At 73.8% G+C, this 179,911-nt stretch carries 190 protein-coding genes, 2 pseudogenes and 2 riboswitches; of the genes and pseudogenes, 94 read left to right on the top strand and 98 right to left on the bottom strand.

The window, feature by feature from the left end:
- Positions 1–152 precede the first annotated feature (152 nt).
- Entirely contained in the window at positions 153–704 is a 552-nt protein-coding gene (locus Aru02nite_RS27855) for a GNAT family N-acetyltransferase (protein WP_203662599.1), read from the top strand.
- Positions 705–712: 8 nt separating this feature from the next.
- Here the strand turns inward: Aru02nite_RS27855 and Aru02nite_RS27850 are convergent, their stop codons facing one another.
- Positions 713–1,342, bottom strand: a complete 630-nt coding sequence (locus tag Aru02nite_RS27850) for an LUD domain-containing protein (RefSeq protein ID WP_203662597.1) — start codon at positions 1,340–1,342, stop codon at positions 713–715.
- A 151-nt stretch (positions 1,343–1,493) separates the two neighbouring features.
- On the opposite strand from Aru02nite_RS27850, the gene sigJ (Aru02nite_RS27845) reads away from it, so the two are divergent.
- The 4 genes from sigJ (Aru02nite_RS27845) to Aru02nite_RS27830 all read left to right on the top strand — a co-directional run bounded on the left by sigJ (Aru02nite_RS27845) (position 1,494) and on the right by Aru02nite_RS27830 (position 4,575).
- On the top strand, positions 1,494–2,423 hold the full coding sequence (sigJ, locus tag Aru02nite_RS27845) for an RNA polymerase sigma factor SigJ (RefSeq protein WP_239076994.1): 930 nt from the start codon (positions 1,494–1,496) through the stop codon (positions 2,421–2,423).
- Between the two features lie 301 nt (positions 2,424–2,724).
- Positions 2,725–3,003, top strand: coding sequence for a hypothetical protein (locus tag Aru02nite_RS27840; protein ID WP_203662595.1), 279 nt, complete (start codon positions 2,725–2,727; stop codon positions 3,001–3,003).
- A 131-nt stretch (positions 3,004–3,134) separates the two neighbouring features.
- Positions 3,135–3,500, top strand: a complete 366-nt coding sequence (locus Aru02nite_RS27835) for a YciI family protein (RefSeq protein ID WP_203662593.1) — start codon at positions 3,135–3,137, stop codon at positions 3,498–3,500.
- 400 nt (positions 3,501–3,900) lie between these two features.
- The gene (locus Aru02nite_RS27830; RefSeq protein ID WP_203662591.1) at positions 3,901–4,575 is read left to right on the top strand and encodes a DUF4097 family beta strand repeat-containing protein; all 675 of its coding nucleotides are present in this window, start codon (positions 3,901–3,903) and stop codon (positions 4,573–4,575) included.
- A 48-nt stretch (positions 4,576–4,623) separates the two neighbouring features.
- Here Aru02nite_RS27830 and Aru02nite_RS27825 read toward each other — a convergent pair whose 3' ends face one another.
- A complete protein-coding gene (locus Aru02nite_RS27825; RefSeq protein ID WP_203662589.1) occupies positions 4,624–5,250 on the bottom strand; it encodes a TetR/AcrR family transcriptional regulator C-terminal domain-containing protein in 627 nt (208 codons plus the stop codon).
- Positions 5,251–5,340: 90 nt separating this feature from the next.
- Here Aru02nite_RS27825 and Aru02nite_RS27820 point away from each other — a divergent pair, with 90 nt between their 5' ends.
- The 3 genes from Aru02nite_RS27820 to Aru02nite_RS27810 all read left to right on the top strand — a co-directional run bounded on the left by Aru02nite_RS27820 (position 5,341) and on the right by Aru02nite_RS27810 (position 6,646).
- The gene (locus Aru02nite_RS27820; RefSeq protein ID WP_203662588.1) at positions 5,341–5,544 is read left to right on the top strand and encodes a DUF7489 domain-containing protein; all 204 of its coding nucleotides are present in this window, start codon (positions 5,341–5,343) and stop codon (positions 5,542–5,544) included.
- Between the two features lie 48 nt (positions 5,545–5,592).
- A complete protein-coding gene (locus tag Aru02nite_RS27815) occupies positions 5,593–6,042 on the top strand; it encodes a DUF4265 domain-containing protein (protein ID WP_203662587.1) in 450 nt (149 codons plus the stop codon).
- Positions 6,043–6,106: 64 nt separating this feature from the next.
- Positions 6,107–6,646, top strand: coding sequence for a histidine phosphatase family protein (locus Aru02nite_RS27810; protein WP_203662586.1), 540 nt, complete (start codon positions 6,107–6,109; stop codon positions 6,644–6,646).
- 44 nt (positions 6,647–6,690) lie between these two features.
- Here Aru02nite_RS27810 and rph read toward each other — a convergent pair whose 3' ends face one another.
- Positions 6,691–9,291, bottom strand: a complete 2,601-nt coding sequence (gene rph / locus Aru02nite_RS27805) for a rifamycin-inactivating phosphotransferase (protein WP_203662585.1) — start codon at positions 9,289–9,291, stop codon at positions 6,691–6,693.
- An 894-nt stretch (positions 9,292–10,185) separates the two neighbouring features.
- Entirely contained in the window at positions 10,186–11,082 is an 897-nt protein-coding gene (locus tag Aru02nite_RS27800; RefSeq protein WP_203662584.1) for an aldo/keto reductase, read from the bottom strand.
- An 87-nt stretch (positions 11,083–11,169) separates the two neighbouring features.
- Between Aru02nite_RS27800 and Aru02nite_RS27795 the strand changes: the two genes are divergently transcribed.
- Positions 11,170–12,060, top strand: coding sequence for a helix-turn-helix domain-containing protein (locus Aru02nite_RS27795; RefSeq protein WP_239076993.1), 891 nt, complete (start codon positions 11,170–11,172; stop codon positions 12,058–12,060).
- 251 nt (positions 12,061–12,311) lie between these two features.
- Here Aru02nite_RS27795 and Aru02nite_RS27790 read toward each other — a convergent pair whose 3' ends face one another.
- Positions 12,312–13,295, bottom strand: coding sequence for a GlxA family transcriptional regulator (locus Aru02nite_RS27790; protein ID WP_203662582.1), 984 nt, complete (start codon positions 13,293–13,295; stop codon positions 12,312–12,314).
- Positions 13,296–13,366: 71 nt separating this feature from the next.
- On the opposite strand from Aru02nite_RS27790, the gene Aru02nite_RS27785 reads away from it, so the two are divergent.
- Both Aru02nite_RS27785 and Aru02nite_RS27780 read left to right on the top strand, forming a co-directional pair.
- A complete protein-coding gene (locus tag Aru02nite_RS27785) occupies positions 13,367–14,599 on the top strand; it encodes an MFS transporter (protein ID WP_203662581.1) in 1,233 nt (410 codons plus the stop codon).
- Positions 14,600–14,867: 268 nt separating this feature from the next.
- Positions 14,868–15,119 carry a hypothetical protein gene (locus tag Aru02nite_RS27780; protein WP_203662580.1) on the top strand — a complete coding sequence of 84 codons (252 nt, stop codon included), beginning with the start codon at positions 14,868–14,870 and terminating at the stop codon, positions 15,117–15,119.
- Positions 15,120–15,306: 187 nt separating this feature from the next.
- Here Aru02nite_RS27780 and Aru02nite_RS27775 read toward each other — a convergent pair whose 3' ends face one another.
- The 3 genes from Aru02nite_RS27775 to Aru02nite_RS27765 all read right to left on the bottom strand — a co-directional run bounded on the left by Aru02nite_RS27775 (position 15,307) and on the right by Aru02nite_RS27765 (position 18,071).
- The gene (locus Aru02nite_RS27775) at positions 15,307–16,827 is read right to left on the bottom strand and encodes a beta-N-acetylhexosaminidase (protein ID WP_203662579.1); all 1,521 of its coding nucleotides are present in this window, start codon (positions 16,825–16,827) and stop codon (positions 15,307–15,309) included.
- Positions 16,828–16,992: 165 nt separating this feature from the next.
- Entirely contained in the window at positions 16,993–17,520 is a 528-nt protein-coding gene (locus tag Aru02nite_RS27770) for a MarR family winged helix-turn-helix transcriptional regulator (protein WP_203662578.1), read from the bottom strand.
- Between the two features lie 167 nt (positions 17,521–17,687).
- Positions 17,688–18,071 (bottom strand): MerR family transcriptional regulator, encoded by a 384-nt coding sequence (locus tag Aru02nite_RS27765; RefSeq protein WP_239076992.1) that lies wholly within the window; start codon positions 18,069–18,071, stop codon positions 17,688–17,690.
- 59 nt (positions 18,072–18,130) lie between these two features.
- Between Aru02nite_RS27765 and Aru02nite_RS27760 the strand changes: the two genes are divergently transcribed.
- The gene (locus Aru02nite_RS27760; RefSeq protein ID WP_203662577.1) at positions 18,131–19,312 is read left to right on the top strand and encodes an MFS transporter; all 1,182 of its coding nucleotides are present in this window, start codon (positions 18,131–18,133) and stop codon (positions 19,310–19,312) included.
- Positions 19,313–19,939: 627 nt separating this feature from the next.
- Here the strand turns inward: Aru02nite_RS27760 and Aru02nite_RS27755 are convergent.
- The gene (locus tag Aru02nite_RS27755; RefSeq protein WP_203662575.1) at positions 19,940–20,554 is read right to left on the bottom strand and encodes a hypothetical protein; all 615 of its coding nucleotides are present in this window, start codon (positions 20,552–20,554) and stop codon (positions 19,940–19,942) included.
- A gap of 150 nt (positions 20,555–20,704) precedes the next feature.
- Here Aru02nite_RS27755 and Aru02nite_RS27750 point away from each other — a divergent pair, with 150 nt between their 5' ends.
- The gene (locus tag Aru02nite_RS27750; protein WP_203662573.1) at positions 20,705–21,583 is read left to right on the top strand and encodes a glycoside hydrolase family protein; all 879 of its coding nucleotides are present in this window, start codon (positions 20,705–20,707) and stop codon (positions 21,581–21,583) included.
- 568 nt (positions 21,584–22,151) lie between these two features.
- On the opposite strand, the gene Aru02nite_RS27745 is transcribed toward Aru02nite_RS27750, so the two are convergent.
- Entirely contained in the window at positions 22,152–22,886 is a 735-nt protein-coding gene (locus Aru02nite_RS27745; protein ID WP_203662571.1) for a Type 1 glutamine amidotransferase-like domain-containing protein, read from the bottom strand.
- A gap of 259 nt (positions 22,887–23,145) precedes the next feature.
- Here Aru02nite_RS27745 and Aru02nite_RS27740 point away from each other — a divergent pair, with 259 nt between their 5' ends.
- Both Aru02nite_RS27740 and Aru02nite_RS27735 read left to right on the top strand, forming a co-directional pair.
- Positions 23,146–24,105, top strand: a complete 960-nt coding sequence (locus tag Aru02nite_RS27740) for an endonuclease/exonuclease/phosphatase family protein (protein ID WP_203662569.1) — start codon at positions 23,146–23,148, stop codon at positions 24,103–24,105.
- A gap of 393 nt (positions 24,106–24,498) precedes the next feature.
- A complete protein-coding gene (locus Aru02nite_RS27735) occupies positions 24,499–25,194 on the top strand; it encodes an alpha/beta fold hydrolase (RefSeq protein ID WP_203662567.1) in 696 nt (231 codons plus the stop codon).
- A 342-nt stretch (positions 25,195–25,536) separates the two neighbouring features.
- Here the strand turns inward: Aru02nite_RS27735 and Aru02nite_RS27730 are convergent, their stop codons facing one another.
- From Aru02nite_RS27730 to pdhA, 3 genes are read right to left on the bottom strand one after another with little or no spacing between them, the layout of a single operon-like run.
- The gene (locus Aru02nite_RS27730) at positions 25,537–26,856 is read right to left on the bottom strand and encodes a dihydrolipoamide acetyltransferase family protein (protein ID WP_203662565.1); all 1,320 of its coding nucleotides are present in this window, start codon (positions 26,854–26,856) and stop codon (positions 25,537–25,539) included.
- Positions 26,857–26,871: 15 nt separating this feature from the next.
- Positions 26,872–27,867 carry an alpha-ketoacid dehydrogenase subunit beta gene (locus Aru02nite_RS27725; protein WP_203662563.1) on the bottom strand — a complete coding sequence of 332 codons (996 nt, stop codon included), beginning with the start codon at positions 27,865–27,867 and terminating at the stop codon, positions 26,872–26,874.
- The gene (gene pdhA, locus Aru02nite_RS27720) at positions 27,864–28,946 is read right to left on the bottom strand and encodes a pyruvate dehydrogenase (acetyl-transferring) E1 component subunit alpha (protein ID WP_203662561.1); all 1,083 of its coding nucleotides are present in this window, start codon (positions 28,944–28,946) and stop codon (positions 27,864–27,866) included. The genes Aru02nite_RS27725 and pdhA overlap by 4 nt, the downstream gene beginning before the upstream one ends.
- A 142-nt stretch (positions 28,947–29,088) precedes the next feature.
- Between pdhA and Aru02nite_RS27715 the strand changes: the two genes are divergently transcribed.
- Entirely contained in the window at positions 29,089–29,682 is a 594-nt protein-coding gene (locus tag Aru02nite_RS27715) for a TetR/AcrR family transcriptional regulator (protein WP_203662559.1), read from the top strand.
- A gap of 28 nt (positions 29,683–29,710) precedes the next feature.
- Here the strand turns inward: Aru02nite_RS27715 and Aru02nite_RS27710 are convergent, their stop codons facing one another.
- The 3 genes from Aru02nite_RS27710 to Aru02nite_RS27700 all read right to left on the bottom strand — a co-directional run bounded on the left by Aru02nite_RS27710 (position 29,711) and on the right by Aru02nite_RS27700 (position 32,663).
- Positions 29,711–30,217, bottom strand: a complete 507-nt coding sequence (locus Aru02nite_RS27710) for an Rv1363c family protein (RefSeq protein ID WP_203662557.1) — start codon at positions 30,215–30,217, stop codon at positions 29,711–29,713.
- On the bottom strand, positions 30,214–31,998 hold the full coding sequence (locus tag Aru02nite_RS27705) for an Hsp70 family protein (RefSeq protein ID WP_203662555.1): 1,785 nt from the start codon (positions 31,996–31,998) through the stop codon (positions 30,214–30,216). The genes Aru02nite_RS27710 and Aru02nite_RS27705 overlap by 4 nt, the downstream gene beginning before the upstream one ends.
- A gap of 98 nt (positions 31,999–32,096) precedes the next feature.
- A complete protein-coding gene (locus Aru02nite_RS27700; protein WP_203662553.1) occupies positions 32,097–32,663 on the bottom strand; it encodes a dihydrofolate reductase family protein in 567 nt (188 codons plus the stop codon).
- A 122-nt stretch (positions 32,664–32,785) separates the two neighbouring features.
- On the opposite strand from Aru02nite_RS27700, the gene Aru02nite_RS27695 reads away from it, so the two are divergent.
- Positions 32,786–33,787 (top strand): RNA polymerase subunit sigma-70, encoded by a 1,002-nt coding sequence (locus tag Aru02nite_RS27695; RefSeq protein ID WP_203662551.1) that lies wholly within the window; start codon positions 32,786–32,788, stop codon positions 33,785–33,787.
- Positions 33,788–34,093: 306 nt separating this feature from the next.
- On the opposite strand, the gene Aru02nite_RS27690 is transcribed toward Aru02nite_RS27695, so the two are convergent.
- The 4 genes from Aru02nite_RS27690 to Aru02nite_RS27675 are packed head-to-tail and all read right to left on the bottom strand — an operon-like array spanning position 34,094 to position 38,935.
- Entirely contained in the window at positions 34,094–35,368 is a 1,275-nt protein-coding gene (locus Aru02nite_RS27690; RefSeq protein WP_203662549.1) for an amidohydrolase, read from the bottom strand.
- Complete coding sequence (locus Aru02nite_RS27685; RefSeq protein WP_203662548.1) at positions 35,365–36,549, bottom strand: amidohydrolase; 1,185 nt, start codon at positions 36,547–36,549, stop codon at positions 35,365–35,367. The genes Aru02nite_RS27690 and Aru02nite_RS27685 overlap by 4 nt, the downstream gene beginning before the upstream one ends.
- Complete coding sequence (locus Aru02nite_RS27680; protein WP_203662546.1) at positions 36,546–37,646, bottom strand: dipeptidase; 1,101 nt, start codon at positions 37,644–37,646, stop codon at positions 36,546–36,548. Before Aru02nite_RS27680 ends, Aru02nite_RS27685 begins: the two co-directional genes overlap by 4 nt.
- On the bottom strand, positions 37,643–38,935 hold the full coding sequence (locus Aru02nite_RS27675; RefSeq protein ID WP_203662544.1) for an MFS transporter: 1,293 nt from the start codon (positions 38,933–38,935) through the stop codon (positions 37,643–37,645). Before Aru02nite_RS27675 ends, Aru02nite_RS27680 begins: the two co-directional genes overlap by 4 nt.
- 166 nt (positions 38,936–39,101) lie before the next feature.
- On the opposite strand from Aru02nite_RS27675, the gene Aru02nite_RS27670 reads away from it, so the two are divergent.
- From Aru02nite_RS27670 to Aru02nite_RS27650, 5 genes are all read left to right on the top strand, one after another.
- Positions 39,102–40,115, top strand: coding sequence for an Lrp/AsnC family transcriptional regulator (locus Aru02nite_RS27670; RefSeq protein ID WP_203662542.1), 1,014 nt, complete (start codon positions 39,102–39,104; stop codon positions 40,113–40,115).
- On the top strand, positions 40,112–40,906 hold the full coding sequence (locus tag Aru02nite_RS27665) for an acetoacetate decarboxylase family protein (protein ID WP_203662541.1): 795 nt from the start codon (positions 40,112–40,114) through the stop codon (positions 40,904–40,906). The genes Aru02nite_RS27670 and Aru02nite_RS27665 overlap by 4 nt, the downstream gene beginning before the upstream one ends.
- A 30-nt stretch (positions 40,907–40,936) precedes the next feature.
- Entirely contained in the window at positions 40,937–41,341 is a 405-nt protein-coding gene (locus Aru02nite_RS27660; RefSeq protein WP_203662540.1) for an FtsX-like permease family protein, read from the top strand.
- Positions 41,342–41,399: 58 nt separating this feature from the next.
- Entirely contained in the window at positions 41,400–41,990 is a 591-nt protein-coding gene (locus Aru02nite_RS27655) for a hypothetical protein (protein WP_203662539.1), read from the top strand.
- Between the two features lie 559 nt (positions 41,991–42,549).
- Positions 42,550–43,680: an epoxide hydrolase family protein gene (locus tag Aru02nite_RS27650; protein WP_203662538.1), complete on the top strand. Its 1,131-nt coding sequence runs from the start codon at positions 42,550–42,552 to the stop codon at positions 43,678–43,680.
- A 273-nt stretch (positions 43,681–43,953) separates the two neighbouring features.
- Here Aru02nite_RS27650 and Aru02nite_RS27645 read toward each other — a convergent pair whose 3' ends face one another.
- The 7 genes and pseudogenes from Aru02nite_RS27645 to Aru02nite_RS27620 form a co-directional block, all read right to left on the bottom strand.
- Positions 43,954–44,301 (bottom strand): YbaB/EbfC family nucleoid-associated protein, encoded by a 348-nt coding sequence (locus tag Aru02nite_RS27645; RefSeq protein WP_203662537.1) that lies wholly within the window; start codon positions 44,299–44,301, stop codon positions 43,954–43,956.
- On the bottom strand, positions 44,298–44,588 hold the full coding sequence (locus Aru02nite_RS27640) for a YbaB/EbfC family nucleoid-associated protein (RefSeq protein ID WP_203662535.1): 291 nt from the start codon (positions 44,586–44,588) through the stop codon (positions 44,298–44,300). Before Aru02nite_RS27640 ends, Aru02nite_RS27645 begins: the two co-directional genes overlap by 4 nt.
- A gap of 85 nt (positions 44,589–44,673) precedes the next feature.
- A complete protein-coding gene (locus Aru02nite_RS27635) occupies positions 44,674–45,651 on the bottom strand; it encodes a glycoside hydrolase family 18 protein (RefSeq protein ID WP_203662526.1) in 978 nt (325 codons plus the stop codon).
- Between the two features lie 22 nt (positions 45,652–45,673).
- Entirely contained in the window at positions 45,674–45,985 is a 312-nt protein-coding gene (locus Aru02nite_RS36940) for a DivIVA domain-containing protein (protein WP_345710170.1), read from the bottom strand.
- Positions 45,959–46,081 (bottom strand): annotated as a pseudogene (locus Aru02nite_RS36935) (DivIVA domain-containing protein); the annotation flags it as partial. The gene Aru02nite_RS36940 and the pseudogene Aru02nite_RS36935, both read right to left, overlap by 27 nt.
- Positions 46,082–46,159: 78 nt before the next feature.
- Entirely contained in the window at positions 46,160–46,822 is a 663-nt protein-coding gene (locus Aru02nite_RS27625) for a response regulator (protein ID WP_203662524.1), read from the bottom strand.
- Positions 46,819–47,592, bottom strand: coding sequence for a sensor histidine kinase (locus tag Aru02nite_RS27620; RefSeq protein WP_373324993.1), 774 nt, complete (start codon positions 47,590–47,592; stop codon positions 46,819–46,821). The genes Aru02nite_RS27625 and Aru02nite_RS27620 overlap by 4 nt, the downstream gene beginning before the upstream one ends.
- Positions 47,593–47,773: 181 nt before the next feature.
- Between Aru02nite_RS27620 and Aru02nite_RS27615 the strand changes: the two genes are divergently transcribed.
- Positions 47,774–48,472 carry an ABC transporter ATP-binding protein gene (locus Aru02nite_RS27615; RefSeq protein WP_203662523.1) on the top strand — a complete coding sequence of 233 codons (699 nt, stop codon included), beginning with the start codon at positions 47,774–47,776 and terminating at the stop codon, positions 48,470–48,472.
- A complete protein-coding gene (locus Aru02nite_RS27610; protein ID WP_203662522.1) occupies positions 48,469–50,787 on the top strand; it encodes an FtsX-like permease family protein in 2,319 nt (772 codons plus the stop codon). The genes Aru02nite_RS27615 and Aru02nite_RS27610 overlap by 4 nt, the downstream gene beginning before the upstream one ends.
- Before the next feature lie 94 nt (positions 50,788–50,881).
- Here Aru02nite_RS27610 and Aru02nite_RS27605 read toward each other — a convergent pair whose 3' ends face one another.
- Positions 50,882–51,643: a PIG-L deacetylase family protein gene (locus tag Aru02nite_RS27605; protein WP_203662521.1), complete on the bottom strand. Its 762-nt coding sequence runs from the start codon at positions 51,641–51,643 to the stop codon at positions 50,882–50,884.
- Between the two features lie 43 nt (positions 51,644–51,686).
- Entirely contained in the window at positions 51,687–51,824 is a 138-nt protein-coding gene (locus Aru02nite_RS27600) for a hypothetical protein (protein WP_203662520.1), read from the bottom strand.
- Between the two features lie 243 nt (positions 51,825–52,067).
- Between Aru02nite_RS27600 and Aru02nite_RS27595 the strand changes: the two genes are divergently transcribed.
- Positions 52,068–52,910 carry an alpha/beta fold hydrolase gene (locus Aru02nite_RS27595; RefSeq protein WP_203662519.1) on the top strand — a complete coding sequence of 281 codons (843 nt, stop codon included), beginning with the start codon at positions 52,068–52,070 and terminating at the stop codon, positions 52,908–52,910.
- Positions 52,911–52,921: 11 nt separating this feature from the next.
- Here the strand turns inward: Aru02nite_RS27595 and Aru02nite_RS27590 are convergent, their stop codons facing one another.
- A complete protein-coding gene (locus tag Aru02nite_RS27590) occupies positions 52,922–53,596 on the bottom strand; it encodes a Type 1 glutamine amidotransferase-like domain-containing protein (protein WP_203662517.1) in 675 nt (224 codons plus the stop codon).
- Positions 53,597–53,704: 108 nt separating this feature from the next.
- Between Aru02nite_RS27590 and Aru02nite_RS27585 the strand changes: the two genes are divergently transcribed.
- The gene (locus tag Aru02nite_RS27585) at positions 53,705–54,058 is read left to right on the top strand and encodes a DUF952 domain-containing protein (RefSeq protein ID WP_203662515.1); all 354 of its coding nucleotides are present in this window, start codon (positions 53,705–53,707) and stop codon (positions 54,056–54,058) included.
- Positions 54,059–54,234: 176 nt separating this feature from the next.
- Here Aru02nite_RS27585 and Aru02nite_RS27580 read toward each other — a convergent pair whose 3' ends face one another.
- Positions 54,235–55,077, bottom strand: coding sequence for an alpha/beta fold hydrolase (locus Aru02nite_RS27580; RefSeq protein ID WP_203662513.1), 843 nt, complete (start codon positions 55,075–55,077; stop codon positions 54,235–54,237).
- A gap of 46 nt (positions 55,078–55,123) precedes the next feature.
- Here Aru02nite_RS27580 and Aru02nite_RS27575 point away from each other — a divergent pair, with 46 nt between their 5' ends.
- The 4 genes from Aru02nite_RS27575 to Aru02nite_RS27560 all read left to right on the top strand — a co-directional run bounded on the left by Aru02nite_RS27575 (position 55,124) and on the right by Aru02nite_RS27560 (position 59,274).
- Positions 55,124–55,561, top strand: coding sequence for a MarR family winged helix-turn-helix transcriptional regulator (locus Aru02nite_RS27575; RefSeq protein WP_239076991.1), 438 nt, complete (start codon positions 55,124–55,126; stop codon positions 55,559–55,561).
- A gap of 161 nt (positions 55,562–55,722) precedes the next feature.
- Positions 55,723–56,064: an SHOCT domain-containing protein gene (locus tag Aru02nite_RS27570; protein WP_203662512.1), complete on the top strand. Its 342-nt coding sequence runs from the start codon at positions 55,723–55,725 to the stop codon at positions 56,062–56,064.
- Positions 56,065–56,074: 10 nt separating this feature from the next.
- Entirely contained in the window at positions 56,075–56,497 is a 423-nt protein-coding gene (locus tag Aru02nite_RS27565) for an ester cyclase (RefSeq protein WP_203662511.1), read from the top strand.
- A gap of 50 nt (positions 56,498–56,547) precedes the next feature.
- Positions 56,548–59,274, top strand: coding sequence for a cation-translocating P-type ATPase (locus Aru02nite_RS27560; protein WP_203662510.1), 2,727 nt, complete (start codon positions 56,548–56,550; stop codon positions 59,272–59,274).
- A gap of 43 nt (positions 59,275–59,317) precedes the next feature.
- Here the strand turns inward: Aru02nite_RS27560 and Aru02nite_RS37635 are convergent.
- A pseudogene (locus Aru02nite_RS37635) lies at positions 59,318–59,569 on the bottom strand (TetR family transcriptional regulator C-terminal domain-containing protein); the annotation flags it as partial.
- A gap of 95 nt (positions 59,570–59,664) precedes the next feature.
- Here Aru02nite_RS37635 and Aru02nite_RS27550 point away from each other — a divergent pair.
- The 3 genes from Aru02nite_RS27550 (at position 59,665) to Aru02nite_RS27540 (ending at position 62,114) form a co-directional block, all read left to right on the top strand.
- Positions 59,665–59,967, top strand: a complete 303-nt coding sequence (locus tag Aru02nite_RS27550; protein ID WP_203662509.1) for a CPBP family glutamic-type intramembrane protease — start codon at positions 59,665–59,667, stop codon at positions 59,965–59,967.
- Positions 59,968–60,146: 179 nt separating this feature from the next.
- Entirely contained in the window at positions 60,147–60,578 is a 432-nt protein-coding gene (locus Aru02nite_RS27545; protein WP_203662508.1) for an RrF2 family transcriptional regulator, read from the top strand.
- A 99-nt stretch (positions 60,579–60,677) separates the two neighbouring features.
- Positions 60,678–62,114: an MFS transporter gene (locus Aru02nite_RS27540; protein WP_203662507.1), complete on the top strand. Its 1,437-nt coding sequence runs from the start codon at positions 60,678–60,680 to the stop codon at positions 62,112–62,114.
- Between the two features lie 146 nt (positions 62,115–62,260).
- Here Aru02nite_RS27540 and Aru02nite_RS27535 read toward each other — a convergent pair whose 3' ends face one another.
- The gene (locus Aru02nite_RS27535; RefSeq protein ID WP_203662505.1) at positions 62,261–63,457 is read right to left on the bottom strand and encodes an MFS transporter; all 1,197 of its coding nucleotides are present in this window, start codon (positions 63,455–63,457) and stop codon (positions 62,261–62,263) included.
- Positions 63,458–63,504: 47 nt separating this feature from the next.
- On the opposite strand from Aru02nite_RS27535, the gene Aru02nite_RS27530 reads away from it, so the two are divergent.
- The 5 genes from Aru02nite_RS27530 (at position 63,505) to Aru02nite_RS27510 (ending at position 67,302) form a co-directional block, all read left to right on the top strand.
- Positions 63,505–63,969, top strand: a complete 465-nt coding sequence (locus Aru02nite_RS27530) for a helix-turn-helix domain-containing protein (RefSeq protein WP_203662503.1) — start codon at positions 63,505–63,507, stop codon at positions 63,967–63,969.
- Positions 63,970–64,085: 116 nt separating this feature from the next.
- Entirely contained in the window at positions 64,086–65,060 is a 975-nt protein-coding gene (locus tag Aru02nite_RS27525; protein ID WP_239076990.1) for a zinc-binding dehydrogenase, read from the top strand.
- An 82-nt stretch (positions 65,061–65,142) separates the two neighbouring features.
- The gene (locus Aru02nite_RS27520; protein ID WP_203662499.1) at positions 65,143–66,129 is read left to right on the top strand and encodes an RNA polymerase subunit sigma-70; all 987 of its coding nucleotides are present in this window, start codon (positions 65,143–65,145) and stop codon (positions 66,127–66,129) included.
- A 167-nt stretch (positions 66,130–66,296) separates the two neighbouring features.
- A complete protein-coding gene (locus Aru02nite_RS27515; RefSeq protein ID WP_203662497.1) occupies positions 66,297–66,863 on the top strand; it encodes a potassium channel family protein in 567 nt (188 codons plus the stop codon).
- A gap of 70 nt (positions 66,864–66,933) precedes the next feature.
- The gene (locus tag Aru02nite_RS27510) at positions 66,934–67,302 is read left to right on the top strand and encodes a nuclear transport factor 2 family protein (protein ID WP_203662496.1); all 369 of its coding nucleotides are present in this window, start codon (positions 66,934–66,936) and stop codon (positions 67,300–67,302) included.
- Positions 67,303–67,457: 155 nt separating this feature from the next.
- Here Aru02nite_RS27510 and Aru02nite_RS27505 read toward each other — a convergent pair whose 3' ends face one another.
- The 3 genes from Aru02nite_RS27505 to Aru02nite_RS27495 form a co-directional block, all read right to left on the bottom strand.
- Positions 67,458–68,591, bottom strand: a complete 1,134-nt coding sequence (locus Aru02nite_RS27505) for an FUSC family protein (protein WP_203662495.1) — start codon at positions 68,589–68,591, stop codon at positions 67,458–67,460.
- A gap of 141 nt (positions 68,592–68,732) precedes the next feature.
- Positions 68,733–69,677, bottom strand: a complete 945-nt coding sequence (locus tag Aru02nite_RS27500) for a phosphotransferase family protein (RefSeq protein ID WP_203662494.1) — start codon at positions 69,675–69,677, stop codon at positions 68,733–68,735.
- A gap of 181 nt (positions 69,678–69,858) precedes the next feature.
- Positions 69,859–70,497: a TetR/AcrR family transcriptional regulator gene (locus Aru02nite_RS27495; protein ID WP_203662493.1), complete on the bottom strand. Its 639-nt coding sequence runs from the start codon at positions 70,495–70,497 to the stop codon at positions 69,859–69,861.
- Between the two features lie 38 nt (positions 70,498–70,535).
- Here Aru02nite_RS27495 and Aru02nite_RS27490 point away from each other — a divergent pair, with 38 nt between their 5' ends.
- Together Aru02nite_RS27490 and Aru02nite_RS27485 are read left to right on the top strand one after the other, a co-directional pair.
- Positions 70,536–71,270: a VC0807 family protein gene (locus Aru02nite_RS27490; protein ID WP_203662492.1), complete on the top strand. Its 735-nt coding sequence runs from the start codon at positions 70,536–70,538 to the stop codon at positions 71,268–71,270.
- A 34-nt stretch (positions 71,271–71,304) separates the two neighbouring features.
- Positions 71,305–71,712 (top strand): DoxX family protein, encoded by a 408-nt coding sequence (locus Aru02nite_RS27485; RefSeq protein WP_203662491.1) that lies wholly within the window; start codon positions 71,305–71,307, stop codon positions 71,710–71,712.
- A 2-nt stretch (positions 71,713–71,714) separates the two neighbouring features.
- On the opposite strand, the gene Aru02nite_RS27480 is transcribed toward Aru02nite_RS27485, so the two are convergent.
- The 9 genes from Aru02nite_RS27480 to Aru02nite_RS27440 form a co-directional block, all read right to left on the bottom strand.
- On the bottom strand, positions 71,715–72,416 hold the full coding sequence (locus Aru02nite_RS27480) for a GNAT family N-acetyltransferase (RefSeq protein ID WP_203662489.1): 702 nt from the start codon (positions 72,414–72,416) through the stop codon (positions 71,715–71,717).
- Positions 72,417–72,427: 11 nt separating this feature from the next.
- Positions 72,428–72,544: riboswitch (SAM riboswitch) on the bottom strand.
- Between the two features lie 148 nt (positions 72,545–72,692).
- Positions 72,693–73,211 (bottom strand): hypothetical protein, encoded by a 519-nt coding sequence (locus Aru02nite_RS27475; RefSeq protein ID WP_203662488.1) that lies wholly within the window; start codon positions 73,209–73,211, stop codon positions 72,693–72,695.
- A 167-nt stretch (positions 73,212–73,378) separates the two neighbouring features.
- Positions 73,379–74,389 carry a DMT family transporter gene (locus Aru02nite_RS27470; RefSeq protein WP_239076995.1) on the bottom strand — a complete coding sequence of 337 codons (1,011 nt, stop codon included), beginning with the start codon at positions 74,387–74,389 and terminating at the stop codon, positions 73,379–73,381.
- Positions 74,390–74,951: 562 nt separating this feature from the next.
- Positions 74,952–75,290: an NIPSNAP family protein gene (locus Aru02nite_RS27465; RefSeq protein WP_203662486.1), complete on the bottom strand. Its 339-nt coding sequence runs from the start codon at positions 75,288–75,290 to the stop codon at positions 74,952–74,954.
- A 167-nt stretch (positions 75,291–75,457) separates the two neighbouring features.
- Positions 75,458–77,317, bottom strand: coding sequence for a hypothetical protein (locus Aru02nite_RS27460; RefSeq protein ID WP_203662485.1), 1,860 nt, complete (start codon positions 77,315–77,317; stop codon positions 75,458–75,460).
- Positions 77,317–80,841 carry a vWA domain-containing protein gene (locus Aru02nite_RS27455; protein WP_239076989.1) on the bottom strand — a complete coding sequence of 1,175 codons (3,525 nt, stop codon included), beginning with the start codon at positions 80,839–80,841 and terminating at the stop codon, positions 77,317–77,319. The genes Aru02nite_RS27460 and Aru02nite_RS27455 overlap by 1 nt, the downstream gene beginning before the upstream one ends.
- Positions 80,838–82,007: an ATP-binding protein gene (locus tag Aru02nite_RS27450; protein WP_203662484.1), complete on the bottom strand. Its 1,170-nt coding sequence runs from the start codon at positions 82,005–82,007 to the stop codon at positions 80,838–80,840. The genes Aru02nite_RS27455 and Aru02nite_RS27450 overlap by 4 nt, the downstream gene beginning before the upstream one ends.
- A gap of 78 nt (positions 82,008–82,085) precedes the next feature.
- Positions 82,086–86,906 carry a hypothetical protein gene (locus Aru02nite_RS27445; RefSeq protein WP_203662483.1) on the bottom strand — a complete coding sequence of 1,607 codons (4,821 nt, stop codon included), beginning with the start codon at positions 86,904–86,906 and terminating at the stop codon, positions 82,086–82,088.
- On the bottom strand, positions 86,903–87,775 hold the full coding sequence (locus Aru02nite_RS27440) for a DUF4132 domain-containing protein (RefSeq protein ID WP_203662481.1): 873 nt from the start codon (positions 87,773–87,775) through the stop codon (positions 86,903–86,905). The genes Aru02nite_RS27445 and Aru02nite_RS27440 overlap by 4 nt, the downstream gene beginning before the upstream one ends.
- Positions 87,776–88,078: 303 nt before the next feature.
- Between Aru02nite_RS27440 and Aru02nite_RS27435 the strand changes: the two genes are divergently transcribed.
- Positions 88,079–88,660, top strand: a complete 582-nt coding sequence (locus tag Aru02nite_RS27435) for a cysteine hydrolase family protein (RefSeq protein ID WP_203662479.1) — start codon at positions 88,079–88,081, stop codon at positions 88,658–88,660.
- A complete protein-coding gene (locus tag Aru02nite_RS27430) occupies positions 88,657–89,460 on the top strand; it encodes a class I SAM-dependent methyltransferase (RefSeq protein ID WP_203662478.1) in 804 nt (267 codons plus the stop codon). Before Aru02nite_RS27435 ends, Aru02nite_RS27430 begins: the two co-directional genes overlap by 4 nt.
- A gap of 101 nt (positions 89,461–89,561) precedes the next feature.
- Here Aru02nite_RS27430 and Aru02nite_RS27425 read toward each other — a convergent pair whose 3' ends face one another.
- Positions 89,562–90,152 carry a TetR/AcrR family transcriptional regulator gene (locus Aru02nite_RS27425; protein WP_203662477.1) on the bottom strand — a complete coding sequence of 197 codons (591 nt, stop codon included), beginning with the start codon at positions 90,150–90,152 and terminating at the stop codon, positions 89,562–89,564.
- Positions 90,153–90,239: 87 nt separating this feature from the next.
- Between Aru02nite_RS27425 and Aru02nite_RS27420 the strand changes: the two genes are divergently transcribed.
- Positions 90,240–91,298: a Gfo/Idh/MocA family protein gene (locus Aru02nite_RS27420; RefSeq protein ID WP_203662476.1), complete on the top strand. Its 1,059-nt coding sequence runs from the start codon at positions 90,240–90,242 to the stop codon at positions 91,296–91,298.
- Here the strand turns inward: Aru02nite_RS27420 and Aru02nite_RS27415 are convergent.
- The 3 genes from Aru02nite_RS27415 to Aru02nite_RS27405 all read right to left on the bottom strand — a co-directional run bounded on the left by Aru02nite_RS27415 (position 91,285) and on the right by Aru02nite_RS27405 (position 93,649).
- Positions 91,285–92,022 carry a VOC family protein gene (locus Aru02nite_RS27415; protein ID WP_203662475.1) on the bottom strand — a complete coding sequence of 246 codons (738 nt, stop codon included), beginning with the start codon at positions 92,020–92,022 and terminating at the stop codon, positions 91,285–91,287. The genes Aru02nite_RS27420 and Aru02nite_RS27415 overlap by 14 nt on opposite strands.
- 33 nt (positions 92,023–92,055) lie before the next feature.
- Positions 92,056–92,604 (bottom strand): DUF4262 domain-containing protein, encoded by a 549-nt coding sequence (locus Aru02nite_RS27410; protein WP_203662474.1) that lies wholly within the window; start codon positions 92,602–92,604, stop codon positions 92,056–92,058.
- Positions 92,605–92,674: 70 nt separating this feature from the next.
- Positions 92,675–93,649, bottom strand: a complete 975-nt coding sequence (locus Aru02nite_RS27405; RefSeq protein WP_239076988.1) for an ArsR/SmtB family transcription factor — start codon at positions 93,647–93,649, stop codon at positions 92,675–92,677.
- A gap of 73 nt (positions 93,650–93,722) precedes the next feature.
- Here Aru02nite_RS27405 and Aru02nite_RS27400 point away from each other — a divergent pair, with 73 nt between their 5' ends.
- Positions 93,723–94,976: an MFS transporter gene (locus Aru02nite_RS27400; protein WP_203662472.1), complete on the top strand. Its 1,254-nt coding sequence runs from the start codon at positions 93,723–93,725 to the stop codon at positions 94,974–94,976.
- Between the two features lie 18 nt (positions 94,977–94,994).
- On the opposite strand, the gene Aru02nite_RS27395 is transcribed toward Aru02nite_RS27400, so the two are convergent.
- The 4 genes from Aru02nite_RS27395 to Aru02nite_RS27380 form a co-directional block, all read right to left on the bottom strand.
- Complete coding sequence (locus tag Aru02nite_RS27395; RefSeq protein WP_203662470.1) at positions 94,995–96,089, bottom strand: SAM-dependent methyltransferase; 1,095 nt, start codon at positions 96,087–96,089, stop codon at positions 94,995–94,997.
- A gap of 244 nt (positions 96,090–96,333) precedes the next feature.
- Positions 96,334–96,984: an SET domain-containing protein-lysine N-methyltransferase gene (locus tag Aru02nite_RS27390; RefSeq protein WP_203662468.1), complete on the bottom strand. Its 651-nt coding sequence runs from the start codon at positions 96,982–96,984 to the stop codon at positions 96,334–96,336.
- Between the two features lie 4 nt (positions 96,985–96,988).
- Complete coding sequence (locus tag Aru02nite_RS27385; RefSeq protein WP_203662466.1) at positions 96,989–97,777, bottom strand: DinB family protein; 789 nt, start codon at positions 97,775–97,777, stop codon at positions 96,989–96,991.
- 82 nt (positions 97,778–97,859) lie between these two features.
- Positions 97,860–98,582: a class I SAM-dependent methyltransferase gene (locus tag Aru02nite_RS27380; protein WP_203662464.1), complete on the bottom strand. Its 723-nt coding sequence runs from the start codon at positions 98,580–98,582 to the stop codon at positions 97,860–97,862.
- A 170-nt stretch (positions 98,583–98,752) separates the two neighbouring features.
- Here Aru02nite_RS27380 and Aru02nite_RS27375 point away from each other — a divergent pair, with 170 nt between their 5' ends.
- Positions 98,753–101,089 carry a glycoside hydrolase family 31 protein gene (locus Aru02nite_RS27375; RefSeq protein ID WP_203662462.1) on the top strand — a complete coding sequence of 779 codons (2,337 nt, stop codon included), beginning with the start codon at positions 98,753–98,755 and terminating at the stop codon, positions 101,087–101,089.
- Between the two features lie 6 nt (positions 101,090–101,095).
- Here the strand turns inward: Aru02nite_RS27375 and Aru02nite_RS27370 are convergent, their stop codons facing one another.
- On the bottom strand, positions 101,096–101,764 hold the full coding sequence (locus tag Aru02nite_RS27370) for a YdcF family protein (RefSeq protein WP_203662461.1): 669 nt from the start codon (positions 101,762–101,764) through the stop codon (positions 101,096–101,098).
- A gap of 157 nt (positions 101,765–101,921) precedes the next feature.
- Here Aru02nite_RS27370 and Aru02nite_RS27365 point away from each other — a divergent pair, with 157 nt between their 5' ends.
- Positions 101,922–102,209: a hypothetical protein gene (locus Aru02nite_RS27365; RefSeq protein ID WP_203662460.1), complete on the top strand. Its 288-nt coding sequence runs from the start codon at positions 101,922–101,924 to the stop codon at positions 102,207–102,209.
- A gap of 48 nt (positions 102,210–102,257) precedes the next feature.
- A complete protein-coding gene (locus Aru02nite_RS27360; RefSeq protein ID WP_203662456.1) occupies positions 102,258–102,800 on the top strand; it encodes a DinB family protein in 543 nt (180 codons plus the stop codon).
- A 6-nt stretch (positions 102,801–102,806) separates the two neighbouring features.
- Here Aru02nite_RS27360 and Aru02nite_RS27355 read toward each other — a convergent pair whose 3' ends face one another.
- Positions 102,807–103,703 (bottom strand): oxidoreductase, encoded by an 897-nt coding sequence (locus Aru02nite_RS27355; protein WP_203662455.1) that lies wholly within the window; start codon positions 103,701–103,703, stop codon positions 102,807–102,809.
- Positions 103,704–103,767: 64 nt separating this feature from the next.
- Between Aru02nite_RS27355 and Aru02nite_RS27350 the strand changes: the two genes are divergently transcribed.
- Positions 103,768–104,373, top strand: coding sequence for a TetR/AcrR family transcriptional regulator (locus Aru02nite_RS27350; protein WP_203662454.1), 606 nt, complete (start codon positions 103,768–103,770; stop codon positions 104,371–104,373).
- Between the two features lie 4 nt (positions 104,374–104,377).
- On the opposite strand, the gene Aru02nite_RS27345 is transcribed toward Aru02nite_RS27350, so the two are convergent.
- Positions 104,378–105,211: an undecaprenyl-diphosphate phosphatase gene (locus Aru02nite_RS27345; protein WP_203662611.1), complete on the bottom strand. Its 834-nt coding sequence runs from the start codon at positions 105,209–105,211 to the stop codon at positions 104,378–104,380.
- A 378-nt stretch (positions 105,212–105,589) separates the two neighbouring features.
- On the opposite strand from Aru02nite_RS27345, the gene Aru02nite_RS27340 reads away from it, so the two are divergent.
- Positions 105,590–105,784, top strand: a complete 195-nt coding sequence (locus Aru02nite_RS27340) for a hypothetical protein (protein WP_203662453.1) — start codon at positions 105,590–105,592, stop codon at positions 105,782–105,784.
- A gap of 48 nt (positions 105,785–105,832) precedes the next feature.
- Entirely contained in the window at positions 105,833–106,510 is a 678-nt protein-coding gene (locus Aru02nite_RS27335; RefSeq protein WP_203662452.1) for a Type 1 glutamine amidotransferase-like domain-containing protein, read from the top strand.
- On the opposite strand, the gene Aru02nite_RS27330 is transcribed toward Aru02nite_RS27335, so the two are convergent.
- From Aru02nite_RS27330 to Aru02nite_RS37325, 4 genes are all read right to left on the bottom strand, one after another.
- On the bottom strand, positions 106,504–107,316 hold the full coding sequence (locus tag Aru02nite_RS27330; protein WP_203662450.1) for a sulfotransferase family protein: 813 nt from the start codon (positions 107,314–107,316) through the stop codon (positions 106,504–106,506). The genes Aru02nite_RS27335 and Aru02nite_RS27330 overlap by 7 nt on opposite strands.
- A 458-nt stretch (positions 107,317–107,774) precedes the next feature.
- Positions 107,775–108,146 (bottom strand): VOC family protein, encoded by a 372-nt coding sequence (locus Aru02nite_RS27325; RefSeq protein WP_203662447.1) that lies wholly within the window; start codon positions 108,144–108,146, stop codon positions 107,775–107,777.
- A 38-nt stretch (positions 108,147–108,184) separates the two neighbouring features.
- Positions 108,185–109,225: a GH25 family lysozyme gene (locus Aru02nite_RS27320; protein WP_203662445.1), complete on the bottom strand. Its 1,041-nt coding sequence runs from the start codon at positions 109,223–109,225 to the stop codon at positions 108,185–108,187.
- Complete coding sequence (locus Aru02nite_RS37325; RefSeq protein WP_275408727.1) at positions 109,222–109,344, bottom strand: hypothetical protein; 123 nt, start codon at positions 109,342–109,344, stop codon at positions 109,222–109,224. Before Aru02nite_RS37325 ends, Aru02nite_RS27320 begins: the two co-directional genes overlap by 4 nt.
- A 268-nt stretch (positions 109,345–109,612) precedes the next feature.
- Here Aru02nite_RS37325 and Aru02nite_RS27315 point away from each other — a divergent pair, with 268 nt between their 5' ends.
- The 3 genes from Aru02nite_RS27315 (at position 109,613) to Aru02nite_RS27305 (ending at position 111,596) form a co-directional block, all read left to right on the top strand.
- Positions 109,613–109,786 (top strand): CsbD family protein, encoded by a 174-nt coding sequence (locus tag Aru02nite_RS27315; RefSeq protein WP_239076987.1) that lies wholly within the window; start codon positions 109,613–109,615, stop codon positions 109,784–109,786.
- Between the two features lie 209 nt (positions 109,787–109,995).
- Complete coding sequence (locus Aru02nite_RS27310; protein WP_203662442.1) at positions 109,996–110,808, top strand: alpha/beta fold hydrolase; 813 nt, start codon at positions 109,996–109,998, stop codon at positions 110,806–110,808.
- Between the two features lie 14 nt (positions 110,809–110,822).
- Positions 110,823–111,596: a helix-turn-helix domain-containing protein gene (locus tag Aru02nite_RS27305; RefSeq protein WP_203662440.1), complete on the top strand. Its 774-nt coding sequence runs from the start codon at positions 110,823–110,825 to the stop codon at positions 111,594–111,596.
- Positions 111,597–111,630: 34 nt separating this feature from the next.
- Here the strand turns inward: Aru02nite_RS27305 and Aru02nite_RS27300 are convergent, their stop codons facing one another.
- A complete protein-coding gene (locus Aru02nite_RS27300) occupies positions 111,631–112,704 on the bottom strand; it encodes a cation diffusion facilitator family transporter (RefSeq protein ID WP_203662436.1) in 1,074 nt (357 codons plus the stop codon).
- Positions 112,705–112,856: 152 nt separating this feature from the next.
- Between Aru02nite_RS27300 and Aru02nite_RS27295 the strand changes: the two genes are divergently transcribed.
- The gene (locus Aru02nite_RS27295) at positions 112,857–113,318 is read left to right on the top strand and encodes a GNAT family N-acetyltransferase (RefSeq protein ID WP_203662435.1); all 462 of its coding nucleotides are present in this window, start codon (positions 112,857–112,859) and stop codon (positions 113,316–113,318) included.
- 182 nt (positions 113,319–113,500) lie between these two features.
- Here Aru02nite_RS27295 and Aru02nite_RS27290 read toward each other — a convergent pair whose 3' ends face one another.
- Positions 113,501–114,295 (bottom strand): helix-turn-helix transcriptional regulator, encoded by a 795-nt coding sequence (locus Aru02nite_RS27290; protein ID WP_203662434.1) that lies wholly within the window; start codon positions 114,293–114,295, stop codon positions 113,501–113,503.
- 54 nt (positions 114,296–114,349) lie between these two features.
- On the opposite strand from Aru02nite_RS27290, the gene Aru02nite_RS27285 reads away from it, so the two are divergent.
- Positions 114,350–115,342, top strand: coding sequence for a zinc-binding dehydrogenase (locus tag Aru02nite_RS27285; RefSeq protein WP_203662433.1), 993 nt, complete (start codon positions 114,350–114,352; stop codon positions 115,340–115,342).
- A gap of 183 nt (positions 115,343–115,525) precedes the next feature.
- A complete protein-coding gene (locus Aru02nite_RS27280) occupies positions 115,526–115,984 on the top strand; it encodes a hypothetical protein (protein WP_203662432.1) in 459 nt (152 codons plus the stop codon).
- A 7-nt stretch (positions 115,985–115,991) separates the two neighbouring features.
- Here Aru02nite_RS27280 and Aru02nite_RS27275 read toward each other — a convergent pair whose 3' ends face one another.
- Entirely contained in the window at positions 115,992–116,363 is a 372-nt protein-coding gene (locus Aru02nite_RS27275) for an LLM class oxidoreductase (protein WP_203662431.1), read from the bottom strand.
- Positions 116,364–116,605: 242 nt separating this feature from the next.
- Between Aru02nite_RS27275 and Aru02nite_RS27270 the strand changes: the two genes are divergently transcribed.
- Entirely contained in the window at positions 116,606–117,115 is a 510-nt protein-coding gene (locus Aru02nite_RS27270) for a hypothetical protein (protein ID WP_203662430.1), read from the top strand.
- A gap of 16 nt (positions 117,116–117,131) precedes the next feature.
- Here the strand turns inward: Aru02nite_RS27270 and Aru02nite_RS27265 are convergent, their stop codons facing one another.
- Entirely contained in the window at positions 117,132–117,884 is a 753-nt protein-coding gene (locus Aru02nite_RS27265; RefSeq protein WP_203662429.1) for an alpha/beta fold hydrolase, read from the bottom strand.
- Between the two features lie 187 nt (positions 117,885–118,071).
- Between Aru02nite_RS27265 and Aru02nite_RS27260 the strand changes: the two genes are divergently transcribed.
- Positions 118,072–119,502, top strand: coding sequence for a hypothetical protein (locus Aru02nite_RS27260; RefSeq protein ID WP_203662428.1), 1,431 nt, complete (start codon positions 118,072–118,074; stop codon positions 119,500–119,502).
- Positions 119,503–119,809: 307 nt separating this feature from the next.
- Entirely contained in the window at positions 119,810–120,520 is a 711-nt protein-coding gene (locus Aru02nite_RS27255) for a SigB/SigF/SigG family RNA polymerase sigma factor (RefSeq protein ID WP_203662427.1), read from the top strand.
- A gap of 200 nt (positions 120,521–120,720) precedes the next feature.
- Here Aru02nite_RS27255 and Aru02nite_RS27250 read toward each other — a convergent pair whose 3' ends face one another.
- Complete coding sequence (locus Aru02nite_RS27250) at positions 120,721–121,323, bottom strand: hypothetical protein (RefSeq protein WP_203662426.1); 603 nt, start codon at positions 121,321–121,323, stop codon at positions 120,721–120,723.
- A gap of 306 nt (positions 121,324–121,629) precedes the next feature.
- On the opposite strand from Aru02nite_RS27250, the gene Aru02nite_RS27245 reads away from it, so the two are divergent.
- Genes Aru02nite_RS27245 through Aru02nite_RS27235 form a run of 3 tightly spaced genes read left to right on the top strand, consistent with a single transcriptional unit; the run spans position 121,630 to position 123,321 of the window.
- The gene (locus Aru02nite_RS27245) at positions 121,630–121,998 is read left to right on the top strand and encodes an ArsR/SmtB family transcription factor (protein WP_203662425.1); all 369 of its coding nucleotides are present in this window, start codon (positions 121,630–121,632) and stop codon (positions 121,996–121,998) included.
- Positions 121,995–122,651, top strand: a complete 657-nt coding sequence (locus Aru02nite_RS27240) for an SRPBCC domain-containing protein (protein ID WP_203662424.1) — start codon at positions 121,995–121,997, stop codon at positions 122,649–122,651. Before Aru02nite_RS27245 ends, Aru02nite_RS27240 begins: the two co-directional genes overlap by 4 nt.
- Before the next feature lie 25 nt (positions 122,652–122,676).
- Entirely contained in the window at positions 122,677–123,321 is a 645-nt protein-coding gene (locus tag Aru02nite_RS27235) for a DNA alkylation repair protein (RefSeq protein WP_239076986.1), read from the top strand.
- Positions 123,322–123,339: 18 nt separating this feature from the next.
- On the opposite strand, the gene Aru02nite_RS27230 is transcribed toward Aru02nite_RS27235, so the two are convergent.
- The 9 genes from Aru02nite_RS27230 to gvpJ all read right to left on the bottom strand — a co-directional run bounded on the left by Aru02nite_RS27230 (position 123,340) and on the right by gvpJ (position 127,744).
- Positions 123,340–123,792 carry a hypothetical protein gene (locus tag Aru02nite_RS27230; protein ID WP_203662422.1) on the bottom strand — a complete coding sequence of 151 codons (453 nt, stop codon included), beginning with the start codon at positions 123,790–123,792 and terminating at the stop codon, positions 123,340–123,342.
- Positions 123,793–124,378: 586 nt separating this feature from the next.
- The gene (locus tag Aru02nite_RS27225) at positions 124,379–124,666 is read right to left on the bottom strand and encodes a gas vesicle protein K (RefSeq protein WP_203662421.1); all 288 of its coding nucleotides are present in this window, start codon (positions 124,664–124,666) and stop codon (positions 124,379–124,381) included.
- Complete coding sequence (locus Aru02nite_RS27220; protein WP_203662420.1) at positions 124,656–124,838, bottom strand: gas vesicle protein; 183 nt, start codon at positions 124,836–124,838, stop codon at positions 124,656–124,658. Before Aru02nite_RS27220 ends, Aru02nite_RS27225 begins: the two co-directional genes overlap by 11 nt.
- Positions 124,835–125,566 carry a GvpL/GvpF family gas vesicle protein gene (locus Aru02nite_RS27215; protein WP_203662419.1) on the bottom strand — a complete coding sequence of 244 codons (732 nt, stop codon included), beginning with the start codon at positions 125,564–125,566 and terminating at the stop codon, positions 124,835–124,837. The genes Aru02nite_RS27220 and Aru02nite_RS27215 overlap by 4 nt, the downstream gene beginning before the upstream one ends.
- The gene (locus Aru02nite_RS27210) at positions 125,563–125,952 is read right to left on the bottom strand and encodes a gas vesicle protein (protein WP_203662418.1); all 390 of its coding nucleotides are present in this window, start codon (positions 125,950–125,952) and stop codon (positions 125,563–125,565) included. The genes Aru02nite_RS27215 and Aru02nite_RS27210 overlap by 4 nt, the downstream gene beginning before the upstream one ends.
- Positions 125,949–126,344: a gas vesicle protein GvpO gene (gvpO, locus tag Aru02nite_RS27205; RefSeq protein ID WP_203662417.1), complete on the bottom strand. Its 396-nt coding sequence runs from the start codon at positions 126,342–126,344 to the stop codon at positions 125,949–125,951. The genes Aru02nite_RS27210 and gvpO overlap by 4 nt, the downstream gene beginning before the upstream one ends.
- 3 nt (positions 126,345–126,347) lie before the next feature.
- Positions 126,348–126,584, bottom strand: a complete 237-nt coding sequence (locus Aru02nite_RS27200) for a gas vesicle protein GvpG (protein ID WP_203662416.1) — start codon at positions 126,582–126,584, stop codon at positions 126,348–126,350.
- 4 nt (positions 126,585–126,588) lie between these two features.
- Entirely contained in the window at positions 126,589–127,332 is a 744-nt protein-coding gene (locus Aru02nite_RS27195) for a GvpL/GvpF family gas vesicle protein (RefSeq protein WP_203662415.1), read from the bottom strand.
- Position 127,333: 1 nt separating this feature from the next.
- Complete coding sequence (gvpJ, locus tag Aru02nite_RS27190; protein WP_203662414.1) at positions 127,334–127,744, bottom strand: gas vesicle protein GvpJ; 411 nt, start codon at positions 127,742–127,744, stop codon at positions 127,334–127,336.
- 427 nt (positions 127,745–128,171) lie between these two features.
- Between gvpJ and Aru02nite_RS27185 the strand changes: the two genes are divergently transcribed.
- The 3 genes from Aru02nite_RS27185 to Aru02nite_RS27175 all read left to right on the top strand — a co-directional run bounded on the left by Aru02nite_RS27185 (position 128,172) and on the right by Aru02nite_RS27175 (position 130,901).
- On the top strand, positions 128,172–128,909 hold the full coding sequence (locus tag Aru02nite_RS27185) for a hypothetical protein (protein WP_203662413.1): 738 nt from the start codon (positions 128,172–128,174) through the stop codon (positions 128,907–128,909).
- Positions 128,910–128,940: 31 nt separating this feature from the next.
- The gene (locus Aru02nite_RS27180) at positions 128,941–129,960 is read left to right on the top strand and encodes an SRPBCC family protein (protein WP_203662412.1); all 1,020 of its coding nucleotides are present in this window, start codon (positions 128,941–128,943) and stop codon (positions 129,958–129,960) included.
- Positions 129,961–130,055: 95 nt separating this feature from the next.
- Positions 130,056–130,901, top strand: a complete 846-nt coding sequence (locus Aru02nite_RS27175; RefSeq protein WP_203662411.1) for an EamA family transporter — start codon at positions 130,056–130,058, stop codon at positions 130,899–130,901.
- A 54-nt stretch (positions 130,902–130,955) separates the two neighbouring features.
- On the opposite strand, the gene Aru02nite_RS27170 is transcribed toward Aru02nite_RS27175, so the two are convergent.
- The 4 genes from Aru02nite_RS27170 to Aru02nite_RS27155 form a co-directional block, all read right to left on the bottom strand.
- Complete coding sequence (locus Aru02nite_RS27170; RefSeq protein ID WP_203662410.1) at positions 130,956–131,687, bottom strand: GvpL/GvpF family gas vesicle protein; 732 nt, start codon at positions 131,685–131,687, stop codon at positions 130,956–130,958.
- 50 nt (positions 131,688–131,737) lie between these two features.
- Positions 131,738–132,691, bottom strand: coding sequence for a TIGR03557 family F420-dependent LLM class oxidoreductase (locus tag Aru02nite_RS27165; protein WP_203662409.1), 954 nt, complete (start codon positions 132,689–132,691; stop codon positions 131,738–131,740).
- Between the two features lie 295 nt (positions 132,692–132,986).
- Entirely contained in the window at positions 132,987–133,721 is a 735-nt protein-coding gene (locus tag Aru02nite_RS27160; RefSeq protein ID WP_203662408.1) for a GAF and ANTAR domain-containing protein, read from the bottom strand.
- 41 nt (positions 133,722–133,762) lie between these two features.
- Positions 133,763–134,470, bottom strand: coding sequence for a GAF and ANTAR domain-containing protein (locus Aru02nite_RS27155; RefSeq protein WP_203662407.1), 708 nt, complete (start codon positions 134,468–134,470; stop codon positions 133,763–133,765).
- Positions 134,471–134,864: 394 nt separating this feature from the next.
- Between Aru02nite_RS27155 and Aru02nite_RS27150 the strand changes: the two genes are divergently transcribed.
- Positions 134,865–135,674, top strand: coding sequence for a SigB/SigF/SigG family RNA polymerase sigma factor (locus Aru02nite_RS27150; RefSeq protein ID WP_203662406.1), 810 nt, complete (start codon positions 134,865–134,867; stop codon positions 135,672–135,674).
- Positions 135,675–135,692: 18 nt separating this feature from the next.
- Here the strand turns inward: Aru02nite_RS27150 and Aru02nite_RS27145 are convergent, their stop codons facing one another.
- Positions 135,693–136,892 (bottom strand): hypothetical protein, encoded by a 1,200-nt coding sequence (locus Aru02nite_RS27145; RefSeq protein WP_203662405.1) that lies wholly within the window; start codon positions 136,890–136,892, stop codon positions 135,693–135,695.
- Positions 136,893–136,939: 47 nt separating this feature from the next.
- Entirely contained in the window at positions 136,940–137,257 is a 318-nt protein-coding gene (locus Aru02nite_RS27140; protein ID WP_203662607.1) for a PadR family transcriptional regulator, read from the bottom strand.
- A 260-nt stretch (positions 137,258–137,517) separates the two neighbouring features.
- On the opposite strand from Aru02nite_RS27140, the gene Aru02nite_RS27135 reads away from it, so the two are divergent.
- From Aru02nite_RS27135 to Aru02nite_RS27125, 3 genes are all read left to right on the top strand, one after another.
- On the top strand, positions 137,518–137,892 hold the full coding sequence (locus Aru02nite_RS27135) for a VOC family protein (RefSeq protein WP_203662605.1): 375 nt from the start codon (positions 137,518–137,520) through the stop codon (positions 137,890–137,892).
- A gap of 216 nt (positions 137,893–138,108) precedes the next feature.
- Positions 138,109–138,528 (top strand): VOC family protein, encoded by a 420-nt coding sequence (locus Aru02nite_RS27130; protein WP_239076985.1) that lies wholly within the window; start codon positions 138,109–138,111, stop codon positions 138,526–138,528.
- Positions 138,529–138,580: 52 nt separating this feature from the next.
- Positions 138,581–138,832: a hypothetical protein gene (locus Aru02nite_RS27125; protein WP_203662404.1), complete on the top strand. Its 252-nt coding sequence runs from the start codon at positions 138,581–138,583 to the stop codon at positions 138,830–138,832.
- Between the two features lie 31 nt (positions 138,833–138,863).
- Here the strand turns inward: Aru02nite_RS27125 and Aru02nite_RS27120 are convergent, their stop codons facing one another.
- The 4 genes from Aru02nite_RS27120 to Aru02nite_RS27105 form a co-directional block, all read right to left on the bottom strand.
- Positions 138,864–139,508: a response regulator transcription factor gene (locus Aru02nite_RS27120; protein WP_203662403.1), complete on the bottom strand. Its 645-nt coding sequence runs from the start codon at positions 139,506–139,508 to the stop codon at positions 138,864–138,866.
- The gene (locus Aru02nite_RS27115) at positions 139,496–140,740 is read right to left on the bottom strand and encodes a sensor histidine kinase (protein WP_239076984.1); all 1,245 of its coding nucleotides are present in this window, start codon (positions 140,738–140,740) and stop codon (positions 139,496–139,498) included. The genes Aru02nite_RS27120 and Aru02nite_RS27115 overlap by 13 nt, the downstream gene beginning before the upstream one ends.
- Before the next feature lie 166 nt (positions 140,741–140,906).
- Positions 140,907–143,375 carry an ABC transporter permease gene (locus Aru02nite_RS27110; RefSeq protein WP_203662401.1) on the bottom strand — a complete coding sequence of 823 codons (2,469 nt, stop codon included), beginning with the start codon at positions 143,373–143,375 and terminating at the stop codon, positions 140,907–140,909.
- Positions 143,372–144,118, bottom strand: a complete 747-nt coding sequence (locus tag Aru02nite_RS27105; protein WP_239076983.1) for an ABC transporter ATP-binding protein — start codon at positions 144,116–144,118, stop codon at positions 143,372–143,374. Before Aru02nite_RS27105 ends, Aru02nite_RS27110 begins: the two co-directional genes overlap by 4 nt.
- A 219-nt stretch (positions 144,119–144,337) precedes the next feature.
- Here Aru02nite_RS27105 and Aru02nite_RS27100 point away from each other — a divergent pair, with 219 nt between their 5' ends.
- Entirely contained in the window at positions 144,338–144,964 is a 627-nt protein-coding gene (locus tag Aru02nite_RS27100) for a LysE family translocator (protein WP_203662399.1), read from the top strand.
- Positions 144,965–144,970: 6 nt separating this feature from the next.
- On the opposite strand, the gene Aru02nite_RS27095 is transcribed toward Aru02nite_RS27100, so the two are convergent.
- Entirely contained in the window at positions 144,971–145,612 is a 642-nt protein-coding gene (locus Aru02nite_RS27095; protein WP_203662398.1) for a hypothetical protein, read from the bottom strand.
- A 37-nt stretch (positions 145,613–145,649) separates the two neighbouring features.
- Positions 145,650–146,054, bottom strand: coding sequence for a winged helix-turn-helix transcriptional regulator (locus tag Aru02nite_RS27090; protein ID WP_203662397.1), 405 nt, complete (start codon positions 146,052–146,054; stop codon positions 145,650–145,652).
- A 75-nt stretch (positions 146,055–146,129) separates the two neighbouring features.
- On the opposite strand from Aru02nite_RS27090, the gene Aru02nite_RS27085 reads away from it, so the two are divergent.
- From Aru02nite_RS27085 to Aru02nite_RS27065, 5 genes are all read left to right on the top strand, one after another.
- A complete protein-coding gene (locus Aru02nite_RS27085; protein WP_203662396.1) occupies positions 146,130–146,891 on the top strand; it encodes an alpha/beta fold hydrolase in 762 nt (253 codons plus the stop codon).
- Positions 146,888–147,820 (top strand): LLM class flavin-dependent oxidoreductase, encoded by a 933-nt coding sequence (locus tag Aru02nite_RS27080; RefSeq protein ID WP_203662395.1) that lies wholly within the window; start codon positions 146,888–146,890, stop codon positions 147,818–147,820. Before Aru02nite_RS27085 ends, Aru02nite_RS27080 begins: the two co-directional genes overlap by 4 nt.
- A gap of 38 nt (positions 147,821–147,858) precedes the next feature.
- Entirely contained in the window at positions 147,859–148,584 is a 726-nt protein-coding gene (locus Aru02nite_RS27075; RefSeq protein WP_203662394.1) for a DNA alkylation repair protein, read from the top strand.
- A gap of 83 nt (positions 148,585–148,667) precedes the next feature.
- Complete coding sequence (locus Aru02nite_RS27070) at positions 148,668–149,615, top strand: hypothetical protein (RefSeq protein ID WP_203662393.1); 948 nt, start codon at positions 148,668–148,670, stop codon at positions 149,613–149,615.
- Positions 149,616–149,768: 153 nt separating this feature from the next.
- Positions 149,769–150,725 (top strand): diacylglycerol/lipid kinase family protein, encoded by a 957-nt coding sequence (locus tag Aru02nite_RS27065; protein ID WP_239076982.1) that lies wholly within the window; start codon positions 149,769–149,771, stop codon positions 150,723–150,725.
- 3 nt (positions 150,726–150,728) lie between these two features.
- Here Aru02nite_RS27065 and Aru02nite_RS27060 read toward each other — a convergent pair whose 3' ends face one another.
- Positions 150,729–151,610: a metallophosphoesterase family protein gene (locus tag Aru02nite_RS27060; protein WP_203662392.1), complete on the bottom strand. Its 882-nt coding sequence runs from the start codon at positions 151,608–151,610 to the stop codon at positions 150,729–150,731.
- 20 nt (positions 151,611–151,630) lie between these two features.
- A riboswitch (ZMP/ZTP riboswitch) is annotated at positions 151,631–151,708 on the bottom strand.
- A 295-nt stretch (positions 151,709–152,003) separates the two neighbouring features.
- Here Aru02nite_RS27060 and Aru02nite_RS27055 point away from each other — a divergent pair.
- Complete coding sequence (locus Aru02nite_RS27055) at positions 152,004–152,414, top strand: DUF5994 family protein (RefSeq protein WP_203662391.1); 411 nt, start codon at positions 152,004–152,006, stop codon at positions 152,412–152,414.
- Between the two features lie 115 nt (positions 152,415–152,529).
- Here the strand turns inward: Aru02nite_RS27055 and Aru02nite_RS27050 are convergent, their stop codons facing one another.
- On the bottom strand, positions 152,530–153,231 hold the full coding sequence (locus tag Aru02nite_RS27050; RefSeq protein ID WP_203662390.1) for a CBS domain-containing protein: 702 nt from the start codon (positions 153,229–153,231) through the stop codon (positions 152,530–152,532).
- A 291-nt stretch (positions 153,232–153,522) separates the two neighbouring features.
- On the opposite strand from Aru02nite_RS27050, the gene Aru02nite_RS27045 reads away from it, so the two are divergent.
- Both Aru02nite_RS27045 and Aru02nite_RS27040 read left to right on the top strand, forming a co-directional pair.
- Positions 153,523–155,973, top strand: a complete 2,451-nt coding sequence (locus Aru02nite_RS27045; protein WP_239076981.1) for a cation-translocating P-type ATPase — start codon at positions 153,523–153,525, stop codon at positions 155,971–155,973.
- 219 nt (positions 155,974–156,192) lie between these two features.
- Complete coding sequence (locus tag Aru02nite_RS27040) at positions 156,193–157,068, top strand: universal stress protein (protein ID WP_203662389.1); 876 nt, start codon at positions 156,193–156,195, stop codon at positions 157,066–157,068.
- Between the two features lie 67 nt (positions 157,069–157,135).
- Here the strand turns inward: Aru02nite_RS27040 and Aru02nite_RS27035 are convergent, their stop codons facing one another.
- Together Aru02nite_RS27035 and Aru02nite_RS27030 are read right to left on the bottom strand one after the other, a co-directional pair.
- On the bottom strand, positions 157,136–157,738 hold the full coding sequence (locus Aru02nite_RS27035; RefSeq protein WP_203662388.1) for an isochorismatase family protein: 603 nt from the start codon (positions 157,736–157,738) through the stop codon (positions 157,136–157,138).
- 125 nt (positions 157,739–157,863) lie between these two features.
- On the bottom strand, positions 157,864–158,853 hold the full coding sequence (locus tag Aru02nite_RS27030; RefSeq protein WP_203662387.1) for a GlxA family transcriptional regulator: 990 nt from the start codon (positions 158,851–158,853) through the stop codon (positions 157,864–157,866).
- 148 nt (positions 158,854–159,001) lie between these two features.
- Between Aru02nite_RS27030 and Aru02nite_RS27025 the strand changes: the two genes are divergently transcribed.
- Complete coding sequence (locus Aru02nite_RS27025) at positions 159,002–159,799, top strand: endonuclease/exonuclease/phosphatase family protein (protein WP_203662386.1); 798 nt, start codon at positions 159,002–159,004, stop codon at positions 159,797–159,799.
- A 40-nt stretch (positions 159,800–159,839) separates the two neighbouring features.
- Here Aru02nite_RS27025 and Aru02nite_RS27020 read toward each other — a convergent pair whose 3' ends face one another.
- Together Aru02nite_RS27020 and Aru02nite_RS27015 are read right to left on the bottom strand one after the other, a co-directional pair.
- A complete protein-coding gene (locus Aru02nite_RS27020; protein WP_203662385.1) occupies positions 159,840–160,973 on the bottom strand; it encodes a GntR family transcriptional regulator in 1,134 nt (377 codons plus the stop codon).
- A 171-nt stretch (positions 160,974–161,144) separates the two neighbouring features.
- The gene (locus Aru02nite_RS27015) at positions 161,145–161,801 is read right to left on the bottom strand and encodes a TetR/AcrR family transcriptional regulator (protein ID WP_203662384.1); all 657 of its coding nucleotides are present in this window, start codon (positions 161,799–161,801) and stop codon (positions 161,145–161,147) included.
- 69 nt (positions 161,802–161,870) lie between these two features.
- Here Aru02nite_RS27015 and Aru02nite_RS27010 point away from each other — a divergent pair, with 69 nt between their 5' ends.
- From Aru02nite_RS27010 to Aru02nite_RS26970, 9 genes are all read left to right on the top strand, one after another.
- A complete protein-coding gene (locus Aru02nite_RS27010; RefSeq protein WP_203662383.1) occupies positions 161,871–162,497 on the top strand; it encodes a class I SAM-dependent methyltransferase in 627 nt (208 codons plus the stop codon).
- A gap of 53 nt (positions 162,498–162,550) precedes the next feature.
- On the top strand, positions 162,551–163,063 hold the full coding sequence (locus Aru02nite_RS27005) for a TetR/AcrR family transcriptional regulator (protein WP_203662382.1): 513 nt from the start codon (positions 162,551–162,553) through the stop codon (positions 163,061–163,063).
- A gap of 5 nt (positions 163,064–163,068) precedes the next feature.
- Positions 163,069–163,626 carry a CGNR zinc finger domain-containing protein gene (locus tag Aru02nite_RS27000; protein ID WP_239076980.1) on the top strand — a complete coding sequence of 186 codons (558 nt, stop codon included), beginning with the start codon at positions 163,069–163,071 and terminating at the stop codon, positions 163,624–163,626.
- 37 nt (positions 163,627–163,663) lie between these two features.
- Positions 163,664–164,113, top strand: coding sequence for a hypothetical protein (locus tag Aru02nite_RS26995; RefSeq protein ID WP_203662381.1), 450 nt, complete (start codon positions 163,664–163,666; stop codon positions 164,111–164,113).
- Positions 164,114–164,213: 100 nt separating this feature from the next.
- Entirely contained in the window at positions 164,214–164,816 is a 603-nt protein-coding gene (locus Aru02nite_RS26990) for a TetR/AcrR family transcriptional regulator (RefSeq protein WP_203662380.1), read from the top strand.
- An 82-nt stretch (positions 164,817–164,898) separates the two neighbouring features.
- The gene (locus tag Aru02nite_RS26985; protein ID WP_203662379.1) at positions 164,899–165,816 is read left to right on the top strand and encodes an alpha/beta hydrolase; all 918 of its coding nucleotides are present in this window, start codon (positions 164,899–164,901) and stop codon (positions 165,814–165,816) included.
- A gap of 158 nt (positions 165,817–165,974) precedes the next feature.
- Entirely contained in the window at positions 165,975–166,187 is a 213-nt protein-coding gene (locus Aru02nite_RS26980; protein ID WP_203662378.1) for a hypothetical protein, read from the top strand.
- A gap of 81 nt (positions 166,188–166,268) precedes the next feature.
- The gene (locus Aru02nite_RS26975) at positions 166,269–166,775 is read left to right on the top strand and encodes a SigE family RNA polymerase sigma factor (protein ID WP_239076979.1); all 507 of its coding nucleotides are present in this window, start codon (positions 166,269–166,271) and stop codon (positions 166,773–166,775) included.
- The gene (locus Aru02nite_RS26970) at positions 166,772–167,632 is read left to right on the top strand and encodes a hypothetical protein (protein ID WP_203662377.1); all 861 of its coding nucleotides are present in this window, start codon (positions 166,772–166,774) and stop codon (positions 167,630–167,632) included. The genes Aru02nite_RS26975 and Aru02nite_RS26970 overlap by 4 nt, the downstream gene beginning before the upstream one ends.
- A 39-nt stretch (positions 167,633–167,671) precedes the next feature.
- Here Aru02nite_RS26970 and Aru02nite_RS26965 read toward each other — a convergent pair whose 3' ends face one another.
- Positions 167,672–168,781, bottom strand: coding sequence for an FAD-dependent oxidoreductase (locus Aru02nite_RS26965; RefSeq protein ID WP_203662376.1), 1,110 nt, complete (start codon positions 168,779–168,781; stop codon positions 167,672–167,674).
- Positions 168,782–168,838: 57 nt separating this feature from the next.
- Between Aru02nite_RS26965 and Aru02nite_RS26960 the strand changes: the two genes are divergently transcribed.
- Genes Aru02nite_RS26960 through Aru02nite_RS26945 form a run of 4 tightly spaced genes read left to right on the top strand, consistent with a single transcriptional unit; the run spans position 168,839 to position 171,364 of the window.
- The gene (locus Aru02nite_RS26960) at positions 168,839–169,420 is read left to right on the top strand and encodes a TetR/AcrR family transcriptional regulator (RefSeq protein ID WP_203662375.1); all 582 of its coding nucleotides are present in this window, start codon (positions 168,839–168,841) and stop codon (positions 169,418–169,420) included.
- A gap of 16 nt (positions 169,421–169,436) precedes the next feature.
- Positions 169,437–169,904: a GNAT family N-acetyltransferase gene (locus tag Aru02nite_RS26955; protein WP_203662374.1), complete on the top strand. Its 468-nt coding sequence runs from the start codon at positions 169,437–169,439 to the stop codon at positions 169,902–169,904.
- Between the two features lie 59 nt (positions 169,905–169,963).
- Positions 169,964–170,890, top strand: a complete 927-nt coding sequence (locus tag Aru02nite_RS26950) for a phosphotransferase (RefSeq protein ID WP_203662373.1) — start codon at positions 169,964–169,966, stop codon at positions 170,888–170,890.
- A 33-nt stretch (positions 170,891–170,923) separates the two neighbouring features.
- The gene (locus Aru02nite_RS26945) at positions 170,924–171,364 is read left to right on the top strand and encodes a class I SAM-dependent methyltransferase (protein WP_203662372.1); all 441 of its coding nucleotides are present in this window, start codon (positions 170,924–170,926) and stop codon (positions 171,362–171,364) included.
- 5 nt (positions 171,365–171,369) lie between these two features.
- Here Aru02nite_RS26945 and Aru02nite_RS26940 read toward each other — a convergent pair whose 3' ends face one another.
- Positions 171,370–171,774: a hypothetical protein gene (locus Aru02nite_RS26940; RefSeq protein ID WP_203662371.1), complete on the bottom strand. Its 405-nt coding sequence runs from the start codon at positions 171,772–171,774 to the stop codon at positions 171,370–171,372.
- 165 nt (positions 171,775–171,939) lie between these two features.
- Between Aru02nite_RS26940 and sigJ (Aru02nite_RS26935) the strand changes: the two genes are divergently transcribed.
- Positions 171,940–172,854 carry an RNA polymerase sigma factor SigJ gene (gene sigJ / locus Aru02nite_RS26935; protein WP_203662370.1) on the top strand — a complete coding sequence of 305 codons (915 nt, stop codon included), beginning with the start codon at positions 171,940–171,942 and terminating at the stop codon, positions 172,852–172,854.
- Between the two features lie 53 nt (positions 172,855–172,907).
- Here the strand turns inward: sigJ (Aru02nite_RS26935) and Aru02nite_RS26930 are convergent, their stop codons facing one another.
- The 3 genes from Aru02nite_RS26930 to Aru02nite_RS26920 form a co-directional block, all read right to left on the bottom strand.
- Positions 172,908–174,332: a hypothetical protein gene (locus tag Aru02nite_RS26930; RefSeq protein WP_203662369.1), complete on the bottom strand. Its 1,425-nt coding sequence runs from the start codon at positions 174,330–174,332 to the stop codon at positions 172,908–172,910.
- Positions 174,329–175,192 (bottom strand): MurR/RpiR family transcriptional regulator, encoded by an 864-nt coding sequence (locus Aru02nite_RS26925; RefSeq protein ID WP_203662368.1) that lies wholly within the window; start codon positions 175,190–175,192, stop codon positions 174,329–174,331. The genes Aru02nite_RS26930 and Aru02nite_RS26925 overlap by 4 nt, the downstream gene beginning before the upstream one ends.
- Positions 175,193–175,533: 341 nt before the next feature.
- A complete protein-coding gene (locus tag Aru02nite_RS26920; RefSeq protein WP_203662367.1) occupies positions 175,534–177,666 on the bottom strand; it encodes a serine/threonine protein kinase in 2,133 nt (710 codons plus the stop codon).
- Positions 177,667–177,829: 163 nt separating this feature from the next.
- Here Aru02nite_RS26920 and Aru02nite_RS26915 point away from each other — a divergent pair, with 163 nt between their 5' ends.
- A complete protein-coding gene (locus Aru02nite_RS26915) occupies positions 177,830–178,447 on the top strand; it encodes a TetR/AcrR family transcriptional regulator (protein ID WP_203662366.1) in 618 nt (205 codons plus the stop codon).
- A 48-nt stretch (positions 178,448–178,495) separates the two neighbouring features.
- Here the strand turns inward: Aru02nite_RS26915 and Aru02nite_RS26910 are convergent, their stop codons facing one another.
- The gene (locus tag Aru02nite_RS26910) at positions 178,496–179,779 is read right to left on the bottom strand and encodes a hypothetical protein (protein ID WP_203662365.1); all 1,284 of its coding nucleotides are present in this window, start codon (positions 179,777–179,779) and stop codon (positions 178,496–178,498) included.
- Positions 179,780–179,911: the final 132 nt, after the last annotated feature.

The raw sequence follows: 179,911 nt of genomic DNA, 5'->3' as shown, positions 1-179,911 counted from the left end.
GGATCGGCGGGGTCGGGCGTCGGCGGGTGGGAGGCGTGCTCGGCGGTGGCGTGCCGGTCCGTTTCGGGGTGGTCGTGCTGGCGGTCGTCCTGGGCGCGTGCGATCATGGGCGAACCATATCCGTAACAAGTGTTGTGTGAATAGGGGTTTCCATGTTCGCGCTCCCGCTGGGGAACGACGCCAGCCTCCGGCCGCTGGAGGTCTGGCACGCCGAGGAGTTCGCCGCGCACCTGGACCGGGCCCGCGAGCACATCCGCCCGTGGGTCGGCCCGGGCTTCGTCACCGACGACCTCGACGGCGCCCGGGCCACCCTCCGCCGGTACGCCGAGCGCCAGGCCGCGGACGGTGCCCGCCTGTACGGCATCTGGCTCGGCGGCACGCTCGTCGGCGGCGTCATGTTCACCGAGTTCGACGCGCGTATGGGGTACTGCGAGGTCGGCTGCTGGCTCGAACCGGGCGCCGAGGGACACGGGCTCGTCACCCGGGCGTGCGCCGTACTGCTCGACTGGGCGCTCGGCACCCGCGGCCTGCACCGCGCCGAGTGGCACTGCCGCGCCGACAACGACCGCAGCGCCGCCGTGGCCCGCCGGCTCGGCATGACCCTGGAGGGCGTACGCCGCGAGTTCTGGCCGTACGACGGCGCCCGGTACGACAAGCAGATCTGGGGTGTCCTCGCGTCCGAGTGGACGAACCCCGGGCGGTAGCCGGCCGGTCAGAAGCCGATCGTGTCGCGGAGCAGCAGGACCGTCCCGCGCCCCGGTACGTGCTCGGCGTTGATGACGAGCAGCCGGTTGACCGCGCTGGGATGCCCGTAAACCCGCATGGCGCGCTCGTTCTCCAGCGGCAGGCAGTGCTCCTCGACCCGGCGCAGCGCCGTCGCCAGGTCGGGTACCACCTTCTGTGCGCCGACGATCCAGATCGCGCGGGCCGCGCCGCCGGCGTACCCGGGGAGTTGGCTTCCGGTGCCGGACGCGATCACCAGCGAGCCGGTCTCGGTGACCGCGTGCACGCTGCCCAGGATGACGTCGGGGCTGGCGAGCAGCCGCCGGATCTCGTCGGCGCCGGTCGCCCGGTCGATCGCCAGTACGCGGGGCTTGACCGCCTCGTACCGGCCGCTGGTGTTGATGTCGTCGTCGATGCCGGACAGCCGCAGCGTCTCGCTGGCGCCGGTGAACACGCTCGCGCCCGCCGGTACCAGGGCCGCGACGCGGCTGCGCGCGGCGGCGACGTCGTCGAGGATCTCGACGGTGAAGCCGTTGGCGGTCAGGGCGCTGGCCGCGCGTTCGAGGCGCTCGGTGGGTGCGCCGTCGGTGTACGGGCGGGCCGGCGTTGGGGTGATCATGATGTGTCCGCGCTTCCTTCGCTGGATGATGTGGTCGTCTCACGGGTACGACACCGCAGGCGCCGGAAGTGTGAGGCGCGGCGCCGACCTCACACTTCGGCCCGCTCGCGTGTCGTACGAGGGGGGCGGACGAGACCGGAGGCGGTAGGCGATGAGCACTCCACCCGCGCGGCGGCCCGATCCGGGCCTGGACGCGGTCATGCGCGAGCGGCGGCAGCTGATCAACCTCGCGTACCGGCTGCTGGGGTCGCTCGCCGAGGCCGAGGACGCCGTCCAGGAGACGTACGCCCGGTGGTACGCGATGTCGCGGCGGCAGCAGGACGCCATCGAGTCGCCCGGTGCGTGGCTGACGACGGTCGCCAGCCGGATCTGCCTCAACCTGCTGCGGTCGGCGCGGGTCCGGCGCGAGACGTACGTGGGGGAGTGGATCCCCGAGCCGCTGCCCGAACGGTCGGAATGGGTCGGCGGCCGGTCGGACGGCCCGGGCGCCGACCCCGCAGACCGCATCACCCTGGACGAATCGGTCAACCTGGCGTTCCTGGTCGTCCTCGACTCGATGACCCCGGCCGAACGCGTCGCGTTCATCCTGCACGACGTGTTCTGCCACTCGTTCGTCGAAGTGGCCGAGATCGTCGGCCGTACCCCGGCCGCGTGCCGCAAGCTCGCGTCCTCGGCCCGGCACCGGCTGCGCGCCGCGCCGGGCCCCTCGCGTACGGCGGCGGAACGGGCCGGCATCGTCCGCGAGTTCAAGGAGGCGTGGGAGGCGAAGGACATCGACGCGCTCATCGGCCTGCTCGACCCGGCCGCGACCGCGACCGCCGACGGTGGTGGCCTCGCCACGACGTTCCTGGAGCCGATCGAGGGCGGCGAGCAGATCGCGTACGCCTGGGTCGAACTCGCCCGCCGGCGCCGCGCCGACACCACCTTCCTGGAACGTACGGTCAACGGCCAGCCGGGTCTGGTCGCGCAGCAGAACGGCGTCACGGTGACGGTGTTCGGGTTCGAGATCGTGGCCGACCGCATCACCCACATCTGGGTGGTACGCAACCCCGAGAAGCTCCGCCAGTGGGCCACCCCCTGACCGCCGGTACGGGTCAGGTGCGGTCCGGTTGCCGCCGCACCCGTCCGTTCGAACATCTCCCTCTCGTACTCGGCGATCGCGGCGGGACGGTCGGTCGGGTGCGCGGCGAGCGCGAGGCCGAGGGCGCGGGTGAGGACGCGCCGCGCGGTCTCGTGGTCGCGGGCGCACCGGTCCCGCGCCCGCATCGCCTCGCGCAGCGCGTCGCGCGCGGCCGTCGCCGTTGCGCTGCGCGGCCAGCGACAGGCCGTCGCCGAGTACCCAGTAGTTGCCGCGGCCGACCATCGCGACAAGGTCGGGGCCCATGCGCCTGTACGGGTACATCGCCAGCAAGGACGAGTTGCTCGACCTGATGGTCGACGCGGTGCACGGCGAGATGCGACCGGCCGGGGACGGCCGGCGCGCGGTGCTCACCTCGCTCGCCGACACGACGCGGCACGCCGTACACCGGCACGAACGGCTCGCCGACCTGATCGGCGGCCGGCCCCAGCTCGGGCCGCACGCGCTCGCCCGCGGCGAGGCCGTACCCGCCGCCATGGACGGGATCGACGTGGCCCCGCTGATACCGCCGGATTGCGGCTGATGTGCCGTTCCGGCACGACCCGGCGCCCCCCGGTACGGCAGAAAACCGTGCCGGGCTGTCGGATCCGGCCCCCGCCGTACGTGGGGATGGTGGAGGGTGGCCGCAGCGGCCGGCCCGGCAGAGGAGGAGTCATGACCGAGTACCTGATCGCGTTCAACGACGAGTGGGTGCCCGACCACACGGACGAGGAACTGCGCGAGAAGGCCAGGGCGACCAGGGCGCTGATCGCGGAGATGAAGGACGCCGGGGTGTTCGTCTTCACCGGCGGACTGGCGAGCGACGCGCCCGTGTTCAGCGTCGACGCGTCGAGCGGCACCCCGCTGTTCACCGACGGCCCGTACGTGGAGTCCAAGGAGCACCTGGGCGGGTTCGCCGTCGTGGACGTACCGGACGAGGCGGCGGCGCGGCTGTGGGCCGGGCGGATCGCGGAGACCTGCGGGTGGCCGCAGGAGGTGCGTCCCTTCATGGGACGCCGGCGGCTGCCGGACACGCCGTGACACCCCGGCGCCCGGACTCCGTCGGCCTGCGGCGTACCGGTGACGGTGCCGTACGCCGAGCCACCACGCGGCCAGCATCGGATTGACGCTGTCCGGGCGGTCGGTGCGGAATCCGGCTGGCGTCAACGGTTCCGGCGGGGTGCCGGCGAGCCAGCGGGGTCGTTCGTGGATCGCCGAGTGGGGCGGCGCGCGGCGCCCGGTCGTGCGGCTCGGGCACCCGCAGCCCGAACCGCCGGTTCGCGGCGATGCAGTCCGCGGCGCCCAGGTCCGGCCGTCACCACCACCTGACCGGCACCGCGCCGTGTCAGGGGTCGCGTCAGCGCGCTGGCCGTGCCGTGTCAGTACGGGCGGCGATCGTCGTGGGCGTCAAGGACGAACACGAACGCAGGAGTTGAGCACGATGCAGCGTTTCACCACGCCGGCCGCGATCACCGTCAACCTGGACGTTCCGGCGGGCCGGATCCTGTTCACCGCAACGGAGCGCGCCGACACCACCGTCGAGGTACGCCCGGCGGACGCGTCGAAGAACCGTGACGTGAAGCTGGCCGACAACACGACCGTGGAGTACGCGGAGGGGGCGGTGCGGATCCGGTCGGTGGCGAAGAAGGCCAGCCAGATCCTGGGCCCGTCCGGTGCGGTCGAGGTGACCGTGCAGCTGCCGGCCGGCTCGACGGTGGAGGCGACCACCGCGAGCGCGGAGTTCCGTACCGTCGGGCCGCTGGGCGAGGTCGTCTACACCAGCGCGCACGGCCCGATCGCGCTCGGCGAGGTCGCGGCGGCCCGGATCACCAGCTCCGCCAGCGACATCACGATCGGCCGGCTGACCGGCCCGGCCGAGGTGCGTACCAGCAGCGGCGACATCACCATCGAGGAGGCGGTCCGGGGCAGCGTGGTCCTGCGTACCGACGCGGGCAGCGTGTCGGTCGGCGCGGCCGCCGGCGTGTCCGCCTCGCTGGACGCGGGCAGCGCGCACGGCCGGATCAGGAACTCGCTGACCAACACCGACGGCGCGAACGCCGCGCTGAACGTGCACGCCACCACGGCCCACGGCGACATCACCGCCCACAGCCTCTGAGTACGAAGGGCGCCGATCCCCGGGGTTCGGCGCCCTTCGCGTACGCGGTCAGGGGTGGCGGAGCGGGGCGAGGCCGTGCACCAGCGCGGTGAGGCCGACGGCGAACTCGTGGTCGGGGCCGAGCTTGGCGACCTGTGCCGCGAGGTCGAGGAGGTGGGCGGATTCGGCGGACGGCGCGTCGCCGTCGGGGAACCGGATCGCGCCACCGTCGCGGGCGGTCTGCTGTTCGAGCGTCGCGCCGATCGTGTACCGGGAGACCGCGACGTACGCCAGGATCGCGTCGGCGCCGGTGAACCCGTGCGCCTCCAGGAACGACACCTGCGCGACCGCGTTCGCCAGCTGGGGTGCCCGGGGGCCGGCGAGGGCCAGCAGCCGGGCACCGTCGCGTACGGCGAGCATCGCGCGGCGCAGGCTCTGCGCGTACCGGACGAGCAGGTCGCGCCAGTCGTCGCCGGGGTGCGGCAGCCGTTCGGTGTGGTGCCGGTCGAGCACCTCGGCGGCGACGGCGGCCAGGATCTCGCTCTTGTCCCGGAAATGGTGGTACAGCGCCGGTTGCGCCACGCCGAGCCGCGCGGCGACGGCGTGCAGCGACAGCTTGTCCAGGCCCCGCTCGTCGAGTACGGCGATCGAGGCGGCCACGATCGCGCCGCGGTCCGTCCGTCGCTGCTGGGGCACCACCGCACCGTACCCGGGAGTACCCGGGTCGGCGAAGGTTATCGGTGATAAGCTTCGCCTCGCCCGGTAGTCGTGACGAAGGAGTGGCCGATGGCCGGCGAGGACGCCTGGAGCGGGGTCGTCGTGAAGAAGTCCCGCGCCATGTACGACGGCGCGAACCTCTACCGCAAGCTCGACGTACGACTCGACGGCGGCGACGTCCGGAACGTCAAGGTCGCGCGCGACCTGTGGAAACAGCTGGAGGTCGGCGACCGGGTCGTCAAGGAGGCCGGCGCGGACCCCCGCCGCGGCTGATATCCGCGGGGTGGCAGGGCGTTTCGGGAGCGTGCGACGATCGCGCGCATGACGCCCGACTCGCAGCCCGTCGACCACGTCCGGCTGCTCGCCGGGCACAAGGCCGACGGCCGCCCCGTGTACGAGGTGCTGCCGGCCACGCCGCGCGGACCCGGCGTGGTCGTCCTGGCCGGCAGCCCGGGTCTGGTGCTGGGGTGCGCCGCCGGCGACGTACTGCGGGTCGACGACGACGGCGGGTTCGAGGTCGTCGAACCGGGCGCGAACCTCTGCGTGCAGGCGTTCCGCGACGAGCGCTTCACGCCGGAGTCGTTCGGCGCGCTCCAGGAGGCGGTCGCCGCCCTGGGCGGTGTCGCCGAGGCGCCCGCGGACCTGCGGTTCATCGTGGTCACCGTCGAGCGCGCCGCCGGCCTCGCCGCCGTCGCCCGGGTGATGGACTCGTGGGCGGCCGGCGTCGACGACACGACCTGGTGGTACGGCAACGTCGAGGACCCGTCCTGACTCCGGATCCGGCTCAGCAGCACGGAACGCGGCCGAAGCCGGCCGGTTCCCGCAGCCTCGGTGGATGGCGATCGAGGTCGTGTTCGAGACGCACGCGCTGAGCGAGGACAACGAGCGGGGCGTCGCCACCGGCTGGCTGCCCGGACGGCTGTCCGAGCGTGGCCGGGTCAACGCCGCCGACCTCGGCCGGCGGCGACGCGACGACGGCATCAGCGCGGTGTTCAGCTCCGACCTGCGTCGCGCGGCGGAGACGGCGCGGATCGCGTTCGCCGACACCGACATCCCCGTCCTGTACGACTGGCGCCTGCGCGAATGCGACTTCGGTACGCGCAACGGGTCACCGGCGGCCGAGGTCAAGGAGGATCGCCTGGACTTCTGCGATCGTCGGTATCCGGGCGGGGAGAGTCACGCCGAGGCGGTCGCGCGGGTGGCGCGGTTCCTCGCCGACCTGCCGACCAGGTGGGCCGGGCGGCGCGTCCTGCTGATCGGGCACCTGGCCACGTACCGGGCGCTGGAGCACGTGACCACCGGGCGCGGCGTACGGGACCTGGTCGCGGAGGCGTTCGAGTGGCGTGCCGAGGGCTGGGAGTACCGGCTGGGTTGACTCGCCGGGCGCCGCGCTGGGGCGGCACCCGGCCGAGTTCGGCGTCACGACAGCAGTTCCACGTACCCGTCGGTGCCGTGCACGCGGATCCGTTGCCCGTCAACGATCAGCCGGGTGGCGTCGACGACACCCACCACGGCCGGCAGCCCGTACTCCCGGGCGATCACCGCGCCGTGTGTCATCAGCCCGCCGACCTCGGTGACCAGGCCGGCGACGGCGACGAACAGCGGCGTCCAGCTGGGGTCGGTGTGCGTGGTGACGAGGATGTCGCCGGGTTCGAGGTCGGCCTGCGCCATGTCGAGTACGACGCGGGCGCGGCCCTCGACGGTCCCGGCGGACACCGGCAGCCCGGCGAGCGCACCGTCCGGCACGTCGTCCCGCCGGTACGAACCGGCGACGACCTCGCCGTCCGAGGTGAGTACCCGGGGTGGCGTGAGCGCCTGGTACGACGCGAACTCCGCCCGGCGCCGGTCGATCAGCGCGCGGTCCACCCGGCCGGTGCGTACGACGTCGTGCAGTTCGTCGAACCGCAGGAAGTGGGCGTCGTCGGGGGAGTCGAGCACGCCGCGGTCCACCAGCCGCGCGGCCTCGCCCGACAACGCCTGCTTGTACAGGAAGTACCGGCTGATCATGTGGTACTTGGGGTGCTCGCGGTAGCCGCTGAACGTGCGGACCCGGTCGATCATCCGCCTGGTCTCGGCGGCCTTCGCCTCCCCGCCGGGCAGGGTGCGCAGCCGCGTCAGCACGTCGCGTTCCTTGGCCTCCGCCGCACGCCGTCCCTCGTCGAAGCGGCGCGCGCCGGCGCCCGGCTCGAAGTTCGCGATGTTGCCCAGGATCAGCGGTACGAGCATGCCCGGACGTTCGGCCCAGCGCGGCCGGGTGATGTCGATCTCGCCGACGCAGCGCATCCCGTACCGGTCCAGCCAGCCCTCGATCGCTTGGCGCGCAACGGTTCCACCCTCGACGTCGGCAAGTCGCGCGAGTACGAGGTCGTCCCCGGCGTCGCGCAGGAACCCCACCACCTCCGGGTACGGGCGGATCGCGTCGGCGACGTCCACGAGCGCCAGGCCCATCTCCGCGGTCACGTTGTTCGGGACGGACTGGGTGAGCGTGTCGGCCACGTTCGGCTCGCCCAGCCATTCCCGGAGGTGGTCGTTGAGCCACCACGCGGCCTGCATCCCCGCCATGATGACCTGCATGCTGCGCGGCCGGGACTGGATCCGGCGCAGTTTCTGGATGTCCGCGCGGATGGCGTCGAACAGGTCGGGCCCGGACTTCGTCCGAAGCTCGCGGCGTGCCGCGTCGAGCGACGCGCGGCTGGTGTCGATGAGGTCGGTGACGATGGCCGGGTCGGTCTCGACCGGTTTGGCGGCGCCACCGCCCGGCGGCGTCCACGCGGGACCGTCGTCCGGTACCGGCGCGACGACGTCACCGCGGTCGAGCAGCGTGCGCAGCGCGTCCCCGATCAACGGATCCGAGCGGCCCAAAGCGTCCAGCAGCCCGGTACGGCTCGCCGGCGCGGCCAGCATCGGCGTCACGTCCACGAACAGCCGCCCGCCGGCCTCGGCCATCGGCCGGGGCGTCGTCATCTGCCAGAACGACAGCCCGAGCGGCGTCATCGCGTCGGTCATCATCTGCTGGTGGCCGACGGAGACGTACACGTGGGTGGTGTCGTCGTCGGTCCCGGGTACGGGGAACAGCGTCGTGATCGGCCGGCTCTGCACGATCCGGAACCCGTCGCCGGTCAGGCACCACTCGATGTCCTGCGGACGGCCGAAGCGCGCGGCGATCCGCCGCCCGAGCCGTACCAGCTGGCGCACCTGCGCGTCGGTGAGCGACGGCCGGGACCGCCGTCCGGGGTCGACCGGCACGTCCCCGGTCCCGCCGGACGGCACGGCCTCGATGGCGAACCGTTTGGTACCAACGGTTCTGGTGACGATCGCGTCGTCGCGTACGGTCCACACGTCCGGGTCCACGCGGCCGGACACCAGGGCCTCGCCGAGACCGTAGCTCGCCTCCACCGAGGCGACCTTACGGTTCGAGGTGACCGGGTCGGCGGTGAACAGGATCCCGGCGGCTTCCGGGACCACCATCCGCTGCACGACCACGGCCATGTGCACCGCCCGATGGTCGATCCCGGCACGCTGCCGGTACGCCACGGCTCGCTCGGTGAACAGCGACGCCCAGCACCGGCCGACGTGCCGCAGCACCTCGCCCACACCCACGACGTTCAGGTACGTGTCCTGCTGACCGGCGAACGACGCGGTCGGCAGGTCCTCCGCCGTGGCGCTGGACCGTACGGCACAGGCGGTGTCGCTGCCGAGTCCGGCCAGCGCGTCCGTGATCGCGGCAGCCAGGTCGTCCGGGATCGCGACATCCTCGATGGTGCGGCGGATCTCCGCGCTGAGCGTACGGACCGCCGCCCGGTCGTCCGGTGCCACGCAGGCCAGCTCGTCGAGTCGCTCGTCGATCCCCGGTACCTCCGCCACGACCCGGCGGAAAGCGGCCGTCGTCACGCAGAAGCCGTCCGGCACCAGTACGCCGTCGATCCGGGTCAGCTCACCCAGCTGCGCGCCCTTGCCCCCCGCGTCCGCGATCCACGTCCGGTCGATCTCCCGCAGACCCACCACGTACTGCTCGCCCACTGCACACCCTTCCCGGTGTTCGCTCGCCCCGCCCCGCTGTGCGGCCGATGCCGTACCGGCCGGATTCGGTTGCCCCGCAACGGGACCACCCGGTCGTACGGCGCGCTCCGCCGTGCTGTTACCCGTACTTCCGTTGTCCTGCAAGGGATCTGGCCCGACCCTGGTCGTGTCGGCAGCCGTTCGTACGTCAGCCACAGGTTCCCCGTTCCCGCGGGTTCTTGCCCGCGGCCGACGATTCTGCGGCATGACCCCGGTCTTGCCGCAAGCCCCCCACTCTGCTATAGCTTAAGAATGGGAGGGGGTACGCACTCCCATTCCCCGGCATCGCCCGCGTCGGCTTGATGCCCCTCACAAACTCGCACGCACCCGATCCGCACGGATACGCGTCGCGCACGCCCGCCGTACTGCCCCGGACCTCGCGGGCACGGGCCGCCACTTGTTCGCGGAAGGTGTCGAGGACCGTGCGCGGGATGGCCGTCACCGCAGGCGGCGGTCGTCAGGAACTGCCCCGCGTGCGTGCGAGTGCCGGTGGTACGGGCATCGGGCGTGCACCGGACGAGTGCGACGGTCGGCCGCGAGGTGCCGTCGCCGGCGAAGGCGGGGTTCGTCCAGACGGCGCCGGAGACGTTCGCCGCGGGCGCCCGGACCGTCGCGGCGCGGAGTCCTTCCGCATGTCGATCGTCTGCATCTCGGCGACCGGGAACCGTTGCGCCGCAAGGGAACGGTCCGCGCGGTGCCGCGTCAGCCGGTCACGGCGCGACCATTACTGCCAGCGCCGCGCGGTCGGCCACCGCCCGGTAGCCGGCGGGACGCCGTCGAGATCGACCGTACGGTGGCCGTAGATCAGCGCGGATGGCGGTGCGGTCTCCCCGCATCGTCGGGTGTCGAGCGCCGTCAGTCCTCCGGGATGACCCGCGCGAACATCTCGGTACGGGCCACGTCCGGGTCGGGGCCGTGGCGTACTCCGGTGTCGAGCGCGTCGAGGGCCGCGATCTGCTCGGCCGTCAGGGCGAAGTCGAAGATCCGGAAGTTCTCGGCGATGCGCCCCGGGTTGGTGGATTTCGGGATGGCGGAACGGCCGTGCTGGATCTGCCAGCGCAGCATCACCTGCGCGGGTGTCTTGTCGTGTTCGGCGGCGATCCGGGTGATGGTGGGGTCTTCGAGGGCGTTCCGGCGGTGGTCGCCGAAACCGGGGTAGAAGGTGATGCCGCCGATCGGCGACCACGCCTGGGTGAGGATGCCGTGCTCGGCGTCCGCCCGCTGGACGTCCGGCTGGGCGAAGTACGGGTGCAGTTCGATCTGGTTCACCGCCGGTACGATCTCGGTCCGCCGCAGCAGCTCGTCGAGGTGGTGGCGCATGAAGTTGCTGACCCCGATCGCGCGTACCGTCCCGTCGGCCAGCAGCCGCTCCAGCGCCCGGTACGCGTCGACGGTCTGGTCGAACCGGTCCGGGGCGGGCTGGTGCAGGATGAGCAGATCCAGCTGGTCGACGCCGAGCTTGCGGGTCGCCTTGTCGAAGGCGTGCAGCGTCCGGTCGTAGCCGTAGTCGCTGACCCACACCTTCGTCTCGACGAACACCTCGCTCCGGTCGACGCCCGAGCGCCGGATGCCCTCACCCACCTGCCGTTCGTTGCCGTACGCGGCGGCGGTGTCGATGTGGCGGTAGCCGACCTGGAGCGCGGTCTCGACGGCGGCCGCGGTCTCCTCCGGCGGGCTCTGGAACACGCCGAGCCCGAGCGCCGGCATCGTGACACCGTTGTTGAGCTGGAGTTCCGGGGTTGTGACGGTCATGCGTCCGAGGTTAGGAGCCACCCGGCCGCCCTGGGGGGTAACACCTGTACCTCCCCGGAACGATCGCCCGCGCCTACCGTGGACGGCGTGGACACCGCACAGCACCGCGCCCAGGTGCGGGACTTCCTGACCTCCCGGCGCGAGCGGATCACCCCCGACCAGGCCGGCCTGCCCGCGTACGGTGGCGGCACCCGGCGCGTCAAGGGCCTGCGCCGGGAGGAGGTCGCCCTGCTCGCCGGTGTCAGCGTCGACTACTACGTACGGATGGAGCGCGGGAACCTGGCCGGCGCCTCCGACGCGGTACTCGACGGCCTCGCGTCCGCGCTGCACCTCGACGAGGCCGAGCGCGAGCACCTGTACGCCCTCGCCCGTACGGCCGGCCGAGCCACCGACCGCCGCCGGCGTCCCGCCACCACCTCGGTACGCCCGGCCATCCACCAGGTACTCGACGCGATCGCCGACGCGCCCGCCTGGGTACGCAACGGCCGGCACGACATCCTCGCGGCGAACCCGCTCGCCCGCGCCCTGTACGCGCCGGTCCTCGACTCGGCGGTGTCCGGCGCGACGAGCCGGCGCCCGGGCAACACCGCCCGCTTCCTGTACCTCGATCGGGCCGCGTCGGACTTCTTCGTCGACCACGACCGGGTGGCGCAGGACGCGGGCGGCGCGCTGCGGCTGGAAGCCGGCCGCAACCCGTACGACAAGGACCTCATCGCGCTCATCGGCGAGCTTTCCACCCAGAGCGACCTGTTCCGCCAGCACTGGGCGTCGCAGAACGTCACGTTCCACTACAGCGGCCGTAAGCGACTGCGGCATCCCGCCGTCGGCGAACTCGACCTCAACTTCGAGTCGATGCAGCTGGCGTCCGAACCGGACCTGCGCCTGAACATCTACACCGCCGATCCCGGTAGCCCGACCGCCGACGGGTTGACGTTGCTGGCGACCTGGGCGGCCACCGTCGGCTCCGCCAGCCGCTAGGTGCGTTCGGACCGCGTCGAGACGCCGTCCCGCGCGGCCATGGGCGCCGCCGTGGCACCGGAGCACACCCGGCCACGAACGGCGCCCGCTCCGCCCGGCCCGCCGATCCGCGGTTGGCCGCGCCGAGCTGGATGAGCGGTGTCGGCAGCGGGTGAGCCGTGGGTGGTGCCGCGCATCGCCGCCGTCGACCAGCAGCACCACCACGCCGCCGCAAGGGTGGAAACCCGGTACGGCCGACCTCGGGCGACCCGTCAGGTGACGCCCGACCGGAAACTCCGCCGGTACGCCGTCGGCGAGGTCCGTACGTGCCGGGCGAAGTGCTGGCGCATCGCCACCGCGGTGCCGAACCCGCAGTACCGGGAGATCTGCTCGACGGACAGGTCGGTGGTCTCCAGCAGCTCCTGGGCGCGGTGGATCCGTTGCCGCAGCAGCCATTGCAGCGGCGTGGTGCCGGTCTGTTCCCGGAACCTGCGGTGCACGGTGCGCGCGCTGGTGCCCACGTGCGACGCGATGTCCGCCAGGCTCACCGGTGTGTCGAGGCGCTGCCGCAGCCACCGCATCGTCGGTTCGAGCGAGCCGCGGTCACCCGGCTCCGGATGCGCCACGTACGGTGCCTGGCCGCCGTCGCGTTGCGGCGGCACGACCAGGTGCCGGGCGACGTCGGCGGCGACCGCGGACCCGAAGTCGCGGCGGATCATGTGCAGGCACAGGTCGAGGCCGCTGGCCGCGCCGGCCGCGGTGAGCAGGCCACCGTCGTCGACGAAGAGTACGTCGGGGTCGACCCGGATCCGCGGGTACCGTGCGGCGAGGGTGTGCGCGCGCGACCAGTGGGTCGCCGCCCGGCGGCCGTCCAGCAGCCCGGACGCGGCGAGCACGCGGGTACCGCCGGAGCTGACGGCGGCGATCCGCACGCCCCGCCGGTACGCCTCGCGCAGCAGGTCCAGCGCCTCGGCCGGCGGTTCCCGCCCGGTGCCGACGCCGACGACCACGATGCTGTCCGCGTCCAGCGCGTCCGCCAGCGGGTACGGCGGCGTGTGCCGGTACATCTCGGTGCCGCCGACGGCGGTGACGGCCAGGTCGCGGCCGTCGCCGCACACCCGTACGTCGTAGAGCGGCGGCCCGAACAGCGTGTCCGGTTCGGTCGCGGGCGCGTGCGCGGTGCTGAACACCTGGAGCGGCACCGACAGGTCGAAGCTGTGTACCCCGTCGAACACGAGCACTGCCAGCCGGTGCATGACGGCAATCTATCGGAGATCGGCGTTTCCGCCGCTGGTCCCGGGCTCACGGCGGCGGAGACGATGGGCACATGCCGTACGCCGCGCCGTTGTCCGTCGACGCCGTACGCGACCTGCGGTGCATCCTCGCCGTCCAGGGCCTGCGCGCCTTCGGGTACGGCTTCGGCAGCGTCCTGCTCGGGTCCGCGCTGGCGGCCGACGGGCTGTCCGCCACCCGGGTCGGCGCCGTGTTCGCCGCGATGCTCGCCGGGATGGCCGGCTCCTCGCTGCTCGCCGCCAGGTACGCGGACCGGTTCGGCCGGCGCCGCAGCTACGTCGCGCTGCTGGTGGTGATGGCGGTCGCCGCCGCGGTGTTCGCCCTGACCGACTCGTTCCCGCTGCTGGTGCTCGCCGCGCTGAGCGGCACGCTGTCCACCGACCCCAACGAGTCCGGGCCGGTCACCACGCTCGAACAGGCGATGATCGGCACCGCGCCGGCGCCCGACCGCATCCGCGTCTTCGGCCGGTACAACGCGGTCGCGTACCTGAGCGGGTCGCTCGGGGCGCTGCTCGCCGGCGGGCCCGAGGCGCTGCGCGGAGTGTGGCCGCACGTGCCGGCCGGCCAGCGGTGGCTGCTCGTCCTGTCCGCGTCGGCGCTCCTCGCCGCGCTCGTCGCGACCCGGCTCACCGGTGCCGTGGAACCGTTGGTACGACACGGATCCCGCGGGCGCCTGGTCCGCTCCCGCCCCACCGTACGGCGGCTCGCCGCGCTGTTCGCCGTCGACGCGTTCGCCGGCGGCTTCGTCGTCCAGTCGTTCCTCGTGTACTGGCTCGCCCGCGAGTACGGGGCGTCGCCGCAGTCGATGGGTGTCGTGTTCTTCGCCGCCGGGCTGCTCCAGGCCGCGTCCAGCGTGCTGGCCGGCCGGCTCGGCGCGCGGCTGGGACTGCTCAACACGATGGTGTTCACCCACCTGCCGGCCAACCTGCTCCTCGCCGCGATCCCTTGTGCCCCAACGCTTCCGATCGCGGTCGCGCTGCTGCTGGCCCGCGCCGCGCTGTCCCAGATGGACGTTCCCGCCCGCCAGGCGTACGTGGTGACGATGGTCGACCCCGGCGAGCGCGTCACCGCCGCCGCCTACACCAACATCGCCCGGTACGCCGCGCGCCCGGTCGCGCCGCTCGCCGCCGCCGCCCTGCTGCAGCTCGGCTGGATCGGGCTGCCCTTCGTACTCGCCGGCGGGCTGCGGATCGCCTACGACCTGACCCTGTACGCCCTCTTCCGGCATGCCCGGCCGGCGGCGGCCGACGACGGATCACCCGAATGAGGGCGCCGCGGTAACCCGACGACCGGAGTTTCCGAAGTATCCAGCAGCCAGGTGTCACCGACCGTGCCCACCCCGGGGCCGGTCCGCTGCCCCGCCGTACGTGCGTGGCGACGGACCGCGGTCGGTGGCGGCGCTGGGAGAGCTACCACGTACGGGTGACATTCGGCCGTTCCGGCACCCGCTCGGATCCGTCGTCCCACGGTGGGAGCTATTCGGCGTTCCTGGCCTGGACGTGTCCCATTGGGCCGATTGGTATCGCGGGGGAGCCATGGACAGCAGTGTCGTTGAGGCGAACGTGCGGGTCTGCGCGACCTGCAAGAAGCCGGTACGAGCCCTGGACCGTGCCGAGTACACACCGCAACGTGCCGTACTGATCGTCGAGCGTGGCCTGTGCATGTGCGCCACGACTCCGGAGGAGAAGAAGCCGCCGGCGGCGGAGACGAAGAAGCCGGCGCGCGCCACCCGGTCGCGGACCACCACCACCCGGCGGCGGCGCACCGCGGACACCGCCAGCACCTGACCGCGGCGGCCGGAACGTCGTCGCGACCGGGGGCCACGACTCCGGACGACGCTGGCGGTCGTCCCGGTGTCCGGGGTGACCGCTGCGCTGCACACCGCGCCCAGAGCCCGGCCGGTCTGGCGCGCTCACCGGTGTCGGCGCGCTGGCCGCGCCGTTCCTCGGCGTCGTACTCGCCGGCCGACCGGCGTCACGGCGGCGAACCGACCGTCGCGACCAGCCGGGCGAACCGGTCGTACGTGGCGGCGGGTTTCCTTGAGCCCCAAGCGATCTGGGCCAGGGCGCGGAGCGGATCCCCGATCCGGTCGGCGACGTGGCGTTCGGTCACGTCGTTGTCGGTGTCCGACCAGATCGCCAGCTGCGCGCCGCGCAGGCGCGGGCTGTCGGCCGGGATGCGCTGCCCGCCGCTGAACCGGTGGACGGCGAACTCCTCGTAGATGGTCGCCGGATCCGGGTAGGCGTCGTTGTCGGTGTCGCCGTACAGGACGTCGGAGTTGCAGTTGACCAGCGAGTACCCCTGGGCGTCGAGATCGGCGGCGGTGGGCGCGGCCGAGCCGTACCAGTGGTCGATGGTGACGGTGCGGTCGACCGCGACGGTGCCGTCGGGGACGAGCTGGTCGTTCCAGATCCTGGGCCGCCTGCCGTGCGCGCGCAGGTGGTCGCCGAGCCAGTTCACGAAGCCGTACTCCAAGTCGCGGGCGCCGGCGTCCGGCCCGAAACGGCTCCGCGCGGCCGATTCCAGCTGGGGGAAAGCCGCCAGGTCCGCGGTGGACAGCCACTCGTCGGCGCCGATGCTCCACTCCGGCCCCGGAAACAGCTCCAGGTACTCGTCGAGGAACGACCGCGCCAGCCCGCACGCGGCGTCCCACTGCGACAGGTCGAGGCTCAGGTACCCGTTCGCCCGGCGCAGCGCCAACTCCGGGTACCGGCGCAGGATCGGGTTCATGTGCCCGGGCATGTCGATCTCCGGGACGACCGTCACGTGCCGGTCCGCGGCGTACGACACCAGCTCCGCCATCTCCCGGCGCGTGTAGTGCCGCGCGGCCACCACGTCCGGCCGGCCCGCGCACTCGATCCGGTACGCCTGCGTGTCGGTCAGATGCAGGTGCAGCGACGTGTACTTGAGCCACGCCAGCTCCCGGATCAGCCACTTGAGAAAGTCCACGGAGTAGTACTTGCGCGCCACGTCGAGCACGACCCCACGCTCCGGGTACGCGGGCGCGTCGGTGCCGCTGCCGCCCGGAACGGTCCGGCCCTGGCGGAGCAGCTGCGCCACCGTCCGCGTGCCGTGGAAGACGGCCGCGTCGGTCGCACCGCTGACGGTGAGCACACCCCGCACATCCAGCCGGTACGCCCGCGCGGGCAGCCCGCGGTCCCACGAGAGCCGGATGTCCCCGTCGTCCGGCGATCCGGTGGCGACCGTCGCGTGGACACCGGTCAGCGCCCGTACGTCGGCGGCGAGCAGCGTGGCGGTTCGTGCCAGTGCACCGCTGGCGACGACGATCCTCGGGGTACGGCCGAGCGTGAAGTCCGCGGAACCCGCCGTCCACTGCGCCAGCGCCGGGATGACGGCCGGAACCCTTGCGGCGGAACGGATCCGGGACACCGCCGCCACGCCGCCGACCCCGGCGACGACGGCACCCGCACCCAGCACACCGAGGAACCGTCGCCGACCGCTGACGAACGCCGGTGGTCGGCTGCGCGCAGACATCGTCGCGGTTCTCCGTCCTGTCGGCACACACCGGCTCGGCGAACGAACCTAGCAGCGCGTTCCCGGTACGCCATCGGCAGAACTGACCACCTCGCCGACCGGCGGGTCGATCAGGGACCGTCGACGATGGCCGACGGATCGCGGACTCGCGACCGAGGGCCGGCGTCAGCGGGCCACGAGACCGCCCGGATGTCCGAGCTGACGTGGCTGCGCGGTACCCGGTTGGGGCGGGGCCGGCTGAGCCCACCTCGCCCGGGGTTTCCGCTGCGCCGGGGCGGTGTGGAGCAGCCTGGTCGTCAACGCGACGAGGTGTCGTCGTTCGATGGGGGTACTGTCGCCGGCGAGCTGTTCCAGCCGCGTGATGATCGCCCGATGCGCCCGTACGCCCAGGGCGAGGCCCTTCGCGGTCAGCGCGATCCTGCAGGCCCGCCGATCGTGCGCATCGGGTGTGCGGGTGACGAGTCCGCGGCGTTCGATCCGGTCCACCAGGCCGCTGAGACTCGACTTCTCCAGGTGCAGCGCGGCGCACAGGTCGCGCATGCCGACCGGCCCCGGTGCGAGCCGGCAGAGTAGCTGCACCTGCTGCGGGGACAGCCCGTGTGCGCGGCTGACCTCGGCGAACACGCGGTTGACCAGGTGCGCCAGGCGGACCAGCGCAGTGCCCAGATCCAGTTCCTCGTCCGGTCCGTTCATCGCCGTCGTCCTTCCTGCCGCCCCCCGTCGTAGCCCGGTTGACACGGTGATCGTAAGGCGAACCGCCGTCGCGACAGTGGAAACCGTGCGCTGTACGAACGAACTGGCGGGCGACACGTCGCCCACGGTGACGTCGCCGCGCTGAACGCGGGTGGTACGGCGGCGTCCTACGTGCGGACCTCGCCGGCGGGTACCGCGGTGATGACGGTGTCCAGCAGCCGGCGGGACGTGGTGAGGTCGTCGATGGCGTGGTCGATCCTGTCGCGTTCGCGGCGCAGCTGCGCGATCAGGTCCGGGCAGGTCGGTACCAGCCGCTCGCCTTCCTCGCGGATGCACGGCAGTACCGAGGCGATCGTCGCCGTGGGCAGCCCGGCGGCGAGCAGGCCACGGATCCGCCGGACCACGTCCACATCGGACACCAGGTACTCCCGGTAGCCGCTCGGACGGCGCCGTGGCCGGAGCAGCCCCTGCTCCTCGTAGTAGCGCAGCAGCCGCTGGCTGACCCCGCTGCGCCGGGACAACTCACCGATCCTGATGGTCTGCGTCGGCATGCGACTCCCACCACACAACGTTGACTCTCACATCCGTGTGAGACTTTACGGTCCGCCGTATGGACACCGCAACGACCGCACCCGTCCGGCCCACCGCGGCCGGCCGTACGCCCCTGATCCTTGCCGGCTTCCTGCTGTGCATCTTCGCGGTCGGCACGGCCGAACTCCTGGTGGGCGGCCTGCTGCCGCAGATCGCGACCGCCGTGCACGTCTCCGTGGCCCGCGCCGGCCAGCTCGTCACCGCGTACGCCCTCGGCGTGGTGGTCGGCGGCCCGCTGATCACCGTGCTCACCGCGCGGACGCCCCGCAAGCCCCTGGTACTCGGCCTCGTCGCGGTGTTCGTCGCCGGCAGCCTGATCAGCGCGGCGAGCTCCTCGTACTGGCTGCTCGGGGCCGGTCGGGTGCTGGCCGCGCTGTCGCAGGGGACGCTGTTCGCGGTGGCCATGGTGGTGGTCACGACCGTCGTGTCGCCCGAGCGCGCCGGCCGCGCCATCGCCGTCGTCGTCTCCGGGCTGACCCTCGCCACCGTGCTCGGCGTACCGCTGGGCGCACTGCTCGGGCACGCTTTCGGTTGGCGTACACCGTTTCTGGCCGTCGCGGTCCTCGCCGCGGCCGGTGGCGCCGTCCTGGCCGTCGCCATGCCGCGTACGCCCGCGCCGGTCACCAGCGCCCGGTCCGAACTGGCGGTGTTGCGTCGCCGCCCGGTCGTCGTCGCCATCGCCACCACCGCGGTCGGCTTCGCCGGCGTCGGCACCGTACTGACGTACCTCGTGCCGCTGCTGACGCGGGTCAGCGGCTTCTCCGCCGGCGTGGTGTCCGTGCTGCTGCTCGCGTACGGTGCCGGCAGCCTCGTGGGCAACCTCGTCGCCGGCCGGCTGACCGACGTGTCACCGACCATGACCGTACGGATCGTGTTTCTCGGACTGACCGGGATCCTCGCGGCCCTGCCGTTCCTGGCCCCGTGGCGCCCCGCCGCCGTCGCCGCGGTACTCCTCTTCGGGCTCCTCGCGACCGCGACGATCGCACCCCTGCAGGGCCTGATCCTCCGGTACGCGGCGGACGCACCCACGCTGTCGGTCGCGGTCAACGTCAGCGGGTTCAACCTGGCCAACGCCCTCGGCTCGGCGCTCGGTGGCGGCCTCGTCGCCGCCGGTGCGCTGCGCTGGAACGGCCTGGCCGGTGCCCTGCTCGCCCTCGCGGGACTCGGCCTGTCCTGGCTCGCCCGACCCCGTTCGGCCTGACGTTCCGATCCCGGCCGTCGCACGTACATCGGCTCCGTCAGCGCGTTCGCTGGCGGAGCCGGTCCGGTTCCGATGGCGCGGGAGCGCCCGCGGTCTAGCGACGGGAAGCCCGGTGCCGGCCGCGGAAGCCCGCGGGCCGCCCCTCCTCGGTACTGGCCGGGCCGAGTGCGGCCGACAGTGCAGCCCTCGCGTCCACGGCGACGGCCACGATCGTGCTGGCAACCCTGTTCATGTCACTCCTCATCCGACCGGGTACGGCACGAGTCTGCCGCCGCGCCTCGCCGGCTCGGGCCGTCCCGCCGCCCTCTGGCACGAACCCGGGACACCGTCACCACAGGTCGACCACCCGGCGACGGAACGCGCACCTCCACGAGCGCGATCGCGTACGTGCCAAGGGTTCCCGACGCCCTCCGTACGCGTCGGCCGAGGAGCAGGAAGCGTCACGACGCGGCCGAATTGGGTAATTGTGTCGTGCACAACGCCCGCACGTTCCCGCGACGATAGGGACGCGACGGCGGTCCCGCGACGATTCGATGGATCCGACCACAAAAGCACGCGCCGGTACTCCTCGCGCTCGTCCCTCGTCGCGTCGTCCGTGGCTGGCTCGGGACTGCACCCCCGACGCCGTCAGGACCGTGTCGGCACAGCGAAACCCAGACCAGAGCCCGGCACAGTACGGGCATCGAGCGGGAGTGAACCATGGCGGACGGCGACGGCGGAGACAGCGGCGGCGCGTGCGGTGGCGGCGACAGCGGTCAGAGCGGCGGCTCGTGCGGCGACGGTGGCGATGGCGGTGCGGGTGGCCAGGGTGGCGGCGACGGCGGGGGTGCCGGCGGGAGCGGTGGTGCCGGCGGTCAGGGTGGCGGTGACGGTGGTGCGGGCGCCCAGGGTGGCGGTGACGGTGGTGCAGGCGCCCAGGGTGGCGGTGACGGAGGTGCCGGCGGTCAGGGTGGCAGCGATGGCGGGGATGGTGGCGGTGACAGCGGTGCCGGGGGCCAGGGCAGCGACAGCGGAGGTGCCGACGGGAGCGGTGGTGATGGGGGCCAGGGCGGCGGCGATGGCGGTGCTGGGGGCCAGGGCAGCGATGGCGGTCAAGGTGGCGGCGCAGGGGGCGACGGAGGCGGCGACCAAGGTGGCGGCAACAGCGGAGACGGCGGCCAGGATGGCAGTGATGCCGACGGCGGCGACGGCGGCCAGAGCGGCGGTGACGCCGATGGCGGCGACAGCGGTGACAGCAGCCACGGTGACGACAGCGGTGTAGGCGGCAGCGACGGCGAGGCCGGCGAAGCGAGCGACGACAGCAACGAGAGCGCCGACGGCACCAGCGACGACGCCGGTACGGACGACGGCGGTGACGGCACCAGCGACGACGCCGGTACGGACGATGGTGGCGTGGCGGACGCGCAGGGCCAGCCGGGTGCCGCGGACGCGAGCGTGGCGGACTCGTACTCGATTGACACGCGGGCGGTGAGCGAGACGACGGGGACCATCGGCTCGTTGCTGTCGCACACGGCGGACGTGATCGGCGGGATGGTCGGCGCGGTGCCGGACGGCGCGGTGTTCGGCGGGATCGGACGGGCGGTCGCGTCGGCGAGCCAGGCGTTGAGCGACAGCCAGGTGAGCGCGCTCGATCAGGTACGCCAGGCGCTGGAGCACGTGAACCGGGGCATCGACGCGAGCAACCTGGGGTACCAGCAGGTGGATCAGGCGGTGGCGGCGGGGTTCGGCGCGGTCGTGGGCGCGCAGCCGGCCGCGGCGGCCGAGCAGCCGGCGACCGCGCCCGCGGCGGACATGACGACCGACCGGGAGCTGCGGGACCAGTTGGCGGCGGACGAGGGCAACGAGCAGCACGTGTACACGGACACCGAGGGGCACCCGTCGGTCGGCATCGGGTTCAACCTCGACCGGGCGGATGCGCGCTCGCGGCTGGCCGCGGTCGGCGCCGATTACACCGCGGTACGCAACGGGACGCAGGACCTGACGGCGGACCAGGTGAACCGGTTGTTCAGTCACGACGTGGGTACCGCGGTCGACACGGCGCGCGACTACTACGCGGGGTTCGACCAGTTGGACGCGGCGCGCCAGCGGACGTTGACGAACATGGCGTTCAACCTGGGTGCCGCGCGGCTCGGCGGGTTCCACCAGTTGCACGACGTGCTGGCGAACGGCGACTGGAACGCGGCGGCGGACGCGATGCAGGACTCCCGCTGGGCGCGCCAGGTCCCGAACCGCGCCGACCGGCTGATCGACCACATGCGTACGGGGCAGTAGCGGGACAAGGGAACCGTGGCCCGCAAGGCTTCCGCGAGACGATGGGGGTGGTGCGCGGGGTGCCCGCCGTCGACGGCTGTCGTAACCACGGGTCGTCTGCGCGTGGCCCCGTCGTACGACAGCATCGCGCTCGTGGCCGACAGGGAACTGCCGTCGGGGCGAGCCGGGTCGTGGCACCGCATGGTGTTCCGCCGGCAAGGGTGTCGCGGTGGAAGGCGAGCGCGGCGCGGGCGCGCGCAGTGGAGCGCACCGACGCGTGCCACGCTGGTCCCGGCGTTGCCGACGGCGGTGCCGCAACCGGAACCCACCGAGTACGTGTCGCCGGGCGGGAGTGACGGCAACAGCGGTCTGTCACCCGCGCAGGTGTGGACGCGCCCGGACGAACCGTACTGGGTCACGGTCGGGGTTGGCGCGCAGCCGGGGGTCGACGAGCTGGGGAGCCGTGCCACCGCGGGCGGCACGACCAACCTCCGCTTCCCGGAACTGATACGACTCGCCGTCGCGCACGTCGGTCGCCGCGCCGCCGGACGACCGTGACCGATCCGGCGTACACGGGGATGGTGGGGTGTCAGGGGTGGAACAGTCGCCACTGACCCTCGGAGACGACCCGGGCGGTACCGTCGACCACGCTGACCGCGGACTCGTCGTCGAGCGCGTACGTCGGGACCGGGATCCGGGCGGCCCACTTCTCCGCGTTGGTCAGGGACGCGTCCGGGTGCTGCGGATGGTCCAGGTGTGGGATGACCGCGAAGTCGACGAGCCCCGCGCCCCGCGCAGTGACGAGCAGCCGTTCGACGTCGCCCTGCGGCGTCGTGAAGACGACCTTCTCCGACTCCAGCGGCCCGTCCGTGCCCCGCGGCGGTTCGGTGTACGTCTCGACGAAGGTCCCGGTCGCGGCGATGCTGCCGCCACTGACCCCCACGTACACGGAGTCGGGGCGCAGGGTGGGCAGGAGCGCGGTCAGGCCGGAGCGCCGCATCCAGGTGGCGAGGAACAGCGGGTCGCCGCCCCAGAAGAGGAGCGCGTCGGCGTCCCGGACGGTCGGCACCCACGCGGACTCGTCGATGCTCGGCAGCGCCGTGAGTTCCAGGATTCCCAACGACTTCCAGCCCAGTCCGGCCAGCGGGGACGGGGCCTGGCCGCTGATGGCGCGCCACGCCATGCCGGGGCCGCCGGGGAACGGGTAGATCGCGGTGGGGACGATCAGCGCGTTCGACTCGGCGACCGGCTTGCCCAGCAGGTCGACGAGCGCGCCGTGGATGCTGCCGTTCGTGATCCCGGACGAGGTGAGGAGCGCTCGCATGGTCCCGCCTTCCTGAGTCGGTGCCGCCGGGCGCGCGCAACCGTTGGTACGCCTCGGATGTGCCGCCGGCCGGGCGTACGTGATGCTAGCGCGGCCCCGGCCCGTGCGGCGCCTGTCGTCCACATCGGACGGTGCGGGCCCACCGGTCGCCGACAGGATTCGCCGCTCATGTCGGGTGCAATGTAGACATCTTGCGCACCGTACGCCCGGCGCGGGATGCTGGTCGTCCCGATGCCGGCCCCAGCCCCGGAGGCGCCCGATGACCCGGATCCCCTTGGTACGACTCGGATCGCTGCTCGCGTGCGCCGCCCTGCTCGCCCTCCTACCGCCGGCCCCGGCGCACGCCGCAGTCGGTCCGGTCCACGTCATGACGTGGAACGCCTGCGGCAACGACCCGAAACCCGCCGCCGGCGCGCCCGACCCGTGCACCAACAGCCGCAACACCACCAACACCGCCGGTACCATCTCGTGGCACATGAAGAACCACTACGTCGACGGCTCGCTCGTCGTCGTCGACGCCGTACTCCTCCAGGAGGTGTGCGAGGCGGACGTCGCGCGGTTGCGGACGTTCGACTGGCTGGCCGGGTGGTCCTGGGCGTTCGCGCCGATCACGCAGCGGATGGCGGGCACCCAGGCCGTCGCGCCGAAGGTCTGCCGGCCGGACGACGACACCGGCGCGAGCCGCGGGTACTTCGGCGTCGCGATCGGCGTCGACCGCGCCACCACGTTCCGCGCGCCGTACTACTACCGCGCCCACCCGTCCGGCACCGACCAGTGGGGCAACGACTACCAGCACCGGGTCCTGTTGTGCGGCACCGTGTCCGCGTGGTCGGCGACCATCTGCGACACCCACCTCAGCCCGGTACAGGACAACGACGCGGACGGCAGTGTCCGCGCCGCGCAGGTACGCGAGATGCTGGCGCAGGCGGGGACCGGCCGGGTGCTGGTCGGCGGCGACCTCAACACGGTGCCGCCCGACAGCCCCACCGGCGCCGGTGACGCCAGCCCGCTCGCCCCGCTCTACACCGCGTACGACGAGGCCGACGGGTCACGGTACGCCGACCGCGACGGCGAGGGCACGTTCCAGCAACCGGACGGCGGGCGGCTCAAGCTGGACTACCTGTTCACCACCCGGGGCGCGACCCAGACCTGCGACGTCACCGACAACGCCGTACTCTCCTCCGACCACCGCCCGCTCGTCGACGTCGTCACCTGGTAGCCGCGGTCGGCTCGCCGACGGGGGACCGCGCGGCGCGACGCGTACCCCCCGGACGGGGTGGGGCCAGCGCCGCGGAGTGGTACCCGCGCGCGGGTCGACGGCCAGCCGCCAGCGGTGTCGTGAGCGCGGCCCGGTGGCCCGGCGGACGCGACATCGACGCGGGGCGGATCCCTTGCGGTACAACGGAAATCCGCGCCGGTACGGGGTGTCTCGTGGACCGCGCGGCGCCGGGTACCGTGCGATGCCTGTTGGGACGGGCGCTCCTGGCCGACCGGCCGAGGTCGGGTCGGGCACACGGCCGGGTGCGCGCCGTTCACCGACGCGGGTCCGTCCGGATGCCGTAAGACAGCACGCAGCGGCAACGGACGACCGGAAGGGCACACCGCCATGGCGATGACCGACATTCGCAACGTCGTACTGGTGCATGGCGGGTTCGTGGACGGATCCGGTTGGCGGGGCGTGTACGACCTGCTCAGCCGGGACGGGTACCGCGTCAGTGTCGTGCAGTATCCGACCATCTCCCTGGCCGACGACGTCGCCGTCACCACCCGGGTACTCGACCAGCAGGACGGCCCGACCATCCTCGTCGGCCACTCGTACGGCGGGGCGGTGATCACCGAGGCCGGCCGGCACGAGAACGTGGCGGGCCTCGCCTACATCGCCGCGTTCGTACCGGACCGCGGGGAGTCGGTGGACACGCTGCTCGCCGACCCGCCGCCCGGCGCCCCCGTACCGCCGATCCTGCCGCCGGTGGACGGTTCGCTGTTCCTCGACCGGGCGAGGTTCCGGGAGGCGTTCGCCGGCGACCTGTCCGACGGCGACGCCGCCTTCCTGGCCGACTCCCAGCTGGCGTGGGGAGTCGAGGCGCTGCACGCCCCGGTCTCGGAGCCGGCGTGGCGGCTGCGGCCGAGCTGGTACCTGGTCGTCAACGGCGACCGGATGATCCCGCCGCCCGCCCAGCGCGCCATGTCCGAACGCGCCGGCGCCACCGTCACCGAGGTCACCGGCAGCCACGCCATCCACATCTCCCAACCGCAGGCGGTGGCCGACCTCGTCAAGCAGGCCGCGGCCACCCTCGGCCAGCGGTAGCGGCGCACGACGTCGAGGGCCGCGGTGCGCAGCGCGTCGAGCCGGGCGTACCGCGGGCCCCGACAGCTGTCCGGGGCGTGCGGGGGAGGAGGTTCCCGCCACGCACCGGCAGCGCCCGCACCCCGTCCGGGACGGTCGACTCAGCGCGACCGGCACCGCCGTGATGTCGCAGCCAGCGGCACCCAGGTGCAGCTCCGCCGATCCGTCCCGGACGGGGTGCGCGGTCCCGGTCCGCGCTGGTCACGTGATGATGCGCTTCCGTCACGACGCGTCCCATTGTTCAACTGTCGCATTGTTGAACAGTGCGACAGTTGAACAATCGATTGTTAGTCACCACCCGCATCACGCGAGCACGGTCAGCGGGTGCTCCAACAGTCCGGTGAGCGTGGCCAGGAACTGCGCGGCGAGCGCCCCGTCGATGATCCGGTGGTCCGCGGTCAGCGTGCACCGCAGCCGCCGTACGGTGCCGCCGCCCGCCGCCGGCTCCTCCCGTACCGCGCCGACCGCCAGGATCGCGCCCTGCGGCGGGTTCACGATCGCCGTGAACGACTCGATCCCGTACATGCCGAGGTTGCTGATCGTGAACGTGGCGTCGGCCAGCTCGTCCGGGGCGAGCGTACGGTCCGCCGCCTTTCCGGCGAGTTCCCTGGTACGGGCCGAGATGTCGGTGACCGACGCGCGGTCGGCGTCGTGGATCACCGGCACGATCAGCCCGGCCGGCGACGCGACCGCCACCCCCACGTGCACCCGCCCGTGCAGGAGCGTGCGCCCCCGCCCCTCCGGGGAGTACGACGCGTTCACGCCCGGGTGGGCGCGCAGGGCGCGGGCCACCGCCCGTACCAGGAGGTCGTTGACGGTCACCTTGCGGCCGTCGAGCGCGGCGTTGACGCGTACCCGCAGGTCGAGCAGGTCGTCGACGGCCGCCGACGCGGTCACCGTGAATGTCGGCACCGTGCTGGCACTCGTGGTGAGCCGCGCCGCGATCGTCTGCCGTACGCCGTCGAACGGCACCGCCGTCGGTTCCCGCCGATCCGTCCCGCCCGCCGGTGCGCCGGCCACCGGTGACACCGCCGCGGTACCGAACAGGTCGAGGTCGGCGCGGACGATCCGGCCACCGGGGCCGGTGCCGGGCACGGCGCTCAGGTCGATCCCGCGTTCCCGGGCGAGCCGCCGGACCAGCGGAGTCGCGGCCCGCCGCCCCGGCCCCTCCACCCGCGCCGCCACATCGGACATCGCCGCCCCCGCGGCCGCAGACCCCGACGGCGCGGGCTTCACCGCCGCCCCCGCGGACGCGGACTCCGACGGCGCGGGCTCCACCGCCGCCCCCGGTACCGCCGCTGCCCCCGATGCCGTCGACTCCGGTGGCGCCGACGCAGCGGGTACTGCCGACCCCGGTGACGGGACCGGAGATGGTGGTGTGGCGGGGGAGTCGGCGGTGAGGCGGGCGATGGGGGCGCCGATCGCGGCGGCCCGGCCCTCGGGTACGAGGATCTCGGCGACCGTGCCGGCCTCGTACGCCTCGTGTTCCATGACGGCCTTGTCGGTCTCGATCTCGACGAGCAGATCCCCGGGTACGACGCGGTCCCCGGGCCGCTTGTGCCAGGTGGCGACGGCGCCCTCGGTCATGGTGTCGGACAGGCGGGGCATGAGGATGTCGGTCATCTCAGGTCTCCCGGGTCAGCGGCGCCGGGCGACGGCGTCGAGGGTCTGGCGTACCGCGGCGATGGCGTCGTCGGCGGAGGGCAGGGCCGCGGTCTCCAGCGGCTTGGCGTACGGGAGGGGCACCTCGGCCATCGCGACCCGGCGTACGGGCGCGTCGAGCCAGTCGAAGGCGCCGTCGGAGATGGTGGCGGCGACCTCGGCGCCGATCCCGTACGTGAGCCAGTCGTCCTCCAAGACGACGGCGCAGTTCGTCTTGCGTACCGAGGCGACGACGGTGTCGCGGTCGAGGGGGCGCAGGCTGCGCAGGTCGACGACCTCGGCGTCGATGCCGTCGGTCTCGGCGAGCCGCTCGGCGACCTGGAGGGCGACGGCCGCCATCCGGGAGTACGCGACGAGGGTGATGTCTGTGCCGGTACGGGTGATGCGCGCGGTGCCGATGGGTGCGGGTTCGTCGTGGTCGGGGACCTCGCCGCGGGTGTTGTAGAGGGCGAGGTTCTCCAGCACGAGTACCGGGTCGTCGTCGCGGATCGCGGCCAGCAGCAACGCTTTCGCGTCGGCCGGGTCGGACGGCGCCACGACCTTCATGCCGGGTACGAACGCGTAGTACAGCTCGACGTTCTGCGAGTGGGTGGCGCCGAGCTGCTGTCCACCGCCGCCGGGAGTACGGATCACCATCGGCACGCGCGCCTGCCCGCCGAACATGCCGTACACCTTGGCGGCGTGGTTGACGATCTGGTCCAGGGCGAGCAGCGAGAAGTTGATGGTCATGATCTCGACGACGGGCCGGAGCCCGAGCATCGCGGCGCCGACGGCGGCGCCGGTGAAACCCTCCTCGGCGATCGGGGTGTCCCGGACCCGTTTCGGCCCGAACTCGTCCAGCAACCCCGCCGTGATCTTGTATGAGCCCTCGAACCGGCCGATCTCCTCGCCCAGCAGGAACACGCTCTCGTCCCGGCGCAGCTCGGTACGCAGCGCGTCGTGCAGGGCCTCCCGGTAGCTGCGTACCGTCATGCCGGCACCCCGTTCGCGGGTACGGGGAACAGCGGCTCGCCGGGCAGCCGGCGCGCGTCGTTCGGCACCGGCGTGGCGTACGTGTGGTCGAACAGGGTGGACACGTCCGGGTGCGGGCTGTGCTCGGCGAAGTCCGCCGCGGCGGCGACCGTGGCCGTGGCGTCCGCGTCGATCTCGGCGATCAGCTCGTCGGTGAGCAGCCCCGCGCCGTGCAACCGCACTGCGTACGCCGCGACCGGGTCGGCCGCCGCCAGCGCCGCCGCCTCCGCCCGGCTGCGGTACTTCGCCGGATCCACCACCGAGTGCCCCTTCAGCCGTCCCGACACCGTTTCCAGCAGGTACGGCCGGCCGGCGCGGGCGCCCGCCAGCGCGGTACGGACCGCGTCGTACACGGCGGTCGGGTCGTTGCCGTCCACCCGCGCCGAGTCCATCCGGTACGCGGCGGCCCGCCGGTGCAGCTCCGGCTCGGCGGACGCCTGCTCGACGGTGGTGCCCATGCCGAGCCCGTTGTTGACGATCACGTACACGATCGGCAGGTGCCACAGCGCGGCGAGGTTGAGCGACTCGTGGAACGCGCCGATGTTGGTGGTCCCGTCGCCCAACAGGCACACCACGGCCTCGCCCCCGCCCCGGTACTCGATCGCCAGCGCGGCGCCGGTTGCGAGCGGCACCTGGCCGCCGACGATGCCGTACCCGCCCATGAAACGGGTGTCGGCGTCGAACATGTGCATGGATCCGCCCCAGCCGCCCGACACCCCGTCGGTACGGCCGTACAGTTCGGCCATCACGCGTTCGGGCGCGATCCCGCGCGCGAGGGCGTACCCGTGTTCGCGGTAGGTGGCGAACAGGTAGTCGGTTGGGTCGAGCGCGGCGGCCAGCCCGGCGACGGTCGCCTCCTCGCCCAGGTTGAGGTGGCAGTACCCGCCGATCCGGGCCTCCGTGTACGCCCGCGCCGCGCGCTCCTCGAACCGCCGGACGAGCACCATCTGCCGGTAGAACGCGAGCAGTTGCGCGTCGTCCGCGGCCGGGTTCGTGGGTGGGCGGCGGCGCCTGCGCGGCGCGGAGGTACTGGTGGGCATGCGGGGTCTCCTTCTCGCCGGCGCGGTCCGCCCGTCGGGTGTCGGCGGTGCGCCCTCGCGCCGGTGGCCCGGCGCATTAATGAAACGTTGCTCGTTTCATTGTAAGCTGGGTACCGACGGGTTGTCGACGGGAGGAACCGCGATGGGTACGAGTGGGTCGCCGGCGTCACAACGCAAACGCGGCCGCCCGACCGCCGCCGAACGCGCCCAGCGCCGCGACGAGATCGTCGACGCCGCCGTCCGGCTGTTCGTCGACCGCGGCTTCGGGCACGTCTCGCTCGACGACGTCGCCGCCACCGCACACGTCGCCAAACGCACCATCTACACGTACTTCGGCGACCGGAGCGACATCTTCGTCGCCGCCGTCGAGCGGCTCCGCCAGCGCACCCTCGACCTCGCCGCCGAGACCAGCGACGACCTCGCCACGCTCGCCACCACGATCGTGCAGACGCTGCACTCCGACGAGGCGATCGGGCTGCACCGGCTGATGGTCACCGAGGCGCACGCGTTCCCCGACCTCGCCGCGCGCTTCTACCGCGACGGACCCGAGGCGTACGTCCGGGCGCTCGGCGACCGGCTGCCCCGGCCCGACCCGGCGCTCGCCACCGCGCTGTTCACCCTGCTGCTCGGCGAACCGCACCGGCAGCGCCTCCTCGGCCTGCGCGCCGCACCGGGCCGCGCCCAGGCCCGCGCGCACGCCCGCGCCGCGCTCACCCGGCTCGGCCTGGACGTCTGAGATTTCCGTTGCGCCGCAACGGATCCGGTCAGGTGAGGTCGAGCGTCGACACCAGCCAGCGGTCGTGCGTGTTCACCAGGATCAGCCGGATCCGGTAGTGCGACACCTTCGCCGTCGGCGTGGTGGTGTTGCGCACCGAGGAGTTCGCCGCGACCAGCGCCGTGACCTTCGTCGGCCCCGCGGCGGTCAGCGCGACGCGCAGCACGGTGCCCTTCGAGTACACCTTGTTCTGGACGATGGCCGCGCGGGTCTTCGCCGCGTTCGCCAGGTACTCGCGGCGGAAGTCGCCGGTGCTCAGCGCCAGCACCCGTTCCTGGTCGGCGTTCACGGTCGTCGGGCTCATCCGCAGGAAGGCCCGCACCGCGGCACTCGCGGCCGACTTCGCCGCCGGCACGTACGGCGGGTCTTCCGGGGGCCGCGTCACGACCAGACCCACGAGTACGGCGAGGGTCAGCAGCAGCACGAGGCCGAGCGCGCCGATCGCGATCAGCCAGCCGCGCGGACCCCGGCGGATCGCCGCCGGCACGGTGGTCACAGCGCCTCCATCTTCGCGATCAGCCAGCGCCCCGAGGTGTACTGCATGACCACCTCGACCCGGTTCTGGTCGGTCGTGACGCCCGCCGTGCGCGAATCGCTGCGCTGCTGGTCCACGGAGGCCAGCAGGGTCACCGACTCCGTTCCCGCGGACTCGACGCCCAGGTCGAGCACGGTCGCCACGACGGACGCCTTCCGCGCGGTGATCTGGCCGCGCTGCTTGGCCATCGTCGCCAGGTACTCCCGGCGCATGGCACCCGTGCACAACCCGCGGCCGACGGCGATGTCGCGGTCCAGATCCGCGTAGTTGTACCCGAGGACGACGGGTACGGCCTTCTGCGCCGCGGCGATCGCCCCCTTCGCCGGGGTACCGGGCCACGTCGGCGTGGGCCGCGTCAGCCGGTCGACGCCGACCACCGCGGTCGCGCCGCCCGCGACCAGCAGCAGTACGGCGAGCACCAGGACCGTGACGAGGTACCCGGTCCGTCGGCGCTTCGGCGGGCTGGTGCCGGGGAAACGGTCCGGATCCACCGTTGGCCCGGGACCGGCCGGCGACGGGTGGACCGCCCAGGGCGCCACCGGTGGGCCGGATGCGGGTCCAGGCGCGGGCGCCGGTCCGGTACCGACCGTCGCCGCCGGTGCGGCGTCGGTTGCCCCGATCGCCGCCGCGGGCACGCCCCCGGTACGGGGCACGGCTTCCGGAGCCGCCCCCGCCAGCAGCGGCACGTGCAGGGCGCCCTCGGCGACGACCAGCTCGGGCTGTTCCAGTACGACCGGGGCGATGCCGAGGCGTTCGTGCAGCAGCGCGGCGAGCATCGGTACCCGGCTGCCACCGCCGACGAGGAAGATCCCGGCGAGCTGCGCCGCGGTCAGCCCGGCGCGGCCGATCACGTCGGCCAGCAGGTCGACCGCGGGTGCCAGCCGCGGCCGCGCCAACGCCTCGAACTCGGTACGGGTCAGGTGCAGCGCCGCCGTGCCCGGCACGTGCACCGGTACCGACGACAGCCGGGACAGCGCCTCCTTCGCGCCGCGCACGTCGTCCCAGAACAGCCACCGGTCCCGGTACTCGTCCGGCGACGACGGCGCGTCCAGCCGCGTCCAGGCGGTCGCCGTGTCGTCGGCGGTCGGGACGAGCACCGTACGGATCCGCTCGACCAGCGCGGCGTCCAGGTCCAGCCCGCCCAGGTCCGGCAGGCCACCCGTGGCGAGCACCTGGTAGCCACCGGGATCGGCCCGTACGACGGCGGTGTCGGTGGTGCCCGCGCCCGCGTCCAGGACCGCGAGCACCCCGCCCGCGGGAAGGTCCGAGCGCAGCACGGCCGTGAAGTACGCGGCGGCGGCGACGGGCTCCGGCAGCAGCGCCGCGACCGTCATCCCGGCGTTCGCGGCGGCCGTGGCGAGCACCTCCCGGCGCGGCGCGCCCCAGTCCGCCGGGTGGGTCAGCACCACCGGCGGCAACTCGCCGGCCACCCGCACCGCCTCGTCCGCCACCCGGCGCAGCACCGCGGCCAGCAGGTCCACCGTCGGTACCGGGGCGCCCAGCAGTACGGCGGCCTCGTCGACGCGCCGCTTCGGATTCGGCTCGTACCGGTCGGGGTCGGTGCGGGCGCCGCGCACCGCGTCCCGGCCGACCCAGTGCACGCCGCCCGGGTCGACGAACACCGCGGAGGGCAGCAACTCCGCCCCGTCGAACAGCAACGCCCGGGTACGCCCGTCGGGCCGGCGCAGCACCGCGACCGTGTTCGACGTGCCCAGGTCGACGCCGAGCAGGAAGTCGGCCATGTCCCTCCCCGTACCAAATCGGGCACAGCCTAGGCCATCGTCACCAGCCCCGACCCGCGGCACCGGCCCACGGTGTCACCGCGGGAGAGTGGTCCGGGTCAGGTGGTACGGCGCGGGCGGTAGGTGAGGCGCGTGAGGTCGGTGCCGACGGTACGGCTCTCGACCAGGCGCAGCGGTGTCGCCGCGGTGTCGCCGAACAGCCGGGTGCCGGCGCCCACCACGATCGGGTACACGGTGAGGCGCAGCTCGCCGACGAGGTCGCGGGCGAGCAGCACGCCCAGCAGCCGGGCGCTGCCGAGTACGAGGAGGTCGCCGTCGGTCCGGCGGGCCAGGTCCGCGCACCCGGTGGCGGCGTCGCCGGTGAGCGCGCTCGTGTTCGCCCAGGTGGGCGTGCCGAGGCCGGTGCCGGTGACGACGTACTTGGGCAGGTCGCGCAGGGCGTCCGCCCAGTCGCCGGGCCGGGACGCCCAGCCGCGCGCCACGAACCACTCGTACGTGCGGCGGCCGAGCAGTAGCGCCGTGGCCGTTCGCGCCTCGCGTACGCCGGCGGCTGCCCACGCCGCGCGGTCGGCCGCGTCGACGCAGCCGAGCCAGTCGCCCGGCCCGTCCACGCTCTCGAAGACCCCGTCGAGGGTGACGTTCTCGCTGACGACGATCCTGCCCATGTCGGTACTCCCGGGTCCGGTGGTGTGCTGCCACCCGTACCGACGTCGCGGCGTCGCGACACGGGGCGCGCCCCCTTTCCGCCCCGGGCGTCGTCGGTACCAGGATGGACGGGGACGGGAGGATGACCGTGGGGGAGCCGGAGCTGGTCGGTCGGGCGCGGGCCGGGGACGGCGCGGCGTTCCGGACGCTGACCGAGCCGTACCGTCGCGAGTTGCAGGTGCACTGCTACCGGATGCTCGGCTCGCTGCACGACGCCGAGGACGCGGTGCAGGAGACGCTGCTGTCGGCCTGGCGCGGACTCCCCGGGTACGACGGGCGCGCGGCGATCCGTACCTGGCTGTACCGGATCGCGACGAACCGGTGCCTCGACGCGCTGCGGTCGACCCGCCGGCGGCGGGCCAGGGAGTGGGACGTACCCGGGGTCGAGCCGCCCGAACCGACCGGCCGCATCGAGGTCCGCTGGCTGGAGCCGTACCCGGACGCGCTCCTCGACGCGACGGTCCCCGGACCGGAGGCCCGCGTCGAGCAGACCGAGGCGGTGTCGCTGGCGTTCGTGACCGCCCTGCAACTGCTGCCGCCGCGCCAACTCGCCGCGCTCGTCCTCCGCGACGTGCTCGGGTTCCCGGCCCGCGACACGGCCGACATCCTCGACACCACCGTCGAATCGGTGAAGAGCGCGCTCAAACGCGCCCGCGCGGCACTCCGGCGCCGCCGGCCCGCCGACGGTCCGCCGCACGCCGGGTCGCCGGTCGAGAACGCCGTCGTCGCCCGCTTCGTCCACGCGTACGAGTCCGCCGACGTCGACACGCTCGTCGGGCTGCTCACCGACGACGCGTTCCTGTCCATGCCACCTCTGCCCCTGGCGTACGCCGGGCGTGACGCCGTCGTTCGCTTCTGTGCCACCATGTTCGGCGCGGGCCGGCACCTCGACCTCGTGCCCACGCGGGCCAACGGCCAGCCCGCGTTCGGCGTGTACCTGCGCGCCCCCACCGGCGTACGCCGCGGCACCGGCCTGTTCGTCCTCACCCTCGCCGGCGACCGGATCAGCGCCCTGACCCGCTTCGACCACACCGTCCTCCCCGCCTTCGCCCTGCCCCCGTCCCTCCCACCGACCCGCCCCTGACGTACCACCAGCGGCGCGGCGCGGCGCTCGCGTCGTCGGCTGCGGCGCGAGATCGGTCCCCGGGGCACGTGGCGGTCGAGCGGTGATCTGCCCCGACCGGTACGCATGCCGTCGCGTCACGTACCGATGGAGCGGAGTCGGCACGGGCGGCGGCCACGCCGTCGGAATCGATAGGCACCGCACCTGGATCGCCCGCGCAGCAACCGAAAGCGTCGGCGCACCGGTCGGGAGCGGCCCTACCGCGGCCGGCCGGGACCACGCCTCTGCCGCGAGCGAGGACGCAACGGCGGGCAGTGGCGCGGGGGTTCACTCTGCGGCGAGGTTGCCGTCGCGTACGAGGTGGTCGAGGAGGTCGACGGCGAGGGGGAGCGCGCGCTCGTCGATGTCGAAGCGGGAATGGTGGTGGGGGGCGGGGTTTCCGGCGCCGACGAGGAGGTAGCCGGCGCGGCCGCCGTGGTCTTGGACCGCGGCCATGAGTACGGTCGCGTCGTCGCTGGCGGTCATCGTGGCCTCGGGCCGGCAGGTGGTGACGCCGCTGGTGCGCTGCGCGGCGGCGGTGACGGCCGCGGTGACGGTCGGGTCGTGCCGGGCGACGGTGGCGCGGCCGGTCTCGGTGGTCTCGACGGTGAGGTCGTGCATGGCGGCGGCGCCGGCCAGTACGGTGGCGACGCGCTCGGTGAGGGCGGCGAGTGCGGGTTCGGTGTCGGCACGTACCTCGATGTCGAGTTCGGCGCGCGCCGGTACGACGTTGGCGGCGGTGCCGGCGACGAGACGGCCGACGTTGAGTCGGGTGACGACTCCGGGTACCGGTGGGAGTCCGTGCAGCGCGAGGGTGGCCGCGGCGGCGCCGAGCAGGGCGTTGCGGCCCTGGTCGGGTGCGAGCGCGGCGTGCGCGGGGCGCCCGGTGAACACGACGCGCAGCTTGACGGTGGCCATCATGCCGACCGCGGCGGCGGCGACGGTACCGGTGGGGAGGCCGAGGCCGAGGTGCATGGCGACGAGGACGTCGACGTCGTCGCAGCAGCCGGCGGCGGCGAGCGCGCGGGCCCCGCGTACGCCTTCCTCGGCGGGCTGGAACAGCAGCCGTACCTCGCCGGGGAAGTCGCGGTCGGCGGCGAGCCGCTGGCCGAGCGCGACGCCGACGGCGACGTGCCCGTCGTGCCCGCAGGCGTGCATGTACCCGGGCCGGGTGGACGCGAAGCCGCCGGCGGCCGGTGCGTGCGCGGGGTCGGTCGACTCGGTGACGGGCAGCGCGTCGAGGTCGAACCGCAGCGCCACGACCGGTCCGGGCAGGTTTCCGGTCACCGACGCCACGACCCCGGTGGTACCGCCGGACAGCGCGGTGACCAGCGTCGGGTCGATGCCGCGGGCCAGGGCCCGATCGGCGGCGGCGGCGAGTTCGGGTTCGTCGGGGAGCCCGGTGAGGCCGGTCACGTCGCAGACCGGCGCCCCGTACCGGACGGTGCAGCCGGCGGCGCGCAACGCCTCGATCACCGTCGCGGCGGTACCGATCTCGGTGAAGCCGACCTCGGGGTGGGCGTGCAGCGTCCGCCGGAGCTGGGTGACGTCCGGCGGGGTCATGCCGGGTAGTCCGGTGGGCACTGGACGAAGTCGTCGCGTACGGCGTCGCGGAACTCGGCATCGGCGAGCAGGTCGGCGCCGGTGCGGGCGAGCGCGCCGGCCATCGTCCAGGTCGCCTCGTGCGCCTCGGGGGTCGCCACGAGTCGGGTCATCTCCCGGGAGTGGGTGGCGGTGCCGCGCGGCAGCACCGCCAGGTACGGATGGATCGTGGGCAGGGCGAGGCTCACGTTGCCGATGTCGGACGAGCCGGTGCCGCCGCGCAGTACCGGGGTTTCGACGTCGATCCCGGCCGTACGCAGGTGGTCGGCGACGCGGAACGCGAGCGGGTGGTTGTTCTTGCGCTCGGCGTACAGGAGACCGGGGGTGATCTCGACGGTGGTGCCGGTCGCGGCGGCGGTGCCCTGGGCGGCGGCGCGGAACCGCGACACGAGTTCGCCGACCGACTCGCGGGTCAGGTCGCGCACCTGGAACTCGCCCCGGGCGTACTCGGGGACGACGTTGGCGGCGGTGCCGCCGTGCGTGATGATCCCGTGCAGCCGCACCGTTTCCGGCACGAACTGGCGCATCGCGTCGACCGCCACGAACAGCTGGATCAGCCCGGCGAGCGCGCTGCGGCCGTCGGCGGGGGAGCCCGCGGCGTGCGCCGCGACCCCGTGGTACTCGACGACGAGCTTCTGCGCCGCGGTGGCGTGCCGGATCGGCAGCGTCCGGTCGCCGGGGTGGAACATCAGCGCGGCGTCGACGTCGTCGAACACGCCGCGGTCGAGTTCGAGGATCTTGCCGCCGGCGCCCTCCTCGCCGGGCGTACCGATGACGCAGACGGTCCCCGCGAGTCCGGTACCGGCCAGCGCAAGCGCGGCGCCGACGCCGCCGGCGGCGATCAGGTTGTGCCCGCAGCCGTGCCCGATCTCCGGCAGCGCGTCGTACTCGCACAGGAACGCCACCCGCGGCGTGCCCGTCCCGTACTCGGCGCGGAACGCGGTGGGCAGCCCGGCGATCCCGCACTCGACGCGGAAACCGTTGCGCCGCAACATATCGGTGAGCAGCCCGGCGGAGCGGTGCTCGGCCATCGCGAGTTCGGGGTGCGCGTGCAGGTCGAGGCTGAGCGCGGTCAGCTCGTCGCGGTGTGCGGCCAGCGCGCCGTCGATCGCCCGGTACGCCGCGGTCATGTCGACGCTCACAGCACCGCCCCCAGGACGCGCCGGGCGTTGCCGCCGAGTGCGGCGGTGATGTCGGTGTCGGACCAGCCGTGCGCGACCAGCCAGGCCGCGGTGTTTCCCACCGCCTCGCCCGGGTTCTCCATGCCCGCCACGTACTCGGCGTCCAGGTCGGGCAGGCCCGGTACGGCGGGGCGGGGCCAGCCGGCCGCGTCGTACAGGCCGAGGTGGTCGCCGAAGAACGTGTCGGGACCGAGCGCGACGTGCTGCACGCCGACCAGCGCCGCGCAGTACTCCAGGTGGTGCATGGCGTCGTCGAGCGTGTGGCCGCCGCCGTCCCGCCGGCTCCGCGTACTGCCCGGTGCCGCCTCGATGCCGATCAGTCCGTCGGTGTCGGCGACGGCGCGCAGCACGTCGTCCGGCTTCATCCGGGGCGTGGGCCAGACCGCCCGCGCGCCGGCGTGACTGATCACCACCGGGCCCGTCGCGTACCGGGCGGTGTCCACAGTGGACACGTCGCCGACGTGCGCGACGTCGACGACCATGCCCAGCTCCGCCATCCGGCGCACCGCGTCGCGGCCCAGCGCGGTCAGGCCGCCGTCGGTGGCCTCGCCGAGCCCGCCCGCCAGTGCGCTGCCCGCGTTGTACGCCAGCCCCGCGGAGCGGAAACCCTTGGCGTACAAGGTGTCCAGGCCGGACAGGTCGGTGCCGACCGGGCCCAGGTCCTCCAGTGCGGCGAACACCGCGGTCCCGGTCTCCCGCACCTCCGACCACGCCACCGCCCGGTACGCGTGCCGCGCGGTGGCGAGCGACGCGGTCAGCGCGTCGGCGTACGCCAGCGCCTCGTCGAGGGTGCCGCCGGCGAGCTTGCTGGCGAACACGGCCGCGAGACCCGAGCGCGCCAGTCCCGCGTCTCCCACGTACTGCCGGCCGGAGTCGGCGAGCGCCGCCCAGCTCTCCGGCGTGAGCGGATCGGGCAGGCGTACCGGATGGTCGTGCAGGGACACGGCGTCGCGGGCGAGCCGCGCCGACCGGTCCCGCTGCGCCGCCGACAGCGGCGGGGTGTGGGCCGGTACCCGGTCGACGTCGGTGGCCAGTGGTACCACGGGTGGTGCGGTCACGTCAGGTTCACGTCCTTGGTCTCGCGCATCCGCCAGAACACCACCGTGCCGATCAGCGCCACGACGATCACGTAGACCGGCGCCGCGGCGTACCAGTGGTGGTCGGCGAACGTTTCCATGATGAGCGGTGCGGTGCCGCCGAACAGCGCACCGCACAGCGCGTACGGCAGGGCGATGCCGACCGTGCGCACGTTCGAGGGGAACAGCTCCGCGTACAGCGGGGTCAGCGTGGCCGAGCTGAACGCCTGGAGTACCAGCCCGACCAGGCTCACCACGAGCAGGTTCGGGAACGTGCCGTTCAGCGAGTGCAGCAGCGGGTACGCCAGCACCACCATGCCGACCGAGTAGACGAGCAGGGTGGGGCGGCGGCCGATCCGGTCGCACAGCAACGCCACGAACGGCAGGAGTACCACGAAGACCGCGAGCCCGATCGTGTTCGTGAGCGACGCGGCGGACTTGTCGATCCCGGTCGTGATGTTCGCGTACGCCGGCAGGTAGGTCAGCCACATGTAGTACGTGACGAAGCCGGACAGGGACAGCCCGGCGAGCAGCAGCGCCGCCTTCCGGTGCGTGGACAGCATGTCCCGCAACGGGGTCCGGGACACCCCGTCGGTCTCCGTCAGCTTCCGGTACGCCTCGGGCTCGGAGACGCCGACCCGCAGCCACAGGCCGACCAGGCCCGCCACCGCGCCGAACAGGAACGGGATCCGCCACCCCCAGCCCTGCATCGCGTGCTCCGCCAGCGTCGAGCTGAGCACGGTCACCGACGCCGAGGCCAGCAGCGCGCCGAGCCCGACGCTCACCTGCTGGAACGACGCGGTGAACGCGCGGCGCCCCGGCTTCGCCCACTCGGCGAGGAACGCCGACGACGACCCGTACTCGCCGCCCGTGGCGATGCCCTGCGCCAGCCGGGCGAGGACCACCAGTACCGGCGCCAGCCAGCCGACCGTCCCGTACGTGGGGGTCAGCGCGAACAGGAGGCTCGCGCCGCCCATCAGCAGGATCGTCGCGGTGAGGCCCGCCTTGCGACCGCGCCGGTCCGCGTACGCGCCGAGGATCGCGGCACCCACCGGCCGCATCAGGAACGAGATCGCGAGTACGACGAGCGCGGAGATCCGTGACGAGCTGGCGGTACCGGGGAACAGCTCGACGGCGAAGTACGGGAACAGGAACCCGTACAGCGCCCAGTCGTACCACTCGACGAAGTTGCCGATGGTCCCGGCGACGACGGCGCGCACCCGGCCGGTGGGCACTCGTCGGGTACGGGACGCGGTCAGTTCGGCCGCCATGGCAGTCCTCCTGGCGATGCGGGGGGAGTGGGCGTCCACGCGGCCGTGCCACGTGGACCCATCTCGCGACATGGTGCGCTAGGGTGAGCGGAGATCGCTAGATGGAAACTTCGATAGGTTGAAAAACGCATCTCAGAACATCGTGATGAGAGAAACCGGCACTCCGATGGATCAGAACGATCGCCCGCTGGACCCGGTCGACCGGCAGCTCGCCGCCGCCCTGCTCGTCCATCCCCGAGCAACCTGGGGGCTTGTCGCCCAGGCGCTCGACATGCCCGAATCGACGGTCGCCCGCCGCGGGCAGCGCCTGGTCTCGTCGCCGGCGGTCAAGGTGCTCGGCACCCTCGACGTCATCGCCAGCGGCCGCGGCACTCCCGTACTGCTGCGCGTCTCCTGCGCGTCCGGCCGCGCACCCGACGTCGCCCGTACGCTCGCGCGCCGGCCCGAGATGTGGGTCGTGCACCTGCTGTCCGGCACCGTCGACTGCATGACCGAGATGGTCGTCGGCTCCACCGACCACCTGGCCGACCTCGTACTCGGCGAGCTGGCCCGGATGCCCGGCGTCCAGGCGACCAGCAGCCACGTGGTGATCCGGCGCTTCGCCACCGCGCACGGCTGGGACGCCGGCCTGCTGCCCGCGACGGCGATCGCCGCGCTGCGGGCGGCGCGCACCGACCTGTGGTCGCACGCCGAGCCGCCGCCGCCCGACACCACCCCACTGTCCGATGTGGACGAAGCGATTCTCGGGGCGCTGCAGGCGGACGGGCGGATGCGCTGGGTCGACGTCGCCGCCCGCGCCGGCGTGATGGAACGCACCGCCCGCCGCCGCGCCGACGACCTGATGCGCCGCGGCCTGCTGCGGTTGCGGGCCGTCGTCGACCCCGCCGTACTCGGGCTCTCGGTGCGCGCGCTGCTGTGGATCCGCGTCGACCCGGCGCACCTCACCACGGTCGGCGCGGCCCTCGCCGATCACCACGCGGTGCTGCTGCTCGCCGCGACGACCGGGGAGTACAACCTGTGCGGGGAGATCGCCGTCGCCTCGTACCGCGAGCTGTACGACTTCCTCACCACCGTGCTCGGCGCGCAACCCGGTGTCCGCGACATCGACGTCACCCTCGAACTGCGTACCGTCAAACGCGCCGGCGAGATCGCGCCCGGCGCCGACCAGGAGTCCGCATGACCGACGAACCCGCGCTCGCCCCGTCCGCCACCGCGATGCCCGCCTTCGCCCCGCTGTACGCGGTGGGCACCGAGACCGCCACTCTCGACTGGCTCACCGTCGTCTACCGCACCGATCCCGCCGTGGTCCGCGCGATCCTGCCGCCGCCGCTGACCCCGGACCCCGACCCGGAGGTACTCGTCTGGGTCGCCCGGTTCCGTACGGCGGAGTTCTCGGCGGGTGGCGAGGTCGTCGGCTCGCTGGAGCCGTACACGCAGGGCGGGGTCTGCGTGCGGTGCACCCGCGGCGACGAGCCCGGCGCGTACCCGCTGGTGTCGTACATCGCGGGGCTGAACCACGGCTTCACCGGGCGGGAACTGTTCGGGCTGCCCAAGAAGCAGGCGCTGGACGTGGATCTGTCCACAGTGGACGACGAGGTGTCGGCGGGCATCACCACCACCCGCGGGACGCCGGTCGTCCGCGTCGCCGGCACCCTCGGCGGGCCGACCGACCCGCTCGTACCGGACTGGTTCGCCACCCAGTACACGCTCAAGCTCATCCCCAGCGCGACCGGCGTCGGCTTCGACGTCAACCGCCTGGTACGGATCCCGTTCACGTTCACCGACCAGGCCGACGTACGCGGCGTTGACGCCACCGTGACGCTCGCCGAATCCGCCGCCGACCCGCTGCACCTGCTGCCCGTCCGGTCCACCCGCACCGCCGCGTACGGCAGTACCGCGTTGCACGTCGGCTACGGGACGTACCTCGACGAGGTCACCGCGATCCCCACCCTCGGCCGCCCCGCCGGCTGACCGTCGTGGCGCGCCCGGATCACCACCTCGGTGTCCCAGCTGATCGCCGTGGTCGCCGGCCTGCTCGCGGTCGCCGTGCTGATCGCGCTGATCGGCATCGCGAACACCCTCACCCTCTCGGTACTCGAACGCACCCGCGAGTCGGCCACCGTCCGGGCGCTCGGCCTCACCCGCGGCCAGCTTCGCGCCACGCTCCTCACCGAGGCGCTACTGATGGGTCTGGTCGCCGCCGTCGTCGGCATCGGCTTCGGCCTCACGTACGGCGCGGTCGTCAGCAGCGTGCTGTTCACCGACATCGACGCCACGGTCACCGTCCCCGTCGGCCAGCTCCTCGGGTACGCCGCGCTCGCCGCACTGCTCGCCGCCCTCGCGGCCGTACTGCCGGCCCGGCGGGCGGCACGCGCACCGATCGTCTCCGCCATGGCCGAGACCTGACCGACGGTTGGCCGCGACTGCAATGGGCGGGCCGGGTTCCGCGCGGCAGAATGTCGTCGTGGCAGTCGCTGATGGCGTACGTCGGGGCGCGGTGGTGGGCGTTGCGGTGGTCGGCTGGCCGGCCCTGACGGCCTGCTCGTACGCCACACTGCCGCTGGTCGGCCGGCTGCCGCTCGCGGGCTGGCCAATACTGGCCGGCTGCTGGGTGTGGGCGGTCGGGGCATCGGTGGCCGTCGCCGCCCTGCTCGTACGCCGTCGCCGACGCTGGCGGGCCATCGGCTGCGTCGTCGCCACCCTCGTACTCGGGTGCGCGGTGGCGACGACGGACTGGCCGCGCGCGTACGCCGACAGCCAGTTCCGGTTGCAGCGCGGGGGACTGGCGCACCTTGCCGCGCGGCACCGGGCCGGCGCGTTGCCGCCCGACGCCCTCCTGCCACCACGGCTGCGGTACCTGTCGATCGACGGGCAGGCGCATCGCACCGGCGACGCGCTGTACCTCCCGGCGTGGCGGGACTGGCGCGGCGAGAACGGCGGCGGCTTCGCGTACTTTCCCACCACGCCCGGCCGGGACACCTCGATCGTCACCGCCCCCGGCGACATGGGCCACCCGGTCCGGTACCTCGGCGACGGCTGGTGGTGGGTGGAGTAGGGCGTGTCTGCATAGGTTCGGTCGAGCGAGCCGGAGTCGCCGCGCTCCGCAATCTCGGTGCTGCGGTCGCTGCGCTGGGAGCCGAGCCTGTCGAGAACCCGGAACGACGCCGCGTTCCACTCCCGTCGGCGCGCCCGGTCCGGGCCGCGGCGTCGACGAAGGCCGGCCTAGCCTCCCGCGGCCGTGCGCGCGCCGCGCCAACTCCGGCTCGTCGTACGACGCCTGACCGACGGTGAGCCGCAGTACCCGGTCGGCGGTGTCGTGTCGTTCGGTCGATCGCGGGCCGAGGCCGGGCGCCGCGGCAGCGGATCGTCGACGGTCGGCCGGCCCTGCGCGTCGGTCCGGCGGAGCGCCCGGGGATCCCGTTCCAGCCACGACCCGCGGTACTTCTCGGCGTCGGACGGCGGCCAGCGCCGCAGCCGTTGGGCGGTCGGTTCCGCCGGCAGGTCGTCGTGGGTCGCCACGGCACCAACCTCGCTCGACGCAAGAGTGGAACGGATCGTTCCGGTCTGCTATGGTAAACGGGAACGAACCATTCCGTTCCGCGAGGAGATCAGCGATGGCCACCACCGACATCCGCCCGTACCGTGTCGAGATCGGGCAGGAGAAGCTCGACGACCTCGCCGACCGCCTCCGCCGTACGGTGTGGCCCGCCGAGACGCCCGGCGTCGGCCCCGAGTACGGGATGACCACCGGGCGGGTGCGCCGCCTGGCCGAGTACTGGCTGACGGAGTTCGACTGGCGCGCGTTCGAGGCGCGGCTCAACAGCTACCCGCAGTTCGTCACCGAGATCGACGGCGAGGACATCCACTTCCTGCACGTACGATCGCCGCGACCGGACGCGACGCCGCTGATCCTCACGCACGGCTGGCCCGGCTCGATCGTCGAGTTCCTCGACCTCGTCACGCCGCTGACCGAGCCCGCGGCCGGCGACCCCGCGTACCACCTGGTCGTGCCGTCGCTGCCCGGGTTCGGTTTCTCCGGCCCGACCCGCAGCACCGGATGGAACACCACCCGCACCGCCCGCGCCTGGATCGAGCTGATGCACCGCCTCGGGTACGAGCGCTACGGCGCGGTCGGCAACGACGCCGGTTCGATGATCTCGCCGGTGATCGGCCAGCTCGCGCCGGACCGCGTGATCGGTGTGCACGTCACGCAGCTGTTCTCGTTCCCGTCCGGCGACCCGGCCGAGATGGTCGACCTCAGCGCCGAGGACCAGGCGGCGCTGGGCAAGCTCCAGTGGTTCATGGACACGATGTTCTCGTTCAACGTGCTGCACAGCCAGCAACCCAGCACCCTCGCGTACGCGCTGGCCGACTCGCCGGTCGGGCTGCTCGCCTGGAACGCGCAGCTGCTCGGCGAGAGCCTCGACGAGGAGTTCGTCATCGCGAACGTCGCGATCTACTGGCTCACCGGCACCGCCGGCTCCGCCATCCGCTTCTACTACGACAACGCGCGCGACGGGCACCGGTCCGCGCGGAGTACGGTGCCGACCGGGCTGGCCATGTTCGCCGGCGACTTCCAGTCCGTACGGCGGTTCGCCGAGCGGGACCACACCATCGTCAGCTGGCACTCGTACGATGCCGGGCTGCCCGCCGGTGGTCCCCGCGACGCCGCCGGCCACTACGCGGCACACGAGGCGACCGACACCCTCGTCGCCGACATCCGTACGTTCTTCGCTTCCCTGTGACGGCACGGCCGGCGGGCGGGCAGCGCGTCCGCCGGCGGGGAAGATTGTTCGACGCGGGCCATCCCCGGGCACCTGGGGATGGCCCGCACGCAGCCGCCCGACGGTCTCGGCATCACCGTCGGGTACTTCCGCGACGCGGGCGGGCCGCACCGAGTGGCGGACGAGCACCGTGCGGCACGGCAACGCGGGCGGGCCGGCTGGTACCGGAGCCACCCGGCGCACGTGGCGAGGGCGGAGCGCAGCCAGCGGGCCGGGCCAGCGCATCGCCCGGCGTCAGGCCCGGACGACCGACTCCATCAGCCGTTGGTACTCCGTGTACTCCGGGGGCAGGATCGCGGCAAGCTCCTCGTGGTAGCGGGAGCGGGCCTGGCGCTGGGCTTCCCGGCAGGTGTCGGCGACCAGCTCGGCCAGCGTGAACCGGTCGATGCGGGTGGTGCTGTGCGGGACGAGCCGGACGTCGACGATGCGGCCGTGCAGCGTGGCCGTGACCCGTACGGTGCCGTCCGCGGACTCGGTCTCGACCGTGTCGCCGCCCAGCTCGGTGGCACGCGTCCGGTAGTGCTCCAGCGCCTGTCGTACGACGGGGGACAGGGCGCGGAGACGGTCCTCCAGGTCGGTCATCGCGTCGTGCCTCCCAGCTGCCCGGTGATCGCGTCGACCCGCTGCGCCTCGGCGGCGTCGAGCGCGGCGACGACGGCCGCCGCCACGTACTCGGCCGGGATCTGTTGCACGGCCGGGGCGAACTCGACGCCCGTGACCTGCCCGCTGCCGTCCACCGTGGCGCGGGCGAGCCCGTCCGGGTCGGTGCCGGCGTGCTCGGTCGGCGCGGACAGTACGCCGGTGACCTCCGCGAGCCGGGCCTGGGCCGCGGCGAGCGCCGCGCGCTGCTCCTCCGTACTGAAAGCCATGGTCTGACTCCCTCCGCCGCGCGCCGATCGGGACGCGGACGTCCGACCGTATCGGGTGGGTGCGACGCCGGGGCGGGCTGCGCGGTCAGGCCCAGTCGCGGCGGAAGCTGGCCCAGTCGGCGGCGCTGGCGGCGAAGTCGACGTACAGGGCGACGCCGAAGTTGCGGCGCGGCGTGCGGTCGCCGAGTGCGAGCCGGATGCCGCGCAGCGAGGCGGCGACCGTCTCCGCCCGCCAGTGGTGGGTGCCGTTCTCGTCGTGGTACGCCGGCGTGCCGATCAGCAGCGCCACGTCCGGCGGTACCGAGCGCAGCGCCGTCACGGTCTGCTGCCGCACGTACCCGGTGTAGGTGTGCTGGGTCCACAGCGCCGAGTCGTACGCCATGAGCGCGACCTGGTCGACGCGGGTCGCGACGCGGTGCAGGTACCCGCCGGACCAGAGGCCGGGGTGGCTCGGTAGCGCGGCGGCCAGCATCGCGACGCCGGGGGCGGGCTGGAGGTGGCTGGCCGACACCGACAGCAGGACGTGCCGTGACCGGGTCAACCGCCGCGTCGCGTCGAGCATCGTGAGGTAGTCGGGGTCGCCGTCGGCCACCGGTTCGAAGTCGTAGTGGATCCCGTCGAACCCGTCGGCCAGAACGGCCCGGTCACCGGCGAGCACCCGCCCCCGGGTACGGGCCGAGCCGAGGTCCAGGTACCCCGGGCGGACGAGGTCGCCGAGCCACGCCTGCACCCGTACTCCCGGCAGGGCCCGGTGCAGCGCGCCGACCAGCCAGCGCGCCCTGGGCCGCAGCGCGGGATCCAGCGTGCCGTCGTCGGCGTACGGTCCGGCGTGGACCATGACGTCCCGGATGCTGGTGCCGCGCAGTTGCCGGGCGAGGGCCGCCACGTCGCTCGGGCCCCTCCGCCCGTCCACCCACGCGTGCCCGAGCCATTCGGCGTCATGACCGGTACTGCGTGCCGCGCCGGGAGTACCGACGCTGCCGGTGACCAGGGCGAGCCAACACCCGGCGGCGAGCGCCAGCACCGCACCGAGTACCGCCGCGACCGGACGGAGGATCGTCATGGCCGTGCACGCTACCGTGCGCTCAGCGGAACAGGCGGCGCCAGAACCCGCGCGGTCGCTCCACCAGTCCCGGTGTCGCCTCGGAGCCGCGATCGGTGCCACTGCGCGCATCCGCGCCCCCGCGGCCGTCGCCGAGCGCGGCCGGATCGACGCCCTCCCAGCGGGCGAGCGTCGCGACCGCCCGGTCCAGGAAGTCGTCCACCTCCGTCGTCCGGTACCCGCGCCGGCCGATCGGCGCCGTCGGCAGCGTCGCGTCGCGTACCTCGACGGCGGTCAGCCGGGCCGGCAGTCCGCCCGCCCACGCCTCCAGCGCGTCGCTGACCCGGTCGAGCAGCGCGTCGACCTCGCCCTCGTCGTACCCGCGGTTGCCGATCGGCGGCTTGCGGAAGACCACGTCCCGCACGTCCCGCCCGGTCAGGTGTCCCCGCATCGGCTCTCCTCTCCCCAGGGCACTCCCCGTCACAGTACGGACACGCCCGGCCGTGACGCGCACCGACCTGCGGGCGGGTCACTCGGCGGGGGAGACCAGCCTCGTCTCGTACGCGGCGACGACGGCCTGGGCGCGATCCCGCAGGCCGAGCTTGGCGAAGATGTGCGCCACGTGCGTCTTCACGGTCGCCTCGGTCAGGTGCAGGGCGCCGGCCAGTTCGGTGTTGGACAGCCCGCGGCCCAGCAACCGGAGCACGTCGAGCTCCCGGGGCGTGAGCGCGGCCAGATCCTTGTGTACCAACGGGTGCGGGGTCGTGGCGGTGCCGGCGAAGCGCTCGACCAGGCGGCGGGTGATGGCCGGGGCGAGCAGCGCGTCGCCGGTCAGCACCAGCCGTACGGAGGCGACGAGGTGTTCCGGGGTGACGTCCTTGAGCAGGAAGCCGCTGGCGCCGGAGGCGAGCGCCTCGTACACGTAGCGGTCGAGGTCGAAGGTCGTGAGGATCAGCACCCGGCAGGCGGGATCGGCGGCGAGGACGCGCCGGGTGGCGGCGAGCCCGTCCAGCTCGGGCATCCGGATGTCCATCAGGACGACGTCGGGCCGCAGCCGGGCCGCCGAGGCGATCGCCTCGTTGCCGTCCGCCGCCTCACCGACGACGTCGACGCCGGCGCGGTCGAGGATCATCCGGAACCCGGAACGCAGCAGCGCCTGGTCGTCGGCGATCAGCACCCGCGGCCCGGTCACGGCCGCTCCAACGGGATCCTGGTACGCACCCGGTAGCCGCCGCCGAGCCGGCGCCCCGCGTACAGGTCCCCACCGTACACGCGGACCCGTTCGCGCAGCCCGGTCAGGCCGCGACCGTCGCCGGCGGACGCGGGTGCTCGTCCGGTACCGGCGAGGAGGCTCGGCCCGGTCGTCAGGACCTCCAGCCGCAGGTTCCGCTCGGTGTAGCGGACCTCGACCTCGGCGCGGGTGTCCGGGGCGGCGTGCTTGAGCGCGTTGGTCAGCGCCTCCTGCACGACCCGGTACGCGGTGACGTCGATGCCGGGCGGCAGCGGCCGTGGCTCGCCGCCGATGGTCACGTCGACCGGCAGTCCCGCGAACGCCATCCGGTCGATCAGCGTGGAGAGGCGGCTCAAGCCGGGCTGCGGGGCGAGTTCGGCGTCCGTACCGTCGGGGGCCGGGGCAAGCAGCGCGAGCATGTGGCGCAGCTCGGTCATCGCCTCGCGGCCGCTGTCCTCCACGGCCCGCAGCGCGGCGGTCAGCTCCCCGTCGTCGGTGGCGCCGGACCGCGCGCTGCCGGCCTGGACGACCATCACGCTCACCGTGTGGCCGATGATGTCGTGCAGCTCGCGCGCGATCCGTTCGCGCTCGGTACGCACGGCGTCGTCGGCGGCGCCCGCCAGCTCGCGTTCCACCTGCCAGGCGCGCTGCCCGTCCCGGTGCGCGAGCGTCCGGCGCAGCCGCAGCGCGAGCACCACCGGTACGACGACGGCCGCCGCGATCGGCACCAGCGCCCAGACCGGGAGCGCGATCGTCGCGGAGACCACGTTCACCGCGCCATTATGTCAGCGGGTCACCCAGGCCCCACCTCCGTCGCCGGGATGAACGTCCTCCGTCGCCGGGATGAGCCGGCGCCGATGTTCGGCCCGGCGAGCGATGCGGCCAGCCGACGCCGCTCCATACGGTCGGCGCATGGTGAACGAGGATCCCGTCGTCCGGCTGGACGACGTACGCAGGGAGTTCGGGGACACCGCCGCGCTGGACGGGGTCAGCCTCGACATCCTCGCCGGCGAGGCGGTGGCCGTCATGGGCCCCTCGGGGAGCGGCAAGTCCACGCTGCTCAACATGGTGGCCGGGCTGGACCGCGCGTCCGCGGGATCGGTGACGGTCCTGGGCGAGAAGCTCGACACCATGAGCGAGGGCGCGCTCGCCCGGTACCGGCGGCGCCGCATCGGCATGGTGTTCCAGTTCTTCAACCTCCTCGACGACCTCCCCGTACTGGAGAACGTCGCGCTGTCCGCCCGCCTGATCGGTACGTCGGCGAAGAAGGCCCGGGTACGGGCCCTCGACCTGCTGGACGAGCTGGGCGTCGCCGACCGGGCCCGCGCGTACCCGGCGGTGCTCAGCGGTGGGGAACGGCAACGGGTCGGGGTGGCGCGGGCGTTGATGAACCGGCCGGCGCTGCTGCTGGCCGACGAGCCGACCGGCGCGCTGGACACCCGCAACGGCGAGCAGGTGATGGACCTGCTGCTGGACCTCAACCAGATCGGCCAGACGCTGCTGATGGTCACGCACGACCAGCGGCTCGCCGACCATTGCGCGAGCCGTTCGGTGGAACTCGTCGACGGTCGCATCGTCCGCGAGCGGGCCCTCGACCGGAGCCGGGCGTGAGCGCCGTGTGGGTGGCCTGCCGCGCCGCCGTACGCCGGCGCAGGCTGCAGACCGTCGTGGTCGGTGTCGTGGTCGGCATGGCGGCGCTGACGCTGGTGTTCGCGCTGGGGTTGCTGTCGGCCTCGCACCGGCCGTTCGAGCAGGCGTTCGCGGCGGCCCACGGTGCGCACCTCACCGCCACGTACGACCCGACGACGGTGACCGACGCGCGCCTTCGTGCCACGCGGACGACCGCGGGCGTCACCGCCGCCGCCGGCCCGTACCACACGGCGACGCTGCCGAGGCCGATGAGCGGCGCGCGTACCCGCCTGCCGGAGGGCACCGTACTGGTCGGCCGGGCCTCGCCGGGCGGGCCGGTGGACACGCTGACCCTGCGGGCCGGCCGCTGGGCGCGGTCCGCGGGCGAGGTCGTCGTCGGCGCCGACGCCGGGCGTGACGCGGTCGGCCAGACTCTGACCGGGCAGGGGCTGCCAACCCTCACCGTCGTCGGCGTGGCGTCGTCGGCGACCGGTACGGCCAGCGCCTGGGTGACGCCGGCCCAGGTCGCCGCCTACCCCACCACCGGCGTCCAGATGCTGTACCGGTTCGCCGACGCCGGTGACGCCACGGCGTTGCAGGCCGACCTGGCGCGGGTACGCGCGGGCCTGCCGTCCGGCGCGCTGCTCGGCAGCGAGAACTACCTTGCGGTGCGGCAGGACTTCCAGAAACAGTTCGACCAGATCCTGCCGTTCGTGACGGTGTTCGGGGCGCTCGCCGCGGTGGTCGCGCTGATCATCATCCTCAACGTCGTCAGCGGCGCCGTCGTCGCCGGCGTACGCACGATCGGCGTGATGAAGGCGATCGGCTTCACCCCGGTACAGAGCACCGCCGTGTACGTCGGCATGGTCGCGATCCCCGCCGTGGTCGGCTGCCTGGTCGGCGATGCCGTCGGCAGCGTGCTCGGCACGCTGGCGGTCCGGACGCTCGGTGCGGACCTCGGGCTGCCCGCCCTGCCGGCGGTCGACGCGTCGACCGCCCTGCTCGCCGCCGTCACCGTACTGGCGGCCGTCGTCGGTACGGCGCTGGTGCCGTCGCTGCGGGCCGGGCGGCTGCCGGCGGCGCGCGCGATCAGCCCGCTCGCCGGCGCTCGGGCCGGCCGGTTCCGCCGCGTACAGCGCTTCCTGGCGGCCCGGTCGCTGCCCACCCCGGTCGGGCTGGGGCTGAGCCTGCCGTTCGCCCGCCCCGCCCGTACTGCGCTGACGCTGGTCACGGTGGTGCTCGGCGCGCTGACCGTGACGTTGAGTACCGGGCTGCACGACTCGGTCACCCGGATCACCTCCGCGATGAACGGCGACGCGCTGCCGATCGTCGTACAGTCCGGTGACCTGACGCGGGCACAGGTCGAGGCTCGGCTGCGTGCCCTGCCCGGCACGGCCGCGCTGGCGGGCTCGACGCACTTCCCGGCACACCTGGTGGGTATCGCCGCGGAGATGCACATCGTCGCCTACCGCGGCGACTCGGCGGTGGTGTACCGCAGCCTGCTGTCGCGGGGTCGCTGGTTCGCCGGCGCCGACGAGGTGGTGGTGTCGGAGGCGTTCCTGCGGGTACGGCACCACCGGCTCGGCGACACGCTCCAGCTGACCGGCGGCGGCCGGCGCGTCCCGGTACGCATCGTCGGCACCGTGTTCGACGCCGACAGCAACGGCATCACCGTGGGCTGGGCGACCGCCACCGCGCTCGGCGGCGAGCCGGCGCAGGCCGGCGGCGCCGTCCACGCGCCGCGCGGCTCGGGCGAGCCACTGGAGTACAGTATCGCGCTGGCGCCCGGCACCGACCCGGACACGTACCAGGCGTCGCTGCGCCGGGCCTTCGGTTCCGCGCTGACACCCGTCAGTCCGGCCGGCGCCGACTCGGCCCCGGTGTTCGACGGGCTGTTCCTGGCCTTCACCGTGCTCCTGTGCGTCTCCGCCGCGCTCGGCGTCCTCAACACCGCGGTCCTCGACACCCGCGAACGGGCCCGCGACCTCGGCATCCTCAAGTCCATCGGGATGACGCCGCGGCAGGTCGTGGCGATGGTGGTGGTGTCCATGGGCGCGCTGGGCGCGATCGGCGGACTGCTCGGCATCCCGCTCGGCGTCCTGTCCCACCACCGGGTACTCGCGCTCACCGGTGACCTGATCGAGACGGGCATGCCGGCCCACTTCGTCACCGTGTACCGGCCGGTCCTACTGGTCCTGCTGTGCCTGGCCGGGCCGGTGATCGGCGTACTCGGTGCGCTGCTGCCCGCCGCCCGCGCCGGTCGCATGTCGACCGCCCCGGTACTCCGCAGCGAGTGAAGCGTCCGCCCGGCCCTGTCACCGCGAACGGGGCCGGGCGGCGCGGTGGTCGGCGTTGCCGGGTGCGGTACCGGTCGGTTCGACCGGGCCGCTGTCAGTCCTGGGCCGGGTCGCTGCCGAAGTCCGGCGGCGCCTGCAGGTCGCGCGCGCGGAACAGGACGGCGTGCTCGACGCCCATGGCCCGGCCGCACATCCTGGTGAACGCCGGGATGATGGCGTCGGGCGCGGGGTGGTCCGGGAGCGCGGCGAGGTAGGCGGCGTGCGCCTGGAGCGAGGCGATGCCGCGGCGAAGCGGCTCACCGGTGACCTCGACGCCGTGGGTCACGCCGGCGCCGGGCATCCCGGGGACGACCAGCCAGCGTACGGAGTGCGGTTCGAGACCCTCGTCGTCGATCTGGTCCGGGAAGACCCACCGGTTGCCCGCGTCGCGTACCGCGTCGAGCGTCGCGAGCCCGGCCGCGCGGTGGTCGGCCTGGTCGAAGCCGTACGGGGTGTCGATCTCGTGGCCGGAGCCGAGTACGACGTCGGGCTTGAACCGCCGGATCTCCCGGCAGATGTCCCGGCGCAGGTCGAGGCCGTAGAGCAGGACGCCGTCCGGATGGTCCAGGACGGTCAGGTACGTGACGCCGACGGCGGCGCACGCGTCCCGCTGTTCGGCGACGCGCAGCCGGGCCGTCTCCTCCGGTGGGGTCGGCATGCCGGCCTCGCCGCGGGTGAGCAGCAGGTAGCCGACGTCGATCCCGCGGGCGGTCCACCGGGCGACCGCCGCGGACGCGCCGTACTCCATGTCGTCGGGATGCGCGACGACGCAGAGTACGCGCTGGAAGGACTCGTCGGGCAGGGCGGGCAGGGTCATGCCGGCCATCCTTTCCGTGTCCGGGCCCGTCGGTGGGGCCCGGTCAGCCGGTGAACGCGGGGACCTGCGCGACGAACGAGGACGCGCCGACGAAGCCGCCGTGCAGCAGCAGGACCGGCTCGCCCGCGCCGGACACCTGGTGCCACCCGCGTCGCCCGGCCACCTCGATGTACCTCGCCATGCCCAGCTCCCGTCCGTGGCGTGTACCAGGACAGACGAGGTGGCGCGCGGGAACTCATCGGCCCGCGTCACGCCCCGTGCGGCTGGTCGCCCAGTACGGCGTGGTGGCGATGGCGCGGCGGGGCAGGTCGACGCGCCCGCTGCAGCAGCCGGCGTCGGGTACGGCACTGGGCGGTCGGTGGCTGCGGGCGGCGGCTCAGCGAGCTGTGCGCGCGGCGTCAGCGTCGGCTGCCACCGTGGGCCCATGACGGCATTCGAGACCGGGCGCGTCGAGTCGGCGGACGGCACCGTGGTGGGTTACCGCCGGCTGGGGCACGGACCCGCGCTGATCCTGCTGCACGGTGCCATGCAGGCGGCGCAGAACCTCGCCGCGCTCGCCGCGACCCTCGCCGACGAGTACGAGGTGTACGTGCCGGACCGGCGCGGCCGCGGGCTCAGCGGACCGTACGGGCCGGAGCACGGGATACGGCAGGAGGTGGAGGACCTGCGCGCGGTGGTGGCGGCGAGCGGCGCGACGCGGGTCTTCGGGCTGAGCGGCGGCGCGCTCGTCTCCCTGCGCACGGCGATGTGCACGCCGCAGCTGACGAGGATCGCCCTCTACGAACCGCCGCTGTCGGTACGCGGCTCGGCGCCCGTCGCCTGGCTCCCCCGGTACGAGCGGGAACTCGGCGCGGGACGTACGGCGGCGGCGTTGGCGACGGCGCTTCGGGGGATGGGCACCGAGCCGCTGTTCGCCCGGGTTCCGCGGTCCGTGCTGGTGCCGCTGATGTCGGTGGGATCCCGGCTCCAGGCCACCGGTCGCGCGGACGTACCGGTGGCCGAGCTGATCCCCACGCTGCCGCACGACATGCGGCTGGTCGCCGAACTCGCCGACACCGTTGCCGAGTACGCGGCGCTCGACGCCGACGTCCTGTTGCTGGGCGGCGGCAGAAGCCCCGGGTACCTGAGGACGGCGCTGGACGAACTGGCCGCCGTCCTGCCGCGCCACCGGCGCGTGACGTTCGACCGGCTCGGCCACTCCGGGCCGGACGACGACGGCGACCCCGCCCGGGTCGCCGCCGCGCTGCGGTCGTTCTTCGCGGACTGACGCCCGGCGCGTCAGCCGGGGAAGTGCCGCCAGTGCCCGTCGGACACGACCTCGACCGTACCGTCGACGACGGTGATGGCGGTCTCGTCGTCGATCGCGTACGACGGGCCCTTGATGCCGGCCGCCCACCGTTCGGCGTCGGCCATGGTGTTCTCCGGCAGCATCTCGTGATCGAGGTGCGGGAAGATCGAGAAGTCGACGAGGCCGAGGGTGCTGTCGTCGCCACCGGCGGGCGGTCGCCAGCCGACGAAGTCCGCGCCGATCCGCGGGGTCGTCACCATGCTGCCCGCGCTCATCCCGACGTACACCGTGTCGGTCAGCGACGGCAGCAGGTCCACGAAGCCGGACTCGCGCATCCAGTGGTACAGGTACAGCGCGTCGCCGCCGGACACCAGCAGTACGTCGGCCTCGCGTACCAGGGGGATCCAGCGGTCGGCGTCGATGCTGGGCAGGGCGGTGAGTTCCAGCAGCCCCACGGACTTCCAGCCCAGTTCGGTCATCGGCTGCTCGGACCGGCCGCTGACGAAGCGCCACGCGTTCTCGCCGGGTCCGGCGTACGGATGGCCGTACATGGCGGTGGGGATGCAGAGGGCGGTGCAGTCGGCGACCGGCCGGCCGAGCAGGGCGAGCAGGGCGTCGTGGATGCGCGCGTTCCGGACGCCCGCCGAGGTGAGAAGCAGCCGCACGATTCCTCCCGGTACTGGTGCGGTGAAGGTCGGTGCTGGACAGACCGGGGAGCGCCGCGAAACTCATCGCGCGGGTCACCCGACGCGGGGATGTGGCATAACAGGGCCATGATCTACCACGTCGCGCCGCGTGCCGCCTGGCAGTCCGCACCCGACCGGCCGTACGCGCCGGCGTCGCTCGCCGAGGAGGGCTTCGTGCACTGCTCGCCGGACGAGGCGACCACGGTGGCCGTCGTCAACGCCTTCTACCGCGCCGAACCGGACCTGGTCGTCCTGCTCCTGGACGAGCGCGGACTCGCCGGGCGGGTCGAGTGGGAACGCGCCGATCCGGTACCGCCGCCCGGCGTCGCCGCCGACGTGCCGTTCCCGCACCTGTACGGACCGATCGACCGTACGGCGGTGGCCCGGGTGCTCCGGATCGAGTGGGACGACGCGGGCCGGGCCGTTCGGTTGACGACCTGACGGATCCCTTTCACCGCAACGGTTGTCACGTCCTCCGCCGCGTGCGTCGCGGCCAGCCCGGTACCGCGCAGGCGCCGTCCACCGCCGGTCTGCGCTCCACTGCGTCGTACCGACTTCGGCGACGGGTCCCGTCCTGCGGCTCGCCGACGCACGAACGGGCCCGCGGGTTCGCGCCGTCAGGCGGGGTCCGGGGTGGTCAGGAAGTCGGCGAGGGCGGCGACGAGCGGCTCGGCCGGTACCTGGGGGAGGGAGTGGTGGGTGGCACCCGGCAGGACGGTGACGCGGGCCGCGGGCAGCAGCCGGGCGACGGTGTCCGCGACCGCGCGGCTGTCGTGCACCCGGCTGTCGGCGGCGAGCACGACGAGGGTACGGGCGGCCAGCCCGCGCAGCTCGTCGGCCGTGGGCCGGCGTATCCGGACGGGTCGGGCGGTCGGCTCGGTGACGGCGAGGTCGCGCAGCCGGCGCCAGTCGGGGTCGACGGCGGCGCCGCGGGTCTCCCAGTCGTGCAGCGCGGCGACGCGGGCCGGGGTTGGGCGTAGCAGCAACGGAAGCGCGTGCGCGAGGTACGCGGGCCGGTAGCCGGCGAAGCATCCGGTCGGGTCGACCAGCGCGAGCGTGTGCACCCGGTCGCCGGCGTGCAGCGCGTACCGGAGGGCGATGCCGCCGCCGTACGAGTGGCCGGCGAGGGCGGTGCCGGTGACGTGGAGCCCGTCGAGCAGCGCGTCGAGCCACCCGCACGCGTCGCCGGCGGTACGCACCGGGCGGTCGCCGGGGACGCTGCGGCCGGGTTCGCCGACGAGGTCGACGGCGTGCACCCGGTGCGTACGGGCGAGGGCGGGTGCGGTGCGCTGCCACACCATCGAGGTGGCGCCGCCGCCGGGCAGGAGTACCAGCGGGGGTGCGTCGGTGGCGCCCACGCTGGTGACGCGGGTCGTCCCGTACGGCGTGCGGACGTCGCGGGTGCTGGCGTCCGGCCACCGGGCGAGGACCGTGTCGTACGCGTCGAGGAACGTGGACATGGCGCGATAATATCTCGCTCAGCGAGATAATTGACGAGGGGTCGCCGTGCCGTCGGAGATGTCGACCGTCCACCTGCTGCGCGAGGTGGCCGTGCAGTTCGGGCTGCGCAGCGCGGAGTTCGCGGCCGCCAACGGGATGCACCCCACCGACGTCCGCGCACTGATCTGCCTGCTCGACGCCGAACGCGCCGGCGAGCCCGCCACCGCCGGCCGGCTCGGCGCCCGCCTCGGCCTCAACTCCGCGGGCACCACCGGCGTCGTCGACCGCCTCGTCCGCCTCGGGTACGTGCGGCGCGAACGCGACCCGCACGACCGCCGCCGGGTACGGATCGTGGTGGACGAGCGGGCGGTGGCGCTGGGCGAGGCCGCGTTCGGTCCGCTCATCGGCCGCATCGTCGACCTGCTGCGCACCTTCACCCCGGCCGAACGCGACGCGATCCACCGCTTCCTGCTCGGTACGGTCGCCGCCGCGGATCCGGACTGACGCGCGTCGGCCGGTTCGTACCGGGAGGGGCGGTCTGTCGGACATCTCCGGAGGGTCGGGGCGTCCCGCGGCGGCGGCGTGCTCACCCCCCGAGGGTGAGTCGCGGCGGCGGCCGATGCGGGACTCTGGCGAGGCGAGCCGATTCCTCCCGGGAGGTACCGATGGGACTGCTCATGAGGCCACGCCGTCCGCTGATGCGCGTCGCGGCGGGGGCCGCCACCGCCGGAATCGCTTACCACGCCGGCAAACGCCGCGCCGCGGAGGATCAGGCCGCCGCCTACCAGCAGCAGCAGTACCAGCCGCCGCCGCAGTACCAGCAGCCGCCGCCGCAGTACCAGCAGCCGCCGCCGGAGCAGCAGTACCAGCAGCCGCAGTACCAGCAGGCGCCGCAGGCGGCGGGCGGGCCGACGACCGAACTGGAACGGCTGGTCAGCCTGCACCAGTCCGGCGCGCTCACGGACGAGGAGTTCGCCGCGGCCAAGGCACAGGTACTCGGCGGTTGAGGGGGCACCGATGGACGAAGACAGGGTCAAGACCCTGACCCGGGCACTGGAGATGGCCGTCAGCGGCGAGACGGCGGGCGCGGCGGACGTCTTCACCGAGGACGTCGTCGGCTGGTCGCCGGCGATGACCGTACGGTCGCGTGCCGAGCTGGTCGCCGAGCTGGCCGACCGGGTCGCCGCGTTCTCGGACGTGGCGCTGTCGGTGGACGCCACCGTCGGCGCCGACGGCCGGGTGTTCGGCGAGTGGCGGCTGGAGCTGACGCACACCGGGCCGCTGCGCATCGACGACGACGTACTGGAGCCGACCGGTCGGCGCATCACGTTGCGCGGCATCACCGTCGCCGTGTTCACCGGCCCCCGGATCGCCGAGTTCCGGCAGTACTGGGACGAAGCCGACCTGCTGGAGGGTCTGGGGCTGCTCCCGGCGTCGTGACCGCGCGCCGCACCGTCGACGGTGCGTACCGGTCGATCGGAGGTGGCGGGATGGTCGCCGAACACGTCGTACGGCCGGGTCACCCGGCCCAGGCCGGCGAGTGGTACGCGCGGCTGCCGGCCGAGGTGGCCGACGCGTTCGGCGTGGACGTGAACGTGGGGCTGCCGCCCGAGCGTGCCGCCGAACTGCTCGACGCGAACGGCCCGAACGCGCTGCCCGAGGAGGAGCCGACGCCGCGCTGGCGCCGGTTCCTCGACCAGTACCGCAGCTACATGCAGGTCATCCTGCTCGCCGCGGCGGTCGTGTCGCTGCTGATCACCCAGTGGGGCACCGCCGCGCTGCTGTTCGCGCTGACCGTACTCAACGCGCTGGTCGGGCTGCGGCAGGAGGGCAAGGCCGAGAGCGCCATGAACGCGCTCCGGTCGATGACCCGCACGACCGCCCGGGTCCGCCGCGGCGGTACCGACCGGGAGGTCCCCGCGGACCAGCTCGTCGTCGGCGACGTCGTGCTGATCGCCGCCGGCGACCAGGTACCGGCCGACGGGCGGGTCGTCGCGGCGCACGCGCTGGAGATCGACGAGTCGTCGCTCACCGGCGAGAGCGCGCCGGTCGCCAAGGAGGTCGGCGCGCTGTTCGGCGAGCGCCTGGTACCCGGGGACCAGACGAACATGGCGTTCATCAACACGCCCGTCACCCGCGGCAGCGGCGTCATGATCGTCACCGCGACCGGCGCCAGTACCGAACTCGGCCGTATCTCCGGGATGCTGTCCACGACCGTGCCCGAACAGACGCCGCTGACGCGCGAACTCAACCGGCTCACGCTGTGGATCGCCGCCGCCGCCGGCCTCACGATGATCGTGATGTTCGTACTCGGGCGCAGCCGCGGCGAGGCGTGGGACACGCTGTTCATCAGCGCGGTGGCGCTGGCGATCGCCGCCATCCCGGAGGCGCTGCCCACGGTGACCCAGACGATCCTGTCGCTCGGCGGCGTCGAACTCGCCGGCAGGAACGCCATCGTCAAGGACTTGCCGTCCGTCGAGACGCTCGGCTTCACCTCCGCCATCAACGCCGACAAGACCGGCACCCTCACCATGAACCAGATGACGGTCGTGGAGGTACTCGACCCGACCGACCGGTACACGGTCTCGGGGGAGGGGTACTCGCTCGACGGGGGTGTCCAGCACGCGGCGGGGTCCACGGCGACGATCGAGGACGCGGTCCTGCCGTACCTGGTGGCCAACGACGCGCGGCTCGCCGACGGTCAGGTGGTCGGCGACCCGACCGAGGCGGCCCTGCTCGTACTCGGGCACAAGGCCGGCATCGACGTCGAGGCCACCCGTACGGCGCTGCCCCGGGTCGCGGTGCTGCCGTTCGACCCGGCGTACAAGCTGATGGCGACGTTCAACGAGGCCGTCGACGGGATCGGGCGCCGGGTGGTGCGCTGCTTCGTGAAGGGCGCCGCGCCCGCCGTGATGGCCCGTACGGCGACGGCGTTGTCGGGTGGCCGCAGCATCGCGTGGGACGCCGACCTCGCCGACCGTGCCCAGCGCAACCTGGAGCGCATGGCCGCCGCCGGGCAGCGCGTCATGGCCGCCGCCACCCGCGACATCGACCCGTCGCGGTTCGACCCGAACGGCGACCTGCTCGGCTACGTCAGCGGGCTGCGGATCACCAGCCTCGTCGGCATGGTGGACCCGCCGCGCGCCGAGTCGCGTGCCGCGGTGGCCGACGCGCACGCCGCGCACATCCGGGTCCGGATGGTCACCGGCGACGACGTCACGACCGGCGCCGCGATCGCCAAGCAGGTCGGCATTCCCGGTGAGGCGATCCTGGGCACCGACTTCGCCGCCCTGTCCGACACCGAACGACTCGCGCACATCGACGGCATCGGCGTCGTCGGCCGCGTCACCCCGGAGCACAAGGTACTGCTCGCGGAAACGTTGAAGCGCAAGGGACACGTGGTGGCGATGACCGGCGACGGCGTGAACGACGCGCCGGCGATCAAGTCCGCCGACATCGGTGTCGCCATGGGCACCGGTACGGAGGTGGCGAAGAACGCTGGCCGGATGATCCTGTCCGACGACAACTTCGCCACCATCGTGTTCGCCGTACGGCAGGGCCGGAAGATCTACGACAACCTCACCAAGTACATCCGGTTCGTGTTGATCCTGCTGGTGGTGTTCGTGCTGACGTTCCTGGGCGCGACGCTGCTGAACATCGCGGCCGGCGAACCGTTCACCCCGGCGCAGGTGCTGTGGATCCACTTCGTCGTCAACGCGCCGTTCGGCTTCGCGCTCGGCTTCGACCGGGAGAGCCCCGGCCTGATGGCGCGCCGCCCCCGGCCCCGCGGCGAGTCGGTACTCACGACCGGCGTGATGCTCACCGCGGGCCTGGTCGGCCTCGCCGTCACGGTCGGCCTGCTGTCGATGATCACCGTCGGCCGCCTCCGGTACGGCAGCGTCGAGGTCGGCAGCTCCATCGCGCTCACCGCGTTCGCGCTGTGCCTGCTGGTGGCCGCCGTCGAGTGCCGCAGCGAGACCGACAGCGCGCTGACGCCCGACACCTTCAACAGCCGGTACATGAACTGGGCGCTGCTCGGCGAGTTCGTGCTGGCCGTGCTCGTCACCCAGCTCGACGCGTTCCGGCACCTGCTCGGTACGGTTCGGCTCGACGCGATGCAGTTCATGTGGGCGTTGGTACCGCCGCTGGCGTTGCTGATGCTGTGGGAGACCGGCAAGGCCGTCGCGCGCCGCACCGCCCGTACCGCGCGGCCCTGACGCTGCCGTGCGCTGATTCCTTGCGGTACAAGGGATCGGCGGGTCAGCGGGCGAGGTCGTCGAGGTGCAGGCGCAGCAGCCGGCGGGCCTGGGCGGGGCTGACGGTCGGCGGCGCGGCGAGCAGTTGCACGACCAGCCCGTCGAGCAGCGCGTGCAGCCGGGCGGCCTCCGTCCTCGGCGTACGGTGCGCGGCCAGCCGGCCGAGCGCGCGCAGCCGCCGTACGACCGAGTCGACGACGTCGCGGATGAGCGCGTCGACCTGCTGCCGGCGCTGGTGCAGGTGCGGGTCCTGCTGGCCCGCTCGCCATCGCCGCGGTACTCGCGCTGTTCGCGTTCCTGCCGCCCGCGCCGCCGCTGGACCGGCTGCCGCACGTACTCGGGTGGCTGCCCGTGTTCCTGCTCGGCGCGCTGGTCAACGCCGCCGCCGAGGAGTTCCTGTACCGGCACGCGACGGCCGCGGCGCTCCGCGGTGTCACCGCGACCGTCCCGGCCGTACTCCTCGGGTCGGTGGTGTTCGGGCTCGGGCACCTCACCGGCAACCCGGGAGGCGTCGTCGGCGTCGGGTACACGGTGGTGTTCGGTCTGGTGTGCGCGGCGGCGATGGTACGGGTCCGCGGCGTCGCCTGGAACCTGCCGATCCACGTCGCCGGCGACCTCGGCGTCGTCCTCACCGCCGCCCTGCTCACCACCTGATCCTGTTTGGGCGGCGTCCACCGGACCGGTTCCGGCGGCGTACCCGGAACGCCGTCGTCTGGCGGAAACCGTTGCGCGGCAGCGCATCGCGCTCCGGTATCGCGGGGGACGGTTGACACGTCGGGTCAGCTGTAACTAGTTTGGTTGCAGTATCGGCGTGGGGTCGGAGGTGCGTGGTGGTGCGGTTGAGCAGCCGGTGCACGGTGGCGATCCACGCGCTCACGCTGCTCGCGCGCAGCGGCGACGGTCAGTTGCAGTCGTCCGGCGAGATCGCCGACAGCCTCAGCAGCAACCCGGTCGCGGTCCGGCGACTGCTCGGGCAGCTGCGCGACGCCGGGCTGGTCGTCTCGGTCGAGGGGCACGGGGGAGGGTGGCGGCTGGCGCGGCCGGCGCGCCGGATCAGCCTGCGCGACGCGTACCTCGCGGTGGAGGAGGGTCCGGTGCTGCCCGGGTACGCGCACCCGCCGAGCGAGATGTGCGTCGTCGGGCGCAACATGCACGCCGTGCTCGACGAGGAGTTCGAGCAGGCGGAGCGGGCCATGCTGGATCGGTTGGCACGGACCACGATCGCGACCATGCTGGCCCGGGTACTGGAACGGGAGCGCGCCTGAGGGGCGCGCCGGACGGAGGCGTACTGGCGGAGGGCGACGTGCCCTCCGCTTCTTCCGGACCAATCTGCAACACCAATAGTTACAGATGGAGTTTGCCTGATGCACCAGACACCCACCCGGACCCCGCAGGTCCCCCTACCGGCGCTGCTGAGCGTGCTGGTACCGGCGATGCTGCTGATGATCGTGGCCAGCGACATGGTCAACCTGGTACTGCCGCGCATCGGCCGCGACTTCGGCGCCAGCGAGGCGGAACTGGCCTGGGTCGTGACCGGCTTCCTGCTGGTGTTCGCCGTCGGAGTCCCCTTCTACGGCCGCATCTCCGACCGGATCGGCATGCGCACCCTGTTCGCCTGCGCGCTCGCCGGGTACGCCGCCGGCAGCCTCGTCTCCGCGTTCGCGCCCACCCTCCTCGTACTCGTCGCCGGCCGCGTCGTCACCGGCGCCGGCGCCGCCGCGATCCCCGTACTGTCGGTCATCGCGGTGACCCGGCTGCTGCCACCCGGCCGGCGCGGTACCGGAATCGGGTTCATCTCCGCCGCCAGCGGCGTCGGCACCGCGGCGGGCCCGGCGGTCGGCGGCGGTCTCGGCCAGGCGCTCGGCTGGCCCGGACTGTTCCTCGTCACGGCCGGCTGCGCCGTCCTGCTGATCCCCGCCGCCGTACGGCTCCTGCCGGCCGACGCGCCCGGCGACGACCGCCCCTTCGACATCGCCGGCGGCGTACTGCTCGGGCTCGCGGCCGGGTTGCTGCTGTTGGGTGTCACCCTCGGCCAGGGCGCCGGGTTCACCGCGCCGTCGGCGCTCGGCAGCCTGCTCGGCGCGGTCGCCGCCGGCGCACTGTTCGTCCGGCGCACCCGGCGCGCCAGGCACCCGTTCGTCGACCCGGCCATGTTCGCCAACCGCGTGTACTCCGCCGCCACCGGCACCGTACTGCTCGCGATGCTCGTCAACCTCACCGCACTGGTGTTCGTCCCCGTCATGCTGGTCGACGCCAACGGCCTCACGCCCGGCGGCGGCGCGCTCGTGATGATCCCCGGCGGCGTCGCGTTCGCGGTCGTGTCACCGCTCGTCGGGCGCCTCGTCCCACGCGCCGGGGCGCGGAACCTCACCGTCGCCGGACTCGCCGCCATGGCCCTGTCCATGCTCGCGCTGTCGTTCCTCGCCGGCGCCCCACCGGCCGCCACCGCCGTCGTCGTACTGGTCCTCGACCTCGGGTTCGCCTTCGTGGCCACCAGCCTCACCGACCTCGCCGCCGGCGCCCTGCCACCCACGCAGGTCGGCGTCGGGCTCGGACTCTTCCAGGGCGCCCAGTTCCTCGGCGCCGGCGCCGGACCGGCCATCGTCGGCGCGCTCGTCGCCGCCCGGCAACATGCCGGCACCGCCCTCAACCCCTGGTACGTCCTGGCCGCACCCGCCTACTCCGACGCCTTCCTCGTACTCGCCGGCGTGGCCGTGCTCGCCGTCGTCGTCGCCCTGCGCCTCCGCTCCGCGGCCCGCACGCGCATCCCCGATCCGGCAACCACACCAAGCCGTAGCTGACCCCGCGGTACCGCCCGCTGTCGTACCGCGGGTCGTGCGGGGCGTCCCGCGTGGCGCAGTCGCGTACGACGGTGGGTCCGGGGCGGAGCAGCGCCGGACGTGCGCGCGGACCGACCCCGTTTCCCTTGGTACGAAAGGGTTCCGGCTCACGGGCGGGGGAGGAGGAGCGGGACCGCCGCGGCGGTGACGACCACGACCACGCTGAACACGGTGAGCGTGCCGCCGAGCCCGACGAGCGCGACGCACGCCGGCGCGAGCGCGGCGCCGGTGACGGCGGCGAGGGCGTCGCTGGTGGCGAAGCCGGCGCTGACCCGGCCGAGGACCGTACCGTCGACGTCGGCCTGGATCCGGTGCTGCGTGGCGACCATCGCGATCGCGCCGGGAACGCCGGCCAGCGCGGTGAACGCGGCGGCGACCGGCATGTTCGGCGCGTGGAACATGCCGAGAAACGCCGCGCCGACGGCGAGGTAGGCGCCGGCCAGCACGGTACGGGTGGGGTGCCGGCCGACGACCAGCCTGCTCGCGGCCGAGCCGACCAGGTACCCGACGCCGAGGGCGCTGACGAGGTACCCGACGTCCTGCCCGGGGCTGTGCAGGCGCCGTACGACGAAGGGGACGAGCAGGGCGGTGAGCGCCGCGTTGGCCGTCCAGTACGCCCAGGTGGTGGCGAGCATGCCGCGCAGCAGCCGGGAACCCGCGAGCAGCCGGACGCCGTCGCGCAGCTCGCGCGCCACCTGCCAGGCCCCGGTACCGGTCCGTCGCGGTGCGGGGATCCGTTGCAGCGCAACGGTCAGCGCGGCCGGGACGAGGTAGCTGGCGACGTCGGCGGCGACGGCCGCGCCGAACCCGCCGACCGACAGCAGCAGGGTGCCGAGCGGGGGACCGGCGAGTCGTACGACGCCGACGGCGAACGCGAAGGCCGAGTTCGCGGCGGCGAGGTTCGGCCCGGTACCCGCGACGGCCGGCAGCAGCGCGGTGGACGCGGGCCGCAGAAACGCCGCCGCGACCTGTTCGGCCACGAGTCCCAGGTACAGCAGGGGAAGCCGGTCGGGGGTGGTGCCGCACAGCATCAGGGCGACACCGGCGGCGGCGCCGAGGTTCGCCAGGATCAACACCGTGCGGCGGTGCCAGCGGTCGATGAGCGCGCCGGCCCACGGCCCGACCAGGATCGCCGGTACGGCCTCCAGCGCGAGCGCCAGGCTGGTCGCCACCGTGGAGCCGGTCACCCGGAACACCTGGTACGGAACGGCCACCACGAGCAGCATCGAGCCCAGCTGCGACACCGTACCGCCGAGGAGCAGCAGGCGTACGTCGCGGTTCCGGAGTCCGAGGGCAACTCTCATGCGCCGCAGGCTATTCTCACGGAACAGTTCATGGCAAGATGTGTTCTGTGGAGACAGAAGACGTCGTCGTCGCGCTCGGCCGCCGACTGCGCGCCCGGCGTACGGTCCGGCAGGACACGCTCGCCTCGACCGCCGAGCGGGCCGGCCTGTCCGTGCCGTACATCGCGAACCTGGAGAACGGGCGCGGCAACCCGACGCTCGCCGCCCTCGACCGGCTCGCCGCCGCGCTCGGCGCCCGCCTCGTCGTCGACCTGGCCGACGCCGACGACCAGCGGGACGGGCCGACCGACGCCAACCCGCCGCCCTCGCTGATCCGGTTCGCGAAGTCCGCGCCCTTCCACGCCGCCGTGCGGCGCATCGCCGACGCCACCCACCACCCCCACCCCGTGGTACGCGAGCGGCTGCTCGCCGCGATGACCCGGCTCGGCTCCCTGGCACCCGACGGCCGGGCGACCGACCTGGACTGGCACCGCGTACTCGACGCCGCGACCCTCATCGCCACCAACGGCTGACGTCGCGACCGATTCCTTTCCGCGGCGGCCATGGTCTACCTGGGTGGAGGCGCGAACGCGGCCTCCGGACACGGCCGAGTACGAGGGGTTGATCGCCGATGGGTACGCCCGCGACCATGCGCGCACTGCACCAGACGTCCCGGCACGGGCCGCGGGACATGCGGCTGGTCACCGACTCGCCGGTACCGCAGCCCGGCCCGGGCGAGGTGCTGATCCGGGTCACCGCCGCGGGGGTCAACTTCGCCGACGTGTCGAAGGCGTACGGCGCGTTCCGGCACGGCCCGGTACCGCCGTACGTGGCGGGGTTCGAAGCGGCCGGAACCGTGGTGGCCGTGGGGGAAGGGGTCACCGGGCCGCTCCCGGGCGCGCGCGTCGTCGGGATCGGCGACGGCGCGTTCGCCGAGTACCTGGTGCTCCCGGCGGCGGGCGCCGTACCGGTGCCGCCGGACTGGACGGAGGCGCAAACGCTGGGGTTACTGGTGAACTGGCCGACGGCGCTCGCCGCCCTCCGACCGCTCGGCGGGGTCGAAGCCGGGCAGGTGGTGCTGATCCACGCCGCCGCGGGCGCCACCGGTCAGGCCGCCGTACGCATCGCCAGGCACCACGGGGCGACCGTCCTCGCCGCCGCCGCGCCGGACAAGCACGACACCGTTCGGGCGCTGGGCGTCGAGCACGTCCTGGACTCCCGCAGCGACGATCTCGCCGCGCGGGTACGCGAGCTGACCGGCGGTGCCGGCGCCGACCTGGTACTGGAGTCGGCGGGTGGCGCCACGTTCGCCGCGAGCCTGGCCGCCGCCAAGCGGGTCACCGGCCGTGTCGTCGTGTACGGCATGGCGGGCGGCGACGCGCAGGTCACGAACCGGGACCTGGTGTACCGGCACCAGATCCACCTCGTCGGCCTCAACGTCGGCGTGCTCATGCAGGCCGCGCCCCGGCTGTTCGACGAGCTGATGGCCGAGCTGTCCGGGCTGATCGCCGCCGGCGTCCTCACCCCGACCGACCCCACCGGGTACGACCTCGCCGACGGTACGACAGCGTTGGTGGAACTGGAATCCCGGGCCACCGTCGGCAAGCTGGCGCTGCTGCCGTGAACAGCGCCGGTGCGTCGCGCCGGAGGTGGTCGCGGCGCGCGGAACCACCGGCCCGGGCCCGCCGCCGTACCAGGCTCGCGGCGTGACACCGGACTCTCCGGACCAGGGCCGGTTCACCGCCGAGACCGCACGGTACCGCCGCGAACTCGTGGCGCACTGCTACCGCATGGTCGGCTCCGCGCACGACGCCGAGGACCTGGTCCAGGAGACGTACCTGCGGGCATGGCGGTCGTACGCCGGGTTCGAGGGCCGCTCGTCGGTCCGGACCTGGCTGTACACGATCGCCACGAACGTCTGCCTCACCGCCTTGAAGCCGCGCCCCGTGCGGGTCCTGCCGTCCGGCCTGACCGGCCCGTACGACGGGGTCGACCGCGTGCCGACCCCCGTCGCGCCCGGCGAGGTCTCCTGGCTGGAACCGTTGCCGGACGCCCGGATCGCCGCGCCCGCAAGCGATCCGGTCGCGGTGGTGGTCGGCCGGGAGTCGCTGCGGCTGGCGCTCGTCGCCAGCCTGCACCACCTGCCCGCCCGCCAGCGGGCCATCCTCCTGCTCCGCGAGGTGCTCGCGTTCACCGCGGCCGAGACCGCCGAGATCCTCGGTACCACCACGGCCGCGGTCAAGAGCGGCCTGCAACGCGCTCGTGCCCGGCTCGACGAGCTGGACCCGGAGCCCGAGACGCTGCTCGAACCGACCGATCCGCGGGCCCGCGCCCTGCTCGACGGCTACGTCGCCGCCTTCGAACACTCCGACGCCCGACTGCTGGAGCGGGTACTGCGCGCCGACGCCACCCTGGAGGCGACCCCGTTCCGCGACTGGCAGTCCGGCCGCGCGACCTGCCTGCACGTCCTCGACACGTACGTGCTCGGCGCGCCCGGCGCCTGGCGGATGCTGCCAACCACCGCGAACGGCCAACCCGCCGCCGTCGTGTACCACCGGGCGACGGAGGGTGCGCTCCGCGCCGACGGTGTCGTCGTACTCTCCGCCACCGCGACGGGTGTCTCCCGCGTCGTCAAGTTCCAGGATCCGGGGCTGGTCGCCCTGTTCGGATTCCCGGACGTGCTGGATCCCTGACCCCGTACGCGACGGCGGCGGTTTTTGCGCGGGGTGTCGCGTTCTGTGCCGGCGCTACGCGACTGCGGCATTGGTCGCTGCCCGATCGGCTCCGTTGGCACCGGCCGGACGGCGACACCGGCCCGGCACCGCCGGAATACGCGACGAAGGTTCACTAGCATTTCCCTATGACCGACGGCGCGGACCCATCGCCCGGTGCCCGGCCGGACGAACGGCCGTCCTGGACCATGGTCACGTGGTCCGCGGTACGCGCGCTCGGCTCCACCGCGGCGCTCGTCGCCCTCTACTACGCGCTGCCGCTGTCCCAGTCCGCCGCGTGGGTCGCGGTGGCCATGCTCGTCGCGGGGCTGGTGCTGCTGGTCGCGCTGGTGACCCTCCAGGTACGGCTGATCGTCGCCGCGCGCTTCCCCGGACTGCGGGCGGTCGAGGCACTGGCGACCAGCGTCCCGCTGTTCCTGCTGATGTTCGCCAGCACGTACGTGGTGCTCACCGCGATCTCGGCGGGCAACTTCAGCCAGCCACTGAACCGGACCAACGCCCTGTACTTCGCGGTCACCGTGTTCGCCACCGTCGGATTCGGTGACATCACGGCGAAGACGGACACGGCGCAGCTGCTCGTCACCGTACAGATGCTGCTCGATCTGGTGATCCTCGGACTCGGCGCCCGGATCATCCTCGGCGCCGTCACCCGCGGCCGGCAACGGCGCGCCCGCGCCGCCCCACCTCGCCGCTAGTGCCGTACCGGCATGATCGGAGGGTGGCTCGCGGGACGGGCGCACGCGCCACGGCTGGTATTACTGGAGCATGCACGAAGAGACGGCACGCTCCGCGATCGACAGGTTCATCTCCGCGTTCAACGCCTCGGACGACAGCCGTGCGACCGCGCTGCTCTCCCAGGCCCTCACCTCGGACGTGGTCTTCTGGGGGCCGTTGGGTCGCAGCGAAGGATTCGAGGTGGTCGAGCGGTTCGTGCTGGACCTCCGGCGGCGGGCCGGCACGATGGTGCGCTCCTCAGCGGTGGACATGCCGGACGAGTGGGCCCGGTACCAGTGGGTCTTCACCACGCCGGACGGCGGCACCCGCCTGTCGGGAACCGACGTCGTCCATCTGCGGCGGAGCCTCATCGACCAGCTCATCGTCTTTGCCGGGGAGATCGAGCCGGTCGCCTCCTGAGCCGGCCTCCTGTCGCCGTCTCCTCCGTGCCCCTTTCGGTACTCCGGGGAGTCGGTTCGCGGTCGGTCGGGCCGCGGCGTCGTGGGGCGTCCGCCCCAGCGGATGCGGGCGCTTGGCGGTGCCCGTACGCGGGCGCCGGCGACAGGACACCGCGGTCAGGACCGGGTGGTACGTCTGGTCAACAGGCCGGCAAGGAGCATGACGAGTACGCCGATCGCGGCGCCGACCAGCGTCCAGAGCACCCGTTCGCCTTCGGCCGTGTAGGTGGACGGCTGCACGAGATCCTCCAGGATCAGGACCGCGGCCGCGACCGTGGCGGTGTAGAACGCGTAGTTCCAGAGGCGGATCGCCACCGCGTGCACGAGCAGCACGATCGCCAGTACTTCGAGCGCGTGGTTGATGGACAGCAGCCTGGCACCGGATTCGTTGGCAGGGATCAGAAGGAGCAGCGCGGCGGCCACGGCGCCGAGTACCGCGCCGACGACGCGCTGGGTGGCGTTCAGGGTGCTCTGCGCCAGGGTCGGCTTCACCGCGACCATCGTCGCGATCGGCAGCCAGTCGGCGTGCGACAGGCCCAGCCCGAACGCCAGGGCCACGCTGCCCGCGATGGCCACGGCGCGGATGCCGGCGAAGACGAGTACCGGAGGGGTGAGCTTCCGGGGTGACGTGTCGCCGGGGATCTCCGCGACCGGCTGCGGCGCGTCCCGCCGCCCACGGATCAGCCACCACACCGCCGCCACCGCGATCCAGAGCGCCGCGCCACCGGCCCAGGCGAGTACCTGTGCCCAGATGTGGTTGTGGATCCGGGGCTGTTGGTGGATCTCGACGGCAAGCGAGAGAGCGACGATGAACCAGACATTCAGCAACGTCGCGGCGACGACCGCATGCATGCCGCGTACGGCCGCCAGTCCGCCGAGCAGGACGACGACGAAGGCGGCCAGCACCAGCCAGCCCCACGCGACCCCGGCGAGGCCGAACGCGAGCGCGGTCAGTCCGGCGCCGATCACCGCGAAGACCGCCATCCGTACGACACGGCCCCGCATCGCGCCGCCCGGGTCGATCAGGACGACGAAGACAGCGCCGAACACCGCGCTGAGCAGGTACTCGTCGTGCCCGATGGCGGCAAAGACCACCAGGGGCACCAGCGCGATGTCGAGGAACATCACGCCGCGCGCCCAGTTGACCGCCGAGGTGTTGCGCGCGAACACCGTCGACAGCCAGGTCATGGCCCTGCCCCGGTACGCGGCCCGTCCGGGCGGCGCACCGGTACCGGTCAGCTTCGCCGTCATCGGCTACCTCCGGGGCACTGCGCCGCGTCGGGTGCCGTCCGGTCCAACGCTAGTGCGGTGTCTCGCCCCCCACCGGTGATGGCTGCGAGTGGGACCGGTCGTCGTGCAGATCTGTCCGACGGGCGGACGGGCAACCAGCGGTTATCCGAGGCGCCGTAGTGCGGTCTCGACGGCGACCTCGACCCGGGACGTCATGCCGGTCGTGTCGACGGCACGGCGCCCGGCGACCTGGCCACGGATCCACTTCGGCTGGCTGTCGCCGTGGTGCAGCAGGGCGTACAGGTCCCACCACGGATCGAGGGTCACTCCGGCGATGGACTCGTAGCGCGACCGGAGCTGCTCCGACCACTCGGGCGAGTGGAGCGCCGCCAGGTACCGCCGACACTGCCCGACATCGATCGCGCGCGAGCCTCGATGGATGCCGTTCCAGTCGGTCAGTCCGGTGATCCTCCCGCGCGACCACAGCATGTTGACGGGCAGGAAATCGCAGTGCAGAAAGACGGCGGCGTCCTCGGGCGGCGGCGCGGCCATGGCCTCGAACGCCGCCGTCCACACCGCCGGCCGCCGTGCGCCTGCCGGCACCCGAAACCCGCCGAGAGGGGCGATCCACGAATCCGTCCACGGCCTGAACGTCGGAGCGGGGAGATCGAGGGAATGCAGCAGCACAGCCATCTCCGCGATCCTCGTCAGCCACGACCGCGGATCCGCCGGATCGAGGTGAACGTGCCCCGGCAGCCGGGTCATCAGCAACGACGGCGCGCCGCCCGTCGAGGCACCGGCAGCGTCCGCGGCCAGTACGCTCGGCACCGGGAGCCCGCTTCCCGCCACCACGCCGAGGTTGGCGATCTCCTTCTGCACGGTCTCCTGAAGTCCAAGCCCGCCCGGGTACTGGCGCAGTACGACGAACGTTCGCTCGCCACGCCGCTCGACGGTCACCCGATGCACGGCGGAGCAGACGCCACCGGTCAACCGGCGATAGCCGACGACGCGACTGCCGCGACCCATCGACGCCGCAACCCAGGCGAGGCTCTCCGCGGAGGGCCGACGCTGCCTGAACCCGCCGTCCCGCCAGTCGCCGTCGGTCATGCCGCGAACCTATTCGTCGGGGCCCTGCTGCGGTAGGGGTTTTCGTACCCGACGGAGCCAAGGGCGCGGCACCGTGTGGATCGGGATTCCCTTGGGGGATCTGCAAGTCGGTGGCGCGGAGGAACGTCAGGACCTCGCCGTTGCGGTCCCTGGGCCACGCCGCCGTCCGTACGTGGTGTCGTCAGCGTTTCGTACGGCGGGGCCGCCGGCGTTTCCGTACGGACCGGTGTGCGGCGGTCGGGTCGTCGCCGAAGCCGACGGCCAGCCGGTAGGTCATGTCCGCGAGCAGGAACCGGATCTGGTCGGTGGGCAGCACGTCGCCGAGCGCCAGGACGACCATGCCGTGCTGCATGGTCCAGATCTCGGCGGCCCAGCCGAGGGGGAGCGGGTCGTCGGCGGCGTCGAACCGGCCCGCGTCGATGCACCGCCGTACGGAGGCGACGAGTCGTTGGAACAGCCCGGATCCGGGGTCCGTGTCGGCGGGTGGCGGCCGGTCGACGAACATCGCCCGGTACATCTCCGGGTCGGCGAGCCCGGCGTCCAGGTAGACGAGGGCGTCGGCGGTGAGGTCGGCGACGGGGTCGTCGGTGCGGGGGATGCGGTCGAGCGCGGCGTCCAGCCGGGCGAAGCCCTCGGTACGCACCGCGTGGCGCACCTGGTCCATGCTCCCGAAGTGCGTGTACACGGCCATGGTGGAGGCGCCGACCTCGGCGGCGAGGCGTCGGGTGCTCAGCGCGCGGGGTCCGTCGGTGGCGAGGATGCGCGCCGCCGCGTCGATGAGGGCGGTACGCACGGCCGGGTCGGCAGCTCGGGGGCTCACCGCTTGACCGTACCATAACGTCGGTATATAACAGCGATATGGAACCCTCGACGCGACCTGCCGAGTGCCCCACCCGGTCATCCGCCCCGCACGGCGGCGACGCGCAGACCCGGCGCGCCACCCGCATCCTCGGCCTGGTCGCCGACATCGGCCTCCCCCTCGGCGGGTACTACCTGCTGCACCTGCTCGGCCTGTCCGACTGGATCGCGCTGCTCGCCGGTACGGTCGCCGCCGGGCTGCGGGTCGCCGTCGTCGCGCTGGTGTCCCGCCGGATCACCGCGTTCGCCGCGCTCACCCTCGCCGTGTTCGGCGTCGGGCTCGCGCTCGCGTTCGTCGGCGGCGACCCGAGATTCCTGCTGTGGAAGGATTCCGCGGCCACCGCGACCGTCGGCGTCGCGTTCCTGGTCAGCCTCGCCGCCGGCCGGCCGCTGACCCTGTCGGCCGCGCGCACCTGGCGGCCCGCCACGGCCGCGACCCTGACCCGGCTGTACCACGGGGATCCGGCCGCCCGGCGGGTGTTCCGCGGCAGCGCGTACGGCTGGGGTGTCGGGCTGCTCGCCGACTCGGCGCTGCGCGCGGCCGTCGTGTACCTGCTGCCGGTGGACGTCGCCGTCGGGCTCACCGCGGTCCTGCCGGTCGTCACGATGGTCGGGCTCGGCGGCTGGAACATCGCGTACGTGACCCGCGCCGTACGGCGGGCTCCGCGGCTGGCGCCGCTGATCGTCGGACGGCCCCGGCATGTCCGGTCCGCGCCCGCGGCTCCGACTTCCTGACGACACCGCACCTTCCGTACGAGAGGACCGCGTCATGGAACCGATCACGTCATCCGCACCGCTGCGCCCCGCCTGGCACCGCACCCTGTGGGTGGTGCAGGTGGTCGCCGCGGTCGGGTTCGCCGCCGCGGCGGCCGCCAAGCTCAGCGGCTCGCCCGAGGTGGTGGCCACGTTCCGCGCGATCGGCGGCGGCGACTGGCTCCGGTACCTGGTGGCCGCGCTGGAACTCGCCGGCGCCGTCGCCCTGTTCGTACCGCGGCTGGTCGGGCTCGCCGGCGTGGCGTTCGTCGCGCTCACCGTCGGGGCGACCGTGACCCAGCTGGTGACCGGCGCCAGCCCGGTGATGGCGCTGCTGATGCTCGTCCTGTCGGCGGTCATCGCCTGGGGTCGCCGGTCGAGCATCGGCAGGCTGCGGGCCGACCTGACGCGCCGCCGCGGGTGACGTCAGCGCACGCGGGCGAGGCGTGCCACCAGCGCGGCCCGGCAGTCCGGCCACTCCTCGGCGAGGATCGAGTACATCGCCGAGTCGCGCAGTCGGCCCTGCTCGCCCGGCGCCCAGGACCGCGACCAGCTCCGGAGTACGCCCTCGAAGCGGGCGCCGACGCTCTCGATCGCGGCGCGCGAACGGGCGTTGCGGGCGTCGGTCTTCAGGTCGACCCGGGCCACACCCCACTCCTCGAACGCGTTGCCGAACAGCAGCATCTTGGCCTCCGTGTTCAGCCCGGTGCCCTGCGCGGACGCGGCCAGCCAGGTGAAACCGACCTCGACGGCGCACAGGCCACCGCCGTCCGGCCACGGCCGCGGATCCCAGTACGCGGTGACGCCGACGGCGCGCCCGGTCGCCGTCGCCACCTGCGCGTACGGCGCGAGCTTGCCGGTCGCGGCGCGGGCGAGCTGCGCGTCGAGGTACCCGTCGATCTCGGCCGCCGTCGGCACCCACGTGTACGAGTACGAGCCGCGGTCCTGCTCGACGGCGGCGGCCAGATCGGCCGCGTGGCGTCGATCCAGCGGTTCGAGCCGGACGAGCTCGCCCGTCAGTACCGGTGCGGTCAGGGCGTCGGCGGTCGGCTTCTCCTTGTGGGGCAAGGGATCGGCGCTGCGGGTCGCGCGCCCGGTGGACGGATCCGGGTACGGGACGGTCGACACGGTGGGCCTCCGTTCGCGGCTTGCCCGGCACACCGCGTGCCGGGCCGGGTCATCACCCGGGGCACCCCACCCACGACACGGAGGGTTGCCGGCCAGCGAGCCGGGGCTTCGCGCTGGCGCTCATGACCTCGACCGACAACCTAACATCGCGACCCGCACCACTAGCCCGGCCCGTCCCGGGCGACGGCCGTGCCCAGGGTGTGTCTGCACAGGTTCGGTCGAGCGAGGCGGCGAAGGGGCGCGGCGCAGCCGGCCAGCAACCTGTGCAGACACACCCTAGAGGAAGACGCTGTCGTCGTTGTCGTGCCGGATGTTGTACGTGATCAGGGCCAGTCCACCGATCAGGATCAGGGCCGCCCGCCACCACGCCCAGTGGTCGACGAGTTCGTCGCGGACGAAGGCACCGGCCTCGGCGGCCAGGTAAGCGAAGAGCGGGTACCCGGCCAGATCGGGATCGTTCCCGTACGCGACCAGCTCGAACCATTTCATCGCGAAGAACAGGCCCAGCACCAGCGCCGCGGTCAGTACGCCCGCCAGGACCTGGTAGCCGGTGCCGTGCGCAGAGGCGAGCATGACCAGGCCGTACCCGGCCAGGAAACCCGCCACCCCGCAGCCGAAGAGGGCCAACCCGGCCAGCGCGCTGTCCAGCACACGAGCTGTCCCCACGATGTAGACCAGGCAGCCGACGACGAACGGCAGCGTCAGCCATCCCCACCCGCGCAGTACCTCGACGAACAGCCATCCGAGCAGCATGTGGTAACCGGCGATGACGGAACAGGTCAGGAAGGCCCGCACGGATCCATCTCCCTACCAAGGGGGACAGGCTGTCACGTAACGACAGGACGATACCGTGCGAAACGCGGCATCGCGATCGCATTCGTCGCGTTGACAGGTGCGGTGTGTGTCAGCCTGCCGGAGGCATGGCGTGGGCCGGGGATCGGGGCCCTTGCCGGCTTCCCCGCTCATGGTGGCGGTGGTTGCGCGGTGGCCGAGTCCCGCTGACGCCGAACCAACCTTCGACGCGGCACGGTCGACGACCGCACCTGCCGCGACGCGCCGGAGGTACCGGTCGCCTGGCGTCGCGCTGCGGTGCCCACGCGGGCATCGTGGTTCGTAGTGGGGGCTGGGGTTCCGGCGCGGGATGACGATGACGCTGCGAGTACCAGCGCGACCGACAGCAGGCAGGTCCCGGCAACCGTCGTCGGTCCGAGACGCTCGCCGAGGACGGCAACGCTCAATGCCAAGCCTGTCAACGGTTCCAGCAACGTGAGGATGGCGGCCGTCGTCGCGCTGGTACGCCGGAGGCCCGCGTAGTACAGCGGGTAGGCGACGGCTGTGGGGATCGTGGCCAGTGCGGCAACGGCCGTGACCGATCCGGGACTGGGCTGCATGACGAGTCGGCCGGCAGCCGCCGCAAGCGGTACCAGCAGCAGCCCGCCCAGGGAGAAGGTGATCCCTGTCGCCGCAAGGTCGGTGAGCCCGTGGACGGGCCGCGACATCATCACGTTGACCACGGCGAAGCCCAACGCGGAACAGGCGGCAAGACCTACACCGACGAGCAGGGTCGGGAGCGAGACGCCAACGGGGGGAACGCCGAACATCAGGGCGAGGCCCACGAACGCGAGCCCGATGGAGGCGAGGACGCAGCCGGTCAGCCGACGCCGTCCGGTGACATGCTCCACAATGGACACCAGTACCGGGATGGTGCCCACCGTGGTCAGGGTGGCCAGCCCCACCGGAATGATCGCCGCCGAGAGGTGGTAGCAGGCCTGGTACGTTGCGGTCAACGCCGACACCGCCACGATGCGGCGCCAGGCATCGGAGCCTCGCGGCCACCGTGCCTTCGTCACGGTGAGTACGGCGAGGAGCAGCGCGCCGCCGCCCACCAGCCGATAGCAGGCGACCGCGAGCGGGGGCAGGTGCGCGGTTGATCCGAGCAGCCGGGCAAGAATCCCACCGGTGCCGAACAACATCCCGGCGGCTGTCAGTCGAGTCAGGCCGGCCGTGCCATGGCGCCAGAGCCGCGACGGGCGAAGAGGTGACATCGAAGTCCACTTCCTGCGACGAAGTAATGGGTCGCGGAAGCGAGGCGGCACCGAGATAGACGCACGGATCTGCGCACACACAGCCGGCGCGTCGACCCGTGGTCGGCGCGCCGGTTCACCGCCTCGCTAGGCGCGCGGCGGTGCGGTGATGCGTGCGTGTCCGAACATGGGTTCAACCTATCCGTCATGCCGACGCAGACAACAGCATTTCCCTTGGCCACGCGTGGCTGTCGTCGCACCGAAGCGGGAACGCAGCGCCGCCACTCGACGAAAGCGCGTGGCCACTCGCCCGGTCCCACGTCGGCGGAGCGCCGCGGGCGCCTCGGATCGGTGGTGACGGCCCTTTCGGCGGACGGCAACACGGACCGGCCGCGCGGCACCGGGTTCGCCGCAGATCGCGCATCACACGGGGCCACGCGCATACCGCGCCGCAGCATCACGCGGCAGCGCCCGCACGGCAGCCAGCGGCCGAGCCTGTGCAGCAGCGCCGTCAGCCCGGTCCGGGGGCTTCTCCGGCACCGGGATCGCCGAGTACCGGGCGCAGGAACGACCGATCGAAGCGGCGGATGCACCGCGTCCGGGCGCTGAGCTCCCAGAGTTCCTGGGCGCGGGGATCCTGGCGGATGCCGGCACGATACTGCTCGTACGCGGCCAGGCTGGCGAACGAGAACAGCGCGTACGCGATGTCGTTGGCCCCTTCGTGCGGCAGGAAGCACCCGTGGTGGACCCCGCCGAAACGGGCGACGATCGGGATCCAGCCCGTGACGTACTCCTCGAAGGCGGCCACCTGGGCGGGATCGATCTCGTAGCGTAGATGGCAGGTGATCATCGCAGCATTCTTCCTCTGCTCTGCTGGTCGGGAACGGCGCGCAGGCCGCCAGCCGATGCGGGCCGACCGACTCACGACGACGGGACACGGGTCAGCTCGACGCATCGACGGGGCGGACCGGCACAACTCTCGTGTCGAGTTGGTCGTCGCCGACGCCGGCCTGACCGCTACTCGGGTTGCCAGGCGGAGCGGATCAGGGCGCGTTCGGTCCAGGTGAGGTGGACGGCCGCGGCCAGCCACGCCGCCGCGTACCGGTCGGGGCCGGGGTCGGTGAGGACGCCGAACACGTCGCGGCCGCGCCGGTCCGCCTCGGCGGTCAGCCCGGCCGCGAGGTCCGCGGCACCGGCGAACCCGGCCCGCCGGAGCGGCCCGTACGTCTCCCGGCCGCGTCGTCCGGACTCCGCCACGGCGCGCCGGCCGCCGGTCACGGCCAACTCGACCAGGTGACGTACCTGCCACAGCGGGGAGTCGGCGAGCGCGTCGACCTCGGCGTACCCGGGGAGGGGTGTGCTGTCGGTCGGTGGTGGCAGGTGCGCGCCCTGGAGCTGGTCGTAGCCGAGGTCGGCGTGGCCCTGCCACTCGTCGGGCAGCCGGACGGTCGTGTCGCTGCCGGGGACCGGTGCCACGGCGAGCGGTCGAATCGTAGCCGCGCGCTCGGGATCCAGCCGGCCGACCACCCGCAGGTGCAGGCCCGGTCTGGCGGCCAGTTGGCGGAAGTTGGTCAGGTGGGCCAGATCCGCGTTGTCGTTGGCCGGCACCAACCGGATCAGCGGGCCCGGCGACCCGTCGGCCGGCCGGGCGAGGAGGTGGTCGCGTCCGGCGCCGAGGATCTCCACCTCGCAGCCGACCAGCTCGGCGGCGGCGCGGTCCGCCTGCTCCGGGTCGCCACCGGTGTCGGCGCCGAGCCGGTCGGCGACCACGTCGGCGACCGGCCGGGCGAACAGCGCCGCCAGCGGTCCGGCCGACCAGGCACTCGCCGCGAGCGGCGTCGCTCTGACGCCCCGGCCCGCGCCCAGCCGACCCTCGGGTGAGATGGTCGCCCCGGTGATCAGCAGGCCGCCGCGGGCGAGTTGCGCGTGCGTCAGCGCCGGCGCGCCGATGGCGACGGGCGCGGTCGCGGCGCCCCGGGCACGTCCCGGTCCACCCGGCTTGACGTCCGCCACGGAGTACCACTCGCCGTCGTCGGTGACGACGTGCGTGACGACCCCGGCGTACCCGGTGGCGGTGAGGACCGGTTCGCGGCAGACACCGTGCACCCGCAGACTGCTTCCCTGCCGGTACGCCCGGCGCGCGGTGCCGATCAGCGCGGGGTCCGGGTCGGACCGGGCCAGCAGGGTGGCGGTGAACAGCAGCTCGCGCAGCGCGGCGACCAGGTCGGCGAGCCGGTGGGTGTCGTCCCGGCCGCGGGCCGCGCGCAGGCCGCGTACCACCCGCAGCGCCGCCGCCTCCGCCCGGTGCAGGCCGGCCAACCGTGCGGTGTGCGCGGCGCGCAGCAGCTCCGCCTGCGGTACCGCGCCGGCGGAGGGTACGCCCGCGGCGAGCACCGCGGCGGCCGCCGACCACAGGCTCTCCGCCGCGGCCACCTGCGCCGCGGTGGGCCCGACCGTTGCGGTCGGTGCGTCGCCGGCCTCGACGTGGTCGGCCGTGGTGTCCGGCCGCGGCGCCTCGCCGGCGGCGGGTGCCATCGTGTCTGGCCGCGGCGCGTCGCCGGCGGCGGGTGCCGTCGTGTCGGGGTCGGCGACCGGGCAGGCGCCCAGTACGGCAGTGCGGTGCAGGCAGCGCGGCGCCAGCAGGCACGTACACGTGGCCTGGTCGGCGGTGGTGACCGCGCCGGACGCGCCGGGCGTCAGCGTGACCACGGTGTCCTCGCCGCACTCGATGCGGACGGTGTCGCCGTCGGCGAGGACCGGTGCGGTGGCGTACCGCTCGATGGTGGTGTCGAGTTTCTTGCGCAGCCGCGGGCTGAGGCCCTCCACGGCCTCGGCCAGGACGTCGGGCGCCACCGGCGGCAGGGTCGGGAGGGTCATCATCGTTCTCCGCGGAGGCAGTCGCCGACCCACTGGGCCAGGGCGAGCGGGCTGAGGGCGGCCACCGGCATGCCGGCGGCGACGAGCTGCTGCGCGACGGGTACCGAGTAGCGCGGGGTGCCGGTGTCGTCGAGGGCCGCGCAGCCCATCAGCCGGACCCCGGACGACGCCAGTGCACGGACCTCGTTGAGCAGGCCGCCCAGCGGGTAGCCCTCCTCGAAGTCGCTGACGACCACGACGAGGGTACGGCTCGGCACGGTCACCAGCGACCGCGCGTGCGCGAGCCCCGCGGCGATATGGGTGCCGCCGCCGACGCGTACCTCCAGCAGCAGTGACAGCGGGTCGCTGACCTGGTCGGTCAGGTCGATCACCCGGGTGGAGAAGGCGAGGAAGTGCGTCGACAGGCTGGGCACGCCACCGAGTACGGCGGCGGTCAGGGCGGACCAGATGACGGACGCCTCCATCGACCCGGACACGTCGACCACCAGGACCAGTCGCCAGTCCGACGCGCGGTGTGCGCGGGTGGTGAACACCGGACGCTCCGGGACGACCACCGTACGGCCGTCGATGCGCCGGGTGTGCATCAGGTTGGCGCGCACCGTACGCGGGAGGTCGAGGCGGCCGCCGGGACGCCGGGTGGGCCGCGGGGTGGCGAGCCCGGACAGCGCCGGCCGCAGCCGGGTCGCCAACTGCCGGGTCAGCTCCTCGACCAGCCGTCGTACCAGCGGGCGGAGCTTGGCGAGCCGCTCCTCGGGCATGCCGCCGGCGAGCGACAGTACGGAGGTGAGCAGCTCGATCGACGGCCGGACCGACCCGGGATCCAGCTCGGTGAGGACGTCGTGCCGGCCGGCGTCGGCAGCGCGGCCCAGCACCTCCTCGCGGACGTCGGCCCCGAACAGCGCGTCGAGCTGGTCGGCCCAGTCGCGGGCGGTGGGGAACGCCGTGTCCTGCCCGCCCCGGTCGCCGTCGGCCCGCAGGTCGAGGCTGCCCTCGCCGCGGCCCGCGCCGTACAGCTCGTCGAGGGCGTGCGCGTAGCCGCGGGCGTCGACGGGGAGCTTCTCCTTCTCCTGGCCCAGGATCAGCCGCCACCGGTCCGGTGCACCGAGCCCGCCCCTCGTCTCCCGGGTACGGGTCGCGTCGCGGTCCGCGTCGGGCGCGCCGCCGGCACCGCCGTCCGCGGCGCCGGATCCGGCGGGTGGCACCGGCCCGAGTCGGTGCAGCGCGGCGGATCCGGCCGCGTCCGCCGCGGTCCACCGGGCCAGCACCGCCGGCGGTACGGACAGGGCGAGGTCGAGGCGGTCCCCCGTACGACCGGTGACGACGTCAAGCATCCGGCGCCGGCCGGCCGGGTCGAGCGTGTCGAACCCGCCGCGCAGAGCCGGGAGCCGGTCGAGGAACGCCCGGTCGCTCAGCGCGTCGATCCGGTCGAGCAGCGGGTCGAGGGCGGCGGGTGCCGTTTCGAGCAGCGGGGCGGCGGCGGTGAGTACACCCGACAGGAGGCCGGTGAGCCGGCGCCGCCCGTCGGGCCCGCCGGCCGCGTCGACCCACCCCGCGCACCGGGTACCGAGGGTGTCGGTGGGGTCCAGGTCGAGCAGCGTACGCGCGGCCAGCGCGGCGCCCTGCGCCAGCGGCGATCCCGCCGTCGTGAGGTGGCCGAGCGCCTGGTCGATGCGCAGCCCGCGGTGCTGGTCCCCGGCCCGTACGGCGAGGGCGACGAGCGCCCGCGCGTCCTCGGCCCGGTCCGTACCGGCGAGGCCGGGAAGGGCGCGGACCGCGGTCTCCAGCAGGAGGTGCGACAGGTCGGTGGCGCGGGCGCGTTCGTCCGGTCCGGCGCCGGGCAGGTGCCCGCGGCTCAGCGTGTCCAGCAGGTCCAGCGCCTGTACGAGTTCGGGCAGGGTGGCGGCGGACGGCAGTACCTCGGCCGCGTCGGACAGCCGGGTGGCGACCAGCTCGGGCAGGTCGCACTCGGCCGCGGACCGCAGCTCGTCGAGGATCTGGGCGCAGGTCGCGCCGCCGTCGGCGGTCTCCCGCCGAAACGTCTCGCGCAGCGTGCCCGCGGCCGCCTGCGCGGCGGTCACGCCCCGCACGCCCGCCAGGTCCAGCAGCGCCGGTACGGCCGGGGTCCAGGTGAGCCGCCACCGGGTGCCGACCGCGGACCCGTCGCCGACGCCGGCCACCTCGACCGGTTCGCCGTAGCCGACGCCGCAGACCCGCAGGCGCCGCAGCAGGATCTCCCGCCGCCGGTCCAGATCCGACCGGAACGGGTCGAGCCGCAGGTCCTTGGCGTCCGTGTCGCCGGGGCCCGGCAACCGCAGCGCGGCCAGCTCGGCCTCCACCGCGGGACCGAGCCCGGACCGGGGCGTACCGGGGGCGATGCGGCCACGCTCGGCGCCGACCAGTACGGTGCCGAGCGCGCGGGCCACGGCCCGGCCGCGGCCGAGCAGCTCGCCCTGGCCGAGGACGGTCGTCACCGCCTCCAGCAGTTCGCCGCGGCCGGGCGCGGGCAGGCCGCGCAGCCGGGCGAGATCGTCGGCCAGCCGTACCGTCTCGACGGCCTCTCCGGTGCCGGCCGGGTGCCCGGCGGCGCGCAGTTCGCGGCAGAGTTCGGTGACGGCGCGCGCGGCCGCCTGCCGCAGCAGGTCGGGGTCGCCGCCGGCGGCGTGCACGGCCTGCTGCCAGCGCGGATCGCGGATCCCGGCCGGGTACCCGGACCGGGAGTCCAACAGGTCGAACCCGTACGGCACGAGCGAGGTCACCACGGTGTCCGGCGCGCTCCCGGCTTCGGTGGCAGGTCCCGGCTCGGCCAGGGCCGGCGCGTGGAACGCGCCGACCACCGCGGCGACCCGCCGCCCGCCGGCGCCCGCATTGCCGATCACCGTACGCATGTGCGCTTCCCGGGCCAGGTCCGTACGCGAGATGCCGCCCCGGGCGAGGGCGTCCTGGCGCAGCGCCCAGCCGACCCCGAGCGCGGCCCGGCGTACGGCGTCGGGCGGGCAGCCGGGGGCGAGCACCTCGACCGCGCGGTCCCACATGTCGTCGCCGTCCCGGCCGGTACCGGCGGCGGTGAGCGCGTCGGCGAACCCGCGGCCTGTCTCGGCGCCGGACCGCGGCGCGTCGTCGCCGGCCGCCCAGCCGGGATCGGCCATCGGCAGGTCGCAGCAGACCACCGGGACGTCGCGCTGCCGCGCCCAGCGGATCGCCGCGAGTTCCGGGGAGAAGTCGGCGAACGGGTAGAAGCCGAGCGGCCCGTCCGGGCGGGCGCCGGCCAGCGCGACCGGCGCGTGCAGCTCCGGATCGGCCAGGTGCGGCAGCCACCGCTGGAAGTCGGTGGGCAGCTCGACGCACACCACGTCGACGCCGGCCGCGTCGAGCAGCGCCGGCAGTACGACGGCCAGCGCCGGGCTGTGGTGCCGCACCCCCAGCAGGTACGGCCCGGTCCTGTCGCCCAGCGCTGCGACGGCGTCCCGCGGATCGGTGTCGGGCGGCGCGGCGAGGGCGGTCGGTGCGGTCTGGTCGACGCTCACCGCACCTGCTCCCGCAGGTCCCACAGGCGACGCCACAGGGTCGAGCCGTCCGCGGCGCGGCGGCGCACCGCACCGTCCCAGTACCCGAGGAGGCGTTCGTGGTCGGCGGGGTCGTCCTTGCGCACCACGCCGAGCAGGTGCCCCGGTACGAGGTCCAGCGCGTCGCCGCCGCTCAGGTACGCCGTGGCGAGGCCGAGCGACGCGGCCACCTGGACGGCCTCCGCGGTGGACATGACCGTGCCGGGGCGTTCGACGTCCCAGCCCTCGGCGGTGCGGCCGGAGCGCAGGTCGCGGAAGACGGTGACGAGCGCGTCGAGGACCGCGTCGTCCACGCCGTACGCGGCGCCGGCGCGCTGCACCGCCGTGGTGGCCTGGCGTCGTACCAGGGTGGTTTCGGCGTCCGCGTCGGCGATCGGCTCGACGGTTTCGAAGTTGAAGCGTCGCTTGAGCGCGGCGGACATCTCCGACACGCCGCGGTCGCGCAGGTTCGCGGTGGCGATGACGGTGAACCCGGCGGTCGCCGCGACCTGGTCGTCGTCGGTGCCGGCCAGCTCCGGGACGTTGACGCGCCGGTCGGACAGGATCGACACGAGCGCGTCCTGTACCTCCGGCAGGCAGCGGGTGATCTCCTCGACCCGCGCGACCCGCCCGGTACGCATGGCGGTCAGTACGGGCGAGTCGACCAGCGCCTGCCGGGTCGGCCCCTGGGCGAGCAGCAGCGCGTAGTTCCAGCCGTACCGGAAGGCGTCCTCGGTGGTGCCGGCGGTGCCCTGCACGGTCAGCGCGCTGGTGCCGCAGACCGCGGCGGACAACAGCTCCGACAGCATCGACTTCGCGGTACCGGGCTCGCCGACGAGCAGCAGGCCGCGCTCGCCGGCGAGGGTGACGACGCAGCGCTCCACCAGCGCACGCTCGCCGATGAACTTGGCCGTGATCGGCAGGCTGTCCGGCAGCCCGCCGGTGTCGTCGCGCTTCCCGGGCAGTGTCAGCGGTTCGCCGTCGCTGCCGCAGATGAACGTCACCACGGCGCGTGGCGTCAACGCCCAGCCGGGCGGCCGCGGCCCCTCGTCGTACGCGGCGAGGAAGGCCAGCTCGGTGGCGTGGCGCTGCTCGGCGGGCAGCATCTGGACGGCGGCCGGAGCGGTCGCCTGGTCGGTCAGGGTCATGGCGAGGTCCTCGTGGTCGGGGTGGTGGGGGAGGGGCCGCGCCGCCGTCGTGACGGCGCGGCCCGGGAGCGTGCGGGGTCAGCGGCGCCGGGCGCGTTTCGCCGGCAGTTCCTCGAACCGGGGCACGTCACCGTCGCGCAGCCGTTGCCAGGCCCGCCGGTACAGGTCGGCGACCGGCTCGGTGGGTGCGACGATCCCGAGCCGCGGGTGCGGGCCGCGCAGGAGGCCGTCGTAGAGGGGGAGTTTCCACTGCTCCGTCGGGAGCAGCGGGGCGTGCAGCGGGGTCCAGCCGCCGGGCAGGAACAGCGACCGGCCGGCCCGGGTACGCGTCGCCTCCACCACCAGGTCGGTGCCGGCCAGCTCGGCACGGGCCGCCTTCAGCCGGGCGGGTTTCCAGCCGGTCCACCGGGCCGTGTTGCGGTCGACCGGGTCGGGCATCGCCAACACCATCAGGTACACCGCGGCGGCGTCGGCGCCGATCCCGTGCTCGGCCGCCACCTCGGCGACCAGGTCCGGTACCGAGCGGGTCGGGTCCTGCGGCCACCACGTGCCGTCGGCGCCGGGCTCGCCGGCCGCCGGTGCGCCCGGATCGGCCAGCAGCGCGGCGAACCGCGGATCGCCGGCGAGCCGCAGCGCGATCTCCTCCTCGAACTCGCCGGCCACGCCGCGCAGCGCCGCCAGGTACGGGTCGTCGCCGGAGGCGTCGAGCAGTGCCGTACGCAGGGCCGGTGCGGGCTGGTTGTCGTGGGTGGCGAGGATGACGGCGCCGTAGCGTTCGAAGCCCGTGCCGGTCTCGGTGGGAGCGCCGGCCGCCTGCCGGAACGACGGGAGGCTGATGTAGCGGCGCAGGTCGAGCAGCAGCTCCGGGTTGGCGAGCCGGTCCCGTACGGCGGACAGCGCCCGGGGCAGCGCCGCCCGCATCGGGTCGCCGGCCGGCAACCGGTGCGCCAGCCAGGCCAGCAGCGTCACCGTACTGACCAGGATCGTCGCGGTGAACCCGGCCGCGTGCGGATCCACCGGTACGGCCCGGTCGCCGTGGATCCGCCACCCGAGGTCTCGGCTCAGGTGCGGGTCGGCGGCCGGGTCGAGCAGCGCGGGCAGCGCGTGGTGCAGCTCCCATCCGGTGTGCACCGACCGGGTCGCGTCGTGCAGCAACGCCTCCGGGATCGCGGGGCGGCGGCCGACCTTCTCGTTCCAGACCGCCGCCGCGGCGGCCACGTCCGGACCGTCGGTCCACAGCCGGGCCGGGTCCGCCGGCAGCAGCGCGCCGACGATCTGCCGCCGCACGTCGGGTTCCAGCCGGCGCAGCTGGTCCTTGGCCACGACCGCGTCGTTCTGCTTGACCTCCAGCAGGGTGCGCGCCGCGGTCGGCAGGAACGTGCGACGGTACTCGCCGACGTTGGGCATGCCGGCGACCACGAGCCGGGCCACGGTCGGGGTGACGCCCGTCAGCTCGGCGAACTGGTCCGCCGCCGCCGGGAACCACGGCGCCGGCCCGCGCTCGGCCAGCTCGGTCCGCAGCGCCGTCAGCCAGCCGGACGCGCGCGGTGCACCGACCGGGGTGCACGACGCCACCTCGTACGGCGGGGGGAGCTCGAACCGGCCGGTCGGATCGTGGAACAGCCCGTCGAACGTGTACCGGGTGCCGCTGTGCATGTGCCCGAGGAACACGACGAACGCGCCGTCGGGCAGTCGCAGCACTCCGGACCACGCGACGTGCTGCCGGTCCTCCAGGTACGACTGGTCGAGGTGCGCGGAGACCCAGCGCCACCGGCCGGAGTCCGCGGTGGACGCCAGCCCCGGCGCGTCGACGTCGCGCAGCAGGTCGAGCAGCGTCTCCCGGTCCGGTTGCGCGGTGGTCGGCGCCGCCGCACGGTACGCGATCGCCGCTGCCCCGTCCACGATCGTCGCCAGCTCGACGGCACCCCACGGCAGGTCCGACCCGTCGAGATGGGTACGCCCGGCAGCCAGCTGTGGCCGTTCCTGTTGTGCCGCAACGGCTTCCTGACCGATCACGGTCAGTCGGGCGACGATGCCCCGGTCGTCGTTGTAGCGCCACTGGTCGTCGATGAGGCCGCTGAGCGTGCCCAGCGGCAGGACCCGCGGCGGGCCGGCCGGCGCGTGCGGTTCCTCGCCGGCCAGCGCGGCGGTGAGCCGCTTGGCCGTCGCGTCGAGGGCCGCCTGCTGCCGGGCCGCGATCCGTGCCACCCCGGCGATGCCGGCCAGCAGGGCGTCGTCGCTCACCTGCGGCAGCAGCGTACGGATCGCCGCCGGCAACTGCTCCGCCGGTACGCTGCCGGCCGCGGTCAGCAGCGCCGTCGTGGTGGCGTGGTCGATGCCGCGCAGCGCCAGGGAACCCTGCGGGTCGCGCGGACGCAGGCAGTGCCAGTACCGCTCGGGCGGCAGGATCGGCGTGCCCGCGGCGAACTCGCCGGGCGGGTTGTCGGTCTTGGCGGTCGCGACGACCACCCCGTCGGCGTCCACCAGGCCGATCTCCCACGGGCCGCGCTCGTACACGCCGAGGGGGCGGTCGGCGCCCGGGATCGGCAGTGCGCCGCACGGGGTGCCCCGCCGCGGCGCCAGGGTGATCCGGTGGCCGGCCGGGTCCTCGCCGCGCAGCGCGCCGTCGGGAAGCCTGACCACCCGCCAGCCGACGATCGACCCGCCGTCGCCGGTCCGCACCGGCAGCTGCCAGCCGGACTGGAACGTGCTGCCGGCCGGTGCGTCACGCAGTGCGTCGGCGAGGAACCCGGGCAGGCTGTGCCGTCCCCGCGCACCGGTGACCGGGTCGTACTCCCGCCACTGGTGGTGCTGCTCGGGGTCGAGCACCCAGTACGCGGTGCCGTCGCCGATCACCGCGGCCTCGTCCGGCACCGCCGCGTCGCCCCGGTGCAGCACCCCCGCCCCGGTGGTACGGCCGCCGCCGGGCAGCGGCAGCGTCGACGCGAGCCGGCCGGGGCCCGAGTAGTACATGGTGATGCCGCGGGTGTGGGCGTCGCCGTTCAGCGGCTGCGGGCGGTCGGCGGCGGTGTGCCAGTAGCCGACGGTCCGGCCGGAGTCGTCGTTCCAGTAGACGAGGAGGGCGCCGTCGACGTAGTGGAAACCGGCGTGGTTCCAGCGGTTGCGGACGGTGTCGGGGGTCCGCAGGTCGTGGCGGAGCACGGTGCCGTCGGCGTCGATCACCCGCACCTGCGTCGGCCCCGCGACCACCAGGTACGGCCAGGCGTCGGCGACGACCAGCTCGGTGACGCCGTTGCGCGCCACCAGTTCCGTCGCCGCCTGCTCGAACGCCGGCCAGGACAGTTCGTCCAGCAGCCCGGCCCGCAGCGTACGGGCGAGGACGGGCGCCAGGTCGGTGGCGGCGACCGCGCGCACCTCGTCCTCGGCGAGCGCCAGCGCCTCACCCGGCAGCCAGGACAGCCGGTACAGCATGCCCGGCAGTTGCGGCAGCCCCTCGGCCGCGGACCGGCTCGCCACCCGGCGTACCCAGTCGGCGAGCATCGGGCGACCGCCCGGCGAGGCGGCCAGCATCCGGATGGCGCGCCGCGCGTCGGCGTCGTCGCCGAACGAGTCGGCGGCGCTGCGGAACGAGTCCTGGAACCGCCCGTCGGCGTGCAGCGCGCGCAGGTCGCGCTGACCCTCGCCCCTCGCCCACTGCTCCAGCGCGAGCCCGCCGCCCGTGTCGGCGACCGGCACCTGGTGCGTCAGCAGGAGGTCCAGCAGGTCGACGTCGCTGCCGACCGACTTCAGCGTCCGGCCGGACGCCGCCAGCTCCGCCCGCAGTACGTCGGCCATCTGCTCGACGAGGTGCAGCAGCGCCGGCATCCGCTCGGCCCGCCAGTAGCCGCGGAACGACAGGAAGCGTTCCAGCCAGCCGGCGGAACCGTCGCCGGGGCGTTCCTCGGCGGGCCGGGTCGGGTCGGTGAGGCCCGCGGTGGCGCCGGAGTCGGTCAGGATCTCCAGCCACAGCCGCACCAGTTCCGTGTCGCCGGACGGCATCACCGTCAGCAGCGTGCCGCGGACGGCCGGGTCCTGCCGGGCCAGCGCGACGAGCGCCGTGCGGTGCGCCTTCCACCAGCCGTACGGCGCGCGCAAGGTGCCCGGCAGCGCGAGCAGGTCGCGCAGGTAGGCGCGCTCCTCCGCCTCGACGTCGGCGCCCGCGGCGCGCGCCATCCGGCGCAGGTCGGCCGCGGTCTGCGTGGACGGCGCCAACCCGCCCGCGGTACGCCGCACGCAGAGTCGCCGGAACCGCTGGAACGCCTCCGCGGCGGGCAGCCGCCGCGCCAGATCCTTCGCGTACGCGGAGAGGGTCTTGACGGGCAGCGCACCGGCGAGCGCGAACTCCAGGAACACCGCGTCGAGCCGGTCGGCGTCCAGCGGCAGCCCGAACTCGGCCTCGACGGTGCGGGCCCGGGTGAACATGCGCGCCGCGTACGTCGCGTTCTCCACGCCGAGGAACACCCGGCCGGCCTGCTCGAAGAACGTCGGCAGGAAGTGCGGCACCGCCACCGCCAGCTCCGCCGCCAGCGCCTGGTACGCGTCCAGCGCGTTGCCCGGCTTGGACCTGGCCTGCCGCGCGATCCGCTCCAGCTCCGGTACGACGGCCAGCGCGTGGTGCCCGTCGGCCGGGTGGTGCACCAGCACCCACTCCGGGAAGCCGAGCGCCTGCCGCTGGCCCAGCCCGACCACCTCGGGTTCGGCGTCGGGCGTGAGCCCCAGGAACCCGACGGCCTGGTCCTCGGCCGCGCCCAGCTCCTCGGCGACCAGCCGTACGACGATCCGGTCGTCGAGGGCGGGATGCCGGTAGCTGCGCACGGTCAGCGGCACCGCCTGCTCGCCGCCGTCCGTGGTGCCCAGCGGCAGGACCGCGCCCGCCGCCAACAGATCCGCGCCGCTCACGCGCCCTTCCCTTCCTCGACCTGACGTCCCGCGTACAGCGCGGCGGCCATCCGCATGCCCTCCGACCACGCCACCGGACCCACCGAACGCAGCGGCAACGACCGGCCGTCCTCGTCGTTCCAGGTCAGGTCGCCGGTCTCGGCGTCGCTGTCGTCCCAGTAGTACGGCTCGCCGATCCAGGTCGACGCCTCGACCACCCGGGCGCCGTCGCGGACCCGGCAGGTCGCGTACCCGCCCGACACGCGGTATCCCAGCGACGCGGCGCGAGCGGCCAGCACGTACCGGGAGGGGAACTTGCCGCCGGCGAACTCGCTCACCGACCACACCTTGTCGGGGGTGTCCTCCGCCCGGCGCCAGGTCGCCCGGTGGATCTGCTCGACGCGTTGGGTGACACCCAGCTCGGCCGCGAACTCGCGCAGCTCGTCCAGGTCGGCCAGCAGCACCGGATGCGGCAGCGTCACCGTACGCGGGGCGATGCGGACCGTCTCGCCGTCCAGGGTCACCACGCGCAGCGCGCCGGAGTCGGTGGCGTCGCGCAGGAACCCGACCTCGTCCGGCTCGTCGCCGACGACCACCAGGTCGCGCAGCGCGCACTGCCACGCCTCGTCCCGCCACAACCGAGCCAGCAGCAGCGTCGGCACCGGCAGCGAGGACACCATCCAGGTGTCGACCTGCGCGACGCACGCGGTGGTGTGCCGGTCCAGCCAGGCGGCGAACCGGCGCAGCCGGTCGACCTCGGGATGGTCCCGCAACGCCCGCGGCAGCGACTTCAGCTGCCGCCCCGCGGCACGACCGGCGGTCGCCCGCGCCGCCACCCTGCCCTCCACCAGAGCGACCTCGTACCCGTCGCCCGCCGACAACCAACCCACCCGTAGACCTCCGAGATCGCAGCAGATGCCCGGCCGCGCCGTACCGGCGGGCCGTCACAATGCGCAGCACCATATTGGGCGCCCCTGACATTTCTTCGCGCGACCCGTCCGCCGGGTACGAACCGCTCAGCCGTGCCGGTACGGTCCCGGACGGTGCGGCGCCCGGCGCGGCCGGCGGTCGGCGGTGTTGTCTAGGATCGTGGCGGCCCGCCGTGACCTGCGCCTTCGGTACGGTCGCAAGCGGCGGGCCGCGCTCCGCACCCCGCGGGGCATGGTGACCACGCCGCCGGACGGGAGCCCGCCTTGACCACCGCACTGATCGTCGGCGACCTCCAGCGCGGCATCACGGGCAGTTACCCGTTCGCCGCGGGCGTCGTGCCGGCGGTGACCGACCTGCTTCCGCGCGCCCGTAGGGCGGGGGCGCTCGTGGTGTTCGTGCACTTCGCGTTCCGTGCCAACGGCGCGGACCTGCCGGCCGGCGCGCTGTACCGGTCGTTCTTCGACGCGGGCGACGCGTTCCACGAGGGGTCGGACGGGCCGACGGTCGACCTGCCGGTCGAGGCCGAGGACGTGGTGGTGCTCAAGCGTCGCGCCAGTGCGTTCGCCGGCACCGACCTCGACCTCGTACTCCGGGCCCGTGGTGTCGACACGATCGCCGTCGCCGGCGTCGCCACCAGCGCGATGGTCGCGGCGACGTGCTACGACGCGGCCGACCGCGGCTACCAGGTCACGGTGCTGCGGGACGGCTGCGCCGACGGTGACGCCGCCATGCACGACTTCTTCATGGACGCCGTCTTCCCCAGCCGCGGCTTCGCGGTCGTGTCCTGCGCTGACTGGCCCGCTGCGGCCGGGGATGCGTTGGGGCGCAAGGAGAGTGGCGGGTGAGCGGGTTCGACGCGGACGCGCGGTCGATCTGGTCGGGGCGGGCCGCCGCGTACGCGGAGACGTTCGCCGCGGTGTGCGCCGACCCGGTCGGCGACCTGCTCGACGCCGCCGCGGCCGGCCCCGGCGTACGGTTGCTGGACGTCGGCACCGGCTCGGGCACCGTCGCCGCCGCGGCGTACGCGAAGGGTGCCCGGGTGACCGCCGTCGACGCCGAACCGGGCATGGTACGGATCGCCGCGGGCGCCGTACCGCGGGCCGCGGTCGCCGCGCTTCCCGCCCTGCCGTTCGCCGACGGCGCCTTCGACGCGGTGACCGCCAACTTCGTCCTCGACCATGTCGGCTGGCCGCGCCGCGCGCTGGTCGAGCTGGCGCGGGTGACTCGGCCGGGCGGCCGGGTCGCGGTGACCGTGTGGTCGGTGCCGGCCGCGCGCGGGCAGTCCCTGCTGCCGCGGGCGACCGAGGCGGCCGGGGTCGAACGCCCCGCCCACCGGCCCGTCCTGCCGCCCGAGACCGACTTCCCGCGCAGCGAGCCCGGACTCGTCGACCTGCTGACCGCCGCCGGGCTCGCGGATCCCTGCTGCCGCACCATCTCCTGGCAGCACCGGACGTCCGCGCAGCGGTGGTGGTCCGGCGCCGCCGCCGGCGTCGGCTTCAACGGCCACCTCGTCGCCACCCAACCGCCCGCGGTCCGGGCCGAGATCCGGCGACAGTTCGACCGGCTCAGCGCCGAGTTCGCCACCCCGGACGGCGGGCTCGCCCTGCCGCACGCGGCCCTCCTCGCCCGCGGTACCGCCCGCTGACCGGATCCCTTCCGTACCAAGGGATCCGGGGGTGTCGGTGGGTCTCGGCACGACCCGACCGCGCCAGACTCCTTGGTACCACGGGGTTTCCGGTGGTGTGGTCAGGTGGCGGGCGCGCGGAGTCCGTCGAGGACGACGGTGAGGTTGCGCTGCCACTGCCGCGGTGCGGCGCGCACCCCGAGCGTACGGTCGGCGGTGGCGGTGGACGCCAGCAGGAACGCCACGTCCCTCCACCCCACGTCGGTACGCATCGCGCCGGCCCGCTGCGCGCGGGTCACGAGCGTACGGATCCGGCGGCGCAGGGCGGTGAGCGGCTGGTCGAGGTCGTCGCCGCAGGCTCCGCCGAGCGCCTCGGTGATGCCGCAGCTCTCGGCGCGCAGCGCGACGTACCGGTCGGCGAAGGTGCGGAAGCCGCGCCACGGATCGGTGTCGGCCAGCGCCTCGTCGGCGACGGCCGCGATCTCGTCGAGCACCTCGCCGAGCACGGCGGACAGCAGCGCCTCGCGGGACGGCACCCGCCGGTAGAAGGTGCCGATGCCGACACCGGCGCGGCGGGCGATCTCGTGCGCGGTGACGGTGACGCCGACCTCGGCGACCGCGTCGCGCGCCGCCTCCACCAGTCGCGTGACGTTGCGCCGCGCGTCGGCCCGCGGTGCCGCGTCGCCGAGCAGTCGTTCCACCGCCTCGCCCATGTGGCGAGGGTAGCAGGAAGTGGACTCGTGCCGTCCGGTTGGCTACGGTGGCCAAGCGGACTCGTCGAGTCCGGATAGGAGGGCGACATGGTCATCCGGGTCGGCATCGTCGGCGCGAACCCCGAACGCGGCTGGGCACTGCGCGCGCACGTACCGGCGCTGCGGTCGCTGCCGGACTACCGGATCACCGCGGTCGGCACCAGCCGCGCGGAGACCGCATCCGTTGCCGCGCAACGGTTCGGCGCCGAGCACGCGTTCACCGACCCGCGCCGGCTCGCCGAGCATCCGGACGTCGACCTGGTCGCAGTCACCGTCCGGACCGCCACCCACCGCGAACTCGCCGGCACCGCGCTCGCCGCCGGCAAACACGTGTACTGCGAGTGGCCGCTCGCGCGCACCACCGCCGAGGCCGCCGAACTCGTCACGCTCGCCGGCACCGTGCACACCGCCATCGGCCTCCAGTCCCGGTACGCGCCGGCCGTCGTCGCCGCCCGTGCCGCGATCGACACCGGGTACGTCGGGCGCGTCCTTTCCGTCGCGGTGCACGCCACGCGCGCCAAGGGCGCCGGCGGTACGGTGCCGGACTGGGCCGCGTACACGCTGGATGTCGGCAGCGGCGCGGGCACGCTGGAGGTCGCCGGCGGCCACACCCTCGACGTCGTACGGCACGTGGTCGGTGACGTCGTCCCGGCCGCGGCGACGCTGACGACGCGCCAGACCACCCACACGGTCGCCGGGACCGGCCGGACCGTCACCGCCACCGGACCCGACCTGCTGTCCCTCACCGGTACCGCCGGCGGCGCGCCGCTGACCGCGCTGATCCACGACGGCCGGGTCACCAACGCCGGCACCCGCATCGAGATCGCCGGCACCGACGGCGATCTCGCGCTCGTGTCCACCGGGCCGGAGGCGCCCGCGGGAGTACAGATCGGGGCGCTGCGGCTGCTCGGCTCGCAGGGCGGTCCGTGGCGCGAACTGGCCGGCGACCCGGAACCGGGGGAGGGCCGCAACGTGGCCCGGCAGTACGCGGCGCTCGCCGACGACCTGCGGACCGGAGCGCGGACCGTACCGGACTTTCGTACCGGGCTTGCCGTGCACCACCTGCTCGACGCCGTACGCGCGGCCGCGTCGGTCAGCGCGGAGTGAGCAGGCAGAACTCGTTGCCCTCCGGATCGGCGAGCACCGTCCAGGGAACCTCGACCGGCCCCAGGTCGATCACCGTCGCGCCGAGCGCCCGCAGCCGCGCCGTCTCGGCGCCCATGTCGTCACCCGGGTACGGCCGGACGTCGAGATGCACCCGGTTCCATCCCGACTTCACCTCCGGCGTACGCAGGAACTCCAGGTACGGGCCGACGCCCGCGGACGAGCGCAGCGCCGCGTCGCGGTCGGACACCTCGTGCACCGTCCAGTCGGTCGCCCGGCTCCAGAAGTCGGTCATCCGCCGCGGATCCGCGCAGTCCACCACGACAGCGGCGATCGGCCCGGTGTCCCGGTACATCTCCCGCGGCTCCAGTACGCAGAACTCGTTGCCCTCCGGGTCGGCCAGGACCGTCCACGGGACCGCACCCTGGCCGATGTCGACCGGCGTCGCGCCGAGATCCCGCAGGCGCGCGACCAGTTCCGCCTGGTGGTCCAGGGAGGTGGTGGCGAGGTCGAGATGCACGCGGTTCTTGACCGTCTTGGGCTCGGTCGAGGCGACGAGGTCGACGACGACAGCGACCGGATCGGGGTAGTCGAAGCCCTCCGGTTCGAGGTTCGTCACGCCGGGGCCCTCGCTGGAGACGGCCCACCCGAGCGCCTCCGCCCAGAAGCCACCCAGCGCGGCGTCGTCCCGGGCCTTCATGTTGACCTGTACCAGCCGCGTCGCCATGCCGCCGATGCTAGGCCGTGGTCGCGTACGTCGTCAGAGGTCCTGGGTCCAGACGCCCCGGGGATGCTGCTCGGGTCGGAGCCAGAGACGCGGTTGCCGCTCACGTACCACCGGCTCGCAGTCCGCATCGGTGGGGAACCGCCCGTGTCTGTCGGTCCAGAGGACCTGGACGAAGGGAATCGGCGGACGTCGGTAGAACGAGATCGCGCTACCGAAGAACGCCTTGTACCAGCGCGGGTCGATCGCCGTGAACAGTACGGGGTGGCAGTCGACGACGTTGCTGCGCTCGTGGCCGAGTTCGGGTGGCCGACCGCTCGCGGTCTGTCCGCCGACCACGTTGAGGCACCCTTTCATGGTGTCGACGTCGAGGCCGAAGATCGCCAGTTCGGGTTGGCGGTGGCTGTGCCAGATGCCGACGGTGAACGCCCAGCCGGGCCCGAGGTCGTCTTCGGGTATCTGTACGACGCTCCAGCCGTGCTCCTGGACATGGCCGATGGTGGTGCGGTCGATCGCGTCGAGCCGGTCCCGGTCGCCGTAGTCGTGGCAGATGACGCAGGGACAGGTCGGCTGGCTCTCGGTCACGCGACGACGGTAAGTCACCGCCGGGCCTGAGCATGCCGACCACGCTGGCCGTCCGCCCGCTGAAATGCGGTTAGGCGGAGTCGCAGAGGAGGGAGTCGGCGATGGAGGTGCGGGCGTACAGGACGGAGCGGCCGGCGCGGTGCGTACTGACCATGCCGGCGTCGCGGAGCGCGGTGAGGTGCTGGGAGACGCCGGCGGCGGACAGCCCGATGCGGGCGGCGAGCGTGGTGGTGGAGGTCGGGGACTCCAGTTCGGCGAGGATGCCCGCCCGGGTACGGCCGAGTACGGCGGCGATCGCGTCGGCGCGGACCACGGGGCGGCGTTCCCACAGCGTGGCGGCGCCGCGCGCCGGGTACGTGAGCTGCGGCGGGTGCGGCGACCTGGTCCAGGTCAGTACGTGGGAGGCGAAGGCGGACGGGACGAGCACGAGCCCCGGGCCGGTGGACTCGCGGGTGATGAGGCAGTGCCGGCGTACCAGCTGGAGGGTGTTGTCGTCCCAGCTGAGCGTGGCGTGCAGGTCGTTGAACAGGTGGCCGGCGCCGTGTTCGGCGACCTGCCGCGTCCGGTGGTACACGTCGGCGTCGAGCAGGGCGCGGATCCGCGCCCAGTACGGGGCGAGTGCGAGTTCCCAGTAGGTCTCGATCTCGTCGGTGAGGCGGCACAGCCGGGCGCGCGGGTCGGCGCGCAGCGTGGCGCCGCGCGTACCGAGGAAGGTGCCGAGCCGGTCGAGGTCGGCGCGGACGTCGTCGGTGGGGGTGTCGCGGACGACGGACAGCTCGGATTCGAGGGTGGAGGCGAGGCCGTGCGGGATCGGCGTGAGGAAGTCGGGAATGTACCCGGAGACGGGGACGAGCTCGGCGAGCCAGCCGGAGTCGAGCCCGGCGGCGGCGATCCGGGGGCGCACCTGGTCGGCCCAGGTGTGGTGGATCGGGTTGCGCGCGGTCGAGGCGAGCACGCGGAAACTGGTCACGACCTCCCACAGCGGCGACACGGAGAACCGTGTCGGGGCCAGGTCGTCGGCCGAGAACGCCAGCTCCGTGCGCACGTGTCGCCCCCATGGATTCGGTCGGTACTTAATCAGTAGGTGCGATGGTACGTCGGGCCGCAAGCTGCTCGACGTGTTCTCGACCTTCAGCGGCCTGCCCCGCACCGCATGGATCATCTTCGCCGGCACCGTGGTGAACCGTCTCGGCTACGTCGTCACCCCGTTCCTTGTCTTCTACCTCGGCGCGCGCGGCGTCCCCGCCGAGCAGACCCCGTACGTGCTGGGTGCGCTCGGCGCCGGCAACCTCCTCGGCCCCGCCGTCGGCGGCCTGCTCGCCGACCGGTTCGGTCGCCGCCCGACGATGCTCGCCGGACTCGTCGGTACGGCCGCGGCGCAGGGCCTGCTGTACGCCGCGCCGAACGTGGTGACGCTGGCGCTGGCCGCGGCGCTGCTCAGCTGCGCCGGTACGACGGTCGGCCCGGCGGCCGGTGCGCTGCTCGCCGACACGGTCGCCCCGGGCGCGCAGCGCGCCGCGTTCTCGCTGATCCACTGGGCGATCAACATCGGCACCGCGGTCGCCGGCGTACTCGGTGGATTCCTTGCCACGCAGGGATACTGGCTGCTGTTCGCGGTGGACGCGGCGACCTGCCTGACGTTCGCCGTCGTGGTCGGCACGCTGCTGCCCGCCGGCCGGGCCCGACCGCGCAGCGGCACCGGCGGCGCCGGGTACGGCGTGGTTCTGCGGGACCGGCTGATGCGCGCGCTGCTGCCGCTGTTCGTCGTCGGCCTGACCATCTACTCGCTGACCGAGGTGTGCCTGCCCCTCGCGATCCGCGACGACGGCCTGTCGACCACGACGTACGGGCTGCTGGCCGCGCTCAACGCCGTCCTCGTGGTGGTCGCGCAGCCGTTCGCGGCGCGGATCCTGGCCCGGTTCCGGCAGGTACCGGTGCAGGTCCTGTCGAGCGTGGTCATCGCCGTCGGGGTCGCCGCGACCGGCCTGGCGCACCGGCCGTGGGAGTACGCGGGGACGGTGGTGGTGTGGTCGCTGGGCGAGGCGATGGCGGGTGGCATCGCCGCGTCGATCGTGGCCGGGCTCGCGCCGGCCGACGCGCGCGGCCGCTACCAGGGCAGCTTCCAGTGGTCGATCGGCGTCGGCCGGTTCGTCGCGCTCGGCGCAGCGACCGCCGTGTACGCGACCGTCGGGCCCGCCGCGATCTGGCTGTTCAGCCTCGTCGCCGGTACGGCCTCGGCACTCGGGGTCGCGGTGCTCGGGCCCGCCATCGCCCGCCGTACGGCGGAGGTCGTGTCGGCGCAGGACGCGGCGCCCGCGAACGTCGCGGCGGGCGCGGACCAGGACCGGCCGGTCGCCGGGGCGACGGCGTGACGGCGCGCGTGCGCGGGATCAGGGGTGCAGGCGGTAGAAGCGGAAGACCGGGTTCTCCACCGGCAGGATCTCGGTACGGCGGAACCCCGCCGCGGTGGCGAGGTCGGTCAGCCGCGCCGCGCGGATGACCGGCCCGACCGGGTCGGCGTCCGGTGCGGTACGCCCCTGCGGGATGCACCAGAGCGGGCCGACGTTGGCGAGGAACCGTTGCACGGGGTCGTCGTTCGGCGCGGTCAGCGCGTCCTCGGCGGCCTCCTCCATGACGAACACGCTGCCGCCGTCGGCGAGCATCGACCGCGCCGTACGCAGGGCCCGGTCCGGGAATGCCATGTCGTGCAGGCATTCCAGGAACATGACCAGGTCGTACCCGGCGGCGGGCGGTGGTTCGGTCAGGTCCTGGACGGCGATCGTGATGCGGTCGGTCAGGCCGTGGGACGCGACGTTGAGCCGGGCCTCGCCGACGGTCGCGCTGTCGACATCGAAGCCGTCGACGGTCACCGGGAAGTGCGTGGCGAGCGCGATCGCCGCCCAGCCCGTACCGCAGCCCAGGTCGGCGATCCGGGCCGGCCGCGCGGTGTCGGTCAGGCGCGCCGCCACGTCCGGCATCGTCGCGATCCAGTCGGCCAGCTCGTTGTGGTACGCGGGCCGGTTGAGCGCGGCCTGCCCCGCGACCGCGTCCGGCCCGTACTCGGGCAGCGGCACGCCCGCGCCCGTCCGGAACGCCGACACGAGCTGCGGCAGCGCCCGGCCCAGAGCGGCGGGCAGCCGGGACAGCGCGGCCAGGTAGTACGGCGACACCTCGTCGACGAGTACCTCCCGGCCGCCCTCCGGCAGGTCGAACGTGGCCGTCGCCATGTCCGGGCCGGAGGCGCGCACGAACCCCGAGACCGCCTGCCCCTGCAACCACTCCCTCGTGTACCGCCGGTCCAGCCCCGTACTGTCGGCGAGGTCGGCGGCGGTGATGTCCGGCGTGTCGGCGAGGGCGCGGTACAGCCCCAGCGACAGCCCGAGGTACACGCCGTACAGTTCGGCGGCGGCGACCCCCGCGGTGAAGATCCGGCCACTCAGTTCCTCGGCCGCGGCCTGCGGTTCGGCCGTCTTCTGGTCGGTCATCACGCCTCCCGTTCGGCGACAGCGGCACACCGGCCGGCCCCGGCCCGCCGTCGGCGGCAGCGGACCGGGCCGCCGGTTCCTGCCGTCCACGCTGGCTCCGCCGGGAGACCACGGTCAACCGGTGCGCGCGGGGAACGGACCGTCCGGGCGGCCACCCGGACCGTTCGGCCGGCGGCCGTGGTGTCCGACAACGGTCGACCCGGGTGAAACCCTTGGCGCGCAGTACATACCGGCCGCTGCCGGGTCAACCGACGTGCTGGTACACGATCTGCCAGTTTCCGCGGACGACCTTCAGCAGCAGCGTCAGGTGGCGGTCGGTGCCGTCCGCGGACCGTACGGTGGCCGAGCCGACCGCCTCCCACCGACCCGTACCGACGAGCCAGTCCACGTCCGAGGTGATCCGCGCACCGGCGAGCAGCCCCGGTACGACGGCGTCCCGGCCGCGGCGCGGTCCGTCCGGCAGCCACGCCACCGCGCCCGGGTCGACCAGGGCGGCGAGATCGGCCGCGCGCCCGCCGGCCAGCGCCTCCTCGTACGCGGTGACGAACGTGGCGAGTTCGCGGTCGGTCTCCCGGGTGGCGTCGATCGTGATCGCCTCGCCGGCGGCGATCGGGCGCGCCGCGACGTCGCAGCACCGCTCGAAGTCCTGGTGGCAGGAGGGGTCGTCGGAGTGGTTCACGTACCTGGCGGGCGGCGGGTACAGGAAGCGGCGGCCACCGAAGCTGTGCACGAACAGCTCCTCGCCCGCCGGCAGCCCCTCGTACTCCGCCGCGGTGAGCGGACGGAGCCGGTAGCCGACGACGATCTCGCCCGGGGCGAAGTTGCGCCGCGCGTACACCCCGCGTCCGGCAAGGTTTCCGGTGCCGACCGTCACGTCGTTGCTCGGTCCGGGCACGCGGTCAGGCCCCGGCGTCGCGGTCGTCGGCGGTGAGCCGGTCCAGGTCGCGCTCCGCGTACAGCCGGTGCTGCCACTCCTCGTTGAGCACGACGAGCAGGCACTCGCGGACCGGGAACCGTTGCGGCGGCGGCCATCCCGGCCCGTCGACCGGCTCGGTGTCGGCGTCCAGCGACGCCTCGGTCAACCCGTCGAGCACCTCCCGTACGCCGGCCATCCGGTCCCGGCGCAGCGCCAGCACCTCGTCCAACGACGGCCGCACCGCCCGGTCCCGCGGTACGCCGGGGGTGTCGGGCATCTCGTCCCACGGCAGGTCCAGCGGATCCCACGGCGACGGGTCGCCGAGGACGGCCCGCCGTACCCAGGAGTCGGTGGCGAACGCCAGGTGCCGCAGGGTCTCCACGAACGACCACTCGCCGTCCACGGATGCGTGCAGCAGCACGGGATCCAGCCGCCGGGCGCGCGCGACGGTGCCGTCCCACAACCGCTCGACGACGTCCCAGGCGGCGCGGAACCCGTCCGGCGTGGTCGGCCGCATCGCGGCCCGCTCCGGGTACCGCCGGTCCAGCTCGGCCTCGATCAGCGGGCCGACGTCCACCCCGTTGATCGTGACGTTCTCCAGCTCGCCGTTGATCTCGACGTTGCCCAGCTCGACGCCGTGCATCACGACGCCGCTCATCGCCACCCCGCGGAAGCGGGCCCCGGTCAGGTCGCAGGCGCGGAACTCGGCGTCCGCGAGCGTCGCCCGCTCGAACCGGGCGCCCCGCAGCTCCGTGCCGATGAAGTCAGCCATCCCGCGACCGTAACCCCGGGGTCCGACACTCCGCCGGTACTCCCGCGCACGGTGCGCGCCGACCGGTGCCGAGCGGCGTCGCTCACCCGGCTCTGCGCAGCAGTACGAAGTCGTCGCGGAACTCGTGCCGCAGCCCGGCGTCGGCGGTCTCGGCCAGGATGGTCGGTTCGTCGGCCGCCCACACCTGTCCGTGGACGTCGTGCTCGGCGAGCACGACGCCGCCGCGCAGGACGCGGTAGACGTTGTGCCAGCGCATCCGGTCGGGTCCGGCGACGTCGCTCGCGTACCACCGCTGGTACTCGCAGTCGCCCAGCCGCACCGTGGCGCTCAACCGGAGCGGTACGGTCCGGGGTCGGTCGACGCCGTAGTGGCGGTCCAGTACGGCCACGGCGTCGTCGGTGAGGTGGTCGGCCAGCAGCCGCCACAGCCGGCGCCGGTGGTCGTGGTCGAGTTGGCAGACGAGGTGGATCGCCAGCGCGGCGCCCCACGGGCCGGGCTGCTCGACGTCGAACACGTCGCCGCGCAGCACGGTGACGCGTCCCCGAAGATCCGGCCGGTACGCGAGCCGCGAGGTCAGTACCGTGCGCATCGCGGCGGAGCGTTCGACGGCGACGACCGCGCTGTCGGGAAACGCCTCGGCGAGCGCGAGCACACCGTGTCCGGTGCCGGCACCGAGGTCCACGACCGTTCCGCGGACGTCGAGCGCGGCCAGCACGCCGGGCAGGGCGTCGAGCAACCGGTCCGGCGGGCCGGCCGCCCGGAACAGGTCGGCGAACTCGGCGACAACGACGTGGTCGTCGGACACCGTGGCCTCCTCTGCCGGCACCGCACGCTGCGCCTCCCACCGTACGGCGCACGCCGACTCCGCCGCTGGAGCGTCCCGTACCGCCGGACGGGGCCGGGGTGCCCGCCGCCGCCCGCGCCGCGTTCGGTACCAAGGAGGCAGCCGATACGACCCGTGGGAGTGGTAGAACCGTGACAGCAGTACGGACGAGCGCCTCGACACCCCGTGCCCGCGACGAGGCGGTGCTGCGCGGCGACCGGTGGCGGGTCAGCGTACTGGCCGACGGGCTGCTCCGGCTGGAGTGGTCCGACGACGGGGAGTTCGAGGACCGGCCGTCGACGTTCGCGGTGCACCGCGACCTCGACCCGCCGCCGTTCGCCGCCACGACCGACGACGGCGTACTGGAGGTGCGCACCGACCGCTGCACCCTCCGGTACGACGGGGCGCCGTTCAGCGCGTCCGGTCTCACCGTCACGACGCCGTCCGGTGGTCGCTGGCGGTTCGGGCAGCCCGGCGGCGGGCTCGGCGGCACCGCGCGCACCCTCGACGAGGTCGACGGCCGCACCGAGCTCGGCGGTGGCGTCGTCGCCCGTACCGGCGTCGCGGTCGTCGACGACTCGGCGTCGTTCCTGTTCGACGACGCCGGTGGGATCGCCGCGCGCCGCCCCGGCCGCCGCGACCTCTACGTCTTCGCGTACGGATCCGACCACGCCGCCGCCGTCCGCGCCCTGTACGAGCTGTCCGGACACCCGCCCGTCCTGCCGCGCTGGGCGCTCGGCAACTGGTGGAGCCGCTACCACCCGTACACCGCGGGGGAGTACCTGGAGCTGTTCGACCGGTTCGACGCCGAGGGGCTGCCGTTCTCCGTCGCGGTCATCGACATGGACTGGCACCGCGTCGGCTCCGTCCCCGCCCGGTACGGCACCGGCTGGACCGGGTACTCCTGGGAGCGCAGCCTGGTGCCCGACCCGCCGGCGTTCCTCGCCGAACTGCACCGGCGCAACCTCCGCACCACGCTGAACCTGCACCCCGCGGACGGCGTGCGCGCGTTCGAGGACGCGTACCCGGAGGTGGCCCGGGCGGTCGGGATCGACCCGGACAGCGGCCGGACGGTCGAGTTCGACCTGACCGACGAGACGTTCCGCGACGCGTACTTCCGCCACCTGCACCACCCGCTGGAGGACGAGGGCGTCGACTTCTGGTGGATCGACTGGCAGCAGGGCACCACGTCCCGGATGGCCGGCGTCGACCCGCTGTGGCTGCTGAACCACTACCACTTCCTCGACTCCGGCCGCGACGGGCGCCGCCCCATGGCGTTCTCCCGCTACGCCGGCCCCGGCAGCCACCGGTACGGCGTGGGCTTCTCCGGCGACACCGTCGTCACGTGGGACTCGCTGGACTTCCAGCCGGAGTTCACCGCCACCGCCGCCAACATCGGGTACGGCTGGTGGAGCCACGACATCGGCGGGCACCTGCGCGGGCGGCGCGACGACGAACTCGCGACCCGGTGGGTGCAGCTCGGCGTGTTCTCCCCGATCCTGCGCCTGCACTCGTCGAACAACCCGTTCATCCGCAAGGAACCGTGGCTGTTCCCGGGCGAGGCGCGGCAGGCGATGGGCGAGGCGCTGCGGCTGCGGCACCGGCTCGTGCCGTACCTGCACACGATGAACCACCGGGCCGCCGCCGGTACCCCGCTGGTACGCCCGATGTACCACGTGCTGCCCGACCGGGCCGAGGCGTACGAGGTGCCCAACCAGTTCGCGTTCGGCAGCGAGCTGGTCGTCGCCCCCGCCACCAGCCGGCGCGACCCGACCACGCTGCGGTCCGCCACCCGGGCCTGGCTGCCGCCGGGCACCTGGACCGACCTGTTCACCGGCACCGTGTACGACGGGGACCGCTGGCTGGAGCTGCACCGCGGCCTCGACACCATCCCCGTACTGCTGCGCGCCGGTGGCATCCTGCCGCTCGCCGGTCCGGACGACCTCGACGCCACCCGCAACCCGGACCACCTCGAACTGCTCGTCAGCCCGTGGGCGGACGGCACGTTCACCCTCGTCGAGGACGACGGGAAGGGCGACGGCACCGCGCTGGTCACCGCCACCACCACGCTGTCCTGGGACGCCACGGCCGGCGTCCTGCGGATCGGGCCCGCCGAGGGCGCGGACGGTGTCGTACCGGCCACGCGGACGTGGACGGTCACGTTCCTCGCCGACGCGCCGACCGAGGCGCCGCTGGTCGACGGCGTACCGGTGGAGGTGGTCGCGGGGGACGGGCGCTTCAGCGTGCGGGTCGCCGGCGCCGCCGCGACCGTCCAGGTACGCCCGGCGGAGCCCGCGGACCGCACCGCCGCGGCCGTCGAGCGGATCCTCGGCGACGCGCAGTGCGAGTACGCGGTCAAGCTGGCGGCGTGGGAGGTCGTCGGCTCCGGCCGGTCGGTCGCCGCCCGGCTCGCCGAGCTGCACGCCCTGCACCTGCCGCCCGCGCTGTACGGCGCCGTCGCCGAACAGCTCACCGCCCGCGAGACCTGACCCCGGTCACACGGGCAGCATCCGCCGCGTGTACCCGGCCGCGACCAGCTGCCGGTACGCGTCGAGGACGGGCCGCGGGACGGGCTGGGGGAGCGCGTACCCGCGGGCCGGGTAGGCGAGGACGCGCTCCAGGTCGCCGACCATGTGGTCGATCACCAGCCGCGCGTCACCGATCCCCGCCACGTACGCGGCGAACGGTGCGGCGGTCGACGCGCACCAGGCGTCCACCTCCGGCCACAGCCGCCCGCAGGTACTCCACGCGCGCCGCTGCATGTACGGCATGCACACCAGCACGACCGTCGCCGGTCGTACCCCGGCGGCGGCGAGCACGGCGCGCGACAATGCGATGTTCGCGCCGGTGTTGGTCGCCGCCGGCTCCGTCAACACCGCCCCGTCCGGTACGCCGCGGTCCCGGAGCCGCCCGGCGAACGCCGCCGCCTCTCCGTACGGGAAAAGGTTGGGGCGCAACGGGTTCGTGCCGCCGGAACACACCAGTACCGGCACCCGGCCTTCGTGGTGGAGGTCGGCGGCGACGTCGGCGACGCCCAGATCGTGGCAGCCCAGGACGATCCCGGCGTCCGCGTGCCGCCGCGGCTCGCCGAGCCGGTGGTACTCCCACAGGATCTCCGCCGCGGCCAGGTCCTCGCGGGTCACCGGCCGCACCGCCGCATCCATCGCTGCTCCCTCGTACCGGCCCAGGACGAGCATGGCACGGGGTGCCCGGCCACCGTCGGCGGGCTTCCGGAACCGTTCTGCTTATGTAGATAAAGCGGCATGCGGACTCTGCCGGACCCGGATCGGCCGACCAACGACCCGTCTCGCCGGCTGGATCGTGGCCACCGCGGCGCTCGTACTCCTGCCGCTCGTCTGGGTCACCGTCCTCGCCGTGTGCGGGGCGTACCGGACGCGGCAGCCCGTTCGCGGCGAGTTCCGGCGGGTCGTGACGGGTATCGTGGCGGTGCTCGCGGTGGTGTCGTCGGCACTGCTCGCGACCGCGTTCCCTGCCTCCCGGGGCGCGGTGGGTCTGGCTCTGTTGACCGCGGCCGCGGGTGTCCTCTGTGGACGGACGGCGTGCCGCGTCGGCGGCTGGTACGGGCGGATCCGGCCGGCCCGCCGCTGACCGGGTACGCGCGCGAGTGGGCGGACCGTCGTGCGGCAGACTGGCCGCATGAGCGACATGTGGGACGACGGCGCGGAGGACCTCCGCACGTACGGCAATCCGGTGGGGGAGAAGGCGACCCTGCGGGAGTACCTCTCGAACTACCGGCTGACGGTGGAGATGAAGTGCCGGGGGCTCGACGCCGAGCAGCTCGCGCGACGGTCCGTCCCGCCGAGCACGATGAGCCTGCTGGGCCTGGTACGGCACCTGGGCAGTGTCGAGCACAACTGGTTCCACCGGGTGTTGCAGGACCACCGGGACGAGCCACGGCTGCTGGTCTCGCCGGACAACCGGGACGCCGACTTCGACGGCGCGGTCGCCGACCCGGCCGTGGTCGAGGAGGCGTTCGCGATGTGGAAGCGGCAGATCGCCGCCGCGGACGCGTGGCTGGACGAGCTGGACGAGGCCGATCTCGGCCGCGAGGTCCTGGTCGCCGACGGCGAGCCGGCGAGCATCCGCGACATCCTGGTCCACATGGTCGAGGAGTACGCGCGGCACGCGGGGCACGCCGACCTGCTCCGCGAACGCATCGACGGCCGTACCGGTCAGTGAGCCGGCTCAGGCGGTCTGCAGGGCGGCGCGCGGGAACGTGACGCCGGTGAGCTGTTCGGAGACGGTCCACAGCCGGCGCGCGACCTCCGCGTCCCGGGCCTTCGCCGAGCGGCCGACCAGCCGGGGCGGCCCGCCCCGCTCGAACATCCCGCCGGGACCGGCGTAGCTGTCGCCGGGTACGTCCGCGACCGCCGCGTACAGGGTGGGGAGGGCGCCGCCGTCCTCGTCCTGCGCGACGAGCCCGACGGCGGCCTCGCCGATCCCGCGCAGCGTCCAGCGGCCGGTGGGGCGCATCAGGCTCGTGGCCGCGATGCCGGGGTGCGCGGCGGTGGCGATCACCGGCGACCCGGCCTCGGTGAGCCGCCGCTGCAGTTCCGAGGTGAACAGCAGGTTGGCGAGCTTGGACTGCCCGTACGCGCGCATCGCGCGGTACCGCCGGCGCTCCCAGTTCAGGTCGTCGAAGTCGATCGAGCCGCTGCGGTGCGCTGCGGACGCGACGGTGACGACCCGCTCGCGGATGCGGGGCAGCAGCAGGTTCGTCAGCGCGAAGTGCCCGAGATGGTTGGTGCCGAACTGCAGCTCGAACCCGTCGGCCGTCCGCGACAGCGGCGGGATCATCACGCCGGCGTTGTTGACGAGTACGTCGACGGGCTCGGTCAGGTCGTCGGCGAACGCGCGGATGGCGGCCAGGTCGGCGAGGTCGAGCCGCCGGACCTGTACGTCGCCGGTCATCGCGGCGGCGGCCTCCCGGCCCTTCTCGGTGCTGCGCACGGCGAGCACGACGCGGGCTCCGCTGGCGGCGAACGCGCGGGCGGCGCCGCGGCCGATCCCGCTGTTCCCGCCGGTCACGACGACGGTACGGCCCGCCATGGGCGGGATGTCCGAGACGGCAAATGTTGTCATGAGCAACATAGTAGGCAGCGGCCACAATGTTGTCAACGACAACTCTACTGCTAGGATCGGTACCGTGCCCGACGCGACCACCGAGCGGCCCTACCACCACGGCAACCTGCGTACCGCGCTGCTCGACGCCGCCGAACGCAGCCTCCGGGAGCACGGCGCGGACCGGCTCGCCCTCCGCGACCTGGCCCGCGAGATCGGCGTCAGCCACGCCGCGCCCCGCCGGCACTTCCCCGACCGGCAGGCGCTGCTCGACGCGCTCGCCGAGGCCGGGTTCGCCCGGCTGGACGCGGTGCTGCGGTCCGCGCTGGCCGGCGCCGACGACGACTTCGCCGCCCGCGTACGAGCCGCCGCCGTGGTGTACGCGCGCTTCGCCACGGAGAACGCCGCCCTGCTGGAGCTGATGTACACGAGCAAGCACCGGGCCGGGGCGACGCGCATCGTGGCCGCCGCCGAGGCGCCGATGCGGCTGCTGGCGGAGGTGATCACCGAGGGCCAGGCGCAGGGCGCGCTCGAACCCGGCGACCCCGAGCGGATCGGGATCATCCTGTTCGCGACCCTGCAGGGCATCGCGTCGCTGGTCAACGGCAACTTCGTACCGCCGGACCGGCTCGACGGCCTCGTCGAGACCGCCGTCGAACAGTTCCTGCGCGGCGCGCGCCCGGCGTCCTGACCGCTCAGGCCGCCCCGGCGGTCGGATCGAGGACGCCGGCGGTCACCAGGCCGAACAGGACGAGCCCGGCGAGTACCCGGTAGACGACGAAGACCGTGAACCGGTGCGTCGTGACGTAGCGCATCAGCCAGGCGATCACCGCGTACCCCACGCCGAACGCCACCACCGTCGCGATCGCCGTCGGCGCGACCGGCGCGGCGTGACCCTCGCCGATCTTGGTCAGTTCCAGCAGGCCGGAGGCGAGCACCGCCGGGATCGCCAGCAGGAACGAGTACCGGGTGGCGGCCTCGCGGCGGAAGTCCATCAGCAGCCCGGCCGCGATCGTGCCGCCGGACCGCGAGACGCCCGGGATCAGCGCCAGCGACTGCGCGAACCCGAACACCACCGCGGTACGCGGGCGCAGCTCCGCGAGCGACCGCTGGTTGGTCGCCGCATGGTCGGCGAACGCCAGCACCAGCCCGAACCCGACCAGCATCGCCGCGGTCAGCCGCAGGTCCCGGAACACCGTCTCGATGGTGTCCTGCAACAGCACCCCGAGCACCGCGATCGGGATCGTGCCGAGGATGACGTACCAGCCGAGCCGCGCGTCCGGATCCTTCCGGTACTCGGCCCGGAACAGCGACAGCGTCCACATCCGTACGACCCGGCCGATGTCCCGGCGGAAGTACAGCAGGACGGCGGACTCGGTGCCCAGCTGCGTCACCGCGGTGAACGCCGCGCCGGGATCCGCCCACCCCGCCAGCGCCGCCACGATCCGTACGTGGGCGCTGGACGAGACCGGCAGGAACTCCGTCAGTCCCTGCACCAGGCCCAGTACGACAGCCTCGACCCAGCCCACCCGGTACCTCCCGGTCGTCACGCGCGGCACGGGGCCGGACGGTTCGGCGACACCGGCCCGGTTCGAGCGGACGGCCGGCGCTCGCGGCAGCGAACCACGTCCAGATGGCCGGCGACTGAACGGCGGCGATCCGGCTCGTGGCGGTCCCGCCGGCAACGCGGTACCCGAGTTGGGGATGCCGATCGTCCCGGCCCGCCCGGCTGCCGCCCCGCCGGTACGGGCCGCGCGCCGTCAGCGTTTCCGCAGCTCGACGCGGCCCCGGCGGTGTCGGTGGGTACGGCCGGGTTCCGTCGCCGGCCCGGCGATGTCCGCCCGCCGTGCAGCCCGTCTTCACCGATGCGTCGTCGCGCCGTGCGTGGCCGGTGTTACGTTCCGCCCGTGGTACGTGAACCGTTCGCCGAGGACCACCACACCGACGACGAGCCCGATCCCGAGCGCGTCCTGGACGCCCGCTGGCGCGAGGTGTACGACGCCGTCGCGCCGGAAGGCTGGACGCTCGCCCGCGTCACGACGGTCGGCGCCGACGGGACGCCGCGCGTCCTGCCGCTGTTCCGCCGCACCGACCCGCGCTGACCGCGAAACCCCGCTGCGCCAGGCACTCCGCCCCGGTACGGTCCGGCCATGAACGGCAGCCTGTACCTCGCCGGCGGTGGATCGGCGCGCCAGGAGCAGCGGGTGTGGCGCGCGGCGTTCCGTGGCGTGCAACGGGTGGTGCACTGGCCGTTCGCGCTGCCCGACGACCGGATCGGCGGCGCCCCGCAGTGGCTGCGTACGAGCCTTGCCGAGCTGGACATCGAGGTACGCGTGGACGTGTGGTTCAGCCTGGACGGGCACCGGCCCGCCGAACTGGCCGGCACCGACCTGCTGTTCGTCAGCGGCGGCACCACGTCGAAGCTGGCCCGGCACGTACACCGGCACGGGTTCGACCGGGCGGTACGGGATCACGTGGCCGCGGGCGGGCGCTACTACGGCGGCAGTGCCGGGGCCGTGCTGGCCGGCGAGTCGATCGCGATCGTGGCGCTGGCCGACGACGACGCGGACGCCACGACCGACGACCGCGGTCTCGGCCTGCTGCCCACCCTCGCCGTACTCCCGCACGCCGACACCGTCGGGGTCGAGCGTCAACATGCCTGGTCGACGGCGCTCGGCCGCCCGCTCCTGGCCGTACCGGAGGCCGGCGGGGTGCACGTCACCGGCACGACCTGCACCGTGCTCGGCCCCGACCCGGTACACGTCGTCGACGGCGCGGGACGCGTGACGTACCTGCCGGGGGACCGGATCCCGCTGGACGGTCAGTAGCCCCACTTCTCGCAGTACGGGCGCAGCTCGGCGGGTACCTCGTCGAGGGACGGCAGCGCCCGGCCCTCCTGCGGCCGACCCGACCTGATCTTGCCGGACCAGTCGCCGAGCCCGCGACGGAACCGGGTGTGCCCGCGCTTGCCGTACTCGACCATCTCCGGCTCCCACGCCACCCCGAGGAACGCGCACAGCCGCCGGGTCTGCCCCTCCGGATCCGACACCAGCTCCTCGTACGTCACGTCGAGGCCGGGCAGGTCGGTGCGCGCCTGCTCCACCCCCTTCACGTACCGGAGGACGTCGGCGGTGACCTCGTCGGCGCTCATCGACGGGTGCGCCTCCTGCCACGACTGGTGGATCGATCCGGGATGCCGCAGCAGGAACACGAACCGCGCGTCGGGCCAGGTCGCCGCGATCTTCCGGTACAGGAACACGTGGTACGGCGTCTTCTCCACCAGGACGGACTTGCCGCTGTCGCGCAGCATCCGGGCCAGCATGGCGTCCCACATCATGTGGGTCAGCTCCTGCTCGTCGAGCCCGGCCTCCTGTACCGCGGCCTCGGCGAACCAGCTGTCGGCGTTGGCCTGGATGTTGCCCAGGTGCATCTCGTGCGGCGCGAAGATCTCCGAGTGGCTGCCCAGCATCACCCGCAACAGCGTCGACCCGCTACGGATCGACGACAGGACGAACACCGGCGAACGCAGCTGCCGTTGCGCCTGCACCACGCGGCGGGCGCCGGTGCCTTTCCGGACGATCTCGTAACCGGTGGTCCGCCGGAGTACCTGGTTAATCGATCTCTTCATGCTCATTGGCGGCCACGTTAACCTATTTTGCTGTCCGTTAACCTGAGTGTTTTATATGAGTTCGTCCACCGGTCCGACCCTGACCCTGCGGTGATGTCCGGGGCGCGTTCCGTGTCGGCGGCACGCGTCGGGCACCGGCCGGCGGCAGGGCGTGGACGGGCCCGCCACCGCCACCCGGGCCGAAACGCCGCCGGGCGGGCGCGGATCCGGATGGGCCGGGATCTCGCGCAGTCCGAGGAGCCGATCGCGCCGCGGCGGAACCGTTCGGCGGGACGGCGCGGCTGGGCGTGGAACCAGCACAACCTCGGCGTGGTGTACGACGAGGCGGGCGACCGGCGGGCGATCCGGATCCCGCGCGAGGTCGAGGCGAGTGGCGGGTGCACCACCCGCGGCAGCTGGACCGGTCGGGCGGGGACCGCGGCGGTACGGAGTCCGCCAGCTGAGGCGTACGCCGGCCGCCGCGGTCAGCCGTGGCTGAGGTCGACCACGCAGAACCGGTTGCCGTCCGGGTCGGCGAGGACCACGAAGTCCGGGTCCGCCGGGTACCGGTCCCAGTCGACGCGCGCCGCGCCCAGCGACAGCAGCCGCGCCACCTCGGCGTCCTGCTCGGCGGCGTCCCGGACGTGCAGGTCCAGGTGGATCCGCGGGTACTCGTCGGCCGGGCGGTCGCTGGTCTGCAGCGCGAGGGGAGTGCCGACCCCGTCCGGCGGTACGAGGACGGTCTCCCACCCGCCGAACCCGTCGCGCCGCTCCTCGTACCCGAGTGCGCGGCGCCAGAACTCGACCGCCCGCGGCTTGTCGACCACTCCGATCGCGATGACTCCGAGCGTGACCACGGCACCCCCGTTCGTCGTGCCGCCCGGACCGGTGACCGTCAGCCGTTGAGGAGCCCGACCTTGGCCCACACCCCGGCGACCGTGAGATCCGCACTGGCGCGCAACTGTACCCAGAGGTGGTGGCCGCGGTCGACCCAGGAGACGGTCGACGCGTGGGCCTCGTGGATGCCGGCGGCGGGCGCGAGCACGGCCCACGGGTGCGCCTTGGCGACCGCGTAGTCCTTGTCCGGGTCGGTCTCGGCGAACCGGGTCGCGACCTCGATCCCGCCGGGCAGCGCCGCGTTGAACGTGACGGTCACGTCGCCCATGAACAGCCGGCTGCCGGCCCCGACGCTGTACCCGCCGCCGCCCCAGAAGTTCCCGGTGTTGGCGGCGGCGCTGGTGAAGTGGACGCTGGTGGTCTGCCCGGCCTTCAGGGAGAGCGAGCCGCGGCCAACGCTGGTGTAGTACACCTCGGGGTCCTTTCGTCCGGCGACGAGCGCCTTGAGCTGGGCGAGCCCGCCCTGGTACTGGTTGGTGTCGCCGACCGACGGCCGGGCGTCGTACTGCAGCACGGTGATGCGGCTGAAGCCGCCGTACCCGGCGACCCAGTCGCTGGCGCGCACGTTCTGCGCGGCGCCGACGTACCCGCGGTTGGGTGCGGCCCAGAGTCCGGCGAACCCGAGGCTCGCGACGTTCCAGCCACGGGGTTGCAGCCACCAGTCGCCGGTGTAGAAGAGGATCGGCGCGTGGTCGGTCCCGGCGTCCCACCGCTGCTTGAACGCCCGCACGTCGGCCCACGTGGCGTCGGACTCGCAGTCCAGCTGCCACAGGTGCCCGTGCAGGTCGTGCCCGAACAACTGCCGGGCCCGTGCGGCGAACTGGTCTGCCTGGCCGGCGCCGTTCCCGGCGCGGATGAAGTGGTAGCCGCCGAGTACGGGGATCCTGCGGCTGCGGGCGAAGGACAGGTTGTGCGCCGCGTTCGGGTCGACGTACGTGGTGCCCTCGGTGAGCTTGTGGACGAAGAACGACGCCGCGACGCCGCCGAGCGACGACATGTTGCCCTGGTGGTTCGAGCAGTCCAAGCCGTACAGCGTCATGACTCGTCGGCCTCCTCGTCGGCGGGCACGTCGCCCTGGTCCGCGTCGTCCGGGCCCGGGGGCTGGTAGTCGCCGGCGCGGGGGGTCGGGCGCACGGCCGGCTGCTGCTGGTCTGTCATGCGGTGATCGCTTTCTGCCGCGGTTGGCGGATCGATACCACATGGATTGTCCCTGCCGGGTCGCTAAGAACCAACTGCCCGATTCAGTGGTACGCCCGCGCGTGTCGCCCGTTCGCGGTGTAGCCCGTCGGAGGGCGGGTAGTCGAAGGGTCGGTCCGGCCGTGGCCGGACGTACCGGGGCGTGGCGCCAGTACGGGCGGCGTACCCGGTGGAGCGCCGTACGCGGCGTTCGTGGCAGACCCGGGAAACGACACCGACGGGAGCCGGAATGAGCATGTCGGACAAGGCGAAGGACAAGATGGACGAGGTCGCCGGCAAGGCGAAGCAGAAGGTCGGCGAGGCCACGGACAACCCGCGGCAGGAGGTCGAGGGCGCCGCCCAGAAGGACAAGGGGCGGCTGGGCCAGGCCAAGGAGAAGGTCAAGGACGTCTTCACCGACTGACGCACGACAGCACCGGGGTGGCCGTACGGCGGCCGCCCCGGTGCCGTGCGTGTGCGGTGCGGAGTCCTGTTCGCCGTCGCCGTGCGGGGCACATCGACCGCCCCCCGGCGGGACCGCCCGTATTGCCGCTCGCGGTCGGTGGGTGGCAGCAGCGGCGACTGGCGGCCGGGCTTGACCCTGACGCAGGGTCAGGCCCCGACCATGACGGCATGACGAACGACGACGGCGGGCCGACGCGCCGCTGGACCATCCGGTACGAGGGCGGCACGATCCCGCTGACGCGGGGCGGTCGGGGCCGGCCGCTGGTGCTGTGCCCGGGGCTGAACTCGACGCAGGCGGACCTGGCCGAGCTGGCCGCGCTGCTGCGCCGCGACCACGACGTGGTGACCTTCGACCTGCGCGGTCACGGCCTCGCCTCCGCCTCGGACCGGTACTCCTTCGCCGCGTTCCTCGGCGATCTCGCCGCGGTACTCGCCGAGCTCCGGCGCGACGGTACGGTGCCCGTCCTCGTCGGGTACTCGCTGGGCGCGGACCTGGCCGTACACCACGCTTCCGAGCATCCGGGCAGCGTCGCCGGGCTCGTCCTGATCGACGGGGCGGTCCCCGTACCGGAGCCGTTCGTCACGCCGGACGTACTGCCCGAGTTCCGGGCGATGTGGGCGGACATGGTGGAACGGCAGCGGGCGGCGCGCGGCACCGCACGGCAGGTACTGCTCACGGCCGGGCAGATCCTGGCGGTGAACGTCGAGATCGACGAGGTGCGCGCCGGGATCCTCGACCGGTACCGGCGGATCGACGTGCCGGTCACCATGATCGCGTCGACGTCGATGGCCGGTCGCGGTACGGACGGGCACGTGGCGCGCTTCAACCGGAACTGGCGCGCCGGCGTCGACCGGCTCGCCCGCGCGCAGCCGCGAATCGCCGTCCACCGGCTCGACGCGGACCACGGCCTGGTCACCAGCCATGCGGCGGCGATCGCACGGATCGTCCGTCGTACGCCGACCGTGCCGGGGGGCCGGTAGCGGAGACTGGTGTCGTGCTGACCATCGGCGAGCTGGCGTCGTACGCGGGGGTGACGGTGCGCGCGGTGCGGCACTACCACGCCCGGGGGCTGCTGCCGGAGCCGGAACGCGACAGCTCCGGATACCGCCGGTACGACGCGGGCGCGGTGATCGAGCTGGTCCGGATCCGTACGCTCGCCGACGCCGGGGTGCCGCTCGCGCGGGTACGGGAGCTGCTGCGGTCCGACGGGGCGGAGTTCGCCGCGGCGGTCGCCGACATCGACGACCGGCTGCGCGCCGAGATCGGCCGGCTGCAACGGCACCGGGAGCGGATCGCCCGGCTCGCCGCCGGTGACCGCCTGGTACTGCCGCCGGACGTGGTCGACCACCTCGACCGGCTGCGCGCGCTCGGCATCGACGAACGCATCGTCCGGGCCGAACGCGACGGCTGGATCCTGCTCGCCGCGCACTCGCCGCACCGGGTACCGGAGTGGTTGTCGCGCAAGCGGGAGCAGCTGGCGGACCGGCAGCTCGTCGCGTTCTTCCGCACCCTGGGGCACGCCCTCGACGCGGCGCCGGACGACACCCGGCTGGTGGAGCTGGCCGACGAGCTCGCCGGCTACCTCACCCGCCTCGCCGCCGAGAAGGGCGACGAGTACGTCGACGACGTGGACGTGGGGTCCACGATGGCCGCCCTGATGGATGCGCTGGCGTACGAGACGGTGCCGCCGGGGCGCCGGCTGATCGAGCTGCTGGCCGAGAGGGGCTGGTCCGGGTGGACCAGGCTCCGGCGCGTCGCCCCCCGATAGGCGCGGCGTTTCCGGCCCGTACGAAGGCCGGCGGTCAGCCGGGGTGGGCGGCGGCGTGGTGGTGGGCCAGCGGACGGTGCGGGTCGTCGCCGGTCGCCGGGTCGGTGTGGACGGTCGCCCCGGCCAGCCGCGGTACGGCGTGCAGCAGCCGGTGTTCGGCGTCCACCGCGATCGCGTGCGCGTCGAGTACGGACAGGGTGGCGTCGACGGACAGGTCGGTCTCGGCGTGCAGGGTGTGGCCGATCCAGCGCAACCGCAGCATCCCGACCCGGCGTACGCCCGGGGTCGTGGCCAGGGCGTGCTCGGCGGTGTCGACCAGCGCGGGGTCGACCGCGTCCATCAGGCGCCGCCAGATCTCGCGCGCGGCGTCCTTCAGCACGAACGCGATCGCGACCGTGATGGCCAGGCCGACGACCGGATCCGCCCAGCCCCAACCGATCGCGACGCCACCGGCACCGAGCAGTACGGCGAGCGAGGTGTAGCCGTCGGTGCGGGCGTGCAGGCCGTCGGCGACCAGCGCGGCGGATCCGATCCGGCGGCCGACGGCGATGCGGTAGCGGGCCACGAGTTCGTTGCCGGCGAAGCCGATCAGCGCGGCGACCGCCACCGCCCACACGTTGCGTACCGGCGCGGGGTGCAGCAGCCGCTCCACCGCCTCGTACGCGGCGAGCACGGCGGAAGCGGCGATCACCACGACGATGACGACGCCCGCCAGGTCCTCGGCCCGGCCGTACCCGTAGGTGTAGCGGCGGTTCGCGGCGCGGCGGCCGACCACGAACGCCAGACCGAGCGGTACCGCGGTCAGCGCGTCGGCCAGGTTGTGCAGCGTGTCGCCCAGCAGCGCCACCGAACCGGAGGCGACCACCACGACGGCCTGGAGTACGGCGGTGGCGCCGAGCCCGGCCAGCGAGATCCATAGCGCGCGCATCCCGGCGCGGCTGGCCCGCATCGCGTCGTCGACCTTGTCGGCCGAGTCGTGCGAGTGCGGCGTGACCAGGTGGCGCAGCCGGTGCCACCACCCGTGGCCGTGCCGGTGCGCGTGCTCGTGCGGATGGTGCTGCTCGTGCGGATGGTCGTGGTCGTGCGGATGGTGGTGCTCGCTGGACATACGGCTCCGATCCGACGGGGCGCGAACGCACCCACCGTAGGGGTGCGACCACGGATGCGACAACGCCGCAGATGCCACCGACCAGCAACAACGCACCCCGTGCAGGCGGTTGCCCGCGCGCGGGCGCGGCCGGCCGCGGATAGTCTCCGGCCGTGACCTCACCCGAGCAGCCCCTGGTGGCGCCCGACTTCGTCGTACCGGAGCCGCCGGTGGCCGCGACGTTCCGGCTGGAACCGCTCGGCCCGCAGCACAACGCGGCCGACCATGCCGCGTGGACCGGCAGCATCGACCACATCCGCGCCACGCCCGGATTCGGCGGGTCCTGGCCGCCGCCGGACGGCATGAGCCTGGCCGCCAACCGCGACGACCTGGAACGGCACGCGGCGGACTTCGCCCGGCGCATCGGCTTCACGTACACGGTGCTGTCGGTGCCGGACGGCGACGTCGTCGGCTGCGTCTACATCTACGGCTCGCGCCGCGACCCCGGCGTGATCGACGTACGGTCCTGGGTCCGCGCCGACCGCGCCGCCCTCGACGCCGAGGTGTACCGGGTGGTCAGCGACTGGCTGGCCCGCGCCTGGCCGTTCGACCGCGTGGCGTACGCGCCGCGCTGAGCCGGTGGGCCCGGCAGCCCGGGCGCCGGACACGGCCCGGGCTCGACGGCGGACGGACCTGGTGGGACGCGGCGGTCGACAGGACGGCAACTCCGGCAGCCGGCCGCCACGGGAAGCGGAGATCGCGCAGCGGAGGCGTTCCCGACCCGCCCCGGCTCCGTCGCCGACCTCCACCGGTACTGCTACGGCCGAGCCGTGCGGCCGGCGGTGCGGTACCGGCCCGGGGTGGTGCCGACGACGCCGGTGAAGGCGGTGATGAAGCCGCTCGGGTTGGCCCAGCCGCAGGCGTGCGCGACCCGGGTGGTGTCGTGGCCCTCGGCGAGCAGGACGAGCGCGTGGTGGATGCGCACCTGGGTACGCCACTCGTAGAAGGTCATGCCGAGCTCGTCGCGCAGCAGCCGGCTGAGCGTACGGGAACTGCTGCCGACCGTACGGCCGAGGTCGGCGAGCGGGCGGGTGTCGCCGGGGTCGGCGTAGAGGAGGCGGGCGAGGGCGCGGAGCCGGTCGTCGCGCGGTTCCGGCAGGTGCAGGGGCTGCTCGGACGCCTCGCGGAGCTGGTCGACGAGGACGCGGCGGAGGCGGGCGCTCGCGGCGCTGTCGTGGCCGGGCGCGTCGGGGTCGTCGTGCGGCGCGCCGGTGAGCGTGAGCAGCAGTTCGCGGGCCAGGTCCGAGGCGGTGAACACGACGGGACGCGCCGGCAGCAGCCGGGCCGCCGGCGCCGCGAGGAAGACGATCCGCATGTCGGTGTGGCCGTACGCGCGGTGCCGGTGGCCGAAACCCGCCGGGATCCACGCGACGCGGTTGGCCGGCACGATCGACGTGCCCCGCTCGGTACGCAGCGACAGGACGCCGCGTGCCGCGTACACGAGGTGGCCGCGGCGGTGCGAGTGCAGGGCGCTGGCCTGGCCGGACGGCCACACGTGCACGCCGCCGGACGGCCACAGGCGGGACGCGGCAGGTTGGCGGCCGATGGGCATGACCTGGCATTCTACCGGTGGCCGGCCGCGCCCCGGGCCGGTGATCGTGGCCGCATGAGCACGAACGACACGCGAACGATGCGGGCGGCGGTGTGCACCGGGCCGGGCGGCCCGGAAGTACTGGAGATCCGCGAGGTCCCGGTGCCCCCGGTACGGGCGGGCTGGAGCCTCGTCCGGATACATGCCGCCGGCCTGAACCGGTCCGAACTGCGCACCCGCCAGGGCCACTCGCCGAACGTCCGGTTCCCCCGGGTACTCGGCATCGAGTGCGTCGGCGTCGTCGTGGCCTCCACCGACCCCGCGGTACCGGAGGGCGCGACCGTTGCGGCGGTGATGGGCGATATGGGCCGCGAGTACGACGGCGGGTACGCGGAGTACGCGCTGCTGCCGAACGCGGTGCTGATGCCGGTCCGTACCGCGCTGTCGTGGGAGGTGTTCGCCGCGCTGCCGGAGAGCTACCTGACCGCGCAGGGCGCACTCGACGCGCTGGGTGTCGGGCCCGGTCCGGGGCGGCTGCTCATCCGCGGCGGTACGTCCTCGGTCGGGATGGCCGCCGCGTCGCTCGCCGCCGCGTACGGCGTGGAGACCGCGGCCACGACCCGGCGGCCGGCCCGCGCCGACGCGCTGACCGCCGTCGGTGTCGACCACGTACTCGTCGACGACGGCGGTCCGCTCGCCGGCCCGGTACGCGAGGTGTGGCCCGGGGGCCCCGACCACGTCCTGGACCTGGTCGGGGCGCGGACGGCGGTGGACTCGCTGGGCCTGGTCCGGCGCGGCGGGACGGTGTGCGTGGCCGGATCGCTGAGCGGCTGGTCGATCGCGGACTTCCAACCGGTGGCGATGATCCCGTCCGGTACCCGGCTGACCGCGTTCCACAGCGGTGACCTGGCGGGCGCCGTGGACGCGTTGCGGCGGGTCGTCCGCCTCGTCGAGTCCGGGGTGTGCCGGCCCAACCTCGACCGGGTCTTCGCGCTCGACGACATCGCCGCCGCCCACCGGTACATGGAGGACGACGGGGCGGTCGGCAAGGTGGTCGTGGTGCCGTGACCGTCGACGCGGTCGGCGCAGCGGGTCGGGGCCGCGGCGGTGGCCTGGGCGGCTCGCGGCATCCGGTCGCCGGCACGGGGCTCGGCGAGCTGCACCCCGCAAAGGCTGGAGGTACAGAAGCGCTACGACAACCACGGCGTGGCGGGGTTGCCGGAACCCGGTGCGACCGGTAACACCTGCGCAATGAGCAGATTCGCGGAGGTCGTCGTGCTGGCGCACTACGCCGAGGAGGTGATGGAGCCGCTCACCAGGGAGGACGACACGCGCGCGTGGCGGGGCCGGTTCGAGCCCATCGCCGGCCAGTGGGGCGCCGGGTCGTTCGGCTGCGGCTGGGCGACACAGTTCGAACGGATGCGGCCGCGGACCGGGCTGCTGCGGTTCCTGGAGTCGTTGCCGTGGCCGTACCCGGAGAGCGTGCAGGTGCTCATCCACGACGAGGAGGACGACTGCTTCGGGCTGTGGATGCTGCACGACGGGAAACTCGTCGAGGTCGAACTGCCGGGCACGCGGCGGTTCCACCGGCCGGCACCGCCCGACGAGCGGTACCCGCCGGACCCGGGCCTGCTGCTGCGTACCGACCGGGGGCGCCAGCTGCCCGAGCAGACCCCCGAACACCTCCGCGACCCCCGCCCCGCCTGGTGACCTCGCGTCAGGCCATGGACTCCTTGAGCGCCGGCAGCAGCGTGTCGTCGGCGAACCGCAGGAACTCGCGCTGCGTACGGTCGCCGATCTGGCAGACGGCGACGTCGGTGAACCCCGCCCCGCGGTACTCCCGGACCGCGTCGACGATCGGCCGCACCCGCGGGCCGCACGGGATGTTGTCGGCGACGTCCTCGCGCCGTACGAACCGGGTCGCGGCGGCGAACGCGGCGGTGCCGGGCAGTTCGGCGTTGACCTTCCAGCCGCCGGCGAACCAGCGGAACTGTGCGCGCGCCCGATCGATCGCCCGCGGTGGCCGCCGCTTCAGCAGCCGCGCCAGCAGACTCGCCGCGCCGACGATCCCGCCGTACGTGCCGATCACGGTGGCGTAGCCGGCGACCGGCTGCCGGCGCGGTACGTGTCGGCGACGGATCGCAGGCGCTGCCGTACCGGGACCATCGGACCTCCCTCGGCGTCGCCCGTCGTGGACCGCGGCGGGCCGTTCGCCGTGCTGTTCCGCGGGAGGGCGCGGCCAAACGGCCGCGGCCGTACGGATCCGGGCGCATGTCGGCGCCGTCCGCGGGTATGCCCGACGAACAGCCGTTGCACGGGAGGAGGAGCACGGTGGTACGCAAGAAGATCGAGGGTGACGAACAGGAACGCCGGGGCCGTGCGCGCCGGGCCCGCGCGGTCGGGCGGGAGCCGGGCGGTACGCAGGCGACGACCGGGTCGTCCAAGCAACGCCACCACGTGTCGGCCTCGGCGCGGCACGACGAGAAGCTCGACGCCGTGCACCGCGGCAAGCGGCAGCTGGGTGAGCGGCCACGACCGTTGCAGCACACCGAACACGACACCGGAGCCGGCGAGCCGGTCGGTTCGCCCGCGGTGCCGGCTCCCGAGGTACGCCACACCGAGGCGGGGGTGGCACTCGACGCCGAGCAGACCCGCGTGTACCAGTCGGTCGCCGACCTGCTGGTGCACGACGAGGACACGTTCCTGGCGCGGGTGGCCGCGGCCGCCGACCGGTCGGAGGACCGGACCCGCCGGATCCTCGCGGCGCTGACCCGGGCCAACGTGGTGCGGGCCGTACCGGACGGCGCCGACGACCTGGGCACCCGGTACGAGATCGCGTGACCGGGCGCGGCGCGCGCTACGGCGCCGTCGGTTGCGCCGCCAGGCCGGTCGCGAAGTCGCGGACCGGCGCGCACCAGGCGTCCGGATGCGACCAGACGAACGTGTGCGCCCCGGGTACGAGTACCAGCCGCGAGTGTGGCGCGAGCTGGACCAGGTCGCGTACCCACTGCTCGTCGCTGATCGCGTCATCGCGCCCGTACAGGCCGAGCAGCGGGACGTCGATCGCCCGGACGGACTCGGCGATGTCGTCGGCGATGCACAGCTGGACCAGGCGCAGCAGCCGGTGCGGGCCGGCACGCCACCATTCGGGCAGATGCGAGCGGGTGAGTCCGCCCGGTTCGCGGGAGCCGTCACGCCGCCAGCGCCGCGCCAGCCGCAGCAGGCTCCGCGCGTCCGGATCGACGGTGGGGCTGGCGAGGACGACACCCGCCACCAGCGGGTGGCCCACCGCGGCCCGTGCCGCGACCTGACAGCCGGCCGAATGCCCCGCCAGTACGACCGGTTCGCCGCGCGCGGTCACCCAGTCGGCGACGGCCGCGGCGTACCCGGGCAGGTCGAGTTCGTGGGGCGGCTCGCCGCTGCCGCACAGCCCCGGCAACTCCACCAGGTACGCGCGGGTCCAGCCGGCGAGCGCCCGCAGCGCGGGCAGCAGGTAGTCCGACACACCGAGGCCCTGGACCAGTACGACCTGCGGCACGCCTGGGACGCGGTCGCCGACGGCGCGGCTGCGCATCCGCCCGTACGGGCCGTCGTGGTGTTCGGTCAGCATGCGACGTGCCTACCCATCGGGCCGCACCGTGACACCTGCGTGCTGCGCCATTCCGCGGCGAAACGGAGGTTTGGCGGTATTGCCGAGGGGTAGCAACGCGACGGGGGCTGGTTCGCCGGTATCAGGGGACGTCGGCCCGGCCGCGCGCCGGGCCGCGTCGGTGTGCGGCGACGGGAGGGAGCCGATGGTGACCCGCGACGACACGCGACTGCCGACGCCGCCCCGCCGCTCGGATCCCCGCCACATGCCACCGGAACGTGCCGTGGCGGCGTTCGACTCGGCGTCGGCGTTCCTGCGGGCGACGGCGCGCGGGCTGCGCGGCGAGGACTTCGCCCGGCTCGGCCAGGGCGTGGGAGCCGGGCTGGGAGCCCGGGCGACGATGCTGCTGCCGGAACGGCTGCGCCGCGCCGTGTACACCGCGGCCGGCGCCCGCGAAGGCGTACCGCCGGAACGGCTCGGGGACATCGACGGCGAGGACGTCGCCCGGTGGATCGTCGGCCACTACCGTTCGGGCGGGCCGTACCCGGTGGTGTTCCTGGGTTCCTCGAACGGTGCGCTCACGCACCTGTGCACCGCGCTGGGGGCGCCGTGGCTGCCGCAGACGCTGCTGGTACCGGTGCGGTGGGCGGGAAACGACCCCGACCGGCCGGACGCCGCCATGACCTTCGGGCGGCGGGTGGCGCCGCCGCTGCTGGCGCGCAACCCGGACCTGGCGCTGCATCACATGCACGACGGCAACCAGGACCGGCTGATGGTCGCCACGATGGCGTACTTCCGGATGAAGCGGCGCCGGCTCGGCCACGCGTACCGGGAGTTCCTGCGCGGGCAACTCGCGCCCGGCGCGCCGATCGTCCTGGTGGACGACACGTCGCGGTGGCCGGTGACCACCGTCGCCGACCGGCACGTGTTCCAGACCGGCGCCCGCGGTGGGCTGACGCCGGCCGAGTACCGACGTGGATCGCTGGAACTGGACGACTTCCGGGCGGCCGAGGGCGCCGAACCCGGGCCGCTGCCGGCACCCGAGCCGGACACGACGGCACCGGAGGCCGAGTGGGGCTACGACGACGGGCTGACCCCCGAGGTACTCGACCTCGCGGCCGAGACCGGGCACCCCGTGTACCGGATGCGGCTCGACGAGCCGGAGGCGCTCAGCCCGGTGGTCGCCGAACTGTTCCGCCGCCGGCACGACGGGAACCGGCTGCTGGTCGAGTCGTTCATCATGCTCGATCCGGTGCAGGCCAACCGGATCGGCGCCGCCCCGTTCTGGACCGTGTTCGGGGTCGAGGACTCGGCCGCGGCGCTCGCCCGCTACCTGGACGCCACCGAGCCGTACGACGACATCGACGTCACGCTGTTCTCCCACGGCGTACGGTCCGCGGGGTTGGCGGACGCCGACACCTGGCGCGACCTGGCGGCCCGGGCGCGGCGCAGGGGACGGTTGCTCGCCGTACGACCGGGCCGGTATCCGGTGGACTTCGCCAGCCTGGCCCGGCTCACGCCGGCGCTGCGCCGGATCCCGTCCGCGTACGGGCCGGCGCGCCCGATCGTGCTCGCCGACCTGGCCGACGAGATCGCGCGCTGGCCCGGTATCACCTGGACCCGCGAGAGCACCGACTGAATCCGACGGCACCACCCCGTCGCCGTCAGGGCGGTCGACGATTCACCGTGCCGCCGTGGTTTTCGCCCTGCGGTACGGAGTGACCGGGTTCGCACCGGCCCGGCGACCGTCGACGTTTGCCGAACCAGGCCGTCGGGTACCTGGACGACAGAGCGATCCGATGCGCCGTGGCGTGTCCGCCGGGCGCGGGTCAACCCGGGGGGTGTACTGGATGCGTGACGACCATGTCCGTTTCTACGAGCGGATGCTACGGCGCCTCGCGAGTCTCCCGGCTGACAGTCCCCGGCGGGAATGGTTGCGGGGCAAGGTGATCGAAGGGTTCGTCCCGTTGGCGGACCGGCTCGCGCGGCGGTACGCGTCGCGGGGCGAGTCGTTGGAGGATCTGCAGCAGGTGGCGCGCGTCGGGCTGGTCAAGGCGGTCGACGGCTTCGACCCCGAGCTCGGCGGCTTCCTCGGCTACGCGGTGCCTACCATCCTGGGTGAGCTGAAGCGCTACTTCCGGGACCAGTGCTGGGATGTACGCGTCCCGCGGGATCTGCAGGACCTGCGCCGCCGGGTGCACCAGACGGCAGACGAGCTGGTGCAGCAGAAGGGACACGACCCGAGCAGTGCCGAGGTCGCGGCGGAACTCGACGTGGACCGGGCGTCCGTGACGGCCGCGGTCGGCGCCGACCGTGCGTACTCGGCGTCGTCGTTGAACGCGCCGGCGCGGCAGGACGGGCAGGGCTGCGAGGTCGGGGATCTGTTGGGCGACAACGATGAGCAGGTCGAGTGGACCGCCGACCGCGTGTCGCTGCGGCCGGCGCTGGACCAGCTGCCGGAACGGGAGCGTCGCGTCCTGGCGATGCGGTTCTTCGACGACCTCACGCAGACGCAGATCGCCGAGCGGATCGGGCTGTCCCAGATGCACGTGTCGCGGCTGATCAGCCGTACGCTGGACGGGTTGCGGGCGTGGATCGACGGCGAGTGCGACCACGTCGAGGTCTGCCACGAGCGTCCACATTCGACAGTCGCCTGAGCGTCGCTCGGCTCTGCTGGCGATGTCTGCGGCTGTTCTCGGCGGGCGGCGCCGCGTTCGCCTCGTGGACCCGGGTAACGGGCGCCCGGGGCGAGCGCGTTCTCCGGAACGGCCGGCAGCGCACGGTCGGTGTCGTGTCGCCCGAACAGGACCGACCGACACCGGGGCCGGCCCCATCCGTTGGTACGTCATCGCACCGCTCAGAGGTCGTCGCCCCATCCGGTGACGGCGAGCGTCAGAGTGCCGGCGGCCGGTGACACCCGTTGCACGGTCACGAGGTCCACGTCCACGGCGTCGCCGCCGTCGTACAGGCTCAGGACACAGAACTGCTGACCAGGCGACAGGTCGGACAACGGGATCTCGGCAAGCTGCGCGCGGGCCGCCTTCGCCAGCTTGACGCAGCCACGCTGGTCGCGGACACCGGACGCCCGGTACCCGTAACGGGGGCCGTCCGCCGCGAAGGAGACGTTCCCTCCGCCGCCCGGGCAGCTGCGGAAGAGCATGGGGGAGTCGCCCGGCTGTGGCATGTCCGTGCTGACGTACGGCTTCGCGTAGGACGTTCCGAAGTACACGTACTGCTTGGTGCAGCTCTCCGATGTGGCGCTGCCCAGGTTGATCGGTGCGTCCCGGTACATCAGCGGAGCGTCGGGCCCGCCCGACGCCGTGGCCGTGGGGGTCGGGGACGTGGTGGCGGGCCGGGTGGGCGGGGACTGCCGGCTGGCTCCGGTGTCGTGGCTGGAGCAGGCCGTGGCCAGCGTGACGGTGGACGCGGTCAGGACGGTGGCGATCAGGGCACGTTTCACGGCGCTGAGGGTGACAGCCGGCGGTGCGGCGCGACAAGAGTCCGTGATCATGGTGTTACGACGACAATCGTCACTCTCGGCCGAACCGCGGTCGGTGTGTCCGGTCCGGGCGGGTACTGCCGCGTCGTGATCGGCAGGGGCAGTCGCGGAGCGCGGGGTTCCCACTGCGCGTGGCGGAAGTGGGGCTACAGCTGGCATCCAGCACGCCCCACCGGCCTCGGCCGACCTCGACATTGAGCCCCGGTACGCGTCGTTCGACTTGACTATCACGCTTGACTTATATCAAGCTTGGCTTATTCTACGGTGGTGCACGCGTTCGACATCCTTGGTGATCCGGTCCGAAGACGCATCCTCGTCCTGCTCACCGCCGGCGAGATGCCGGCCGGCGACGTCGTCCAGAACGTCGGTGCACACTTCGGCATCACTCAACCGGCCGTCTCCCAACACCTGAAAGTGTTACGGGAAGCAGGATTCGTGCGGGTGCGGGCCGACGGCACGCGCCGGCTGTACTCACTGGAAACCGCACCGTTGCGCGAGGTCGACGAGTGGCTGGATCCGTTCCGACGGTTCTGGGCGCCGCGCCTGGACGCGCTCGCCACCGAGATCGCTCGCGGCAAGAAGACACGACGCGAAGCCAAGACCACGGCACCGAACGACGACGAGGAGCACCCGTGACCGAGGAATCCGACCGCATCATCGCCGCGCAGGCCGACGGCGTCCGCCGTGACCTCGACGTGGAGCGAGACGGGGCACGTCAGCGCACGGTACAGACGCTCAGTCAGGTCTATCCGACGACGGTCGACGACCTCTGGCACGCCTGTACCCGGGCCGACCGGCTCGCGCGCTGGTTCGCGCCGGTGAGCGGCGACCTCCGTCTCGGTGGTCACTACCAGGTCGAGGGCAACGCCTCCGGCACGGTGGTTGCCTGCGACGCACCGAAGTCCTTCACCGTGACCTGGGAGTTCGGCGGGGACAGCAGTCAGCTGACCGTGCGCGTCGCCGCGGACGGCGACCGGGCACGGCTCACCATCGAGCACGACCACACCGGCGACGCCGACTCGGACTTCTGGGCGCAGTTCGGGCCGGGCGCGACCGGGGTGGGCTGGGACCTTGCGCTGCTGGGCCTGTCGCTGCACCTGGTCGCCGGACAGGACCGTCCGGCCGATGCCGAGTCGTTCGCCCAGGGAGAGCCGGCGCAGCGCTTCATTCGTGCCGCGAGCGCACGGTGGGCCGAGGCGTCCGTGCGTGCCGGTACGCCGGAGGCGGACGCCACCGCAGCCGCGAACCGCACCACCGCCTTCTACCTCGGCCAGTCGGCTGCGGGCTGAGATGACCGGTACGGGAACGGCGGAGGTGCTGGCCGAACTGGCCGCGCTGGAGGACCCGAAGATCCGCGCGGTCAACGAGAAGCGCGGCGACGAGCACGGGGTGAATCTGGGGCGGCTGCGCGCCGTCGCGAAGCGTGTCAGGACGCAGCAGGACCTCGCGCGCGAGCTATGGGCGACGGGAGACGCGGCCGCGATGCTGCTGGCGACCCTGGTGTGCCGCCCGAGAGCCTTCGAACGCGACGAGTTGGACGCCATGCTGCGGCAGGCTCGGACACCCAAGGTGCACGACTGGCTCGTGACGTACGTGGTCGCGAAGAACCCGTACGCCGAGGAGTTGCGGCAGCGTTGGCTCACCGATCCGGACCCGGTCATCGCCAGCGCGGGCTGGGCGCTGACCACCGAACGGGTACGAAAGAAGCCGGCCGGACTCGACATGGCTGCGCTGCTCGACATCATCGACGCGCAGCTGAAGGACGCGCCGGATCGCCTGCAGTGGGCGATGAACGAGTGCCTGGGCCAGATCGGGATCGTGCATCGTGCGTACCGCGCGCGTGCGGTCGACATCGGTGAGCGCCTGGGGGTGCTCAAGGACCATCCGACCCCGCCCGGCTGTACGTCTCCGTTCGTGCCCGTGTGGATCGCCGAAGTGGTACGTCGTCAGGATCTGTGAGGACGACGGCCACGGGGGTCAGGGCTGCTCCGACACCGACGCGACGCCGCCCGCCAGCGTGCCGTTGTGGTACGCGGCGACCGGTCGCGGGAGGTCCTCGCCGTCGGTGAGCCCCAGTCCGGTACCGCCCAGCAGCGTCACGTGCCCGTTCGTGGCCACGGTGCGGCGCCACCGGTCGCTCACCTGTACCGGGGCGTCGACGAGGTGGCCCTCGGTCGGCCAGCGGATGGCCAGGGCGGTGTCGGTGATCGTCACCGTCCAGCCCGGCAGTTCCGGCAGGTCCGGGTGGAACAGGTCGAGGACGAGGTCCATGCCGGCCGCGAGCAAGGCCGAGACGAACATGCTGATCGATTCGCCCGCGAGACACGTGATCCGCACCCGGGACGCGTCCTCCACGAGGATCACCGCTTCGGCGCGGCCGTCCTCGTCGGGCCAGATTCCCGTTCGTACCAACAGGTCGAGGCCGATCACGTGAACCTCCCTCCTCGGCACGGCGGTGACGTCACCCGACGAACGTGGCGCCACGAGTACCAAGAGACACGTCGTGTCGTCTGCTCGGGGGACGTGACTCCGCAACCGAACCGGTGGCAGCGCTCTCGCATACCCTCGGAGGAGCCCGTCACTCCTTCGGGCGGTCAATTCCCTGCTGCCTGAGGGGGACGGGTCCACGTTCGGCCGGGAGGTCGCGTACCGGACGGTCGTCTCGCCGACCGCGGCGCCCAGCCAGAAGACCAGCAACGCCGGCCGCAGCCCCGGCACCGGTTCCGGCCAGGCGACGAGACCCGCGCCGCCCGCCACCAACCCGATCGGCAGGGTGAACCGCGGGCTGCCGAACGGCACGGTGAACCGACCGGACAGCGCCGAATCGGCCGGAAACGCCGACGGCGCGGGCGATGTGCGCGGGTACGCCCGCCACGGCCGGTGTTTCCGGCGTAGCGCCAGTCTCGCGCACGCCGGGAACACCGATCTGTCCACTATGGACATAGGTGGGCGGTTTCCGTTGCGCTGCACCGGTCTTCCGGTGCGCGTCGTACCGGACCCTTCGGTGCCCGGCGGATCACGTACGGGGCGGGTCGACCAGGGTACCGAGCGGGCCGAGGTCCAGGTTGAGGTCCTCGGGGGACAGGCCGAAGTGGTCGCGCAGCTCGGTCATCCGCCGGTCGAGGGTCATCAGGGTCAGGCCGATCTTCTCGACCTGCTCGTCGGTGAGGTCGCCCTCGTCGACCCGGCGCAGCGCCTGGCGTTCCATGAGCTGGCGCAGGAGTTCCACCACGGTGAGGACGAGCGCGGCGAGGTCGTGGTCGGCGGTCTCCGGGTCGAGCGCGAGCCGCTGGTCACCGGTCATCGGCGAACTCCGCCCGGACCGAGGTGAGCAGCGCGTTGAGGGAGACGCGGACCAGGTCGACGTCGGCGATGCTCAGCGTCACGTCACCGGTGAGGACGACGCCGCGGGCGAGTACCCGGTCGAGCAGGTCGACCAGCGACACCCGGTCGGCGCGTACGACGGCGCCGGTCATGTCTCGTCCAGCCCGGCGAAGGAGTACGGCGGCCACGGGCCGGTGAGGTCGACCCGGTCGGTGGCGGCGAGCCCGGCGACGGCGTCGGTGAACGCGGCCCGCCGGTCGTCCGCCACCAGGTACGAGGCGGTCAGCACCGGTGCGGCGGACTCCGCCGGCCACGCCTGCCGGTCGTCGTGCCGCCGGTACGCGGTGGCCAGCGGGCGCAGCGTCCGGTCGACCCGGTCGGCGAGGTCCACGGCCGAGTGCCGGACCCGTTCCCGCGCGGTACGTTCGGCGCGGCGCTGCGCCAGGTAGCGCGCGCCGGGGCTGCCCTCGGTGGCGACCTCGGCCGGCGGTGGCGCCGGCGGCGCGTACGCCTTCACGCCCCACTCGGTGCATCCGGTGACGCGGCCCAGCGCGGTGGTCAGGTCGTCGGCGCGTTCGGCGAGCAGCGCGGCGACCCCCGCGTCGTCGCGGTACACGCTCGCCAGCCGCAACGGTACGACGGGGCCCCGTTCGGCGACGCGGGTGACGACGGCGTGGTGCGCGCGGGCGACAGGTTCCAGCCACGCCAGGTCGGACAGGTTGCGGTGCAACGGTTCCCGGCCGAACTCGTCCAGCGGTACGGAGCTGACCGCGGCGGTCAGCGTGCCGTGCCGCACCGCCCGGACCGGCTCGTCGCGTACGCCGGGCACGTCGAGCGGCGCGTCCCGGTCGGTCACCGCGTACACCCAGACGGCGCTCATCGGTCGTCGCTCCCGTCGTCGCCGGCGTGCGCGTCGTCGGGCTGGCGGGCGGTCAGTTCGCCGATCCGCCGGCGCAGCCGTTCGTTCTCCGCGGCCAGCTGTTTGTGGTCGGACGCTTCCAGCCGCTCGGTGTCCTCGGTGCCGCGCAGCCACGGATCCCTGACCCACCAGTCGATCCCGACCTCCCGCGCGGTCTCCAGGGACGCGACCACCAGCCGCAGCTTGATGGTGAGCAGCTCGATGTCGAGCAGGTTGACGCGGATGTCACCGGCGATCACGAGTCCCTTGTCCAGCACCCGTTCCAGGATGTCGCCCAGGTTCGCGGGCTCCCGCTGGCTGCCCGCGCCGTACAGGTCGCCGCCGGTGGCCTGCAGTGACGTCGTCATGTCCGCTCCTGTCCGCCGGTACTGCCGCGCGTGTAGCGGCGCACCCGCTGGTACGAGCGGAGATCACCGCGGTCGTCGAGTTCCAGCTCGTAGATGGCGAGGATGTCCGCGGACGACGGGACGTGCCGGTCCTCGACCGCCTCCACGCCGACGACCCAGCCGTCCTCGTCGCCGCGACGTACGGAGACGACACCGACGACGTCGCGTGCGATCAGCTCGCCGACATGCTTGACGGCGGCCCTGCTCGCGCCGGTCGCCGACACCCGTCCGGTACGCCGACGCGGACGTTCCTCGGCCCGGTCGTCCTCGCGCCGCTGCCGGTCGTGGCGGTCGGTGTCGCGCGGTCGATCGCGCGTCTCGTGGCGATCGGTGTCGCGCTGCCTGGTGGCCATCGGTCAGTCCTCCTCGGCCGGCACGACCGCGCGGTCGAGTACGGCCTGTTCCTGCTGGCGGGCGTCCTCCGGCGACAGCTCGCCGGCACGCTCGCGCTCCTCGATCTCCTCGACCTGCCGGCGCATCGCGGCCGGGTCGCGGGTCTGCGTGTCGACCTGCGCCTGGACCACCTCGCCGAGCCACACCACGGCGCGGACCGGCGCGATCGGCAGGGTGAGCAGTCCCGTGACGAGTCCCATGACGTCACCGGACCGTCGTCACGAAGTCGTACGGGGCGAGCGGCCCGCGCACCCGGATCTCGGCCCGGCCGTGCCAGTCCCGCGCCACCTGCGCGAGGCTGCCGGTCAGCTTCTCCTCCGCGTCCACCTCGGCCAGTACGGCGATGCGCGCCGCGTCCAGCTCGTGCGCCGGCTCGCGGACCACCGCCTGCACCACGTGCGGGCGTACCACATCGGCAAGGGCGCGGGTGTCGTGCTCGCGCTTGGCGGACACGGCGGCGTTGATGCCCTCGCCGAGGCGGATCCGGTCCTGGTGCGTGAGTTCCTCGGGGCGCCCGGCGATCGAGTCGCGCAGTTCGGCCAGCTCCGGGTGCTCGTCCAGGACCTCGCCGAGCACCGCCTCCTGCACGTACCGGGCCGTCACCATGTACTCGGCGCGGCCGCGCAGCTCGTCCAGGGCCCGTACGAAGTCGTCGCGGTTCGGTTCGAGCAGCTCGCCCACCACGGCGTCCGGGTCGGTCAGCGCGGCCCCGAACGTGAGGGGCAGCACCGGCCCGTCCGCCGCGACGGCGTCGAGCAGCCGCTGGTGCGCGAGCAGATCCTCCTTGCGCCCCAACGGTGTCCGCGCGTCGATCGGGCTGACCAGCGCGGCGACGTCGCCGGACTTCAGGGTCTGCACCTTCGCCGGCGGATCGCCGATGCCCGCGTGGTCCCGCGGTGGTGCGGTGTCGGCGGAAACGATGCCGTAGACGTACACGGCGTCGGTCATGTCAGTCCTCCTTCCGGCTGCGGCGTTCGCGGTGCCGCTCGCGGTCGTCGCCGCCCAGCGCGTCGCGGGCCTTCTCGCCCGCGGCGTCGAGCGCACCCTTCACGGCGCCCTTGCTCTTGTGCTGGGCGCCGCCCTCGTTCAGGTCACCGACCAGTTCCGGCAGGCTCTCCTTGTCCTGCTCGATGTTCAGCCGGCCGACGGCCTCGGCGAACCGCAGGTACGTGTCGACGCTGGCGACCACCACCCGCGCGTCGATGGTCAGCAGCTCGATGCCCACCAACGACACGCGCACGTACGCGTCGATGACGAGACCCTTGTCGAGGATCGTGTCCAGCACGTCGGCGAGTGAGGACGAGGATGGTCGGTCGACCATGCCTCCGCCGCCACCCTGGGGCTGTACGGCCGTGGTCATCGGTACTCCCTCCGGTCTCGGATCCGGGTCGACTACCCGGCGCCCCCGCGCCGAAACCATCGCCGTACCGTGTCTGACCTGCGGTGCTGATGCCGTTGTGGTACCGCCTGATGGGGCGGTACCGATGGGTCGGGCTTGCGTCGTGTGTCGTACCGCGGCGGCTTCGACCGATCCCGGCGACAGGATCCTCCGGGCGGATCTCCGCGTACCGGTCGGGTTGCGCGGGGCGCCGTCCGTGACGCTGTTTACCGCGTACCGGTCCGGGTAGTGCCCAACCTTCGATCGACAGAAGTCGACATCCGGCAGTGGCGTGTGTGCCTGTCGTACGCGGGGGCGAACGGCCTCGGCACACCGCCACGACATCCCGCCGCGCGTTCCGCCGTCCACTGTGGACTCGGACCGGACGGGTACAGAGGGGGACCGAGGCATGAACAACGCGACGAAGGTGGCGATCGCGGTCGCCGGCGGCTACCTGCTGGGCCGGCGCAAGAAGATGAAGCTCGCCCTGCTGCTCGGCTCGTGGCTGGTGGGCAAGCGGCTGGACCTCGACCCGCGCCGGCTGGGCAAGGAGGCGCTGTCGATGGTCTCCGGCGCGCCCGGAGTGTCGGAACTGACCGGGGACGTACGCGAGAAGCTCGTCGGTGCCGGCAAGGATGCCGCCGTCGCGATGGTCAACAGCCAGCTCGACCGGGTGTCGCAACGCCTCAGCGACCGTACCGACGCACTCACCGGGGCGGCCGGCCGGTCGGACGACGACGAGGACGAGCCGGACCGGGCCCGCGCCGAGGAACCCGAGGACGAGGACCTGGACGAGGAGCGGTCCCGCGACGAGGAGCGGGACTCCGACGAGGAGCCCGACCGCGACGAGGAGCCCGACCGCGAGGACGAGAAGCCGCGCCGGGCGCGGAGCCGCCAGAGCAGCCCACGCAAGGACGACGCGGACGGCTCGCGGCGCGGCCGGTCGGCCGACGACCGGAAGCCCGCCCGGCGGAGTACGCGGTCGGGGTCGGGCTCGGGGCGCAGCGCGTCCGGCGGCAGCTCGGGCCGGGAACGGCGTACCAGCGGGTCGGCCGGAAAGTCGTCGGGTAGCACGTCCGGCAGCCGCCGCGCGACCACCGGCCGCCGTACGGCACGGGCCCGGCGCGGCTCCAGCGACGACGAGTGACGAGTGACGGGCGAGAAGAAGGGACGAGACGATGGCCGCAGCAGACACCCGCAGCGGTGGCACGCTGCAGACGATGATCGGGAGCGCCCGCGACGCCGCCGCCCGCAACCCCGCGACGCAGCGACTCGTCGAGGAGCTGGAGCGGTACCTGACGGCGCAGGGCGAGCGCGCCATGCGCGCGCTGGGGGAGAAGGTCAGCAGCACCACGCAGCGACTGACCGACGTGGCGACGGGCGATGCCGAACCGTCCAGCCTGCTCGGCCGTACGGTGGGGGAGCTGGCGTCCGGCTCGGGCCCGGGCAAGTCCGTACTCAAGGCCGGCGCCAAGAAGGTCGGCGACGCGGTGAAGGGCGCACTGCCCGGCAGCGGCGGCAAACGCGGCGGCAGCAAGGCCATGACGATCATCGAGGACGTGGACGTGGGCGTCCCGATCGACGTCGCGTACAACGAGTGGACGAAGCTGGAGGATTTCCCGAGCTGGTCGAAGGGCGCGCAGTCGGTCAACCAGAAGGACGAGGTGACCACCGACTGGAAGGCGAAGGTGGCCTGGTCGGCGCGCAACTGGACCGCGACGATCGACGAGCAGGTACCGGACCAGCACATCTCCTGGTCGTCCGAGGGCCCCAAGGGTGTCGTCAACGGTGTCGTGTCGTTCCACCGGCTCGACGACCGGCTCACCCGCGTCCTGCTCGTCCTGGAGTACTTCCCGGGTGGCTTCTTCGAGAAGACCGCGAACCTGTGGCGGGCGCAGGGCCGGCGGGCTCGGCTGGACCTGAAGCTGTTCCGCCGGCACGTGATGACCAACCCGGACGCCGGCGAGGGCGGCTGGCGCGGCGAGGTGCACGACGGCGAGGTCGTCGACGCGAGCGACCAGGACGACGACCGGGACGACGACGACCGCGACGAGCGCGACGACTACGACGACTACGCCGACGAGGACGACGAGGACGAGGACGACCGGGACGACGACGAACGTGACGAGGACCGGGACGACGAGCCGTCGGACTACTACGACGACGAGGAGGACGAGGAGGACGCGCGCCGCGCCTGAGCGGCGCGACCGTTGCGCGGCCGGGGACTGGCGGGAATCGGGCGTCGTCCTCGGCCCCGTGCATCACTCCGCCGGCCCGCGGGTAGCCGGTCGGCATGGGTGTGATGTTGGCGCTGGCGTCGGCGGTCTGCTACGGCCTGGCGGACGTCGCCGGCGGCCTGCTGTCGCGGCGGTGGTCGTTCGGGCGGGTGGCGCTGGTCGGCCAGCTCGGCGGCCTCGCCGTGATGCTGGCGGTGGCGCCGTTCGTGCCGGCCCCGGCTGTGTCGTCGACGGCGCTCGGCTGGGGCGCACTGTCCGGCGTCGGTACGGGCGTCGGCATGGTCCTGCTGTACCGCGGGATGGCGCACGGCGCGATGAGCGTGGTGGTACCGGTCAGCGCCGTCGGTGGCACGGCCCTGCCGGTACTGGCCGGGGTGCTGCTGCTCGGTGAACAGCCGTCGCGGTTGGCCTGGGTGGGTGTGGCCGCCGCGGTACCGGCGCTGTGGCTGGTGTCGCGCACCGGTGGCCGCGCCGGGCCGAACGCCGTCGCCGGCGCGATGGACGGCCTGGGCGCCAGCGTCGGCATCGCCGTGCAGTACTTCCCGCTCGCGTTGGCGGCCGCCGGCGCGGGGTGGTGGCCGCTGGTCGCCGGCCGGGTGACCGCCACGCTGACCGTACTGCCCGTGGCGCTGCGCTCGGCGTCGGCCGGATCGCCGCCACAGCACCGTTTCCGGGTACTCGCCGGCGCGGCCGGCAGCGGCGTGCTGGCCGCGGCGGCGCTGACCTGCTACCAGCTGGCGACCCGGCAGCAGCTCGTGGTCGTCGCCGTCGTGCTGTCCTCGCTGTACCCGGTGATCCCGGTGCTGCTGGGCGTCACGGTGCTGCGGGAACGGCTCACCCGCTGGCAACGGGCCGGCCTGCTCGCCGCAGCCGCCGCCGTCGTCCTGCTCACCGTGTCCTGACACGGGCGACATGCCGCCGCACGGACGCGCTGGTCCGTGCGGCGGCCGGGCGGCTCACTCGTGCTTGGGCAGCTCCGCGAACGAGTACGGGGGCCACGGGCCGGACAGTTCGACGCGGTCCGTCCGGGCGACCGCCCCCACCCGGTCGGCGAACTCGCCCCGGCGGGCGTCGTCCACCAGGTACGAGGCGTTGAGTACGGGCGGGTCGGGGGCGTCTGCCTCCCACGGGTCGCCGTCCTCGTGCCGGCAGCGCGCCACGGCGAGCGGCGCCAGCCACGCGTCGACGCGTTCTGCCACCGCGGCCCCGACGCGCCGGAACTCGGCCACGGCCGTACGGCGGGCGCGTTCCCGTGCCAGGTCGGCGACTCCGGACGGCTGCTCCGTCGTCTCCTCCGGTACGACGGACGGCGCGTACGCCTTGACGCCCCACTCGGCGCGGCCGGTCAGCCGGTCCAGGATCGCGTGCAGTTCGGCGGGATGGTTCCGGAGGAGCGCGGTGACGCCCGCGTCGTCGGCGTACACGGTGGCCAGGTGCTGGGGCACGACCGGCCCGTCGCGCGCGGCCGCGGTCACCACCCGGTGGTGCGCCCGCGCCACCTGTTCCAGCCAGAGCGCGTCGATCAGGTTGCGCCGCAACGGTTCCGGCCCGTACTCGGTGTCGGGTACGGTGCCGACCACGGCGGTCAGATCGCCGCACCGTACGGTGCGCAAAGGTTCGCCGTGCACGCCCCGCTCCGTCGGCGGGGTACGTGCCTCGGTGACGGCGTACACCCAGACCGCGGTCATGATGCGACCTCCTCGCGTTCCACCTCCGCGTACAGTCGTGTCCGTCCGTCTCAACCGCGCACCTTCGGCAGTACGTCGTCGGCGTAGCAGGCGAAGAACGCCTCCTGGTCCGGGCCGATCTGGTTGACGTACACGTCGTCGTACCCCAGGTCGAGGTACTCGCGCAGGCGGCCGACGTGCCGGTCGACGTCGGGGCCGCACGGCACGGAGTCGGCCACCATCTCCTCGGTCACCAGGGCCGACGCCTGCTCGAAGTGGCGCGGCTGCGGCAGGGTCTGGGCCAGCTCGCCGGGCACCTGTTCGGACGCCCACAGTCGGTGGGCGAGTCTGCGGGCCGCGGCCTCGTCCGGGCCGTGGCACACCTTGTAGCCGATCTGCGTCGGCTTGCCGGCACCGCCGGACGACCGGTACTCCTCGACGATGGACCGGTCCGGCAGCATCGTGATCAGGCCGTCGCCGCGTTGGCCGGCGAACCGCGCCGCGTGCCGGCCGAACGCGGACACGTACACCGGGGGTGGTTGCTCGGGCAGCGTGTAGAGCCGCGCGTTGACCACGGTGTAGTGCCGGCCGCGGTGGTTGACCAGGCGGCCGGTCCACAGTTCGCGTATCAGCTCGATCGCCTCGTCCAGCCACTCCAGCCGCTCGCCCAGCGACGGCCACGGCCCACCGAGTACGTGCTCGTTGAGAGCCTCGCCGCTGCCCACGCCGAGGGTGAACCGGCCGTCGGTCAACGCCGCCGTGGTCGCCGCGGCGTGCGCCACCACCGCCGGATGCAGCCGTACCGTCGGGCATGTCACGGCCGTACCGATCGGCAGCGAGCACACCGACGCGATCGCCCCGATCACGGTCCACACGAACGGCGATTCGCCCTGCGCGTCGACCCACGGGTGGAAGTGGTCCGAGATCCACAGCTTCTCGAAACCGGCCTGCTGGGCCATCCGTGCCTGTTCCACCAGCTCGGCAGGGCGGTGCTCCTCGCACGACAGGAAGTATCCGACAGCCATGCCTCCCCCTTGCCTCTCGGCTGTCGCCTACCCGCGCTGGGCCCGGCTATGCCTTGCCGGCCGGTCGGCACAGCGCCGAATGCCCGGAACACGCCGGGCCGCCCCGCCCGCCCACGATGTCCGCGACCCGCTCGGGTACGACGATCGGCCCGGACCCGTGGGCTGCCGATCCCTGCGCACGGTGTGCCGCGGTGTCGGGGATGCGGTGCCGGGGAATGCGGTGCCGGGAGCGCAGCGCCGGGAACGCATGCAGTGCTGGGGAGTGCGGGCGCGCCGTGCCGGGCGGGATGTGTCGTCAGGTGGCGAGGTGCCCGACCGCCACGTCGCGCGGCGGCAGCGAACCGCCCACCAGGGCGCGCGCCACGTCCACCGGGCGCAGGCGTACCCGGCGGGCGTAGTCGAACAGGACTGTGGCGGCTTGTGCGGCGTCGAGGTCGGTGGCTCCGGCGAGCAGGCCCACGGCGTGGTCGATCTCCACCCGGTCGTTGAGAGTGGCCAGGGTACGTTCCGCCAGCTGCTCCCGGCGGTGCCTCAGGGACGGCTGGGTGAGCGCCAGCGCGGCCAGGTCGGCCAGTACGCGGGCGAACCGGATCTGTTCGTCGCCCAGCACCGTCGAGGTACGGCAGAACAGGTTGAGGCCGCCGATCGTCTCGTCCTCGACGTGCACCGGCACCGAGTACACGGAGGCGTAGCCGACGCGGAGGGTCGCCGTGGTGAACAGTGGCCACCGGCGTTCCGCGCCGCGCAGGTCCGCGACGCGCACGAGATCGCCGGTCGAGATCGTGTCGACGCAGGGGCCCTCGTCGGTGTGGGACTGGAGCATCTCGGCCAGCCGGGCGGACTCGTTCGACGCCGCCGCGACCCGTAGATCGCCGCCCGCGTCGCGCAGGAGTATCCCGGCGTCGGCCTGGAGCACCTCGGCGGAGCCCTCGGCGATCAGATCGAGGACGGCGCCCGCGTCGTACTCGTCCACGAGGTGTGCGGTGACCGCCGCGAAGACCGCGACCATGGTGTTTCGCTGGTCATCCACCGCATCAGCATAAGCGTCGCCCGGGGGCTGTGGACCGTCGCTCATCCGCTCTCCTCCAGGTCCGTGCGCCGTGCGACCACGTCGGCGGCCACCGCGCGGAGTGTCCGCTCCTGCGCGAAGGCGTACGCGCGGAGCCGGGCGAACGCGTCCGTCAGCGAGATCCCGAGCCGGCCGGCGATGATGCCCGTGGCGATGTTGACCTCCTTGTAGGAGTTCGCCGCGGCGATCCAGTCCTCACCGCGTCCCTCGGCGCGGGAGACGTGGTCGAGCACCGCCGACAACGCCAGCTCGGCCAGTACGACGGCGTCGGCCACGGCGTCGCCGGTCGGCACACCGCTGTGCCTGCCGTACAGGTCCAGCACGCCCAACCGGATGCCGCCCATGCGGAGCGGGAACGTGGCGACCGATCGCACGCCGGCGGCCTGCGCGGCGTCGACGAACGCCGGCCAGCGCGTCGCTTCGCCACCCAGATCGTCGACGAGGACGGGCCGGCCCGACTCGTGCGCGGCCAGGCCCGGACCTTCGCCGACCGTGTACTGCATCTCTTCGAGGCTGACGGCCCAGTCGTCGCTCGCGCCGAGCACCGTCTCGGCGCCCGACGGGGTCCGCAGCGACACGGCCGCCGCGTCCGTCCCGGACAGTACCGAGACGCAGGCGTCGCACACCGCGGTGGCGCGGCCGGTGCCGCCGCGCGCGTCCAGGAGCGCGGCGACCACGCGGCGCAGCCGAACCCGCCGCTCGCCGCTCATGTCACACCTCGCCCCGTGCCCAGCATGCCTGGTTCCTTGTTATCAGCTCGCGGTACCGGTGAACGTCTCGGGGCGATATCCGTTGTTCGTGGCCGTCCGCCCGGTCCCGCGCCGCGTGTACCGCGCCGGCAGCTGCCCCGGTCGACGTGGCCGCGGCTGGTGGCTACCCGGACGGGTGACGACGAAACCGGCTGTCCGGACACCGTACGGCGGCGGGGTGCGACGCCGATCGATGCGGAGCGTCCATGATCGGCGGGCCTGGTACGCGGGGCGGCGTCACGGTTCGTGGTTGTTGTTTGAGCCGCCGGTAGGCCGGGGTAGGGCGCGAATGGGAGGCATTCGAGGCGCGCGATGGTGCGCCGTCGCGCTGGCTCGTTTCTGTGAGGGGGCAGCAATGCGTGAGGAGGATGTCCGACGCTACGAACGGATCCTCGTTCGTGGCGCCAGGTTGCCGGAGGGCTCGGCGCGGCGCGCCAGGCTGCGTACGCGGGCGATCGAAGGATTTCTGCCGTTGGCCGACGGAATGGCCCGGCGGTACTCGGGGCGCGGCGAGAGCCTGGAGGATCTGGTCCAGGTGGCGCGGGTCGGGCTGGTCAAGGCGGTCGACGGGTTCCATCCGGACCGCGGCAGCTTCCTCGCGTACGCCACGCCGACGATCCGCGGCGAGCTCAAGAAGTACTTCCGGGACCAGTGCTGGGATGTGCGGGTGCCCCGCCCCGTCCAGGACCTGCGCGCCCGGGTGCGCGCGGCCGTGGACGAGTTGGCGCAGCAGCGCGACCACCTGCCCACCGTCACCGAACTCGCCGACCGCCTCGATGTGGACGAGAAGGAGGTCGAGGAGGCCGTGCTCGCCCACCAGGCGTACTCGGCGGAGTCGTTGAACGCGACCACCCGTACCGAGGACCAGCAGGGCGAGGTCGGTGACCTGCTCGGCGACGCCGACCAGCACGTGGAACTGGTACCGGAGTGGGTGTCGCTGCGCCCGGCGCTGGACCAGCTGCCGGAACGGGAACGGCAGATGCTGCGGCTGCGGTTCTTCGACAACCTGACGCAGCACGAGATCGCCGACCGCGTCGGGATCTCCCAGATGCACGTGTCCCGGCTGATCAGCCGTACCCTGTCGGGGCTGCGGGACTGGATGAACGGCGACTGCGACCACGTCGAGGTCTGCCACCACCGCGGCTCGACAACCCGTTCGGCCTGAGCCGCGATCCCTTTCGTGTCAAGCGTTTCCCGCGGTACGGTCCGGCGGAAGCCGGCGTGCGTCGACTGCCGGGGCGCGGCGCGGGCGCAGCAGCGCGGAGACGATCAGGGCCAGCAGGGCGGGGGCGCCGATGACGTCCAGTACGGCCCGGTAGTTGCCGATCGCATCGATCGGGGACGCCGACGGTCCCCAGTACACCGGGTCGGGCGGGTCGGGCGTCCCGGTGGTGACGGTGTACCAGGTGACCTCGGCGAGCAGGACCACCGCGGGCAGCGTCGAGACGACGAGCGCCCCGTACGCGATCCGGGTGCGGGCGCGCTCGCCCGGGGTCCGCGCCGTCGTACGCCGGCTGAACCAGCCGAACACCAGCCAGCCGAACGCGCCCGCCAGCACCCCCGCCACTCCCTGCCCGTACGGGACGACGGCGGGCATCTCCCGTCCGAACATCACATGTGCGCCCAGCAGCGGGCCGTTCGCCCTCGGCGTCCAGTACTTCTCCCCGTCGAGGGTCTCGTACCTGACGCGGTCCATGGACACGGTGAGTACGGTGCCGTCGCGGCGGGCGCTGAAGGTGGCGGTGGGTCCTTCGCCGAAGCCGTCGTCGCTGACGTCGAGGGTGCCGAGCGTCCAGCCGTCGGCGCGCAGCCGGGCCCGCGCCGCACGCGCGGCGTCGGCCAGCCCGGTGTTGTCCCGCCGGTACGTCTCGATGTCGATCCCGCCGGGCGTGTAGTCGAGATCGAAGTCGTCGATGGCCGGTGGCACCAGTACGTGGACCGCTTCGTTCGGCAGCGACCGGTGCATGCCGGACCAGCCGAACACGTAGTCGTCGCGGCTCTGCGTCCCGCCGCCCACCGGCGGTCCCGGCGCGATGCGGGCCACGGTCTGCCGCACCGCGGCGGGCGTCGGCAGCGGACGCGCGGCCGCCTGCCACGCCAGCCGGTATCCCACGACGGAGCCGAACAGCCCCACGATCACCGCGGTCACGAGCGAGAACGCGACGACCCAGCGGCTGTCCGGTCGGCCCAGCCGGGCCCGCAACCCGCTGGCGACCAGGTTCACCGCCTCCCGCGCCGTGGGCCGGTCGCGGCCGGGCGGCGCAGCATCGAGCATCGTGCCGACGATCTCGTCACCCCGCGCCTTCCGGTACGCCCGGGGGTAGCAGAACAGCAGCCGTCGGTACCGCCGGGCCAGCAGTACGGGTGCCGTCCGGTCCGGCATGCGCGCGTCTCCTTCCGTACGGTGTCTGCGGTGCGGATCGGGTGGTGTCAGGCCGTTCCGGGGTTGGCGCGCAGCCGGGTACGGGCGATGCGGGCGGCGCGCTGGAGTTCGGCGGCGCGTTCGGCGAGTGCGGTGCGGCCGGTGTCGGTGAGCCGGTAGTAGCGGCGCAGGCGGCCGTCGACGCGTTCCTCGTGGTCGGGTTCGACGAGTCCCTCGGCGGTGAGCCGGTCGAGTGCGGTGTAGAGCGTGCCGGCCAGCAGGGTGATCCGGCCGGCCGACAGCTCGGACACGTCCTTGATGACGCCGTAGCCGTGCCGGGGCCCGTCCGCGAGCGCGGTCAGGATCAGGAACGTCGGCTCCCGCATCGCTGCCATGGCCCGGACTATATATCAATGATCTACCTATCGGCCAGCCGCGGCGGAAGTCGTCGTCGGCGCGGTGCCGTTGTGGCCCCGCCGTCCGGGCGTCGCATCCGACCCGGAGATTTCGTGTCAGCCGCCCGTGTGCACCGCGGGGAACGGTTCGTCCCGCCTCGCAGCCCCGCCGAGACCATCGCGTGCCGCGATGTCACCGCCGTTTCGTGTACGGTGGTGACCTTCGTGTGGCGATCAGGGAGGCGCGCGGGATGGTGTCGGTACTGCAGAACGTGGCGATCGACTGTGCGGACGCGTACGAGCTGGCCCGGTTCTGGAGCGGAGTGACGGGGCGCCCGCTGCACCCGGACGACCGGCCGGGCGACCCCGAGATCCAGGTGATGCTGGCGGAGGGGCCGATGCTGCACTTCAACCAGGTGCCCGAGCCGAAGACGAGCAAGAACCGGCTCCACCTGTGCCTGCGCCCGGACACCTCGCGGGACGAGGAGGCGGCGCGGTTGCAGGACCTCGGCGCCAGCTTCGTCGCCGACCATCGCAACCCGGACGGCACGGGCTGGGTGATCCTCGCCGATCCCGAGGGCAACGAGTTCTGCGTGCTGCGCAGCGAGGCGGAACGGCGCCGCTGAGCCGATTCCGGCCGGGACGCCGCGGACACCGCCCCCTGGCCGACCACCTCGGCCCGCTGCTGGCCGGCAGCGGCACGCCCGGCCCGGACTGGGCGACCGCGCTGGCCACCGTCGAGTCGCTGACCGGCGTACGGCTCGACGCCGACTGGTTCCGCCGGCCGCAGCGGCGCGCGACAATTCCCACCTGACCTCGGCGTACGGTCGGGTCGGGAGACGGTGACTGGGGGGCTGATGTACCCGGAACTGATGCACACGGCGATCGACGCGACGGACTGCCGGGCCCTCGCCGAGTTCTACCGGCGGTTCCTCGGCCTGCGGTACCGGCCGGGCGACGAGCCGCCCGCGGACGGTGCCGACGACGCCGACTGGCTGGTACTCGTCGACGACGCCGGCCGGCGGGTGCACGCGGTCAACCGGGTCGACCGGCTGGACCGTTCGACCTGGCCGTCCGACGACGTACCGAAGCAGATGCACCACGACTACCGGGTCGACACCGTCGACGAGCTGGAACGCCAGCGCCGGCGGGCCGAGGACCTCGGCGCGACGCTGCTCGCGGACCGTACCGACGATCCGGACGAGCCGCTGTACGTGCTCGCCGACCCGGAAGGTCACCCGTTCTGCCTCCTCGTCGGCTGACGGGCGCGGCGCACCCGGGGCACCGCGCCCGCCCTGCCGTACCTTCGCCGGTATGACGACGGAGAACCGGGCGCCGCGGGTGCCGCCGTGCGAGAGCTGCCGCGGGCAGCAGGTCGCCAACCTGGGCCTGACCGGACAGCACACCAACGGACTGCATCCCAACAGCCGGTCGCTCGGGTTCCGGCCGATGTCGACGCTGTCGGCCACCGTCTGCCTCAACTGCGGCCGTACGACGTTCTACGCGGACGACCTCGCGAAGATCCGGGAGGCCGCGCAGCGCCACCCCGACTGGTTCACCTGGTGACGGGTCGGCCACAGGTCAGCGGTCGGGCCGGTCACTGGTTGAGGTAGGCGAGGACGGCGCGGACGCGGCGGTGGGTGTCGTCGGCGGGCGGCAGGTCGAGCTTGGCCAGGATGTTCGAGATGTGTTTCTCCACCGAGACCGGGGCGAGCACCAGCGCCGCGCAGATCGCCGAGTTCGACAGGCCCTGCGCCATCAGGCCGAGCACCTCGCGTTCCCGGGGCGTGAGCGCGGCGAGCCCGCGGTTGCGGCTGTTGCGCGCGAACAGCTGGCTCACCACCTCCGGATCCATCGCGGTACCGCCGGCCGCGACGCGCTCGATCGCGTCGAGGAAGTCGTCCAGCGACGTGACCCGGTCCTTCAACAGGTACCCGACGGCGCCGCGACCGTCGGCGAGCAGGTCCGCGGCGTACGCGCGCTCCACGTACTGGGAGAGGATCAGGACGGGGGCGTCGGGTGTCTCGGCGCGGATGGCGAGGGCGGCGCGCAGCCCCTCGTCGCGGAACCCGGGCGGCAGCCGTACGTCCACAATGGACAGATCGGGCCGGTGTTCGGCCACCGCGGTACGCAGGTCGGTGGCGTTGTCGACCGCGGCGACCACGGTGTGCCCGGTGTCGGTGAGGATGCGGATCAGGCCGTCCCGCAACAGCAGCAGGTCTTCGGCGATCACGATGCGCATGGCAGCTCCGCGAGGACGACGGTGGGACCACCGGCCGGGCTGGTCACGGTGAGGGTGCCGCCGAGCGCCTCGGCCCGCCGGCGCAGCCCGTCGAGTCCGGCGCCGGCCGGGTCGGCGCCGCCCCGCCCGTCGTCGCGCACCCGTACGGTCAGGAGGCCGGGCTCGGCGTGGATGTCGATCCGGCAGGACGTGGCGTCGGCGTGCTTGGCCGCGTTGGTGAGCGCCTCGGCGACCACGAAGTAGGCGGCGGACTCGACCGCGGCGGGCAACTGCGGCGTACCGGCGGCGTGCACGTCGACGGCGAGCGGGCTGTCGGCCGCCAGCGCGGACAGCGCCTCGGCCAGCCCGCGGTCGGTCAGGATCGGCGGGTGGATGCCACGGACCAGCCGGCGCAGTTCGGCGAGCGCGTCGTCGAGCTGACGGCGCGCCAGCCGTACGTCGTCGGCCGCGGTGGGCGGCCCGGCGCGCAGCTTGCGTTCGGCGAGGGCGAGGGTCATGCCGGCGGCGACGATCCGGGCCTGCGCCCCGTCGTGCAGGTCGCGTTCGATCCGGCGCAGCTCGGCGGCCTGCGCGTCGACCACGCGTACCCGGGTCTCGACGAGGCGCTGCGCCAGCGCCTGCTGCGCGCCGATGCCCAGCAGCCAGCCGGCGAACCGGACCTGCCCGTCCGCCACCCGCACCACCAGGTACGCCACGGGCACCGCGAGCGCCACGCCGACCAGCGAGGCGACGCACCGGCCGGGCCAGGTGGACACCAGCGGCGCGACGAACCACGGGGCGTTCGGGTTCGGTACCGCCCACAGCCAGGCCGGCGCGGTGACCAGCCCGAGCGTGACGAGGGTGCACGCCAGCGCGGGCAGCAGGCAGACCAGCGACAGCGGGAACAGCAGAGCCAGCCAGGCCGCGTCGCGCCAGGTGGCCGGGGAGCCGGCGAGCTGCCGCGCCCGGCCGGTGACGTTCGGCGCCGTGAGCGGCACGTACGGCGAGGCGACGGGGTGGCGCAGCAGCCGGTCCGCGCGGCGCCGCTCGACTCCTGCCAGGGCGCGGGCGGCGGTCGCGGACGCCAGGAACGCGTGCGGCCCGAGCCGGCTCAGCGACAACAGGCCCACCAGGACGACCGACGCCACGAACCAGGCGAATGCCGGAATTCCCACCGGTACCGCGGATGCGAGGTAGCCGAGCGAGCGGACGGTCCGGCCCGCCCACGGCGTCCGGGGCGGCGCGGAGGTCACGGCGCCCACCGTACCGGTGTCCCGGTCCGCGGCCCACCACGGTACGAACGCCTGCCCGGTACGCCCGGTTCCGCGGCATCCACAGTGGACGGTCGGGGCCGGATCCGGCGTAGCGGACGGCGGAGCCGGCGCCCGGGAGTACCGGACGCCGGCGGGCCGGGCGGGGTCAGCGGGCATCGGCCGGCAGCGCGCGGCGACGGACCACCAGCCGCGCCGGTACGGTCCCGGCGAGCATGCCGAGCAGTACGGTGCCGGCCAGGAGCACGCCGTACCCGGTCGGGTTGGCCAGCCAGCGCCACTGCCCGTCCTGCGCCACGCTGAACGCGCCGTACACGATGGCGCTGACCGCGGCGCCCAGCACCACGCCGACCGCGACCGACAGGGCGGTCTCGGTGCCGACCATCCGGCGTACCTGCCGGGCGGTGGCGCCGGCGAGCCGCAGGTCCGCGAACTCGCGGCGGCGGGCGACGGTCGCGATCGCGAACGTGTTCACCACCGACACCGCGATGAACGCCACCAGGATCACGATCAGCGCCTCGAACGCGGCCTGCTGCGTCTCCGCCCCCCGCACCGGTACGGTCGCGTCCGCGGCGACCAGGCCCGGGGTGGCCGGCACGCGACCGGTCACGTACACGGCGCGGACCAGGCCGCGGGGGTCGTGCGCGGCGACCAGACCGGCCGGCAGTACGAGGTCGCCGAACCCGGCGGACAACCGGTACACGGCCGTCACCCGCAGCGTCACCCGGGTCGCGTCCGGCAGCCACACCGCTACCCGGTCACCGACGTGCCAGCCGCGCGCCGCCGCCAGGTCCGCGCCGACCGCGAGCCCGTCGCCGGTCGGCCGCAGCCGCCCGGCCGACACGTCCAGGTCGAGCGCGGTGGCGCCGGCACGGTACAGGCCCTGCGCGGCGTAGTGCTCCGGCTTGCCGTCCTCGTCGATCAGGACGGTCGTCGGCAGTGTCGCCGCCGCCCCGCGTACGCCCGGCGTCGCGGCGAGCCGGCGGGCGTCCGCCAACGGTACGCCGGAGCCGGTCGACACCAGCTGGGCGTCGGCCGCGGCGGCGCGCCGCGTCTGCTGCGCCTCGGCCACCTGCACGGTCAGCGTGCTCGTGGACAGCAGCGTCGTCGCGATGCCCAGCAGCAGCATCAGCGGCATCGCCACCGACGCGACCCGCCGCGCCGACGCCCGTACGGTGGCGGCGGCGAGCCGGCCGGTGACCCCGGTGGCCGCGGCGACCGGACGCAGGGCCGTACCGACGAGGCGGACGAGGACCGGGCCGGCCGCGGCGGCCGCCGACAGCAGCAGCGCGCAGGCCACGAACCCCATGCCCATCCCCATGTTTCCGCGCAGTGGCGCGAAGACCAGTACGGCGACCGCGCCGGCCGCGGTGACGAGCGTGGCCGCCACCCGCACCGCGGTACGCGCCGGCGGCGCCACCGCCGTCTCCTGCAACGCCTGCGTCGGCGCGATCCGGGTGGCCCGGCCCGCGGCGATCCGGGCCGACAGCACGCTGATCGCGGTACCGGCGAACACGGTCGCGGCGAGGACGAACACGTTGACCGACACCGGGAACCCGGGCGGCAGTACGCCCGCGGCGGTGAACCGGCCGGCGACCGTGCCCGCCAGCGGACCGCCGACCGCGGCGCCCACCACGCCGGCGACCACCGCGACCGCGGCCGTCTCGGCCGCCAGCAGCCGCCGCAACTGGCGCGGCGTGGCGCCGATCGTCCGTAGCAGAGCCAACTCCCGCAGCCGGCCGGCGACCACCAGCCCCACCGACCCGATGAGGACGAACACCGCGGCGAACGCGGTCACCCCGAGCATGATGCCGAACACCGACACCGCGCCGACGTAGCTGATCGACGCGCCCGGCACCTCGGCGCGCAGCCGGTCGGCGCCGGCGTACACGGAGGCGGTGCCGGCCAGCGGGCGTACCCGGGCGGCGAGGGTGTCCGCGGAGACGCCCGGCTCGGCGAACACGGCCACCGCGGTCGGCCCGGCCAGCCCGGACACCGCGGCGACCACCGCGTCCGGCAGGAACACCGCAGCCTGGTTCGCCACCGCCGGCCGCGTCACCCCCGCCACCCGGTACGCGTGCGGACCGGTGCGCGTCGACACGACCACGCGGTCGCCGACGTGCCCCAGCGACGCGTCGAGCACCACCTCGCCGCGACCCGGCGCCGTCCCACCCGCCAGCCGGTACGGCGTCGCCACCGCGGCCGCCCAGTTGTGCGCCACCACCGGTACTCCGTGCGGCCCGCGCGCCGGCCGTCCCGCCACGGTCAGATCCACCGGGAACGACACGTCCGGCACGGCACGCGCCACCCCGTCGAGCCGGGCGATCCGGCCCGCCAACGCCGGCGACAGCGCCGCGGCGCCGGTCAGCGGCTTGCTCTTGGTCTTGCTCTTCACCTTGTCGCCCTTGTGGGTCACGGTCGTCAGGCTCACCTCGCGGGGCTGCGCGACGGTCAGCGTCGCCGCGGCGAACCGGTCCGGGCCGGGGCCGGCGGTGAGCGCCGAGCACAGCAGGACTCCGCTGACCGTCAGCAGCGCCACGGTCAGCGCCACCGCCAGGAACGACCCGGCGAACGCGATCAGCCGCCGCCGTACGGAGGCCAGTGCCAGGGTCGTCATCGCGCGCTCAGCTCCGTCATGCGTGCGGCCACCTGTTCGGCGGTCGGGGCGGACTCCTCGCCGGCGAGCTGGCCGTCGGCGAGGAACACGACGCGGTCGGCCCACGCCGCCGCGTTCGGGTCGTGGGTGACCATCACGACCGCGGCGCCGTCGGAGTCGACCGCGTGCCGCAGCAGGCCGAGTACCTCCCGGCCGGTGGTGAGGTCCAGGGCGCCGGTGGGTTCGTCGCCGAAGATCACCTCGGGGCGGCCGGCCAACGCGCGCGCCACCGCGACCCGCTGCTGCTGACCGCCGGACAGCTGGCCCGGCAGCGCCTTCTCCTTACCGGCCAGGCCGACCCGCGCCAGTACCTCGCGGGCGCGGCGGCGGTCCGGGCGGCGGCCGGCGAGCCGCTGCGGCAACAGCACGTTCTGCTCGACGGTGAGCGCCGCGACCAGGTTGAACGACTGGAACACGAACCCGACCCCGCGCCGCGCCACGGTCAGCGCCGGCTCGCGCAGCCCGCCGATCTCCGTACCGGCGAGGCGGACGCGGCCGGACGTCGGTCGGTCCAGACCCGCCGCGCAGTGCAGCAGGGTGGACTTGCCCGAGCCGGACGGTCCCATCACCGCCGTGAACGTTCCGCGGTCGAACCCGACCGTCACGTGGTCGAGTGCCCGGGTGCCGGTGGGGCCGGCGTACACCTTGGTGACGTCGGTCAGGTCGGCGACCGCCGTCGTCGTGAGAGTGCCCATCGTTGCCATGCCGACCATGCTGGTCGCGCCGGGCGGCGGAAACGACATGGCCAGCGCTGATCCGCGACCTATGGCCAGCCCCACCACGGCCACGCCGTCGGCGTACGTCACGCTGGGGCTGGACGCGTTCCTGCGGGCCGCGTCCGGGCCGTACGGGACCGCGGGCCGGTGATGTGAGCCGGGCGGGTTTCCGTTGTGCCGCTCGGGGAGCCGCGGCAGACTGGCCGGGTGCTGACTTCCGTGCTGGCGTTCGTGGGCGCCGCGTTCCTGATCGCGATGGTGCCGGGCCCGAGTACGGCGGTGATCCTGCGGCGGGCGGTCGTCACCGGCCGTCGCAGCGGGCTCGTCACGGTGCTGGGCAACGAGACCGGCATCCTGGTGTGGGGCCTGGCCGCGGCGTTCGGGTTGTCCGCGCTGCTGCTCGCCTCGCGCATCGCGTACGACGGGCTGCGGATCGTCGGCGCCGGCGTGCTGATCTGGATGGGTGCGCGTGCGCTGTGGCAGGCGCGCCGCGGCACCGCCAGCGACGCGCAGCCGGCTGCCCCCGCCGCGGTCCCGCACCGCCGGGCGTACTGGCAGGGTCTCGTCACGAACGTGGCGAACCCGAAGGCCGGGGTGTTCGCGATCTCGTTCCTGCCGCAGTTCGTGCCGCACGGCGCGCCGGTGTTGCCGTGGCTGGTGGTGTTCTCGGTGCTGTGGGCGGCGGTCGACCTGCTGTGGTACCTGCCGCTGGTGTGGCTGGCCGGCCGGGTCCGCGGCGTCTTCCAGCGCGTGGGCGTACGACGGCGCCTGGAGCAGGTGTCCGGCGCCGTCCTCGTCGCGCTCGGCGTACGGCTGGCCGTCGAGTCCGCCTGACGCGGGTCAGCCTCGGGGCTCGCCGTACCAGCGCCAGTCGGTGAGCCGCGGCCGGCCGGGCAGCTCGGCCCGGCCGGTGGCCCACAGCAGCGTCCGGTACCGGTCGGTGTCGGTCGGCGCGTCCGGGAACAGCCGCGTCAGCGCCCGGTCGCACAGCTCGGCCGGCGGCTCCCACCCGGCGCCCAGGCCCTGCGCGACGTCGTGCATGTGCGCGACGGTCTCGACCACGCCCATCGCCGCGAAGCCCTCGGGGTCGGCGTTGCCGTACACGTGGTGCGCGGTCACGGTGGGGTCGGCCGTGCGTACCACGGCGGTGAGCAGGCCGCCGCAGGCGTCGACCACCTGGATCAGTCCGGCGGTGCCGGCGTCCCGTTCGGCGTAGATGACGCTCGCGGGGCCGCCCGGCCGTTCCCGCCGCCACGCCACCCGCACGTGCGACGTCTGCGGCGGGTCCACCGCGCTGAGCTGCGTCGCGTACGAGAAGAGGTCGTCGGCGAGGTGCTCGACGGTCTCCCAGCAGTCCCAGTCGAGTGACCCGGCCGGTACGCTCCAGTCCCGGTCGGCGACCGTCCGCAGCGTCGCCACCGCCAGCCGTACGGCCAGCGCGACGTCGTCGGCGGTGACGCGCGCCCCGCGTTCCCCGGTCATCTGCGGTCCTTTCGCCGGTCCCGCCGGAGCGTACCGGTCATGCCGGGTCGCCGCTGAGCGCCGGTCGCGCGGCGGCCGCGTCGTACGCCCGGCGGGCCGAGACCATGTCGGCGCGGTGCGTCCGTGCCCAGTCGGCGAGCGCGGTGAGCGGCCCGCCGAGCCCGGCCGCCAGCGGCGTCAACGCGTACTCGACGGTCACCGGCACGGTCGGGTGCACGGTGCGGCGCAGCAGGCCGTCGCGTTCCAGGGCGCGCAGGGTGCGGACGAGTACCCGGCGGCTGACGCCGTCGACGGCGCGTTCCAGTTCGGTGAACCGCAGGGTACGGCCGGCGAGTGCCTCGATCACCTGGACGGTCCACTTGCTGCCGATCCGGTCGAGCAGGTCCCGGACCGGGCACACGTCCGTGACCTGGTCGGTTACCTCGGTGTCCCGTGGAGACATGGAAGTCCCTCCTTCCGCGCCCGCCCATCGTTGCGGACGATGTGCGGGGTGTCGAACGGAAACAGGGAGTGTGTGATGGCGCTGACCCGGGTACCGGGGCGGGAGGTGCACTTCCGGGTGCACGGCGCGGGACCGCTGCTGCTGGTGCAGCCGGGGCTCTACCAGGTCGGTCCACAGTGGACGGACCTGGGTTACACCGGCGCGCTGGCCGGGGAGTACACGGTGGTGGAGATCGATCCGCTGGGGCACGGGCGCAGCGCCGCGCCGACCGATCCGGCGGCGTACGAGCTGCCCCGGCGGGTCGACGACGTGCTCGCGGTACTCGACGAGCTCGGCGCCGACCGCGCCGTCTACTGGGGGTACTCGATGGGCGCGTGGATCGGCTGCGGACTCGCCGCGTACGCCCCGGACCGGGTGGCGGGGCTGGTCGTCGGCGGCTGGGATCCGGTCGGCGGACTGGAGGTCGCGTACGAGCACGCGCGCCGTACCGTGCCGCTGCCGCCCGATCCGGACTGGACGGCGCTGGCGCGTGCCGCCGCGGCCCGGGTACCGGAGCAGGCGGCGGTGATCGACGCGGGCGACCCGGTCGCCTTCGACGCGTGCCACCGGTCGCTGGAGCACCAGCCGGACCTCAGCCCCGCGCTCGCCGCCCTCGACGTCCCGGTCCTCCTGTACGCCGGGGACGCCGATCCGTACCATCCGGGCGCGCGGGCGGTCGCGGCGCGGATCGGCGCGGGGTTCGCCACCGTCGCCGGGTGCGACCACACCGGCGCCTGGCACGACGCCACCGCGGTACTCGCCGAGGTCGTCCCGTTCCTCCGGACGGTCGCCCGGTGACCGGCGTACGCATCGGGCTGCTGCTGCCGACCCGGGAACGTACCGTGACCGGCCGGCACGACCCGGCCGCGCTGATCGACCTGGCACGCGCCGCCGAACGTGCCGGCCTGGACTCGGTGTGGGTCGGCGACTCGCTGACCGCCCGGCCCCGGCCGGAACCGCTGACCCTGCTGGCCGCCGTCGCCGCCGCCACCGAACGGATCACCGTCGGCACCGCCGCGCTCACCGCGGCGCTGCGCCCGCCGCTGCCCGGCGCGCACGCCGTCGCCACCCTGGACCGGATCGCCCGCGGCCGGCTGGTCCTCGCGCTCGGCGCCGGGTTCCCGCTGCCGGAAACGGCGGCCGAGTTCGCCGCCGCCGGCGTACCGTTCCGCGAACGGGTCGGCCGGCTCGACGAGACCGTCCGGATCTGGCGTACCGCCTGGACCTCCGGCGCCGCGTACGACGGCCGGTACTGGTCGCTGCCCGCCACCGGCCTCGTCCCGCCGCACTCCGCGGGCGGGCCGCCGCTGTGGCTGGCCGGTGGCGACCGGCCCGGGGTGCTGCGCCGGGTGGCGGAGACGTACGACGGGTGGCTGCCGTACCTGCCGGACGACGACGCGTACGCCGCGGCCTGGCGGACGGTGCGCGCCGAGCACCGCACCGCCGGCCTGTACGCGACGGTCCACCTCGACGCCGACCCCGACCGGGCGGGCCGCCGACTCGACGACTACACCCGCGGCTACTACGGCCGGCCGGTCGCCGAGATGGCCCGACTCCAGGCGTTCCGTGCCGGCACGGCCGCGGCGGTCGCCGACTGGCTCTCGCGGTACGTCGACGCCGGCGCCCGGCACCTCGTCCTGCGGCTCGGCACGCTGTTCGCCGACGAACAGTGGCCGCGGCTCGCCGAGGAGCTGCTTCCGTTGCTGCGCGGGCGATTCGGCCCCTGACGCCCGCCACGCCCGGCCGGACGGTAGGTTGCACCCCCATGGGTACGCTCGCCGACCTCCGCGCCGATCTCGCCGCCCGCGCCGACCCGCGGCGCGCCGAGGGCGTGGCCCGCTACCTCCGGATGGTCCCCGGCGGGTACGGCGAGGGCGACACCGCGCTCGGCATCCCGGTCCCCGAGCAGCGCGCGGTCGCCGGCCGGTACTGGCGGGACCTGACGCTCGCCGAGACCGCGGAGCTGCTCGCCGACGGCGTACACGAGGTGCGGTTGACGGCGGTGTTCGTGCTGGTGCGGAAGTTCGACCGGGCGGACGCGGGGGAGCGGGACCGGATCGTCGGGACGATGCTGGCCAACCTCGACCACCTCGACAACTGGGACCTCGTCGACTCGTCCGCGCCGTACCTGCTGGGGCCGTGGCTGCTGGACCGGGACCGGGGCGTCCTGGACCGGTTGGCCGGCTCGGCGGTGGTGTGGGAGCGGCGGACCGCGGTGCTGGCGACGCTGGCGTTCATCCGCGCCGGCGAGTTCGACTGGACCTTCCGGCTCGCCGAACGCCTGCTGCCCGACCCGCACGACCTCGTACACAAGGCGGTCGGGTGGATGCTGCGGGAGGTCGGCAAGCGCGACCGGGCGGCCGAGGAGGACTTCCTCGCCCGGCACTACCGACGGATGCCCCGGACCATGCTCCGGTACGCCATCGAGCGGTTCGCACCGGCGCGGCGCACCGCGTACCTCACCGGAACGGCGCCGTACCACGGCGAATGAGCCCTGTACGGCCGGCCCGCGCCGGCGCATGATGAGGTCTACGACGGCGGGATCCTCGTCGTACGGCCGGATGGCGGTGGCGCATGTCGGGACAGGCACGGGTGTCCGGCCGGGGCCGGCACCGCATCGTACGGACCGGGCTCGCGGTGCTGCTGGGCGCCGTCGCCGCCCTCGTGACGACCGCGCCGGCGGTGGCCGGTGACGGCCCGGCCGGCTTCTGGTACGGGACGGACAGCACGACGATCACCATCTCCGGCGGCGCGCCGTACCGGGAACCGGTGATCGGCGGCTCCTACGGCGGGTACGTCGGCATGCTCGGCAACTGGGCGAACCTGACCGGCTGCAACAAGATCGTCGTCTGGTCGACGACCGACGCGGCGCGCGCCGCCACCAACCGCGGCACGTACCACCTGGGTGTCGGGGTCGGCGGCTACTACTTCATGGGCGGTCCTGGCGTCGACCCGCACTACGACGGCACCACCACCGAGGCGTACGCGTGGGGCGCGCGGCAGGCGGCGCAGGCGCTCGCGGACGCCGCGTCCCGGCACGTCACGTACCCGGTGCTGTTCGCGGACATCGAGATCCCGGGCCACTCGCCGAGCTACACGCCGGCCGACGACAACGGCTGGAACTCGGTCTACACCTCGCCGTGCAGCGGCGTGGTGCGGACCGGCTTCGTGCCGGTGACCGTCGACCGCGCGGTCCTCAACGGCTTCGCCGGCTACGTCACCGGCCACTCCGCCTACCGCGCCGGTGTCTACTCCGCGCCGGACATCTGGGCGAGCATCTTCGGTAGCGGCAGCGCGTCGCTGATCCCCAACACCTACGAGTGGACGTACGAGTCGTTCACCGGCAGCCTCACCCACCACCCGTACGGCTGGTGCCTGTCCGGTACGTCGACGTGCGCGCACTTCTTCGGCGGCCAGACCAGCTCGTCGAGGTACGCGCTGATGTGGCAGTGGTCGGGCGGCGGCGGCAGCCGCAACGGGTACGGCGACTTCGACCAGATCGACGCGGCACGTACCCCGTGACCCCGGCGCCGTCGCCGCGCGTGGCCGCCCGGGTGCGTCCCGTCCACCGGTCGGCGTGCCGGTGCCGTCACGGATCATGGAGGTCCGGCGTCGCCGCGGGAGCCGGTCCCGCGGGCGCCGGGTGACCCGACGCCACCGACCCCGGGAGTACCGATGGCGGCCGCGCCGCAGCCACCGATGCGCAGCAAGTCCGACCTGCACCAGGCGATCCGTACGACACGGCGTGCGGTGCTGGTGGTGAACACCCGGGCCCGCCGCGGCCGCCGGTACCACGCGGCGATCCTGGCCCGGCTCCGCGCCGACGGCTGGAACCTGGTGGCGGACCTCGGCGTCGACCGTCCCGGTGGCCTCGCCGACACCATCGCCGCCGCCGTCGACCACCGGCCCGACGTCCTCATCGCGGCCGGCGGCGACGGCACCATCAGCGAGGCCGCGCGGCAGCTCGCGCACCGGGACATCGCCCTCGGCCTGCTGCCGCTGGGCACCACCAACAACTTCGCCCGTACGCTGACCGTTCCGCTCACCGTGGCCGGCGCGCTCGACACGCTCGTACACGGCGTGGTCGCCGACGTCGACCTCGGCCACGTCAACGGGCGCGTGTTCACCAACATGGTGTCGCTCGGCGTGTCCGCCCGCGTCGCCGAGCACGCGCCGCACCGGCTCAAGCGCATCCTCGGCCGCGCCGCGTACCCGTTGACGGCGGCGGCGATCCTGCCGCGGCACCACCCGTTCCGGGCGCGGCTGACCACCGACGACGGGCGTACCGTCAGCGCGCACACGCACCAGCTGAACATCGCCAACGGCGGCTTCCACGCCGGCAACCCGATCACCGCCGACGCCTCGCCCGACGACCGGCTGCTCACCACCTGGCCGCTCGGCGGCCCCCGGCGTACGAGCCTGGTCGCGGCGATCGCCGGGCAGGTCGCGCACGGCCGGCGCCGTACCCAGGCCAGCCACCCGTTCCTGACCACCGACGCGCTGACCCTGCACACCGACCCGCCGCAGGCGCTGGACATCGACGGTGAACTGCACGGCAGCACCCCGGCGCGGATCACCTTGTCCGCCAACGCCCTGCGCGTCCTGGTACCGGTGGGCTTCCCGGACACCTGACGGTCAGCGCGGCAGGTCGTCCTCCACGGCGTCGACCCCGGACACCGCCTCCACCAGGTACGCGGTCGTGCCGGCCCGCGGATCGCGCGCGTGCAGCGTCTGGAACATCGGCCCACCCGGTACGCCGAGGTCGACCACGGTCGCGCTCGCCCCGAGTACGGCGCGTTCGAGGTGCGGCGGTGCGGTGCGGTCGATGCGGGTGGCCACGCCGGGCGTCACCCACACCGGTACGCCGGCGATTGTGCCGGACAGTTGCAGGTGGAAGTGCCCGCACAGTACGGCCTGCACGTCCGTGTCGCGCAGCGCGTGTGCGAGCCGGTCGACGTCGCGCAGGTTCGCCGAGCCGAGCAGCGGGGAGTCGACCGGCGCGATCGGCGGATGGTGCAGCACGACCACGGTGCCGGCCGCGGCCGGAGTCGCGAGGATCTCGGTGAGCCAGGCGGCCTGCGCGGCGCCGAGCGTTCCGTGCACCTCGCCGGGTACGAGGCTGTCCAGCGTCACCACCCGCAGCCCGCGTACCTCACCGACCGCGGCGCAGCGTCCCAGTCCCGGCGGTACGGTCCCGGCGTCGTCGCCGTCGGCCGCGCGGTGCCCGCTGCCCAGTACCGCGGCGAACGCGGCACGGTCGTCGTGGTTGCCCGGGCAGTACACGTGCGGGATGCCGCGTTCGGCCGCGAACCGCCCCACCCGTTCCAGTACGTCCGCGTACCCGTCGGGCGAACCGTCGTCGGCGAGATCGCCGCTCACCACGACCACGTCCAGCGCCGGTACGTGGCGCGCGTCGTACAGCATGCGGTCGAGTGCCGCGGCCGCGTCGACACCGTCCTCGTCGATCCCGGACGCGGTCAGGTGGGTGTCGGACAGGTGCAGGATGCGGTGCCCCATCGTGTCGCTCCCTCAGCGGTGTGGGGCACCCAGGCGGTCGACACCCCGTACGTCACTCCCCGGTGGTTCGACCACCCGCGCCAGTCGTGTGCCGTCACCGTAGCGTCCCGATCCGGGTGAGGGTCGGTGATCCACCCCACCCGGGCGTACGGCCGGAATCTCCACTGTGGACAGTGCATCGGCGACTTGCCGGACGTACCGGACGCCGCGGTCGTCGTACCCGGTCGCGACGGGGCGGGCCGATCGGCCGGGGCGGGCACCGATCGGCTCCGATCTTGCATTTGTTGAGCCTAGGCTTGCGTCGTAGAGAGCCGGGCGTCCCGGACCCTGATGCGCGGCCCCCGCGAGCCCGACAGGGAAGGCTCGCACATCGCCTTCGCGGGGGAATGCACCATGGGGACGTTTCTGCGCGTGACGTTCGCGCCCTTCCGGCGGGCCGGAGAAGTCGACGGAGCCTGGTGGCCCCGGTCCCGCGACCTGGACACCGAACTCGCCGAACTCTTCCCGCCGGTACAGCGTCGTTTCGGGCAGATCGAATGGTTGCGGCTGTCCTGGGCGGACTGGGACACGCACCCGGACCGGGCCGGCGACGGCGTACCGATCGGGTGGAACCGGCAGATGCTGACCCACCTGCTCGTCGCGCACTGCCTGCACGGCACCGCGGTCTTCCTCCTCGTCGTACCGGCCGACACCGAACCGCACGTCGCGCGCCGGGCGCTGATGCTGGCCGCCGACGCGCAGTGGACACCGCGCGGCGCGACCGACGTCCTGACCCAGGCGGGGATACGGCCGGCCAGCCGCTGAACGGCGCGGGGTAACGGCACCGCGACACCGCAAGGTTTCCCCGGCGACTGACCGGTTCCAGTCCGGCTGCCCGTACGCTCGTTCGTGCCGGACGCGGCCGGCGACGCCGAGTCCGTCACGTACGGAGTGGGCCGAACGGTGGCGACGCGTCCGATGCGGTGTTCCGGTCGTCGCGGCGCGCCACCAGGTTGTCGACGACATCCACGACCCCGGGTACCGACCGGGCGGCCTGCACGGCAAGCGGGATGCTCGCGGGGTTGTCGAGCTCACCGGACAACGTGACGACGCCGTCGGACACCGCCACCCCGACCTCGTTCGGGTCCGCGACGAGGAACGACTCGACGACGTCGTGGACCACGTCCGCCCGGATCTGCCGGTCACTGCGCAGGAAACTGTGCAGCAGGTCGTTGCGCGCGACGATGCCGACCAGCGCGCCGTCGGGATCGAGTACGGGCAGGTGCTTGACCTCCCGGTCGCGCATGAGCTGCGCCGCCTCCACCACGGTCGCCTCCGACGACACCGTGCACGCCGGTACCGACATCAGGCCCGAGACGCGGTCGCTCGCTGCCTTGGCGGCGGCCCTCTTCCGGCGCCTGCTGGCGAGCAACCCCGGCTCCAGCGCATCCGCGACGATGGCCACCTTGGTCAGCAGGTCCGACTCGGAGACCACCCCGATCACGTCGCCCCGTGCGTCGACCACGGGCAGGGCACCCACCTTGTTGCCCAGCAGAAGTTCCGCCGCCTGCTTGTACGTCGCGTCCGCGTCCAGGGTGATGACCGGCGTACTCATCACGTCTCGTACCTTGGTCGTCGTCATGGCATCTCTCCCGGAACTGTCCGGACATGCCGCACATCGCGGCACCTCGGCCGGTTGACGGCGCGGTCGCCGAGTCTTCGCGCGCGTGGTCGACGCCGTCGTGTCCGCGCCTGTCGCGCCTGGCCCCTTGACGGCCATCGTCGCGACCCGACTCCGCCGTTGCTAAGGGCCATTGGTCCCGTCGGGCGGCGGAGCGGGCCGGGCGGCGCGACGGAACCGGCTCGACCCGGACCCGCGCGGTCGGGCCGAACTGCCCTGTGCGGCTCGTTCCGTCGCGCCCACCATGGACGGGTGGTGGGGCAGGCCGGGATCACCGATGCCGTCGGGCTGACAGCGGCCGAGGCAACCGAACTGAGGGCACGGTTCGGCCCGAACGAGGTGCCACCGCCGCCGCGGCCCCGGGTGTACCGGCGGGTCGCCGGTCAGCTGCGCGACCCGCTCATCCTGTTGCTGCTTGCGGCCATGGCGGTCACGATCGCGCTGCGGGACCTGACCGACACGATCGTCATCGGCCTGGTGATCGTGCTGAACACGACGGTCGGGGTGGTTCAAGAGGTACGCGCGGACCGGGCGGTCGCGGCGCTGCGGCGGATGGCCGCGCCGACGGCCCGGGTGCTGCGGGACGGCCGGACCGGGCTGCTCCCGGCGGCCGAGGTCGTACCGGGGGACGTGGTGACGCTGGCCGGCGGGGACGTGGTGCCGGCCGACGCGACGATCGCCACCGCGGACCGGTTGCGGGTGGACGAGGCGGCGTTGACGGGCGAGAGCGTACCGGTGGCGCGGGAGGCCGGGGAGGCGGTGCTGGCCGGCACCGTGGTGGTGTCCGGGACCGCCCGTGGCGTCGTGACCCGGATCGGGGGAGACAGCGCGCTGGGGCGGATCGCGGCGCTCGTCTCCGGTCAGCCCCGGCGCCGGACACCGTTGCAGCAGAAGCTGGCCGGACTCGGTCGCGTGCTCGGCGCCGCCTGCGTGGCGCTGTCGGTCCTGGTGATGCTGGCGGGGCTGCTGCGTGGGCTGCCTGCAGAGGAGATGGTACTGACGGCCGTCAGCCTGACGGTCGCCGCCGTGCCGGAGTCGCTGCCCGCCGTGGTGACGGTGGCGCTGGCGCTGGGCGCGTACCGGATGGCGCAACGGCACGCGGTCGTACGGCACCTGCCCGCGGTGGAGACGCTGGGCTCGGTGACGCTGGTCGCGACGGACAAGACGGGCACGCTGACGGAGGGCCGGATGTCCTGCGCCCGTGTCGTACTGCCGGGCGCGGTGCTCGCCCTGTCCGGCACCGGGTACGAACCCGCCGGTGGATCGTCCACAGTGGAGGGTCGAGTCGACCGGCGGGAGATCGACCGGCTCGCGGCGGATCTGGTGCTGTGCAACGACGCGGACCTCGCCGCACCGACCCCGGACCGCCCCGACTGGGCCGCGGTCGGCGATCCCATGGAGGCGGCGCTGGTCGCGGCGGCCGGCCGTCTCGGAACCTTCGCCGAGGCGACGCGGCGACGGTATCCGCGGGTCGGTGCGATCGGCTTCGAGACGACCCGGCGGCGCATGACCACCCTGCACCGTGCCCCGCAGGGCGGCTACCTCGTCGTGAGCAAGGGCGCGCCGGAGGTACTGCTCCCGCAGGGCGGTCCGCTGCGGGACGCGGCCGACCGGCTGAGCCGGGACGGGTACCGGGTGCTCGCGGTCGCCGACGCCCACCACGACGCGCCGCCGGACCGGTCGGAATGGGAGGACGCGCTGCGCCCGCGCGGCGTCGTCGCCCTGACCGACCCGGTACGCCCGGGCATTCCCGCGCTGCTGCGCCGGTTCGCCGCGGCGGGAATCTCCTTGGCGATGGTCACCGGCGACCACGCGGCCACCGCGACGGCCGTGGCCCGGCGGGTCGGGATCCCCGACGACGCGGTACACGCCAGGATCCTTCCGGCGGCGAAGATGGAGCTGGTCGCCGGATGGCAGTCGCGGGGCGACGTGGTGGCGATGACCGGCGACGGCGTCAACGACGCGCCAGCGTTGCGGCGGGCGGACATCGGCGTGGCGATGGGCCGCGGCGGCACCGAGGTCGCCCGCCAGGCCGCCGATCTGGTACTTGCCGACGACGAGCTCGCCACCGTCGGCGCCGCCGTGGAGGAGGGACGGCGGATCTACGCCAACATCCGTCGGTTCCTCTGGTACGCGCTGTCCGGTGGACTGGCCGAGGTCCTGGTGATGCTGTTCGGTCCGCTGCTCGGAATGGCGGTACCGTTGCTGCCCGCGCAGATCCTGTGGATCAACATGCTCACCCACGGGCTGCCCGGCGTCGCGCTCGGCGCCGAACCGCCCGACCGGAGCGTGCTCGACGACCCGCCCCGACCGCCGGGCGAGGCGATCCTCGGTGCGGGGCTCAGCCGACGGCTGTTGACGACCGGTGCGCTGATCACGGCGGTGACGTTGGGCGTCGGCTGGTGGGCCGCGTACACCGGGCGGCCGTGGCAGTCGATGGTGTTCCTGACGCTCGGTTTCGCCCAGCTCGGCATGGCGCTGGCGGTGCGGGCCCGACCCGCGTCCGGTACCCGGCCCAACCGTGCGCTGTACGCAGCGGTCGCGTCCTCGGCGCTGCTGCAGCTCGCGGCCGTGACCGTACCCGGGCTGCGGGACCTGCTCGGTACCCGTCCGGTCGGCGCGGTCGACCTGGTGGTGTGCCTGGCGGTCGCGGCGGTGCCGGGCCTGGCCGTGGCGTTCGCCCGGCGGCTCGCCGCGGACTGACCCCGCGCTGTCCCGGTGGTGGACCGGGGCCGCCGGCGATGTGGCCGGCACGGCGCCGGCGTGCGGCGGCCCACCGCCCGACGTGCCGCCCGTCGACGCCCGCCGACCGGCCTGCCGAACCGGGCCGTACGGCCCTCCCGGCCCGCCGCGCCCGGTCGGCAGCATCGAGACGGGAGCGCGGTCGCGTCGTGGCCGGCCGCCGCGAAGGGGGCGGGGACCGTGTCTGTCGTGGTCGGGGTGGACGGTTCGGACCTGGCGGTGGCGGCCGTCGACCTGGCCGCGCGGGAGGCGGCCCTGCGTCGGCGCCCGCTGGAGGTGGTGTACGCCTTCGACTGGCCACTGCTCGGTACGTCGATGCGCAGCGCGCCGATGGCGACGGCGCGGGACGAGGCGCAGGAGGTGGTCGACACCGCCGTCCGCCGCGCCAGGGACGCCGCCGCGGGCCTGACGGTGCGCGGCGAGGTACGCAGCGGGCTGCCCGGCGCCGTGCTGGCCGAGGCGTCCCGGCGCGCGGATCTGGTGGTGGTCGGCAGCCACGGTCGCGGCTGGGTTGGTGAGCTGCTTCTCGGTTCCACCGGACGCTACCTGGCCAGGTACGCCACCAGTCCGCTCGTCGTACTGCCGCCGCACGTGCCGGATCCGGCCTGGGCGGCACCCGTACTGCTCGGCGCCGACTGCCGCCCGCGGTCGGAGGCGGCCGTCGCGTTCGCGTTCCGGGCGGCCGATGTGCGGCACGTTCCGCTGGTGGCGTTGCACGCGTGGCGGGCGCCTTCCGCAGGCGAGCCCGGCGACGTGCTGCCCCCGGCGTACGACGTCGACGAGGTCGGCGCGGTGGAGTCACGGCTGCTCGCCGAGAGCCTGACCGGATGGTCGGCCAAGTACCCGGACGTGGTGGTGCGGCAACGGGTCGTCCATCACTCGGCGGGACGGGCGTTGGTGGATGCGGCGCACGGGGCCGCGCTGCTGGTCGTGGGCGCCGGAGCGGGTTCCCGGCTCGGGGCGGTGGCCCACCGGGTCCTGCACGAGGCCCCGACCCCGGTCGCCGTGGTCCGGGAGGTCCCGCCCGTGCCGACCGACCGGGGCCGCACCGCGTGAGCGCGGACGCCGTACGACCGGGTCGCACGGCGTCCGCCGGAACCAGCGGGGCCGCCGGTCGCCGGGATCAGGCGCCGAGTGCCGCCGCGGTCGGTACGACGAGGCCGAACAGGTCGGTGACGGTGGTCAGCGCCGCGGTCCCGAGTACGGCGGCGGGCACGACGGTGCCGTCGGGTGCGGTGAGGGCGCGGGTGGCGGTGGCGTCCGCGACCACCGTCGGCCGGTACCCGAGGCGGAACGCGCCCTGCGCGGTGAACGTCACGCACATGTGCGTCATGAACCCGGCGAGGACGAGGTCGGTGCCCGGGGAGGCGCCCAGGTCGAGCAGCGTCCGGGCCAGCGTCGTCTCGTGGAACGCGTCCGGGAACCGTTTCACCACAACGGTTTCCCCGTCGACGGGCGCGACCTCGGCACTGATGGCACCGATCGCTGCCCCGATGTCGTACGGGGAGCCGGGGCCGCCGTCGTTGACCACGTGCACCACCGGCGCGCCGGCGGTACGGGCCCGCGCCAGCAGGTCCGCGGCCGCGGCGAGCGCCGGCTCGGCCCCGTCCAGGGCCATGACGCCCCGCCGGTACGTCTCCTGAAAGTCGATCATGACCAGTACGGCGTCGCCGAGTCGCGGCGGCCGCTCGTCCAGGGCGAGTACGGTGCGCAGGCTGGTGCTCATCTCGTTCCTTCCTCGTGGGTCGTGCCGCTGCGCCGACGCAGGGCAGGGTGCTCCGCCCGGCAGTACGCCGGGGGAGTGGGGCGGTGGCACGGAAACGGTGCCGTTGCGCGGATCGCGGGCGCGGATCAGCCGGTACGGGTCCGGAAACGCCGCCGGTACGCCGCGGGTGTGGTGGCGAGCCGCCGCCGGAACGCCCGGTGCAGCGTCTCCGCCGACCCGAGCCCGGCGCTGGCGGCGATCCCGCCGAGCGTCCGGTCCGTACTCTCCAGCAGGCGCCGCGCCTCCTCGATCCGCGCCGCCTCGACGTACGCGGCGGGGCTGGTGCCGGTCTCCTGGGCGAAGACGCGGGCGAAATGCCGTTCACTGAGCCGCATCCGGGCCGCGAGTACCCGGGCGGAGAGGTCCTCGTCGAGGTGGTCGGCGATCCACGCGCGCAGCTCGTCGATGTCGCGCCGGGTCGCGGCCGGCCGGCTCAGCGGCACCGAGAACTGGCTCTGCCCGCCCTGCCGCTTGAGGTACAGGACGAGTTCGCGGGCGACGGCGAGCGCGGTCTGCTCGCCCAGGTCCTCGGCGACGAGGGCGAGCGCCAGGTCCAGGCAGGCGCTGATCCCGGCACCCGTCCACAACCGGCCCCGGTCGGTACGCACGAAGATCGGGTCCGGGTCGACCGTGACCTCGGGATGCTCGACGGCGAGCTGCGCGGCGGTCGACCAGTGCGTGGTGGCCGTACGCCCGTCGAGCAGTCCGGCCGCGGCGAGCACGTGCGCGCCGACGCACACCGACGCGACCCGCGAGGCATGCCGCGCGGTACGCCGCACCCACTCGACCACGTCGGCGTCGGTACGCGCGACCGGGCCGTCGCCGGTCATCTCGACCGCTCCGGGTACGAGCAGGGTGTCGACCCGCCGGCCGATCCCGTCGAACGTCGCGTCGGGCACCAGCCGCACTCCCGCCGACGTACGCACCGGGCCGGCGTCCGGCGCGGCCAGGCGCATCTCGTACCGGGTGGTGGCGGTGACGCGGTTGGCCAGGGCGAACACCTCGGCGGGGCCGGTGACGTCGAGCAGGTCGACGTCGGGGAAGACCGCGACGACGACGCGGTGGGCAGCGGGCATGGGTCCATCGTGGCGGCCGCGGCCGATGGCGGCAATGACGAGGTCCTGTCAGATCCGGACACGCGTACGGCGGCTGAGACCGACCCCACAGCGCCGTCGCCGGCCGGCACCGCGCATCGGGCGGGCCGACCATCTAGGTTCGGATCCCGTGCGGATCATCTCTCTGAACGCCTGGGGCGGCGCGATGTTCGACGACCTCACCCCCTGGATCGCCACCTGCGACGCCGACGTCCTGTGCCTCCAGGAAGTGACCCATACGCCCGGACTCGACGGCTGGACCGCGTTCGAGGACGCCGACCGGGCGCTGCCGCAGCGGGCGAACCTGTTGGCCGACGTACGGGCCCGGCTGTCCCGGCACCACGCCCTGTTCACCGCCAGCGACGCCGGACCGGTGCACGACCGGGACGGCCACGCGTACCGGCAGGACTTCGGGGTGGCGTCGTTCGTCGCCGACACGTTGCCCGTGGTCGGTCTGCGCACCGCGTTCGTGCACGGCAACTACGTCGAGTACGCGGAGGACTGGCCGAACGACGGGCGGCCCCGCGCCGCGCAGGCGGTCCGCGTGTACGACCGGGCGGCCGGGCGGTTCGTCACCGTCGTGCAGGTGCACGGGCTGCGCGACCCGCGCGGCAAGGGCGACACCCCGGCCCGGCTCGCCCAGGCCGAACGCCTCGCCGAACTGGTCACCGGCGCCAGCGAGGAGGGCGACGTGACCGTACTGTGCGGCGACTTCAACCTGCTGCCCGACAGCGAGATGTTCCCGATCCTGGCCAAGGCGGGCCTGACCGACCTGGTCCGCGACGCCGACACCCGGACCTCCCGGTACCGCAAGCCGCTGCGGCACGCGAGCTACCTGCTGGTCTCCGACCCCGCCGCGGTACGCCGGTTCGAGGTGCTCGCCGACCCCGAGGTGTCTGACCACCGCGCCCTGCTGCTCGACCTCTGACCGGATCCGTTGTGCCGCAACGGTTCCGGCGTTCCGCGGGTCAGGTGCGCTCGCGGCCGACGGTGCGCAGGTGGCCGGCGCGGGCGTCGCGGGTGCGTACCTCGGTCGGCAGGGTGACGTGGCGGGGATCGTCGGTGGCGCCGGCGATCCGCTGCGCCACCAGCCGCATCGCGGTGGCGCCCAGCTCGGCCGACGGCAGCGCGGCGGTCACCGTGGCCAGTCCGAGCAGGTCGACCGGGCCGGCGTCGTCCATCCCGGCGAGCGCCACGTCCACCGGTACGCTGCGCCCCACGGTGACGAGGTCCCGCGCCACCGTCGCCACGACGTACCCGTTGGCGCAGAGGGCGGCGGTGGGCGGGTCGGCCGCGTCGAGCGCCGATCGCAGCAGCGCCAACCGGACCGGCTCCGCCTGCTCCCCGTACGGCCGCAGCGCGGTCAGCTCCGGGCTGACCGCGAGGCCGCGCTCGCGCAGTGCCCGTACGTGCCCGGTGAGCCGGTCCCGCACGCTGGTCACCCGCGTCTCGCTCCACAGCGTGAGGATCCGCTCGTGCCCGGCGGCGATCAGGTGACGCGTCAACTGGTACCCGAGGGCGACGTTGTCGACCATCACCGCGTCGGTCGGCACGTCGGTCCGGTACCGGTCGACGAGGACGAGCGGGATGCCGTGCCGGCGGATCCGGCTCAACAGTGCGGCATTGTGCGCGCCCTCGACCGGGTAGAGCACGATGCCGGCGACCGGCGAGAGCAGCGCCTCGGTCAGCGCGGTCGCCTCCCGCCGCGGCGACGCGAGGACGTCGCGCCGGGCCGTGTCCGTCAGGTACATCCGGTAGCCCAGCTCGGCGCAGACCGACTCGACGCCACTGACCACAGTGGACACGTGGGTGCCGCGCAGGCCGTGCACGATGCAGGCGATCGTACGAAGCACGCCGGGGCCGCCCGCGCGCTCGGCCCGTTCGGCGACGTACGTGCCGCGGCCCTGCCGGCGGATCAGCAGCCCCTCCGCCACCAGGTCGTTGAGCGCCTTCACCGCCGTCGTCGTACTCACCCCGTACCGCGCGCACAGCTCCCGCTGCGTCACGAACGGGCCGCCCGCCTCGTACTCCCCGCGGTGCACCGCGGCGCGCAGGTCCGCCTTGATCCGCTGGTACAGCGGGGCGCGGCCGTCAGCGGCCATCGGGGCGCCCGGGGTGTCGCCGCATCGATCCCGCTCCCTCGCGTTTGACGCGCCAAAAGCTCGGTGTGGTGCCAGTTTGGTCGGGTCGTGGGTCGTAAGTCCCGATGGTTGACACGTTAACACCGTCTTCGCGGGAGAGGGTGCGGCGGAGGTGCGCGCCACCGCGCCTCGTCAGTCGGCGCCGTCCGCCGCGGCCGGGTCCGCGCAGAGCTGCCCACGCAAGGTGGCGTACGCCCAGCGTTCGAAGGCCGCGGGCGTCCAGCCGCGCTCCCGGACGAACACCAGGTATAGCTCCGGGCTGAGCAACCCGTACAGCAGGTCGGCCGCGCGGGTCGCGGAGACGCCGGGGCGGGCGTCGGGCTTGCCGACGAGACTCGCGGCCGCGGCCCGCTGCACCGTGTACCGCGGATCCTCGGCGTGGTTCCAGTCCGCGGCGATGTCCGGATCGGCGTCGGACGCGGCGGCGATGACCGCCATCATCGGCGCGACCCGGTCCAGGATCTTCCGCGTACCGCGCACGTGCGCGCGCAGTTGCTCGTCCGCCGTCTGTGTGGCCACGGCGGAGCGGAACCAGCGCCGGTCCATCGTCGCGACCGGCGCGCTGTCGCCGGCGATCGTGTCGTCCACGACCGCCTTGAACAGCGTGCGCTTGTTGCCGAACACGAAGTAGATCGTCTGTACGGCAACGCCTGCGCGCGCGGCGACGTCCTGCAGGTTCGTCGTGGCGTACCCCTGGTCGAGGAACAGCTCGCGGGCCGCGGCGACCACCTTGTCGCGGGTCTGCCGGGACCGCTCGGTCCGCTTGTCCGGTCGCTTGACGGTACTCATGGCTGAAGTGTATCTCTAGAGTTGAGTTCTAGAGTTCGACTAAGAATTGTTTCGATTCGGGAGGCAGTCATGAGCGCGCACGGCGAGACCACGACACGGTCCGAACGCGAGGCGGAGGAGGCGGTCCGGCGCGAGCTGGCGGAGTGGTACCGGGCCGGGAAACCGCCGTGGGACAACGGAACCACGCCGCCCGAACTCGTCGCCGCGGTGACCGGCGACGCGGCGCCCACGCCCGGCCGCGCGCTCGAACTCGGCTGCGGCACCGGCACCAACGCCGTCTACCTCGCCCGGCACGGTTGGGACGTGGTCGGCGTCGACCTCATCGACGATGCCGTACGGCAGGCCCGCGCCAAGGCCGAGGCCGCCGGCGTCGGAGTACGGCTGCTGTGCGGTGACGCCAGCCGGCTCGACGACCTCGACGTACCGGGGCCGTTCGGGTTGTTCTTCGACCTGAGCTGCTACTGCGGCATCCCGCACCACCGGCGCGACGCGTACGCGGTGGGACTCACGCGGCGGGCGGCACCCGGCGCGCGACTGCTGATGTTCGGGTACGGGCCGGAGGCGTTCCCCGACCAGATCTCCGGCGTCACCGCCGACGAACTGCGCACCCGCTTCACCGGCTGGGAGCTGCTCGACGTGACGCCGGGGACGAACCCGTTCCCGACCTTCTGGTTCACCCTCCGCCGCACCCCCTGACCCGCCTGCTACCGTCACCGGAAGATTCGTTCTTCTGGTGACGGGAGTGGCGTGTGACGACCGAGGCGATCCGTGCGGCGGCGCTCGACGTGTTCCTCGACCGGGGGTACGCGAACGCCACGGTCGCCGAGGTGGCGGCGCGCGCCGGCGTCACCGAGCCCGCCGTACGGGAACGGTTCGCGGACACCGCGGCACTGCTGGAAGCCGTGCTGGGGCCGGGTTTCGACGACATCGAGGAGCTGCTCGACGGCGGGCACCTGACGCCCGACGAGTTCCTGGAGCGCTACCTGGACCTGTCGCTGGCCGACCGGAAGGCGCTGACGTTGACGATGGTCCAGTCCGGCATCACGACCGCGCACCCGACGCTCGGCCCCCGGGTACGCCCGCTGGCCGGGCGGATGCTCGCCGCGCTGGGCGCCACCGACGACGAGGCCAGCCGGGTGCGTACCTGGGCGGTGCTGGCGGCGATCGAGTCGACCATCGCGTTCCAGCCCGACATCCCGGCGGCGGCGATGCGTCCGCCGCTGCTCGCGGCGGCCCGCGCGGCCCTGCACTCGGCGGACTGACACCCGTGTCGCGGCCAGCGCCCGGGCGCCTGGAACTCGTCCGGGACCTGCTCAACACCGTCTCGGTGGCCCGCGGCACCGACGAGATCGCCGAGCCCGACGGGTACCGGGAATGGTTGGTACGGAACGGTTTCCCGGGCGCGGCCACCGCGGCCGACCGGCGGCGGACCGTCGCGCTGCGGGACGGGTTGCGGGCCCTGGTCGGGGCGCACGGCGCCGACGAGCCGCTCGCCCCGGCGACCCTGGCGTCCGCCCGCGCGGCGGTGGGCGACCCCGCGCTGCGGCTGGACGTCGACGGGTCCGGCGCGATCACCCTCGTACCGGCCGGCGGCCGGCTGGTGGCCCCGGCCGCGGTGCTCGCCGCGGTCGCCGCGGCCGCGGTCGACGGCAGCTGGTCGCGGCTCAAGCTCTGCCGCCGCCCCACCTGCCGCTGGGCGTACTTCGACGCGTCGCCGGCGCGGGCCGCGGTCTGGTGCACGATGGCGGTCTGCGGCGCCCGGCACAAGTCCCGCGCGTACCGGCAGCGGCGCGGATCCGCGGCTGACGCGCGTCGGGGTCGCTGACGGGGGTTGTCAGCCGTGGTCGGCGACGATCGGCGGCATGAGCGACTTCGACTTCTTCATCGGTACCTGGAACGTGGTCAACCACCGGCGTACGACGCTGCTCGCCGGGTGCGACGACTGGGAGACGTTTCCGGGGACGAGTACCTGTCGGCAGATCTTCGAGGGTGGCGGGAACACCGACGAGATCGTGTTCCCGACGCTGGGCAGCCGCGGTTTCACCCTGCGCCTGTTCGACGTCGAGCGGAAGGAATGGTCGCTGTACTGGGCGAGCAGCCGTACCGGGACGCTGTTCCCGCCGGTGGTCGGCACGTTCACCGACGGCCGCGGCGACTTCTACGGCGACGACACCCACGAGGGCCGGCCGATCCGCGCGCACTTCGTCTGGTCCGACATCACCGCGAACTCGGCGCGCTGGGAGCAGGAGTTCTCCGCCGACGGCGGAAAGACCTGGGAGTCGAACTGGATCATGGAGTTCACCCGCGCCTGACGGCCCGACCGGTGCGCCGGGTGCTGGCCCGTTCGTTGGTACAAAGGGGGGGTCGGTCGTCCGGCCGACTCTCCCGGCGGCTGTGGGAACGGGGTTCGGCATGGACGAGGACGGGCGGCCCGCGTACCGCCGGTCGACGGGTTCGCGGCGCGGGGAGGCCCGGCGGCAGGAACTGCTGGCGCGGGTGACCGACGACCTGGCCGCCAACGGGCTGGTGGACTTCTCGCTGCGCCGCGCGGCGCGCGCGGCCGGCACCACGCACAAGGTCCTGCTGTACCACTTCGACGGCGTGGACGACCTGCTGACGCAGGCGATCCTGGCGCTGCGCGACCGCCGGATCGACGGCGCGCTCGCGGCGAGCGGCGCCGTCCCCGACACCCTGTCCGCGCGGGTACGCGCGGTCTGGCCGGTACTCGTCGGCGAGGAGTCCCGGGTACTCGACCAGGCGATCGGCCTGACCATGTACGACCCGGAGCGGTACGCGGAGCTGGGTCGCGGCGCGTCGCAGCAGTACCTGCCGACGTTGGTGGGGTTGTGCCCGCCGGACTGGTCGGACGCGCGGAAGGCCGAGGTGGCGCAGCTGGTACTCGCGACGCTGCGCGGGTTCCTGATCCACCGGGCGACGGGCGGTGACCCGGCCGGGATCGACGCCGGGTTCGCGGCGCTGACGCGGGCGCTGGACCGGGAGGAGGCGGCGGGCTGAGTACCCGGTGGACGGTGTTGTGAACCGCGTGGTTCACTTGGTGGGCTGGATCCCACGTCCACCCCGGAAGGCGGTGCGCGGAATGTCCGTCACCCGCGAAGCAGTGCGATTCGTCCGCGGCGACATCGAATACGCCGCGTGGTACCACCCGGGCACCAGCGGTGCCTGCGTGATCATGGCCGGCGGCCTCGGCGTACCGAAGGGGCCCGGCACCGACCTGTTCGCGCCGCGCTTCCAGGAGGCCGGGCTCGGCGTGCTCGCCTTCGACTACCGCAACTTCGGCGAGAGCGGCGGCCGGTGGCGGCAGGTCGCCCGCGTCGCCGACCAGCTCGCCGACTGGCACGCCGCCATCGCGTACGCGCGGAGCCTGCCGGGCATCGACCCCGACCGCATCGCGCTGTGGGCGTTCTCCGCGTCCGGCGGGCACGTCCTGCGGGTCGCGGCGGCCGATCCGCGCGTCGCCGCGGTGATCGCGCAGACCCCCAACGTCGACGGCCCGACCGTCAGCCGGCACGCGGCACGCTACCAACGGCCCGGCGCCATGCTGCGGCTCGTCGGCCACGCCCTCGCCGACACGGTCGGCGGACTGCTCGGGCGACCGCCGCGGACCGTACCGCTCGCCGGCCCACCCGGTACCGTCGCGCTGGTCAGTACGCCGGACTCGCAGGTGGGGCCGCGCGCGCTGCGGGCCGGGGAGTACCCGGAATGGCGGCAGGAGATCGCCGCGCGCGTGGTGTTCGGCCAGAGCCTCTACCGGCCCGGCCGCGTCATCTCCCGGGTACGGTGCCCGCTGCTCGTCCTCGTCTGCGACGACGACCGTACGGCGCTGGCCGAGCCCGCCGCCCGCGCCGTACGCCGGGCGCCGCGCGGCGAACTGGTACGGATGCCCGGCGGCCACTACGAACCGTTCCTCGACGGGCACGAACGCGCGCTGGAGGCGGAGCTGTCGTTCCTGCGCCGGCACGTCCTGTCCGTCGACGCCACCGCCGCCGCGGGCTGACGCACTCTTCCCCGACGCGTCCGGCCGGGTCGCCCCGCCGCCGCGGGCTGACAGACCGACCCCGCACGTCTCGGCCGGGTCGCTACGCGCGAAGGTGCCGGCCGGTCCCGCGGCTCGGCACGCCGGCTCCGATCAACCGCCCGACCCTGCGCCTCGGCTTGGAACACCGTCGGGGCAACGGATCTCGTACGGTCGGAGCCGGACGTCGTCGGGCCGCGGGGCGGCTCAGTCCCGGCGGTCCGGCGGACGTCGACGAGGAGGTGCTGGTCGGGTACACCCGGCGGTTCGCCGACTGGGTCGCGGAGTTCGCCTCGCCGGATCTGCGCGACCAGGTGCGCGACGCGCTCGGGCTCGACCCGTCCACGCCCTGACGTCCCGCGTGGGGCTGAGGTTTTCGCGTGCCAGGGCAACCCTGCACGGGGTCCGGGTCGTCATCCCGGGTGGAGGTGGCGGTGGACGACTTCGCGGACTACGTCACGGCGGCATGGCCCCGGTTGCTGCGCTCTGCGTGGCTGCTGACCGGTGACTGGCATCTGGCCGAGGACCTGCTCCAGACGGTACTGGCCCGGGTGCACGGGCGCTGGTCGCGGTTGGACGCGCCCGACGCGTACCTGCGGACGGTGCTGGCGACCACGTACCTGTCGTGGCGGCGCCGACGATGGTGGGGTGAGGTGCCGGCCGGTTCGTTGCCGGAACGCCCGGACACCGACACCAACGCCAGGGTCGACCTGCGGGAGTCGGTGCGGCGGGCCGTGGTGGCGTTGCCCCGCCAGCAGCGCGCGGTACTCATGCTCCGGTTCCACGCCGACCTGACGGAGGCCGCGACGGCGGCGGCGCTGGGCATCGGGCTCGGCACGGTCAAGTCGTACACGGCGCGGGCGCTCGCGGTGCTGCGGGCCGACCCCGGCCTGCGGGAACTCATCGGCGCGTCGACCACGGGTGGAGAGGAGCTGCGGTGACCGACGGACAGCGACTTCGCGAGCTGCTGGACGCGGCGACCGCCGACGTCCCGCCCGACCACCGGGGCGCGCCCCTGGCTGCGATCCACCGCCGGGTACGTCGGCGCCGCGTCGCCCTCGCCGCCGGTGTGGCCGCGGCCCTGACCGTTCTCGTACTGGGTGGTGTCGCGGTCGCGGTCGGCGTACGGCCGACGCCGAGCCGGCCGGCACCCGCCGCGTCGCCGTCCCCGTCGGCGTTGCCGGTCGTGCCGTGGTGGTCGGCGATGGTGGCCCGCGACGACCGGACCATCACCGTGTACGCCGGCGTCAAGGGCTGCACGGACGTGACCGGGCCGCGCGGCGAGCTGGTACGGCAGAGCGCCGACCGGGTCGTGATCGCGGTACGCGGTGCGGTCGTTCCCGCCGGTGACTGCGCGACCGGCGGGCAGGCCGTTCCGGTGACCGTGCACCTGTCGGCCGGCCTCGGTGACCGGACGGTGCTCGGTGCGGGCGGCGGGTCGCGCCCCGTGTACCACGAGCGTGACCTGCCGGATCTCGCCGCGACCGGCTGGACCAGAGCGAAGGGCGCCTGGGCCGCGGGGGACGACCTGTGGTCGGCCACGTACAGCGGACCGAACGGCAGCGCCGTGTCCCTCACCGCGACACCGACCCGCGGCCGCGGCAACCCCGGTACGGTCGTGACCACGATGCGGTTCGGTTCGCACGACGCGACGATCACCCGCTCCGGCGGTGGCCCGTGGAACGCGATCTGGCGCGTCGGCGGCAACACCTACGTCCTCACCTACGTGCCGAGCGAGGGAGGCAGCACCACGCAGGACGCGTTCACCCACCTGCTGGGTACGCTCCGCTGGGACTGACCCGCGGCACCGCACGGCGTCGGCCGGGTGGGCGTTGGCTCACCCGGCGCGGACGTCGCTGAACCGGCGGATCTGCGCCCGGTACGCCAGGCCCACGAGTCGCGGCGGCAGCGCCGACAGCAGCGGCCCCATCCACCGCGGCGGCGGCTGGTTGACGCCTTCGCGTGCGGCGAGCCGGGACACCAGGCCGGCGCGCCGCGCGCGGACCCGTTCGTACCGGCGGAGGGAGTCGGCGGCGGGGTCGGTGAGGGTGCGGGCGAGCAGCCACGCGTCTTCGAGCGCCTGGTTGGCGCCCTGTGCCTGGGTGGGCGGGAACGCGTGGGCCGCGTCGCCGAGCAGGGTGGCCGCGCCGCTGCCCCACCGGTCGCCGACCCGGTGCAGGACGTGCGGGTAGCGGCCGATGTCGGCGTCGGTGACGCTGGCCAGCAGGGCCGGTACCGGCTCGGCGTAGGTGGCGAAGCGGTCGCGCAGCATCGCGCTCGGCGACGGCGGGTCGTCGCCGGTCCAGCGGGTGTCGAACCACCACTGGAGCAGCCCGTCCCCGGCGGGGAGCAGGCCGACGAGGCCGGCGTCGCCGACGATCAGTTCGCCGGTGGTGCCGCGGGCGAGGTCGGGCAGGAGTGGGCCGAGGCCCTGCCAGGTGGACCAGCCGACGTCCGCGGCGGGCGCCGGGTCGAGGACCGCGCGCCGCACCGCCGAGCGGTACCCGTCGGCGCCGACGAGGACGTCCGCCTCGTGTTCGGCGCCGGACGCGTCGAGGGCGACGACCCGGCCGTCGCCGGTGCGTACGTCGGTGACGGGGGTGTCGAAGCGGATCACGTCGTCGGGGAGGCCCTCGGCGAGCCGGTCGACGAGCTGTTCGCGGGCGATCACGCGGACCGGCCCGCGCAGCATCCGCAGGTCGGCGCGGACGACGCCACGACCCTCCGCGGTACGTAGGCGCAGCCCCGTCATCCGCCCGCCGAGCCCGTCCAGGCTCACGCCGAGCCCGGCGAGTGCCGCGTGCCCGTTGCTGAAGATCGTGACGCCGGCCCCGCCGCGCCGTAGCCCCGCCGCGGCCTCCAGTACCCGTACCCGGTGGCCGCGCTGGCGCAGCCCGTGCGTCAGCGCGAGGCCCCCGACCCCGGCTCCGGCGATCAGTACGTCCATGACACACCTCCATTCACTACGATCGTACTAGTACCGATGGTGTCATAGACTGGGGGCGTGCCAGCACCCAACCTGGAGCGCCGCCGCGCCCTCGCCGACGCCGCGATCGAGCTGCTGGTGTCCGCCGGCGTGCACGGCGTCACCCACCGCGCCGTCGAGCGCCGCGCCGGGCTGCCCACCGGCACCGCGTCGAACTACTTCCGTACCCGGGAGGACCTGCTCGTCGCCGTCACCCGCCGGGTGCTGGAGCTGCACAACGCCGACCTGGCCGCCGCCGCGGCCACCCATCCGCGCCGCGGCACCCTCGTCGAGCAGATGACCGACCTCATCGCCGGCTCGCTGTACGAGGCGGCCAGCGACCACCGCGACCGGTACGTCGCGATCTTCGAGCTGTGGCTGGAGTCGCAGCGCCGCCCCGCCCTCGCCGCCGCGATGCACGACCTGATCCTGGGCGCGGAGCAGTTCACCGCCCGGCACCACGACGACCTCGACCTGGCCGTGCCGCGCGACCGCATCCCCGTCCTGCTCCGCCTGTACGGCGGGGCGCTGTTCACGATGGTCTCCGGTCCGGAGCAGGGGGTGACGCCCGCCGTGGCACGCGACCTCGCCTCCGCCCTGGTCCGCGGCGCGCTCGCCTGACGCCTATCCTCGATCCGTGGCAGGGTACGGGATCCGCACGGCGCTCGCCGCCGACGCCGCCGCGGTCCACGCGCTGCGGGCGCGGGCCATCCGCATCTCCGCGGCCGGGTACTACGCGCCGGATGCGTTGGCGGACTGGGCATCCAGCGGTTCCGAGGACGCGCTGCGCCGGAAGATCACGACCGCCGACGGCGTCGTCGCCGTACTGGACGGGCGGGTCGTCGGGTGGGCGTGCCTGGACGGCGCCGAGGTCGACCAGCTCTACGTCGATCCCGACCACGGCGGCCGCGGCGTCGCCCGCCTCCTGTACGCCGCGATCGAGCACCGCGCCACCGCGCGGGGCGTCCGTACGCTCACCGCGGTGGCGTCGCTGCGCTCGGCGCCGGTGTTCCTGCGGTTCGGCTTCACCGAGGTACGCCGGGAGGCCCGGCTGTTCCACGGGTACCCGATGACGGTCGTGGACGTGACCAAACACCTCGGCTGACGCGACCCGCCGACGGGTACGGTCGGTGCGGGACCGAGCCGGGCGACGGAGGGTGTGCGGTGGGGGCGAGCGAGTGGGCGGACCGGTTGCGGCGCAACGGGTTCGCCGTCGAGGAGGCGTTGGGCTCCGGGATGGAGGCGGCCGCGTTCACGCTCGGCCCGGACAGTGTCGTGAAGGTCTGGTTCGACCGCACCGCGGCCGACCTCGCGCCGCTCGTCTCCTTCTACGCCGAGCTGCTCGACGCCGGCCTGCCGTTCGCGACGCCCGACGTACGGGAGGTGTCGTCGCTCGCGGGGCGGGCGGTGACGGTGGAACGGCGACTGCCCGGCGGCACCCTGCACGACGCGCTGGCGTCCGGCGCGATCGGCCCGCCGACCGCGCAGTCGGCCGCGCTGACCGTAATCACCGCGCTCGCCGAGGTCGCCGCGGGCCCGGCCGCCGCCGCGCTGCCGGTACTCGGCGAGGCGCCGCCGTGGTCGCCGAACGCGCCGACATGGGGCGACGCGCTGGCCGCCGTACTGCGCCGGCGCCTCGACCGGTACGGTGCCGGGCTGCGCGCGGCCGTACGTGATCTGGACGCCAAAGTGGCCGGCGTACTGCGGCTGCTGGCCGAGCTGCCGCCGGCGCCGCGCGGGCTGGTGCACGGAGACCTGTGCCAGCCGAACGTCCTCGTCGACGACACCGGGCGGGTCACCGCGCTGCTGGACTGGGGATTCCTGACCACGAAAGGCGATCCGGCGTTCGACGCGGCGACGTTCGCCGGCTTCTTCGACATGTACGGTCCGGACGCGCGGCGCTGGGACGACACACTGACCGCGCTGTTCTGCGACCGGCTCGGCCACCGGCGCGACCGGCTCCTGCTCTACCGGGCGTACTACGCGCTGATCGGCGCGCACGCGTACGATCCGGCCGGTGCGGACGGGCACTTCGCCTGGTGCGCCGCCACTCTGGACCGCCCGGACGTCACCGCCCTGCTCGTCGGGTGAGAGCACTGCGGCCAGCGGCGCCGCGTACCGGCAATGCCGTTTCCGGAGGAGTACTTCGATGCGGTCGTCAGCGTGGACTCGTACCACTACTTCGGCACCGACGACCTCTACTTGCCTTACCTGGCACCGTTTCTGCGGACCGGCGGCCAGCTCGGCACCGTCCTGCCGGGGCTCACGCACGAGATCGACGGCCGCGTTCCGGACCACCTGCGCCACTGGCAGCAGGACTTCCACAGCTTCCACTCCGCCGACTGGTGGGCCCGGCACCTGGCCAACAGCGGCGCCGTCACCGTCACCCGAGCCGATGTCGTACCGGACGGGTGGCGGCACTGGCAGCGGTGGGAGGCGCTGGGTGTGCGGACGGCGCCGCCGGAGTGGCGGGCGCACTGCGCGGCGCAGGCCGAGGACCTCGCCGCCGACGCCGGCCGCACGTACTGTTTCCCGCGCCTGGTGGCGTACCGGACCGGCGGTTGAGGCGGTCAGGCCGGGACGGGGGCGGCGGCGCGGCGGCGGGTCCAGATGGTGACGACCTGGACGACGCTGCCGCCGAACATCAGGACGCCGAGCGGTACGTGCAGCGCGGTCAGGTGCGCGATGCCGAGCATCACCTGGACCAGCGCGACGGCCAGGAACACCACCGCGAACAGGATCGCGCGCGGCGATCCGCCGCCCGGCCGCCACGCCAGGACCGCGACGGGCACGTGCAGCATCGCCACCACGAACAGGGTGTACGCCCCGGCGCTGTGCAGCGGCTTGCCGGCCGGTACGGACAGCAGCAGGCCCGCGGTGACCGCCTGGACGAAGACGGCGACGGCCTGCACGGTGACGACGAGGCGCAGGAGCGCCGGCAGCGGACCGCGGTTCGCGGTGGTACGGGTGGACATGGCGGGGTCGTCCCTTCGGATGGCGGTGGCCCGTGGGGCCGTGACCAGGTGGTGCACTGGTCCGACGACTCTGCCAGGGAGAATGTGAGGTCGGTGCGGCGGACCTCACAGATCGGTGGGCCGTCTCGTCGTACCGGTGGGGGCGACGAGTCGAGGGGCGGCACGATGGGCGGGGTCACGCCGGCATCCGGCGATCCGGAGCTGGACGCGCTGGTACGCGAGCGGCGGCAGCTGCTGAACCTCGGGTACCGGCTGCTCGGGTCGTTCGCGGAGGCCGAGGACGTGGTGCAGGAGACCTACGCCCGGTGGTACGCGATGAGCCGGGAGCAGCAGGACGCGATCGCGTCACCGGGCGCGTGGCTGACGCGGGTGGCGGGCCGGATCTGCCTGGACCTGCTGGGGTCGGCGCGGGCCCGCCGCGAGCGGTACGTGGGGGAGTGGATCCCTGAACCGCTGCCGGACCGTACCGAATGGGGTGCGGCGGATCCGGCGGACCGGGTCACGCTGGACGAGTCGGTCAGCATGGCGTTCCTGGTGGTGTTGGAGGCGATGACGCCCGCCGAGCGGGTCGCGTTCGTCCTGCACGACGTCTTCCGGTACTCCTTCGCCGAAGTGGCCGAGATCGTCGGCCGTACGCCGGCGGCGTGCCGGCAACTGGCGAGTTCGGCCCGGCGCCGGATCGAGGCGGCGGAGCTGCCCACGACGCCCAAGCCGCGGCAGGCCGGCCTCGTCCGGGACTTCCGGCGGGCGTGGGAGTCCCGCGACATCGGCGCGCTCGTCGGCCTGCTCGACCCGCGCGCGGTGATGACCGCCGACGGCGGCGGCGTCGTGAGCGCCGCGCTACGCCCCGTCGAGGGCGGCGAGCAGATCGCCCGCTACATCGTGGGGCTCGCCGAGAAGGCGCCGGACATGACGATCGTGGAGCGTACGGTCAACGGCCAGCCGGGGTTGGTGGCGCAGCGCGACGGCGTCACCGTGGTGGTCGCGGCGCTGGACGTGTCGGCCGGGCGTATCACCCACATCTGGGCGGTACGCAATCCCGAGAAGCTGTCGGCCTGGGCCACGTCGCCGGAGTCCTGAGGGGTCGCGGCCGGATCCCGGCGGTGGTGCGGTAGGGGCGCACCACCGCCGCGTCAGCGCGGGTCGAGACGGTACAGGGCGGCTCCGCCCGGATCGAGCGTCACGTCGACGATCGCCGGGTTGGGCTGCGGCGCGTACGTGCCGCTCGCCGCGTCGAAGACGCTGACCCGGGCGACGGTCTCCGCGTGCAACTGGAGCCGTACCGTGGCAGGGGTGGTGTGGGATCGGTTGGCGGCCAACAGGAAGCGGGTCTCGTCGGCGGCGTCGGCCGGGCGGAACCGGCCGAGGACCACGGCGTCGCCCTCGACCCGGCGTACCCGGTCGTCGGGGGTGAAGTCGGTGGCGCCGACCGGCAGGGGAGTGTCGTTGGCGTGCACCACGGACTCGGACACCAGCGGCTTGAGCTGGCTGCCGGCGGGTTGCAGCCACCCGGTGTTGAGCGCCCTGGCCGCGTCGTACAGGGCGGTGCGGTGGCCGTCGACGGTGACGAGTGCCTGCGCCGGCACGAAACCGCTGCCACGACTGGGATCCGGCGTCCAGTACGTGAAGTACTGCACGCCCTTCGCGCCGTACGCCAGCGACACGTTCGCCTGCCACGCGACCTCGGCGGCGCTCGGCAACCGGTGCCCGGCGTACTGCACGGACTGCAGGTAGATCCAGGTCGGCAGGTTCGCCTTCAGGCCCGCCGCGCGCACGATCGCCCAGTTCTGGAAGTACAGCGGGTCGTCGGTTCCGTTGGCGTTCAACGGATAGCGGTCGTAGCTGAGGACCGACGGCGCGATCGTGTCGACGGCCTCCTGCACGTACCGGGTGTAGGTCGGGGCGTCCATGCCGGCGGTGCCCCAGGCGCCCCACGGCTGGCCGAGCCGCCGGAAGTTCACGTACGGCAGCACCGTCGGCGCCACCTGCCGGACGATCGACACCAGCGCGGCGAGCGTGGTGAACCGGTCCGTGGCCGGCTCGTCCACCAGGTCCAGCCCCGCGAACGCCGGATACTTCCTGTACGTGGTGAGCACGGCGCGCAGGCACACCGTCGCGTCGGCCACGCTCAGTTGCGGCCGGTTGCCGCTCGGATCGCCGGCGATCCAGAAGTTCCCGGCGGTGACGACCTCCAGCGGGTCGCCGGACACCAGCATCTTCAACCCGGCCTGCTGTGCCAGTCCCAGCGCGTACGTGATGCCGGTGGCGTCCCACAGGTAGTTGCCGTTGAGCAGGAACGTGAAGCCCGCGTCCGCGATCTCCGCGTACCGCTCCGGGGTGGTGAACGTGGGCGGCGGCGGCCAGAACACCCCGATCGGGAACTGGCTGCCGCCGGTCAGCGGCAGGTCGGCCGGGCTGACCGCCGGCGCGGACACCGGGGTCGCCGCGACCGGATCCGCTTGCGCCGCATCGGGTCTGGCCAGGGCGGCCATCCCGGCGGCGGCCATCCCGCCGGCCAGGACGGCGCGCCGTCCGAGCCCTGCGCGTACTGAGGTCATGCGTCCTCCAGATGGGTTCGCACCGCGTCGGCGGTGGCCCGCATGGTGCGGACGGTTCGGTCGTACGTGCGTTGCGCGACCGCGACGTACAGCATCTCGACGACGGTCAGCTCCGAGTGCCGCGCCGCGAGCGGCCCGTCCCGGAACGTCGTCTGCTGCGACACGGTCGTCAGGACGTGGTCGGCGAGCCGACCGATCGGCGCGTCCGGAAACCCGGTCACCGCAACGGTTGTGGCACCCCGCTCGTGCGCGCGGCGCAGCACGTCCAACGTCTCCCTGGTACCGCCGCGGTGCGAGATGCCGACCGTCACGTCGCCGGTGGTCTGCAGTGCGGCGGCGGTCAGCCCCTCGTGCACGTCCGCGCTCACCCACGCCGGTACGCCGATGCCGTGCAGCCGCATCCGCAGTTCCGCCGCCATGATCGCGCTGCCGCTGACCCCGAACACGTCCACCCGGCGCGCGCCGGCGACCGCCGCTGCCGCCGCGTCCAGGGCCGAGAGGTCAAGCGCCGCAAGGGTTTCCCGTACCGCGCGGGCCTGCGCGGCGGCCAGCCCGCGGGCCACCTCGGCCAGTTCGGTGTCGGCGGTGAACTCGCGCCGGATCCGTTCGTCCCAGGCGCCGCCGACCGACGCCGACGCCGCCACCGCGACCCTCAGCGCCGGATACCCCGCGAAGCCGAGGTACTGCGCCAGCCGCGTCACCGTCGACGCCGACGTACCGGAGCGATCGGCGAGCTCGACGATCGTGCCGCGGACGACGCCGGGCGGATCGGCGAGTACCTCGTCGGCCACCCGCCGCAGCGCACCCGGCAGGTCGGGCGCGATCCGACGCAACGCCACGAGAACATCCGGCTCGGACATGGTCGAAATTATTGCCAGTCCGAGGCGTAAGGGCCATATCCCCGGCAAGAATTTCTTTGCCGTCGCGCGGGCGCGCATCAGGATGAGGGGGTGCCGATCCCGCGCCGCGCAACGATTCCGGCCACACCGCCACGTCGAAGGCGGTCAGCTCCGGTGGCAGGGTCGTACCCCCCCGGACCTCGCCGGTCTTCTGGTCGGCACCGGCGACGCCCGCATCGACCACCGCACCAGCCCCGCGTACCGGGGGAGCGGGCCCGGCGGGCGGCCGGCGGCTCGAACTCATCCGGTCCGACCTCGTCGCCGAACGCGCCGGGTTCCGCCCCTGACGGCGGTCCGGCGCGTCATCGGATGGTCGGGATCTGCTCCTCGATGCCGTCCATCACCGCGACCGCGAACGTGGCGAGCGCGTCGGTCTTCTTCGTGTCGCTGCCGTCCAGCTCGAACAGTTCCACGACCATCATGTACCGGTGGAAGGTGCGCCGGTACACCCAGGTGCTCGGGTCGGAGCCGTCGCACAGCGACGACCCGGTCCCGGTCTGCGGGCAGAAGTGGTTGAGCTCGTTGAACGCGTCGGTGCCCGCCTTCATCTCGTCCTTCACCGACTCCGCGTCGTCGGCCGTGGGCATCGCGAACACCATCACGCTGGCCATCAACCCGTCGTCCTTGTCCAGGTAGTCCGCGGTCAGCATACGGTCGCAGTCGTACCGGTTGACCAGGTCGGTGGTGGCGCCCTCCCCGCCGGTACTGGCCTTGTCGCAGTTCGACCGCACGCCGTACGCCGGCAGCTCGTAGTCGGCCAGCTCGGGGAAGAACTGCTCGGGCTCCATCGGGGTGTCGTCCAGGTCCGCGTCGTCGAGGGTGTCGCCGTCGCGCGCGGTCGGCGAGGGGGACGGCGACTCCGACGTCGGTGACGGCTCCGGCGACGGCGAGTCCGACGTCGGGTCGATGTCCGGCGTCGACTGGCTCCCGCTGGCCTGCGACACGGCCCGGCCGATGCTGTTCGCCACGAACACGCCGAACCCGACGACGATGACGACGGCGACCACGATGGCGAGCACCCGCGCGACCGTGCCAGCCGACGTACCGGACTTCGTCGGCTGCGGCGGCAGGCCCGAGAACGGCGGCGGCGCGCCAGCGCCCCCACCGTCGTGCCCGAAACCAGCGGGACCGGAACCATCAGCCCCGGGACCGCCGGCCCGGGAACCATCAGCCCAGGGGCCGCTGGGCCCGGAACCATCAGGCCCGGGACCGCCGGGACCGGAACCATCAGGCCCGGGACTGCCAGCCCCGAAACCATCGGAACCGCCGGGAGCAGCACCGTTGGCGCCGGACGTGTCGGGCGTGGATCCGTCGGAAGCCGCGCCGCCGGACGCGCTGGCCTCCGCCGCGGCGGGGTTGACGCCGGCCACCGGGGGTTCGCTGCCGATGGCCTCCGCCCAGGCGGCCTCGACGTCGTCCTCGTCCCCGTCGTCATCCGGCGTACGCTGCGCGGTCACCTCGGTCGGGTCGTCGTTCGCCGGCGCCGTACGCCGCAGCGGGTCCACCTTCGTCTCGGTGCTCGGTACGCCCGGGCGGATCACGGTGTCCGCGGCGCTGGCGTACCGGTCGGCCTCGGACTGCTGGGTCGCGATGAGGTCGTGTACGGGCTGCGGCCAGAGCCGGTCGACCGGCGGCAGGTCACCGACCGCGTCGCGTACCTCGGCGGGGGTGGGGCGGTCGGCGGGCTCCTTGGCCAGGCAGCATTCGACGAGGTCGCGGAGCTGGTCGGGGAGCGCGTCGAGCTCGGGCGCGGAGTACACGACGTTGAAGAGGGTCTGCGGGGTGGACGGGCCGTCGAACGGGTTGGCGCCGGTGGCCGCCACCAGCAGCACCGTGCCGAGCGAGAACACGTCGCTGGGGCCGGTCACCGGCTGGCCCATGGCCTGCTCGGGCGACATGAAGCCGGGTGCGCCGACCAGCCAGCCGGTATGGGTCAGCTCGGTGCCGGCGCCGTCGGCCGCCCGCGCGATGCCGAAGTCGATGACGGTCGCGCCCTGGTCGGTGAGCAGCACGTTCGACGGTTTGAGGTCGCGGTGTACGAGCTGCGCGTCGTGGATGTCGACCAGCGCCGACGACAGCGCGGCGGCGAGCGCCAGTACGGACTCCACCGGGAACGGCCCGGTGGCGAGCGCGTCGTGCAGCGACGGCCCGGCCACGAACTCCGAGGCCAGCCACGGGATCGGCGCGTCCGGGTCGGCCGCCAGCACCCCCGCCGTGTACTCGCCGGCCACCTGGCGCGACGCGGCGACCTCGCGGCTGAACCGGGCGCGGAAGCCCTCGTCGTCGGTGAGCTGTTCGCGGACCTGCTTGACCGCGACGAGGGTGCCGTCGGCGGCGGCGGCGAGGAAGACCCGGCCCATGCCGCCGCGCCCCAGCTCGGCGAGCACCCGGTACGGTCCGATCTGCTCCGGATCGTTGGGCCCCAACGGTTTCACGATGCTCCACCCGTTCCCGACAGCGACGTACGACGGCAGCGTGACGGCACACCGGCCCATCGAGACCATGCATTCACATACACAGCGTATGTTTCGTGCGCAACGTACGCCAGGCCGGTCGTGCGGTGCACGTTCCGCCCGGTCAGGCGCCTATGCTCGGCGCATGCCCCCGGTCCGCAACCGGCGCGCGCAGCACTCGGAAGCGACCAGGTCCGCCCTCCTCGACGCGGCCCTGCGCCGGTTCGTCGAGCACGGCTACGCCGCGACGACCCTTGAGGACGTGGCCACCGACATCCGGGCCACCCGCGGCGCGGTGTACCACCACTTCGCCGGCAAGAGCGCGCTGTTCGAGGCGGTGTTCGACCGGGTGGAGACCGAGACGTTCCGGCGCGTCGTCGAACGGGGCGCGCAGGCGGGCACCCCCTGGGACGCGATGCTCGCCGGCATCGAGGTGTTCCTGGACCGCTGCTGCGAGCCCGAGTACGCGCGGATCGTGTGGCAGGAGGCGCCCGTCGCGCTCGGCTGGCACCGGCTGCGCAACCTGGAGGAACGCTACGCGTACAGCGTGGTGGCGGAGACCGTGCGGGCGCTGACCGAGCTGGGCGAGCTGCCGGAGCATCCGGTGGAGCCGGTCAGCCGCATCATGTTCAACGTCTTCGGTACCGCCGGGATGGCGCTGGCGGAGACGCCGGACGCCGACCGGGGCCGGGTGCGCGACGAGTACGCGGGGGTCATCCGGCACCTGCTCACCAGCGTCCGGGTGCGGCGTGAGAGGTCCTAACAGAAAGGCGTCCGCCAGGCGCCGACGGTCCTTTCCTGTCAGGACCTCTCAGACGATCGCCGGCTGCGGTGGCGCGGTGGCGCGGGCGAGCGTCTCGACGACGACCAGGAGTACGACGAGGCCGACGCCGAAGCCGATGGCGGCGGACGCGCCCGCGCCGGTGAGGACGAAGCCCAGGGCGGCGAGGACCACCAGCGCGATGTCGATCGGTACGTGGAAGCGGTGCAGGAACGCCGGCACCGGGCCGAGCGGTACGCCGGTGCGGGCGAGGCCGTGGCCCATCGCGTCGAGTCCGCGTCCGGTGGTGCGGCGGGTCCAGACCGCGGGACGGGCCGGTCCCGCGAACCAGCACACCACCGCGACCAGCGCGCCCAGCACCGCCATCACCCGGTACGCGGTGAGCACGTTGCGCAGCACGATGTCGAAGACGTGCGCCACCGCGTCGGGCGAGTGCACGGCCGGCGGCAGGTTGTTCAGGTAGTACGCCCGGGCGATGGCGACCCCGGCGATGATCAGCAGGGCGCCGACGGCGAGGAACGCGCCGGCCAGCAGCAGGCCGCGCCGGTGCCGTGGTGCGGTGAGTACGGCGGCGGCGAGCAGGACGAGCGCCACCCACGGCAGCCAGGTCGCCACGGTGTCCAGCGCGGTGACGTAGTTGCGCAGCTTGGGCAGCGCGGTCGAGGAGAAGAGGACGAACTCGATGTTGATCTTCGGAATCTTCCCGGCGAGGGCGAAACCGCGGTCCACCAGCCGCTGCTTCACGGTCAACAGCAGCGCGCCCAGGTCCACCGACACGGTGGTGCCCTGGCTCTTGAGGATCGTGCCGCCCTTGCCGGTCAGTACGGTCTGCAGGTTCTCATGCGCGACGCGGTTCGCGGAGTCCCAGGCGTCGGCGAACGTCGAGCTGTGCACGATCTGGTCGACCTCGCGGGCGATGAACGACTCGACGCCCGAGACGGCCGGGCCGACGAGCGAGTCGACGGCGGGCGGCGCACCCTGCTTCTTCAGCCAGTCGGACGCCTCGTGCCCGAGCGTCGTCAGGTCCACGCGGGTGGTGATCTCGTCGGTCAGCCGGCGCGAGATCGCGTCCTGTACCACTGGATCGGTGGCCAGCGGCGCCACCGTCGCCACGTACCGGTCGGTGTTGAGGAGCTGGTTGCGGGCGAAGACGGCGACGACCGACAGGACGGCCAGCAGCGTACCGACGAGGAGCAGGGCGACGGCGCCGAGCCACCGGCCCACGCGTACGCCGCGGCCGGATGCCTTGCGGCGCAACGCCTCCAGCTCGCGCCGGTCCGCGTCGGACAGGTCCTCCGGCGGCTGCTCGGTCATCCCACACCCCTCCGTCGCGCCGGCCGCGCGCGGTCAGGTCCGCCGCGGGCACGCCGAACATTCGAAAGCGTAGGCCGCCGATCCGTGCCGCGGGGCCACAACGCCGCAGAACGCCGACGTACGCAGATCGCC

The organism is Actinocatenispora rupis, from assembly GCF_016861975.1.
Taxonomy (GTDB): Bacteria; Actinomycetota; Actinomycetes; order Mycobacteriales; family Micromonosporaceae; genus Actinocatenispora; species Actinocatenispora rupis.
Note: the sequence above shows the minus strand (reverse complement) of the source record. Positions and strands in the feature narration are given on the sequence as shown.

What these genes read in the sequence shown, in the direction of transcription:
- Aru02nite_RS27105 (WP_239076983.1), bottom strand. Translation starts at nt 144,118, where the DNA reads ATGGCAACGATGGGCACTCTCACGACGACGGCGGTCGCCGACCTGACC.
- Aru02nite_RS26910 (WP_203662365.1), bottom strand. Translation starts at nt 179,779, where the DNA reads ATGACCGAGCAGCCGCCGGAGGACCTGTCCGACGCGGACCGGCGCGAG.
- Aru02nite_RS27605 (WP_203662521.1), bottom strand. Translation starts at nt 51,643, where the DNA reads ATGACCCTGCCCGCCCTGCCCGACGAGTCCTTCCAGCGCGTACTCTGC.
- Aru02nite_RS27315 (WP_239076987.1), top strand. Translation starts at nt 109,613, where the DNA reads ATGAGCATGTCGGACAAGGCGAAGGACAAGATGGACGAGGTCGCCGGC.
- Aru02nite_RS27290 (WP_203662434.1), bottom strand. Translation starts at nt 114,295, where the DNA reads ATGCCCATCGGCCGCCAACCTGCCGCGTCCCGCCTGTGGCCGTCCGGC.
- Aru02nite_RS27010 (WP_203662383.1), top strand. Translation starts at nt 161,871, where the DNA reads ATGAGCGCGCACGGCGAGACCACGACACGGTCCGAACGCGAGGCGGAG.
- Aru02nite_RS27500 (WP_203662494.1), bottom strand. Translation starts at nt 69,677, where the DNA reads ATGACCGACGGCGACTGGCGGGACGGCGGGTTCAGGCAGCGTCGGCCC.
- Aru02nite_RS27640 (WP_203662535.1), bottom strand. Translation starts at nt 44,588, where the DNA reads ATGGCTTTCAGTACGGAGGAGCAGCGCGCGGCGCTCGCCGCGGCCCAG.
- Aru02nite_RS27510 (WP_203662496.1), top strand. Translation starts at nt 66,934, where the DNA reads ATGCACGAAGAGACGGCACGCTCCGCGATCGACAGGTTCATCTCCGCG.
- Aru02nite_RS26945 (WP_203662372.1), top strand. Translation starts at nt 170,924, where the DNA reads ATGCCGTTTCCGGAGGAGTACTTCGATGCGGTCGTCAGCGTGGACTCG.
- Aru02nite_RS27600 (WP_203662520.1), bottom strand. Translation starts at nt 51,824, where the DNA reads ATGGCGAGGTACATCGAGGTGGCCGGGCGACGCGGGTGGCACCAGGTG.
- Aru02nite_RS27665 (WP_203662541.1), top strand. Translation starts at nt 40,112, where the DNA reads ATGACCGACGAACCCGCGCTCGCCCCGTCCGCCACCGCGATGCCCGCC.
- Aru02nite_RS27645 (WP_203662537.1), bottom strand. Translation starts at nt 44,301, where the DNA reads ATGACCGACCTGGAGGACCGTCTCCGCGCCCTGTCCCCCGTCGTACGA.
- Aru02nite_RS27300 (WP_203662436.1), bottom strand. Translation starts at nt 112,704, where the DNA reads ATGTCCAGCGAGCACCACCATCCGCACGACCACGACCATCCGCACGAG.
- Aru02nite_RS27615 (WP_203662523.1), top strand. Translation starts at nt 47,774, where the DNA reads ATGGTGAACGAGGATCCCGTCGTCCGGCTGGACGACGTACGCAGGGAG.
- Aru02nite_RS27110 (WP_203662401.1), bottom strand. Translation starts at nt 143,375, where the DNA reads ATGACGACCCTGGCACTGGCCTCCGTACGGCGGCGGCTGATCGCGTTC.
- Aru02nite_RS26930 (WP_203662369.1), bottom strand. Translation starts at nt 174,332, where the DNA reads ATGACCTCAGTACGCGCAGGGCTCGGACGGCGCGCCGTCCTGGCCGGC.
- Aru02nite_RS27585 (WP_203662515.1), top strand. Translation starts at nt 53,705, where the DNA reads ATGATCTACCACGTCGCGCCGCGTGCCGCCTGGCAGTCCGCACCCGAC.
- Aru02nite_RS27505 (WP_203662495.1), bottom strand. Translation starts at nt 68,591, where the DNA reads ATGACGGCGAAGCTGACCGGTACCGGTGCGCCGCCCGGACGGGCCGCG.
- Aru02nite_RS27085 (WP_203662396.1), top strand. Translation starts at nt 146,130, where the DNA reads ATGGCGCTGACCCGGGTACCGGGGCGGGAGGTGCACTTCCGGGTGCAC.
- Aru02nite_RS27725 (WP_203662563.1), bottom strand. Translation starts at nt 27,867, where the DNA reads ATGACGGTACGCAGCTACCGGGAGGCCCTGCACGACGCGCTGCGTACC.
- Aru02nite_RS27730 (WP_203662565.1), bottom strand. Translation starts at nt 26,856, where the DNA reads ATGACCGACATCCTCATGCCCCGCCTGTCCGACACCATGACCGAGGGC.
- Aru02nite_RS27090 (WP_203662397.1), bottom strand. Translation starts at nt 146,054, where the DNA reads ATGTCTCCACGGGACACCGAGGTAACCGACCAGGTCACGGACGTGTGC.
- Aru02nite_RS27765 (WP_239076992.1), bottom strand. Translation starts at nt 18,071, where the DNA reads ATGCCGACGCAGACCATCAGGATCGGTGAGTTGTCCCGGCGCAGCGGG.
- Aru02nite_RS26915 (WP_203662366.1), top strand. Translation starts at nt 177,830, where the DNA reads ATGCCCCCGGTCCGCAACCGGCGCGCGCAGCACTCGGAAGCGACCAGG.
- Aru02nite_RS27815 (WP_203662587.1), top strand. Translation starts at nt 5,593, where the DNA reads ATGACGCCCGACTCGCAGCCCGTCGACCACGTCCGGCTGCTCGCCGGG.
- sigJ (WP_203662370.1), top strand. Translation starts at nt 171,940, where the DNA reads ATGGGCGGGGTCACGCCGGCATCCGGCGATCCGGAGCTGGACGCGCTG.
- Aru02nite_RS27650 (WP_203662538.1), top strand. Translation starts at nt 42,550, where the DNA reads ATGGCCACCACCGACATCCGCCCGTACCGTGTCGAGATCGGGCAGGAG.
- Aru02nite_RS27385 (WP_203662466.1), bottom strand. Translation starts at nt 97,777, where the DNA reads ATGGCTGACTTCATCGGCACGGAGCTGCGGGGCGCCCGGTTCGAGCGG.
- Aru02nite_RS27210 (WP_203662418.1), bottom strand. Translation starts at nt 125,952, where the DNA reads ATGACGACGTCACTGCAGGCCACCGGCGGCGACCTGTACGGCGCGGGC.
- Aru02nite_RS27020 (WP_203662385.1), bottom strand. Translation starts at nt 160,973, where the DNA reads ATGGCCGCTGACGGCCGCGCCCCGCTGTACCAGCGGATCAAGGCGGAC.
- Aru02nite_RS27490 (WP_203662492.1), top strand. Translation starts at nt 70,536, where the DNA reads ATGGAACCCTCGACGCGACCTGCCGAGTGCCCCACCCGGTCATCCGCC.
- Aru02nite_RS27035 (WP_203662388.1), bottom strand. Translation starts at nt 157,738, where the DNA reads ATGAGCACCAGCCTGCGCACCGTACTCGCCCTGGACGAGCGGCCGCCG.
- Aru02nite_RS27580 (WP_203662513.1), bottom strand. Translation starts at nt 55,077, where the DNA reads ATGTCCACGTTCCTCGACGCGTACGACACGGTCCTCGCCCGGTGGCCG.
- Aru02nite_RS37325 (WP_275408727.1), bottom strand. Translation starts at nt 109,344, where the DNA reads ATGACAGACCAGCAGCAGCCGGCCGTGCGCCCGACCCCCCGCGCCGGC.
- Aru02nite_RS27540 (WP_203662507.1), top strand. Translation starts at nt 60,678, where the DNA reads ATGCACCAGACACCCACCCGGACCCCGCAGGTCCCCCTACCGGCGCTG.
- Aru02nite_RS27715 (WP_203662559.1), top strand. Translation starts at nt 29,089, where the DNA reads ATGGGTACGAGTGGGTCGCCGGCGTCACAACGCAAACGCGGCCGCCCG.
- Aru02nite_RS26990 (WP_203662380.1), top strand. Translation starts at nt 164,214, where the DNA reads ATGGACGAGGACGGGCGGCCCGCGTACCGCCGGTCGACGGGTTCGCGG.
- Aru02nite_RS27460 (WP_203662485.1), bottom strand. Translation starts at nt 77,317, where the DNA reads ATGACCCTCCCGACCCTGCCGCCGGTGGCGCCCGACGTCCTGGCCGAG.
- Aru02nite_RS27450 (WP_203662484.1), bottom strand. Translation starts at nt 82,007, where the DNA reads ATGACCCTGACCGACCAGGCGACCGCTCCGGCCGCCGTCCAGATGCTG.
- Aru02nite_RS27465 (WP_203662486.1), bottom strand. Translation starts at nt 75,290, where the DNA reads ATGATCACCTGCCATCTACGCTACGAGATCGATCCCGCCCAGGTGGCC.
- Aru02nite_RS26925 (WP_203662368.1), bottom strand. Translation starts at nt 175,192, where the DNA reads ATGTCCGAGCCGGATGTTCTCGTGGCGTTGCGTCGGATCGCGCCCGAC.
- Aru02nite_RS27280 (WP_203662432.1), top strand. Translation starts at nt 115,526, where the DNA reads ATGAGCAGATTCGCGGAGGTCGTCGTGCTGGCGCACTACGCCGAGGAG.
- Aru02nite_RS27075 (WP_203662394.1), top strand. Translation starts at nt 147,859, where the DNA reads ATGGGTACGCTCGCCGACCTCCGCGCCGATCTCGCCGCCCGCGCCGAC.
- Aru02nite_RS27135 (WP_203662605.1), top strand. Translation starts at nt 137,518, where the DNA reads ATGGTGTCGGTACTGCAGAACGTGGCGATCGACTGTGCGGACGCGTAC.
- Aru02nite_RS27670 (WP_203662542.1), top strand. Translation starts at nt 39,102, where the DNA reads ATGGATCAGAACGATCGCCCGCTGGACCCGGTCGACCGGCAGCTCGCC.
- Aru02nite_RS27215 (WP_203662419.1), bottom strand. Translation starts at nt 125,566, where the DNA reads ATGAGCGCCGTCTGGGTGTACGCGGTGACCGACCGGGACGCGCCGCTC.
- Aru02nite_RS27395 (WP_203662470.1), bottom strand. Translation starts at nt 96,089, where the DNA reads ATGACCGACCAGAAGACGGCCGAACCGCAGGCCGCGGCCGAGGAACTG.
- Aru02nite_RS27835 (WP_203662593.1), top strand. Translation starts at nt 3,135, where the DNA reads ATGACCGAGTACCTGATCGCGTTCAACGACGAGTGGGTGCCCGACCAC.
- Aru02nite_RS27335 (WP_203662452.1), top strand. Translation starts at nt 105,833, where the DNA reads ATGAACGGCAGCCTGTACCTCGCCGGCGGTGGATCGGCGCGCCAGGAG.
- Aru02nite_RS27800 (WP_203662584.1), bottom strand. Translation starts at nt 11,082, where the DNA reads ATGACCGTCACAACCCCGGAACTCCAGCTCAACAACGGTGTCACGATG.
- Aru02nite_RS27850 (WP_203662597.1), bottom strand. Translation starts at nt 1,342, where the DNA reads ATGATCACCCCAACGCCGGCCCGCCCGTACACCGACGGCGCACCCACC.
- Aru02nite_RS27810 (WP_203662586.1), top strand. Translation starts at nt 6,107, where the DNA reads ATGGCGATCGAGGTCGTGTTCGAGACGCACGCGCTGAGCGAGGACAAC.
- Aru02nite_RS27775 (WP_203662579.1), bottom strand. Translation starts at nt 16,827, where the DNA reads ATGTCTGCGCGCAGCCGACCACCGGCGTTCGTCAGCGGTCGGCGACGG.
- Aru02nite_RS27030 (WP_203662387.1), bottom strand. Translation starts at nt 158,853, where the DNA reads ATGCCCGCTGCCCACCGCGTCGTCGTCGCGGTCTTCCCCGACGTCGAC.
- Aru02nite_RS27840 (WP_203662595.1), top strand. Translation starts at nt 2,725, where the DNA reads ATGCGCCTGTACGGGTACATCGCCAGCAAGGACGAGTTGCTCGACCTG.
- gvpJ (WP_203662414.1), bottom strand. Translation starts at nt 127,744, where the DNA reads ATGACCACGGCCGTACAGCCCCAGGGTGGCGGCGGAGGCATGGTCGAC.
- Aru02nite_RS26995 (WP_203662381.1), top strand. Translation starts at nt 163,664, where the DNA reads ATGAGCGACTTCGACTTCTTCATCGGTACCTGGAACGTGGTCAACCAC.
- Aru02nite_RS27695 (WP_203662551.1), top strand. Translation starts at nt 32,786, where the DNA reads ATGACCGTGGGGGAGCCGGAGCTGGTCGGTCGGGCGCGGGCCGGGGAC.
- Aru02nite_RS27830 (WP_203662591.1), top strand. Translation starts at nt 3,901, where the DNA reads ATGCAGCGTTTCACCACGCCGGCCGCGATCACCGTCAACCTGGACGTT.
- Aru02nite_RS27360 (WP_203662456.1), top strand. Translation starts at nt 102,258, where the DNA reads ATGAGCGACATGTGGGACGACGGCGCGGAGGACCTCCGCACGTACGGC.
- Aru02nite_RS27740 (WP_203662569.1), top strand. Translation starts at nt 23,146, where the DNA reads ATGACCCGGATCCCCTTGGTACGACTCGGATCGCTGCTCGCGTGCGCC.
- Aru02nite_RS27140 (WP_203662607.1), bottom strand. Translation starts at nt 137,257, where the DNA reads ATGCGGGAGCCGACGTTCCTGATCCTGACCGCGCTCGCGGACGGGCCC.
- Aru02nite_RS27780 (WP_203662580.1), top strand. Translation starts at nt 14,868, where the DNA reads ATGGACAGCAGTGTCGTTGAGGCGAACGTGCGGGTCTGCGCGACCTGC.
- Aru02nite_RS27820 (WP_203662588.1), top strand. Translation starts at nt 5,341, where the DNA reads ATGGCCGGCGAGGACGCCTGGAGCGGGGTCGTCGTGAAGAAGTCCCGC.
- Aru02nite_RS27675 (WP_203662544.1), bottom strand. Translation starts at nt 38,935, where the DNA reads ATGGCGGCCGAACTGACCGCGTCCCGTACCCGACGAGTGCCCACCGGC.
- Aru02nite_RS27560 (WP_203662510.1), top strand. Translation starts at nt 56,548, where the DNA reads ATGGTCGCCGAACACGTCGTACGGCCGGGTCACCCGGCCCAGGCCGGC.
- pdhA (WP_203662561.1), bottom strand. Translation starts at nt 28,946, where the DNA reads ATGCCCACCAGTACCTCCGCGCCGCGCAGGCGCCGCCGCCCACCCACG.
- Aru02nite_RS27370 (WP_203662461.1), bottom strand. Translation starts at nt 101,764, where the DNA reads ATGGATGCGGCGGTGCGGCCGGTGACCCGCGAGGACCTGGCCGCGGCG.
- Aru02nite_RS27330 (WP_203662450.1), bottom strand. Translation starts at nt 107,316, where the DNA reads ATGAGCATGAAGAGATCGATTAACCAGGTACTCCGGCGGACCACCGGT.
- Aru02nite_RS27170 (WP_203662410.1), bottom strand. Translation starts at nt 131,687, where the DNA reads ATGACCGCGGTCTGGGTGTACGCCGTCACCGAGGCACGTACCCCGCCG.
- Aru02nite_RS27485 (WP_203662491.1), top strand. Translation starts at nt 71,305, where the DNA reads ATGGAACCGATCACGTCATCCGCACCGCTGCGCCCCGCCTGGCACCGC.
- Aru02nite_RS27420 (WP_203662476.1), top strand. Translation starts at nt 90,240, where the DNA reads ATGGTCATCCGGGTCGGCATCGTCGGCGCGAACCCCGAACGCGGCTGG.
- Aru02nite_RS27515 (WP_203662497.1), top strand. Translation starts at nt 66,297, where the DNA reads ATGACCGACGGCGCGGACCCATCGCCCGGTGCCCGGCCGGACGAACGG.
- Aru02nite_RS27185 (WP_203662413.1), top strand. Translation starts at nt 128,172, where the DNA reads ATGAACAACGCGACGAAGGTGGCGATCGCGGTCGCCGGCGGCTACCTG.
- Aru02nite_RS27735 (WP_203662567.1), top strand. Translation starts at nt 24,499, where the DNA reads ATGACCGACATTCGCAACGTCGTACTGGTGCATGGCGGGTTCGTGGAC.
- Aru02nite_RS26965 (WP_203662376.1), bottom strand. Translation starts at nt 168,781, where the DNA reads ATGGACGTACTGATCGCCGGAGCCGGGGTCGGGGGCCTCGCGCTGACG.
- Aru02nite_RS27320 (WP_203662445.1), bottom strand. Translation starts at nt 109,225, where the DNA reads ATGACGCTGTACGGCTTGGACTGCTCGAACCACCAGGGCAACATGTCG.
- Aru02nite_RS27095 (WP_203662398.1), bottom strand. Translation starts at nt 145,612, where the DNA reads ATGACCGGGGAACGCGGGGCGCGCGTCACCGCCGACGACGTCGCGCTG.
- Aru02nite_RS27705 (WP_203662555.1), bottom strand. Translation starts at nt 31,998, where the DNA reads ATGGCCGACTTCCTGCTCGGCGTCGACCTGGGCACGTCGAACACGGTC.
- Aru02nite_RS27525 (WP_239076990.1), top strand. Translation starts at nt 64,086, where the DNA reads ATGCGCGCACTGCACCAGACGTCCCGGCACGGGCCGCGGGACATGCGG.
- Aru02nite_RS27195 (WP_203662415.1), bottom strand. Translation starts at nt 127,332, where the DNA reads ATGACCGACGCCGTGTACGTCTACGGCATCGTTTCCGCCGACACCGCA.
- Aru02nite_RS27565 (WP_203662511.1), top strand. Translation starts at nt 56,075, where the DNA reads ATGGACGAAGACAGGGTCAAGACCCTGACCCGGGCACTGGAGATGGCC.
- Aru02nite_RS27070 (WP_203662393.1), top strand. Translation starts at nt 148,668, where the DNA reads ATGTCGGGACAGGCACGGGTGTCCGGCCGGGGCCGGCACCGCATCGTA.
- Aru02nite_RS27700 (WP_203662553.1), bottom strand. Translation starts at nt 32,663, where the DNA reads ATGGGCAGGATCGTCGTCAGCGAGAACGTCACCCTCGACGGGGTCTTC.
- Aru02nite_RS27145 (WP_203662405.1), bottom strand. Translation starts at nt 136,892, where the DNA reads ATGCCGGACCGGACGGCACCCGTACTGCTGGCCCGGCGGTACCGACGG.
- Aru02nite_RS27220 (WP_203662420.1), bottom strand. Translation starts at nt 124,838, where the DNA reads ATGACCGGCGCCGTCGTACGCGCCGACCGGGTGTCGCTGGTCGACCTG.
- Aru02nite_RS27785 (WP_203662581.1), top strand. Translation starts at nt 13,367, where the DNA reads ATGCCGTACGCCGCGCCGTTGTCCGTCGACGCCGTACGCGACCTGCGG.
- Aru02nite_RS27120 (WP_203662403.1), bottom strand. Translation starts at nt 139,508, where the DNA reads ATGCGCATCGTGATCGCCGAAGACCTGCTGCTGTTGCGGGACGGCCTG.
- gvpO (WP_203662417.1), bottom strand. Translation starts at nt 126,344, where the DNA reads ATGGCCACCAGGCAGCGCGACACCGATCGCCACGAGACGCGCGATCGA.
- Aru02nite_RS27790 (WP_203662582.1), bottom strand. Translation starts at nt 13,295, where the DNA reads ATGCACCGGCTGGCAGTGCTCGTGTTCGACGGGGTACACAGCTTCGAC.
- Aru02nite_RS27225 (WP_203662421.1), bottom strand. Translation starts at nt 124,666, where the DNA reads ATGACCGGTGACCAGCGGCTCGCGCTCGACCCGGAGACCGCCGACCAC.
- Aru02nite_RS27065 (WP_239076982.1), top strand. Translation starts at nt 149,769, where the DNA reads ATGGCGGCCGCGCCGCAGCCACCGATGCGCAGCAAGTCCGACCTGCAC.
- Aru02nite_RS27690 (WP_203662549.1), bottom strand. Translation starts at nt 35,368, where the DNA reads ATGACCCCGCCGGACGTCACCCAGCTCCGGCGGACGCTGCACGCCCAC.
- Aru02nite_RS27050 (WP_203662390.1), bottom strand. Translation starts at nt 153,231, where the DNA reads ATGACGACGACCAAGGTACGAGACGTGATGAGTACGCCGGTCATCACC.
- Aru02nite_RS27175 (WP_203662411.1), top strand. Translation starts at nt 130,056, where the DNA reads ATGGGTGTGATGTTGGCGCTGGCGTCGGCGGTCTGCTACGGCCTGGCG.
- Aru02nite_RS27125 (WP_203662404.1), top strand. Translation starts at nt 138,581, where the DNA reads ATGACGACGGAGAACCGGGCGCCGCGGGTGCCGCCGTGCGAGAGCTGC.
- Aru02nite_RS27760 (WP_203662577.1), top strand. Translation starts at nt 18,131, where the DNA reads ATGGACACCGCAACGACCGCACCCGTCCGGCCCACCGCGGCCGGCCGT.
- Aru02nite_RS27180 (WP_203662412.1), top strand. Translation starts at nt 128,941, where the DNA reads ATGGCCGCAGCAGACACCCGCAGCGGTGGCACGCTGCAGACGATGATC.
- sigJ (WP_239076994.1), top strand. Translation starts at nt 1,494, where the DNA reads ATGAGCACTCCACCCGCGCGGCGGCCCGATCCGGGCCTGGACGCGGTC.
- Aru02nite_RS26985 (WP_203662379.1), top strand. Translation starts at nt 164,899, where the DNA reads ATGTCCGTCACCCGCGAAGCAGTGCGATTCGTCCGCGGCGACATCGAA.
- Aru02nite_RS27165 (WP_203662409.1), bottom strand. Translation starts at nt 132,691, where the DNA reads ATGGCTGTCGGATACTTCCTGTCGTGCGAGGAGCACCGCCCTGCCGAG.
- Aru02nite_RS26940 (WP_203662371.1), bottom strand. Translation starts at nt 171,774, where the DNA reads ATGTCCACCCGTACCACCGCGAACCGCGGTCCGCTGCCGGCGCTCCTG.
- Aru02nite_RS27055 (WP_203662391.1), top strand. Translation starts at nt 152,004, where the DNA reads ATGGGGACGTTTCTGCGCGTGACGTTCGCGCCCTTCCGGCGGGCCGGA.
- Aru02nite_RS27415 (WP_203662475.1), bottom strand. Translation starts at nt 92,022, where the DNA reads ATGGCGACGCGGCTGGTACAGGTCAACATGAAGGCCCGGGACGACGCC.
- Aru02nite_RS27355 (WP_203662455.1), bottom strand. Translation starts at nt 103,703, where the DNA reads ATGACAACATTTGCCGTCTCGGACATCCCGCCCATGGCGGGCCGTACC.
- Aru02nite_RS27770 (WP_203662578.1), bottom strand. Translation starts at nt 17,520, where the DNA reads ATGAACGGACCGGACGAGGAACTGGATCTGGGCACTGCGCTGGTCCGC.
- Aru02nite_RS27155 (WP_203662407.1), bottom strand. Translation starts at nt 134,470, where the DNA reads ATGAGCGGCGAGCGGCGGGTTCGGCTGCGCCGCGTGGTCGCCGCGCTC.
- Aru02nite_RS27015 (WP_203662384.1), bottom strand. Translation starts at nt 161,801, where the DNA reads ATGAGTACCGTCAAGCGACCGGACAAGCGGACCGAGCGGTCCCGGCAG.
- Aru02nite_RS27285 (WP_203662433.1), top strand. Translation starts at nt 114,350, where the DNA reads ATGAGCACGAACGACACGCGAACGATGCGGGCGGCGGTGTGCACCGGG.
- Aru02nite_RS27635 (WP_203662526.1), bottom strand. Translation starts at nt 45,651, where the DNA reads ATGACGATCCTCCGTCCGGTCGCGGCGGTACTCGGTGCGGTGCTGGCG.
- Aru02nite_RS27200 (WP_203662416.1), bottom strand. Translation starts at nt 126,584, where the DNA reads ATGGGACTCGTCACGGGACTGCTCACCCTGCCGATCGCGCCGGTCCGC.
- Aru02nite_RS27745 (WP_203662571.1), bottom strand. Translation starts at nt 22,886, where the DNA reads ATGCGAGCGCTCCTCACCTCGTCCGGGATCACGAACGGCAGCATCCAC.
- Aru02nite_RS27310 (WP_203662442.1), top strand. Translation starts at nt 109,996, where the DNA reads ATGACGAACGACGACGGCGGGCCGACGCGCCGCTGGACCATCCGGTAC.
- Aru02nite_RS27265 (WP_203662429.1), bottom strand. Translation starts at nt 117,884, where the DNA reads ATGCTGACCGAACACCACGACGGCCCGTACGGGCGGATGCGCAGCCGC.
- Aru02nite_RS27470 (WP_239076995.1), bottom strand. Translation starts at nt 74,389, where the DNA reads ATGTTGTTCGGCACCGGTGGGATTCTTGCCCGGCTGCTCGGATCAACC.
- Aru02nite_RS27425 (WP_203662477.1), bottom strand. Translation starts at nt 90,152, where the DNA reads ATGGGCGAGGCGGTGGAACGACTGCTCGGCGACGCGGCACCGCGGGCC.
- Aru02nite_RS27060 (WP_203662392.1), bottom strand. Translation starts at nt 151,610, where the DNA reads ATGGGGCACCGCATCCTGCACCTGTCCGACACCCACCTGACCGCGTCC.
- Aru02nite_RS27595 (WP_203662519.1), top strand. Translation starts at nt 52,068, where the DNA reads ATGACGGCATTCGAGACCGGGCGCGTCGAGTCGGCGGACGGCACCGTG.
- Aru02nite_RS27570 (WP_203662512.1), top strand. Translation starts at nt 55,723, where the DNA reads ATGGGACTGCTCATGAGGCCACGCCGTCCGCTGATGCGCGTCGCGGCG.
- Aru02nite_RS27855 (WP_203662599.1), top strand. Translation starts at nt 153, where the DNA reads ATGTTCGCGCTCCCGCTGGGGAACGACGCCAGCCTCCGGCCGCTGGAG.
- Aru02nite_RS27535 (WP_203662505.1), bottom strand. Translation starts at nt 63,457, where the DNA reads ATGAGAGTTGCCCTCGGACTCCGGAACCGCGACGTACGCCTGCTGCTC.
- Aru02nite_RS27150 (WP_203662406.1), top strand. Translation starts at nt 134,865, where the DNA reads ATGCGTGAGGAGGATGTCCGACGCTACGAACGGATCCTCGTTCGTGGC.